Source organism: Arthrobacter sp. 10L430, from assembly GCF_056395245.1.
In genome coordinates this window covers 1-228,975 of sequence record NZ_JBFTJD010000001.1, presented here as the reverse complement: position 1 = coordinate 228,975, position 228,975 = coordinate 1, and the positions used below count along the sequence as shown (strand labels likewise).

General features: G+C 65.8%; 198 protein-coding genes, 3 tRNA genes, 1 pseudogene and 1 riboswitch (1 of these 203 only partly in view). Of the genes and pseudogenes, 71 read left to right on the top strand and 131 right to left on the bottom strand.

Annotation, left to right across the window (positions count from 1 at the left end; genetic code table 11):
- The 3 genes from AC1DDG_RS01010 to AC1DDG_RS01000 form a co-directional block, all read right to left on the bottom strand.
- On the bottom strand, positions 1-435 hold the 5' end (the start) of the coding sequence (locus tag AC1DDG_RS01010) for a DegT/DnrJ/EryC1/StrS family aminotransferase (protein ID WP_476874623.1). It extends 657 nt beyond the left edge of the window; only the first 435 of its 1,092 coding nucleotides appear in the window; its start codon is at positions 433-435; its stop codon lies beyond the left edge, outside the window.
- Positions 432-1,031, bottom strand: a complete 600-nt coding sequence (locus AC1DDG_RS01005; RefSeq protein WP_230116996.1) for an acyltransferase — start codon at positions 1,029-1,031, stop codon at positions 432-434. The genes AC1DDG_RS01010 and AC1DDG_RS01005 overlap by 4 nt, the downstream gene beginning before the upstream one ends.
- Before the next feature lie 64 nt (positions 1,032-1,095).
- Positions 1,096-2,385: a nucleotide sugar dehydrogenase gene (locus AC1DDG_RS01000; protein WP_230116997.1), complete on the bottom strand. Its 1,290-nt coding sequence runs from the start codon at positions 2,383-2,385 to the stop codon at positions 1,096-1,098.
- 243 nt (positions 2,386-2,628) lie between these two features.
- Between AC1DDG_RS01000 and AC1DDG_RS00995 the strand changes: the two genes are divergently transcribed.
- Complete coding sequence (locus AC1DDG_RS00995; protein WP_476874622.1) at positions 2,629-6,807, top strand: FtsK/SpoIIIE domain-containing protein; 4,179 nt, start codon at positions 2,629-2,631, stop codon at positions 6,805-6,807.
- Positions 6,808-6,819: 12 nt separating this feature from the next.
- Here AC1DDG_RS00995 and AC1DDG_RS00990 read toward each other — a convergent pair whose 3' ends face one another.
- Positions 6,820-7,317 (bottom strand): hypothetical protein, encoded by a 498-nt coding sequence (locus tag AC1DDG_RS00990; protein WP_476874621.1) that lies wholly within the window; start codon positions 7,315-7,317, stop codon positions 6,820-6,822.
- A gap of 235 nt (positions 7,318-7,552) precedes the next feature.
- On the opposite strand from AC1DDG_RS00990, the gene AC1DDG_RS00985 reads away from it, so the two are divergent.
- Positions 7,553-7,801, top strand: a complete 249-nt coding sequence (locus tag AC1DDG_RS00985) for a WhiB family transcriptional regulator (protein ID WP_003804966.1) — start codon at positions 7,553-7,555, stop codon at positions 7,799-7,801.
- 103 nt (positions 7,802-7,904) lie between these two features.
- Here AC1DDG_RS00985 and AC1DDG_RS00980 read toward each other — a convergent pair whose 3' ends face one another.
- Genes AC1DDG_RS00980 through AC1DDG_RS00965 form a run of 4 tightly spaced genes read right to left on the bottom strand, consistent with a single transcriptional unit; the run spans position 7,905 to position 16,272 of the window.
- Complete coding sequence (locus AC1DDG_RS00980) at positions 7,905-9,374, bottom strand: sensor histidine kinase (protein ID WP_230117000.1); 1,470 nt, start codon at positions 9,372-9,374, stop codon at positions 7,905-7,907.
- A gap of 32 nt (positions 9,375-9,406) precedes the next feature.
- Positions 9,407-14,260: an NAD-glutamate dehydrogenase gene (locus tag AC1DDG_RS00975; RefSeq protein WP_476874620.1), complete on the bottom strand. Its 4,854-nt coding sequence runs from the start codon at positions 14,258-14,260 to the stop codon at positions 9,407-9,409.
- Positions 14,261-14,317: 57 nt separating this feature from the next.
- Positions 14,318-15,631 carry a CpaE/TadZ family protein gene (locus tag AC1DDG_RS00970; protein WP_476874619.1) on the bottom strand — a complete coding sequence of 438 codons (1,314 nt, stop codon included), beginning with the start codon at positions 15,629-15,631 and terminating at the stop codon, positions 14,318-14,320.
- The gene (locus AC1DDG_RS00965; protein WP_476874618.1) at positions 15,628-16,272 is read right to left on the bottom strand and encodes a hypothetical protein; all 645 of its coding nucleotides are present in this window, start codon (positions 16,270-16,272) and stop codon (positions 15,628-15,630) included. Before AC1DDG_RS00965 ends, AC1DDG_RS00970 begins: the two co-directional genes overlap by 4 nt.
- 154 nt (positions 16,273-16,426) lie before the next feature.
- Between AC1DDG_RS00965 and AC1DDG_RS00960 the strand changes: the two genes are divergently transcribed.
- Positions 16,427-16,642: a helix-turn-helix domain-containing protein gene (locus tag AC1DDG_RS00960; RefSeq protein WP_476874617.1), complete on the top strand. Its 216-nt coding sequence runs from the start codon at positions 16,427-16,429 to the stop codon at positions 16,640-16,642.
- A 21-nt stretch (positions 16,643-16,663) separates the two neighbouring features.
- Here AC1DDG_RS00960 and AC1DDG_RS00955 read toward each other — a convergent pair whose 3' ends face one another.
- Positions 16,664-17,236, bottom strand: a complete 573-nt coding sequence (locus tag AC1DDG_RS00955) for a hypothetical protein (protein WP_476874616.1) — start codon at positions 17,234-17,236, stop codon at positions 16,664-16,666.
- 142 nt (positions 17,237-17,378) lie between these two features.
- Here AC1DDG_RS00955 and AC1DDG_RS00950 point away from each other — a divergent pair, with 142 nt between their 5' ends.
- Together AC1DDG_RS00950 and AC1DDG_RS00945 are read left to right on the top strand one after the other, a co-directional pair.
- Positions 17,379-18,236 (top strand): LysM peptidoglycan-binding domain-containing protein, encoded by an 858-nt coding sequence (locus AC1DDG_RS00950; RefSeq protein ID WP_476874615.1) that lies wholly within the window; start codon positions 17,379-17,381, stop codon positions 18,234-18,236.
- A 108-nt stretch (positions 18,237-18,344) separates the two neighbouring features.
- The gene (locus AC1DDG_RS00945) at positions 18,345-18,773 is read left to right on the top strand and encodes an Rv3235 family protein (RefSeq protein WP_476874614.1); all 429 of its coding nucleotides are present in this window, start codon (positions 18,345-18,347) and stop codon (positions 18,771-18,773) included.
- 69 nt (positions 18,774-18,842) lie between these two features.
- Here AC1DDG_RS00945 and secA read toward each other — a convergent pair whose 3' ends face one another.
- From secA to mtrA, 7 genes are all read right to left on the bottom strand, one after another.
- A complete protein-coding gene (gene secA, locus AC1DDG_RS00940; protein ID WP_476874613.1) occupies positions 18,843-21,572 on the bottom strand; it encodes a preprotein translocase subunit SecA in 2,730 nt (909 codons plus the stop codon).
- Between the two features lie 42 nt (positions 21,573-21,614).
- The gene (locus AC1DDG_RS00935) at positions 21,615-22,883 is read right to left on the bottom strand and encodes a winged helix-turn-helix domain-containing protein (RefSeq protein WP_476874612.1); all 1,269 of its coding nucleotides are present in this window, start codon (positions 22,881-22,883) and stop codon (positions 21,615-21,617) included.
- A 30-nt stretch (positions 22,884-22,913) separates the two neighbouring features.
- Positions 22,914-23,639, bottom strand: a complete 726-nt coding sequence (gene hpf, locus AC1DDG_RS00930) for a ribosome hibernation-promoting factor, HPF/YfiA family (protein ID WP_230117010.1) — start codon at positions 23,637-23,639, stop codon at positions 22,914-22,916.
- A 162-nt stretch (positions 23,640-23,801) separates the two neighbouring features.
- Positions 23,802-24,710: a ComF family protein gene (locus AC1DDG_RS00925; RefSeq protein WP_476874611.1), complete on the bottom strand. Its 909-nt coding sequence runs from the start codon at positions 24,708-24,710 to the stop codon at positions 23,802-23,804.
- Between the two features lie 73 nt (positions 24,711-24,783).
- Positions 24,784-26,502 carry an LpqB family beta-propeller domain-containing protein gene (locus tag AC1DDG_RS00920; RefSeq protein WP_476874610.1) on the bottom strand — a complete coding sequence of 573 codons (1,719 nt, stop codon included), beginning with the start codon at positions 26,500-26,502 and terminating at the stop codon, positions 24,784-24,786.
- Positions 26,499-28,574 carry an MtrAB system histidine kinase MtrB gene (mtrB, locus tag AC1DDG_RS00915; RefSeq protein ID WP_476874609.1) on the bottom strand — a complete coding sequence of 692 codons (2,076 nt, stop codon included), beginning with the start codon at positions 28,572-28,574 and terminating at the stop codon, positions 26,499-26,501. Before mtrB ends, AC1DDG_RS00920 begins: the two co-directional genes overlap by 4 nt.
- Entirely contained in the window at positions 28,546-29,220 is a 675-nt protein-coding gene (gene mtrA / locus AC1DDG_RS00910) for an MtrAB system response regulator MtrA (RefSeq protein ID WP_230117014.1), read from the bottom strand. The genes mtrB and mtrA overlap by 29 nt, the downstream gene beginning before the upstream one ends.
- Before the next feature lie 147 nt (positions 29,221-29,367).
- Here mtrA and AC1DDG_RS00905 point away from each other — a divergent pair, with 147 nt between their 5' ends.
- Positions 29,368-30,096, top strand: coding sequence for a DUF4166 domain-containing protein (locus AC1DDG_RS00905; RefSeq protein WP_476874608.1), 729 nt, complete (start codon positions 29,368-29,370; stop codon positions 30,094-30,096).
- A gap of 113 nt (positions 30,097-30,209) precedes the next feature.
- Here AC1DDG_RS00905 and AC1DDG_RS00900 read toward each other — a convergent pair whose 3' ends face one another.
- Both AC1DDG_RS00900 and AC1DDG_RS00895 read right to left on the bottom strand, forming a co-directional pair.
- Positions 30,210-31,253 carry a uroporphyrinogen decarboxylase/cobalamine-independent methonine synthase family protein gene (locus AC1DDG_RS00900; protein ID WP_476874607.1) on the bottom strand — a complete coding sequence of 348 codons (1,044 nt, stop codon included), beginning with the start codon at positions 31,251-31,253 and terminating at the stop codon, positions 30,210-30,212.
- 3 nt (positions 31,254-31,256) lie between these two features.
- Complete coding sequence (locus AC1DDG_RS00895) at positions 31,257-31,712, bottom strand: chorismate mutase (protein WP_476874606.1); 456 nt, start codon at positions 31,710-31,712, stop codon at positions 31,257-31,259.
- Positions 31,713-31,824: 112 nt separating this feature from the next.
- Here AC1DDG_RS00895 and AC1DDG_RS00890 point away from each other — a divergent pair, with 112 nt between their 5' ends.
- Positions 31,825-32,484, top strand: a complete 660-nt coding sequence (locus AC1DDG_RS00890) for an NADPH-dependent F420 reductase (protein WP_476874605.1) — start codon at positions 31,825-31,827, stop codon at positions 32,482-32,484.
- Positions 32,485-32,568: 84 nt separating this feature from the next.
- On the opposite strand, the gene AC1DDG_RS00885 is transcribed toward AC1DDG_RS00890, so the two are convergent.
- From AC1DDG_RS00885 to mnmA, 5 genes are all read right to left on the bottom strand, one after another.
- Entirely contained in the window at positions 32,569-34,278 is a 1,710-nt protein-coding gene (locus tag AC1DDG_RS00885) for an ABC transporter ATP-binding protein (RefSeq protein ID WP_476874604.1), read from the bottom strand.
- A 2-nt stretch (positions 34,279-34,280) separates the two neighbouring features.
- Entirely contained in the window at positions 34,281-35,300 is a 1,020-nt protein-coding gene (locus AC1DDG_RS00880; RefSeq protein WP_476874603.1) for an ABC transporter permease, read from the bottom strand.
- A 1-nt stretch (position 35,301) separates the two neighbouring features.
- The gene (locus tag AC1DDG_RS00875; RefSeq protein ID WP_476874602.1) at positions 35,302-36,393 is read right to left on the bottom strand and encodes an ABC transporter permease; all 1,092 of its coding nucleotides are present in this window, start codon (positions 36,391-36,393) and stop codon (positions 35,302-35,304) included.
- Between the two features lie 128 nt (positions 36,394-36,521).
- Positions 36,522-38,156 (bottom strand): ABC transporter substrate-binding protein, encoded by a 1,635-nt coding sequence (locus tag AC1DDG_RS00870; protein ID WP_230117022.1) that lies wholly within the window; start codon positions 38,154-38,156, stop codon positions 36,522-36,524.
- Positions 38,157-38,409: 253 nt separating this feature from the next.
- Positions 38,410-39,552: a tRNA 2-thiouridine(34) synthase MnmA gene (gene mnmA / locus AC1DDG_RS00865; RefSeq protein WP_476874601.1), complete on the bottom strand. Its 1,143-nt coding sequence runs from the start codon at positions 39,550-39,552 to the stop codon at positions 38,410-38,412.
- A 251-nt stretch (positions 39,553-39,803) separates the two neighbouring features.
- On the opposite strand from mnmA, the gene AC1DDG_RS00860 reads away from it, so the two are divergent.
- Positions 39,804-41,057, top strand: coding sequence for an NAD(P)/FAD-dependent oxidoreductase (locus AC1DDG_RS00860; protein ID WP_476874600.1), 1,254 nt, complete (start codon positions 39,804-39,806; stop codon positions 41,055-41,057).
- Here AC1DDG_RS00860 and AC1DDG_RS00855 read toward each other — a convergent pair.
- Both AC1DDG_RS00855 and AC1DDG_RS00850 read right to left on the bottom strand, forming a co-directional pair.
- Positions 41,036-42,265: a cysteine desulfurase family protein gene (locus AC1DDG_RS00855; RefSeq protein ID WP_476874599.1), complete on the bottom strand. Its 1,230-nt coding sequence runs from the start codon at positions 42,263-42,265 to the stop codon at positions 41,036-41,038. The two genes, AC1DDG_RS00860 and AC1DDG_RS00855, sit on opposite strands and share 22 nt — an antisense overlap.
- Before the next feature lie 62 nt (positions 42,266-42,327).
- Positions 42,328-43,002, bottom strand: a complete 675-nt coding sequence (locus AC1DDG_RS00850; RefSeq protein WP_476874598.1) for a helix-turn-helix transcriptional regulator — start codon at positions 43,000-43,002, stop codon at positions 42,328-42,330.
- A 106-nt stretch (positions 43,003-43,108) separates the two neighbouring features.
- On the opposite strand from AC1DDG_RS00850, the gene AC1DDG_RS00845 reads away from it, so the two are divergent.
- Positions 43,109-43,522, top strand: coding sequence for a hypothetical protein (locus tag AC1DDG_RS00845; RefSeq protein WP_476874780.1), 414 nt, complete (start codon positions 43,109-43,111; stop codon positions 43,520-43,522).
- A gap of 150 nt (positions 43,523-43,672) precedes the next feature.
- Here the strand turns inward: AC1DDG_RS00845 and AC1DDG_RS00840 are convergent, their stop codons facing one another.
- Positions 43,673-44,314, bottom strand: coding sequence for a hypothetical protein (locus AC1DDG_RS00840; protein WP_476874597.1), 642 nt, complete (start codon positions 44,312-44,314; stop codon positions 43,673-43,675).
- Positions 44,315-44,730: 416 nt separating this feature from the next.
- On the opposite strand from AC1DDG_RS00840, the gene AC1DDG_RS00835 reads away from it, so the two are divergent.
- From AC1DDG_RS00835 to AC1DDG_RS00820, 4 genes are all read left to right on the top strand, one after another.
- A complete protein-coding gene (locus AC1DDG_RS00835) occupies positions 44,731-45,678 on the top strand; it encodes a J domain-containing protein (protein ID WP_476874596.1) in 948 nt (315 codons plus the stop codon).
- Positions 45,679-45,720: 42 nt separating this feature from the next.
- Positions 45,721-46,188 (top strand): tRNA (cytidine(34)-2'-O)-methyltransferase, encoded by a 468-nt coding sequence (locus AC1DDG_RS00830; RefSeq protein WP_230117029.1) that lies wholly within the window; start codon positions 45,721-45,723, stop codon positions 46,186-46,188.
- 253 nt (positions 46,189-46,441) lie between these two features.
- Positions 46,442-47,047 (top strand): ECF RNA polymerase sigma factor SigK, encoded by a 606-nt coding sequence (gene sigK, locus AC1DDG_RS00825; RefSeq protein ID WP_476874595.1) that lies wholly within the window; start codon positions 46,442-46,444, stop codon positions 47,045-47,047.
- Position 47,048: 1 nt separating this feature from the next.
- A complete protein-coding gene (locus tag AC1DDG_RS00820) occupies positions 47,049-47,903 on the top strand; it encodes an anti-sigma factor (protein WP_476874594.1) in 855 nt (284 codons plus the stop codon).
- Positions 47,904-48,003: 100 nt separating this feature from the next.
- Here AC1DDG_RS00820 and AC1DDG_RS00815 read toward each other — a convergent pair whose 3' ends face one another.
- From AC1DDG_RS00815 to AC1DDG_RS00790, 6 genes are all read right to left on the bottom strand, one after another.
- Positions 48,004-49,416 (bottom strand): GntT/GntP/DsdX family permease, encoded by a 1,413-nt coding sequence (locus AC1DDG_RS00815; protein ID WP_230117032.1) that lies wholly within the window; start codon positions 49,414-49,416, stop codon positions 48,004-48,006.
- A 9-nt stretch (positions 49,417-49,425) separates the two neighbouring features.
- Entirely contained in the window at positions 49,426-49,965 is a 540-nt protein-coding gene (locus tag AC1DDG_RS00810; RefSeq protein ID WP_230117033.1) for a gluconokinase, read from the bottom strand.
- A gap of 73 nt (positions 49,966-50,038) precedes the next feature.
- Entirely contained in the window at positions 50,039-50,818 is a 780-nt protein-coding gene (locus AC1DDG_RS00805; RefSeq protein WP_230117034.1) for a PIG-L deacetylase family protein, read from the bottom strand.
- Between the two features lie 4 nt (positions 50,819-50,822).
- Positions 50,823-51,776, bottom strand: coding sequence for an electron transfer flavoprotein subunit alpha/FixB family protein (locus AC1DDG_RS00800; RefSeq protein ID WP_230117035.1), 954 nt, complete (start codon positions 51,774-51,776; stop codon positions 50,823-50,825).
- Positions 51,777-51,791: 15 nt separating this feature from the next.
- Positions 51,792-52,592, bottom strand: coding sequence for an electron transfer flavoprotein subunit beta/FixA family protein (locus AC1DDG_RS00795; RefSeq protein ID WP_230117057.1), 801 nt, complete (start codon positions 52,590-52,592; stop codon positions 51,792-51,794).
- 267 nt (positions 52,593-52,859) lie between these two features.
- Positions 52,860-54,578: a trypsin-like peptidase domain-containing protein gene (locus AC1DDG_RS00790; RefSeq protein WP_230117036.1), complete on the bottom strand. Its 1,719-nt coding sequence runs from the start codon at positions 54,576-54,578 to the stop codon at positions 52,860-52,862.
- 300 nt (positions 54,579-54,878) lie between these two features.
- Between AC1DDG_RS00790 and AC1DDG_RS00785 the strand changes: the two genes are divergently transcribed.
- The 3 genes from AC1DDG_RS00785 (at position 54,879) to AC1DDG_RS00775 (ending at position 59,358) form a co-directional block, all read left to right on the top strand.
- Positions 54,879-56,930, top strand: coding sequence for a TPM domain-containing protein (locus AC1DDG_RS00785; RefSeq protein WP_476874593.1), 2,052 nt, complete (start codon positions 54,879-54,881; stop codon positions 56,928-56,930).
- A 107-nt stretch (positions 56,931-57,037) separates the two neighbouring features.
- Positions 57,038-57,823 carry a PspA/IM30 family protein gene (locus tag AC1DDG_RS00780; protein WP_230119108.1) on the top strand — a complete coding sequence of 262 codons (786 nt, stop codon included), beginning with the start codon at positions 57,038-57,040 and terminating at the stop codon, positions 57,821-57,823.
- Positions 57,824-57,933: 110 nt separating this feature from the next.
- On the top strand, positions 57,934-59,358 hold the full coding sequence (locus tag AC1DDG_RS00775; RefSeq protein ID WP_230119107.1) for a cryptochrome/photolyase family protein: 1,425 nt from the start codon (positions 57,934-57,936) through the stop codon (positions 59,356-59,358).
- Between the two features lie 21 nt (positions 59,359-59,379).
- Here the strand turns inward: AC1DDG_RS00775 and AC1DDG_RS00770 are convergent, their stop codons facing one another.
- The 5 genes from AC1DDG_RS00770 to AC1DDG_RS00750 form a co-directional block, all read right to left on the bottom strand.
- Positions 59,380-60,315 (bottom strand): cytochrome b/b6 domain-containing protein, encoded by a 936-nt coding sequence (locus tag AC1DDG_RS00770; RefSeq protein ID WP_476874592.1) that lies wholly within the window; start codon positions 60,313-60,315, stop codon positions 59,380-59,382.
- A 165-nt stretch (positions 60,316-60,480) separates the two neighbouring features.
- Positions 60,481-60,557 (bottom strand) — tRNA-Met (locus AC1DDG_RS00765).
- Between the two features lie 125 nt (positions 60,558-60,682).
- Positions 60,683-60,756, bottom strand: a tRNA-Met gene (locus tag AC1DDG_RS00760).
- A 154-nt stretch (positions 60,757-60,910) separates the two neighbouring features.
- The gene (locus tag AC1DDG_RS00755; RefSeq protein WP_476874591.1) at positions 60,911-63,898 is read right to left on the bottom strand and encodes a UPF0182 family membrane protein; all 2,988 of its coding nucleotides are present in this window, start codon (positions 63,896-63,898) and stop codon (positions 60,911-60,913) included.
- 181 nt (positions 63,899-64,079) lie between these two features.
- Positions 64,080-65,228, bottom strand: a complete 1,149-nt coding sequence (locus AC1DDG_RS00750; RefSeq protein ID WP_230119104.1) for a YlbL family protein — start codon at positions 65,226-65,228, stop codon at positions 64,080-64,082.
- Between the two features lie 221 nt (positions 65,229-65,449).
- On the opposite strand from AC1DDG_RS00750, the gene AC1DDG_RS00745 reads away from it, so the two are divergent.
- Positions 65,450-66,922, top strand: coding sequence for a zinc-dependent metalloprotease (locus AC1DDG_RS00745; RefSeq protein ID WP_476874590.1), 1,473 nt, complete (start codon positions 65,450-65,452; stop codon positions 66,920-66,922).
- A gap of 12 nt (positions 66,923-66,934) precedes the next feature.
- Here the strand turns inward: AC1DDG_RS00745 and AC1DDG_RS00740 are convergent, their stop codons facing one another.
- From AC1DDG_RS00740 to nudC, 3 genes are all read right to left on the bottom strand, one after another.
- Entirely contained in the window at positions 66,935-67,549 is a 615-nt protein-coding gene (locus tag AC1DDG_RS00740) for a M48 metallopeptidase family protein (RefSeq protein ID WP_476874589.1), read from the bottom strand.
- Positions 67,549-69,681, bottom strand: coding sequence for an ATP-dependent DNA helicase UvrD2 (locus AC1DDG_RS00735; RefSeq protein ID WP_476874588.1), 2,133 nt, complete (start codon positions 69,679-69,681; stop codon positions 67,549-67,551). The genes AC1DDG_RS00740 and AC1DDG_RS00735 overlap by 1 nt, the downstream gene beginning before the upstream one ends.
- A 98-nt stretch (positions 69,682-69,779) precedes the next feature.
- Entirely contained in the window at positions 69,780-70,832 is a 1,053-nt protein-coding gene (gene nudC / locus AC1DDG_RS00730) for an NAD(+) diphosphatase (RefSeq protein WP_230119100.1), read from the bottom strand.
- A gap of 152 nt (positions 70,833-70,984) precedes the next feature.
- Between nudC and AC1DDG_RS00725 the strand changes: the two genes are divergently transcribed.
- Positions 70,985-72,316: a macrolide 2'-phosphotransferase gene (locus AC1DDG_RS00725; RefSeq protein WP_476874587.1), complete on the top strand. Its 1,332-nt coding sequence runs from the start codon at positions 70,985-70,987 to the stop codon at positions 72,314-72,316.
- Between the two features lie 43 nt (positions 72,317-72,359).
- On the opposite strand, the gene AC1DDG_RS00720 is transcribed toward AC1DDG_RS00725, so the two are convergent.
- Genes AC1DDG_RS00720 through AC1DDG_RS00710 form a run of 3 tightly spaced genes read right to left on the bottom strand, consistent with a single transcriptional unit; the run spans position 72,360 to position 79,638 of the window.
- A complete protein-coding gene (locus tag AC1DDG_RS00720; protein WP_476874586.1) occupies positions 72,360-75,860 on the bottom strand; it encodes an ATP-dependent helicase in 3,501 nt (1,166 codons plus the stop codon).
- Positions 75,857-79,225 carry an ATP-dependent helicase gene (locus AC1DDG_RS00715; protein ID WP_476874585.1) on the bottom strand — a complete coding sequence of 1,123 codons (3,369 nt, stop codon included), beginning with the start codon at positions 79,223-79,225 and terminating at the stop codon, positions 75,857-75,859. Before AC1DDG_RS00715 ends, AC1DDG_RS00720 begins: the two co-directional genes overlap by 4 nt.
- Positions 79,222-79,638: an MGMT family protein gene (locus tag AC1DDG_RS00710; protein WP_476874584.1), complete on the bottom strand. Its 417-nt coding sequence runs from the start codon at positions 79,636-79,638 to the stop codon at positions 79,222-79,224. The genes AC1DDG_RS00715 and AC1DDG_RS00710 overlap by 4 nt, the downstream gene beginning before the upstream one ends.
- Positions 79,639-79,769: 131 nt before the next feature.
- On the opposite strand from AC1DDG_RS00710, the gene AC1DDG_RS00705 reads away from it, so the two are divergent.
- From AC1DDG_RS00705 to AC1DDG_RS00690, 4 genes are all read left to right on the top strand, one after another.
- Entirely contained in the window at positions 79,770-80,480 is a 711-nt protein-coding gene (locus AC1DDG_RS00705; protein WP_230119096.1) for a 3'-5' exonuclease, read from the top strand.
- Positions 80,481-80,776: 296 nt separating this feature from the next.
- Positions 80,777-81,712: an ABC transporter substrate-binding protein gene (locus AC1DDG_RS00700; RefSeq protein ID WP_230119095.1), complete on the top strand. Its 936-nt coding sequence runs from the start codon at positions 80,777-80,779 to the stop codon at positions 81,710-81,712.
- Between the two features lie 3 nt (positions 81,713-81,715).
- Positions 81,716-82,477 (top strand): amino acid ABC transporter permease, encoded by a 762-nt coding sequence (locus AC1DDG_RS00695; RefSeq protein ID WP_230119094.1) that lies wholly within the window; start codon positions 81,716-81,718, stop codon positions 82,475-82,477.
- A complete protein-coding gene (locus AC1DDG_RS00690; RefSeq protein ID WP_230119093.1) occupies positions 82,474-83,211 on the top strand; it encodes an amino acid ABC transporter ATP-binding protein in 738 nt (245 codons plus the stop codon). Before AC1DDG_RS00695 ends, AC1DDG_RS00690 begins: the two co-directional genes overlap by 4 nt.
- Before the next feature lie 132 nt (positions 83,212-83,343).
- Here the strand turns inward: AC1DDG_RS00690 and hemL are convergent, their stop codons facing one another.
- The 8 genes from hemL to AC1DDG_RS00650 form a co-directional block, all read right to left on the bottom strand.
- A complete protein-coding gene (hemL, locus tag AC1DDG_RS00685; RefSeq protein ID WP_230119092.1) occupies positions 83,344-84,675 on the bottom strand; it encodes a glutamate-1-semialdehyde 2,1-aminomutase in 1,332 nt (443 codons plus the stop codon).
- Between the two features lie 5 nt (positions 84,676-84,680).
- A complete protein-coding gene (locus AC1DDG_RS00680; RefSeq protein ID WP_476874583.1) occupies positions 84,681-85,772 on the bottom strand; it encodes an LLM class flavin-dependent oxidoreductase in 1,092 nt (363 codons plus the stop codon).
- A complete protein-coding gene (gene hemB, locus AC1DDG_RS00675; RefSeq protein ID WP_230119090.1) occupies positions 85,769-86,752 on the bottom strand; it encodes a porphobilinogen synthase in 984 nt (327 codons plus the stop codon). Before hemB ends, AC1DDG_RS00680 begins: the two co-directional genes overlap by 4 nt.
- A 10-nt stretch (positions 86,753-86,762) precedes the next feature.
- The gene (locus AC1DDG_RS00670; protein ID WP_476874582.1) at positions 86,763-87,755 is read right to left on the bottom strand and encodes a uroporphyrinogen-III synthase; all 993 of its coding nucleotides are present in this window, start codon (positions 87,753-87,755) and stop codon (positions 86,763-86,765) included.
- Between the two features lie 21 nt (positions 87,756-87,776).
- The gene (gene hemC / locus AC1DDG_RS00665; RefSeq protein ID WP_230119088.1) at positions 87,777-88,775 is read right to left on the bottom strand and encodes a hydroxymethylbilane synthase; all 999 of its coding nucleotides are present in this window, start codon (positions 88,773-88,775) and stop codon (positions 87,777-87,779) included.
- Positions 88,772-90,013, bottom strand: a complete 1,242-nt coding sequence (locus AC1DDG_RS00660; RefSeq protein ID WP_476874581.1) for a ferrochelatase — start codon at positions 90,011-90,013, stop codon at positions 88,772-88,774. The genes hemC and AC1DDG_RS00660 overlap by 4 nt, the downstream gene beginning before the upstream one ends.
- Positions 90,010-90,711 carry a hydrogen peroxide-dependent heme synthase gene (hemQ, locus tag AC1DDG_RS00655; protein ID WP_230119086.1) on the bottom strand — a complete coding sequence of 234 codons (702 nt, stop codon included), beginning with the start codon at positions 90,709-90,711 and terminating at the stop codon, positions 90,010-90,012. Before hemQ ends, AC1DDG_RS00660 begins: the two co-directional genes overlap by 4 nt.
- An 89-nt stretch (positions 90,712-90,800) precedes the next feature.
- Complete coding sequence (locus tag AC1DDG_RS00650) at positions 90,801-90,968, bottom strand: hypothetical protein (RefSeq protein WP_230119085.1); 168 nt, start codon at positions 90,966-90,968, stop codon at positions 90,801-90,803.
- Between AC1DDG_RS00650 and AC1DDG_RS00645 the strand changes: the two genes are divergently transcribed.
- Entirely contained in the window at positions 90,958-91,824 is an 867-nt protein-coding gene (locus AC1DDG_RS00645) for a hypothetical protein (protein WP_230119084.1), read from the top strand. The two genes, AC1DDG_RS00650 and AC1DDG_RS00645, sit on opposite strands and share 11 nt — an antisense overlap.
- A 159-nt stretch (positions 91,825-91,983) precedes the next feature.
- Here AC1DDG_RS00645 and hemG read toward each other — a convergent pair whose 3' ends face one another.
- The gene (hemG, locus tag AC1DDG_RS00640) at positions 91,984-93,456 is read right to left on the bottom strand and encodes a protoporphyrinogen oxidase (RefSeq protein WP_230119083.1); all 1,473 of its coding nucleotides are present in this window, start codon (positions 93,454-93,456) and stop codon (positions 91,984-91,986) included.
- A 4-nt stretch (positions 93,457-93,460) separates the two neighbouring features.
- Positions 93,461-94,555 (bottom strand): uroporphyrinogen decarboxylase, encoded by a 1,095-nt coding sequence (gene hemE / locus AC1DDG_RS00635; RefSeq protein WP_230119082.1) that lies wholly within the window; start codon positions 94,553-94,555, stop codon positions 93,461-93,463.
- A gap of 158 nt (positions 94,556-94,713) precedes the next feature.
- On the opposite strand from hemE, the gene AC1DDG_RS00630 reads away from it, so the two are divergent.
- Positions 94,714-96,063, top strand: coding sequence for a glutamyl-tRNA reductase (locus AC1DDG_RS00630; protein WP_476874580.1), 1,350 nt, complete (start codon positions 94,714-94,716; stop codon positions 96,061-96,063).
- Between the two features lie 272 nt (positions 96,064-96,335).
- Positions 96,336-96,581: a hypothetical protein gene (locus AC1DDG_RS00625; protein WP_476874579.1), complete on the top strand. Its 246-nt coding sequence runs from the start codon at positions 96,336-96,338 to the stop codon at positions 96,579-96,581.
- A 34-nt stretch (positions 96,582-96,615) separates the two neighbouring features.
- On the opposite strand, the gene moeB is transcribed toward AC1DDG_RS00625, so the two are convergent.
- Positions 96,616-97,815 carry a molybdopterin-synthase adenylyltransferase MoeB gene (moeB, locus tag AC1DDG_RS00620; RefSeq protein WP_476874578.1) on the bottom strand — a complete coding sequence of 400 codons (1,200 nt, stop codon included), beginning with the start codon at positions 97,813-97,815 and terminating at the stop codon, positions 96,616-96,618.
- Between the two features lie 83 nt (positions 97,816-97,898).
- On the opposite strand from moeB, the gene AC1DDG_RS00615 reads away from it, so the two are divergent.
- From AC1DDG_RS00615 to AC1DDG_RS00605, 3 genes are all read left to right on the top strand, one after another.
- Positions 97,899-98,567, top strand: a complete 669-nt coding sequence (locus AC1DDG_RS00615) for a TetR/AcrR family transcriptional regulator (RefSeq protein WP_230119078.1) — start codon at positions 97,899-97,901, stop codon at positions 98,565-98,567.
- 61 nt (positions 98,568-98,628) lie between these two features.
- Complete coding sequence (locus AC1DDG_RS00610; protein ID WP_230119077.1) at positions 98,629-98,853, top strand: DUF3107 domain-containing protein; 225 nt, start codon at positions 98,629-98,631, stop codon at positions 98,851-98,853.
- Between the two features lie 8 nt (positions 98,854-98,861).
- Positions 98,862-99,164, top strand: a complete 303-nt coding sequence (locus AC1DDG_RS00605; protein WP_230119076.1) for a hypothetical protein — start codon at positions 98,862-98,864, stop codon at positions 99,162-99,164.
- Positions 99,165-99,188: 24 nt separating this feature from the next.
- On the opposite strand, the gene AC1DDG_RS00600 is transcribed toward AC1DDG_RS00605, so the two are convergent.
- From AC1DDG_RS00600 to thiO, 4 genes are all read right to left on the bottom strand, one after another.
- On the bottom strand, positions 99,189-99,854 hold the full coding sequence (locus tag AC1DDG_RS00600; protein ID WP_230119075.1) for a 4a-hydroxytetrahydrobiopterin dehydratase: 666 nt from the start codon (positions 99,852-99,854) through the stop codon (positions 99,189-99,191).
- A gap of 63 nt (positions 99,855-99,917) precedes the next feature.
- The gene (locus AC1DDG_RS00595; protein WP_290369764.1) at positions 99,918-100,754 is read right to left on the bottom strand and encodes a thiazole synthase; all 837 of its coding nucleotides are present in this window, start codon (positions 100,752-100,754) and stop codon (positions 99,918-99,920) included.
- A gap of 5 nt (positions 100,755-100,759) precedes the next feature.
- Positions 100,760-100,996: a sulfur carrier protein ThiS gene (gene thiS / locus AC1DDG_RS00590; RefSeq protein WP_230119074.1), complete on the bottom strand. Its 237-nt coding sequence runs from the start codon at positions 100,994-100,996 to the stop codon at positions 100,760-100,762.
- On the bottom strand, positions 100,993-102,417 hold the full coding sequence (thiO, locus tag AC1DDG_RS00585; RefSeq protein ID WP_476874577.1) for a glycine oxidase ThiO: 1,425 nt from the start codon (positions 102,415-102,417) through the stop codon (positions 100,993-100,995). Before thiO ends, thiS begins: the two co-directional genes overlap by 4 nt.
- A riboswitch (TPP riboswitch) is annotated at positions 102,410-102,530 on the bottom strand. Its footprint overlaps the gene before it by 8 nt.
- Before the next feature lie 27 nt (positions 102,531-102,557).
- Here thiO and thiE point away from each other — a divergent pair.
- A complete protein-coding gene (thiE, locus tag AC1DDG_RS00580; RefSeq protein ID WP_476874576.1) occupies positions 102,558-103,292 on the top strand; it encodes a thiamine phosphate synthase in 735 nt (244 codons plus the stop codon).
- On the opposite strand, the gene AC1DDG_RS00575 is transcribed toward thiE, so the two are convergent.
- Positions 103,289-103,975, bottom strand: a complete 687-nt coding sequence (locus AC1DDG_RS00575; protein WP_230119071.1) for a ferritin-like fold-containing protein — start codon at positions 103,973-103,975, stop codon at positions 103,289-103,291. The two genes, thiE and AC1DDG_RS00575, sit on opposite strands and share 4 nt — an antisense overlap.
- Positions 103,976-104,016: 41 nt before the next feature.
- Between AC1DDG_RS00575 and AC1DDG_RS00570 the strand changes: the two genes are divergently transcribed.
- The 3 genes from AC1DDG_RS00570 (at position 104,017) to AC1DDG_RS00560 (ending at position 108,537) form a co-directional block, all read left to right on the top strand.
- Complete coding sequence (locus AC1DDG_RS00570; protein WP_476874575.1) at positions 104,017-105,528, top strand: RNB domain-containing ribonuclease; 1,512 nt, start codon at positions 104,017-104,019, stop codon at positions 105,526-105,528.
- A gap of 394 nt (positions 105,529-105,922) precedes the next feature.
- Entirely contained in the window at positions 105,923-107,656 is a 1,734-nt protein-coding gene (locus AC1DDG_RS00565) for a DEAD/DEAH box helicase (RefSeq protein WP_476874574.1), read from the top strand.
- An 8-nt stretch (positions 107,657-107,664) separates the two neighbouring features.
- On the top strand, positions 107,665-108,537 hold the full coding sequence (locus AC1DDG_RS00560; protein ID WP_230119068.1) for a DNA-methyltransferase: 873 nt from the start codon (positions 107,665-107,667) through the stop codon (positions 108,535-108,537).
- A 65-nt stretch (positions 108,538-108,602) separates the two neighbouring features.
- Here AC1DDG_RS00560 and AC1DDG_RS00555 read toward each other — a convergent pair whose 3' ends face one another.
- A complete protein-coding gene (locus AC1DDG_RS00555) occupies positions 108,603-109,448 on the bottom strand; it encodes a PHP domain-containing protein (protein ID WP_230119067.1) in 846 nt (281 codons plus the stop codon).
- A gap of 102 nt (positions 109,449-109,550) precedes the next feature.
- On the opposite strand from AC1DDG_RS00555, the gene AC1DDG_RS00550 reads away from it, so the two are divergent.
- The gene (locus AC1DDG_RS00550) at positions 109,551-111,131 is read left to right on the top strand and encodes an aminopeptidase P family protein (RefSeq protein WP_230119066.1); all 1,581 of its coding nucleotides are present in this window, start codon (positions 109,551-109,553) and stop codon (positions 111,129-111,131) included.
- A gap of 126 nt (positions 111,132-111,257) precedes the next feature.
- Here the strand turns inward: AC1DDG_RS00550 and AC1DDG_RS00545 are convergent, their stop codons facing one another.
- Entirely contained in the window at positions 111,258-112,259 is a 1,002-nt protein-coding gene (locus AC1DDG_RS00545; protein WP_230119065.1) for a general stress protein, read from the bottom strand.
- A gap of 76 nt (positions 112,260-112,335) precedes the next feature.
- Between AC1DDG_RS00545 and AC1DDG_RS00540 the strand changes: the two genes are divergently transcribed.
- From AC1DDG_RS00540 to AC1DDG_RS00530, 3 genes are read left to right on the top strand one after another with little or no spacing between them, the layout of a single operon-like run.
- Positions 112,336-113,619, top strand: coding sequence for a magnesium transporter MgtE N-terminal domain-containing protein (locus AC1DDG_RS00540; RefSeq protein ID WP_230119064.1), 1,284 nt, complete (start codon positions 112,336-112,338; stop codon positions 113,617-113,619).
- The gene (locus tag AC1DDG_RS00535; protein WP_476874573.1) at positions 113,573-114,331 is read left to right on the top strand and encodes a DUF1003 domain-containing protein; all 759 of its coding nucleotides are present in this window, start codon (positions 113,573-113,575) and stop codon (positions 114,329-114,331) included. Before AC1DDG_RS00540 ends, AC1DDG_RS00535 begins: the two co-directional genes overlap by 47 nt.
- A gap of 11 nt (positions 114,332-114,342) precedes the next feature.
- Positions 114,343-115,470 (top strand): Mrp/NBP35 family ATP-binding protein, encoded by a 1,128-nt coding sequence (locus tag AC1DDG_RS00530; RefSeq protein ID WP_230119062.1) that lies wholly within the window; start codon positions 114,343-114,345, stop codon positions 115,468-115,470.
- 30 nt (positions 115,471-115,500) lie between these two features.
- Here the strand turns inward: AC1DDG_RS00530 and AC1DDG_RS00525 are convergent, their stop codons facing one another.
- From AC1DDG_RS00525 to sigE, 3 genes are all read right to left on the bottom strand, one after another.
- Positions 115,501-115,914 carry a twin-arginine translocase TatA/TatE family subunit gene (locus AC1DDG_RS00525; protein WP_230119061.1) on the bottom strand — a complete coding sequence of 138 codons (414 nt, stop codon included), beginning with the start codon at positions 115,912-115,914 and terminating at the stop codon, positions 115,501-115,503.
- A gap of 69 nt (positions 115,915-115,983) precedes the next feature.
- Positions 115,984-117,006 (bottom strand): anti-sigma factor, encoded by a 1,023-nt coding sequence (locus AC1DDG_RS00520; protein ID WP_230119060.1) that lies wholly within the window; start codon positions 117,004-117,006, stop codon positions 115,984-115,986.
- An 8-nt stretch (positions 117,007-117,014) separates the two neighbouring features.
- Positions 117,015-117,632 carry an RNA polymerase sigma factor SigE gene (gene sigE / locus AC1DDG_RS00515; RefSeq protein ID WP_230119059.1) on the bottom strand — a complete coding sequence of 206 codons (618 nt, stop codon included), beginning with the start codon at positions 117,630-117,632 and terminating at the stop codon, positions 117,015-117,017.
- Between the two features lie 360 nt (positions 117,633-117,992).
- On the opposite strand from sigE, the gene AC1DDG_RS00510 reads away from it, so the two are divergent.
- Positions 117,993-118,625, top strand: coding sequence for an O-methyltransferase (locus AC1DDG_RS00510; RefSeq protein WP_230119058.1), 633 nt, complete (start codon positions 117,993-117,995; stop codon positions 118,623-118,625).
- Between the two features lie 112 nt (positions 118,626-118,737).
- Here AC1DDG_RS00510 and AC1DDG_RS00505 read toward each other — a convergent pair whose 3' ends face one another.
- The 4 genes from AC1DDG_RS00505 to AC1DDG_RS00490 all read right to left on the bottom strand — a co-directional run bounded on the left by AC1DDG_RS00505 (position 118,738) and on the right by AC1DDG_RS00490 (position 121,626).
- A complete protein-coding gene (locus AC1DDG_RS00505; RefSeq protein ID WP_009357720.1) occupies positions 118,738-118,905 on the bottom strand; it encodes a DUF3117 domain-containing protein in 168 nt (55 codons plus the stop codon).
- Positions 118,906-119,138: 233 nt separating this feature from the next.
- Positions 119,139-120,311: a hypothetical protein gene (locus tag AC1DDG_RS00500; protein ID WP_476874779.1), complete on the bottom strand. Its 1,173-nt coding sequence runs from the start codon at positions 120,309-120,311 to the stop codon at positions 119,139-119,141.
- Between the two features lie 86 nt (positions 120,312-120,397).
- Positions 120,398-120,817 (bottom strand): DivIVA domain-containing protein, encoded by a 420-nt coding sequence (locus AC1DDG_RS00495; protein ID WP_476874572.1) that lies wholly within the window; start codon positions 120,815-120,817, stop codon positions 120,398-120,400.
- Between the two features lie 23 nt (positions 120,818-120,840).
- The gene (locus tag AC1DDG_RS00490; RefSeq protein ID WP_230119056.1) at positions 120,841-121,626 is read right to left on the bottom strand and encodes an LOG family protein; all 786 of its coding nucleotides are present in this window, start codon (positions 121,624-121,626) and stop codon (positions 120,841-120,843) included.
- Positions 121,627-121,734: 108 nt separating this feature from the next.
- On the opposite strand from AC1DDG_RS00490, the gene AC1DDG_RS00485 reads away from it, so the two are divergent.
- The 4 genes from AC1DDG_RS00485 (at position 121,735) to AC1DDG_RS00470 (ending at position 125,019) form a co-directional block, all read left to right on the top strand.
- Positions 121,735-122,490 carry an amino acid ABC transporter ATP-binding protein gene (locus AC1DDG_RS00485; RefSeq protein ID WP_230119055.1) on the top strand — a complete coding sequence of 252 codons (756 nt, stop codon included), beginning with the start codon at positions 121,735-121,737 and terminating at the stop codon, positions 122,488-122,490.
- A 55-nt stretch (positions 122,491-122,545) separates the two neighbouring features.
- The gene (locus tag AC1DDG_RS00480) at positions 122,546-123,433 is read left to right on the top strand and encodes a glutamate ABC transporter substrate-binding protein (protein ID WP_230119054.1); all 888 of its coding nucleotides are present in this window, start codon (positions 122,546-122,548) and stop codon (positions 123,431-123,433) included.
- A gap of 99 nt (positions 123,434-123,532) precedes the next feature.
- Positions 123,533-124,183: an amino acid ABC transporter permease gene (locus AC1DDG_RS00475; RefSeq protein ID WP_230119053.1), complete on the top strand. Its 651-nt coding sequence runs from the start codon at positions 123,533-123,535 to the stop codon at positions 124,181-124,183.
- The gene (locus AC1DDG_RS00470; RefSeq protein WP_230119052.1) at positions 124,180-125,019 is read left to right on the top strand and encodes an amino acid ABC transporter permease; all 840 of its coding nucleotides are present in this window, start codon (positions 124,180-124,182) and stop codon (positions 125,017-125,019) included. Before AC1DDG_RS00475 ends, AC1DDG_RS00470 begins: the two co-directional genes overlap by 4 nt.
- A gap of 90 nt (positions 125,020-125,109) precedes the next feature.
- Here AC1DDG_RS00470 and dapE read toward each other — a convergent pair whose 3' ends face one another.
- Positions 125,110-126,231 (bottom strand): succinyl-diaminopimelate desuccinylase, encoded by a 1,122-nt coding sequence (dapE, locus tag AC1DDG_RS00465; RefSeq protein WP_230119051.1) that lies wholly within the window; start codon positions 126,229-126,231, stop codon positions 125,110-125,112.
- A 138-nt stretch (positions 126,232-126,369) separates the two neighbouring features.
- On the opposite strand from dapE, the gene dapD reads away from it, so the two are divergent.
- Both dapD and AC1DDG_RS00455 read left to right on the top strand, forming a co-directional pair.
- On the top strand, positions 126,370-127,398 hold the full coding sequence (gene dapD, locus AC1DDG_RS00460) for a 2,3,4,5-tetrahydropyridine-2,6-dicarboxylate N-succinyltransferase (RefSeq protein WP_476874571.1): 1,029 nt from the start codon (positions 126,370-126,372) through the stop codon (positions 127,396-127,398).
- A 60-nt stretch (positions 127,399-127,458) separates the two neighbouring features.
- Positions 127,459-128,310: a hypothetical protein gene (locus tag AC1DDG_RS00455; RefSeq protein ID WP_476874570.1), complete on the top strand. Its 852-nt coding sequence runs from the start codon at positions 127,459-127,461 to the stop codon at positions 128,308-128,310.
- 49 nt (positions 128,311-128,359) lie between these two features.
- On the opposite strand, the gene AC1DDG_RS00450 is transcribed toward AC1DDG_RS00455, so the two are convergent.
- Complete coding sequence (locus tag AC1DDG_RS00450; RefSeq protein WP_230119048.1) at positions 128,360-128,971, bottom strand: hypothetical protein; 612 nt, start codon at positions 128,969-128,971, stop codon at positions 128,360-128,362.
- Between the two features lie 91 nt (positions 128,972-129,062).
- On the bottom strand, positions 129,063-129,692 hold the full coding sequence (locus AC1DDG_RS00445) for a TetR/AcrR family transcriptional regulator (protein WP_230119047.1): 630 nt from the start codon (positions 129,690-129,692) through the stop codon (positions 129,063-129,065).
- A 115-nt stretch (positions 129,693-129,807) separates the two neighbouring features.
- Between AC1DDG_RS00445 and galE the strand changes: the two genes are divergently transcribed.
- Positions 129,808-130,821 carry a UDP-glucose 4-epimerase GalE gene (gene galE, locus AC1DDG_RS00440; RefSeq protein ID WP_230119046.1) on the top strand — a complete coding sequence of 338 codons (1,014 nt, stop codon included), beginning with the start codon at positions 129,808-129,810 and terminating at the stop codon, positions 130,819-130,821.
- 36 nt (positions 130,822-130,857) lie between these two features.
- On the opposite strand, the gene AC1DDG_RS00435 is transcribed toward galE, so the two are convergent.
- The 3 genes from AC1DDG_RS00435 to fdxA form a co-directional block, all read right to left on the bottom strand.
- Positions 130,858-132,141 (bottom strand): citrate synthase, encoded by a 1,284-nt coding sequence (locus AC1DDG_RS00435; protein WP_230121516.1) that lies wholly within the window; start codon positions 132,139-132,141, stop codon positions 130,858-130,860.
- 258 nt (positions 132,142-132,399) lie between these two features.
- Positions 132,400-133,548, bottom strand: a complete 1,149-nt coding sequence (dapC, locus tag AC1DDG_RS00430) for a succinyldiaminopimelate transaminase (protein WP_476874569.1) — start codon at positions 133,546-133,548, stop codon at positions 132,400-132,402.
- A 13-nt stretch (positions 133,549-133,561) separates the two neighbouring features.
- Positions 133,562-133,885 (bottom strand): ferredoxin, encoded by a 324-nt coding sequence (fdxA, locus tag AC1DDG_RS00425; protein WP_230121517.1) that lies wholly within the window; start codon positions 133,883-133,885, stop codon positions 133,562-133,564.
- A 151-nt stretch (positions 133,886-134,036) separates the two neighbouring features.
- On the opposite strand from fdxA, the gene AC1DDG_RS00420 reads away from it, so the two are divergent.
- Positions 134,037-134,282 (top strand): putative acetyltransferase, encoded by a 246-nt coding sequence (locus AC1DDG_RS00420; RefSeq protein WP_476874568.1) that lies wholly within the window; start codon positions 134,037-134,039, stop codon positions 134,280-134,282.
- A gap of 7 nt (positions 134,283-134,289) precedes the next feature.
- Here AC1DDG_RS00420 and AC1DDG_RS00415 read toward each other — a convergent pair whose 3' ends face one another.
- A complete protein-coding gene (locus AC1DDG_RS00415; protein ID WP_230118683.1) occupies positions 134,290-135,570 on the bottom strand; it encodes an MFS transporter in 1,281 nt (426 codons plus the stop codon).
- Positions 135,571-135,632: 62 nt separating this feature from the next.
- Between AC1DDG_RS00415 and AC1DDG_RS00410 the strand changes: the two genes are divergently transcribed.
- A complete protein-coding gene (locus tag AC1DDG_RS00410) occupies positions 135,633-136,142 on the top strand; it encodes a helix-turn-helix domain-containing protein (protein ID WP_230118682.1) in 510 nt (169 codons plus the stop codon).
- Here AC1DDG_RS00410 and AC1DDG_RS00405 read toward each other — a convergent pair.
- Both AC1DDG_RS00405 and typA read right to left on the bottom strand, forming a co-directional pair.
- Positions 136,139-136,537, bottom strand: coding sequence for a hypothetical protein (locus tag AC1DDG_RS00405; RefSeq protein WP_230118681.1), 399 nt, complete (start codon positions 136,535-136,537; stop codon positions 136,139-136,141). The two genes, AC1DDG_RS00410 and AC1DDG_RS00405, sit on opposite strands and share 4 nt — an antisense overlap.
- A 48-nt stretch (positions 136,538-136,585) precedes the next feature.
- Positions 136,586-138,514: a translational GTPase TypA gene (typA, locus tag AC1DDG_RS00400; RefSeq protein WP_230118680.1), complete on the bottom strand. Its 1,929-nt coding sequence runs from the start codon at positions 138,512-138,514 to the stop codon at positions 136,586-136,588.
- Positions 138,515-138,786: 272 nt separating this feature from the next.
- Between typA and AC1DDG_RS00395 the strand changes: the two genes are divergently transcribed.
- Positions 138,787-139,635, top strand: coding sequence for an SGNH/GDSL hydrolase family protein (locus AC1DDG_RS00395; protein ID WP_230118679.1), 849 nt, complete (start codon positions 138,787-138,789; stop codon positions 139,633-139,635).
- Positions 139,636-139,747: 112 nt separating this feature from the next.
- Here the strand turns inward: AC1DDG_RS00395 and AC1DDG_RS00390 are convergent, their stop codons facing one another.
- From AC1DDG_RS00390 to AC1DDG_RS00370, 5 genes are all read right to left on the bottom strand, one after another.
- Positions 139,748-141,469, bottom strand: coding sequence for a dipeptide ABC transporter ATP-binding protein (locus AC1DDG_RS00390; RefSeq protein ID WP_476874567.1), 1,722 nt, complete (start codon positions 141,467-141,469; stop codon positions 139,748-139,750).
- 11 nt (positions 141,470-141,480) lie between these two features.
- Positions 141,481-142,473 (bottom strand): ABC transporter permease, encoded by a 993-nt coding sequence (locus AC1DDG_RS00385; RefSeq protein ID WP_476874566.1) that lies wholly within the window; start codon positions 142,471-142,473, stop codon positions 141,481-141,483.
- Positions 142,463-143,392: an ABC transporter permease gene (locus AC1DDG_RS00380; RefSeq protein ID WP_230118676.1), complete on the bottom strand. Its 930-nt coding sequence runs from the start codon at positions 143,390-143,392 to the stop codon at positions 142,463-142,465. Before AC1DDG_RS00380 ends, AC1DDG_RS00385 begins: the two co-directional genes overlap by 11 nt.
- 216 nt (positions 143,393-143,608) lie before the next feature.
- Positions 143,609-145,249 carry a peptide ABC transporter substrate-binding protein gene (locus AC1DDG_RS00375; RefSeq protein ID WP_476874565.1) on the bottom strand — a complete coding sequence of 547 codons (1,641 nt, stop codon included), beginning with the start codon at positions 145,247-145,249 and terminating at the stop codon, positions 143,609-143,611.
- Between the two features lie 230 nt (positions 145,250-145,479).
- Positions 145,480-147,309 carry an ABC transporter ATP-binding protein gene (locus AC1DDG_RS00370; RefSeq protein ID WP_476874564.1) on the bottom strand — a complete coding sequence of 610 codons (1,830 nt, stop codon included), beginning with the start codon at positions 147,307-147,309 and terminating at the stop codon, positions 145,480-145,482.
- A gap of 79 nt (positions 147,310-147,388) precedes the next feature.
- On the opposite strand from AC1DDG_RS00370, the gene AC1DDG_RS00365 reads away from it, so the two are divergent.
- Entirely contained in the window at positions 147,389-148,018 is a 630-nt protein-coding gene (locus AC1DDG_RS00365; RefSeq protein ID WP_230118673.1) for a PH domain-containing protein, read from the top strand.
- A gap of 22 nt (positions 148,019-148,040) precedes the next feature.
- Here the strand turns inward: AC1DDG_RS00365 and AC1DDG_RS00360 are convergent, their stop codons facing one another.
- From AC1DDG_RS00360 to ychF, 4 genes are all read right to left on the bottom strand, one after another.
- Positions 148,041-149,180: an ABC transporter permease gene (locus AC1DDG_RS00360; protein WP_476874563.1), complete on the bottom strand. Its 1,140-nt coding sequence runs from the start codon at positions 149,178-149,180 to the stop codon at positions 148,041-148,043.
- Positions 149,177-150,718 carry an ABC transporter permease gene (locus AC1DDG_RS00355; RefSeq protein ID WP_476874562.1) on the bottom strand — a complete coding sequence of 514 codons (1,542 nt, stop codon included), beginning with the start codon at positions 150,716-150,718 and terminating at the stop codon, positions 149,177-149,179. The genes AC1DDG_RS00360 and AC1DDG_RS00355 overlap by 4 nt, the downstream gene beginning before the upstream one ends.
- A 176-nt stretch (positions 150,719-150,894) precedes the next feature.
- Positions 150,895-152,673, bottom strand: coding sequence for an ABC transporter family substrate-binding protein (locus tag AC1DDG_RS00350; RefSeq protein WP_230118670.1), 1,779 nt, complete (start codon positions 152,671-152,673; stop codon positions 150,895-150,897).
- A 327-nt stretch (positions 152,674-153,000) separates the two neighbouring features.
- Positions 153,001-154,086 (bottom strand): redox-regulated ATPase YchF, encoded by a 1,086-nt coding sequence (ychF, locus tag AC1DDG_RS00345; protein WP_230118669.1) that lies wholly within the window; start codon positions 154,084-154,086, stop codon positions 153,001-153,003.
- 155 nt (positions 154,087-154,241) lie between these two features.
- On the opposite strand from ychF, the gene AC1DDG_RS00340 reads away from it, so the two are divergent.
- Complete coding sequence (locus tag AC1DDG_RS00340) at positions 154,242-155,483, top strand: DNA recombination protein RmuC (protein WP_476874561.1); 1,242 nt, start codon at positions 154,242-154,244, stop codon at positions 155,481-155,483.
- A gap of 96 nt (positions 155,484-155,579) precedes the next feature.
- On the opposite strand, the gene AC1DDG_RS00335 is transcribed toward AC1DDG_RS00340, so the two are convergent.
- Entirely contained in the window at positions 155,580-156,656 is a 1,077-nt protein-coding gene (locus AC1DDG_RS00335; protein ID WP_476874560.1) for a 4-hydroxy-3-methylbut-2-enyl diphosphate reductase, read from the bottom strand.
- A 133-nt stretch (positions 156,657-156,789) separates the two neighbouring features.
- Complete coding sequence (locus tag AC1DDG_RS00330; RefSeq protein ID WP_476874559.1) at positions 156,790-157,638, bottom strand: hypothetical protein; 849 nt, start codon at positions 157,636-157,638, stop codon at positions 156,790-156,792.
- A 182-nt stretch (positions 157,639-157,820) separates the two neighbouring features.
- On the opposite strand from AC1DDG_RS00330, the gene xseA reads away from it, so the two are divergent.
- Both xseA and AC1DDG_RS00320 read left to right on the top strand, forming a co-directional pair.
- A complete protein-coding gene (gene xseA, locus AC1DDG_RS00325) occupies positions 157,821-159,116 on the top strand; it encodes an exodeoxyribonuclease VII large subunit (protein WP_476874558.1) in 1,296 nt (431 codons plus the stop codon).
- Between the two features lie 78 nt (positions 159,117-159,194).
- Entirely contained in the window at positions 159,195-159,446 is a 252-nt protein-coding gene (locus AC1DDG_RS00320; RefSeq protein WP_230118664.1) for an exodeoxyribonuclease VII small subunit, read from the top strand.
- 14 nt (positions 159,447-159,460) lie between these two features.
- Here the strand turns inward: AC1DDG_RS00320 and AC1DDG_RS00315 are convergent, their stop codons facing one another.
- From AC1DDG_RS00315 to AC1DDG_RS00280, 8 genes are all read right to left on the bottom strand, one after another.
- Positions 159,461-160,315, bottom strand: a complete 855-nt coding sequence (locus AC1DDG_RS00315; protein ID WP_476874557.1) for a polyphosphate kinase 2 family protein — start codon at positions 160,313-160,315, stop codon at positions 159,461-159,463.
- 35 nt (positions 160,316-160,350) lie between these two features.
- Positions 160,351-161,571 (bottom strand): pyridoxal phosphate-dependent aminotransferase, encoded by a 1,221-nt coding sequence (locus AC1DDG_RS00310; RefSeq protein ID WP_476874556.1) that lies wholly within the window; start codon positions 161,569-161,571, stop codon positions 160,351-160,353.
- 191 nt (positions 161,572-161,762) lie between these two features.
- On the bottom strand, positions 161,763-162,719 hold the full coding sequence (locus AC1DDG_RS00305; protein WP_476874555.1) for an ABC transporter substrate-binding protein: 957 nt from the start codon (positions 162,717-162,719) through the stop codon (positions 161,763-161,765).
- Positions 162,716-163,462 carry an ABC transporter permease gene (locus AC1DDG_RS00300; protein WP_476874554.1) on the bottom strand — a complete coding sequence of 249 codons (747 nt, stop codon included), beginning with the start codon at positions 163,460-163,462 and terminating at the stop codon, positions 162,716-162,718. The genes AC1DDG_RS00305 and AC1DDG_RS00300 overlap by 4 nt, the downstream gene beginning before the upstream one ends.
- Positions 163,459-164,172, bottom strand: a complete 714-nt coding sequence (locus AC1DDG_RS00295; protein WP_476874553.1) for an ABC transporter permease — start codon at positions 164,170-164,172, stop codon at positions 163,459-163,461. The genes AC1DDG_RS00300 and AC1DDG_RS00295 overlap by 4 nt, the downstream gene beginning before the upstream one ends.
- Positions 164,172-165,272, bottom strand: a complete 1,101-nt coding sequence (locus AC1DDG_RS00290; RefSeq protein WP_476874552.1) for an ABC transporter ATP-binding protein — start codon at positions 165,270-165,272, stop codon at positions 164,172-164,174. Before AC1DDG_RS00290 ends, AC1DDG_RS00295 begins: the two co-directional genes overlap by 1 nt.
- Before the next feature lie 174 nt (positions 165,273-165,446).
- The gene (rsgA, locus tag AC1DDG_RS00285; RefSeq protein WP_476874551.1) at positions 165,447-166,625 is read right to left on the bottom strand and encodes a ribosome small subunit-dependent GTPase A; all 1,179 of its coding nucleotides are present in this window, start codon (positions 166,623-166,625) and stop codon (positions 165,447-165,449) included.
- A gap of 408 nt (positions 166,626-167,033) precedes the next feature.
- Positions 167,034-167,486 (bottom strand): NUDIX hydrolase, encoded by a 453-nt coding sequence (locus AC1DDG_RS00280; protein ID WP_230118657.1) that lies wholly within the window; start codon positions 167,484-167,486, stop codon positions 167,034-167,036.
- 56 nt (positions 167,487-167,542) lie between these two features.
- Here AC1DDG_RS00280 and AC1DDG_RS00275 point away from each other — a divergent pair, with 56 nt between their 5' ends.
- A complete protein-coding gene (locus tag AC1DDG_RS00275) occupies positions 167,543-168,616 on the top strand; it encodes a pirin family protein (protein WP_476874550.1) in 1,074 nt (357 codons plus the stop codon).
- A gap of 27 nt (positions 168,617-168,643) precedes the next feature.
- Here the strand turns inward: AC1DDG_RS00275 and AC1DDG_RS00270 are convergent, their stop codons facing one another.
- A complete protein-coding gene (locus tag AC1DDG_RS00270) occupies positions 168,644-169,516 on the bottom strand; it encodes an N-acetylglucosamine kinase (protein WP_476874778.1) in 873 nt (290 codons plus the stop codon).
- 162 nt (positions 169,517-169,678) lie between these two features.
- Between AC1DDG_RS00270 and AC1DDG_RS00265 the strand changes: the two genes are divergently transcribed.
- Positions 169,679-170,713, top strand: coding sequence for a nitronate monooxygenase (locus AC1DDG_RS00265; RefSeq protein WP_476874549.1), 1,035 nt, complete (start codon positions 169,679-169,681; stop codon positions 170,711-170,713).
- An 89-nt stretch (positions 170,714-170,802) separates the two neighbouring features.
- On the opposite strand, the gene AC1DDG_RS00260 is transcribed toward AC1DDG_RS00265, so the two are convergent.
- On the bottom strand, positions 170,803-171,780 hold the full coding sequence (locus AC1DDG_RS00260) for a LysR family transcriptional regulator (protein ID WP_476874548.1): 978 nt from the start codon (positions 171,778-171,780) through the stop codon (positions 170,803-170,805).
- Positions 171,781-171,876: 96 nt separating this feature from the next.
- Between AC1DDG_RS00260 and AC1DDG_RS00255 the strand changes: the two genes are divergently transcribed.
- The gene (locus AC1DDG_RS00255; RefSeq protein WP_476874547.1) at positions 171,877-173,193 is read left to right on the top strand and encodes an MFS transporter; all 1,317 of its coding nucleotides are present in this window, start codon (positions 171,877-171,879) and stop codon (positions 173,191-173,193) included.
- Here the strand turns inward: AC1DDG_RS00255 and AC1DDG_RS00250 are convergent.
- The gene (locus AC1DDG_RS00250; RefSeq protein ID WP_476874546.1) at positions 173,190-174,353 is read right to left on the bottom strand and encodes a trans-sulfuration enzyme family protein; all 1,164 of its coding nucleotides are present in this window, start codon (positions 174,351-174,353) and stop codon (positions 173,190-173,192) included. The genes AC1DDG_RS00255 and AC1DDG_RS00250 overlap by 4 nt on opposite strands.
- Before the next feature lie 133 nt (positions 174,354-174,486).
- On the opposite strand from AC1DDG_RS00250, the gene AC1DDG_RS00245 reads away from it, so the two are divergent.
- A complete protein-coding gene (locus tag AC1DDG_RS00245) occupies positions 174,487-174,999 on the top strand; it encodes an Lrp/AsnC family transcriptional regulator (protein WP_230118652.1) in 513 nt (170 codons plus the stop codon).
- 71 nt (positions 175,000-175,070) lie between these two features.
- Here the strand turns inward: AC1DDG_RS00245 and AC1DDG_RS00240 are convergent, their stop codons facing one another.
- The gene (locus AC1DDG_RS00240; RefSeq protein ID WP_476874545.1) at positions 175,071-176,309 is read right to left on the bottom strand and encodes an MFS transporter; all 1,239 of its coding nucleotides are present in this window, start codon (positions 176,307-176,309) and stop codon (positions 175,071-175,073) included.
- A gap of 171 nt (positions 176,310-176,480) precedes the next feature.
- Between AC1DDG_RS00240 and AC1DDG_RS00235 the strand changes: the two genes are divergently transcribed.
- The 4 genes from AC1DDG_RS00235 to zapE are packed head-to-tail and all read left to right on the top strand — an operon-like array spanning position 176,481 to position 179,011.
- A complete protein-coding gene (locus tag AC1DDG_RS00235) occupies positions 176,481-177,041 on the top strand; it encodes an Lrp/AsnC family transcriptional regulator (RefSeq protein ID WP_476874544.1) in 561 nt (186 codons plus the stop codon).
- A gap of 9 nt (positions 177,042-177,050) precedes the next feature.
- Positions 177,051-177,476: a DUF1761 domain-containing protein gene (locus tag AC1DDG_RS00230; RefSeq protein WP_476874543.1), complete on the top strand. Its 426-nt coding sequence runs from the start codon at positions 177,051-177,053 to the stop codon at positions 177,474-177,476.
- Between the two features lie 25 nt (positions 177,477-177,501).
- Entirely contained in the window at positions 177,502-178,497 is a 996-nt protein-coding gene (gene corA / locus AC1DDG_RS00225; protein WP_230118648.1) for a magnesium/cobalt transporter CorA, read from the top strand.
- 4 nt (positions 178,498-178,501) lie between these two features.
- The gene (gene zapE / locus AC1DDG_RS00220; protein ID WP_476874542.1) at positions 178,502-179,011 is read left to right on the top strand and encodes an AFG1/ZapE family ATPase; all 510 of its coding nucleotides are present in this window, start codon (positions 178,502-178,504) and stop codon (positions 179,009-179,011) included.
- 66 nt (positions 179,012-179,077) lie between these two features.
- Here zapE and AC1DDG_RS00215 read toward each other — a convergent pair whose 3' ends face one another.
- Positions 179,078-181,069, bottom strand: a complete 1,992-nt coding sequence (locus tag AC1DDG_RS00215; RefSeq protein ID WP_476874541.1) for a glycogen debranching N-terminal domain-containing protein — start codon at positions 181,067-181,069, stop codon at positions 179,078-179,080.
- A gap of 162 nt (positions 181,070-181,231) precedes the next feature.
- Between AC1DDG_RS00215 and AC1DDG_RS00210 the strand changes: the two genes are divergently transcribed.
- Positions 181,232-182,305: a LacI family DNA-binding transcriptional regulator gene (locus tag AC1DDG_RS00210; protein WP_476874540.1), complete on the top strand. Its 1,074-nt coding sequence runs from the start codon at positions 181,232-181,234 to the stop codon at positions 182,303-182,305.
- A 74-nt stretch (positions 182,306-182,379) separates the two neighbouring features.
- Here the strand turns inward: AC1DDG_RS00210 and AC1DDG_RS00205 are convergent.
- The 5 genes from AC1DDG_RS00205 to galU all read right to left on the bottom strand — a co-directional run bounded on the left by AC1DDG_RS00205 (position 182,380) and on the right by galU (position 185,955).
- Positions 182,380-182,452: transfer RNA gene (locus AC1DDG_RS00205), tRNA-Ala, on the bottom strand.
- A 47-nt stretch (positions 182,453-182,499) separates the two neighbouring features.
- Positions 182,500-183,300, bottom strand: a complete 801-nt coding sequence (locus AC1DDG_RS00200; protein WP_476874539.1) for an SDR family oxidoreductase — start codon at positions 183,298-183,300, stop codon at positions 182,500-182,502.
- Between the two features lie 24 nt (positions 183,301-183,324).
- A complete protein-coding gene (locus AC1DDG_RS00195) occupies positions 183,325-184,311 on the bottom strand; it encodes a hypothetical protein (protein WP_476874538.1) in 987 nt (328 codons plus the stop codon).
- 111 nt (positions 184,312-184,422) lie between these two features.
- Complete coding sequence (locus AC1DDG_RS00190; protein ID WP_476874537.1) at positions 184,423-185,043, bottom strand: GNAT family N-acetyltransferase; 621 nt, start codon at positions 185,041-185,043, stop codon at positions 184,423-184,425.
- 6 nt (positions 185,044-185,049) lie between these two features.
- Positions 185,050-185,955: a UTP--glucose-1-phosphate uridylyltransferase GalU gene (gene galU / locus AC1DDG_RS00185; protein WP_230118641.1), complete on the bottom strand. Its 906-nt coding sequence runs from the start codon at positions 185,953-185,955 to the stop codon at positions 185,050-185,052.
- Positions 185,956-186,044: 89 nt separating this feature from the next.
- Here galU and AC1DDG_RS00180 point away from each other — a divergent pair, with 89 nt between their 5' ends.
- The 3 genes from AC1DDG_RS00180 (at position 186,045) to cpaB (ending at position 187,997) form a co-directional block, all read left to right on the top strand.
- The gene (locus AC1DDG_RS00180) at positions 186,045-186,656 is read left to right on the top strand and encodes a 5-formyltetrahydrofolate cyclo-ligase (RefSeq protein WP_476874536.1); all 612 of its coding nucleotides are present in this window, start codon (positions 186,045-186,047) and stop codon (positions 186,654-186,656) included.
- Between the two features lie 149 nt (positions 186,657-186,805).
- Positions 186,806-187,072: an FmdB family zinc ribbon protein gene (locus AC1DDG_RS00175; RefSeq protein WP_230118639.1), complete on the top strand. Its 267-nt coding sequence runs from the start codon at positions 186,806-186,808 to the stop codon at positions 187,070-187,072.
- A gap of 190 nt (positions 187,073-187,262) precedes the next feature.
- Positions 187,263-187,997, top strand: coding sequence for a Flp pilus assembly protein CpaB (cpaB, locus tag AC1DDG_RS00170; protein WP_476874535.1), 735 nt, complete (start codon positions 187,263-187,265; stop codon positions 187,995-187,997).
- A 22-nt stretch (positions 187,998-188,019) separates the two neighbouring features.
- Here the strand turns inward: cpaB and AC1DDG_RS00165 are convergent, their stop codons facing one another.
- The 11 genes from AC1DDG_RS00165 to AC1DDG_RS00115 all read right to left on the bottom strand — a co-directional run bounded on the left by AC1DDG_RS00165 (position 188,020) and on the right by AC1DDG_RS00115 (position 204,728).
- Entirely contained in the window at positions 188,020-188,223 is a 204-nt protein-coding gene (locus AC1DDG_RS00165; protein ID WP_476874785.1) for a hypothetical protein, read from the bottom strand.
- 11 nt (positions 188,224-188,234) lie between these two features.
- Positions 188,235-192,242 carry an AAA family ATPase gene (locus AC1DDG_RS00160; RefSeq protein WP_476874534.1) on the bottom strand — a complete coding sequence of 1,336 codons (4,008 nt, stop codon included), beginning with the start codon at positions 192,240-192,242 and terminating at the stop codon, positions 188,235-188,237.
- A 173-nt stretch (positions 192,243-192,415) separates the two neighbouring features.
- Entirely contained in the window at positions 192,416-194,005 is a 1,590-nt protein-coding gene (guaA, locus tag AC1DDG_RS00155; RefSeq protein ID WP_230118637.1) for a glutamine-hydrolyzing GMP synthase, read from the bottom strand.
- A gap of 78 nt (positions 194,006-194,083) precedes the next feature.
- Positions 194,084-194,593, bottom strand: a complete 510-nt coding sequence (locus AC1DDG_RS00150; protein ID WP_476874533.1) for a DUF3817 domain-containing protein — start codon at positions 194,591-194,593, stop codon at positions 194,084-194,086.
- Positions 194,590-195,438, bottom strand: coding sequence for an SURF1 family protein (locus tag AC1DDG_RS00145; RefSeq protein WP_476874532.1), 849 nt, complete (start codon positions 195,436-195,438; stop codon positions 194,590-194,592). Before AC1DDG_RS00145 ends, AC1DDG_RS00150 begins: the two co-directional genes overlap by 4 nt.
- A gap of 60 nt (positions 195,439-195,498) precedes the next feature.
- Positions 195,499-195,987 carry a PTS sugar transporter subunit IIA gene (locus AC1DDG_RS00140; RefSeq protein WP_476874531.1) on the bottom strand — a complete coding sequence of 163 codons (489 nt, stop codon included), beginning with the start codon at positions 195,985-195,987 and terminating at the stop codon, positions 195,499-195,501.
- Between the two features lie 52 nt (positions 195,988-196,039).
- Positions 196,040-197,791: a glycerol-3-phosphate dehydrogenase/oxidase gene (locus AC1DDG_RS00135; RefSeq protein WP_476874530.1), complete on the bottom strand. Its 1,752-nt coding sequence runs from the start codon at positions 197,789-197,791 to the stop codon at positions 196,040-196,042.
- Between the two features lie 89 nt (positions 197,792-197,880).
- On the bottom strand, positions 197,881-199,017 hold the full coding sequence (locus AC1DDG_RS00130; protein ID WP_476874529.1) for a GuaB3 family IMP dehydrogenase-related protein: 1,137 nt from the start codon (positions 199,015-199,017) through the stop codon (positions 197,881-197,883).
- A 76-nt stretch (positions 199,018-199,093) separates the two neighbouring features.
- On the bottom strand, positions 199,094-200,929 hold the full coding sequence (locus AC1DDG_RS00125) for an ABC transporter ATP-binding protein (RefSeq protein WP_476874528.1): 1,836 nt from the start codon (positions 200,927-200,929) through the stop codon (positions 199,094-199,096).
- A gap of 63 nt (positions 200,930-200,992) precedes the next feature.
- Positions 200,993-202,504, bottom strand: coding sequence for an IMP dehydrogenase (gene guaB, locus AC1DDG_RS00120; protein ID WP_476874527.1), 1,512 nt, complete (start codon positions 202,502-202,504; stop codon positions 200,993-200,995).
- Between the two features lie 190 nt (positions 202,505-202,694).
- Positions 202,695-204,728, bottom strand: coding sequence for an acyltransferase family protein (locus AC1DDG_RS00115; RefSeq protein WP_476874777.1), 2,034 nt, complete (start codon positions 204,726-204,728; stop codon positions 202,695-202,697).
- Between the two features lie 161 nt (positions 204,729-204,889).
- Between AC1DDG_RS00115 and AC1DDG_RS00110 the strand changes: the two genes are divergently transcribed.
- Positions 204,890-205,858, top strand: a complete 969-nt coding sequence (locus AC1DDG_RS00110; protein WP_476874526.1) for a DUF389 domain-containing protein — start codon at positions 204,890-204,892, stop codon at positions 205,856-205,858.
- Positions 205,859-206,266: 408 nt separating this feature from the next.
- Here AC1DDG_RS00110 and groL read toward each other — a convergent pair whose 3' ends face one another.
- The 3 genes from groL to AC1DDG_RS00095 form a co-directional block, all read right to left on the bottom strand.
- Positions 206,267-207,877 carry a chaperonin GroEL gene (gene groL / locus AC1DDG_RS00105; protein WP_230118627.1) on the bottom strand — a complete coding sequence of 537 codons (1,611 nt, stop codon included), beginning with the start codon at positions 207,875-207,877 and terminating at the stop codon, positions 206,267-206,269.
- 76 nt (positions 207,878-207,953) lie between these two features.
- Positions 207,954-208,250: a co-chaperone GroES gene (groES, locus tag AC1DDG_RS00100; protein WP_230118626.1), complete on the bottom strand. Its 297-nt coding sequence runs from the start codon at positions 208,248-208,250 to the stop codon at positions 207,954-207,956.
- 219 nt (positions 208,251-208,469) lie between these two features.
- Complete coding sequence (locus AC1DDG_RS00095) at positions 208,470-208,871, bottom strand: hypothetical protein (protein ID WP_476874525.1); 402 nt, start codon at positions 208,869-208,871, stop codon at positions 208,470-208,472.
- A 53-nt stretch (positions 208,872-208,924) separates the two neighbouring features.
- Between AC1DDG_RS00095 and AC1DDG_RS00090 the strand changes: the two genes are divergently transcribed.
- Positions 208,925-210,163, top strand: a complete 1,239-nt coding sequence (locus tag AC1DDG_RS00090) for a THUMP-like domain-containing protein (RefSeq protein ID WP_476874524.1) — start codon at positions 208,925-208,927, stop codon at positions 210,161-210,163.
- Between the two features lie 29 nt (positions 210,164-210,192).
- Here AC1DDG_RS00090 and AC1DDG_RS00085 read toward each other — a convergent pair whose 3' ends face one another.
- Together AC1DDG_RS00085 and AC1DDG_RS00080 are read right to left on the bottom strand one after the other, a co-directional pair.
- Positions 210,193-211,011: a shikimate 5-dehydrogenase gene (locus tag AC1DDG_RS00085; RefSeq protein ID WP_476874523.1), complete on the bottom strand. Its 819-nt coding sequence runs from the start codon at positions 211,009-211,011 to the stop codon at positions 210,193-210,195.
- Between the two features lie 123 nt (positions 211,012-211,134).
- Positions 211,135-212,874, bottom strand: coding sequence for a glycoside hydrolase family 3 protein (locus tag AC1DDG_RS00080; RefSeq protein WP_476874522.1), 1,740 nt, complete (start codon positions 212,872-212,874; stop codon positions 211,135-211,137).
- Positions 212,875-213,013: 139 nt separating this feature from the next.
- Between AC1DDG_RS00080 and AC1DDG_RS00075 the strand changes: the two genes are divergently transcribed.
- On the top strand, positions 213,014-214,165 hold the full coding sequence (locus AC1DDG_RS00075; RefSeq protein WP_476874521.1) for a glutamate--cysteine ligase: 1,152 nt from the start codon (positions 213,014-213,016) through the stop codon (positions 214,163-214,165).
- 37 nt (positions 214,166-214,202) lie between these two features.
- Here AC1DDG_RS00075 and tsaD read toward each other — a convergent pair whose 3' ends face one another.
- The 6 genes and pseudogenes from tsaD to AC1DDG_RS00045 all read right to left on the bottom strand — a co-directional run bounded on the left by tsaD (position 214,203) and on the right by AC1DDG_RS00045 (position 219,694).
- A complete protein-coding gene (tsaD, locus tag AC1DDG_RS00070) occupies positions 214,203-215,336 on the bottom strand; it encodes a tRNA (adenosine(37)-N6)-threonylcarbamoyltransferase complex transferase subunit TsaD (RefSeq protein WP_476874520.1) in 1,134 nt (377 codons plus the stop codon).
- Positions 215,337-215,497: 161 nt separating this feature from the next.
- Positions 215,498-215,917: pseudogene (gene rimI / locus AC1DDG_RS00065) on the bottom strand (ribosomal protein S18-alanine N-acetyltransferase); the annotation flags it as partial.
- Positions 215,918-215,970: 53 nt separating this feature from the next.
- Positions 215,971-216,642: a tRNA (adenosine(37)-N6)-threonylcarbamoyltransferase complex dimerization subunit type 1 TsaB gene (tsaB, locus tag AC1DDG_RS00060; RefSeq protein ID WP_476874519.1), complete on the bottom strand. Its 672-nt coding sequence runs from the start codon at positions 216,640-216,642 to the stop codon at positions 215,971-215,973.
- Positions 216,642-217,286 (bottom strand): tRNA (adenosine(37)-N6)-threonylcarbamoyltransferase complex ATPase subunit type 1 TsaE, encoded by a 645-nt coding sequence (gene tsaE / locus AC1DDG_RS00055; RefSeq protein WP_476874518.1) that lies wholly within the window; start codon positions 217,284-217,286, stop codon positions 216,642-216,644. The genes tsaB and tsaE overlap by 1 nt, the downstream gene beginning before the upstream one ends.
- Positions 217,283-218,488 (bottom strand): alanine racemase, encoded by a 1,206-nt coding sequence (gene alr, locus AC1DDG_RS00050; protein ID WP_476874517.1) that lies wholly within the window; start codon positions 218,486-218,488, stop codon positions 217,283-217,285. Before alr ends, tsaE begins: the two co-directional genes overlap by 4 nt.
- 114 nt (positions 218,489-218,602) lie before the next feature.
- A complete protein-coding gene (locus tag AC1DDG_RS00045; RefSeq protein WP_476874516.1) occupies positions 218,603-219,694 on the bottom strand; it encodes a carbohydrate kinase family protein in 1,092 nt (363 codons plus the stop codon).
- Between the two features lie 139 nt (positions 219,695-219,833).
- On the opposite strand from AC1DDG_RS00045, the gene AC1DDG_RS00040 reads away from it, so the two are divergent.
- Positions 219,834-221,285: a family 4 glycosyl hydrolase gene (locus tag AC1DDG_RS00040; RefSeq protein ID WP_476874515.1), complete on the top strand. Its 1,452-nt coding sequence runs from the start codon at positions 219,834-219,836 to the stop codon at positions 221,283-221,285.
- 59 nt (positions 221,286-221,344) lie between these two features.
- Here AC1DDG_RS00040 and AC1DDG_RS00035 read toward each other — a convergent pair whose 3' ends face one another.
- Positions 221,345-222,607: a glycosyltransferase gene (locus tag AC1DDG_RS00035; RefSeq protein WP_476874514.1), complete on the bottom strand. Its 1,263-nt coding sequence runs from the start codon at positions 222,605-222,607 to the stop codon at positions 221,345-221,347.
- A gap of 168 nt (positions 222,608-222,775) precedes the next feature.
- Here AC1DDG_RS00035 and mshA point away from each other — a divergent pair, with 168 nt between their 5' ends.
- From mshA to AC1DDG_RS00020, 3 genes are all read left to right on the top strand, one after another.
- Positions 222,776-224,053 carry a D-inositol-3-phosphate glycosyltransferase gene (gene mshA, locus AC1DDG_RS00030; RefSeq protein ID WP_476874513.1) on the top strand — a complete coding sequence of 426 codons (1,278 nt, stop codon included), beginning with the start codon at positions 222,776-222,778 and terminating at the stop codon, positions 224,051-224,053.
- 54 nt (positions 224,054-224,107) lie between these two features.
- Positions 224,108-225,790 carry a formate--tetrahydrofolate ligase gene (locus AC1DDG_RS00025; protein WP_476874512.1) on the top strand — a complete coding sequence of 561 codons (1,683 nt, stop codon included), beginning with the start codon at positions 224,108-224,110 and terminating at the stop codon, positions 225,788-225,790.
- Positions 225,791-226,031: 241 nt separating this feature from the next.
- Positions 226,032-226,991: a DUF559 domain-containing protein gene (locus tag AC1DDG_RS00020; protein WP_476874511.1), complete on the top strand. Its 960-nt coding sequence runs from the start codon at positions 226,032-226,034 to the stop codon at positions 226,989-226,991.
- Between the two features lie 80 nt (positions 226,992-227,071).
- On the opposite strand, the gene AC1DDG_RS00015 is transcribed toward AC1DDG_RS00020, so the two are convergent.
- A complete protein-coding gene (locus AC1DDG_RS00015; RefSeq protein WP_476874510.1) occupies positions 227,072-227,695 on the bottom strand; it encodes a DUF2306 domain-containing protein in 624 nt (207 codons plus the stop codon).
- A gap of 101 nt (positions 227,696-227,796) precedes the next feature.
- On the opposite strand from AC1DDG_RS00015, the gene AC1DDG_RS00010 reads away from it, so the two are divergent.
- Positions 227,797-228,420 carry a MerR family transcriptional regulator gene (locus tag AC1DDG_RS00010; protein WP_476874509.1) on the top strand — a complete coding sequence of 208 codons (624 nt, stop codon included), beginning with the start codon at positions 227,797-227,799 and terminating at the stop codon, positions 228,418-228,420.
- Positions 228,421-228,507: 87 nt separating this feature from the next.
- Here the strand turns inward: AC1DDG_RS00010 and AC1DDG_RS00005 are convergent.
- A partial coding sequence (locus AC1DDG_RS00005; RefSeq protein WP_476874508.1) for an inositol-3-phosphate synthase occupies positions 228,508-228,975 on the bottom strand: 468 nt, incomplete at its 5' end.

Below are 228,975 nucleotides of genomic sequence, written 5' to 3'. Positions count from 1 at the left end.
AAGTTTGGTGAAGCCCTCGACGTCGAACGGGTGGCCGTACAGGTGGACGGGCATGATGCCCTTGGTCTTGTCCGTGATGAGCGAGGCAACGTGGTCAACGTCGAGCGTGTAGTGGTCCAGTTCGATGTCGGCGAACACCGGAGTGGCACCCGTGAGCGCAACAGAGTTGCCGGTCGCGGCAAAGGTGAACGAGGGAACGATGACTTCATCGCCGGCGCCAACCCCGGAGGCCAGGAGCCCCAGGTGGAGCCCGGAGGTGCCTGAGTTGACGGCTACCGAGGAACGGCCATCGAGAAGGACCTCAGAAAATTCCTTCTCAAACTCCGCGACCTGCGTGCCCTGGGCGAGCATGCCGGTGGCCAGAACAGCGTCGACGGCGGCCCGCTCGTCGTCGCCGATGATCGGCTTCGCGGCGGGGATAAAGTCGTAGCTCATGCGTTCTCCTCAGATTCTTTCAGGGAATTTCCGTCTTCAATGTACTTGGCGCCGGTGGCGGGGCAGACCCAGAAGTCGCCCTCCTGCCGCAGCGGTTGGCCGGCCTTGCCGACCCAACCGAGTCGGCGGGCCGGAACGCCCGCCACGAGGGCGAACGCGGGAACATCCTTGGTGACGACGGCACCGGCCGCCACCGTCGCCCAGCGGCCGACTGTCAGGGGGGCCACGCACACGGCGCGGGCACCGATCGAGGCGCCGTCCTCTATGGTCACGCCCACCGGCGTCCAGTCGTGGGCGCTCTTAAGCGAGCCGTCAGGGCTGACCGACCGCGGGTAGGTGTCGTTGGTCAGCACCACCGCCGGTCCGATGAAAACGCCCTTGCCCAGCCGTGCGGGTTCGTAGACCAGGGCGTAGTTCTGGATCTTCGTGTTGGCGCCGATCTGCACACCGGTGCCGACGTAGGCACCGCGCCCTACGATGCAGTTTTCACCAAGATTCGCCTGCTCGCGGACCTGGGCAAGGTGCCACACCTTCGTGCCGTCGCCGAGGATGGCCTGATCCGAAACATCAGCGCTCGGAGCAATGGTCGTCGTCATAGTTTGGTTCCTTTCAAAAGGTGCTGACGCTGAGGCCCGGCAGGGCCGCAGCAGCAAGTCAGTGTCAGGCCTTGCCAATGACGCGGTAGGTGACCCCGTCCCAGCGGTCAGCAGAGCTCACGCGGCGGCCGTCGATGAAGGCCTTGATGCCGGGCAGGTCCGCGGGTGTCAGTTCCCGGTACTCGGCGTGGTCTGCCTGGACGACGGCTGCATCAACGGGCTCGCCGACGTGGTAGGCCGCGAAGCCGAGCTTGTCCAGTTCCGCATCCGTGTACAGGGGGTCATGAACCGACACGGCAGCGCCGCGCTTCTCGAGGGAAGCCACGGCATCGAAGACACCGGAGAACGCCGTCTCCTTGACGCCGCCGCGGTAGGCCGCGCCCAAAACGACAACCCGGGCGCCTGTCAGGTCGCCGTAGGCACCTTCAAGGAGGCCCACGGTGTAGTCGGGCATGTCGGCATTGGCAGCACGGGCGGCCCGTACCACGGTGGCCTCCGGGTCGTTCCAGAGGTAAAGGCGCGGGTACACCGGGATGCAGTGGCCGCCTACCGCGATACCCGGCTGGTGGATGTGGCTGTATGGCTGGGAGTTGGATGCTTCGATGACCTGGTAGATGTCGATGCCGGCGGTGGCCGCGAAACGGGCAAACTGGTTGGCGAGCCCGATGTTGACGTCGCGGTACGTGGTCTCGGCCAGCTTCGCCAGCTCGGAGGCCTCCGCCGAACCCAGGTCCCAGACGCCGTTTGGACGGCGGAGGTCGGGACGCTCATCGAAGTCCAGGACGGCCTCGTAGAACGCGACGGCCTTGGCAGCACCCGCCGCGGACAGACCGCCGACGAGCTTGGGGTACTTGCGCAGGTCCTCGAACACGCGGCCGGTCAGAACACGCTCGGGGGAAAAGACGAGGTGGAAATCCGTGCCCTCGACGAGGCCGGAGCCCGCCTCGAGCGCAGGCTTCCACCGTGTGCGGGTGATCCCGACCGGGAGGGTTGTTTCGTAGGAGACGAGGGTGCCCGGGGTCAGGTGCTTGGCCAGTTCAGCCGTTGCGCTGTCCATCCAGCCAAAGTCAGGCTTTGCTTCCGCGTCGACGAACAGCGGCACCACGAGCACCACAGCATCGGCGCCGGGGACAGCTTCGGCGTAGTCGGTGGTGGCGCGGAGCTTGCCTGCCGGCACGAGTTCAGAGAGTTTCTCCTGCAGGTGGGCCTCACCGGGGAACGGTTCGGTTCCGGCGTTAATGAGGTCAACGACCTGCTGATTTACATCGACGCCGACAACGTCATGGCCTTTGGAAGCAAACTGGACCGCCAACGGCAGCCCGATTTTCCCCAACGCAATTACAGCAATCTTCACGATTCTGATGCCTTTTCTCTCATGACTGGCAGGGAGGAGCCACACGGCGACCCCCCGGTTTTGCCTTAACACTATCCGCTGACCTGACGGAACGCCGACTCGGCTAAGGACCGCCACAGGGGTTCAGGCGGTCGCCCGGCCAGGCGTGGCTGGTTATCCACATACGCACATTCATCCGGGCGGTTCCTGCGGCAGCCGCATTAGCGTGGTCCCAAGTTGCCCTCAAGAACGGAGAGCCGGCCGGTGACCCTGCACTGCACTCTGGTCCGCGGACCCGGATCCGGGCAAGCCGACGCACCCGTGGAACTGACGGTGTCGGCCGGGGACGGATGCCCGGGATCCGAACTGGACCATGAACTTTCCCTCGGGTTTGCGACTCGGATGTTGACAGTGGACGGCCTGCCGCTCACGGCCCTGACAGTTGGACAGGTTCCCCTTGTCAATGGCGCGGTCCTGGTCGACGGGGCCATTGAGGCCCGAAGACCACGGAGGCGGACACCCGAGGAGGTCCCAGCAGTCCTGCTGTTGGCCGTTCACAGCGGCCCGGGCGCCGGAACGGTGCTTCCCCTGCGACGGGGAAGCTACCGGATTGGGCGGACCGACACGGAGCTGACCATCCCGGATGCCGACCTGTCCCGGGAGCACGCACGGATCGATGTCTCGGACACAGCCCTGACGATTGAGGATCTCGACAGCGCGAACGGGACTGAAGTGGACGGCACACGCGTCAGGAATGCCGTCATCTCGACCGGTTCGCTCATCCGCTGCGGAAATTCCACCATGTCCATCGTGGTGGCCAGCAGTTCTGGCTCCCGGAGCCCAGGATTCAGCGCCGCTGGGCTGTCGGTGGCAGAGCCTTTGACGGTGCCGCGGCGGGCTCGGCAGGAAAACCGGACCACATTGTTTCTCAGCGCCGGGCTCCCCCTTCTTGCCGGGGTCGGACTCGCTCTGTTGACCGGTATGTGGATGTTTCTGGCGTTCACAGCAGTCTCGGCAGTGACAGTTCTGGTCCCCTTGATCACGGGCCGGAGGCACCGGCGCGAAATGCGGTCGGCCGTTGCAGCAGCGTCGGCAACGGACAAGGAACGACGATGGCGGTCAGCTCCGTCGGCTGCCCAGCTGGCTTTGGACGCCTCAGGTTCGGGAAAACACGATGAGATTCCGGACGCCGCCGGCGTCTGGCTCCGGCTCGGGCTGGCCGAACAGGTAGCAAACGTCCGCCTGGAGCCCGACGATCCGGAGTTCCGGCCGCCGCCGCTTGGACGTGTTCCACTCGTGCTGGATCCGGGGATTCCGATCGTCTCGATTCGGGGATCGGACACGGACGTCCTCGGCTTGATGCGCTCGTTTCTCATGCAGCTCAGCGGATATCCGCAGGCCCGGGGAACTCAGATTGCGGTCTGCGGGCCGGTCGCAGCCCTGCCCCTGGCGGCCAGGTATCTTCCGGCCGTCACGTTGCATGCGGCCGCCGGCGAGATCGAGGTGGTCCTTGCCGGTTCCCGCCTCGACGGAGGAGCTGCAGGAATCCTGTTGGTCACTGGGACAAAGTGCCAGGACAGGGTAGCTGAGACCGCACGGCGTCGCGGCTGGCGCGTCATCAGGTTCACGGGTTCCGGAGGCGGACCTTCAGCCACCGACATTGAACTGGGTGAACGCCAGGCCTGGTTTCGGTCCCGTGGCGCAATCCAACCCTTCGTCGCCGATCTGGTGCCCCCTGACGTCTTCGACCGATACTGCAGGCAGTTCGTACAAGGCAGGGGCGGCGCCCCGGCTGCCCGTCCCTCAGTTCCGGCGGCATGTCCGCTTAGTGACCTCCTTGACCCGTCAACCGACGCCACAGCGCGGCGCTGGGCCAGAGGAAGACTCGCGCCGGGCCTTGCCATCCCCATCGGACTTGGCGCCGGCGGTCCCCGGCTGCTGGATCTTGAGGCTGACGGTCCGCATGTGCTCGTGGCAGGCACCACCGGCTCCGGCAAGTCAGAGCTGCTGCGGAGCCTCACTGTGGCACTGGCCCTCAGCTATCCGCCGGACCGCGTCAACCTCCTCTTTTTCGACTTCAAGGGCGGGTCAGGACTGGGCCCCATGACCGCACTCCCCCACTGCGTGGGCATGCTTACGGACCTTAAGAGGAGCGAACTTGACCGCACCATGGCGTCGCTGCGCGCGGAAGTCCGCTACCGGGAGCAACTCCTCGCGAGAGTCCAGGCACCGGACCTCCGCGCTTATCGACTGTCCGGAACACCTGGCCTACCTCCTCTCCCTCAGCTGGTCCTTATCATCGATGAGTTCAGGATGCTGGTGGAAGACGCGCCGGAGAGCCTGAACGAACTGATGCGGATCGCCACCATCGGCCGGTCCTTGGGCGTCCATCTGATTATGGCTACCCAGCGTCCGCAGGGTGCGCTCAACGCTGACATCCGCGCCAACGTCACCACCAGCATTGCCCTCCGTGTCCAGTCCGCCCACGAGTCGGCTGACGTCATAGGAATCAGCGCTGCTGCCATGATTTCCGTAGAAGCACCAGGCCGGGCCTACCTTGCTCGGGGAACACAGGCCCCGGAAGAGTTCCAGGCGGCAGCGCTCTCCCTTTCCCCATCCCCGGGCCTTCGGCAGGGCAGGGTCATTGTGCGCCGCACCAGCGATGAACTCGAGAGGACGGCATCCCGTACCGCTGACCGTCGCGGCCCCGCGCCGCTCACGCCGGCAGCCGCCGTCAGGCCCCTGATCGAGTTGACAGCGTCGCTGTGGACAGCGGCGGGCGGCACCGTCCGCAGCCCGGTCGCTCCACCACTGCCGGATGCACCCACCTTCCCGCGCCGCCCGCGAACAGGAAATGACACTGCATTCGGCCCTTCCCCGGCAGACGTCCGTTCGGCCTCATCCGCGCCGCCGGCTTCCTCCGGTAGGCAAGATGATGGCTGCTGCGTGGAGCTCGGCTGGCTTGACCTGCCCCACGAACAGAGGGTCGCCACGCTCTGGTGGCGCCCTGCAAACGACGGCCACCTCGCTTTGATCGGCGGCACGTCAGGCGATGCGACCGACGCGATGACGCTGGCTCTGGGGCAGCTGGCGACGCAGCCGGCAGAATCCCACCTCTACGTCCTGGACGCCGACGGCTCCCTGTCCGGCCTGGTTTCCTCGAGCCGGGCCGGGGCCGTCGTCGGCCTCCACGAACTGCGCCGTGGAGTCCGAGTGCTGGAACGGCTGGGCAGTGAGATGTCCCGCCGGCTTAGCGGGGCGGCTGCGGCGCAGGCCACTCCCCTGGTCCTCGCGATTTCAGGGTGGGGTTCCTGGGTTTCCGCCATGCGCGCCGGTCCGCTGACGTGGGCCGAAGAGCTGGTCCAGGACATTGTGCGCGACGGACACCGCGCCGCCATCACCGTCCTCATTTCGGGAGACCGTGAACTGGTTACCTCGCGTTTCATCTCCGCCGTTCCCAACCGCGTGTACTTTCCTAGGGGTACCAGCGAAGAGAGCCGGTTCGCGTGGCCCAAAATGTCCGAAGTTCCGGCGGTCGCCGGCCGCGCCGTGGCCTTCGGGTCCTTGTCCGGCAGCCACCCTGCGGTGTGCCAGTTCCATGCCGGCGATGGCCAGGGCAGCATCGCCGGAGCGGCCCAGGCTCCGTTACGCAGCATTCCTTTCAGAGTGCAACCCTTGCCTACTCAGGTTCCGCTGGCGAATCTCCTCATGCTGATCGGTCGAACACAAGCCGTGCCTGCCCCGGACACTCTCCATCCGGCGGACGCGGCGGATGAACGTGGCCACCGAAACCGACGGCTGTACATCGGTGTGGGCGGCGATGAGCTGACCCCCGTCGCGGTCCGCCTGCCCGCCGGCGGCGTCCTCGCCGTTGTAGGCGGCGCGGGGACTGGCAAGACCTCGTTGCTGGGTGCTCTTCCCGCCCTGAACCCATCGGCGGCGGGCTGGCTGCACCCGCGCCCGGACCCGGACCCGGACCCGGACCCGGACGCCAGCGCAGCAGACTTCTGGGCACAAATCCACCGGGAAGCGGTCCAAGGACGTCTGGCCAGGGACGCGGTCCTGCTCGTCGACGACGCGGATCTGCTGTCCGTCTCCACGAACCAGCAGCTTCTCGAACTGAACACCCTCGGCTGGGCCGTCGTTCTGTCCGCGGGCTTTGGGCAGGCCCTGATGCAGCGAGTCCCCCTCGCCATGGCCGCACGCAATCATGGCAGCGGGATTCTCATCGCGCCGCGGAGCCCGATGGACGGAGACCTCTTTGGCATTAGGTTCGAGCTGGTACCCAATCCGCCCCCGGGCCGGGCAGTCCTTCTTGCGGACGGCAGGGCAATGCCCGTTCAGCTCGCTTGCAGCCAGCTGGGCGCCCTCAAAACGCAGACGCAGGATCGGCCGGCACGAGCCCGGCCGACGCCGAACGCCGATGATCCCGAGCCCGGCTGACGCGCAAAGGCGTCAGAGCGCGGGAGGCGAACCCGCGGCCCGGGACGCGAAGCGTATGACCCGTTTGTCGAAGAGCAGCACGATGGCCGCAGCGGCGGGGATCAGCATCGCCGCACCCGCCAGCGGGTAGCCACCCGTCAGCGTGGGGAATCCAATCGTGAGCACGAACAGCTGTGCCACCAGGGCACCTGCCCGCGGCCAGCGGAAGCCCCGGAACAGGAACACCGCAACGGCGTACAGCCAGGAAGCGAAGGCCAGCAGCAACGCAAGTGTGAAGACGGCACCCCAGAAGGACAGGACAGGGGCTCCGGTCAGGAGTTGGACTCCGTACCATGCGGCAGCCGCCAGCAGGGCGGTGGCCTCGGCTGCGACAATCACGGAAATGATGGCCACGGAGCGCGGGCGCGCAGTGCCGCTAGTGGAGTGCTCAGGCCTGTCGGGGCGCCGGGGAAACCCGTCATCGCTGGGCTCAGAGTCGGGGCTGGGCGGGCTGGCTGGGGGTCTTGACACACTGGCACCATACCGGACATAGTCGGAAAGACGGTGGGGGCTGTTGCCCGGTGTGATGCATCGCTCACGTTTCAGGGGGATTTCGTGGACCACTACCCCTTGTTTACACAGCGTTAACATGAAACGCTTGATCCAGATGACCAAGGGGGCCCGCTGGGCCCCTTTCCTTTGTAGGCCCTAGTGAATATTTTCACAAGTGGCAAATGACTTACCAGGAATGGAGTGACTGATCAGCATGGATTGGCGTAACCGCGCAGCGTGCCTCGACAAGGACCCGGAGCTTTTCTTCCCGGTGGGAAACACCGGCCCCGCGCTCCTTCAGATTGAGGAAGCCAAGAGCGTCTGCCGCAGGTGCCCCGTCGTCGACACCTGCCTGCAGTGGGCACTGGAGTCCGGCCAGGATGCCGGCGTCTGGGGCGGCATGAGCGAGGACGAGCGCCGGGCGCTGAAGCGCCGGGCTGCCCGCGCACGCCGCGCCTCCTGACGGACAGTTCAACAGATTCGGCGACGGCCGCGGACCCAGGGTCCGCGGCCGTCGCCTTTTCATAATTTTGCTTTGATGCCCGGGCGTTCGATGCCCGGCGGCATCAGCGGCCTGCGAGACTCAGCACGATCTGCACGGCGGTACCGCCGCCGTCCCGGGGCTTCCAATGGATGGTGCCGGCCAGCTCGCTCGTCACCAGCGTCCGGACGATCTGCAGTCCGAGGCCCTCGACGTGCGGAGTGTCCGGCAGACCTACCCCGTCGTCCGCAACGGTCACCGTGAGCAGCTCGGCCCCGTCATCGCCTTCGGATCTGTCAGCCAGCAGCCAGACAGTTCCGGTCCGCCCTTCCAAGCCGTGCTCGACGGCGTTCGTCACCAGTTCATTGATCACGAGCGCCAGCGGGGTGGCAAAGTCGCTTGGTAGCTCCCCGAACAGCCCTGATTTCTGTGTCCGCACCTGCTGGGACGGTGATGCCACCTCGGCCGAGAGCCGGAACTGGCGCCCAATGAGCTCGTCGAAGTCGACGCTCTGCGTGAGTCCCTGGGAGAGAGTCTCATGGACCAGGGCAATGGTCGCGACTCGCCGCATGGCCTGTTCCAGCCCTTGCTTCGCCTCGTCGCTCACCATCCGGCGGGACTGCATCCTCAGCAGAGCCGCGACGGTCTGAAGGTTGTTCTTGACCCGGTGGTGGATTTCCCGGATGGTGGCGTCTTTGGTAACAAGCTCCATTTCCCTGCGCCGCAGCTCGGACACATCGCGGCACAGCACGAGTGCCCCGAACCGCTGCTGCTCATCGCGGAGAGGGATCGCCCGCAGGGACAGGCTGACTCCCCTGGATTCGATCTCGCTGCGCCACGGCATGCGTCCGGTGACAACCAGCGGGAGCGTTTCGTCCACGAGGCGTCGGTCCTTCAGCAGGCCGGCGGTGACTTCCGCGAGGGAGCGCCCTTCCAGTGACTCGCCGTCGCCCAACCTTCGGAACGCGGAGACACCGTTCGGGCTCGCGTACTGCACGATCCCCTCGGCATCGAGCCGGATGAGCCCGTCGCCCACCCGCGGGGCCCCCCGGCGCGAACCCGTGGGCGAGGCAAAATCGGGCCACAGGCCCAGGGTGCCCATGCGCAGCAGGTCGTAGGCACACTGCCGGTAGGTCAGCTCAAGCCGGGACGGCATCCGCGAACTCGAAAGATCCATGTGTGACGTGACCACGGCCAGCGTCCGGCCGTTTCTGACCATCGGCACAGCCTCCACCCGCAGCGCCATGTCACTGCTCCAGTTCGTTTCACTGGAGCGCTCGATCGTGCGGCTGGCCCACGCCTTGTCCACCAGGGGCTGAAGATCGGACCGGATGCCCTCCCCGACGAAGTCGGCATGGAATACCGTGTGCGTCGTGGAGGGCCGCACGTGGGCAAGCGCCACGTAACCGTAATCCGGATGCGGAAACCAGAGGGCGAGGTCGGCAAAAGCGAGGTCGGCGACCATCTGCCAGTCACCCACCAGGAGGTGCAGCCACTCGGCATCCCCCGGCCCGAAATCAGCGTGTTCCCTGATGGGGTCCGTAAAGATTGCCACTGCACCTCCAGTTTTCGACGCCGGGCAACGCCCTAGCGTCGGACGATTGACCTCAAGAGCCTCAATGCTACCGACAGCGAGGCCATATCGTCCGCTTCAAGGGCATTGACCTCGTCGAACATGCTCTTCGCGCGGCCCAGCTGTTCGGCATTCAGCTGCTCCCAGCCCTTGAGGCGATCTCCGGCCGCTGACCCTGAGGCAGTCGACTCAAGCACCGCCGTCGTCATGTCCGAAACGGTCGAGTAGAGGTCATCACGCAGCGCAGCGCGGGCCAGAGCCTGCCACCGGTCCCTCCTCGGCAGCGAACTGATCCGTTCGAGCAGGGAGTCGGCATGGAAGCGGTTAAACACCGTGTAGTACACGTGCGCGATTTCCTCCACCGGCTCCTGGCGGGCGTGTGCAATCTTGGCAATGTCCAGCAGGACGAAGCTCTCGAAAAGCTCGGCCCAGCGGTGGGCAAGATCTTCTGGCAGACCCCACGACCGCGCCTTTTCAAGCCACGCGGCCACCCGCTCGCGGTCGTCCCCTCGCAGGTAGTCCAGGACACGCGCACGCATCGGATCGATGAGCGGCTTGAACTCGGCGACGATGTCGGCAATGGGGCGGGACGTGGTTCCCTGCCCGAGGACCCAGCGAACGGCCCGGTCCAGAAGCCGCCGGATGTCGAGGTGGACCGTGCTCCAGTGTTCGGTGGGGAATGACGCCGGAAGGTCATTGAGCTCGGACACGATGACGTCCAGCTCATACACCTCACGGAGCGCAACGAACGCCTTGGCCACGGCCACTTCGCTCGCTGACGTTTCCTCCATGGTCCGGAAGGCGAAGGTGATGCCGCCCATGTTGATCATGTCGTTGGCGACGACCGTTGCGATGATTTCCCGGCGCAGCGGATGCGTGTCCAGTTCGGCGTCGAACCGCTCCCGCAGCTGCTCGGGGAAGTATCCGCGCAGCGTCTGCCTGAACCACGGATCGTCAGCGAGATCACTGTCACGAAGAGCAGTTGCGAGCTCGATCTTGGCATAGGCGGCGAGCACCGACAGCTCCGGGGATGTCAGCCCCTGCCCCTGCTCGAGCCGTTCGCGAAGGACCGCAGTGGACGGCAACGCCTCAAGGTCCCTGTTCAGATCCGCCGACTTTTCCAGCCAGTCCATCAGCCGTTCGTAGCTTGGACTCCATTCGGCCACACGCTGACGGTCGTTGAGCAGCAGGATGTTCTGGTCGATGTTGTCTTCCAGGACAAGCCGCCCCACTTCGTCGGTCATGGAGGCTAGGAATTCGGCACGTTCGTCCGGCTCGAGTTTTCCTGCCGCGACCATCCGGTCCACGAAGATTTTGATGTTGACCTCGTGGTCCGAGCAGTCGACGCCTGCCGAGTTGTCGATGGCGTCCGTGTTGAGGATGACGCCCTGCAGGGCCGCCTCGATGCGGCCACGCTGCGTCATGCCCAGGTTTCCGCCTTCGCCCACCACCTTCACGCGAAGGTCGCGCCCGTCGACGCGGATGGCATCGTTGGCTTTGTCTCCGACCATGGCGTGGCTCTCGGTGCTCGCTTTCACATACGTGCCGATGCCCCCGTTGTACAGCAGGTCGGCCGGCGCCAGCAGGATGGCCCGCAGCAGTTCAGGCGGGCTCAGCTGGGTGGTGCTCTCGGGCAGGCCCAGTGCGGCGCGGACCTGCGCGGAGACAGGAATCGATTTGGCCTGGCGCGGGTAAACCCCACCGCCTTCGCTGATGATTCCCTTGTCGTAGTCGTCCCACGACGAGCGCGGCAGCTCGAACAGACGCTGGCGTTCAGCATAGGAGCTGGTCTCGTCCGGGTTGGGATCCAGGAAGATGTGCCGGTGGTCGAAGGCGGCCAGCAACCGGATGTGCTTGGACAGCAGCATCCCGTTTCCGAAAACGTCACCTGACATGTCGCCCACTCCGACGACGGTGAACGGCTCTGACTGCGTATCCAGGTCAAACTCACTGAAGTGGCGCTTGACTGACTCCCACGCTCCCCTGGCCGTAATGCCCATGGCCTTGTGGTCGTAGCCCACCGACCCGCCGGAGGCGAAGGCGTCACCCAGCCAGAATCCGTATTCAGCCGCAAGCCCGTTCGCGATGTCGGAGAAGGTTGCCGTGCCCTTGTCCGCCGCCACCACAAGGTATGAGTCGTCGTCGTCATGCCTGACAACATTCCCCGGGGGAACGAGCTGTTCACCCTCGGTGCCCGTAACGAGGTTGTCGGTGAGGTCGAGCAAGCCGCGGATGAATGTCTTGTAGCTTTCGATGCCTTCGGCCATCCAGGCTGCCCTGTCCGCCCCCGGATCAGGCAACCGTTTGGCGAAAAAGCCGCCCTTGGCGCCCGTCGGAACGATCACCGCGTTCTTGACGGTCTGGGCCTTGACCAACCCCAGGATCTCCGTGCGGAAGTCCTCCCGCCGGTCGGACCAGCGGAGACCGCCGCGGGCCACTTTGCCGAAGCGCAGGTGGACGCCCTCGACCCGCGGCGAGTAGACCCAGATCTCGAACCTGGGTCGCGGGTAGGGCAGGCCTTCAATGCCTGAGGGGTTCAGCTTGAAGCTCAGGTAGGGCTTGTCCTGGTAGAAGTTGGTGCGCAGCGTTGACTCGATCAGGTTGGTGAAGGTCCGGAGAACGCGGTCTGCGTCGAGGGTCGCGACACTTTCGATGGACGCGGCCAGCTCGGCACGGACCTTTTCCTGCCGTTCGGAGCGCTCCAGTTCCGTCAGAGCTGGGTCGAAGCGCGCCTCAAACAGCGCGCTGAGCCCCTTCGTGACTTCCGGATTGGCCAGCAGCGTGTCTGCCATGAACTCGAAAGAATTGGTGTTGCCCATTTGCCGCATGTACTTCGCATATGCCCGCAGCACAACAATCTGACGCCAGCTCATGCCTTCACGAAGCACGAGGCGGTCGAAGCTGTCCGATTCGACGGCGCCGGAAACCGCCGCACCGAAGGAGTCCGCCAGCAGCTGGCCCGTTGACAGCGGCTCCACGCCCGCCGGGTACTTCAGTCCGAGGTCATACAGAAAGAAATCCCGGCTGTCTGAGGTTTCGATCTCGAAGGGCCGCTCATCCAGCACCTCAAGTCCCAGGTTGTGGAAATAGGGAAGGATCTGGCTCAGGCTTTTGGGTTCCAGCATGTAGAGCTTGACGCGGGCATCCTCTTCGAGCGTTGCCCCGGCGCCTTCTGGAAGATAGACGTGGACGCCTGGGCGCTCCTGCTTCGCTCCGGCACGTCGCTCGGCAGCGGCCCCGTACTTTTCAAACCTTTCGATGTCCTCCAGGGCGTCTTCAACCTCGTAGTCCACCCGGTAGGTTGCCGGGAACGCTTCCGCCCAGATGTCGGCGAGTTCTTTGGTGCCGGCGTTGGCGCTCCTGTCGCGCAGGACTTCACTGATGCCTTCGCCCCAGGACCGCGCGGCCCGGACGAGTCGCTTCTCGAGGTCCTCGGCGTTGACGTGCCCGACGTCTGCGCCTTTTGGCAACCGGATCCTGAAGAAGAGGCGGGCAAGCGCCGACTCCGTCATCCGTGCTTCGTAGTCGATGGATTCGGCGTGGAAGGTCTCGCGAAGTTCCCTCTCGATCCGGAGGCGGACGTTCGTGGTGTACCGGTCGCGCGGCAGGTAGACGACGGCGGACATGAAGCGTCCGTAGATGTCGGGCCGCAGGAACAGGCGGGTACGGCGGCGTTCCTGCAGGCGTTGGATGCCGGTCGCCGTCGCCGCGAGGTCCGGGATTTCAATCTGGAAGAGTTCGTCGCGTGGGTACGTCTCGAGGATTCCCACCAGGTCCTTGCCTGAATGCGAATCGGGCGGGAAGCCGGCGCTGCGGAGGACAGCTTCGACTTTTTCCCGGACGATCGGAATGTTCCGCACTGAACCGGTGTAGGCACTCGTGGCGAAAAGCCCGATGAAGCGCTGTTCGCCGCTGACGTTTCCTGCGGCGTCAAAGCTCTTGACGCCGATGTAGTCGAGGTAGGCCGGCCGGTGCACTGTCGAGCGCGAGTTGGCCTTGGTGATCACCAAAGCTCTTTTTTCGCGCGCTTTCCGCCGGCCCGCATCCGTGAGGTGCTGGATGTGGGGAGTTTCGCGGCGGGCGCGGAGCAACCCCAGCCCGCTGTCCTCACGGAGTTCCAGGACATCCTCACCGGCATCGTTGACGAGATCGTACTCGCGGTAGCCGAGGAAGGTGAAGTTCCCCTGGTCCAGCCACCGAAGCAGATCCTGGGCCTGCCGCAGCTCTGCAATCTGGGCCGGATGGGCAATCTTGTCGAGCCTCTCGGCTATCTGCCGGGCCTTGTTCCGCATCTTCGGCCAGTCTTCGACGGCGGCGCGGACGTCGCCAAGCACCCGTTCCAGTCCTCCGGTCAGGCGCCCCCTGGCTTCCGCGCTGGTGCGGCCAATCTCCACTGCGATCCAGGATTCCATGTGCGAAGCATTGTCGCCCTGGGCAATCAGGCGGGACAGACTGGGCAATGCAGCGGTGTCACCGCTGGAAATACCAATATTGGACGGAACCCTGTCCACTTTGACCAGCTCATTGGTCTGACGGTTGCGCGTGACCACGAACATGGGGTGGAGCACGAGGTGAATGGCAGAGTTCTGCCGGACCAGCTCTGCGTTGACCGAATCCACGAGGAAGGGCATGTCGTCGGTGACGATGTACACCACGCTGCAGTCGGCTTCTTCAACAATCGAGATGTTGGCAGTGCCGGGCTGACGGGTCGCCGCGACCCGGCGGTGCGTCTCTGCACGTGAGCTCAAAATCTCACGAGGGTACGAACGGGCATCCTCCTCGGCGAGGTGCTCATAGTAGTCCCCAAAGAAGCCCTCTTCGGCTCCGATTGAACGGGACTGATCCTCCACGCTGGACCCAGACGACATCGACAAACGCCTCCATCACAAGTTCGCGGCCGCACCGTTGCAGCCCTAATCGTGAGCCTAGCCCCTTAGCCTGCGCTTTGCTGTGGAAGGGAACACAGAGGATCGGCTATTTCGCTGGACAGGTGCACAAACGAGAGCGGCAATGGCGGACCGCAGCCGCGATTCCGGAGCCGCCTCCAGGAGTAACGACCCGGAAATCAGGGCGGCGTCACTGGCCCCTGGGTCCGCGGGAAGGAACGCCTTGATGCCGATTGCCGGCCCGTAGCGCTCCCACGCCTCCCGCAGCTGCCGTTCGGGTGAGCGGCCCACGGCGGCGGCCCGGACTTTGTTCATCACCACCTCCGGGTTCGCGCCGGGCACCGCAGTGTCCAGCTCGGCGAGTCCCCGCACAAGCCGAGGGACGCCCACAGAATCCGCAGACCCGACGGCGAAGACAGTGTCGGCCATTTCCAGGCTCCTGAGTGTCGCGGCATTCCGACGGGGCGCCATAGTGTCGAAGCTCAGCTCCTCGTCGGCCTCGAGACAAAAGCCCGTGTCCACAACGACAACATCGGCCACTTCCCTGGCCCGTTCCAGTACAAGTGCCATTGCAGCCGCCCGGAGCTCGGTCCAGCGGTCTGCCCGTGTTATGCCGGTCAGAACGCGGAAGGTCCCCGACTTAATGGCAACGGGCATGGCAACGCGAAGCAGCGCTTCACGGTCCAGGAGGCCCTGGTCGGCCAGCCTGCATGCCTGCGCCAGGCCGGCCGCTTCGTCCAGCAGTCCGAGGACTGCGCCAATGCTTGCAGCGTAGCTGTCGGCGTCGACGAGCAGGACGGACTTTCCCCCTGCAGCAAGTTCACCGGCAATGTTCACGGCCACCATGGTGCGCCCGGGAGAACCGGCCGGCCCCCAGACGGCGATGATCTTTCCGGTTCCGGCCGGCGCCGGGGCGTCGTCGACGTCGGTGGCATCCGCCCTCAAGGCGGCGCCCGTCTCGGCGAAGCCGTGCTCGCCCGGAACCGGGGCGGTGATCCCGTGTCCGGAGAACTGTGCCACCGCTTCGGAGATGCGTTCGGCCAATGCTGCGGATTCGACGGTGGAAATGGCTGCGGACACACCGATGCCGCGCAGCCGCGCCGCCTCCTCCGCATTGTCTGTCAGGGCGATGATCGCGACTCCCACCGCGCCGAGCCTGTCGACGAGGGAGGCTGTCAGTTCCTCGCTCCCCTCGGCCACGACGGCTGCCCGGGCGAGCCCGCTTTGGCAGGCAGCGAGCAGTTCTGTCAGCTCCGTGCACCTCCGCACCACGGTGACTGGCCCGTGGAGCCTCTCCAGGCCACCAACCAGGTCCTCCTGGGCCTGTCCCACCGTGACAACGGGGATGCTCATTTGGCACCGCCGGCAGGATTCCACACCACGGAGATCTTGGCTTCGTTCGCCTGCGCGCCGAGAAGGGACGGCATCTGGTTGTCTCCGACAAGGACCAGCAGAACAGTGGATCTGGAGGAACCCAAGGCTGTCGATCCCGGTGCTACGTGGGCGATTTCCGCACCCGGCAGCAGCAGCTTCGGCTGCGCAAAGCCGTTCCGGGCATCGGGCAGCGAAACCCATACGTCAACGCGGGTCCCTGCAACAGCCTGCTCCGGCAGCGCCTCCTGAACGGTGATGGCGACCGGCTTCCTGTCGAGGGCGTCCACGCTGCCCAGACTTTCCCTCGGCAACAGCTGGTCCTTACCGATCCGCTGGACCGCCACCAGGTCGTCGGGCATGCCGGTCTCCGCCGTGATGTAGTGCGGCTCCACCTCCCCCAGCCGCACTTTGACCCGGCTGACGTTTTCCGGCGTGAGCCTCTCTCCCACCGCAATCGCCTCACGGGCGGCAAACACTTCGGTGGTCTTGTCTGCACTGCCGACTAGCGATATGACACCCACCACCGAGGCGAGGACCAGCAGCACCCCTACCAAAAGCCGGGGATCCTTCCACGAAGGCTTCTTCAGACGGGCCCCGGTGGCCGTGGCGCTGGCACTCATGCGTACTGCTCCCCCTTGACGCGTCGGGCGCCTTCGGTGCGCCGGTCATGATCATTGTTACGGCATGCATGCCCAAACGGAAAGTCCTAGGCGCAAACATCATCAAACTGTGGATAACGGCATCATTCGGCATCACGGGTGGCAGAATTGACCTATGCCCCGTTTCCTCACGCTTGCAGATGTAGCCGAGCAGCTCCAGATCAACTCGCCCGCAGCCTACGCGCTTGTCCGCAGCGGGGACTTGAAGGCCATCCAGGTGGGCGGCCGCGGTCAGTGGCGCGTCGAAGAGAAGATGCTCGAGCAGTACATAGAAGAGCGCTACGCGGAGGCCAGCCGGATGATCGAAGAGGCGAAGTCCAAGTCAGTCTGATCCCGCGCCACACCGGAATCGCTAGAGTTCTCCAGGCCGCATCGACCGCAGAGCACCCAACGAGCCGAACGGAATCGTAGCAACGTCCATGACGTTGGACGCCCGGCGCGCTTCGCCCGGCGCCGTGATCGCGAGATCAAAAAAGTCCTGCCCCACGCGGTCAATGACGCCGGGGATCCGCACCTCCCCCGCCGCGCCGCTGGCCATCAGTACCGTCAGCCCCGCCCTGTCACGGGCAAGGCTCCGCAGCGCATTTGCCAGGCCCACCTTCCGCCGCACTGCCGACGGTTCGCCCACGGCCATCCGGCCCATCCCCACGTAGCGGGACACAGCGGCGTAGGGAATCAATACCTGGTGCGCCGCTTCGTCGAGCACCAGGCTTTCCGCACCCGCGTGGCTTAGCGTCCCGGTGAACGCCGACCCGGAGACCAGATGAACGCCGATGTACCGGCCCAGTGATCCGCGGAGCCGGTCGGCCAACCCGATGGAAGCCGTGTCCGCCCTGGACCGCTCCGATATTTCGGACTCGCGTCCCAAGACCCCGGCCTCGGCTATCTGCGCCTCCAAGTCCTCAAACAGAGCATTCCATCGCATGGCGCCAGCGTAGGCGGACCGGAGAGGCGGGTCAATGCAACCGCCTTCTGAAGACAAGTATCAGCCAACTATTGCAAACAGCGTCCAATCGCATCAATATTGATCAAACAACGTCAAACCGCATTAAACGAAGGGCAAAGCCATGCAGCCAACTAAACCCAGGACAGTCCGGTGCGATGCAGCCATGGCGCTCCTTGTCCTGGGACTCGGCCTTTTCCTGGTGTTGTCCGGCGCCGGCCTCCTCGACCGCTGGCAGCGATCCGCATCGCGGCGGCAGTCGATGGTCTTCGAGGATCTTCTCGGCCTGGTGGCGATAGCGGCCGGGTTGATCATCGCGGTCTGGTGGGTAGCGTCGCTCGTGGCGGCGTTTGCGGCAGCATTGCTTGAACGGACGGGCCGAAATCGTGCCGCCGCGCTGAGTGGACGTTTCAGCCCCGCCTTCATGCGGCGGCTGGCACTCGCTGCCGTGGGAGTACAGCTCATTGGTGCGCCCCTTGCTCACGCTGCCCCGCCTGACGCCAGCCTGTCTTCCACTAGCGCCGCGGCGGTCTCGGCCGCGTGGGCGCCGACTGACGGCCAGTCCCTCACCGGCCCGATCCCGGCCTTGATCCGCCAGTCCGCCGCGCCTTCTAGGCCTGACGCCGTCGGCACCGGGCAGTCGGTTCCGGACGCCGGGCAGTCAGTTCCGGACGCCGGGCAGTCGGTGCCCTCCACATCGGACGTTCAGCCGCAGTGGCAGCCGCGCCCGCCTGTTACAGCTCCCCGGCTGGTGACCTCCGCGCCGGTCCGAGCGGCCCTCGAACTTCCCGGCACAGCGCACCATGACGTAGCGGTCAGAGCCGGTGATTCGCTATGGACCATCGCCGCAAGGGCGTTGGGGCCGGAGGCGTCCGACGTCGAAATCGCCCTGGAGTGGCCCCGCTGGTTCGACGCAAACAGGGCAGCCATAGGCAACAACCCTGATGTGCTCCTGCCTGGCCAAGTACTCAGGGCTCCCTGATTCCGGCAGCCCCTTCGCGCCTTCGCACCCGCGCCCCTGCGCACCTGCGCACCTTCGTCACCGCAATACGCCGTGCCCGCAGTTCCACTTCAACCAAAGGACCGAATCATGACTGCCGTAACCTCAGTCCGGAGCGCGGGCACCACAGCGCACCCGGCAATCCCGTCCATAGGCATCAATGCGGCCGACGAGTTGCGGGAGATTTGTGCCATTACCAGATCCACAGTCCAGGCAGCCATAGAAGTGCTTGCTGGAACCAGGCCCATAAACCAGCTGGCGCGGCGGCTAGACCAACGGTGCCTAGTGGCGCTGCAGCACCGGGCTTGCCTTACCAGGCGGGAAGCTTCCCGGACTCCCCGCAAGCTGGGACGCCTCCATCGAAACCCGACGGTCCGGTCCGTGCGCGCCTGCGAGGTAACTCCGGACATCTATGAAGCAAGTGCGGTTGTCATCGACGAACTTCGGACCCGCGCAGTCGCTGTCCGGCTCGAACGCAGTAAACAAGTCTGGCGGGTGACGGCCCTGGAAATCGGATGAGGAAGCGCAAACAGCGAGGGACCGGAATATTTGCTCCGGTCCCTCGCTGTCATTCAGACTGTGCGGCTCTTAGCGCTTCTTCTTGCCGTCACGGCGGTCCTGCGAGGCTGCCTTGGCAGGGTTTCCCGAGCGTCCCGTCGCGCGACCCTCGATCCGGGTCTGGGTACCGCCGCCTTCCGCGGGCGCCGTGTACTGCAGCTGGACCGGCTTTTCAGGCGCTTCCAGCCCGGCCGCGTGGATCTGCGGCTCGTGGTGTTCCGTGTGCGCACCGGCGGCATCGGCAACCACCACGTCTTCCGCAGGCGTAACTTCGACCTCAAGGTTGAAGAGGAACCCGACGCTCTCTTCCCGGATGGCTTCCATCATGGCCTGGAACATCGTGAAGCCCTCGCGCTGGTATTCGACCAGCGGATCACGCTGGGCCATGGCACGCAGGCCGATGCCTTCCTTAAGGTAGTCCATCTCATACAGGTGTTCCTGCCACTTCCGACCGATGACCGACAGAACAACGCGCCGCTCAAGCTCGCGCATGCTCTCGGAGCCGATGGTTTCCTCACGGGCCTGGTACACCAACTTGGCGTCGGACAGGATCTCTTCCCGGAGGAACTCGACCGTGATGCGCGATTTTCCGCCCGCCTCATCGATCACATCGTGCGCGGTCACGCTCACGGGATAGAGCGTCTTGAGGTTCGTCCAAAGCTGGTCGAAGTCCCAGTCGTCGCCGTTGCCCTCAGCGGTGGCTCCGTCGATGAGGGCGTTGATGGTGTCCTCAAGGAAGAACTGCACTTTTTCGTGCAGGTCGTCACCCTCAAGGATGCGGCGGCGGTCGCCGTAAATGGCTTCGCGCTGCCGGTTGAGGACGTCGTCGTACTTCAGGACGTTCTTGCGCTGCTCAGCGTTCCGGCCTTCCACCTGGCCCTGGGCCGAGGCAATGGCGCGGGAAACAAGCTTGGATTCAAGGGCCACATCATCGGGGACGGAGCTGTTCATCAGGCGTTCCGCTGCTCCGGAGTTGAACAGGCGCATGAGGTCGTCAGTTAGCGAAAGGTAGAAACGGGACTCGCCGGGGTCGCCCTGACGGCCCGAGCGACCGCGGAGCTGGTTATCGATCCGGCGTGACTCGTGCCGTTCGGTGCCCAAAACGTAGAGTCCGCCGAGATTCAGCACTTCCTCGTGCTCTTCCTTGACCGCCTGCTTGGCGGCCTCCTGGGCCTGCGGCCACGCGGCCTCGTACTCATCGGAGTTCTCTTCCGGATCCAGCCCCTGCTTGGCGAGTTCGGCGATGGCCGTGAACTCGGCGTTGCCGCCCAGCATGATGTCCGTTCCGCGGCCGGCCATGTTGGTGGCCACCGTCACGGCGGCCTTGCGGCCGGCCTGGGCTACGATGGCCGCTTCCCGGGCATGGTTCTTGGCGTTAAGGACCTCGTGCCGGATGCCCTCCTTGGCGAGCAGCCGTGAAAGGTACTCGCTCTTCTCGACGCTGGTGGTACCAACCAGGACAGGCTGGCCCTTTTCATGGCGTTCGGCGATATCCCTGACCACTGCATCGAACTTGACGGTTTCGTTCTTGTAGACGAGATCCGAGCGGTCGAGGCGCTGCATGTCCCGGTTGGTGGGGATGGCAACCACTCCGAGCTTGTACGTGCTCATGAATTCGGCGGCTTCAGTTTCCGCCGTGCCGGTCATGCCGGACAGTTTGCCGTACATGCGGAAGTAGTTCTGCAGGGTCACGGTGGCGAGCGTCTGGTTCTCGGCCTTGATCTCGACGCCTTCTTTGGCTTCGATGGCCTGGTGCATGCCCTCGTTGTAGCGGCGGCCGGCCAGGATGCGGCCGGTGTGCTCGTCGACAATGAGAACCTCGCCGTCAAGGATGACGTAGTCCTTGTCCCGCTTGAACAGTTCCTTGGCCTTGATGGCGTTGTTCAGGAAGCCGATCAGCGGAGTGTTGGCGGACTCGTAGAGGTTCTGGATGCCCAGGTAGTCCTCGACCTTTTCAATCCCGCCTTCCAGGACGCCAACGGTGCGCTTCTTTTCGTCGACCTCGTAGTCCTTCTCCGGCTGCAGCCGCAGTACGACCTTGGCAAATTCGCTGTACCACCGGTTGGTGTCGCCCTGGGCGGGACCGGAGATGATGAGCGGGGTCCGGGCCTCGTCGATAAGAATGGAGTCGACCTCATCGACGATCGCGAAGTGGTGTCCGCGCTGGACGAGCTCCGACTTATCCCATGCCATGTTGTCGCGCAGGTAATCGAAGCCGAACTCGTTGTTGGTGCCATACGTGATGTCCGCGGCGTACTGCTCGCGGCGGACGGACGGGTCCTGATTGGAAAGAATGCAGCCGCTGGTGAGGCCGAGGAAGCGGTAGACGCGGCCCATGAGCTCGGACTGGTATTCGGCCAGGTAGTCGTTGACCGTGATGACGTGCACGCCGTTGCCGGCCAAGGCGTTGAGGTAGGCAGGAGCTGTGGCCACGAGGGTCTTGCCTTCACCGGTCTTCATTTCGGCGATGTTGCCCAGGTGAAGTGCGGCACCACCCATGAGCTGCACGTCGAAGTGCCGCATGCCAAGGGTGCGGGAAGACGCCTCGCGCACGGCGGCGAAAGCCTCTGGGAGGAGATCATCCAGCTTTTCGCCATCCTGGTGGCGGCCCCGGAGCCGGTCCGTTTCCTCACGCAGTTCGGCGTCGGTGAAGGTTTTGAATGAGTCTTCAAGGGCGTTAATGGAATCGGCATAGTTCCGCAGTTGCTTCAGGGTTTTTTTGTCACCCGTGCGGAGAAGTTTTTCGATTAGTGATGCCACGTGAAGTTGCTCCCAGTCTCATGCTGCCGAATTCTGGCGTGTTTAGTCTACGGGAGAGACGCAGAGCACGTTGCCCCTGTTCCCTGAGAGCGGATACTGCTCTCCTGTTCCCTGGACGGCGGCCGCGACACTTCCGGCGAGGTCTCCGGCGGGAGACACCATCACGTCGTCCAGCCCCAGCCACTCGGCCATCAGCCGAAGCTCGGCGGCAAGTTCGACGGCGGTGTCCTCCGGTGCGTCCGGCTCGCCAAAGCACGCCCGGACCAGCAGTTTGCCGCCGGCCCGGTCTGCTTTGAGGTCCACCCTGGCCACGAGGCGGTCCCGGAGCAGGAAAGGGAGAACGTAGTAACCGAACCGGCGCTTTGGTTCAGGGGTGTAGATCTCGATCCGGTAGTGGAACCCGAAAAGCTCTTCCAGCCTCCGGCGTTCGAAAACCAGTGAGTCGAAAGGGCTGAGCAAAGCCCGGCCGGTTGCAGCGCGCGGTAACCGGGCGTCAACATGGCGATACAGCTTCCGGTCCCAGCCCTGCACCGTCACCGCTTCAAGCCGTCCGCTCTCCTCGAGATGCTGAACCGATAGAGCCGCGGCTTTGATCGGTGTCCTGAAGTAGTCGGCGAAACACCGTACAGTCCCGATCCCGTGCGCCTGTGCGGCCGCGTCGATAAGCCTGTCCATGGCTGCCGCGGGGTCCGGTGCCGCTTGCGCGGCCGTGGCCGGCAACACGTCGCGGGTCAGCGCATACTTGCGCTCGAACTGCTCCGTGCGCGCAGCCGAAGAGACGACACCCTCTTCAAACAGGTGCTCCAGGACGCGCTTGACGGCATTCCAGTTCCAGCCCCAGTTGACGTGTTTACGGTCCTCCACGTGGCCGATGGCCGCTGTGAGCTCGGAGGCAGTCATCGGCTTTCCGCCAGCGAGGGCATCCAGCACCAGTCGGGTGACGCCAGATTTCAGGCCTGGATCCATTGCGGAAGCGCCAACCCAAGTGCGGTTCTGCCACACCACAAGGTCCTGGAAATGTTCAGGCCTGATGAAGCTCGCTTCGTGGGCCCAATATTCCATCATCCGGCGCGGATGCTTGCCCGCCATCTGCTGAAGGATGGTGCGGTCGTAATTGCCAAGCCTCGAGAAGAAGGGAAGGAAATGGCTTCTGGCCAGGACATTGACGGAGTCGATCTGGACCAGCTGGATCCGGGCAAAGGTACGGCCCACCGTCCGTGAAGTCACGGGCCCGGCGGGCCGTCCTTTGTCCAGTCCCTGGGCTGCCAGGGCGATCCGCCGGGCCTGTGAAAGGCTCAGCGTTGCACCCATGTCAGCCCTTTCGTTTGTTAGGGCACCATCCTAGGCTGTTGCAGCCGCATCGTCGGAGCGGTAGGCGTGGATCTTCTCCTCGGCGGTGTTCTCGCCGGGCTCGCAGTAATGGTCGAGCGTGATGACACCGTAGGTCCAGCCCCGGCGCCGGTAGACCACAGACGGCGCATTCGTGGCCTTGTCCACGAAGAGGTAAAAGTCGTGCCCGATAAGTTCCATGCTGTCCACGGCATCATCCAGCGTGAGGGAAGCGGCAGGGAACACCTTGCGGCGGATCAAGACCGGCGAGTCGCCGGCGGGAATGTCGTTGTCGACGTCGTACGGAGACTTCTCAACCGGCTCCTGAGCAGGCTCGTCACGGTGGCTCGCTTCGACGTAAATAGGTTCGTTAGAGCTGGCAGGCTCCAATGTTGCCGTGGCCTCGCGTACTGCTTTGGGCGTATGCCGACCGTGATGGACCTTCTTGCGGTCCTTGGCCCTGCGGAGCCGCTCAAGCAGCTTGTTGTAGGCGAGATCGAACGCGGCGAACTTGTCTGCGGCGCTTGCTTCGGCACGGATTACGGGGCCTCGGCCCAGGACTGTCACTTCGACTGTGAGCTGGTCACCGGTCTGGCGCGCGTTCGTTTCCTTGGAAACCTTCGCGTCCACCCTCTGGACCTTGTCCCCGAGCGACTCGATCTTCGAGATCTTCTCGCCGGCGTATTCGCGGAATCGGTCCGAGACCGTCAGATTTCGTCCGCTGATCATGAACTCCATGGTGCCCTCCAAATGACTTCGGTGACACGACGGCGGCGCTTCGTGGGGACGATCTGAATGACAGTCGAGCCCCTTTCCGAGCCGCTATCGAAAGGTACAACTGATCTTGGTACCCATACCCGACGTTAGTTCATAGCAACGAGTTATTCATCCTTTCGCTGTTTATTTTTTTGTATGTCTCCGGTACCGGCTGTCCGCTTCGGACCGGGCCAGCGGGGGTGCAGCATCAGGCGCACGGGCGGCAGCCAGGACCACCGCACCGCGGACCACTCCCCCTGCCTGATGCACTGCTCGGGCGGCTTCAGCGAGCGTCGAACCCGTGGTGAGGACGTCGTCGACAATGATGCACGGGCGGCCCCGCAATCCGCCCGCACGCCCCTTCCTGACAGCGCGCATGGAACCACGGACGCGCCGGGACCTGTCCCCTCTTCCCAAGCCTTTCTGACCGCCGGGAACGGCTGAGGCTACTCCGGGCGTCTTCACCTTCCGCAACACATCGTGGCAGCTCATGCCGTGGAGGGCGTTGCTGCGGATGAGGAAGTTCAGCATCAGGTGGACCGGGCTGAACCCTCGTTTGCGGTAGGCGCCATGGCTGCTGGGCACGGGCACGAGCCAGATGTCCCCGGCTCCGGCAGCCGCGGCGAGGATCGCCCGGCCAAGGGCCTTCGCCAGAACAGCCGTGAGCGGCCGCTGTGCATGCCGTTTGAACGCAAGGACCGACTGAGCCAACTCTTCTCGGTAGATGCCCGCTGCCACCACGGGCAGAATGATTGACCCGTCCACGTCCATCAGGGCATGTGCCGCAGACTCGGCCCGGAACGGGTGCCGCGTCAGCAGCCGGACCTGCCGCTCGCAGCCCGGGCAGATAGCCCGGTCCTCCTTGCCGCAGCAGACGCACTCAACCGGCACTGCCAAGGCCAGGACCTCGGCCGCCGCGCCGGCCAGCGAATCGGCGGCCCTCAGCAGCCGCTGCGGATGTTCGCCGCGGTGCCTGGCAGGCCAGACCGGCTCAGGCAGCAGGTCCGGGTCCGTTGGCATGCCGACTGCCGGCGCCCTGCGTCGAATCTCCACACAGCAAGCGTCCCTTGAATGGCGGCGCCGGGGAAGAAATCAAGGGCCGTTTGTGGAAAACCCGTCGAATCACTCAGCCGGGAAACGAGGGGTCCTTGGGTCCCTTCAGCTGAGGGGACCAACCATTTCCGAGCCGCTGGAAGATGCCGTCCGCGGACTGCGCGAAGATCTCCTCGGGTCCGTTGCCGGCGCTGAGAGCAACCAAGCCTGGCCACGGGGCCAGCTTCTGGGGCTGGGGCGAGGTGAGGGAAAGCAGCTCCGGGGTGACATTCGCAGAGGCGGCGCCCTTCATCACCGCAACGGTCGTGTCGTTGACCCAGACGCCCTGGTTGGGGCTGTCACTGGCCTGCAGCGTGATCGGGGCCGTCAGTTCCTTGGGAGTCCCGTCCGCGCTGCGGATGATGCCTGTCACCTGGACCCGGGTGGAACCGTTTTGTTCGGAAATAACGAGCGCCCGGACGCCCTCGCGGGAGACGCGGAAATCCTTGACCGTCCGGCCCGCAAGCCAGGAGGGAGCCAGTGTCACCGACGGCACGGAGGCAGCTTGCGCTATCCCGGTGGGACGGAAGGCAGTGATCTCGGTGACCTCTTGCGCTCCGGGTCCCGCGGTCCAGACCCAGTCATGCAGGCTGAACGACGGATGGGACAGCGTGCTCCGCGTGATCAGGGCCCTCGGGGGTTGCCCGGGAACCATGGAATACAGTGTGCTGCGGCTGCCGTCCAGGAAGGCCACCGACTGCGAGACCGGCGACTCTGCAGGCGACCGCGGCTTCAGGCCCGCAACGGACTGCATGTCGGGAAGCGGAGAAATCCTGTTGTTTTCGTAGCGCACCAACTCGTTGTTGCTGACGGCGATCTGGCGTGCCGGCGCATTCCTGTTTTGGACCGGCGGCAGCACCGTCCCATTATCTTCAACGCGCACAAGGTCCTGGTTGGCCCTTAGCTCCACATTGATGACATCCGGCTGGCTGCGGAACGTCAGGGCCAGCTGGGTCTGCATTCGGAGCCTGTCCTCGGTGGAGGCTTCGGTGAGTTCCTTGGCTGACAGGTCCACCTGGGCCGCTCCTGAAACCACCGGCACCGACTCCCGCGCCAGTTTCATGCCTGACGGGAAGGCACTGACCACGGCGCCCTTGAGATAGGGCGCGGGGCCGGCGAGCAGGGCACTCGTCATCGACTTGACGGTCTTCTTCTTGATGAACCATCGCACATCAGGAACGGCGTAGGTGAAGGCGGGATCGTAGAAGTAGATCGGGTAGGCACCGTAAATGACCTTGAATGTCTCTTCGGGAATGGCGGTGCCGTCCGGAAGTTTGGAAATCCGCCATTCCCCGTCGACCTGGGTCAGTGTGACCGGGATGCTCTCCTTGGTTCCCGCCGGCATCTGGGTGGCGACGCCGTCGGAATCCACTGAATACGCAACGTCAAGTTCATAGTTGAAGACACCCTCGACGCCGGTCTTCACCACCTGCTCCGATCGGAACACCAGGGTCCTCTGGTCAGGCTTCCAGGCGACCGAAGAGGCCTGGGTGAGGTACTGCCGGGCCACTGCGTAGTCGTCCTCGTAGCCACTGCCCGCAAGATAGAAATCCTCGATGACCGCTTCGGGACTTGAGCCCGTCCGGGGCGCCACCGGGAAAAATACCGGGGCATTCGGATTTCCCGCGCTCTCGTCGGTACTCTTCCCGACGGGTCCCGATCTCGGGATTTGGGCGCAGGACGTCGCAAACAGAAGCACGACGGCGAAAATGGTTGCCAGGATGCCCCTGGCACACAGTGCCCTGCCGCTCATGGCCTCTTCCTCGTGCCGGCTGCTTCGCGCGCCGACGTTTCGCCGGCCTGAACAGCTTCAATCACCTGTGCGGCTTCGTGGGGCCCGCCCGATTCAGCCGCTGCAGGCACGCTGTGTCCCAGCACGAGCACGGTGTGGTCGGTGGACGAGGTCAGGCCAACCTCCGCCGGCTCAAGCTGAAGCGGCGACTTCGTGATCGTGTCGCCCTGCTTCAGGGGCAGGGTCAGCCGGAAGTTGGAGCCGGCGCCCTTACTGCCCCACGCCTGGAGCCAGCCATTGTGGAGTTTCGTGTCCTCCGTCGCGATGGACAGGCCCAGGCCACTGCCTCCCGTAGTCCGGGCCCGGGCGGGATCGGCGCGCCAGAAGCGGTCGAAGACCCGCGCCGCTTCAGCCGGACTCATGCCAATCCCGTGGTCCCTGACGGTGACAGCCACTGCGGTGCCGTTGGACGCCACCGAGATGTTGACCGGCTTTCCCTCCCCGTGTTCCAGGGCATTCAGCACAAGGTTCCGCAGAATGCGGTCGATGCGCCGGGCGTCCATTTCCACCACGATGCTTCCCTCCGGCGCATTGAGTGTCATGCCCGAACCGTACTCTTCGGCAACGGGAGCTACTCCCTCCATTACGTGGGCAATGAGCTGAACAATGTCTGTGGCTTCGGCGTCCAGCATGGCGACGCCGGCGTCGAACCGGGAGATCTCGAGCAGGTCCGCCAGCAGCGACTGGAACCGCTCCACCTGGTTGTACAGCAGCTCCGCGGACCTTTTGTTAATAGGGTCAAAATCGTGGCGGGCGTCGTACAACACCTCGGCTGCCATGCGCACGGTGGTCAGCGGGGTCCGGAGCTCATGGGAGACGTCGGAAACGAAGCGCTGCTGCATCTGCGACAGTGTTGCGAGCTGGGTGATCTGTTCCTGGAGGCTGGCCGCCATGTGGTTGAAGGACGCTCCCAAACGCGCCACTTCATCCTCACCCTTGACCACCATCCGCTCCTGCAGCTGTCCGGCGGCGAGTTTTTCGGACACTACCGCCGCATGGCTGACGGGGCTAACAACGTTCCGGGTGACGTACCACGCGATGGCGCCGATCATAAGGATCAGGGCTGCACCGCCCGCCCACAGGACGTTCTGGATCTCGTTCAGTGTCTGTTGCGCCGTGTTCAGATCGTAGATCAGGTACAGCTCGTAGACGGTGCCGTTGAACGTCACCTTGTTGCCGACGGCGATACCCGGGCGGTCTTCCGTTCCCACCGGGAACTCCGTGGACGCCCAGAACTGCTCCTTGCCGGAATCCTGCACCGCGGCCCGGAGCTCTTTGGGGATGACACTGACCGTCAGCTGGTCAGATGCCCGGGACTCGACCCAGCGGTTGCGGGGCTTGGTTTGCTCGGGCATCGCCTCAAACACGTAGCGGCGCTGGATCACCGAGCCCTTGCCCTCAACTGCATTCAGGGTGTCGTAGACAAGCGTGATCACGCTGGACTGGTCGGTGACCTGGGCGCCGTCGAACGTGTCCTGCACCTGCTTGACGTTGTAGCGGGTTTCGGACTCCGCCTGGGTCAGGCGTTCCTGGAAGAGGTTGTTGGCAATCTGGTTGGACAGGTACGCCCCGACGATCGCAAATGAACTCATCGAAAGCAGAAGTGTCGTCAGGACTGTCCTGAACTGCAGCGAACGCCGCCACCTTCGCTGCAAGGAGTACAGCAGGAACCGGATGCCGGGGAAAACCCTGTCCAGTCCGCTACGCACCAGGCGCGCAACCCGGAGCGAGACGATGAGTGCCCGCCGCCGCCAGATCCGGGCCTGCGACGGTAACCGGGCGAGGCTGGCTGCGAGGGCGTCAGTATGCTCCGGAGCCGGATGAGAATGGGGCTTCCGGGAACTGTCCGCGGCGGTCACTACGCCGTCGGTTTCAGCGGCGCCGGTGACATCGGAGCCGGTCCCCTCAAGGTCAGTCACAAGGCGTCCCGGCGCCACGGAATCCGGCGCCTTCGCGCCGGTGCCGCTACCCTCCGGGGCGTCAGAGGGATTCTGGCCCTGGGGTTCAGGAACCTGCTTTATAGCCGACACCACGAACCGTCAATACTACTTCCGGTGCTTCCGGATCACGTTCAATCTTCGACCGCAGCCGCTGGACATGGACATTGACCAGCCGGGTATCCGCCGCATGGCGGTAGCCCCAGACCTGCTCAAGGAGCAGTTCGCGGGTGAACACCTGCCAGGGCTTGCGGGCCAGGGCTACCAGAAGATCGAACTCCAGGGGCGTCAGGGAAATCCGTTCGCTGCCGCGGTTCACCGCGTGGCCTGCGACGTCAATCGTGATATCCGCGATGCGGAGCGTCTCCGGAGCCTTCTGGTCGCCGGGCCGGAGCCTCGCCCGGACGCGGGCCACCAGTTCGGCGGGTTTGAAGGGCTTAGGCACGTAATCGTCGGCGCCGGACTCCAGGCCCCGGACGACGTCCGAGGTGTCCGACTTGGCAGTCAGCATGACGATGGGAACATCGGACTCCGCACGGATCTGCCGGCACACTTCGATACCGTCGGTCCCGGGAAGCATCAGATCCAGCAGCACGAGATCCGGCTTCGAGGAGCGAAAGACTTCCAAGGCCTGCCCGCCGTCCGCGCAAAAGACAGGCTCGAAGCCGTCATTGCGCAGGACAATGCCGATCATTTCAGCCAACGCCTCGTCATCATCAACTACCAGAATGCGTGCCTTCATAGTTATATATTCCCTTATTGCCCTTGCTTTGTCTTATTGACGGGATCCTCGGCATGGCGGCGGCGCAGGACCGCACATCGATTCCGTCCAGGGATGCGGGCAGCCGCTAGGATTCAGCCAGACAGATCCGCCCATCAGGAGGTCCCCGTGAACACGCCGATTTACGAACAGGCCATGGGCGCCGGCTTCGCCAGGTTGCAGCCAGAGCTGCAGGACTACTTTTCGCTGGCGCCCGGTTCAGGCCGCTATGGCGTGGGTGAAGGCATCTTCGATGTCGTGGGCTGCCGGCAACGCTGGCTGCGCCCACTGCTGCGGATCACATCCGGCGAGCAGGCATTTTTTCCCGAGTACGGCGAGCGGGTGCCATTCCGGATAGAAAACCACGCGCACCTCGACCCGTTCGGCCGGTCCAGCCTGACAGCCCGGCGGCAGATATTCCTCCCCGGCCGCACCAGGATCTTCCAGGACACGACAAGCGTGCGCTCCCCGACCGCCCGCGGGGCGGAGGGACGGCCGCAGCTCGTGGATTATGTGGGCAGATATCGCCGGCTGGTCACCGACCTGAACCTCAGCGCCACACCCGAGGGCAGGCTCCGGGGTATCTCCGAAGCGTCCCGGCTGTTCCTGGGGCCGCTGCGCCTGCCGCTGCCGGCGTCGCTGGACGCAAAAGCCTATGCCGAGCAATGGTGGGACGCTTCGGCGGGCCACCATGGCCGCCACCGGATCCAGGTGAAGGTCATCCAGCCCCAGATCGGCCTCGTCCTGGTCTACGCGGGAAGCTTCGACTACTGGCTCGAGTCCTATCCGGACGGCACTTCAGCGCCTGGATTCCTTCCACCGTACGCCGCGCCGGACCGGTGGGAGCAGCGGAGCTGACCGCCCCAGAAACCCTGCCGCGTTGCAGGTTCTGCCCGGTCCGGGGTTCTTGCCAGTCCGCGGTCAGTCCGGTTGCGGGTCAGTCCGGTTGCGGGTTCAGCCCGGTTGCGGATTCAGCCCAGTGCGAGCTGGTTCAGGGCATCGGCCGCGTGCGTCAGGCGGGTGAGCACCGCTGAAGCACCCGACGGCGCGTACCCCTCAAGTCCCGCGGAAGGGGTGATCCGGAGCGTGCCCAGCGACGCCGCCGGCAGCCCGAGTTGCCGCCAAGGTCGCCACACCGCGTCCGCGACCTCCGCGGCCCTCGGCAATTCAGAGGCAGGGTTCTCCACTGCCAGGGCACCGGCCCAGAGCCGCTTGCCGGCTTCGACGGCCTCGGCCAGCTGTTCCCACTGGCGTGATGTCAGTGCCTTGAGCGGAACGGCTATCCCGTCGGCACCGGCGGCGAGAATCTGTTCAAACGGCGCCTCGATTTCCGGTACGGCAATGACAGTCTCGGCGGCGCCGGCGGCCCGGAGGGCATCCACCACTACGCGCCAAAGATCCGCCACCTCCTGGCCGGCGACGGAGCGCAGCGTACGGTAACCGCTGGACGTCGGAATGGTGCCGGCCAGTACGGACGCGATATCCGGTTCGTCCAGCTGAACTACGAGCCGTGCGCCCGGAACAGCGGTGGCAACGCGTCCAAGGTGCTCCCCCAGGCCGGCAGCAAGGGAGGCTGCGATGTCGCGCCGTGCGCCATAGTCAATCAGGGCCCGCTCACCGTTGTGGAGGTGCAGTCCGGCGGCCAGGCTCAATGGGCCCACAAGCTGAACCTTGAATTCAGCCGCCGGGGTGTCCTCTGCCCCTGCAACATCCGCCTGCACGTTGATGTCCGTGGAGAGCGCCGACCTCGCCCGGCTGAGATCGCGCCCGGGGCGGTCGACAATGCGCCAGCCGTGGGGCTGGACGTCCACCGCCATCTCCACGAGCAGGGACGCCGTGCGCCCTATGGCGTCGGCGCCGACGCCACGGTCCGGCAGTTCGGCGAGGAACGGAAGATGCGGGCTGCCCAGTTCGCCGCGAATGATGCGGGCGGCCTCAACCGGATCATGCCCCGGCCATGGGCCCAGCGCGGTGGCAGTCACCTGGAGCTGCTGCGCCTCCTCTGCTGCAGGCACGGCTTAGGCGTTGAGCGGTGTTGAGGGGCCGGAGACCGGGCCGGCCGGCCGGACGGCACCGGCCTGGCCGTTAGTACCCCGCGCGGCGGCATTGAGATGGTCCTCGGCGATCGCCTCATGGTGGCGGATCACCTCGCCGATAATGAAGTTCAGGAATTTTTCCGCGAAGGCAGGGTCAAGCTGGGCATCTTCCGCGAGCCGTCTCAGCCGTGCAATCTGCGCCGTTTCCCGGCCGGGGTCGCCCGCGGGAAGCCGGTGGGCCGCCTTGAGGAAGCCCACTTTCTGCGTCGCCTTGAACCGTTCCGCCAGGAGGTAGACGAGGGTTGCATCGATGTTGTCGATGCTGGACCGGATCGACAACAGCTCCGCCATCACTTCGGGATCCACGTGCCCGGCCAGCGAGCTCGCGGCGGGGTCGTAGGACTCAGTGTCAGGCAGATCATGGTTTAGCTCGGTCATGGTTCCAGTCTATGGGCAGAGCCGGGAACTCCGCCGGTGTTAAGCGCCCGCACCGGCCTCCGCCGGACGGAGAATGTAAGTGTTCCGCAACACACCGACGATGGAGGTTGGCATGAAGATCGCAGTTCTTGGCACGGGCATTGTGGGCAGAACCCTGGCGGGCAGACTGGTGGAGGTTGGGCACAGCGTCACGCTCGGTTCGCGGACGGCCACGAACGAGGCAGCTGTGGAGTGGGCTGCCGGTGCCGGCCCGCTCGCGAAGGCCGCCACGTTCTTCGATGCAGCCGCGGATGGCGAAGTGGTTATCAACGCCACACCAGGCGCTGTGTCACTCGAAGTGCTCGCGGCCGCGAGCACCATGAACCTGGGCGGCAAGGTGCTGATCGACGTGGCCAATCCGCTGGACCATTCGGCGGGTTTCCCGCCGTCGCTCTCCATATCGAATACGGACAGCCTCGCGGAAAGCATCCAAAGGGCCTTCCCGACGGCCAGGGTGGTCAAGGCCCTCAACACCATGCGCGCCGACGTGATGGTGGCCCCGGAGCGGCTGGCCGGCGGCGACCACGACGCCTTTCTGGCCGGCGACGACGCGGAAGCCAAGGACGTGGTGGCTCGGCTGCTCGCGGAATTCGGTTGGCGGCCGGAACACATCAGGGATCTGGGACCCCTGGACGCCGCCCGCGGCATGGAAATGTGGCTGCCGCTCTGGCTACGGATTTTTCTGACGCAGGGCAACAACAATGCGTTCAACATCAAGGTGGTCACCGGTTAAGGCACAAGGATGACTCCGCAAGACAAAGCGTGCCCGCCCTCCGCTGTGGAGAGTGGGCACGCTTGGCAGTCCCTGACCGCCGGGCTAGATGCCCAGGAGGGTGCGGTGGTCTTCCCGCCGTTTCGCCTGCTCGGCAGGATCAGGCACCGGCAGCGAGGCGATGAGCCGCTTCGTGTAGTCGTGCCGCGGCGCACCCATGACGTCGTGGCCGATCCCCTGCTCAACCAGTTTGCCCTTGTACAGCACACCTACCCAGTGCGACAGCATGTCCACCACTGCGAGGTCGTGGCTGATGAACAGGGCCGCGAACCCGAACTCCAGCTGGATTTCCTTGAACAGCTCCAGGACCTTCGCCTGCACCGAAACGTCCAGCGCCGACGTCGGCTCGTCAGCGATCAGCAGCTTCGGGTTGAGGATCAGGGCCCTGGCCAGCGATGCCCGCTGGCGCTGCCCGCCGGACAGCTCGTGCGGAAAGCGGTCAGCGTACGACGCCGGCAGCTGGACTGATTCGAGCAGCTCGCCAACGCGCTTGCGTGCCTGGGCCGGGGTTGGGTTTGTGTGGATGATGAGCGGTTCCGCCACGCAATCCCCGATGGTCAGTTGCGGATTGAACGATGCGGCCGGGTCCTGGAAGACGAACCCGATTTCCTTGCGCAGCGGCTTGAACGTCCGCTCCTTGAGGTTGAGCATCTCGTAGCCCAGCACGTTCAGGCTTCCGCCGGTGGTCCGGTTGAGGCCTGCGATGGCACGGCCGATGGTGGTCTTGCCCGAGCCGGATTCGCCCACAAGGCCAAAGACCTCCCCCTCGGAGACTGTGAAACTGACACCGTCCACAGCCTTGAAGGCAGGCGTACCCAGCCGGCCGGGGTACTCGATGGTCAGGTCCTTGGCCTCGACCAGGACCTTCCCGCCCTGGTGCGCCCGCTCAGTCATCCCTTCCGAAGCCGAGTTCCGGCCAAGGTGCGGGACGGCTGCCAGCAGCTTCTTCGTGTAGTCCTGCCGGGGTTCGGCGAACAGCGTCTTCGCCGGGGCTTCTTCGACGACGTCGCCCTGGTACATCACCACGACGCGGTCGGCGAGATCGGCGACGACCCCCATATTGTGCGTAATCAGCACGATGGCCGTTCCGTATTTGTCCCGAAGATCCCGCAGAAGCTCGAGGATTTCCGCCTGGACCGTGACGTCCAATGCAGTGGTGGGCTCATCCGCCACGATCAGTCCGGGATTCAGGGCCAGCGCTGCGGCAATGACCACGCGCTGCTTCTGCCCGCCGGAAAACTGGTGCGGGTAGTAGTTGACGCGGTTCTCCGGATCGGGGATCCCCACCTTGCGGAGGGCGTCGATGGCCCTGGTCTTGGCTTCCTTGGCGGATACCCGCTGCCCGCCGGCCGCGTGGGCGCGGATGCCTTCTGCGATTTGCCAGCCCACGGTGAAGACGGGATTCAGGGCCGTGGACGGCTCCTGGAAGACCATCGCCACGTCACGTCCACGGATCTGCCTGAGTTTGGCCGCACTGACGCTGATGACGTTGTTGCCGTTGATCAGCACCGCCCCGCCGCTTGTGGCCGTTTCCGGAAGCAGGCCGAGGATGGTCTTGGCGGTGACGGTTTTGCCGGAACCGGATTCGCCCACGATGGCGAGGACCTCGCCGGCCTTCACCTCGAGGCTGACGTCCTTGACGGCGTATACGTCGCCGCCGTCGGTAGCGAAAGTGACCTTGAGATTCTCGATCTCAAGAACAGGGCTGCCGCTGGCCTCGTGCCGGTCGGACACTGAACCTATGTCGATGCTCAAAGTTATCTCACCTCTGCTTGCAGGGCCGCCTGGGCCACCGCTGTAGGGTCCGGTCCCCTGCCTTTGCCGCCGGCACTCTTGCGTCCGCGAAGGCGTGGATCGTTCAGGTCATTGATGCTCTCCCCCACCAGCGTGAGGCCAAGCACCGTCCACACAATTGCCAGACCGGGAAACACTCCCGTCCACCAGATGCCGGAAGTTGTGTCAGCAAGCGCCTTGTTGAGGTCGAAGCCCCATTCCGCGGCCGAGCTGGGCTCGATGCCGAACCCCAGGAAGCCAAGACCCGCCAGGGTCAGGATCGCTTCGGAGGCATTCAGGGTGAAGATCAGCGGCAGCGTCCTGGTGGCGTTGCGATAGATATGCCGGCTCATGATGCGGACATTCGAAGCGCCCACCACCTTGGCCGATTCGACGAACGGTTCAGCCTTGAGGCGTATCGTCTCCGCCCTGATGACCCGGAAGTACTGCGGAATGAACACCACGGTGATTGAGATGGCCGCCGCCAGGACGCCACCGAACAGGTTCGACTCGCCGCCGCTGATGACGATCGCCATGACAATGGCAACCAGGAGAGAGGGGAACGCGTAAATGGCGTCCGCGACGACCACAAGAATGCGGTCCAGCCAGCCGCCGAGGTAGCCGCTCACCAGGCCCAGGATGACGCCGGCGAAGATGGACAGCACCACGGCCACGACGATCACGAAGATGGCAGTCTGCGAGCCCCAAATGACGCGGGAGAACACGTCGTATCCGCCCACAGTCGTTCCCCACAGATGCTTGCCACCCGGCGGCTCCTGCGTGGGAAAGCTGCCGTCGTTGTCGGAGAGCTGGGCAAAGCCGTAGGGTGCCACGAGCGGCGCAAAGATCGCCGTCAGGAGGAACAGCCCGGTCAGGACGAGACCGATGACGAGCATCGTGCGCTGCAGCCCCACGCTCTTGTTGAAGTGCGAAATGACAGGGAGCCTCTTGAACAGCGGCGCCCTGCGGTGGACGGTGGACGACACCGGAGTAGGTGTGCTCATGTCAGTACCTCACCCTGGGATCGATCAGCGCGGCCACGATGTCCACGATGAAGTTGGTGACGGCCACGATGACGGCCAGCAACACCACGATGCCCTGCACCGCCACGAAGTCGCGGGCGGTCAGGTAATTGGCCAGTTGGAAGCCCAGGCCTTTCCACTCGAAGGTTTTTTCCGTGAGGACTGCCCCGCCGAGCATTACGGCGATCTGAAGGCCCATCACGGTGATGATCGGGATCAGCGCCGGCTTGTAGGCGTGCTTGGTGACCAGCCGGAATTCGCTGACTCCGCGGGAACGCCCCGCCTCGATGTAGTCCTTGCCGAGAGTACCGATCACGTTCGTACGGACCAGCCGGAGGAAGATCCCGGCCGTCAGGAGCCCCAGGGCAAGCGCTGGCAGCACGGCGTGCGCCAGCACGTCTCCCAGTGCGGCCATGTTCCCGCTTCGGACCGCATCAAGCCAATAGATCCCGGTAGGCGCCTGGAGCGCTGTGAGCGATAGTTCGCTGGATGTCTTGGCACGCCCTGCAACAGGGAACCAGCCGAGCCAGACCGAGAAAGTGAGCTTGAAGAGAAGTCCCGAAAAGAAGACCGGTGTGGCGTAGCAGAGGATCGCGAACACGCGCAGCACGGCGTCGGGCATGTGGTCGCGGCGGTGCGCTGCAATCATGCCGAAAGGTATGCCGACCAGGAGCGCCACAACCAGGGCGTTGATCGTCAGTTCAAGCGTGGCCGAACCGTAGGTGGCGAGCATCTCCGTCACCTTGCGGTTGTCGGAGAGTGTGGTGCCGAAATTGCCGGTGATGAGCTGGGCGAGGTACTCGAAGTACTGCACCAGGAGGGGGCGGTCGTAGCCCGCGGCATGGATCCGCTCCTGCAGCTGTTCCGGTGGAAGCCGGCCACCCATGGCTGCCGTAATCGGATCGCCGGTGATCCGCATCAGGAAAAACACCATGGTGACCAGGATGAAAATAGTTGGAAAGATCAGCAGGAACCTGATCATGATGTACTGGCCAAGTCCCCCGCCGGCCGATTTTTTCTTTGACGGCAGTAGGCCGTCGGCGTCGCTTGGCGGCGCCTCAATCAGAGTAGTCATTCTTACCTAAAGTTGACGTTTCCGGGGCACCGTGCCGCCCCGGATCTACTGTGCATCCAGCAGAAAAGGCGGGACGCCGGGTGGGCGTCCCGCCTCCTAAGCTCGACAGGACCTGATGGGGTCAGGTCCTACTTGGAGATCACGCCGAGACGCGTCTTGAACGACGGGTCAAGGGTTTGTTCCACGCCCTTGACATCCGCGCCGGCCACCATGAGCTGGGCGCCCTGCAGCAACGGCAACGTCGAAAGGTCCTTGGCGACGGCGGTCTGCGCGTCACCCAGAAGCTTTTCGCGCTCGGCCTTGTCAGCCGTGACCAGTTCCTTCTTGACGAGGTCGGTGACAGCCGGGTTCTCGTAGTGGTTCTTGAGGAAGTTGCCGGGGATAAAGAACGGCGTCAGGTAATTGTCGGCGTCGGAATAGTCCGGGAACCAGCCAAGCTGGTAGACCGGGTAGGCATCCGCGGTGCGTGCCTTGGAGTAGGTGACCCACTCGGTTGACTGCAGGTCCACCTTGAACAGGCCGGACTTCTCCAGCTGTTCCTTGACCATGGCGTACTCGTCGCCCGAGGACTTGCCGTAGTGGTCCGGGTTGTACTGCAGTTTGATGTTGACCGTGCCGGAAATACCGGCGTCGGCGAAGGCCTTCTTGGCCTTTTCAACATCCGGCTTGCCGTTGCCGTCACCGTACATTTCCTTGAGAGGCTGGGCTGCACCCGGCAGTCCATCCGGAACGACGGAGTACGCGGGCAGGTAGGTGCCCTTATAAACCTGGGTGGCGATGGCGTCGCGGTCCACAATGTCGGCCATGGCCTGGCGTACTGCGAGCGCCTTCTTGGGATCCGCATCCGCGGACTTTGCACCGAACGGCATGGTGTCAAAGTTGAACACGATGTAGCGCAGCTCGCCGCCCGGGCCCTTGTGGACCTTGACCTTGGAATCCTTTTCCAGGTCGGCGGCGTCGGTGGCTGTGAGGCTGCGGCCGGCGACGTCGATGTTGCCCTGCTGCACGTCCAGCTTCAGGTTGTTGGAGTCAGCGTAGTACTTGATGTTGGCGCCGTCATTGGCGGGTTTGCCGAGCAGGCCGTTGTAGTCCGGGTTGGCCTTGAGGCTGACAAGCTCATTCTTCTTGTAGCTCTCGATCGTGTACTGGCCCGCGAAGGGTTTGCCCTTGACGATGTCGTCGTCGCCCATGACCTTGTCTGCCGGAAAGACTTCCTCATCGATGATGGGACCGGTGTTGGTACCGAGGACGCTCGGGAAGACCTGGTCGTTCGCCGCCTTAAGCGTGAAGACGACCGTGGAATCATCCTTGGCTGCCACCGATTTCAGATTCGAGAGCAGCGAAGCCGGCCCGTTGGGGTCCGCAATCTTGACAACGCGGTCGATGGAGAACTTGACGTCCGAGGAGGTGAGCGCGTGGCCGTTGGCAAACTTGAGGCCCGGCTTGAGCTTCACGGTGTATTCCGTGGGGCTCGTGAAAGAGGCGGACTCCGCGATGTCGGGGCTGGCCTCCGCTGATCCGGGCTTGGAGTTCATGAGGAATGGATAGATCTGGTTCATGACCATGAAGGAGCCGGCGTCATAGGAACCCGCAGGATCGAGAGTAACCACCTTGTCCGTGGTGCCGTACGTGATGGTGCCGCCGCCAGCGCTGCCTGTGGATGTTCCGCCGCCGCCGGAGGGGCCCGTGCAGGCAGTCAGTGCGAAAGCGGAAATGCCTGCGAACGCGATAGCGCCCTGCAAGGCTTTTTTGTTCATTGCCATCTGTGAACTTTCTGTTCGATGATTGCGCGCGCGGCCCGGCATGAATTGTGCGGGCGACACGCAGTCCTGATGCCTTGATTGAACCAGACGGTTGCCCGGTGAAACGTTGCATCCTGTGAGATGAGACACAAAATTTACCATATTTGGGTGGGTCAGGGTTCCGGACCTACTCATGGGTACGAAAAAACGGCCGGCGGGAATCCGCCGGCCGTTACATGGTCCGGAGTTGAGTCAGATCAATCCAGGGGGCGCGTTAGTTCAGCTCGGCGCGCTGCATCGAGCGCGCGGTGTCGATCGTGGCCTGGCCGAGAACCCGGCTGCCTTGGTAGAGCACAACGGTCTGCCCGGGCGCGACGCCGCGCAGGGGCTCCGTCAGCGTAACCACGAGGCCGTCCCGGTAGACGCCGCCGTCATCGGCAACCCGCTCTACCCGGCCCATAGCAGGAACGGGGTCGCCGTGCGCGCGGACCTGGGCGTAGCACTCGAATTCGGCACCGGTGTCCACCTCGCTGATGGGCAGCCCAGCCCAGGAGACCTTGATGCCGCGGATCTCATCGATGGCCAGGAGCGCCTCGGGTCCCACCACGACCTTGTTTTCCTTGGGCCGGATTTCCAGCACGAACCGGGGCTTGCCGTCGGCTGCCGGCGTGCCCAGCTTCAGGCCGCGGCGCTGGCCGACCGTGAAGGTATTGGCCCCGGGGTGCTCGCCGACTTTGGACCCGGTTTCGTCAACGATGTCGCCGGTGGTCATCTCGATTTTCTCCGCGAGCCAGCCGGCCGTGTCGCCGTCGGGGATGAAGCAGATGTCGTGGCTGTCAGGCTTGTTGGCCACGGACAGTCCGCGCCTCTCCGCTTCGGCCCGCACCTCGGCCTTGGACGGGGTTTCCGCGAGCGGGAACATCGAGTGCTTGAGCTGTTCGTGCGTGAGCACACCAAGGACGTAGCTCTGGTCCTTGGCCCAGTCCGCGGCACGGTGTAGTTCACGGTTGCCGTCCGAGTCTTCGATGACCTTGGCGTAGTGGCCCGTGCACACGGCGTCGAATCCCAGGGCGATTGCCTTTTCCAGGAGCGCGGCGAACTTGATGCGTTCGTTGCAGCGCATGCAGGGGTTGGGCGTCCGGCCGGCAGCGTATTCATCGATGAAGTCCTGGACCACATCCTCCTTGAACCGCTCGGAAAAGTCCCAGACGTAATAGGGGATCCCCAGGACATCGCACGCGCGCCAGGCGTCTCGGGAGTCCTCGATGGTGCAGCAGCCCCGGCTTCCCGTGCGCAGGGTGCCGGGCATCCGGGACAGCGCAAGGTGAACCCCGACGACGTCGTGCCCCGCCTCAACGGCGCGGGCGGCGGCAACGGCGGAGTCAACTCCGCCGCTCATGGCTGCTAAAACTCGCATGTCGGCTTTCTGTAGGGCTATTCACGGCAATCCGGCCTTCAGGCCGGTGCAGCAAGTCAGGGTGGTGAACCCGCTGACACGCCGCTTGCCCGTCTATTCTACCGCCCGACGGAATCGGGGCTTGAATCGCCGTGGCGGCCCATCTTCTCCTGACGTCCGGGACCTTGACGGTTCCCGGCGTCCCTTCTAAAGTCAAAGGCAATGGTTTTAGAGCGCGGGCGCAGTGGCCCGCCGGACGAATCGAGCTGATCATGACCCCTGAGAGCATCATTATTGCGGGGGCGGGACTGGCCGGCGCCACAGCCGCCCGCACACTCCGCACTGAAGGATTCCAAGGCCAGATCACAATTGCCGGGGCGGAGTCCCATTACCCCTACATCAGACCGCCGCTTTCCAAGGACTACCTCTTGGGAAAAGCGGGGGAGGACGACGTGGAGGTGGTGCCGGAGAACTGGTACGCGGACAACAATGTCAGCCTGCGCCTCGGCGTTCCCGTCACCGAGGTTGATCCGGCCAGCCACACCGTCCGTTATGCGGACGGCGGATCGCAGCACTACGGTGCCTTGCTTCTCGCCACAGGGGCACTCCCCCGGCCCCTACAGCTGCCGGGCACCGGACTCGACGGAGTCACCACCTTCCGGACGCTGGATGACAGCCGCCACCTGCGGGACCTGCTCACGGACGGTGGCCGCAATGTGGTCCTGATCGGTTCGGGCTGGATTGGCATGGAGCTGGCAGCAGCGGCCAGCAGCTACGGGAACCACGTCACGCTCCTTGGGCTGGAGGCGGTTCCACTCGGCGGCGCCATTGGCCCTGATCTGGGCCGGTTCTTCCGGGCCCTGCACGAGGGCAACGGCGTGCACTTCCGGCTGCCGGCGTCGGCACGTGAAATCACCGGGCACGCGGGCAAAGTCACCGGAGTGCTCACCGATTCGGGCGAGCAGCTGCCGGCGGACATCGTGGTCATCGCCGTCGGGGTCGTTCCGGACACCGCCCTGGCCGGCGCGGCCGGCCTGGAGCTACGGAACGGCATCCTCACCGATGCGTCGCTGCGGACCAGCGCCCCCGACATCTTCGCTGCCGGCGATGTCGCCAATGCCCTGCATCCGTTCACGGGCGAGCACATCCGCAGCGAACACTGGGCCAACGCGCTCAACGGTGGCAAGGTCGCAGGAAAATCCATGCTCGGCCACGACGCCGCCCTGGACGTCATCCCGTACTTTTACACAGACCAGTTTGACGTCAGCATGGAGTATTCGGGCTTCCCGTCTCTTGCCGCAGGCGCCGCTCCCGTCCTCCGGGGGTCCCTGGAGTCGAAGGAGTTCGTCGCTTTCTGGCAACGGGAAGGACGCGTAGTGGCAGGCATGAGCGTCAACTGGCCACGGTCCAGCAAGCCAAGCGCGCAGAAGACCATCAAGGCCCTCATTTCCGCGCGCTCGGAGGTGGCAGCCGAAACGCTGGCCGACCCGGCGGTCCCGTTTGATCAGCTGATGCCGGACGCCTGACGGGCAACAGTGGCAGCGGTCTGGATGGATGACTCATGGCCGGCCATCCCGGCCTGCCGGGCGCGGGAGAAGGCTCCCGGCAGGGCAGCCAGGAGCGCGTCCACATCCGCTTCTGTCGACGGATGGCCGAGGGTAAAGCGCTGCGCACCTCGGGCGGTTTCCTCGTCCAACCCCATGGCCAGCAGGACATGGGACGGGCGTGGGACACCGGCGGTGCAGGCGGAGCCGGTGGACGATTCAACGCCGGCAAGGTCAAGCAGGAAAAGCAGCGAATCCCCTTCGCAGCCTGGAAAAGTGAAGTGCGCGTTCCCGGGAAGCCGGCCCGCCCCGGGCGCTCCACGTAACACCGCCGCAGGAACGGCTTCGTGGACCCCCGCAATGAGCCTGTCCCTGAGGGCCGCTATCCGTGCTGATTCTTCGCGGAGATTCTTGGCTGCTGTGTCAGCGGCTGCCGCAAAGGCGGCGATCGACGCGGTGTCCAGGGTGCCCGAGCGGACGTCCCGTTCCTGGCCGCCGCCGTGCTGCACCGGAGTGAGCTTCACGGCGCGTCCCAGCATCAGGGCGCCCACGCCCACGGGGCCGCCGATCTTGTGCCCGGAAATGGACATGGCGTCGAGGCCGGAAGTTTTGAAATCCAAGGGCACAGAACCGAAGGCCTGCACGGCGTCGGAGTGAACAGGCACCCCTGCGCGGTGGGAAAGCTCCACGACGCGCTGGATGGGCTGGACGGTGCCAACCTCGTTGTTGGCCCACATGACCGTCACGAGGGCAACCGACTGCGGATCGCGCAGGAGTTCGGCCTCAAAGGCCACAAGGTCCAGCACGCCGTCGGAATCCACCGGAAGCCAGGCGACCTCGGCACCTTCGTGGCGTTCCAGCCATTCCACGGTGTCCAGGACGGCATGATGCTCGACGGCGGAGCAGAGTATCCGCCGCCGACCCGGGTCATCGCTGCGCCTGGACCAATAGAGGCCCTTGACGGCGAGGTTGTCGGCCTCGGTGCCACCCGAGGTGAAGATCACCTCAGACGGGTGCGCTCCAGCGGCTGCGGCGATGGTTTCGCGTGCATCCTCAACGGAACGCCGGGCGCGTCGTCCGGCACCGTGGAGGGACGACGGGTTTCCGGTCCGGGCCAGTTCGCGGGTCAGGGCGGCCAGAGCCTCGGCGGCAATGGGCGTGGTGGCGGCATGGTCCAGGTAAGCAGGCACAGGATCAATTCTACCCGCGGCCCTGCAGCACGTTCGGGCCCTTCGGGCGCGAAAACAGCCCGTTACGGCCTGATCCTGGCACAGCAGCGTCCAGAGGTCCGATCCTCTTCCACCTTCTCCTCAGGCATACCGCAGGCGGAGGCGGCGCCGCTGAGGAAGGCGCCGTTCATGGCGCAGACTACGTCCGCATGCCCCTCAGCGAGCCGGTGGAAGGGGCAGTTCATCAGCACAATGCCCCCCTGCCCGTCGGGCGTCGGCCGGTACCCGGTTTCGGTCAGCAGTTCCTCCAGGGAGGCCCCGCGCTCAGCCGAAGCACGGCCGCGGGAGTGGGCCGTGGCGACGAGCGCTTCGTGGGCGGAACCCTGGCCAGACATAGACGCCTCGATTGCGGACGCCATGAGCTCCCCGGCGAGGTCGTAACTCCGGTCCGGGACCGACACTCCGACTTCGTCAAGCGCCGGGCGGTACAGCTTGGCCGGGCGGCCCGAACCGGGGCCGGCCTTCCCGCCAAGCTTCCTGAATTCGACGGCGAGCAGGCCGTCCCGCACCAATCGGTCCAGGTGAAAGGATGCCGTGCTGCGCGGCAGGTCGAGGGCGCCGGCTGCGTCGTCGCGCCCCACCGCTGAAGGCGATGAGGCGACGAACTCAAAAAGCCGCCGCCGGGTGGCATCACCCAGTGACGTGAGGGCGGCAAGCCGCGCTGCCCACGACAGCTTTGTGGTTGGTTCACGGGTCATGACTCAAGCGTATCTCTAAAAACAAGATCTGTTGCTTAAATGTCCAGGCGGGGTCTAAAATCAAGTTATCTACTTTTAGAAGGAGCGTGTCATGAAAACCCCAGTGATGAAACCGTCTGCAAACGACGCCGCAAGGACCGGAGCATTGGCGCAGGACACTGCCCGGCAGGCCTTCCTGCTCCTGCGAACCGTCTTTACGGTGGCGCCGATCCTGTTTGGCCTGGACAAATTCTTCAACCTGCTCACGGACTGGACGGGCTACCTCGCCCCGGTCGCGACGTCGGTGGTCCCCGTGTCCGGGCAGACCTTCATGTACGTGGTGGGGATCATCGAAATTGTTGCAGGCGTGCTCGTGGCGTTCCGCCCACGGATCGGTTCGCTGGTGGTGGCTGCGTGGCTGCTGGGCATCATCGTGAACCTGCTCATTCTCGGCAACTTCTACGACGTCGCGCTGCGCGACTTCGGCTTGTTGGTGGGGGCCTTGGCGCTCAACCGGCTCGCTACGGCCGCCCGAAAGTAGCTTCGCCCCGGCCTCCGGTCCTCGGCGTAGCAAAGGTCCACGGCGCAACAAAGCATGGCGTGAACGCCCACAGCCCTGACCCGACAGCCTGAGACCCCTGACCGCGCTAGCGCATAGCTCACCACGCGCAGCACGGCAGGGGTCCGGCTGTTACTCGGCCGGCGGCACGACGGTGAGCCAGCGCGCGACGTCCGTCTTTGCGGCGGTGAGCGCTGACGCCGTCGGGCATGAGATGGCCACGAAAACGGATGAACCCGCCTTCCCGAATACCCTGGCCAGCACGGCAGCGGTGGTGCCCTTGGATACAGCGGCACGCTCAAGGACGAGGACATCCACGGTCGGACCCTGCCTGCCCGGTTCTCCGCCCCAGCGAAGCGATGCCGGCGTCAGGTATTTCGGCAGGATGGTGGGATCGAGATAGGCGAAAAGCCCCTCTGTCGATTCCCTGTCGTTGCCTGCTACCAGCGGCCACTGATTGATCCGGACCTTGGCCGCGGCCAGGCAGCCGTCGGATTTCCGGTACTCACTGGCGGCTCCGGCGCCGTTCCCTGCCCGCCGCCAGCCCGGCGCGTCAGCCAGACCGTCGGACAACTGCACGGGAACGCCGCGGGCGAGCGTGGACCCTGCCGAGAAGGGCATGCTGCGCGCGGCGACGGCGCCGGCATCGTGACCCGGTGAGACCGTAGGGGTGGCGGGCTGGCGGGTGGCGGGTGCCGTGTCCGGGGCGGCCGGGTCCGGCACCCGCACGCTGCAGCCGCCGAGAAACGCCGCGGCCACTACTGCAGCCACCACTACCCACGCCCGACGTTCTTGAGCCCTGCGCCCGGGAGCCAGTTGCCCCGGACCGGGGCGACGTCGGTCACGGCTTCTCAGACTGCCTCGCCGCAAAGCGCATAGCACCTCGGCCATCTCCACCTTCCAATTGTCGCCGGCACCCGGATGCGGCGTGCGGCTCGTCCCCCGCGCACTACGGGCCTTCGCAAAAGTCTAGACGGGGCCGCCCCTCCCTCTAAGTGCCGGGCCGTTGGGCGCAGCTCCATTGCCGCCGGGGCCGTTCGATGTGGACCCGGCCGCGTGGGCGCTCCATTGCCGCCGGGAACCTTGGACACAGGCACGGACGTTGTCTGACTAGTCCGGCATGGCCGGCCGATATGCTTGGCTGACCGGGCGGCGTGAGTGCGCTGGCAACATCAACCGAAGGACCGTGCTTGAGCGAGGGCAACAGCTCCCACTACGAGGTACTCCGCGTCCCCGTGACCGCAACGGACAGGGAGATCAAGGTGGCCTACCGCCGGGCGGCAAGGGCCTCGCATCCCGATCACGGCGGTGACGCCGCAACGTTCCGGCTAGTCACCCTGGCGTATGAAACCCTGATCGACCCCCGGCGGAGGGCGGCCTATGACCGCTCTTACGCCGGCGGACCCCGGCACCGGAACAGGGAAGGCGCGGACGAGGCACACTTTGATGCACCGGCGGCCGGAAGCCATGCCTCCGCGACGATCCACAGGCCGGGAACTCCCCGGAACACCTCGGGGGACGAGCCCATTTACGTGCCGCCCTTTGACACCCCAGGCGCCGTCCCACTTGTCCCGTTCGACGTGGCCAGCCGGCAGGTCCATGGGATGCCGAGAAAACGCGGCATCTTCGGCGCCGAAGCCCGGATCCAGCGCGAGCTGCGGACCGTTCAGCTCATCAGCCGGCAGGTTCTGCCTGCGATCCCGGCGGCACGGCTGATCAATGGCCTGCAGTCTCCCGCGGACAACAGCCACATCGATCACGCATTGCTCTCGGGCTACCGGCTTGCCCTGATCGGATCCATGCTCCTGCCCAAAGGCGCCTATGCCTGGGACGGCGGCACGCTTAACCACGGCGGCCGGTCAATCGCTCCCCCGCAGCTGACCCAGGTGGTCTGGGCAATGCAGGACATCTTCCCCGAACTGAACGTGACGGGGTGGACAGTGGTCCACAGCCCGGACGGCAACCTTCACGAACCCGTCATCGATCACCACCGCCGGTCCCGCGGCTCCTCCGATGTTGTTCAGGTGGTCAACGCAGCCGGTCTCGCCAGGGGCCTCAAGCAGTTCCTGGCCGGCGGGCCCGCGCCGAACACTGTCAACGTCCCGGTGCTTGCCAGGCTGCTCAGGGGGATGCACTGACCCGGCGCCGGCCCGGCATTTTCCCGGCATTAGGATGGAACGGTGTTCCGCATCCTCTTCCACACCCCTGAAATTCCCGGCAATACCGGCAACGCCATCCGGCTTGCCGCCATCACCGGCGCCGAACTACACCTCGTGGAGCCGCTGGGCTTCGATTTCTCGGATGCCAAGCTGCGCCGCGCCGGCCTGGACTATCACGATCTTGCAGTCGTGACAGTCCATCCGGACCTTGAGGCGGCCTGGACGGCCCTGCAGCCCGAACGCGTCTTCGCCTTCACCTCCGACGGCGAACTGTCCTACACCGACATTTCATACCTGCCGGGCGACGTCCTGCTGTTCGGCCCGGAGTCGGTTGGGCTGCCCGAGCATGTGAAGAACGATCCCCACGTGACGTCCCGGGTGCGGCTCCCCATGCTGCCCTCACTGCGGTCCTTGAACCTGGCGAACGCCGCCTCCATCGCCGTGTACGAAGCCTGGCGGCAGCACGGCTTCGCCGGCGCGCAACTCTGATCCGGGACCCTTCCCACGGGCGCACACCTGTTGTGCGGGTCATCCAGGTTTTTACCGGGCATTCTTACCTGTCACACCCATCCGCCGCACCTCCCGCACCGAATCACTCCTGAACACATTCCCCGGGCATGAGGAGCGGCAGGTGAAAACAGTACATTCGGGCCAACCGACCCTGCGTTTTGCCCAGCACGATGCTGCCGTATCCGGCGCAACTGCTCAGGGAGCGGCTCCCGGAGACCTATGCTTGACTGTGATGGAAACTCCCAACGCGCCGAACTTTGACGCCCCGGCCCCGCCCGGCACCGCCGTCGATCTTAACCGCCAGTTGGCGGCACTGCTGGAGCGCATTGCCGGCGGCGATCAGGCGTCCTTCGCCGAGTTCTACCGGCTGACCTCACGCCGGGTCTACGGCATGGCCCGGCGCGTCCTGATCGATCCGGAGCTCAGCGAGGACACGACGCAGGAGGTCTTTCTGCAGGTGTGGCAGATTGCCGGCAAGTTCGACGCTGCAAGCGGGAGCCCCCTGGCGTGGCTCATGACCATCTCGCACCGGCGTGCTGTGGACAAGGTGCGGTCCTCGCAGTCCGCCAGCGACCGCGAGGCCAAGTACGGCGCCAGCAGCCAGGACATCGACCACGATTCCGTGTCTGACGAGGTGGGCAGCCGGCTGGAGGCCGAAGCCGTGGTCCGGTGCCTTGACACACTGACTGAAACACAGCAGGAGTCCGTGCGGCTGGCCTATTACGGCGGGCTCACCTACCGCGAGGTCGCCGAAAAGCTGAATGCGGCCATACCGACCATCAAGTCCCGCATCCGCGACGGACTGATCCGATTGAAGACCTGTCTGGGGGTGAGTTGAAATGAACGAAACACATGATGCCAACGGGCGACAGCTGCCCCGGGCGTTCGCTGCCGACATTTCCACTGACCTGACCGCCGGCCGCGCCGTTGAACTTGCCGAGGTCTACGCCTTGGACGCCGTGACTGATGAAGAGCGTCAGGCCATCGAAGCCTACGTCAGGGCGGCTCCGGAGGCGGAACGGGCGTCCTTCCAGGAACGGGTTCGCCAGGCCAGGGAAACACTGGCCACGACATTCACCGTGGAGGAAGAACCTCCGGCAGATCTCTTTGAGCGCATAGTCGCCCAGCTTCCCGCGAAGCCTGCAGCGGAGCGCGCGGAAGCTCCGGCGGCAGAGCCGCCGGTTGAGGACGAGCTGCCGCTTGCGGACGAGCTTGCCGCTGCACGCGAACGCCGTGAAGTCCGACGCCGGTCCCCCGGTGTGCGGAACTGGCTGATCGGTGTCGCGGCTGCTGCAGTCATCGCCTTGGGCGGTGTGGGAGTCGGGGCCTACGTGGCCAACCAGAACGATCCGCTGAGGCAGGTCCTGGAGGCACAGGACGTTCGCCAGGCAACGGTGGATGTCAGTGGCGGCGGTACAGCGACAGTTTCCATATCGTCATCGACGGACGCCTTGGTGGTACGGATGAAGGACGTTCCCGCCCCTCCGCCTGGAAAGGTCTACCAGATGTGGCTGATTCCGAAGGACGGTTCCGCTCCTGTTTCCGAGGGCCTGATGGATGCTGAGGCCCTGTCAAAGCCTGCCGTCGTCAAGGGGATTGGCACGGCCGCCTCGCTCGGAATCACCGTGGAGCCTGCGGGGGGCTCCGCCTCGCCGACGCTTCCCACCGTGGCTGCTGCGCCGCTCAATACCTGAGCACACCAGAGCCTGGCCTACGACAGAAGCCGCGCAGACCTTGCTCCCACCGATTGGTAGGAGCAAGGCCTGCGCGGCTTCGATTGTCCCGGCTGTGAAGCTAGATGATAAGGGACAACAGCATCACGAAGCTGAAGCCGACCACCGAGATCAGTGTCTCCATGACGGACCAGGTCTTGAAGGTCTGCCCGACGGTCAGCCCGAACAATTCCTTCACCAGCCAGAAGCCGGCGTCGTTGACGTGCGAGAGGAACAGGGATCCCGCACCGATGGCCAGGGCAAGCAGTGCCGCGTGGGTGGGGCTCAGCGAACTGGCCAGTGGAGCGACGATGCCGGCCGCCGTCACCGTTGCCACGGTGGCCGAACCGGTGGCGAGCCTGAGCGCAACGGCCACGATGAAGCCGAGGACCAGCACGGACATGTTGGTGCCTTCAGCCCACTTCTTGACCGCGTCCCCAACCCCTGCGCCGATCAGCGTCTGCTTGAAGCCGCCGCCCGCACCGACGATGAGGAGGATGGCCGCGATGGGTCCGAGGCTGGCGCCGATCTTGGCGGTAATCCTGTTGCCGGTGAAGCCCACGGCGTAGCCAAAGGTGAAGATGGCCAGGAGCACGGCCAGGGTCATGGCCACGAGGGGCTGGCCGACGAAGTCGAAGAAGGTCCGGATTCCGGGTGCCGTCTCGGGATCGGGCCAGACGATGTCCACCACTGCTTTGGCGAGCATGAGCACCACGGGAAAGATGATGCTCAGCAGGGTGACGAGGAACGTGGGCTGCCGCTTGACGCCCGTCGTGTCGGCTCCGTGTTCGGTGTCGATGCCGCCGGCCACCGCCGGCGCGCCTACGGGAACCCACTTGGCGGCAAGGCGCGAGAACAGCGGTCCGCAGATGATCACGGTGGGAATGGCCACCAGTAGGCCGAGGGCGAGCGTGGTGCCGAGCTCAGCTTTGACCGCGCTGATCGCGATGAGGGGTCCCGGGTGGGGCGGAACGAGGCCGTGCAGGACCGACAGGCCGGCAAGTGCCGGAATGGCGATGCGCATCAGCGGCATCCGGGAGCGCTGGGTGACAAGCACGACCACAGGAAGCAGCAGCACGAGGCCGATTTCGAAGAACATCGGCAGGCCGATGATCACGGCCACGAGGGTGATGGACCAGACCACCTTGTTCCCGCTTGCCTTTTCCAGCAGCGTATCCACCACGCGGTTGGCCCCGCCGGAGTCAGCCAGGAGCTTGCCGAGCATGGCGCCGAGCGCGATCAGCAGGCCGACCTCCCGGAGCACTCCGCCCACGCCTTCTTCGAAGTTGGTGATGATCTTGGGCAGCTCCACGCCGGACGCCAGGCCCACGAAGGCCGATCCCAGCACGAGCGCCAGGAACGGGTGCAGCTTGAGCTTGGCGATCAGCACCACGATCAGCGCGATGCCGATGCCCGCTACAACCAGCAGCTGGGTGTCGTGGCCTGTCCAGCCCTCGACGGCAGCGGGTAGCTGCGTTGCAATAAGAGAGTTCAAAATGAGTTCCTAGTTCTGATCCGGAGCGGCGGAGGCGGCTGTGAGATTCAGTCGTTCAATGATTTCCTGCGCTTCCTCGGCCGGAGTGGCCGAGACGCACAGGGAGATGTAGTTCTCATCCTCGGTGGGTTCTTCCAGCGCCTCGAATTGCGATTCGAGCAGCGCCGGCGGCATAAAGTGGCCGTGGCGAGAGGCCAGCCTGCCGGAGATGTTGTCCTTGCTGCCCTGAAGAAACACGAAAACGACGTTTTCGTCCCGAAGGACATCACGGTATCGCTTCTTGAGGGCTGAGCACGTAATAACGCCGGGGGTGCCGGCTTGGGTGTGCTGACGGATCCAGTCCGCTATGGTTTCCAGCCACGGCCAACGGTCGTCATCGGTGAGAGGTTGGCCGGCCTGCATCTTGGCCACGTTCGCTGCAGGGTGCAGGTCGTCGCCTTCCGCGAGGTCCCAGCCGAGCCTGCCGGACACAACGCCTGCCACTGTTGATTTGCCGGATCCTGAGACGCCCATGATCACCAGAACCGGCTGCTGTGCAGTCTTCGCCATCAAAGTCTGCCTTCCTGAATAAATATGATTTAAGCAGAGGCCAGCATATGACACGGGTTACAGTGTGGCAATCCTAGAACCCTGCAATCGTTCCCGGACCGTTGATTGTGACGACATGAAACGCCTCGGCGCTGCGTCCGTCCGGGAACCCGGCGCGCTGCGCGTTAACCCGCATTCCGTTCCGCACGGACGTTTCCATGGCCTCCACGTCCGGGTGCTGGCTAACGTGGACGTGGATCGCCTTGAGCTTGCTTTCCACGTGCGCGGTGACGTCCACGAAGTGGTTTTCCCGCTCGTCCGGCCCGGCGTAGAGCCACAGCCACGGTACTTTGTAGGCGGGCACCCCGGATTCGGCGAGTTCCGGATACGCGAAGGGGTTTTCAACCGCCGGATAGATGGAGCGCGTCACCGCTTCACCCACGGCCAGATGGTCCGGGTGGCTCTTCTGGATGCGGTTCCAGTTGCGCTCCGGATGCATGGAAAGCACGACGTCGGGCCGGATTTCGCGGATCAGCTTCACCACTCCCCACATCACCTGGTGGTTGGGTTCGAGAAACCCGTCCCGTTCATGGAGATAGTGGATGTCGGTGACACCGACGAGCGCTGCCGCACGTTGCTGCTCGGCGGCCCGCAGTGCGATGATTTCCGCCCGATGAGCCGGATCGAAGCCGCCGGCATCGCCGTCGGTCATGATGCAGTAGCTGACCTCGACGCCGGCCGCCGTCCAGGCGGCGATGGTGCCGGCGGCACCAAAATCGATGTCGTCCGGATGGGCAGCAAAACAGAGCACCCGCTCAACCCGGTGCTTGTCCGGGTTGAACGGGCTCTGTGCTGGTACAGCGTGTGCGGTCAAGGGCTCAGGCCTTGCGCTTCTTGATTTCTTCAGTCGCCTGCGGCAGAACCTGGAAAAGGTCCCCGATAATGCCGAAGTCCGCGATTTCAAAGACGGGAGACTCCGCATCCTTGTTCACGGCCACGATCACCTTCGCAGTCTGCATGCCGGCCTTCTGCTGGATGGCTCCGGAGATGCCGGCCGAGATGTAGAGCTGCGGGGATACGGTCTTGCCGGTCTGGCCAACCTGGGCGTCGTGGCTGATCCAGCCGGCGTCGGTGGCGGCACGGGATGCCCCCACTGCTGCGCCGAGGGCGTCAGCCAATTCCTCAACCGGGCTGAAGTCCCCGTCCAGTCCGCGGCCTCCGGCCACGACGATCCGTGCATCGGTGAGGTCCGGGCGCCCGCTGGCAACCTTCTGCTCGCGTGCTGTGATCCGGGCCGCTGTGGCGGCTGCATCGGCAGGGACCTCCACCGTCACCGTTTCCGGCGTGCCCGGCGCTGCCGCTGTTTCGGGGGTGACGATGTTGGCCTTGACCGCCAGCACGCTGACCGGCGTGGTCGCTTTCGCTGCGGTGGTGTAGGAACCAGCCAGCACCGATTTGTGGGCGGTGCCGTCGGCGTCGACGGCGACGACGTCGGTAATGACGCCCGCGCTCAATCGGATCCCCAGCCGTGCCGCGATTTCCTTGCCCTCGGGCGAATTTTCAACCAGCACTGCGGTGGCGCCGGACTTGTCCGCCGCCGTCGCCACAAAAGCTGCTTTGGCGGCCACCAGGTAGTCATCCAGGTCGTCAGCCGACGGGCGGTAGACAGCGGCCGCACCGTAGGCACCCAAGGCGGCTGCGACGTCGTCGTGCAGTTCTCCGTTGAAAGCGACGGCGGTTTCCCCGAGGGACCGCGCGATGGTCAGGAGTTCAAGGCTGCTCTTCTTGAGAGCCTGGCCCGGGTTGTCAATGAATACGAGTACGTTTGCCATGTCTTGTGATCCCTCTTAGAGCAGCTTCTGGGCGGCCAGGAAGTCAACCAGCTTGATGCCGGCGTCGCCTTCGTCGGTGATGATAGTGCCAGCCGTGCGCGGCGGGCGTTCCTCAGCCGACGTCACCGTGGTCCAGGATCCGGCGTGGCCCACCTGGGAGGGATCGACTCCCACGTCGGCCAGCGAGAGCGTGGTGATGCTCTTGCGCTTGGCCGCAATGATGCCCTTGAAGTTGGGGTAGCGGGGCTCGTTGATCTGGTCCGTCACGGATACCACTGCCGGCAGCGCGGCCTCAACCGTTTCCGAGTGGGTGCCTGCGTCACGGCGTGCCGTGATGCGTCCTCCGTCGACATCCAGTGAGGACGCGAACGTCACCTGCGGAAGACCCAGGCGTTCTGCGAGCTGGGCCGGCACGAGGGACGTTTCACCGTCGGTGGAGGCCATGCCGGTCAGGACAAGGTCCACGGGGCTGTCGCCGCCGAGGTGCCGGACCGCCGCCGCGAGGGCGAGCGACGTGGCGGCCGCGTCCGAGCCGGCCAAGGCGTCATCCGTGAGGTGCACGCCCTCCGTCGCGCCGATCTGCAGCGACTTCTTGATGGCGTTGGCTGCACCGGCCGGCCCCATGCTGAGCGCGATGACCTTGTTGCCGGCCTTGCTGCCGCCACGGGCCTCGATCAGCTGCAGCGCGGCCTCCAGGGCGTATTCATCCAGTTCGGACAGAATGCTCTCGTCGCGGTCCGTCGTGTGGCCCTCGCCGCTGAGGTGCCGGTCGAACTGGGCGTCCGGCACATGCTTGACCAGGACGATGATCTTCAATGTCTCTTCCACTGTATTTACAGCAGCCTTCCATGCTTGTGGATAGCCAGCCGGGTGAGGTCATGGCCGCGGAACGCCCGGGGTATGGGTAGCTCCTAGCTAACCATATAGGGGCGGGCTGGTGCCGTCCCGTGTTAACCCCTGTGTCAGATCCGGCCCGCTGTGCAGACGAAGGCGCCGGGGCACTTCGACACAACCGGGGACGCCGACGGCGGGCCGCACCTCCCATGGTGGGGCCCGCCGTCGGCGGTACTGCTTTTTGACTGCCTACTGTTCTGCTGCGGCGCCGAGCGTCACGTCTAGCTGCTGCTCGCGGCCGTTCCGCTGAATGGTGACCTTCACCGAAGCACCGGCCGGCTGCTCCCGCACGGCGGCGGTCAACTGGTTCGGGTCGCTGATGGCGAGGTCGTTGAAGCGTGTAACGACGTCGCCCACCCTGATGCCTGCCTTGGCTGCCGCGGAACCCTGTTCCACCGTGGCGACGTCTGCGCCGACCGAGAATCCGGAGGAGGAAGTCGAGGCCGTCTTTTCCCTGACGCTGACGCCAAGCTGGCCGTGAGTCGCCTTGCCCTTATCGATGATCTCCTGGGCCACCCGCTTGGCGTGGTTGATCGGGATGCTGAAGCCCACACCGATGTTGCCCGTTCCGGTCGCCGCGGAGCTGCCGCCGGCCGAGGCGATGGCAACGTTGACACCAATCACCTCACCCTTGCTGTTCACCAGCGCACCGCCGGAGTTGCCCGGGTTGATGGCTGCGTCAGTCTGGATCACGTTGATGGCGATCGAGCCTTTGCCCGCGGAGCTTTGGCCTTGGCCCTGGCCCGGAGGTGCGAACTCGAAGCCCTGGTCGCCGCCCTGGGAACTGTCCTGGCCGCCCTTGGGCGCGGCCGACGACGCGACGCTGATGGTCCGGTTGAGGGTGGAGACGATGCCGTCCGTCACCGTCCCGGTGAGACCCAGCGGTGAGCCGATGGCCACTGCCGTGTCGCCGACATTCAGTTTGCCTGAATCACCGAGCGTGGCGGGAGTCAGCCCGGAGGGGTTATCCACCTTGATGACGGCAAGGTCGGAAAGAGGGTCGGTTCCAACGATTTTGGCGGAAAGCACCCGGCCGTCGTTGGTGCGGATTTCAATGGCCGCACTTGCCGTTGCGCCGTCCAGGGTCACCACGTGTGTGTTGGTGAGAATGTGGCCCTGGTCGTCGAGGATGATGCCGGAGCCCGTGCCGCCTTCGCTGCCGCTCGTGGCTTTGATAGTGACAACGCTCGGTGATGCTTTGACGGCCGCGGCCGTGATGGCGTTGACGTCCTCCTGGTTGTTGACGATTACCGTTCCGGGCTGGCTGCCTGTGCTCGCCGCCGGCGCGGTTCCGGGGTCGAAGAGGTTGCCGGCTCCCACCGTTGCCACCCCGCCGCCAACGAGTCCGGCGGCAAGGATGCTGGCCACAAGGGTGCCCACGCCAAAGGTTGCCTTGCGCTTGGGGGCATTGGCCGGGTTGCCCTGAACGGCAGAGTGCGCACCGTGCTGGCCATACACCGGCTGATGCGGCTGACCGGGTCCGCCGGTGTGCTGGGGCGAATTCTCGTGCGCGGACGCGAACTGCTGAGTCGCAGGCCCGGACTGGTGCCCATAGAACGGGGCGTGCTGGGGATAGACGGGCCGCGGTCCGTTGAAGGACTCCGGCGGCGGATTGCCCTGGGCGTCCCCCCTATCCTCGGGACGGTCCAGCCTCATGGTGGGGTTCTCCCGGGCGCGCCAGGCACCGTCATCGGCGAGTCGTTCAGTGTCGTTGCCCGACCGCTCAGTGTGGCCGTTCGGCTGCTCAGGGGCTCGGTCCTGATAGCTCCCCAGCGGCTCAACATTCCCCGGCTGGCCGTCCCCCTGCTGGAGACCCTCCGGGGTGGCGGGCCGAACCGTAGGATCAGCGGGCCGCCCTGCAGGATCTCGATTCTCAGGCGCTGCCCCCGGTAGTGGGTTCTCAGTCATTGGACTTCCTTTCATCCTCGTCTGCCATTAACTATGGACGATGGGACTGAAACTAAAGCGAACGTTTGCTGGGAGGTTCCTGAACGTGCCCGCCGGCACCGGACGAGACCCGTCCACCTAGGATAAGAGCGCTTTTCGCTGGTGGCATATTCCCGGCCGTGGACTGCCCCCTTGGTGCACCATAGAATCAAGAAGAATTGCCACAGCGACCTGCGGCTTTACACCCGGCGTGGGGGCGCTGCTGCATTCTGAGACGGCTGTTTCATCCTGAATCAGTCGCAGGCGTGCTGAAGGGTTGCCATGCGGTCAATGTTGAAACGTGTTCTCGCCGTGATCGGCCTGACTGGAATGCTGGCGCTTCCTGCCGCAGCGGCTTGGGCTGAAGATCCGGTATCCATCCCGTCCGGCCAGAACATCGTGGATGATGCGAATGTCCTCGGCAGCCGAAAGGGCGAGGTCCAGGACGCCGTCCAGAAGCTGCTGAAGGACCACAAATACAACCTCTACGTGGTCACCGTGAAGTCCTTCGAGAATCCGGCCGACCCCAAAGCGTGGGGGCAGGCGGTCGCCACCGAGAAGGGCATGGGCAGGGCAGACGTTCTGCTCGCTATCTCGACAGCGGGCCAGTACTACTTCGCCCCGAACTCGGCAAGTGCCATCGCGTCCAAGACGTCGAACATCACGCAGAACGCCATCGTTGCAAACCTCGCCGGAGGCAAGAGGGACTACGCACAGGCCGCCATTGATACTGCGTCAGCCGTTGGCGATGCGGCTGGCGGCGGGAGCGGCACTGTTTCCTCCGGCGGCGCCGGTGCTGCGGTTCTCGTTGGCGCCGGTGTTGTGGCCGCCGGCGGTGCAGGAACCTATCTCTACCTCCGGAACCGGCGGAAGAAGGCCCAGGCGTCCAGCGCCAGCTATGGACCGCAGGGCGCCGAGCTTGATCCGCTCGCTTCGCTGAGTGTCGAGGAGCTGCGCCGCAAGAGCGGCTCGCTGCTCATTGAGGCCGACGACGCCATCAAGTCCAGCGAGCAGGAACTTGGGTTTGCGCAGGCCCAATACGGCGACGCCGCCGTCGGGAATTTCACCAAGGCGCTTGAGGAAGCGAAGGCCCACATGTCCGAGTCGTTCAAGCTGCAGCAGCAGCTGGACGACCATATCCCGGACACAGAAGAGCAGCAACGCAGCTGGCTGGGCGAGATCGTCCGCCGCTCCGAAGCCGCCCTCGCTTCCCTGCAGGAACAGAAAGCGGACTTCGACTCGCTCCGCGAACTCGAAAAGAACGCGCCCCAGGCGCTTGCCGCCGTGAATTCCGGGGCGGTCGAGGCCGACGCGAAAATCGCCAAGGCGGAACAGACGCTGGCGGACCTGCGCGGCAAGTACGCCGACAGCGCGCTTGTCCAGGTATCGGACAACATCGCGCAGGCCAAGGAGCGCCTCGCGTTCGTGCAGAATGCCGGCGCGACTGCCCGCGAAAAGCTGGCGGCCGGTGAAGGAAGCCTTGCCGCCGTGGCCGTCCGCGCCGCAGAGGAGAGCCTGCACCAGACCAACGTCCTCCTGGACGCCATCTCCAAGGTTGCCGGCAGCCTGGACGAGGCCCGGAACGGGCTCGAAGCCGCCGTCGTGGATACCGCCCAGGACCTGGCTCAGGCGAAGGCCATCATCCAGTCCGGCGCCCATCCCGAGCTTGCCGGGCCGGTGGCCGCGGTTGAAGCGGCCCTCGGCCAGGTGAAGGGCGAAATCCAGGCCGGCAAGATCGATCCGATCGCCACGCTCGAGCGTGTGGAATCAGCCCACCAGTCCCTTGACCGTTCCCTCAGCGGCATCCGTGACCAGCAGGAGCAGGCCCGCCGGGCGCAGGCTTCACTGCAGCAGACCATCATGTCCGCGCAGGCACAGATCAGCGCCACCTCGGATTACATCACCGCGAGGCGTGGCGGCGTCGGCACTGAAGCGCGGACCCGCCTGGCCGAGGCGCAGCGCAACCTGGACTATGCGCTGTCTATCTCCCGGAACGACCCTGTCACGGCGCTGACCTACGCCCAGCAGGCCCACGCGCTGGCCGCCCAGGCCGCCCAGTTGGCCCAGTCCGACGTCGACAGCTTCGGCGGTTACGCGAACCAGGGCTATGGCCGTGGCGGCATGTTCGGCGGCGGCGGCGGAGGCGGCGGCCTTGGCGGTGCCATCCTCGGCGGCATCCTCATCAACTCCATCCTCAACGGGGGCAGTGGGGGCGGCTGGGGCGGCGGCCATGGTGACGGCGGCGGCTGGGGTGGGGACTCCGGCGGCGGCGACTTCGGCGGCGGGGACTTTGGCGGCGGCGACTTCGGCGGCGGTGATTCCGGCAGTTTCTAGCCGGCAAGACTAGCGCTGGCGCGACAATGCAGCCGGCGGGTAGAAGCGGTACATCAACTGTTCACTGGATTCAGTGGGAAACACTGAGCAGGACGAAAGGTAACACCATGAAGCAGTCCATTTTCGGCCGCATGGCGCAGCTGGCAAAAGCAAACATCAATTCGCTGCTGGACCAGGCCGAGGATCCGCAGAAGATGCTGGACCAGATGGTCCGCGATTACACCAACAACATCGCCGAGGCCGAAGCCGCGGTTGCCCAGACCATCGGAAACCTGCGCATGCTCCAGGACGACTACAACGAGGACATCAAAAACGCGCACGACTGGGGAAACAAGGCACTGGCCGCGTCTCGCAAAGCCGACGACTACCGCAGCGGCGGCAACGCGGCCGACGCCCAGAAATTCGACAACCTGGCAAAGGTCGCCCTGCAGCGCCAGATGTCCTCGGAAAACGAGGCCCGGGCCGCTGAGCCCAATATCGCATCACAGTCCGAGGTGGTGGACAGGCTCAAGACCGGTCTGGACCAGATGAAGGGGAAGCTGAACCAGCTCACCAGCAAGCGCAACGAGCTTGTGGCCCGTTCCAAGACCGCCGCCGCGCAGTCCCAGGTCCATGACGCGCTCAAGAGCATCGACTTCATGGATCCCACCAGTGAAGTCGGCCGGTTCGAAGAGAAGATCCGCCGTGAAGAAGCAAAGGTGCGTGGCCAGCAGGAACTCGCGGCCTCCAGCCTGGACGCCCAGTTCAACCAGCTCGAGGATCTCGGCGAGCAGACGGAGATTGACGCACGGCTGGCAGCGCTGAAGTCAGGCAACGCCAAGCCGGCAATCGGGGCGTCGGGATCGGCCGCTACCGGCTCGACCGTCGACGAGGCTGACTTCGACAAGCTGTAAAGATGCCGGCCCTGGGCGCATAACCCCGGGCGCTCTTATCGCCAGCCTGGCAAGGCCGGGGTCCGCTGGACCCCGGCCTTGTTCGTTTCCGCGGCGTGTAGCGTGGAGCCATGGCTTCAACGATTGTCTGGCTGCGCGATGACCTTCGTCTCGACGATAACCCTGCCCTCGCCGTGGCGGCATCGTCGCCGGAAAAGATGACCGTGGTCTACGTCCTGGACGAGGCCTCCCCCGGCATCCGCCCGCTCGGCGGTGCGGCCAGATGGTGGCTCCACCATTCATTGAGCGCCCTTTCGGCGGAGCTTGAGTCGAAAGGGTCGCGGCTGCTGCTCCGGCGCGGTGCCGCCGCACCGGCAATCCGGGAACTGGCCAACGAGACCGCGGCGGGCACCATCTTGTGGAACCGGCGCTACGGGCTTCCAGAGCGCACGCTGGACGCGGGCCTCAAGGAATGGGCCACCGGCGAGGGCATCGAGGCCACCAGCTTCCAGGCGAACCTCCTCTTCGAACCGTGGACTGTCCGGACGGGCTCGGGCGGACCGTACAAGGTGTTCACTCCGTTCTGGCGTTCCTGCCTGGCCGGCGCCGAGCCCCGGTTGCCAGTTGACGCCCCACAGCGCCTCCCGGAGCCGGCAGCCGGCCCGTCCGGTGCCCCGCCGGCCGGCGACAGCCTCGATTCCTGGGGGCTGCTCCCCCACCGGCCGGATTGGAGCGGCGGGCTCGCGGACACGTGGGCTCCCGGCGAACAGGGGGCCAGCCAACGGCTTGAGGATTTCCTGGACGGGCCCGTGGAGGAATACGGCACCGGCCGGGACGTTCCCGGCGTGGAAGGCACCAGCCGGCTCTCCCCGCATCTTCGCTTCGGCGAAATCAGCCCGTTCCGAATCTGGCATGCGCTCCGCGAACGATTCCCCCGGAACGCTCCTGCCGACGTCGGCATCTTTCGAAGCGAGCTTGGCTGGCGTGAATTCTGCTGGCAGCTCCTGTACGAAAACCCGGGGCTGGCCACCGAAAATTACCGTCGCGAGTTTGACCGTTTCCCCTGGCAGACGCCGTCGGACGCCGAACTCGAGGCGTGGCAACAAGGGCGCACGGGGTATCCGCTCGTGGATGCCGGGATGCGGCAGCTCTGGCAGACGGGATGGATGCACAATCGGGTGCGCATGGCAGCGGCATCGTTCCTGGTGAAGAATCTGCTGGCCGACTGGCGCCTGGGCGAGGCATGGTTCTGGGACACCCTTGTGGACGCCGACGCCGCGAGCAATCCCGCCAACTGGCAGTGGGTGGCCGGCTCCGGAGCGGACGCCTCGCCGTACTTCCGGATTTTCAATCCGGTGACGCAAAGCAAGAAATTCGACGCCGGGGGGCGGTACCTCCGGGGCTATATCCCGGAGCTCTCGGGCCTGGACGATAAAAGGATCCACGAACCGTGGAAGGACCCCGAAGCGGCGTCCGGCTATCCCGAGCCCCTCGTCGGGCTGCAGGAGTCCCGCGAACGTGCGCTGGACACCTACCAGCGGCTCAAAGCGCTGTGAGCCGCTGGGGCAGCCGCCGCTTCAGCGGCTGCTGACCTTGCCCATGAGGGAGGCGATGGGCCGCAGGAAGAGCGGTCGCGCCAGGAACCATGCTGCCACCATCACGGCGACTGAGGCTGCGAAGATGCCGAACCCGACCCAGCTGACGTCGTCGCTGCCGCCATACATGTGGTTGAGGTTCCGGAGCGCGCCGGTGGCCAGGACCAGGAACACGTGCACCACGATGAAGGCCACAAAGTAGATCATCACCGGGAAATGGATCGCACGGGCGACCTCAATCGGATACGCCTTGTTGAGGGCGGTGGCCTTTTTCGGCCAGGCGGATGACGTCCTCAACCCGGAAATGAAGGCCAAGGGTGCGGCGATGAAGACAGTCACGAAGTAGGTCAGGAGCTGCAGGGCGTTGTAGTTGACCCAGCCGTTCTCAGTGGGCCAGCTCAGTGATGCGTACTGCAACGCGGCCGAGAGCGCATTGGGGAACACATCCCAGCTGGTGGGCACGATCCGCATCCATTGCCCGGTGGCGAACAGCAAAACAGCGAATACGAGCCCGTTCAGGATCCACAGGGCATCAAGCGTGAGGTGGAACCAGAGTTCAAGGCTGATTTTGGTGGGGGCGTTCCTGGTTCGGATGATCCCCTTGTTGTTCCGTGTCCAGTAGCCGCTGGGGCGCGTCGTGGTCCGGACCTGCCACCCCGTCCGGATGATGAGCAGGAGGAAGAAGGCGTTCAGGAAATGCTGCCATGCCAGCCAGGCCGGAAAGCCCACCGGCGCTCCGGCGGGGAGTTCAGAGTGTCCGGGGTAGTCCGCCATGAAGGACCGGACGCCCGACAAGCCCGTGACCCACTTCGCGAGCAGCACCACCAGCACTATGGCCACCAGCGCCGCAGGCACTGCCCAGTAGAGCCGGGACCGCTTGCCTTCGGACGTGCCGGACTTGTTCTTGGTTGTGGACATCGAACTACATTCCTCTCGAGAATGACTGACCAGTGCGGGGCCGTGTGCCGGCCTGGATTTCCGGGCCCTGCGAAAGAGAATACTAGGAACCGCTGGCCCTTGGGCAAAACGAACGGGCAAAGCAAGAGGCCCCGACCGGCCAATCGCCGGTCAGGGCCTCTCTTCTGGTTGCGGGGACAGGATTTGAACCTGTGACCTCTGGGTTATGAGCCCAGCGAGCTACCGAACTGCTCCACCCCGCGTCGCTTGATCAACACTACCCTACTTTTGGTGCCGCACTTTCCACCCCGCTCGTCGGGTGCAAACGAAACCTGTGGAGACAGCAAAAGGCCCGGACTACCTTGCGGTGATCCGGGCCTTTCCTCAGTTGCGGGGACAGGATTTGAACCTGTGACCTCTGGGTTATGAGCCCAGCGAGCTACCGAACTGCTCCACCCCGCGTCGCAAGAACAACTCTACCGTTCGGTGAACGGGAGGCCAAATCGAGGCGACGTGATCTGCGTCTCGGCGCGGCCTCATTGGTGGCAGCACAGCAAAAGGGCCGGCCCCGGCCTCCTTGCGGAAGCACGGGACCGGCCCTGTCACTGTCAGTGCGTCAGCTGCTCGGCGTAGGCGTCGGCGTGGCCGAGGGGGTGGTCGGCGTGCCGGCCGTTCCGGTGGCGCCGATCTTCGCCTCGGCGTCGAGCGCCTTCTTCAAGGCGGCCGCCAGCTTCTTCTGCTGTTCGCCGTAGGCTGCGAAGTCCCCCTTGGCCAAGGCGTCCTGGCCGGCCTTGATGGCTGCGTTCGCCTCGTCCAGGGCAGCCTTCAGTGCAGCCTTGGCATCCGTTCCGCCTGCCGGAGGAGGCGTGGTGCCGCCCGGCGGCGCGGGCGTCTGCCCGTTGTTGTCCTTGTCTCCGGCCGTCGCTCCGGAATTGCCGCCGAACAACTGGTTCAGGGCGGCATCCAAGGTGGGCGCGAAGCCGATCTTGTCGCCAAAGGCCACCAGCACCCGCTGCAGCGTCGGGTAGGAAGTCTCACCCGTGGACTTGAGATACACGGGCTGGATGTACAGCATGCCGCCGCCCGCAGGCAGCGTCAGCAGGTTGCCGTTCAGCACGTCAGAGGCACCCTGCCGCAGCAGGTTTAGTGCCTGCGACACCGTGGGATCAGAGTTGAACTTGTTCTGTGCCTGGCCCGGGCCCGGAACCTGGGCCTCCGGCGGAACCTGCAGGAGCCTCAGCTCACCGTAGGAACCAGCCTTGACACCCTTCTTGTTCCCCGCGTCCGAATCCGCGGCGAGGAAGCCGTAGAGGACGTTGCGGGCATTCCCGTCCACCACCTGCGGAATGTAGCCCGACGTCAACTGGAAGGCCGGTTTCTTCTGGTCGGGCATCTGCAGGGACATGTAGAACGGCGGCTGCTTGACCGCATCCGAAACCGTAGGATCGTTCGGAACGCTCCAGGCGTCGTCGTTCTTGTAGAAGCTGACCGGGTCCGTCACGTGATAGCGCCCCAGCAGCTCCCGCTGGACCTTGAACAAGTCCTCCGGGTAGCGCACGTGGCTCATGACCTGCGCCGACATCTCCGAGTAGGGCTTAAGGGACGTCGGGAAGACCTTCTGCCAGGCCTTGAGAAGGGGGTCCTGGTCGTCCCAGGCGTACAGGGTGACCGAACCGTCATACGCATCCACGGTGGCCTTGACCGAGTTGCGGATGTAATTCACGGAGCTGTTGGGCAGAGCCACGTTGCGGCCGGTCGTCGTCTGCGAATCCGTGGTGGCGTCCGAGAGCTGCTCCTGCTGCGAGTACGGGTAATACTGGCTGGTGGTGTAGCCGTCAACAATCCACTTGACCCGGCCGTCAACGACGGCGGGATAGGCGTTGCCGTCCACGGTCAGGTAAGGCGCCACCTTCTGTACCCGTTCGCGGGGATTGCGTTCGTAAAGGATCTGCGACGCATCGTTCACGCCGTCCGACAGCAGCAGATCTGAGGACTGGAACTTGATCGAGTAGAGCACGCGGTTGAGGAAGCTGCCGACGTTCGGGCCGCCGCTGCCGGTGAACGTGTACTGGGTCTCGCCGCCGTCCTTGGAGGCAGGACGGTCCTGCTCGCGGTGCGCCGCGCCCTGCGGCGCTCCGACAATTGAATACTCCGGCGAATCCTCGCCAAAGTAGATCCGCGGCTCGTAAGTCTTGTCAGTACCGAGCACGCCGGTCGAGGGGATGCCGGACTGCAGGAACTCCGGTTTGCCGTCAGCCGTGAATTTGTTGCCTTTCGCGGCAACCACGCCGTAACCGTGGGTGTACACCACGTGCCTGTTCAGCCAGGACTGCTGATCGGCGCTGAGCCCATCCGGGTTGAGTTCGCGAACAGCAATGACGGTGTCCTGCATCTTCCCGTTGACCTCGTACCGGTCCACGTTCAACGCTTTGGGGAACTGGTAGTACGGGCGGAACTGCTCAAGCTGGGAGAAGGCGTCGGATATCAGGTTCGGGTCCAGAAGCCGGATGTTAGCAGTGGTCTGCGCGTCCGGCGCCAACGCTCCTGCGGTGGTGGTTGTTGTGGCGTTGTAGCGTTCAACCTTGACCTGGTCGAGTCCATAGGCGGCACGCGTCATGCCGATATTGCGTTCGATGTATTTCTTTTCCAGGGTCTGCTCCGACGGCCGGACCTGGAACTGCTGGATGACCCAGGGGTAGACGCCGCCGGCGAGGATGGACGTGATCACCAGCATGGCCGTGCCGATGAGGGGCAGCCGCCACTTGCCGATGACTGCCGCAACAATGTACAGGATCGCTACCAGGATCGCGGCAACGGCCAGGATCGCCTTCGTTGGAATGACGGCACTGACGTCCGTATACAGCGCACCGGCCCACCTGCCGCCGCTGTTCTGCACCGCAGCGAAGCGGTCCAGCCAGAAGTTGATGCCGAGGAGGATCAGGAATGAGGCGCCCGTCACGGCGAGGTGGATCTGTGCAGCGCGGCTCGTGAAAATACCGCGTTCCAGAATCCGGATGCTGCCGTACAGGTAGTGCGTGAGGATGCCCGCGATGCCGGCAACGACGGCCACACTGATGAGGAACCCCACGACGAAGCCCAGGAACGGCAGCGTCATGAGGTAGAAGCCGATGTCGAGTCCGAACTCGGGGTCATTCTGGCCGAACGGTTCCTGGTTGAAGAACAGCAGGACTTTCTGCCATTGGCTGGAGGCCGCGCTGCCGGCGAAGAGCCCGAACAGCACCGGAAGGCCGATCATGACCACCCGGCGCACGGGTTCGAGCTGGGCCTGGTACCGGTTCAGGTTGTCCCTGATCTCGGAGTCGGGGGCGTACACAGGACGCGCGTGGTAGGCGATCCGGATGGCGTAGAACACGCCGGCGAACATGATGGCGAAGCCAGCCGCAAAGATGCTGATCCGCGCCAGGTTTTCCGTCAGGAACACTTCAAAGAACCCCAGCTGCTGGTACCAGAGGACGTCCGTCCAGACATTGGCGAAGAAGATGAATCCGACGACAACCAGTGCTACGACAATGAGCGTCGGCGTCAAGGCACCGCGCCTTGGCTGGAGTCTTCCGGGCGGGGTGGGGCTGGCAGGACGGGACAAACTCTGTACCTCATAGCTTTGTCAGTTGCTGATGATATTTGAAGTTTTCATGGGACAACATGCATCGCGCACTGCGCGCTGGGCGCCATGCACGTGTCAGCTTGCGCGGCCCGCCACACACCCTGGCGACGGCTGTCATTAGTGCCACGAGTGGCGCCGGGCCTTAGTTCCTCCATTTAGTCTAGTTGTTTGCGCAGGTGGGAAGGCCCGATGTGTCCGCGCCTCTTGCCGTCAACTCCACCGCCCGCTTCGCCTCGTCCAGGTTCTCGACCTTGACCACCTGCAGACCGTCCGGAATGTGCCCTGTGACCTCGGCGCAGTTTGCGGCCGGGGCGAGGAACATGGTGGCGCCGTCGGCCCGGGCGCCGTGCATCTTGACAGCGATTCCTCCAATGGGACCCACTGCGCCGTCCGGGCTGATGGTGCCGGTGCCGGCAATGTGTTTCCCGCCCGTGAGATCACCGGGAGTCACGGTGTCGATGATCCCCAGCGCAAACATCATGCCGGCGCTTGGTCCACCGACCTTGTCCAGTGAAATCTTTACGTCGAACGGGAACATGAAGCGGTATTTGAGCAGCACGCCGAGGATGAACCTGCCGGAATCGCTTCGGGTGGGGGTTATTGTTTCCGAGACGGGCTTTCCCGAGCGGTCCACGACGACAGTGGCCGGCCGGCCCTTTCCGGCAGCCAGTTCCTCCTGGACGACAACCAGCGATGTAATGGGTTTGCCGTTGATCGAGGTAAAGACATCCCCGGATTTCAGTTTTCCCTGGGAGGCGGAACCCTCTGAAAGCTCGGCGACCTCAAGTTTCTGCCCGAAGGGTATGTTGAGTTCCTTCAGTGCCGAAGCCACCGCGTTTTCCTGCGACGTGGTCATGGCCACGGCGCTCTCCTGCTGTGACTGCTCCTTCGTCACGCCCGTCGGAAATATCAGTTCCTGCGGATAAACGGCCTTTGAACCATCGAGCCACGCAGAGAACGCCTCAAAAACACTGACCGGCCCGTTGGGACCGCCGTCGACATAGACGGTGGTGAGATTGAGGTTTCCCTTCGCCGGATAGGTCTCCCGCCCGGTGACGCTGATGACAGGCTTACCGTTGTCCTTGCCCAGCGTGTTAAACGTGGGTCCGGGCGACTCCACTACGTACGGGACCGGCAGGACGGCGGCCGTAACGCCGAGGCCGAGGGCGAGAAGCCCCGACAGCATCATGGCGGACACCCGGGGATCGCGCGCCCTGGAATGGCGGGAGCCGCGGGCGCCCGCCGGTTCGCCACCGGCAGCGGGAGCAGCGGACTCCTCTGAGGGCTGATCGCCCTTGGTTATCGTCACTGAAGAACCTCTCCGCACCGCCGTCGTCCAACGCGGCACTGTGGCTGCACCAAGCGAACGGCCGGGTGCAGCCTGCAAACATTCCGACTCCTAACACTACGCGTCCGGGCGCGGCGAAAGCTCTTTGCCTACAGCGAACGGACGCCCTTTCGGCAGACAGCCGCTCTCGCACAGGGGTAGCGTGAAGTTGATCAATAGTCACACCGACGATCGGCGGGATCATGACCTCCAACCCACTCAATCCGTCCAACGGCGACGAAAATCCTAAGGATCCGCTGGCGGAAATGCTGCAGAACCTCATGGGCGGCAAGGGCATGGGCGACATCGACCCCGCCGAACTGGCAAAGGCTGCGGGGCTTCCCGATGACCCCAATCTCCTGGCGCAGATGTTTTCGCAGGTTCAGGCCATGATGAGCGCGCCCTCAGAGGGCCCGGTCAACTGGAAACTCGCCCACGACAACGCACGGCGGGTGGCCGCCAGCAGCTCCGATCCGTCCGTCTCCTCGTCACAGTCCCGCGAGGTGGACGAAGCGTTGCGGCTGGCTGAGCTGTGGCTGGACCAGGTCACTGACCTGCCGGCCACGGGCCTCATCGGCCGGGCGTGGTCCCGGGCCGAATGGGTCGAGGAAACGCTGGGAACGTGGAAGCGTCTTACCGAACCAGTGGCCAACAGCATCGCCAACGCCCTGTCCACCGCCATGACGGAGCAGATGCCGGAGGAAATGAAGTCCATGATGGGCGGCGCCTCCTCCATGCTGCAGAACATGGGCGGCGCCATTTTCGGCATGCAGCTGGGCCAGGCCATCGGCGCGCTCTCCGCGGACGTGGTCAGTTCCACTGACATCGGCGTGCCGCTGGCCGATCTGGAAATGGCACTTCTCCCGAGCAATGTTGCGAAGTTCGGCGAGGGGCTCAGCCTGCCGGAAAACGACATCCGGCTGTTCCTCGCCGTCCGCGAAGCCGCCCACGCACGGCTGTTCGTCCAGGTCCCCTGGCTGCGGGGGCACCTGCTGGGCGCCATCGAGGCGTACGCCCGCGGAATCCACATCGACACCTCCCGGATTGAAGAACTGGCCCGCGACCTCGACCCCAGCAACCCGGAAGGAATCCAGGAGGCCCTGTCCCAGGGCGTCTTCATGCCACAGCGGACGCCCGCGCAGGAGCAGGCACTGCAGAAACTGGAAACCGCCTTGGCGCTCGTTGAGGGCTGGGTTGACGAACTCACCTCGGCGGCAACGGAAAAAGTCCTCCCGTCCGCCGCCGCACTCCGCGAGACGGTGCGGCGTCGGCGCGCAACGGGCGGTCCTGCCGAACACGCCTTCGCCTCGCTCGTGGGTCTCGAGTTGCGTCCGCGCCGTCTCCGTGAGGCGGCAACGCTGTGGGCCTCACTCAAGCAGGAACGCGGGATCGAGGGCCGTGACGCCATCTGGAAGCATCCCGATTTGCTCCCCACCGCCGAGGATCTGGACGACCCCAAGGGCTTCAGTGAACGCCGCCAGCTGGCCGAAGCCAGCGACAGCGAAGTGGATGACGCCCTGATGAAACTCCTGAACGGCGGTTTCGACACTCCTGAGGCCGGGACCGAGGAAGACGGCGGTCCGGCCGGAGACAGCGGCACGGCCGAAGACGCCGCAAAGAAGGACGATGGCAGCAAGAAGGACGACGGTTCCGAGGGAACGGACACCCGCGGCTAGGACACGCCGCAGCTAAGGGCCGACGGCGGCGGGGAACCCCGCCGTGTCGGCCTGCCCCTGCGGGTCAGGCCCGTCAGCTGGCAGGCCGCGCGAAGTGGCAAACGAAACGCCTTCCAGGAACGCCTTGGCCCGCGCTGTTTCGGGGTACGCCTCCAGCAGCTTCCAGAACGCGGCGTTGTGCCCTGCAACCAGCAGGTGTGCCAGCTCGTGGAGCAGCACGTAGTCGATCACCCACTGCGGCATGGGGCGGAGCTTGTCCGAAAGCCGGATGGACCCGTCAGCGGGCGTGGCCGAACCCCAACGCGAGTTCTGGTTGCTGACCCAGCGGACCGACGTCGGAACGGCCCCGCCGCCAAGATAGCGTGCCGAAAGCTCCGCAGCATGGCTGGCAAGGGCAGAGTCGGTCGCGGGGCGCCGCCCGCCTTTGGACTGCCGGTCCCCCTGGACTTTCAGCTTGTCCAGCATCCGCCGGACCCACTCGGCTTCCTGTGCCCGGCTGAAATGCGCGGGGATGGCGACGACGGCTGTACCGTTCTCCCAAAACGCGGCCACGGTGCGGCGCCGGCGGGCGGATCGGCGCACGACGACGGGTGAGCCATCGTGCGTCGTCAGCTGCGTCCCCGCCATCAGAGGACGCTGCTTTCCACCAGGACCGCCAACACAGCTTCGCCGTACCGTTCGAGTTTTGAGGGGCCGATTCCGGCCAAGAGCGCCAGCTCCTCAAGGGACGAAGGCCGCGCCTCAGCGATGGCGGTGAGCGTCGCGTCGGTAAACACGACGAACGCCGGCACGTCCGCGGACAGGGCAACTTCCTTCCGCCATTCCCGGAGGGCGTTGAAGGTCTGTTCCTCGTAACTTGGCGGACACTGGTCGCAGCGGCCCACCTTCCGTTCCGCGCCGCTGGACAGCATGCTGCCGCAGACGCGGCAGGAAGCCGGAACAGCAGCCTTGCGGCGCGGCGCCGGACCTTTGCCCCGTGCGGAGGAGCTCATCACGGAATCCGGCCGGAGTCCGTCCAGGAAGCGGGATGGCTTGCGGTTGGCCCGGCCTCCGGGCGTGCGGGCGGTGGACCACGACAGCGCCAGATGCTCCCTCGCACGCGTGATGCCCACGTACAGCAGCCGGCGTTCCTCGTCCACCGCCTCCGGTGTATCGGCGAAGGAAATGGGCATGAGGCCTTCACTGAGCCCGACGAGGAACACGGCGTCCCACTCGAGGCCCTTCGCAGCGTGCAGCGAAGCCAGTGTGACGCCCTGAACGGTGGGTGCGTGCTGGGCAAGCGACCGTTCCTGCAGCTCGTTCACGAAATCCGAGAGGGTAAACTGCGGCCCGCGGCTCAGCACCAGCTCATCCGCCAGCGCCACGAGGGCGGCCAGTGACTCCCAGCGTTCGCGCAGCGCGCCACCGCTGTGCGGGGCGGAATCCGTGTAGCCAAGCGAGGCCACGATGTCCCGGACCAGCTGCCCGAGCGGCTGCGGAGCCGACTCCGCCGCCGCGCGAGTTGCCGCCCGAAGCTGCAGAATGGCGTCACGGACTTCCTTGCGCGCGAAGAAACGCTCACCGCCGCGCAGCTGATAGCCGATACCGGCCGAGGCCAGGGCCTGTTCGTAAGCCTCGGACTGCCCGTTGGTGCGGAACAGGACCGCGATCTCACTCGCCGGGACGCCTGCGTCCATCAGTCCACGGATCTTGAGCGCCGCTGTGGCGGCCTCGGCTTCATCGTCCGAGCACTCCGTGAACTCCGGCACCGGGCCTGCGGAGCGCTGGGCGACCAGCTTCAGCGGCGATGCCCAGGCGGCGTCGGCCACCGGACCCCCGCTGCGTCTTGCGGCAAGCAGGTCATTGGCCAGCTTGACCACCTGGGGCGTGGAACGGTAATCGCGGATCAGCTTCACCACGTTGGCGTTCGGGTACATGGCCTTAAACCCAAGCAGGTGCTTGGGCGAGGCCCCGGTGAAGGAGTAGATGGTCTGGCTCGCATCACCCACCACGCAGAGTTCATCGCGGCCACCCAGCCACAGTTCCAGGAGCCGCTGCTGCAGCGGCGAAACGTCCTGGTACTCGTCCACCACGAAATGCCGGTACTGTTCGCGGACAGTGGCCGCCACCTTCGGGTCCTCCTGCAGGATGCCCACGGTGATCAGCAGGACGTCCTCGAAGTCGATCACGTTCCGGTCTGTTTTGACGTCCTCATAGGACTGGAACACCCGGGCCACGGCCGTGAGGTCGAAGCCGCCGGGGTTTCCCCGGTCCTGTGCGTTCTCAAGATAGTTGGCCGGGGTGAGCATGGAGACCTTCGCCCACTCGATCTCGGAGGCCAGGTCCCGGATGGAGGCGCGGTCCGTGCTCAGCCGGAGCCGGCGGGCGGCCTCGGCGATCATCTGCGCCTTGTGGTCAAGCAGGTTCGGCAGCGTTCCGCCCACGGCCTGCGGCCAGAAGAACTGGAGCTGGCGCAGCGCCGCTGCATGGAAGGTCCGGGCCTGGACATTGCCCACTCCCAGGTCGCGCAGCCTGCTGCGCATTTCCGCCGCAGCCCGGGCGGTAAAGGTCACGGCCAGCAGCCGCTGCGGACTGTAGACCCCGGAGTGCACGCCGTACGCAATCCGGTGCGTGATGGCGCGCGTCTTCCCGGTGCCCGCTCCTGCGAGGACGCACAGCGGCCCGGCGAGGGTGCTCGCGACCTCACGTTGCTCGGCGTCGAGGCCGCCAAGGATGCGGTCCTCAAGGGAGGCATTGCCGTCAGGAATTTCTGTAGTCACTTCTGCTGCTCAGTCGAAAGGATGGATGGTGTGCTCGCTCCGGTCATATGCGCCGGCGCGAAAGGCAGGCGATATGCCTTTGCCGCGTTCCCGCAGCGTCATTCGTCCGCGGGCCGGTCCTGGATAACGCCGCCATACCAGTGTTCAATGAGGGACCTGGCGATGGACAATCTGCTGGAGATGACGATCTCGCCGCTGAGCACAGCCTCCTGGAGTTCCTCCCGGCTGAACCAGCGCGCCCGGGTGACCTCCACGCCGTCGGGCATTGCCTCGGTGTCATCCGTGGCAGCGGTGAACCCGAGCATCAGGGAGGCGGGGAAGGGCCAGGACTGCGAACCCAGATACTGGCACGCCTTGACCCGCACGCCCACTTCTTCGTGGATTTCGCGGTCCACGGCCTGCTCAAGGGACTCCCCCGGTTCTACAAAACCGGCCAGCGTGGAGTAGTTCTTGGCATCAAGGGGGCCGCCGCCGCCCAGGAGCAGGCGGCCGTCCGGGCCCACCACTGTGACGATGATGGCGGGATCAGTACGGGGATAGTGTTCGGAGTTGTCAGCCGGGCATCGCCGTACCCAGCCGCCGGTCTCCACTGTTGTCGGCGTGCCACAGCGGGGGCAATGGGTATGGGAGGCATGCCAGTTGGCAATGGCGCTGGCCTCTACGAATAGGGCCGTATGGGTGGGGTCCAGCCGGGCAGCGACGTCACGGAAGCCTTCCCAGGTGGCATCCGAGGGGAGTCCGGCGGCTCCCGGCTCCATCTGCTCGGGCAGGATGAAAAGGAGGATCTCCGTCCCAGCCGGTAGACCGGGGGAACCGAGTGCAGCGCCCAGGTAGACAATGAGCGAGGGCCCGGACTCGGCGTTGTGGATCCTGTCCCGCAGCTGGCCGGCGTCTGCCAGGACCAGGGCATCGCCGTGGATCAAGGCCTGCCTGCCGGAGAGGACCATGGCCCTGGCGCGTCCTGCTGCCAGGAGTCCGTCCACGAAGTTTGGTTTCATCCGCTCCGCGGAGCCGCGGTTCACCAAGGCGGGACGCACGGGAAGAACGGTATCGAAGAGATGGTTTGCCGGTACCTCACCCGCTGGCAGGTGATTTTCGGGCGCTCGGCCCGCCGGCTTAATGACCGGCGCAGCGGCCTCCGCATGACTCATGTATCCACCGTACTGACTCGGGGTGACAATTCACATTTCACCGGGTTGCCGCCGCTTCTCCGCGGGCGGCGCAACGGTGTTATTTCGGCTGGATCTCAAGACTCGCCGCGACACATCGTTGTCTTGGACGCGAGTCAATCTACCGTGGAAGCGTGAGAAGAGAACCGATCGAATTGGCAGCTGTGGCAACCGCTGCAGTCCCCGGACTGAGCCCGACTGCAGTGAGTTCCGCCCCGGACGATCCGGCGGACTTCGACTCGGCCCTTCTCCTTGATTCCGAGGGCAAGCGCTGGCGGGTCAGATCGCCGCGGCATGCAGAGGCCAGCACACGGCTGGAGACGGAGTTCCTGGTGCTGCGCGCCTTCGCGCCGGCCATCCGGGCGGAGCTCCCGTTCCTTATGCCAACGGTGGCCGGAACCGTCCGGCAGCAGAATCTGACCACCTTTGTCTATTCCCACCTAAGTGGCTCGACTCGCACTGTTGAAGAACTGACCGCCGGCTCCCGGAGGCTGGCGAAGGAGATCGGCACGGCTCTGGCCGCCATCCACGACCTTCCCCGCGCCTTGGTGAACAACGCGGATCTGCCCAGCTATACACCCAACGAATTCAGGCAGCGCCGGCTCAACGAACTCGACATGGCGGCCACCACGGGCAAGATCCCGCCATTGCTGCTCCGCCGCTGGGAACACGCCATGGAGGACGTCTCGCTCTGGCGCTTCAATCCCTGCGTGGTCCACGGCGACCTTCACGAAGATAATCTGCTGGTCGAAGAGGACAGGGTGACGGCCGTCACCGGCTGGACCGATCTGCGGATCGGCGATCCTGCAGACGACCTGGCATGGCTGGTGGCCTCCAACGAGCAGGATTTTGTCGATGCTGTGGTGCGCCACTACTCCGAACACCGACGTGACGCTCCGGACAACCACCTGCTGCGCCGGGCCGCGCTGTCCGCGGAATTCGCGCTGGCCCAGTATCTCGTCAAGGGGATCGCCGCCAACGACCCCGTGATGATCTCCGAAGCGGAAAGCATGCTCAGCACTCTGGCCGACGATATCGCCGAGTACGGCGGGCAGCCCATCAGTGTGGAGCCCCTGCCGCAGCCGGCAACACCGCCCGCGCCGGCAACTTCACCGGCGGACTCAGACGGGCCGACAGCGGGCCCGCCGAACCATGCGGCGGGGCCAGGACCGGTTTCGCCTGAACTGATTCCGGCGCCGGCGGCCACCGACGTCTCCGAGCAGATGCCCGCCGTGCATGTCACGCCTATCCCTGCTGATGCCGTGCATGTCACGCCTATCCCTGCTGAGGACGGCCCCGCGAGCACGGACGCCCCGGACACCCGGCCCAGCCCAGTCCCGCAGGACGGGCTGGGCGACCAGGACAGCGCAGACACTCAGGACGGCCCGTCGGGGCCACGGCCACCACTCACCGCTGATGACACGTCCACTACGGCCCTCACCATCGTCGAGGCCAAGGCCCCCTGAGCAAGCAGCCCAGCGCGGCCGGCTTCCGGGATCCCTCAGCTGCCTAGGGCTCTGGAACCGCCAGGGCCGCTGTGACAATTGACTCGAGCTCACCGGCAGAGGCGAGGTCATGGGGGCGCACAACCTGGTTGTCCGCCACGTAATAGAAGGCAGCCCGCACCTCGTCGACTGGGACGCCCTTCAGTCTTGCCCAGGCCAGCCGATAGACCGCGAGCTGGACGCTCTTCGTCTTCAGCTGCCCCGCTGACGGGCGGCGTCCGGTCTTCCAGTCAACGAGGTCCCAGCCGCCGTCGGCGTCCCGGAACACGGCATCGATCCGGCCGCGGACCACAACGTCGCCCACCCGGGTTTCGACCGGCACCTCGACGTGGGCGGGCGAGCGGTGCGCCCATTCGGATTCCCTGAACGTAGCCACCATGTCCTCCAGGCCATAGGCCTCGTCAATGTGGTTATCGGATCCGGGGGCTTCATCGATGTCCAGCATGCCGGCCGTTCCGAAGTATTCTTCCACCCAAGCATGAAATGCCGTGCCCTTCCGGGCGGACATCCCGGGTTCCCGGGGGATGGGTCTCCGGAGCCGTTGCAGCACCGCTCCGGCGTCTTCCTCCAGGTCAACGAGGGTGGAAGCGGAAATGTGTCCGGGCAGGTGGACGTCGCGGCTGCGCGCCCGGCGGGACCGGCGCTCAAGGAGCCGGGAAGCTTCCCTGGACCAGTTCGCAGCTTGAGGCCGGAGCGCGGACACGTGCCCGCGCGGCGGCTCCAATTCGGGCTCCGCGCCTTGCAGTGTTCTGAGACGGGTGGCGGCTATTTCCTGTAGCAGCCGTTCAGCGGCGTGGTCCATTGCCGCCCGCCTTCCCGGGACAAGCCGGAGCCGCCTCCCGGTGCGCGGATCGACAGGCCCCTCCAGGGGGTCGTACGGCCATACGGCCACCTCAAGGTCCTGGGTGAGGGGACTTTTGTCTGGCAGGGATTCCTCGTCCACCGAATCAGGGTGGACTTCGCCCGCCGAGACTCCTGCCGGAACGGAGCCGGATTTCCCGCCGACTCCGGCCAGCGGCGCCAGCTCCGCGAGGAATGGTGACATCTCAGCCATTCCCGCCCGGGCACCGACCCAGGCGGCGCTGGAAACCCACAGCACGTGCTTGGCCCGCGTATACGCAACGTAAGCGAGCCGCCGTTCTTCTGCTTCCCCGTGTGTTTGGACGGCAGCCTTGAAGTCCTTCTCGGCGTCCAGCCATCCTTTCTGGTCAGGCTGGTCCAGATCCCACTGGGGCAGGTCTGCCCGGTCGCCGCGGAGGGGCCAGGGAAGTGCCGCCGAGCCGCTGCTCCACCGTGAATCGCGGCTGCTCGGGAACGCCCCGGAGTTCAGCCCCGGGACAAAGACCACATCCCATTCGAGTCCCTTTGAAGCGTGCACCGTCAAGAGCTGGACCGCTTCATGGTTAACGTCGGACGGCGGCACATCAAGGCCGCCCTCCTCAACCGCCGCGGCTTCAAGCCAGGAGAGGAAGGCGAGGACATCCACACGTTGCGACGTCTGAAGAAAACCCGCCGCCGCGTCCTGAAAGGCGTCCAGGTTCCTCCGGGCCTGATGGATGCTGAACCCGGGCCGGGCTGCGACCTCAATATCCAGCAGCATGGCCCGTTCCACCTCGCCCAGGAGGGTCGTGAGGTCGTCCCCTATGAGTCCGCGCAGCTGCCGCAGCTCCGTGGCCAGCCTGTGCAGACGGTCCAGTGCCGGCACCGTCAGCGTTCGCCCCTGCGCCGAAGTCCAACCCTCCTTGGGCAGCCAGTCCAAGGCTTCCACCAGGCTGGCGGCGTCTGTGAGGTCCCCCTCGACGACAACATCGCCGGAGGGGCCCTCCTCGGCAATGGCAGCATCGGCCGCACTCTGCCCGCGCCGACGCGCGAGGAAGGACGACCAGTCACGGAACGCCATAAGGTCCGCAGGACCGATTCGCCATCGCGCGCCGGCCAGCAGCCGCATCAGGGAATCCGACCGGCCAGGATCAGCAAGGACACGGAGCGTGGAGACGAGGTCCACGATCTCCGGAGTGTCCAGCAGTCCGCCGAGTCCCACGATTTCATACGGGATACCGTTGGCTTCGAGTTCCCGCCTGATGCACTCCATTTGGGCACGCCGGCGGCACAGCACTGCCATAGCGGGCGGAACTGGTGCGCTAGCGGACTGATCCTCGAAATCGGTCACCCGAAACTTCAGGAGGTCCCGGGCAATCGCCGCCGCCTCCTCTTCATCCGTGGCAAACCGTCCCATGACTACACGGCCCTTGACCGCCACCGGGCTGGGCTGCAGCGGCGGCACTTCAACAGCGGCCGCCGACTTCCGCTGACCCGCAGGTCCCGCCGCCGCTGCTGCAGCGCTCAATGGCGCGGAGATGACGTTGGCCGCCTCGAGAATGTTCCGGCCGTTCCGCCACGCGGTGGTCAGGTAGGAGGTTGGGGCTGGGCTAAACCGGGGCGAGCCTGACTCCTCAGCCACCTTGACGGGGAACTCGCTGACGAAGTGGAACAGCTGACCCGCTGAAGCGCCGCGGAAGCCGTAGATGGACTGGTTGGGGTCTCCCACGGCGGTGACGGCGTGCCCGTCTCCGAACAGCCTGGAAAAGAGGACCAATTGCGCGTGCGAAGTGTCTTGGAATTCGTCCAACAGCACCACTTTGTATCGCTGGCGTTCCATATCGGCCGCGAGGGGGATCTCCCGGGACACCCTCGCCGCCAAAGCAACGAGATCGCCGAAATCCAAGGCGCCGCGTGCTCTTTTGGCCTCGGAGTAGCGACCTACAAGATCGGCCACACTGGCCCTTGTCCGCAGCATCGCGCCGAGATCGAGGGCCGCCTGGCTCGGGTTCTTCTTCGCCTCTGCCACGTAGGGAAGGCCCTCGAACGCGGCGAGCCGCTCCATGAGCCAGGCCTGAACCTCGCCCGGATCACGGAGGTGCTCTGCACACTCGCCGGCGAGCTGGATTACGGCCTGGACCAGCGTGGACTTGGCCACTCGGAAATGGGAGTATTCGCCGTCGAACGTCTCGACGACCTCGCTTGCCAACTGCCAGGCCTGGGCCCCGCCCAGCAGCACGACATCGCGCTCGATGCCGAGACGGAGGCCGTAGTCCGAGACGATGCCGCTGGCGAACGAGTGATAGGTGGACACCTTGGGCTCCAGGGCATCGGCGCTCAGGAGCCCGGCAGGGAACAGCGTGTGCCCGGCATCCGCTGCCGCGATCCGATGCAGGGCGCCAAGCTTTGCCCGGATACGGCTTGCCAGTTCACCGGCCGCTTTCCTGGTGAACGTGACGCCGAGGACTTCTTCTGGTTTGACCCAGCCATTGGCGACCAGCCAGACGACTCGGTCAGCCATGGTGGCGGTCTTTCCGGAGCCGGCACCGGCAATGACCAGTCTGGGGGTCAGCGGCGACGAGATAATGGCCGATTGTTCTGCTGTGGGCAGGTTCTTCTCCCCCAGCAGGGCGGACAGTTCTTCGGGGCTGAACATGGCTGCGGGGAGGTCTGCGGTGTGACTCATTCTGTGACCTGCTTTCCCCGTGCGCACAGCGGACAGACTTCCGGAAGCCGACAGCCATGACCGCCAAAGCTGCCCTTGGAAGGATCGTGTCTGGCTTCGAATTCACGGCCGGACATGACCTCGGCAGCGCCCTTCACCATGTCCAGTGCCCAGTTGTCCTGCGGATCCAGCGGATCCTGGTGCTGGACACCGGGACTCTTGGACGTGGTGCCCAGCTGGGCGAGTACGGCACCGCCCGGCTGGGCATCGGCGGTAATGCCTGGGCCCTCGAATCCCCCCGCCAGCACCGCCGCCTGATAGGCGCCAAGCTGGGGATGCCGGCCGAGCTCGGCTTTGCCGGGCTGCCTTTTGCCCGTCTTGAGGTCAACGATCACGAGCCGGCCATGGCAGTCGATTTCCAGCCGATCCACCTGGCCGCGCAGGACGGCGGAACGGGCAGTCCGGTCGGCGCCGGCATCTGTCTGGGGTTCGGCTCCGGCCTGGCTCAGCTGCACCTCGAAGTCCTGTTCCACGCCGACGAGCTGTCTGCCTTCGCTGCGCATCACCAGGATGTACTGCGCAAGTTTCCGCACCATGGATTCCGCCCGCTGAAAGTCCAGCCGCCCTTCCCAGTTGTCTTTCATCCCCAGGGCGGGCCAGCGCCGGACGAGCTCTGCGAGATATTCGGAGCCGGAGCCCTCAGGAAGATCCTGGGCGATCGAATGCACCAAGGTGCCCAGGCTCCGGGCGAAATCGGTGGCAGCCTCTCCGCCCGCCGCCTGGATAAACCAGTCCAGCGGCGATTTCTGAACAGTCTCAACCTTGGAGGGCGAAACGTACACCGTGCCCCCGGGCGGCACAATACGATCGTCGGATGTCAGGGGCGCCAGCCCCCACCAGGTGTCGGGGTGTGCCCCGGGAACGGGAGGATCCGCGGTCGCGAGGCGGCCCAGGACACGGACTGCTTCCTCAGATTCGGCAGCGAACCTGCCGTCGAGCTGTGCGTACTGGCGCAATTCGGCCACAAGGGCACGGAGCGTCAAAGGCCGTTCCACAGGAGTGAACCCCCTCGAGTCCTGGCCGGGGCGCAGCGGAGCGACGTAATCCAGAAATGAGGAGGGCTGTTCATCTTCCGACGCCACGGCGGTACAGATCAGTACTTCCCTGGCCCGCGATACCGCCGTCGAGAAACTGCGGAGTTCGTCGTACCGGATCTCCCGGAGCCGGCTCAGCGGGCCGAGCTGGAGCGCGTGTTCCACGCCGTGTTCCACGGCGTCGGCGAACAGCGTGCTGCCCAGCAGTTCGCCGCGGAGCCGGGTGTTCGGCCACACGCCTTCCTGAAGTCCTGCCACGATGACCAGTGGCCACTCCCGGCCTGCAGCGCTGGCAGGGGTCATCAGCTCCACGGCGTCGTCAACCTGCGCCCGCGCCGCCAGCGTGTCCATGGGCAATTCCTGGTTGAGCAGGTACTCAAGGAACTGCTCCGGGCCCGAACCCGGCATCTGATCGACATAGCGTTCGGCGGTGTGGAACAGCGCCATCATCGCGTCCAAGTCACGGTCAGCCCGCGCCCCGACGAGTCCGCCGGACAGAGCCGCTGCCGTCCAGGCTGCCGCAAGACCAGTGGAGTTCCACAGCGCCCACAGAACAGTCTCGGCGTTCGCCCCGGCCTCGGCAGCGGCCCTCCGGCCCGCCTGGATCATCTTCGCGACGCGACGTGCTGACCGCCCCTCGATCCCCAGTGACGCGAGCGCCCCGGGCTCCCCTAGGGCCTCAACGAGCAGCGAGTCGCTGGAGCGTCCGCCGCCGCCCAGGATTTCCTCCCGGCGCAAGGACTGGCGGAGCCTGCGCAGCTCAAGCGACGTTGCGCCCCCGATTCGTGAGGTCAGCAGCGACACGGCGGACTCCGGAGTCAGGAGGTCAGAATCAAGGGCCACGGCATAAGCGTCAAGCAACGGACGCACAGCGACTTCGTCGCGGACGGCGGACTCCGCCACGGGAATCCGTACGGGAATGCCCTGACCGGACAGATAGCGCTGGAGCTGACTGAGCTGGCCGCCGTTGCGGACAATCACGGCCATCTCCGCCAAGTCGCGGCCGTCGTTTATCTGGGCTTCAAGGATCCTTTGCGCCACGTACCGCAGCTCATGGACCGCCGACGGCAGCAGATGTGCCTCCACCGTTCCATCGAAATCCTCGCCGTCCCGGGCGGCCGCCTCCACACCGGTGCCGCTGTCGCCGTCGAGTTCATCAAGGCGCCGGGCGAGCTGCCCACCTGCCCGAAGGGAGATCCGGTCCGCGACGCCCAGCCACGCCCTCGCCACGGCGGGCTTGTGCCGGTGCGCGTGGCGGAGCGGCTTCTCCAATGCCTGCCTCCCTTCGTCAGCGCCTGCCAGGAGGCGCGGAAGCTCCGCAACAAGGTCAGGCCGCGCCCCCCTGAACCCCTGGACAACGGTGTCCGGGGAGGACGTGACGTAGACGTCCTTGCCGCTGGCAATATCTGCCAACAGCTCAAAGACCGCCGGGTTGGCTTCCTGAACATCGTCAACAAGGATCAGCTGGAGGCGTTCCCGCTCCGCGGCCAGAAAATCGGGAAAATCCTGGAACAGCTGCCGGGCCGCCGTGATGATCCCGGCAGGGTCAAAAGCCTCGGGCATGCGGAGGTCCAGGACATCCCGGTATTCGGCGTACAGTGCAGCGGCCGCGATCCAGTCCGGCCGGCCGCACTCGCGCCCCAGATTCTCAAGGTCCTCGGGGGTTCGCCCGGATTCAATGATCCGGTCGAAGAGCTGCCGCACTTCCTGCCGGAAGCCTCTGGTGGGCAGCGCAGCATCAAGATCGGCGGGCCACGGCAGTCCCAGGCCGGGCAGGGCGTGGCCTTCCAGCAGTTCCTTGATGATCAGGTCCTGTTCCGGACCGGACAGCAGCCGCGGGGCACGGGGCAACGGCAGGATACCTTCCGCCTTGGCGCGCCTGATGAGATCGAATGCATAGGACGCCCAGGTTCGGGCGGGAGTGGTACTTAGGCTGCGGTTCAGCCGAGCCGTGAAGCGGTCACGCAGGGTGTCCGCGGCCAGCCTGCCAGGCGCCAGAATTAGCACCCGCTCCGGATCCGTTCCGTTCATCTCTACCCTGCGGACCGCCGCTTCTATGAGAACGGTCGATTTTCCCGTGCCGGGCCCGCCAGGGACCAGCACGGGACCGGAGCCTGGCGCCACCTCGACCGCGGCCAGCTGGTCCTCGGATAGGACCGGAACGGCACTGTGGATCTGGCGCGGCGGCAGGAGCCGGAGACCGGTCCCGGCCAGCTGCGGGGCGGTCGCGGGGGTTTCCCAACGCGCCCCCGGCTCGGGGAAGGGTGCGGTTTGCTGGATGGTTACGGTCACTCAGACATTCCATCATCCGCGACTGACAATTTATGCAGCGACGCCTCCAGGCCCTCGGCGATCACGTCCAGGGCGTCGAACTCTGAATCCGAAGGCGCCCACCGTGCCGCAGCCAGGTCCACGCGCCAGCGGCCGTCCCCTGTCCTTGCGAACCGGAGGAAGTCGCCGCGCAACGGGGTTCCCTCGCGGAGATAGAACTGGAGGGCTTGGGACTCGAGGCCCTCCGGCGCCTGCCCGCTGGCCTTGAGGACCCGCCACCATGGCACGGCGTTTCCGTGGTGGCTCATGACAGCGCCGATCTGGCGCGGGCCGCCGGATCCGAGCAATTCAGCAACGTCCCCGTAGGCAACGGCCGAGCCGGCGGGGATGAGCCCGACGACCGCCAGCACCGCCTCCACATACTCCGTCCGCATGGCTTCAGACTATCGGCCGCTCTGCCTCCCGGCCGAACCCCGCAAGTGACCCGCGCAGCAGCCCGACGCCAGTTCCGGCGGAGCCCGCGACACGGTCCGAAACTGTCGGTGCCAGCCGGTAGCGTGTAGCCATGAGCACTTGGAACACCCTCCCCCGGGCCGCCTTCGACCTCGAAACCACCGGCCGTAATTCCCGCGCCGCACGAATCGTGACGGCCTCCGTGACCGTGGTGGACGCCTCCGGAGGCGTGATCCAGGAACATGAGTGGCTGGCGGACCCCGGCGTCGAGATTCCCACGGAAGCGAGTGACATCCACGGGATCACCACCGAGCACGCACGCAGCAATGGCCGGCCGGCAGCGGAAGTCACCCGGGAACTCGCAGCGGTACTTCAGGAGCTCTTCGACGCCGGAGTGCCGGTGATCGCTTTCAACGCCAGCTACGACTTCACGGTCCTTGCCGCCGAATCGGCCCGGTACGGCGTCCCGCAGCTAAGCAGGTTTCCGGTCCTCGACCCATACATCATGAATAAGCAGGTGGACCGTTACCGCAAAGGCAAGAGGACGCTGACGGCACTGTGCGACGAGTACGGCGTGGACCTCGAAAACGCCCATACCTCTGCCGCGGATGCCTTGGCGACTCTCCGCATGCTGGATGCGATGGCCGGCAAGTTCCCCAAGCTGAAGCTGCCCGCCAGCCAGCTGCACCAGCTCCAGATGGATTGGGCCGTCAGCCAGGCGGCGGATTTCCAGCAATATCTCCGCAAGACCAAGCCGGCCGCGGTGATCGAGGGAGACTGGCCTGTCCTGCCCCCTGAAGACGCCAGCCGGGGCGACTTCTGAGGTCTGCGACGCAACTCACACGCAGAGGAATGCCGCCGCCGACACAAAAGGAACTGGTCCAGATTCCGCAAACGGGCTTCATTTGCAAAGGAAGCACTTACGCCGCACCGCGCATCTGAATTAGATTCAGCCATAGAGATATTTCCTCGCGATTAATTCGGCTAAGCCCCTATTCAGCGGGTGGTGAGATGATTAAGTTTTGCGGTCCGGCTCTGCTATGGCAGTCGTCTTCGCGCTGACTGCGCGACTGGACCGCCCCCAAATCCTCGTGAAATCTCTATGAAAGTGATTGCTTGATGAAAATCAAAGCTATGAAGTGGCTGACCAGCGTTCCCGTGGCAATTGCCGTGGCCGTCTCCCTGGCCGCATGCGGCGGCGGCGCCGCTGCGCCCAGCGGGTCGCCGACCGATGCCCTTGCAGGCAGCGATCAGACCTCGCTGGACAAGTACACCACCAAGGACGTCACCGCCTTGGACAAGATCGACAAGTCCAAGCTCGGCCTTCTCAGCGAAGGAACACTCAGCGTCGGCACGCTTTCGGATGCCCCGCCGAACATCTTCATCGACAAGTCCGGCAACTTCACCGGATTCGACAACGAACTGCTCAAGGCGATGGCCGCCAAGCTCGGACTGAAGGTGGAGTTCGCGGCCACCGATTTCTCCGCCCTGCTGGCCCAGGTTCAGAACAAGAAGTTCGACGTCGGATCCTCCTCGATCTCCACCACGGACAAGCGCCGCGAATCCGTTGGGTTCACCAACGGCTACGACTTCGGCTACATGGCAGTCGTTGCCAAGACCGACTCCAAGATCAAGGGCTTCAAGGACGTCAGCAGCGACCAGCGCGTCGCCGTCGTCCAGGGCACCGTGCAGGACGATTACGTCACCAACACGCTCAAGATCGAGCCGGTCCGTTTCCCCGATTACAACACCGCCTACGCCAACGTGAAGAACGGCCAGGTGGATGCTTGGGTAGCCCCTTCCCAGCAGGCTGACGGCCAGGTCAAGAGCGGCGACGGCACCGCCATCGTCGAGAAGACCATCAACACCCAGAACTTCACGGCCTACGCGGTGAACAGCAAGAACCAGGCGCTGACCGACGCGCTCAACTCGGCCCTCGACGCTGTGGTCGCCGATGGTACCTGGTCCAAGCTGGCCAAGCAGTGGTACCCGGACCGTGAAACCCCCAAGAACTGGAAGCCGGGCAGCAAGGCTTCCGCACTCCCGGCCTCCTAGCCTATGGATTTCGCCCAGTTTCTTGACACCTTTTTCAACTGGGAGGCGATGGCCCAGGTCATCCCCTCCCTGTTGACGGTTGGCCTTCCCAACACGCTGATCCTGGCCGTTTTGTCCGGCATCATCGGCTGCGTTCTCGGCATGCTCCTGGCCATTATGGCCATCGCCCGCAATGCCGTGCTGCGCTGGATTTCACGGGTTTACACGGACATTTTCCGGGGCCTGCCGGCTGTCGTCACCATCCTGATCATCAGTATCGGGCTCGGCCCGGTGGTGAAAGACATCACCGGCAGCAGCAATCCCTACCCGCTGGGCATCATGGCTCTGTCCCTGATGGCAGCGGCGTACATCGGGGAGATCTTCCGGTCCGGAATCCAGAGCGTGGAGAAAGGCCAGCTGGAGGCGTCCCGGGCACTGGGGTTCAGCTACGGATCGTCCATGCGGCTCGTGGTGGTGCCGCAGGGCATCCGCCGCGTCCTGCCGGCGCTGGTCAACCAGTTCATCGCGCTGATCAAGGACTCGTCCCTGATTTACTTCCTGGGCCTGCTTGCGTCGCAGCGGGAAATCTTCCGCATCGGCAACGACGCCACGGCAAACTCTGGGAACCTGTCCCCGCTGGTAGCCGCGGCTTTGCTTTACCTCCTGTTGACCATCCCGCTGACGCACCTGGTCAACTACATCGACAACCGTCTGCGCACCGGACGGCCGGAAAAGAAACAGCCGGACGACGCCGCAGCACTGATTGGGAAGGGAGCGCAGCCATGAGCGAATTCGCGTCCGGTTCACTGACTGGCAAGAACCTGCACCTCTCCTTCGGCAGCAACCATGTGCTTCGGGGCATCGACCTGCACGTGGAAACTGGAACGACTGCGTCGGTCATCGGCCCGTCCGGTTCCGGAAAGTCCACCCTCCTGCGGGTCATGAACCGGCTGATCGAACCGGACCAGGGTGACATCCTGCTGGACGGGCGCTCCGTGCTGAAAGACAACCCGGACGAGCTCCGCCAGCGCATCGGCATGGTCTTCCAGCAGTTCAACCTCTTTCCGCACAAGACCGTCGTGGAGAACGTGGCTCTCGCGCTGCGAAAGCTGCGGAAGCTGCCCAAGGACCAGGCGCGCGCCGAGGCCCTGGAACAGCTGGACCTCGTGGGGCTCAAGCACAAAGCGGACTCGCGACCGGCCAACCTCTCGGGAGGCCAGCAGCAGCGCGTGGCGATCGCACGCGCGCTGGCCATGAAGCCGGAGGTGATGTTCTTCGATGAAGCGACGTCGGCCCTGGACCCCGAGCTCGTCAAGGGCGTCCTGGCCCTGATGGCCGATCTGGCCAAGGGCGGGATGACCATGGTGGTGGTGACCCACGAAATGGGCTTCTCGCGGAACGTCTCGGACACCGTCACCTTCATGGACGGCGGCGTTGTGGTGGAATCCGGCCCGCCGGAACAGATCTTCACCGGTCCCCGCACCGAGCGGCTGCAGGGCTTCCTGTCCGACGTTCTCTAAGGTCGTAGCCAAGGTCGCATTATCGTTCATGCCCTGAGGGCAAGGATGCAGAAAATCCCCGGTCCTCGGACCGGGGATTTTCCGTTTCCGGCACGGGCGGTGATAACCCGCGCCCGGGAGGACGACGGCGGGTCAGGCCTTGGCGGCGGCGGCCGCCTTCGCGGCGGCAGGCAGGGCTTCGAAAATTCGGTTCATGGCGGCGTCGTCGTGCGCTGCCGAGAGGAACCAGGCCTCAAATACCGATGGCGGGAGGTACACGCCCGAGTCCAGCATGGAGTGGAAGAAGGGCGCGTAGCGGAACACATCCTGCTTCTGGGCGTCGCTGTAGTTGTGGACGCCGTGCTGCGAGGTGCCGAACGCCACCGAGAACAGGTTCCCAGCGCGCTGGATGGAGTGGTCCACGCCGGCCGCGTCCAAGGCGGATGAGAGGGCCGAGGAGAGCTCCAGCGAGCGGGCGTCGATGAACGAGTAGACCTCACGGGTGGCGTGCGTGAGGGTGGCAACGCCGGCGGCCATGGCCACCGGATTGCCGGACAGTGTGCCGGCCTGGTAGACCGGGCCGAGCGGGGCGAGGTAGTCCATGACGTCGGCGCGTCCGCCGAGTGCCGCCGTCGGCATGCCGCCGCCGATCACCTTTCCGAAGGTCAGCAGGTCCGGGGTCCACTTTTCGGTGGACTCTGCGGCCCCGCCGGTCAGGCCCCAGTAGCCGGAGTAGCCCGTGCGGAACCCGGTGAGGACCTCATCGACGATCAGCAGAGCGCCGTGGGCGGCCGTGATGCGCGACAGCCCCGCATTGAAGCCGTCACCGGGGGTGACGACTCCCATGTTGGCGGGCGCGGCTTCGGTGATGACGGCGGCGATGTTGGGGCCGTGCTCGGCGAACGCGGCCTCGACCGCTCCGAGGTCGTTGTACGGGAGCACCAGGGTTTCGGCAGCCGTGGCTGCGGTGACCCCTGCCGACCCGGGAAGGGCCAGGGTGGCAACGCCCGAACCGGCCGAGGCCAGCAGGCCGTCGAGGTGGCCGTGGTAGCAGCCGGCGAACTTGATCACGAGGTTTCGGCCGGTGAAACCCCGGGCAAGCCGGACGGCGGTCATGGTGGCCTCCGTGCCGGTGGACACCATGCGGAGCCGCTCCACGGCGGAAACGCGTTCCTTGACGATCGCCGCCAGGTTGGCCTCGTCCGGGGTGGACGCGCCAAAGGACAGCCCGCGGTCCACGGCTGCGTGGACCGCTTCGAGGACGGCCGGGTGGGCGTGGCCCAGCAGTGCCGGACCCCAGGAGCAGACCAGGTCAACGTATTCGTTGCCGTCGGCGTCCGTCAGGTACGGACCCTTGGCCGAGACCATGAACCGCGGAGTGCCGCCCACGGAGCCGAAGGCCCGGACCGGGGAATTGACTCCGCCCGGCATCAGCTGGCGGGCGCGGTCGAAGAGTTCCTCGTTGCGAGGCATGCTGGAAGTCATGCGTCCTATTCTTTCAGGAGTTCGTTGACGCGGGGTGCCACAACCGTTCCGAGCAGCTCGATGGAGCGCATCATGGCGGCATGAGGCAGCGATCCGCTGCTGTATTTGAGATCGAAGCGGTCCGCCCCAAGGTTGTGCTTGAGCCGGACGATCTTTTGTGCCACGGTCTCGGGCGAGCCAACGTAGAGGGCGCCCTCGGGTGTGCACATCGCGTCGAACTCGGCGCGGCTGCCGGGGCCCCAGCCACGCTCCGAGCCGATCCGGTTCCGAAGTTCGAGCCAGTGCGGGAAAAACTCCTCCCGCGCTTCCCCGTCTGTGGGCGCAACGTGCCCGGGCGAATGCGTGGCAACCTGCTGCAGGGGATGGCCGTACTTCGCCATGGCCTCCCGGTAAAGATTGGCCAGCGGCGCAAAGGAGCGCGGCTCGCCGCCGATGATCGCGAAAATGATGGGGTATCCGTATTCGGCGCAGCGGAGCACGGATTCGGGGGTGCCGCCCACCCCGATCCAGGCAGGCAGGAGGTGGTGCTCCAGATGCGGATATACGCTCAGCCCGCTCAGGGCCGGCCGGGTGCGCCCTTCCCAGTGGACGGGTTCCTGCGCGCGGACTTTGTGGAACAGCTCGAGTTTTTCCTCGAAGAGGACCTCGTAGTCCGCGAGGTCGAGCCCGAAGAGCGGGAAGGATTCGATGAACGAGCCCCGTCCCAGCATCACTTCTGCCCGTCCGTTGGAAAGCGCGTCAACGGTGGAGAACCGCTGGAAAACCCGGATGGGATCGTCGGAGCTGAGCACGGTGACAGCCGAACCGAGCCTGATCTGTTGGGTCCGTGCGGCCGCTGCGGCGAGGAAGACCTCCGGGGCGGATACTGCAAAGTCTTTGCGGTGGTGCTCCCCCACGCCAAAGGCGTGAAGTCCGACGGCGTCTGCCAGCTCCGCTTGTTCCAGCAGTTGCCGCAGGACCTGGGCATGCGGCACCGGGCTTCCGTCCGGCCCGGTCCCTACATCACCGAAGGTGTTGAGCCCCAGGAGGATCCGGGTTGGCCCGACCGGTTCAGTGGGGCCGGCCGGAGCGGGCGAACTCACCGGAGTTTCGCTCATCTGGATTCCTTCAGCCAGCCAGCCAGCTCGCTCGCCCAGTAGGTCAGGACCATGTTGGCGCCGGCGCGCCGGATACCCAGGACGGACTCCGTGATGGCGGCCCGCCGGTCGATCCAGCCGTTCGCCGCTGCCGCCTCGATCATGGCGTACTCCCCCGAGATCTGGTACGCAGCAACCGGCACGGGGCTCATTTCCGCGACGTCCCTCAGGATGTCGAGGTAGCTCATGGCGGGCTTGACCATCACCATGTCGGCCCCCTCAGCGAGGTCCAGTTCCACTTCCTGGATGGCCTCGCGCCGGTTGGCGGCATCCATCTGGTAGGTCCGGCGGTCGCCCTTCAGCTGCGAGTCGACGGCCTCCCGGAATGGGCCGTAAAAGGCGGAGGCATATTTCGCGGCGTAAGCCACAACGGCGGTGTTGACGTGTCCGGCGTCCTCAAGGGCCTGGCGGATGACGCCGATCTGGCCGTCCATCATTCCGGAGGGGCCCAGCACGTGGGCGCCGGCGTCGGCCTGGGCCACGGCCATCTTGGCATAGATCTCCAGCGTGGCGTCGTTGTCCACGTAGCCGTCGCTGTCCAGGACGCCGCAGTGGCCGTGGTCGGTAAATTCGTCCAGGCAGACGTCGCTCATGATCACCAGGTCGTCGCCCACCTCGGCCCGCACATCGCGGATGGCCTTGTTCAGGACACCGTCCGGATCCAGCGATGCGGTTCCTTCGGCGTCGCGAACCTCCGGAATGCCGAACAGCATGATTCCGCCCACGCCCAGCTCCACGGCCTCTGCGGCGGCACGCCTAAGGGTTTCGGTGGTGTGCTGAACCACGCCCGGCATGGACGCGATCGGACGGGGTTCGGCGAGGCCCTCGCGGATGAACGCGGGGAGGATCAGCTCTGCGGGGGCAAGCCTGTTCTCGGCAGTGAGCCTGCGCATCGCGGGAGTGGTGCGGAGCCGCCGGGGGCGGTGGTTCGGAAAACTCATGTCCTGTCCTTCACTGGGAGCCTGCTGCTGACGAATGGATGTCTGGGGTCGTGCCGGCTTCGGGATGGAGGGCCCGGATGACCGCCGTCACAAGCCCTTCAGGGGTGGACTCGCCTGCCGTGGCAGCAACTGTCAGGCCCAGGGCCTCAGCTTCCGCCGCGGTTGTCTTCCCGATGGCAACGAAGCGGCAGGCTCCCAAGGGTGAAAGCGCCGCGTGGATGCGGCGGGCGGCACTCGGCGAAGCCGCGACGACGGCGGCAATCCCGCCGTCGGCCATGCGGGCTTTTGCTTCCGCCGGAGTCACCAGGAATGAGCCGCCGTCGGAGTCCGCACCGCCCCCGGCCGACGTTCGGTCCGCGGCAAGACGGCGGCCCGGCCCCGCCGGGTAGTCCACCGTGTGGTAGGCCACCACCGTCCGCACATCCGCGCCCTGTGCCTTGAGTCCGCGGGCAAGCGTGGGAGCTGCGATATCGGCCTGCGGCAGCAGCACCCTGGCCGGCCCCCCGGGCCATTCCCCGGCAAGACCAGCCGCGGACTGTTCGTGTTGGGGGACGAAGTGCACGGCGATCCCGGCGGCCTCCAGTGCGCTTCGGCTGGACGGTCCCACCGCGGCCACCCGCGTTCCCGACGGTATCCACCGACGCAAGGCCACGTTTCTTTCGGCCGCCTTGTCCTCCAGCGCCAGGACGCTGGTGGCGCTGCTGACCACGAGCCAGTCAAAGTCGCCTGCGCCCAGGCCATCGAAGGCATCGTCCAGGGCCGCCTGGTCCGCAGCGCGTTCGAAGTCCGTCAGCGGCAACAGCAGCGGCTCTGCACCGGCCAGCCGAAGCTGTGCTGCAAGGGCGCCGGCGCGTTCCGGGCTCCGGGTGATCAGTACGCCGTCGCCCGCCAGCGGGCGCCGCGTTTCAGGGAACTCTCGCGTTTCAGGAAACTCTTCTTCGGGGCGCTGCGCGTCCTGGTTCCGGGCAGAGCCGATCGCCGGACCTTCGCCGCTTCGTTCCATAAAGTGGTCCCCGCCGGCCGGTCAGGACGCTGTCAGGTCCGCGATGTCCGCAGCCCCTGCGGCCAAGAGGACTTCCGCCAGTTCGATGCCGAGAAGCGTCGCGCCAACTTCGGTCAGTCCGTCCGTGGCCCGCTTGTCGCGCACTGAAGCCGTACCGTCGACGGCGCAGACCACTGCTTCGAGGTGGAGCATGCTGCCCTTGCGGTAGGCGTAGGCGCCCACGGGGGCGGCGCAGCCTGCCTCGAGCCGGGCCAGCAGCGCACGCTCCGCGGTGACGGCAAGCCGGGTGTCTTTGTCGTCGAGGGCCGCCAGTGCCTGTGCGAGAACGCCTTGCGAACCCTCGGTGGAACCTGCTTTTCGGGGGGCATCGGCTGTGCGGCATTCGATGGCAAGGGAACCCTGCCCCGCGGCCGGCAACATGATGTCCGTCTCCAGGTATTCGGTTACGGTGTCCAGCCGGCTGATGCGCTCCAGGCCCGCAGCGGCCAGTATCACGGCATCGAGATCACAGGATTTTCCGTCCACTACGGCGTCGGTGGCGTTTCCGGGGAGGCCCGGAACGCGCCCAAGGCGGGTGTCCACGTTGCCGCGGATGTCCACGATGTCCAGGTCAGGGCGGACCGCACGGAGCTGGGCGGCCCGGCGGGGCGAGCCGGTGCCCACCCGGGCGCCCTTGGGGAGATCAGCCAGCTTGAATCCGTCGCGGGAGCACAGGACGTCCCGGACATCCACGCGGCGCGGAGTCGCGGCGAGGGTCAGCCCTTCCGCCGGGCCCGTGGGCAGGTCTTTGAGGGAGTGCACGGCGACGTCGCACTCGTTGCGGAGCAGGGAGTCCCGGAGTGCGGCCACGAAGACACCGGTGCCGCCCATCTGTGACAGCGAACCCTTAAGGACGTCGCCCTCGGTCCTGACGTGGACAAGCTCCACGGGGAAACCCCCGACGGCGGCCAGCAGGTCAGCGGTCTGCTGTGTCTGGGTGAGGGCCAGTTTGCTGGCCCGGGTGCCGATCCGTACAGTCACTGCGCGTCCTGCCTCGCTGAAGGATGGGGGTCGTGGCCGGTGCCCACAGTGGTATCGGCACCGGCGATGGTTGGCTTTTCGCCGCGGAAATTTGCGCAGCACCCGGGACGGCAGACGTCGTACCAGGGCCCGAGCGGTGTCGCCGCAGGGCGGTCCGCGATGTTGTTCGCCGCGGTGCGTTCGCAGATGAGGTCCACAAGGCCTGATACAAAACGGCGGTGGGTCCCCGGCGTGGGAACGCGGGTTGCGGCGAGCCCGAGGTTGCTGCAGGTCTCCATGGCTTCCGTATCGAGGTCCCACACCACTTCCATGTGGTCGCTGACGAACCCGAGCGGAACGATCACGATGCCTTTGACTCCCTGCTTGGCCAGGTCCTCAATGGCGTCATTGATGTCTGGTTCGAGCCAGGGCACATGGGGGGCGCCGGAGCGCGACTGGTACACCAGGGACCACGGTGCGGAAAGGCCGGATTCGTCTGCGACGCGGCGCATGACCTCGGTTCCGCCGGCCAGGTGCTGGGCGACGTAGGCGGAGCCCTCGGCAAACTCGCGGGGTTCGTCCACTGAACGTCCGGCAGCATCTGCGTCACGCGTGGGGATGGAGTGCGTGGCGAAGAGAACATGGATGGGGGCCCCGGAGGTTCCGGCTGCTTCCAGCTGGGACCGGACGTCGGCGATTCCGGCGGCCGTGCCTTCGATGAAGGGTTCCACGAAGCCGGGGTGGTCGAAGTACTGGCGCACCTTGTCCACTTCGAGCTTGCCATCGAGGCCCGTCTCGGTCAGTGCCATGCCGATGTCCTCGCGGTACTGGCGGCAGCTGGAGTAACAGGAGTAGGCGCTGGTGGTGACCATGAGCAGCTTGCGGTGGCCGGCGTCGTAGGCGTCCTGCAGGGTCTGCGGGATGTAGGGGTCCCAGTTGCGGTTGCCCCAGAGCACCGGCATCCCGATGCCCCTGGCCGCCAGCTCCGCTTCCAGCGCCGCCTTCAGTTCGCGGTTCTGCTGGTTGATCGGGCTGACGCCGCCGTTGGCACGGTAGTGGTGCGACACCTCTTCCAGCCGCTCATCCGGGATCCCGCGCCCGCGGGTGACATTCCGCAGGAACGGGATGACGTCTTCCTGGCCTTCCGGGCCGCCGAACGAGGCGAGGAGAACGGCGTCGTAATCCTTGGGCGCCATCCGGCCGGCTTCCGTCACCGCGTTCACGGCAACGGCGGATTCCTGGGGACCCAGCGGGCTCATGCCAGGACCTCGGCAATCTCCCCGGCAGTGATCCGGCGGCCGGTGTAGAAGGGGATTTCCTCGCGGACGTGGTTGCGGGCCTCGGTAGAGCGCAGGTGGCGCATGAGATCCACGAGGTCCACGAGGTCGGGAGCCTCCAGGCCGAGGATCCACTCCCAGTCGCCGAGCGCGAACGAAGACACGGTGTTGGAAATAACCTGCGGGAAGTCGCGGCCCAACAGTCCGTGGTCCCGCAACATCTGGCCGCGCTCATCCTCCGGCAGGAGATACCACTCGTAGGACCGGACGAAGGGGTACACGCAGAGCCATTCGGCCGGTGCCACGCCGCGGGAGTAGGCCGGCGTGTGGTTCTTGGCGAACTCAGCCTCGCGGTGGACACCCATGGCGGACCACACTATTTCCGTTCCGGCAAACAGCTTGCTGCGGCGGATGTCCCGGATGGCCTGCTGCAGCGCCTCAGGTTTGGGCCCGTGCAGCCAGACCATGATGTCGGCGTCGGCGCGCATGGCGGAGACATCGTAGCTTCCGCGGTGGGTCACCCCGCCCTCTGCCAGGCGCGCCACGAGGGCGTCGAAATCTTCGGCAGCATCAGCGGTGCGGAGGACGTCTGCGGAGCGCTTGAATACGGTCCAGAGGGTGAAGAACTGCTCGGCTGTTTCTTCGGCTTTGGTGACAGATTCGGCAGGAGTGTGGCTCATGGATACCATCCTGCCCCTTTCATGCTCCCAAGTCGAAAAACTCCACTTCTACGGCGTGTAGAAGTGGCTTATTTCACAGCATCCTGCTGTCACAGGGGCCTGCGAATTCTCAAAGCGACGAGGCCGGCGGCACCGGCCAGGACCACGAGCCCGGCTCCTGCCCAGACCAGCGGCCAGGCAGCGCTGCCCTGCGAAACGCCAAGAACTGCGCTTTCGGACGGCGCATGCGCTGTGTAGCGGGAGTCTATGGTCGCCATGTTCATCGGGCCGGACAGTTCTGCCGCCCCCCACACTCCGGAGGCTGTCCCGGTAGCGCCGAGCCCGTGGGCGCCCAACGCCGCAGCGGGCCTGCCGATTGCCTCCGCCAGGGAATGCGTCTTCGCGGAAGTTGACGATCCGGATGCCGGAGCCGCCGCGTCCTGCGGCCCAACCCCGGATGACGGCAGCGCGGGGCCCTGCGCCGGGGCTCCGGCTGCGGGGGCGGCCCCGGAGCCAGTCGACGCCGGCGAAGACGCCTCCGTGGGAGCACTTGCCGATGTCCCGGGTGGCGTAGCCGTGCCGGCGGGAGCCTGTGAAGGCGAGGAAGACGGCGCGGAAGCCGTAGCGGACGGCGAAGGGAGCGGCGCAGCCGGCGACGGCGTCGTGGAAGGCGACAGCGACGGCTCGGGCGATGTGGGCACCGACGGCACTGGGGACAGCGTCGGCACGGTCGGCGTCGGCACTGCCCGTTGCGGCACGGTGGGCGTCGGAACCGGGGACACTGGCGGGGAGAATGACGGCGAAAGGGCGGGTGTCGGAGCCGGCGGGTCCGATCGCCCCGCCAATGCTGCCGCGGCCCAGGCCTCGAGGCCCGTACCGCCGGAGCCCGAGTCACCAGGGCCCGAGTCTCCGGAGACCAAGTCGCCACTGACCGTGGCGCTGACCCTCGTGCCGGCCGGAGCCGGGCTTGAGGTGCCGCCTTCTTCCGTGTCTGTGAGAGACCCGAGGCTAACAGCGTGGGATGCAGGAACACCTGCGGACAAGACCAGTACCGCTCCGAGCGCAGCTGCTGCAGTGCCGCGCCGAAGTCCCCCATGGAAACCAGTCAGCGTACGAAAATTATCGGACTTCTGATTGACCATAGTCATCGACCCTAGACACAAATCGCCGCCGGGAAAAACTTGCGGTCAGGGCCGCCAGCAGGTATCGCGGGCGGTCGTACAGCAGCCTGGCCCGCGCCGTGCACCGGCCGGAACGGGCCCGTTCATCACCGGCTCCGGACGGAAAAACAGGCTAGTGGAGGACGTCTTGCAACTGTTTGCGGGTGTCCGCCACCACTGCGGCCAGCCCGTTTCCGGCGAGCCATCCGCCCACCAGCAGCAGTCCCTCGCTGCCGGCGCAGATCCTGCGGACCTCGGCAACCCGCTGCCGGTGCCCGACCGCGGCAAAAGGCAGCGCGCCGGCCCATGACACGACATCCCAGTCCACGAGGCTGTCCGCACTAACGGGCACGGTCAGCAGGGCGGACGCGTCGCGCATTGCCTGCTCAAGCAGCGCCGCGTCGGCGCTCAATTCCGGCGTGTCGGCGGCCGGAGCGGCGCTGTCGCGGCGGCCATACGACAGCCTCAGGACATGCCTGCCCGGGCCGGCCGCCGCCGCCAGCCAGTCCCACTTCGCTGTGGCATGGGTGAGCGCCTTGGCGCGGATGCCGGGGGTCTGCGGAGCCACCAGGATGCCGGTTCCGCGCGGACGCCGGTCCAGCTCAGGGAGATCCACAACAAGTGTTACCAGTTTGACTTCCGGGCCGGGGCCGGGCCGGTGGCCGGCCAGGGCCGGCACGGCGTCCTCAAGAAGCCCGACGGCGGCAGGACCGTCCAGCGCGATCACCAGCACACCGGCGTCGTACGTTTGTCCGTTGGCCCCGTCTTCCGGAGTCCCGGTTCCGCTGGTACGGATCCGCCAGCCGTCCGGGGTCCGCGCCGCCGAGTCGGCCCGGGCGCCGGTCACAAGCCCCACGCCGCGGCGGCGTAGATCGGCCACGAGGGCTGATACCAGGGTGTGCATGCCGCCCCTCAGCCCGGCGACGGCAGAGCCTGCCTTGGCTGCCGCTGCCCCCTCGGCGGGCCGGCGGCGCTGGGCCGCCACCGCGGCGGCCAGCGAACCGTGCCGGGTGATCCCGGCGCGGAGCCCGGGAGCCACCATGTCCACGTCCAGGAGTCCCGGATCAGCCGAGTGCACGCCGCCCACCACGGGCTCTACCAGGCGGGTCAGAACGCGCCGCCCCATCCTGGCGCGGACCAGCGAGGAGACACTCGCGACATCGGCTGTGGTGCCCACGGACGCGGGCAGGAACCTGTCAAGCGAGGCGCGGAGCGAACCGCCGAGCCCGAGGGACCGGCGCACTTCGGGGTCCCACGGGTTCGCCGGAATGCCCAGCACACCCGTCTTGGGAAGCTCACGCGGGCCGTCCGGCAGCTGCACCCAGGCACCGCCGGGATGCGGGGCAACAATGTCTTTGGTCAGGCCCAGCTCCGTCGCCAGATCGGCCACGGCGCTGGAGCGCGTGGCGAACGACTCGGCGCCGCTGTCCAGGTCCAGGCCGGCGACCTCATGGCGGCCGACGCAGCCGCCCCACGAGTCCGTGGCTTCGAGCAGCGTGGTGTCCAGTCCGGCCTGCGCCAGTTCCCGGGCTGCGAGGAGACCGGAGATGCCGCCGCCCACCACCAGGGCCGTCCGTCCGGCAACAGGAGAGCTGCCCGCACCCATCGCTTTACTCCGGGGCGATGGAGTGGATAAGTTCGACGACGCGCGTCAGTACGTCCGGGTCCGTTTCCGGCGGCACGCCGTGGCCGAGGTTCAGGACATGGCCCGGCGCCGAGGCGCCGGACGCGATGACTTCCCGGACATGTGCTTCGAGCACCTCCCACGGGGCGGACAGGAGCGCCGGATCGATGTTGCCCTGGAGCGGCACGGTGCCGCCCAGCCGGCGGTTCGCTTCGTCAAGCGGCAGTCGGTAATCGACCCCCACCACGTCCACGCCGACGTCGCGCATGGCCACCAGCAGTTCCGACGTTCCGGTGCCGAAGTGGATCAGCGGTGCGCCCAGGTGCCGGACGTGGTCGAGGGCGCGCGCCGAGGCCGGAGCCACGGACCTGGTGTAGTCCGCGAGGCCCAGGGATCCCGCCCAGGAATCGAACAGCTGTCCCGCAGAGGCCCCGGCCTCCAACTGGGCGCGCAGGAACATGCCCGAGGCGTCGGCTGCCCAGTTGGCCAGCGCCGTCCAGGTTTCCGGGTCCGCGTGCATCATCGTGCGCGGGCCGAGGTGGTCGCGGGAAGGCTTGCCCTCCACCATGTAAGCGGCCAGGGTGAATGGCGCTCCGGCAAACCCGATCAGCGGCGTCTTGCCAAGCTGTGCCACGGTGAGCCGGACGGCCTCCCGGATCGGCTCCAGCGCCTCCCACGTGAGCTTGGGCAGAGCGGCGACATCGGCGGCGGTGCGGACCGGTTTGTCCAGGACCGGGCCGACGCCCGGGACGATGTCCACTCCCACGCCGGCCAGCTTGAGCGGGATGACGATGTCCGAGAAGAAGATCGCCGCATCGACATCGTGGCGGCGCACAGGCTGCAGCGTGATCTCGGAGGCAAGCTCAGGGCGCAGGCACGAGTCCAGCATGGCCACGCCCTCGCGTACCTTCAGGTATTCGGGCAGGGACCGCCCTGCCTGGCGCATGAACCACACCGGCCGGCGGCTCGGCTTCCCGCCGCGGTAGGCGGTGATGAGGGGCGAGTCGGAAGTGCGCCCGTCCACGAGCGGATGGCCTGCATCAAGAACCGTGCCATCTGATGTTGCAGCGCTAGAAGTCATGCCTTTGATTGTGCCGAAAATCGCCACTAAAAGATAACGACAGCCTGTCATCCCCTGGCCGGAATTAGCCCGCGTGGCAGGAATCACAGGCTGTTGGACCGGGCATTGCGGCCAGGGGTTGTTCTACGTGGTTGCGAAAAAGCTATGATTGTCCTGCTGTGGTTCTTTTTTCATTGGTGGCTACACACGCCGACATCGACCTCGAAACCGTTGCTCAGCTAAGCAACGGTTCTTCAGGCATCGCTACATCCTCCCTCGCCGGATCGCCGGCAGTGACGGGTGCGGTTGTCCTTGCCACCTGCAACCGCTACGAGATCTATGGCGAAGCTCCGCACGCGGATGACGTCGAAGCCGCGCGGGCCGCCCTGGTGGGACAGATCAGCGAGATGAGCGGACTCAGCGAACAGCTCGTTTCCCGTTCCTTCAGCACACGGACCGGCCCGGAAGTCAGCCAGCACCTTTTTGCCGTCAGTTCGGGCCTTGACTCCGCGGTCGTCGGGGAACGGGAAATTGCCGGTCAGGTCAGGCGGGCGCTGATTACCGCGCAGCATGAGGGCACCGCCAGCTCCGGCCTGGTCCGGCTCTTCCAGGCAGCGTCCAAAACGGCAAAGGACGTCGGTGCACAGACGGCGCTCGGGTCCAGGGGCCTCTCCATCGTCTCGGTGGCCCTCGACCTCGCGACTGACCTCTCCGAAGACGCCGACTGGTCCACCAAGAAAGTCGTGGTGTTCGGCACGGGCGCCTATGCGGGCGCCACCATGGCGCTGCTGCGGGAACGCGGCTGCAGCGACATCTCCGTCTTTTCATCCTCAGGCCGCGCGGCCACTTTCGTGGCAACGCGCGGCGGTACCGCGCTCGACGGCGACACCCTGCGCCCCGCCGTTGCCGCCGCCGACGTCATGATCGGTTGCAGCGGTTCGGACACCAGGGTGGAGGCAGCGGAGCTCAACGAGGTCCGTGCCGGATCCACCCGGCCCCTGATCGCCATCGACCTGGCACTCACCCACGATTTTGATCCCGCGGTGGGAGAGCTCGACGGCGTTGAACTCCTCACGCTGGAATCCGTACGCCTGGCAGCTCCCCAGGAACAGGCCGAGTCCCTGACTCAGGCCAGCAGCATCGTTTCCGGCGCCGCCGAAGCTTTTGAACAGGAACGCGAGGTCCGGTCCGTGGACTCGGCCATCGTGGCCCTGCGCCGCCACACCATGAACGTGCTGGACGCGGAAATGGAAAAGGTCCGCGCCCGTCACGGCTGCACAGCGGCCGCTGAGGAAGTCGAATTCGCCCTGCGGCGCATGGTGAAGCAACTGCTCCACGTCCCCACCGTCAGGGCACGGGAGCTTGCGGCCAAAGGCCAGCAGGACGATTACGTTGCCGCACTGGAAACCCTCTACGGCATCGCCGTGGAACAGCCTGCCGCCAAGGCCACGGCCGAATGCCCTGTGGACCACGGCCAACCGGCTCCCTCCCAGCTCCCTGAGGCCGGGTCCCGCAGGAACTCCGCCTAGCCTTCTGCACCTGCGCCTGCACGGGTCCTCGGGCCGCTGAGCCGTCGGGTGTTGGCATCGCCGGGTCCCAAAAACGCAACACCGAGGCCGGACTGAAGCCCAAGCTTTCCATAGGTTTTGTGCGCACCATTGGGGCTACCGCGACGCTTACTTGGAGGTGCGACCTTGGATTCACGTTCACGCACAATTTCGGGCCCGGTCCTCAGCCGACGACGATTCGGACTGGTAGTAGGTGGTCCATCCGGACCACCCGGTGACCAAGACGTGTTGCCATGGCTGAGCTGATAGCCCACGACGGACGGGCCTTCCGCGACACGTCCAGCCCGTCGGCGCCTGCACGGCCAATTTCCGCCACTGGCCCCCTGCGGACCAGCATCGTCAATTTCGGCGCTGCCGAGCGCTATGACATGCTCCTGCGTCCGCCTGCGCCCGGGACCTACAAGCTCACCGTGGACCTGCTGCACTGGATCACCGGCGAAGTCATTATGTCCCGGCAAATTCCGATCATCGCGGGGTGATATGCCCTGCCCCACCGACAACACGGCGCCCCTGTCAGTAGACGGGCTTCTGGGGCTCTACGTCCCTGACCCAGGCGAGGATGCCGCCGTCGAGATGGCTCACGCGCTGGTAGCCGGCCTTCCTGGCGGCGGCCAGCACGGCCGCGGAGCGTGTTCCGGCCTTGCAGTGGAAGACGATGTCCCTGTCCTGCGGCAGGTCGCCCCAGGCCTCGCCGGAGAGGATCCGGCCCTGCGGGATGAGCACGGAGCCCTCGATCCGGACGATGTCGTATTCCCCCGCTTCCCGGACGTCAACGAGATCGAAGTCCTTAAGCCCGGCGTCGCGGGAGGCCAGCATCGTGGCCAGCTGCGTCGCCGTGACGGTGTGCTCCGTGTCGGCGGCTTCCGCCGGGGCGATTCCGCAGAATGCCTCGTAGTCCGTCAGCTCCTTAATCCTCGGTGCCGCCGGGTCCTTTGCCACCCTGATCTCGCGCCAGCTTCCGCCCAGGGCGTCGTACAGCGCCACCCGGCCGAGCAGGGAACGTCCGACGCCGGTGATCAGCTTTACGGCCTCCGTCACCATCAGCGCTCCGACCGCAGCACACAGCATTCCGAAGACACCGCCCTCGCCGCACGACGGCACCGAGCCCGCCGGCGGAGCTTCGGGATACAGGTCCCGGTAGGTGGGGCCGTGGTTTTCCCAGAACACGCTGACCTGTCCGTCGAAGCGGAAGATCGAACCCCACACGTACGGCTTGCCCAGGATGGCCGCGGCGTCATTGACCAGATAGCGGGTGGCAAAGTTGTCGGCTCCGTCAAGGATGAGATCGTAGCCGGCGAAGAGATCAAGGGCGTTGGAGGCATCCAGCCGGACATCGTGCAGGCGGACTTCAACCAGCGGGTTCAGCGCCACGATGGCATCGCGCGCCGACTCGATCTTGGGCCGCCCCACGTCGGCCACCCCGTGGATGATCTGGCGCTGCAGGTTGCTCAGGTCCACGTCGTCGTCGTCGATGATACCGATGGTCCCGACGCCGGCCGCGGCGAGATACAGCAGGGCCGGCGAGCCGAGACCGCCGGCGCCGATCACCAGGACCCGGGCGTTCTTCAGACGCCGTTGGCCAAGAGCCCCGATTTCCGGAATGATCAGGTGCCGGGAATACCGCTCCACCTCTTCGGGCGAAAGTCCGGACGCCGGATCAACGAGCGGTTCCAGTGGGATGCGGGCTGTATTTGCGGTGGACGGAGAAGCCATACTTCAATGTATGCCTGAAGATACCGCGCGGTCATATTACCCCCGGGTAAAGTGAAGCTAACTGAAATGGAAAGAAGGCCACAGTGGTTCACGATGCACCGGTTGATCGAACTCAGGCTGCGCATTCCTCTTCCGGCGCCCCCCGCGCCGCCGGGCAGCGGTCGGCCAGGCTGCCCCGCGATGAGCGCCGTGCCCAGCTGCTGACGGCCGCGCAGGAGGTCTTCGTCGCCAATGGGTACCACGGCGCCGCAATGGACGAGATCGCGGAAACTGCCCATGTGAGCAAACCGGTGCTGTACCAGCACTTTCCGTCCAAGCGCGAGCTCTACCTCGCGCTCCTGGACAGCCACCTCAGCGCGCTGACTGACCTCATGATGGGGGCGCTCGACTCCACCACCGACAACAAGGAGCGCGTCCAGGCTGTCATGCGGGCCTACTACCGCTTCATCGACAGCGACGACCAGGCGCACCGGCTTGTCTTCGAGTCTGACCTCATCAACGATCCCGACGTCAGTTCGCGCCTTGAGACTTTCAACAAGGCCTTCGCCGACGCCATCGCGCGCGTCATTGCGGAAGACACCAAGCTGCCGCTCCTGGAGGCCCAGCTGCTGGGCCGGGGTCTTGCCGGCATGGCCCAGGTCAGCGCCCGCTATTGGCTTGAGACGGACGGAAACCTGGACCTGGATGTGGCCAGTGACCTGATCTACCGTTTAGCTTGGCGCGGAATCTCTCGCTTCCCCAAAGAGACCTAGACTACAAAGGGAGAACTACCTTTGGAAATGATTCAACATTGATTGGCTGGGAGGCCTTGCTGTGGAAGTAAAGATCGGCATTCAGAACATCGGCCGCGAAATTGTGCTGGAATCGACCCAGGATGCTGACTCCGTGGCCAAGGTTGTGTCGGAGTCCCTCGCGAAGGGCACGGAGCTGCGGCTGAGCGACGAGAAGGGCCGCCAGATTATTATTCCGGCCAGCGTTCTGGGCTATGTCGAGATCGGCGCGGAAGAAGTCCGCCGGGTCGGCTTCGGCGCACTCTAGGCCAAGCCGTGCTGTCCCTCGTCATCGTCTTCCTGGTCACCGTTGCTGCAGGCTTCATTGTCTGGGCCAATGACAAGCGCCATGCCAAGTACGGCATGATCCTGCCGGCAGGCGTGGCCACGGCGGTTGGGATGCTCGCCTGGATTATCTGCATCTGGGCGGGCCTCGGCTACCAGCCGGGCCTCACGTGGATTCCGTGGATACTTCCCATGGCGGCCGGCACCTCGGCGGCTGCAGCGGTAGCGGTGTTCCTTGGCCGGGTCCGTTCCAGGCAGGACACGCAGCGGCTGACCGCGGCCCTGAAGATGTAGGGAGCCACCCGCGACCCGGCTGGCTCAAAGATCCGGTCCGTGGCCTTCCTCGGTGCACAGGCACAACCGGTTACCCTGAGCGTCAGTGACCACCACCCACATGGGTGCGTGGTCACTGTTCATTAACGCGCCGGTTGCCGCGGTCTTGTCCAGGACGGGCGCGGATTCAGCCTTGGACCGGTGGATGTCCAGATGGAGGCGGTTGTCATTCGGGGTATCCGTTTCCTGGAACCACAGACCCGGACCGCGGCCGTAAGGGTCCACAAGATCGCCGAACCGGCCCTTCTTATAGCCCAGGGCAACGCGCCAGACCTCCGATATCTCTGTTGCGGCCGCCGTATCGATCCCAATATCCACTGTGCGGTACAGTCCCGGCTCCGCCTGGGCACCCGCCGCTGCGGCTGCCTCGCTGACCGCGGCCGCGGCGCCGACGTCGCGTGCCGTCACCTCCGTTCCGGCGTCATGGGAACTGAACCGGATGAACACGCGGTTGTAGCGCCAGTCCAGGTCCGGATGGTGGTTTCGTTCTTCCGCAAGGCGCCCGACGGCGGCAATCAGCTCAAGCGCGCCGGCCGCCGTCGGCGTCTTATAGACGGTGACCAGTCCGCCGAGCCGGTAACGCCAGTCCGGCAGGCCCCCGAGGGCCTCGTCGATCTGGGGGCGGGTGAGGATGTCGTCCGTGGCGGCCACTGCTGACTCCTTGGCGAGGTTGCGGGCTGAGCCTGCCCGCCGGACGGGCCGCGGTGATCCGGGTTAGAGGAACTCCGCCCGGCCTTCCATGGCCGATGACGCCAAGGCATGCTCGCGGCGCGGGATCCGCCCGGCCGCTTTCGCCAGCCTACCGGCGATAACCGCGTGTTTGAAGGCCTCCCCCATCAGGGCCGGGTTCTGCGCCCGGGTCACGGCGGTGGCCAGGAGCACGGCGTCGCAGCCCAGCTCCATGGCCAGTGCGGCATCGGAGGCTGTGCCGATGCCGGCGTCCAGCACCACCGGGACGGAGGCGCGGGACACGATCAGCTCGATGTTGTGGGGATTCAGGATTCCCAGGCCGGTGCCGATCGGCGATCCCAGCGGCATGACGGCCGCCGCCCCCAGGTTTTCAAGGCGCAGCGCCAGGACCGGATCGTCGTTCGTGTAGGCGAAGACTTTGAAGCCGCGGCTGACGAGCTGTTCGGTGGCATCCACGAGTTCCACCGCGTCCGGCAGGAGAGTGTGCTCATCGGCGATGACTTCGAGTTTGACCCAGTCCGTTTCCAGGGCCTCGCGGGCGAGTTCCGCCGTCATCACGGCGTCGCGTGCCGTGAAGCAGCCGGCCGTGTTCGGCAGCACACGGATGTTGTGGTCAAGGAGCAGCTGGAACAGGGATCCGGTTTCGGCGGGCGAATAGCGGCGCATGGCCACCGTGGTCAGTTCGGTGCCGGAGGCCAGGAGCGCCGCGCCCAGTCCGTCCAGGCTCGGAGCCCCGCCGGTGCCCATGATCAGCCGCGAGGTCAGCTCCACGCCGTCGATGACCAGGGGGTCTGCCTTGAACCCCGCCCTGCCCGTCGCCTTATCAGTCGTGCCGGTCGCCGCTGTCGTTGTTTCAGTCATCGTCCTCATCCTCCCTGAACTGCCGTGACGAGTTCGATTTCATCGCCCTCGGCGAGCGCCGTGCTGTTCCACTGGCTCCTTGGCACAACCTCCGAATTGCGGGCCACGGCCACGCCAAGCCGCTGGCCGTCGGCCGCCTGCCCGTTTGCAGCCAGTGTCCGCCCGGTGACGTTGCTGACCAGAGTTGTCACGGAGGCGCCTGCGCCCACTGCGTGTTGGTTGCCGTTCAGTGTGATGTTCATGCTGGTTCCTTGTCTCGGTCAAATGTGACTGTGCCCGTTGCGCAGCTGGCCGGTGTGCCGTTGCCCGGGGCGGCTGCGCCCGCCGCGGCGGGGCGCCCGGCCGAAAACCGCTCCGGACGGAAGGCGTGCCAGCGTTTGTCCTCCACGCCGTCCATCAGCCCGCGGCAGATGGCGGCTGCGGCTGGCGTCAGCAGCACGCCGTGGCGGAAGAACCCGGTGGCGATGATGAGCCCGGCAACAGTTGCCCGTAGCCCCCCGTCGGCCGCAGTGCCCGCCCGGCCCGCCGTGCTTCCGTGCCGCACGGTGCTGCCCTGCCCCGCCGTAATGCTGCCGAGGGGTACGCGGCCCAGCAACGGGGCGTTGTCGGGGGTACCCGGCCGGGCCCTGGCGGTCGATTCCAGGAGCTCGAGTTCTGCCACGGCCGGCACCAGCACCTGGGCGTCGCGGAGGAGCTGGTAGACCCCGCCGGCGCTGGGGGCTGAATGCCCGTCCTCCCTCTGGGTGGCGCCGATAACCACCGTTCCGTCCTGCCGCGGAACAAGATAGACGGGTATTCCGCGGACAATGCCCCGGACCGTGGCCGTAAGCAGCGGCCGGAGGTGCGCGGGAACCCGGAGCCTGAGAATGTCGCCGTAGACCGGGCGCAGGGGCAGCTTCAGCCCGTCCGGCAGTCCATCCAGCGACGCCGCCGCGAGTCCGTTGGCCACCACGGTTTCGGCGGCACGCACAGTGCCGCCGCCCGCCAGCCGGACGCCGCAGACCCGTTCGCGCTGCCCGCCGTCCCACAGCAGGCCGGCAGCGTTTTCCCTGATCTCATAGCCGTTTTCTGCACCGGCAACGGCCGTCCGCGAACCGGGTTCGTGGCGGGCCAGCGCAGCTGCGATGCTTGCCACCAGCATCCGCGGATCAACCTGGTGGTCAGCCGGGATGTCCAGCGCACAGGAAATGCCCGGGCTGAGCAGCGGCTCCCGCGACCGGGCCTCGCGGATGGTCAGCGGCTCGACAACCAGGCCGCACGCCTGCTGGACTTCCCGAAGGTCCGTCAGGGTGCGGCGGTCGGCGGGGTCCGCACCGACGGCGATGGTCGGCGTCGAAAGATAACCGGTATCCCTGCCGGCTCCGCCATCGGCGAGCGCCGCGGCGAAATCGGGCCATCTGGCAGAGGATTCGAGCATCAGTTCCAGGAGTTCCTGCTCCTGGTAGTGCAGCTCGCTGACAGGGGCGAGCATTCCCGCAGCGGCCCAGCTGGCCCCCGTCCCCGGCGCATCGTCAATAAGCACCACTGAGCGTCCTGAACGCCTCGCCTCCCAGGCAATCCCGTGGCCGATCACGCCGCCGCCGATGACGGCAACGTCAGCGTGCAGCGGTTCCGCGGCAGAAGTGTTTGTGGCGGAAGTGCTCCCGCCGGATCCAAGCTGCATGGAAATCCTTCCCTACGCCGGTACTAACCGGATCAGGTCAAGCGGTCGGCTCTTACGCCCTCTCGGCCCTGCGGCGTTTGTGACAGCTGCAGCGGGCTCCCGCGGTACCTGCCCAGTTTAGAGGAACTAGGCTGGTTGCCATGACCGCGCATGATGTCCACACCACCGCCCGACTGTACCTTTGCACCGATGCCCGCAAGGAGCGCGACGATTTCACCGATTTCGTTGATGCGGCCTTCGCCGGAGGGGTGGATATCATCCAGCTGAGGGACAAGACCATCGAGGCGGCCGAGGAACTCGAACTCTTGGAAGTTGTGCGCCAGGCAGCCCACAGGCATGGCCGGCTCTGGGCCGTCAATGACCGGGCAGACATTGCGTCGCTGTCCGGGGCCCCGGTGTTCCATATCGGCCAGAAGGACCTGCCGCTGCGCTCCGCACGGAAGCTGCTGCATGACGCCACGGTGATCGGGCTGTCCACGCACACCCCTGACCAGGTGGATGCCGCGATCGCCGCCTCCCCCGGGCGAAGCGGTCTGGACTATTTCTGCGTTGGCCCGGTGTGGGCCACCCCCACCAAACCCGGCCGGGCCGCCGTCGGGCTCGATCTTGTCCGCTATGCGGCGGAGGCCGTAAGGGCGGCGGACGAGGAAAGGGTCGGCGGCCTGCTGCTGCCCTGGTTCGCCATCGGCGGGATCGACCTCACCAACGTGGAGCAGGTCGCGGCAGCGGGCGCCAGCAGGATCGTCGTCGTCCGGGCTATCACCGAGGCGCCGGATCCGGAGGCCGCGGCAGCCGAACTGCTCGAGGCCCTGGATGCGGGAGCGGAGAACGCCGGAGTGAAGGGCGCAGGCGCGCCGGTGGCAGGCCTGAACTAGCCGCTCAGACCGAGCTGCACCATCCGCCGGGAATGGTTTTCGGCGAGCTCGGAGGTGAGGCTGCGCACCCGCTCCCGGGCCGCGGCGTCGTCAGCACCGCTGTCCGCTTCAGTGATCAGCTCGGTCAGGAAGGCGTGTTCATAGCCCACGCGCTGTGCCTGCGTGAGCGCCTCTCCCAGGAGCCGCCGTCCCCACAACGCCAGCCGTGAGGCGAGCCGGGGATCATCGGCAAGGGCCACCCTCAACCTCTCGCGGAGGACCGCCGTCGCTTCCTCGGAGGACTGGATCTGCTGAATAAGCTCCCGGGTCCCGGCATCCACGTAGCGGGCCACGGCCTGGTAGAAATCGGCCGAGACCGTGTCCACCACATAGGCCTTCATCAGGGATTCGTACCAGTCCGCGGGCCGCGTCCGCTCATGAAAATGGTCCACCGCTGCCTGGAACGGGAGCATCGCGTCCTCGACGTCAACGCCCATCCCGGCGAGCCTCTCACTCACGAGCTCGTAGTGCTGGAATTCGATGACGGCAATCCTGCCGAGCACCGCGCGGTCGTGGAGCGTGGGCGAGTAGCGGGCGTCCGACGACAGCCGTTCGAAGGCGGAGAGCTCGCCGTATGCCATCACCCCGAACAGATCAGCGACGAAACGGTCGTACCGAGCGGTGTCAGCCGAGGATGTGCCCATAATCCAAGACTAACTGCGGAAATCGGGCTAACCTGATTTCCGTGCCACATCATCGCCTATCCCCCAGCGTCCATGAACAGACCAATGCCCTGGCGGAGGCCCTGAGTGCGCTGCGGACCGAGCTGGAGCTCCCGGGGCAGTTCCCCTTGGAAGTGCTCAAGGAGGCCGAGGCGGCTGTGGCGCAGCGGCAGCTCCCGGAGCTGGACTTGACCGACGTCGAATTCCTGACCATCGACCCGCCATCCTCAACCGACTTGGACCAGGCCCTCTTCATCGAAAGATCCGCAGACGGCTACCGCATCCTGTACGCCATCGCCGATGTGCCGTCCTTCGTGGTGCCCGGCGGCGCCCTCGACGCCGAAACCCGCCGCCGCGGCCAGACCTTCTATGCTCCGGACGGCCGCATCCCCCTGCACCCCGAGGTCATCAGCGAGAATGCGGGCAGCCTGCTCGCAGGCCAGCTCTGTTCGGCGTTTGTTTGGGAGTTCGAACTCGACGCAACGGCCGAGGTCGTCTCCGCCCTGGTGCGGCGGGCGATGGTCCGCAGCCGTGAGAAGCTCAATTACAAGGGCGTCCAGACCGAGCTGGATGCGGGAACCGCCTCCCCGCTCCTGCAGCTCCTGCGCGAAGTCGGGCTCAAGCGCGTCGAGCTCGAGCGGGCCCGCGGCGGTGCCAGCCTGAACATGCCGGAGCAGGAAATCGTGCAGCTTCCCGACGGCGGCTACCGGATTGTGGCGGCCCCGCAGCTTCCGGTGGAGGACTGGAACGCCCAGATCTCCCTGATGACCGGCATGGCGGCAGCCTCGCTGATGCTCGACGGCAAAGTGGGCGTCCTCCGCACAATGCCGGCCCCAGACGAACGCTCGCTCGCCCATTTCAGGCGCCAGACCGATGCATTGGGCAAGCCGTGGGACGGAAAAGTCAGCTACGGGGAGTACCTGCGGACGCTGGATCCCACCGACCACCGGCAGCTCGCCATCCTGCATTCGGCAGGAATGCTCTTCCGCGGAGCCGGGTACACCTATTTTGACGGCACGGTTCCGGACGACGCCATCCAGTCCGCCATTGGCACGGCGTACGCCCACACCACCGCGCCCCTCCGGCGGCTGATCGACCGCTTCGTCCTTGTCATTTGCGAGGCGCTGAGCAATGACCGCCCCGTTCCGGCCTGGGCCCGCGCAGCGCTGCCCTCCCTTCCCGACATCATGGCGTCCTCGGACCAGCTGGCCGCCAAGATGGAGCGGCTGGCCCTGGACACCGTGGAAGCGGCCCTGCTCAGCAACCATATTGGCCAGGAATTCGACGCCGTGGTGATCTCAGGGTCCAAGCCCGCCAAGAACAACGGCAATGGAAATGCGAACGGAAACGGGAACTGGAAGGGTTCAAACGGCAGGGCGTCCAACGGCACTGGCCCGTCCGGCATCGTCCAGATTGCCGAACCTGCTGTCACTGCCCGCTGCGCCGGCGAAATGGAGCCGGGCACCAAAGTCCGGGTCCGCCTGATCTCCTCGGACATCGCGACACGCGAGGTGCACCTCGAACTGGTCGGCTGACTCGGGCCAGGAAGCTGATGCCTCGGCGTTGACTTGCCGCTACGCAGCGCCTTCCTGCCCTGATGCGCCTTCCTGCTGCGCTGCGCCTTCCTCCTCTGCTGGCCCTACTCCTGCCCGCGCTCCGCCGCGCACGTCAGGGAAACGGGTTTTGCCGGTTAGACTGGAAGGGTAGATATGGATGCCCGGTCGTTGATTTCCTTAATTTTCGAATTCAACAAGCCCGCCCCTACGCGATCTTGAGACACACCCGCTGGTCCCCAGTGCCAGTATTTAGATAGCCCGCGATCGGCTTCCACTGGATTTGCTTGCGCGCCTGAGCGTGCTCCGGAACGGCCCTTGCGGCTGGCCGTTGAGCAGGCGGCGCCAATGCCCAAATGAATAAGGAAACTCCACTGTGAGTGAATTGCATACCCACCAGCTTCTCTCTGATGACTCCGGAATCGAGACCATCGAGCCGGAAGAAACCATCATCTCGGACGAAAAGCCGCACGAGATCGCGGAGAAGACCTTCGCGGACTTCGACGTCCGCGCCGACATCGTGGAGTCCCTTGCCGACGCCGGCATCACGCACCCCTTCCCGATCCAGGCCATGACCCTACCGGTCGCCCTCAGCGGCCACGACATCATCGGCCAGGCCAAGACCGGCACCGGCAAGACCCTCGGCTTCGGCATCCCGGCGCTGCAGCGCGTCGTCGGACCGGACGACGCCGGCTATGACTCGCTGCCCGCGCCCGGCGCCCCGCAGGCCCTCGTGATCGTGCCGACCCGCGAGCTTGCCGTCCAGGTCGCCAATGATCTGCAGAACGCCGCCCGCAAGCGCAACGCCCGCATCACCACGATCTACGGCGGCCGCGCGTACGAGCCCCAGGTCGAGGCGCTGCAGAAGGGCGTCGAGGTCGTCGTCGGCACCCCCGGCCGCCTCATCGACCTTTACAAGCAGAAGCACCTCGTGCTGAAGAACGTCAAGATGGTCATCCTTGACGAGGCCGACGAAATGCTTGACCTCGGCTTCCTCCCGGACGTCGAGACCCTTATCGCCGGCACCCCCGCCGTCCGCCAGACCCTGCTGTTCTCGGCCACCATGCCCGGACCGGTCGTCGCCATGGCGCGCCGCTACATGACCAAGCCCACGCACATCCGCGCGGCCGACCCGGACGACGAGGGCCTCACCAAGCGCGACATCCGCCAGCTGATCTACCGTGCCCACAGCATGGACAAGATCGAGGTGGTGGCCCGCATCCTGCAGGCCCGTGGCCGCGGCCGCACCATCATCTTCACCAAGACCAAGCGCACGGCCGCCAAGGTTGCCGAGGAACTGGTGGACCGCGGATTCGCCGCGGCCGCCATCCATGGCGACCTCGGCCAGGGCGCCCGCGAGCAGGCCCTGCGCGCCTTCCGCAACAACAAGGTGGATGTCCTTGTGGCCACGGACGTTGCAGCGCGCGGCATCGACGTCGACGACGTCACGCACGTCATCAACTACCAGTGTGTTGAGGACGAAAAGATCTATCTGCACCGCGTGGGCCGCACCGGCCGCGCCGGCAACAAGGGCACCGCCGTGACGTTCGTGGACTGGGACGACATGCCGCGCTGGGGCCTCATCAACAAGGCATTGGGGCTGAGCGTTCCGGAGCCCGTCGAAACGTACTCCTCGTCGCCGCACCTGTACGAGGAGCTGGACATCCCGGAAGGCACCAAGGGCAGGCTTCCGCGCAGCAAGCGCACCCTGGCTGGCGTCGACGCCGAGGTCCTGGAGGACTTGGGAGAGACCGGCAAGAAGAACTCCCGCACCAGCGGACGGGACAGTGGCGGACGCGACAGTGGCGGACGCGAAAGCGGCCGTTCCGGCGGCCGCGACGGCGCACGCTCCGGCAGCAGGGAAGGCAGCCGTCGCACCGGCGGCGAAACGGGCGGACGTTCGGGAGACCGCCGTCGTCGTTCCACCGATTCCGCCTCCGACGCCGGTAGCGCACCCGCAGCGGCTTCCGCCGCAACCGCGACAGCGGACGGCGAGCAGCCCTCACGAGCCCGTCGCAGCCGCACGCGCACCCGCCGCCGCGACGGCGAAGTGGTCGCAGGCAGCGAGTCCGCGGCAACCGGCTCACAGCCGGGCAGCACCGAGGCCTAAAAGCCTCAATGACTGAAACTGTCTGGGCGCCGGACGGCAGCAACCTGGTGGTACACGCGGACAACGCGGATTTCCTCCCCACGCTGCCGGACGGCGCCTTCACACTCATTTACGTGGACCCGCCGTTCAACACGGGACGGACCCAGCAGCGCCAGGAAACCAAAATGGTGCTCAACGCCGGCGGCGACGGCGACCGTGTCGGCTTCAAAGGCCGTTCCTACGACACCATCAAGGGCGCCCTGCACCGCTACGACGATGCGTTCAGCGACTACTGGTCGTTTCTGGAACCGCGGCTCGTTGAGGCATGGCGCCTGCTTGCTGACGACGGCACGCTCTACCTGCACCTGGACTACCGCGAGGTGCATTACGCCAAGGTCATGCTGGACGCGATCTTCGGCCGCGAGTGCTTCCTCAACGAGATCATCTGGGCGTACGACTACGGGGCGCGCGCCAAGTACCGCTGGCCCACCAAGCACGACAACATCCTGGTTTACGTGAAAAACCCGGCCAAATACCACTTCAACAGCGCCGAAGTGGACCGGGAGCCATACATGGCGCCTGGGCTGGTGACGCCGGCGAAGCGTGAGCTCGGCAAGTTGCCCACGGATGTCTGGTGGCACACGATCGTCTCCCCTACGGGAAAAGAGAAGACCGGCTACCCCACGCAGAAGCCTGAAGGCCTGGTGCGGCGGGTTGTTGCCGCCTCAAGCCGCCCGGGCGACTGGTGCCTGGACTTCTTCGCAGGATCCGGGACGCTCGGCGCCGTGGCCGCCAAGCTGGGCCGCAGATTTGTGTGCGTGGATCAGAACCAGCCGGCCATCGACGTCATGGCCAAGCGCCTGGGCGCGCATGCCGAGTTCGCCTCCTACCCGCCCGAGTGACTCGCACTTACTGTTGTTTTGAGGGCTGAAAACGGCCACCACTGCGAGTTAGTTGGGAACGGCGGTCAGCGGATGACCGCGCTGCCGGTGCCGAGCTCTTCGATCCGGGCAAACGCCTCGGGCGCCGTCAGATTTTCGCCCAGCAGGTTGGGCTTTCCCGTGCCGTGATAGTCCGACGATCCCGTAATGAGCAGGCCGTGTCTGGCGGCGAGGCCGCGCAGGAACTCGCGGCCCGCTTCGGTGTTGTCCCGGTGATCGATCTCAAGTCCCGCCAGTCCGGCGTCGATCATTTCCCGGTAGGTGCGCTCCCCCACCACGCGTCCGCGGGCGGACGCCACCGGATGGGCAAAGACCGGGACGCCGCCGGCTGAACGGACAAGTTCGACGGCGAGCGCGGGAGCCGGCGCATAGTGCTGCACGAAGTACCGCGAATGCGAGGTCAGGATCGAGGTGAACGCTTCAGTGCGGTCCGCCACCACGCCGGCGGCCACCAGCGCGTCGGCGATGTGCGGCCGTCCAAGGGTTGCCCCCGGCGCCACATGGTGGATCACGTCGTCCCAGCTCAGCGGGTAGTCCTCGGCCAATAGAGTGACCATGCGTTCGGCCCGTGTGAGGCGCGCGTCCTTGGCCTTGGTGATCTCTTCGAGCAAGCCCGGGTGGGCCGGGTCGTGCAGGTAGCTGAGCAGGTGGACGCTGATCCCCTCTTCCGTGCGGCAGGAAATCTCCATGCCAGGCACCAGTGCCACCCCGTTTTCGAGCGCCGCCCGCGAGGCTTCGTCCCAGCCGTCCGTGGAGTCATGGTCCGTCAGGGCAATGACGTCCAGCCCCGCTGCCGCCGCGGCTGCCATGACAGCGGCCGGCGGCTCCGTGCCGTCGGAGATGTTTGAGTGGGCGTGCAGATCTATCCTCACTAGCCCAGCCTAGTAGATGCCCGGCTGATACGGCCGGACGGGCCGGTGCCGCTTCGGGTTCGGTGTTGGCCTAAGCCGCACGGCTGGTGAGACTATGGGACGGTGAACGACGCAGAAAACACCCAAAACTCCGCTTCCCAGCCTCTCGAAGAGCGGGTCAACAACCGCTCGCAGCGGCCCAGTTCCGAGGCTTTCAAGGCATTCATGGCCAGCAACTGGGCGCCGTCTCCGCAGGTGACCCCCGCGCGCGACGCCGTGGCAGGCCACGCAGCGAGAAGGCGCAGGGCCATCTCCGACCAGTTCAACGGTGAACGCCTGGTAGTGCCCGCCGGTCCCCTGAAGGTCCGCTCCAACGATTGCGACTACCGCTTCCGGCCGCACTCCGGCTTCGCACACCTGACGGGGCTGGGCCTGGACCATGAGCCCGACGCGGTGCTCATTTTCGAGCCCGTCGAGGACGGCACCGGGGACGACGGCGGCAATCACCGTGCGACTCTCTACTTCCGCCCGCTGGCCGGACGGGACACCGAGCAGTTCTACGCCGACTCGCGGTCCGGTGAGTTCTGGATCGGCGCCCGCCCCACGCTGGCAGAGTTCGAGGCACGCCTCGGCCTCCCGGCGGCCCATATCGACGAACTCGAGACGGCCATCACCAAGAATGTTGGCGCCCCTGAAATCGGCGGCATTTCGATCCGCCTGGTGCGCAAGGTCGACGAGAACATTGACGCTCTCGTGGACACTGCCCGCTACAACACCGCCAAGGACCCTGACAACCTGGACCTCGGCGTGCTGGACGCCCTCGACGAGAAGCTGTCCGAAGCCCTTTCCGAGCTCCGCCTGACCAAGGATGAGTGGGAAGTCGAGCAGATGCAGATCGCCGTGGCCGCCACGGTGGAAGGCTTTGCTGAAGTGGTCAAGGCGCTGCCCCGTGCCCTGACCCACTTCCGCGGTGAGCGCGTGGTGGAGGGTGCCTTCTTCGCCCGCGCCCGGGAAGAAGGCAACGAACTCGGCTACGACACTATTGCAGCCTCCGGCAACAACGCCACCGTGCTGCACTGGACCCGGAACACCGGCAAAATCAACGCAGGGGAACTCCTGCTGCTGGACGCCGGCGTGGAGGCCGACTCCCTCTACACAGCAGACATCACCCGCACGCTGCCGGCCAACGGCACCTTCTCCGATGTCCAGCGCAAGGTCTACGAGGCCGTGCTGGACGCCGCCGACGCCGGATTTGCGGCCGCGCAGATCGGCACGAAGTTCCGGGACATCCACACTGCCGCCACCACCGTCCTCGCGGAACGGCTTGCCGAATGGGGCCTCCTTCCCGTACCGGTCGAGGAAGCAATCAGCGACGAGGGGCAGCAGCACCGCCGCTGGATGCCGCACGGCACCAGCCACCACCTGGGCCTGGACGTCCACGACTGCGCGCAGGCCAAGCGGGAGCTCTACCTGGACGGCGTGCTGGCCGAAGGCATGATCTTCACCATCGAACCTGGCCTGTACTTCAAGAATGAGGACATCGGCATCCCCGAGGAGTACCGCGGGATCGGCGTCCGCATCGAGGACGACATCCTGATGACCGCCGACGGCCCCGTCAACCTCAGCGCCGCGCTCCCCCGCACGGCCGACGACGTCGAAGCCTGGATGGCTGGCATCTGGCAGGAAGTCAACGGCAAGGGTTAACCGGAGCGGGCTCTTGCGGGAGTCCAGCCTCTACAAACGAGGCAAGCCTCTACAAGAAAAAGGGAGGGCAACCGGATTTCTCCGGTGGCCCTCCCTTTCCGTCTCACCTGTGGGGCTCGCCTGTCGCTAACGCTGCGGCTCGTCCTTGCTTTGCGCCGGCTGGTTGGCATCGTTCACGCGCACGCCGTACTGCGGGCGGCCGTCAGGCAGGTCAGGGTAGCGGACAGCCGCAGGCCGCTGGCCGGCGCGCAGCGCGGCGTCCGGGGTTTCGGCGGCTTCCGGGGCTTGGCTATGCTGGCCCTGCCGGCCCTCGACGGCCCCATACTGGGGTGCAACCGGTGCGCCGTGCGCCTGGGCACCGGGAGCCTGGGAACCCCGAGTTTGGGAGTCCTGGAGGTCATGCCCCTGGGCATCCTGCGTCCGCTGGCCGTAGGGGTCGTTCCAGCCGGCCGGCCGCTGGGGCGCCTGGCCCTGGTAGGGGCCCTGCTGGCCGGACTGCGGAGGCTGGCCGGGCTGCTGGGGCTGGCCGGGCTGCTGGAAAGGCTCGTTCTGGTACTCACGCTGGGTGTCGCTCGGCGGCGCAGTGTAGCTCGACGGCGCAGCGCCGGCGGTGGCGTCGGACGGTGTCATAGGCAGCTGCTGCAGCAGCCGGCGCGCCTCGTGGGCGGCTTCGAAGGACACCACGACGTCGTAGTTGCTGGCCAACACCTGGCTGGTGGACGTGAAGTCACGCTTGCCCCGCTGCATCGCGTACGTGACGATGCCGAAGAGCATGAAGAAAGCGGCGCCCATCAGGACCGAACTGATGATGGAGAACGTTCCGCCGGCCGGTGTGAAGAAGGAGAGCATGACGCCGACGAAGAGGCCGAACCACATGCCGCTCAGTGCACCCGACAATGCCACCCGCGGGTAGCTGAGCCGGCCTGTCACCCGCTCCACCATCTTGAGCTCGTTGCCGACGATGGACACCATGTGCACCGGGAACTGCTGGTCCGCCAGGTAGTCGACAGCCTTTTGGGCGTCCAGGTAGGAGGTATAGCGGCCGACGGTATCCCCGGTGGGGACAGTCCGGGACTCGTCGGAGCCGTTGGGGACACCAGCCTTGGGAGCACCAAAAATGTTTGACATACACCCATTCTTGCCCATAAGGATGTGCGCGGGCTGAAATTCAGCTAAAAGTGAGCAGACTCGGTAGCCTGTAGAGGTGAGCACACATCTATCGCGCGTGTTTGTTGCGCGCCTCCTGGGACTGGACGTCTTCGACCCGCTGGGCGACCGTCTGGGGCGGCTGCGCGACGTCGTGGTGCTCTCACGCGGAACCCGCGGCGCCCCGCACGTGGTGGGCATCGTCGTCGAAGTCCCGGGCAAGAAGCGCGTCTTCGTTCCCATGACCCGCATTACGTCCATCGACCAGACGCAGGTCATCTGCACCGGGCTGGTCAACCTTCGCCGCTTCGAACAGCGGGGTGCAGAGACCCTCGTGGTTGCGGAGATGTTCGACCGCCGCGTCACCCTTCGCGACGGCAGCGGCGACGCCACGATCGAGGACATTGCGATGGACCAGCACCGCTCGGGTGACTGGTTCGTCAGCAAACTGTTCGTCCGCCGCGGCCATTCCCTGGCCCCCCTCAGCCGGCTCCGGAGGAACGAAACCATGATCATCGACTGGGCGGACGCCCACCAGGGCGCCAAGACGGAGCCCCAGGCTGCAACCCAGTTCGTTGCCAACCACGAGGACCTCAAGCCCGCCGACTTCGCCGAGGCCTTGCAGGAGATGAGCGACAAGCGGCGGTTCGAAGTGGCCAGCGAGCTGCAGGACGAACGCCTCGCCGACGTCCTGCAGGAACTGCCGGAAGACGACCAGGTGGAGATCCTCTCCGCCCTCGACGTCCAGCGGGCCGCCGACGTCCTGGAGGAAATGGATCCCGACGACGCCGCCGACCTCCTCGGCGAGCTCCCGACCGCCCAGGCTGAGGAGCTGCTGCAGCTGATGGAACCGGAAGGCGCAGAAGACGTCCGGCGCCTGCTCGAATACGACGAGGACACGGCCGGCGGCCTCATGACCCCCGTTCCTGTCATCCTGCCGCCCGAGGCCACGGTGGCAGAGGCACTCGCCCACGTCCGCCGCGAAGAGCTGTCGCCTGCCCTGGCATCCTCCATCTTCATTGCCCGGCCCCCGCTGGAAACCCCCACCGGCCGCTTCCTGGGCGTCGTCCACATCCAGCAGCTGCTGCGCTTCCCGCCGTTCGAACCGCTCGGCAATCTGGTGGACAAGAACCTCGAGCCGCTCTCGGACCAGGCCCACATCAGCGAAGTGGCACGCACGCTTGCAACCTACAACTTGAACTCCCTTCCGGTGGTCAACCAGGCCGGCCGGCTGGTGGGCGCCGTGACTGTTGACGACGTCCTCGACCATCTGTTGCCGGATGACTGGCGGGCAAATGACGGCGAAGCTCCGATCAGAAGGCTTGGAGGCCGCATTGGCTGAAAACACTGCAAAGGGCGCCGTTCCGCGGTCACCAGGCAAGGCAGCGGGCAAGGGCAGCCTGGACACGCCCCTGAGCGGCCGCCAGCGCATCTTACCCAAGTTTTCGCCGGACCCGGACGCTTTTGGCCACGCCACAGAGGGCTTCGCCCGTTTCATGGGAACCCCGCAGTTCCTGCTGTATATGACGGTGTTTTGCCTGTTCTGGCTGGCCTGGAATACTTTCGCGCCCGCCGCCTGGCAGTTCGACAAGGTGGAGCTCGGCTTCACCCTCCTGACGCTGATGCTCTCACTGCAGGCCTCGTACGCCGCACCGCTGCTGCTGCTGGCCCAGAACCGGCAGGACGACCGTGACCGCGTCTCTCTCCAGCAGGACCGCCAGCGCGCGGAACGCAACCTGTCCGACACCGAGTACCTGACCCGGGAGCTGGCGTCGCTGCGGATCGCGCTGCGGGAAGTGGCCACGCGCGACTACGTCCGGGCTGAACTGCGGAGCCTTCTGGAGGACCTGCTGGAAGCCCAGGAGGAGCTCCGGACCCACGATCCTTCCGGTCCCGGCAGCCATGAGTCGCCGCGCGAACTCGTCAGGGAAAAACTCAAGGAAAAGCGGGAGCGGCAGCGCAATCCGCGGACCCAACAGATACCCAAGGTCAAGTCGGACAAGCCCCGCCAGGGCCGGTCATCCCAGCCGCGCCCCACCTCCCCGGAAAGCTGAGCATCCACAGCATGAGCACCACCCTCGCCGCGGCAGTCAACGCTGCCCTGGCAACCGTCATCGATCCGGAACTGCGCCGTCCCATCACGGAACTCGGCATGGTGGATTCCGTTGACATCTCCGACGACGGCGCGGTGCACCTCTCCGTGCTGCTCACCATTGCCGGTTGCCCTCTCCGGGACACGATCACCAGAGATTCTGAGGCAGCACTGCTTGACGTTCCCGGCGTCACGGGCGTCGACGTCGAACTGAAGGTCATGACCCAGGCCCAGCGCGATTCCCTGAAGGAGCAGCTCCGCGGGCCCGGCGGCCAGCGCGGAATCCCGTTCAACCAGCCCGGGTCGCTGACCAAAGTGTTCGCCGTGGCCAGCGGCAAGGGCGGGGTGGGCAAGTCCTCAGTCACCGTGAACCTGGCCTGCTCCCTGGCTGCCCAAGGGCTGCGCGTGGGAATCGTGGACGCGGATGTCTACGGCTTTTCCGTACCTGCCCTGATGGGCATCACCCAGGCACCCACGCGGGTGGACGACATGATCCTCCCGCCGGTGGCGTACGGCGTGAAAGTCATTTCCATCGGCATGTTCGTCACTGGCAACCAGCCGGTTGCATGGCGCGGGCCGATGCTGCACCGTGCACTGGAGCAGTTCCTCACCGACGTCTACTTCGGCGACCTCGACGCCCTCTTCCTGGACCTGCCTCCGGGTACCGGGGACATCGCCATATCGGTTGCGCAGTTGCTTCCCAAGGCCGAGATCCTCGTGGTCACCACTCCCCAGGCGGCCGCAGCGGACGTCGCCGAACGCGCCGGGGCGATCGCCACCCAGACCGGGCAGACGGTGGCCGGCGTCATCGAGAACATGTCGTACATGGAGATGCCCGACGGCGGGCGGATGGAGCTGTTCGGAAGCGGTGGCGGGCAGCTGCTCAGCGAACGGCTGAGTGCCGCCACCGGCACGGACGTGCCGCTGCTCGGCCAGATACCGCTCGACATACTCCTGCGCGAAGGCGGGGACTCCGGCAGGCCCATCGTGCTCGGCCGCCCGGAAACACCGGCAGCAGCCGCTCTGTCCGGCATCGCCGGGAAACTTGCGGCCAGGCCGCGGGGACTTACCGGAATCTCACTGGGCCTGCAACCCAAGTAACCGAACGCCTGGCGGGCGGTGTAAGGCGCCCTAGGTGGCTTCCGTGTCGAAAGGTGCGGCTTCGCCGTCGGGCAACCGTTCCAGGACGTGACCGGGCCGCGAGTCGGGCACCGGCTCCACTGCCTCGGAAACGGCAGCCGTTGTGGCAGCCGTACCGCTGAGCGGCGCTCCGGGGCTGACGGGCTTCGTGTCGTCGTCGAGCAGTGCTTCCTTGATGATGCGGCGAGGATCGTACTGGCGCGGATCGTACTTCTTCCAGTCGACCTCATCGATGTCGATGCCGACTTCTTCCTTGATCTGTTCCCGCGCGCCGGACGCCATCCGGCGCACTTCGCGCACAAGGTTGGTCAGCTTCTGGGTGTATTCGGGCAGCCTTTGGGGGCCGATCACCAGAATGCCGATGAGCAGCAGAAGTAAGAACTCCGGGCCATTGATTCCAAACACTTTAGGAAGATTACCCTCTCCGGGGAGGCGCTGACGATTTCGCCACCGTCACGGCGGCCGGGAGTTGTGTCACTGCGCCAGGTGTTCGGTCATCTTGCCCACCTGCCGGGCTATTCTGCGCAGCCCGCGTTCCAGCCGTTCCACAACGGATTCGCTGCCGGAACCGCCCGGGGACGCCTCGGCGGCGGCGTCCGCCGCAATCCCCGGCTCCCCCGTTCCCTGGCTTACGGTGGCACCGGCCACCGCCAACGCCGGGACGGCGTCATCCGCGGCGTTCGCCGGCAGGTCCGAGACGTACGTGAACGTGGTCCGGCCTGTCTGGTAGATGGCGCTCCACGGGGCGGACACCCTGATCCAGAGCCTGCCGCCAACGGCTTTGCCGGCGTCAACGGCCACGAATCCGTCCTGACCGGCGGCGTGCCCCGTCAGGGGGTTGAGCGGAACATCCGGCGCTGCCGTGGCTGCCGGCGCCGCTCCGCTGCCGGCAGCTGTGCCGGAGTGCTGTTCAAGGACGGTGGCTGTGTGCCGGCCGTCCGAGAGGCGCACTTCAACACCCGGGTGGCCGGCGAAAACCTTTGACGTGGCCGAGACGATGTGGAAGCCCATGGCCTGCAGGTCAGGACAGGCCCATCCGTGGGTGCGCAGGGCGGCCACCCTGGGGTCAGCCGACGGGCCCCCGCCGGCGGCAGCTTCCGCCGGGCTCCCGGCCTGTCCCGAGAAGGTCGCCGCCCCGTATTGCCGCGGCTCCCCCGCAGAGATGTAGGCACCGGCCACAACCGTGCCTGCGGCCAGCACGGCCACCCCTCCAGCCAGGCCGGCCAGCTTCAAGGGGGCCGTCCGAGGCGCCGGCGCGGCAGGCGCCATGGCGAGCTGCTGCGTCCGGAGCAGCAGCCGTGCCGTCAGTTCATCGCTGGCCGCGGGGACGGCAGCATCGCGGAGCTTTTCAAGGTACTGGCGCTGTCGGCGGAGTGCAGCGGCGCATTCGCTGCACTGGCGGACATGGTCGGGCGTGCCCGGATGCTGCCTCCCTGCCCCGGGCAGGGAGGCAGACAATTTCCTGAGGTCCTCCAGCAAGCGGTTCAGTTGACGCATGGCGCCGATCAGAGAACTCCGGCGATGCGGGGCATCTTGAGCCGCGGCTTGCGCGACTGCTGGGGACGCGGATCGCGGTGGGCAAGCTTTTCCCGCAGCATGGTCCGGCCACGGTGGATTCGCGAGCGCACTGTCCCCAGCTTCACGCCCAAGGCCTCGGCAACCTCGTCGTAGGACAGGCCCTCCAGGTCACACAGCACCACGGCGGCACGGAAGTCCGGCGGGAGCTCCTCCAAGGCGGCCTGGACGTCGAGGTCCAGGTTGTTGTGCTCGAAGCTTTGCTCAGGGCCCGGCTCCCGTCCCGGCAAGCGTGATTCGGCGTCCTCCGCCAGCGCGTCGAAGCGGATCCGGCTCTTGCGCCGGGCCTGGTCGAGAAACAGGTTCGTGGTGATCCGGTGCAGCCAGCCGTCCAATGTTCCCGGCTTGAAATTCTCCAGGGAGCGGAAGACCCGGACGAACACCTCCTGAGTGAGGTCCTCGGCGTCGTACTTGTTGCCGGTAAGACGGTACGCAAGCCGGTAGACCTTGGCAGAATGGTTGGTCACCACTTCTTCCCAGGTGGGCCTGACCCAGTCAGCCCCCGGTTCTTCAACTGCAGGGACAGGTGCCACAACTGATCCTGACATCGTCCACTCCCCTCGTGGATGTACTAACGCCTGATGCGATTTACATCATTGGTTCGGCGCCGATCACCACTTGGATGAGCGGATACTTATCATGTCAAATTTGGCTGGGAATTTCCTGACTGTGGGGCCCCCTTTAGCCGTGGGCGCAATGAACGCGGAGCGGTGGCAGCGGGGACGTCCAGCAATGGCATGCCGGGCCCTCTTCAGGGCCCCGATGGGGGGCACGGAGACGTCGGCTCCGGCTGCCCGCACGGAAGTAGCCGCCATCACAGCCGGCCCCGCCGTCACCTTCCGGCGGCACACCGCCGGACACAGTACGCTGTAAGAAACATCCCCCCTGCCGCCCAGAAAGCGAAACACATGAGCGCCGACAAGTCCACGAGCTGGTCCTACGCAGAAGATCTGCCTGCCGAGGATGAGGTCCTGCTGCGTGCCAGGGAACGCTCCTTCGAACTGGGTGTGACGCCTATCGGCCGGGGCGTCGGGGCCGTGCTGACTGTTCTGGCTGCGGCGTCGAAGGCGCAGACCGCCGTCGAAATCGGCACGGGCGCGGGCGTCTCCGGCGTCTGCCTCCTTCGCGGGCTCGGGCCGCAGGCCGTGCTGACCACCATCGACGTGGATGTCGAACACCTCAAGGCAGCACGCGAGGCCTTCCAGGAATCCGGCAGCCCGGCGAACCGGACACGAACCATTTCCGGCCGGGCCGGGGATGTTCTGCCAAGGCTGACTGACGCTGCCTACGACCTCGTTTTCATCGACGGGGACAAGCCCAGCTTCCCCCGCTACGTGGAGCAGGCCGTGCGCCTGCTCAAGTCCGGCGGTCTCCTCATCGTCAACGACGCTCTGGACAAGGACCGCGTGTCCAACCCCGCCGCCCGAGACTCCACCACTGTGGTGCTGCGGCAGGTGGGCAAGGCCGTCCGCGACGACGACCGGCTGGCCTCCGCCATGCTGCCCACCGGTGACGGGCTGCTGGTAGCGGTTAAGAAGTAAGGCCGGATGTTTCTTCGTTAAAGACGAAACGATCGTTGCAACTCCCAAAATCTCGGGGGTTGCAACGACCGCCAGAACCCAAGCCTTCCGGCTGCAGGCCCTGCGTGGCAATCTATTCGGTAACGCCTACGAGGCATTCCTTGAGGTTGGCCGCCTCAGCAGCATTGAGTTCGACCACGAGCCGACCTCCGCCTTCGAGCGGCACACGCATAATCAGGCTGCGGCCCTCCTTGGTTACTTCCATAGGGCCGTCGCCGGTGCGTGGTTTCATAGCCGCCATGAGGAAATTCCCCTCCAATAGTCCCAGGACTGAGCAGCCCGGCCGGGCTGAGTCCGCATGATCAAACAAGCCGCTATGGCGGCCCGTTCGGCAGCCGCCATGACTGAACGCTTCGAATGCTTTTGTCCTTGCTTACCCCCTATTATCCTGTAATTACCCGTCTGTAGCTAATCGATGGACATTCGATGCGGCTGGACGATAACCCGCGTGCCGACTCTGGGCCGGCATCGATCTCACGGCGGGTAGTCGCCTCCGCCTGGCAGTTGGGCCCACGCCCACAACCACACCACCCACACGATCTGTAGCAGGACGAACATGGAGATAACGGCCCCGCGGTAGGCGCGCGACCTTGAGACCATCGCCGCTCCCAACGCGAGCGGGAACAGCGGCAGCAGCATGCGGAAGGTGCTGGTCTGCGGATGCAGGAATACCAGCAGATACCCCATGTAGCAGGCGCACCACAGTCTGAGTTCCGTACCGAGTTGCAGCACAGGCCTGGACATCATGAGCAGCGCGAACGCAGCGACGAAAATGAACGGCGCCGCCAGGCCCAGCACCGGCCCGAACAGCAGCACGCCGGTGTCGAACCACGGTTTGACAGGCACCAGGTCGTGCCCGCGCCAGACAGTTTCGGTCTTGGTGTAGGCCTCAATGTCGCCCGTTGTTATCCAGGCGATGGCAGGCCACAGGAGCGCTGCTGCCCCACTGGCGGCGGTCAGCACAGCCAAGGACCACAGTTCCCTGGGGCTATGCACGCGCGGTGCAGGTTCAGGGACCGCGACGCCCTTGCTTCGGCCGAGGATCCATACCTCCGCCGCCCGGTACAGGAAAAGAATCCCGGCCATCGCGGCAAAGGGTACCCCCGTGGGCCGGGAGAGGCACATCGCCAGGACCACCGGGATGGCCCAGATGTACTGCCTCCGGAGCACGAGCAGCAGGGCCGAGGCCAGCAGGAGGATGTTCAGGGATTCCGCATAAGGAACCTGGAGCACCGGGGAAACCGGAAACGCGGCAAAGAACGCAACGGCCCACAGGGCCGGCCCGTGTTCCGTCCGGCGACGGAAAAGGGCGTAGACCACCACAGACGCGGCGAGGCCGGCGAGCATCGCAATGACCGTGAGGGAGGCCGCGGGGCTGATACCCGTGGCAGCCGTGAGAGTCCGCGCCAGTACCGGGAACAGCGGATAGAACGCCCAGGTGTTTTCCTTGACGCTCCCGGCGCCGTCCACCGGCAGCTCCGACGGATAGCCATTCGCGATGACCTCGCCGTACCAGCGGGCATCCCAGATATTGATGAAGTTCCAATAGTCGGGTTTCGCCGGGAACCACGGATTGACCCCCTGGTGCAGCGCCGCCGACATGAAGATGCCGGCGCTGACCAGCCGGGCCGCCATGTAGATCACCATCACCTGGACCCACCACGGCCAGCGCGCGGCCCCTGCCGACAGCCGCGCCGTGGCCAGGCCGATCGTGCTGGCGGCGGCAGAACCGGTCAAGACCTGTCCTCGGCAGCAGTAAGGTCGTCGGCTGCGGGCCTTTCCTCAGCGGTGGCACGGGCCACGGCCGCAACGCCGGTGCCGTCGATACGGAGGCGGCCACGCAGCCGCTCGATTTCTGCGTCCTTGACTGCAAGCTGATCGCGGAGTTCATCGAGCACCTGGTCTACCTGGTCCATCCGGTAGCCCCGTAGCCCAAGGGCGAACCGCACGTGGTCGACATCGGCCGGCTTGGCGTCAGCCGGCAGCAAGACCGGCGGCAGGGAAGGTACAGGCTCATCGAAGCCGTCGTCAATCAGCCGGCCGCCCGGGCGGCTCTTCCGCAAAATGCCGGCCCCGATGTCTGTCCCGATGACGGCGGTGATGCCAATCAGGACTATGGCAAGGAAGACGAGGAAGAAACTCACATCACCCATCGTGCCAGACCACGGTCCCGCCGCTACTCAGGCCGCTGGTCCCCGTTGGTTGAGGGCGGGCGGACGTGGCCGTGGAGGACGAGGTTGACGGCCTCTTCGGGGTCGTCCACCACCTGCACCAGATCCAGGTCTTTCTCGGACACCATGCCTTCGGCGACCAGGGTGCCCTTGATCCATTCGATCATGGGCCCCCAGAACGACGAGCTCAGGAGAACGATGGGGAAGGAGGTCACCTTCTGCGTCTGGACCAGGACCATGGCCTCGAAGAGCTCATCAAGGGTGCCGAGTCCCCCTGGCAGGACGATGAAGCCCTGTGCGTATTTCACGAACATGGTCTTCCGCGCGAAGAAGTACCGGAAGTTGATGCCGAGGTCCACCCATTGGTTCAGGCCCTGCTCGAACGGCAACTCGATGCCCAGGCCGACGGAGACGCCATTGCCTTCCACAGCTCCCCGGTTGGCGGCCTCCATGGATCCCGGTCCGCCTCCGGTGATGACAGCGACGCCGGCCTCCGCCAGTTTGCGTCCCACTTCAACGCCCATTTCGTAGAACACGCTGCCCGGCTTGGTGCGCGCCGAGCCGAAGACGCTGACCGCCTGTCCCAGGTCAGAGAGTGCCCCGAAGCCTTCAACGAATTCGCTCTGGATCCGCATCACCCGCCACGGGTCGGTATGGATGAAGTGGCCCGGCCCCTTGGTATCGAGCAGCCGCTGATCCGACATCTCCACGGCAGCCTGTTTGCGGCGGAGCTCGAGGGGCCCCTTGCGGCGCGGCTGGACGGATTTAGACGGATCTGCGTTGATGCTCATCATCCAAGGCTAACCTGCCGCTGAACTGCAGGTATCTCTTGAATTACGATCAGCAGGAAGTCGGAGTGATTGCGGTCATAAGTCGCTGATGTTCGCTAGATTCTTCTTATGACTACTCAAGTGCCCGGCAATGCGCTCGTCTCCCTGAATGCCGTGAACAAGCATTACGGCCAGCTGCATGTTCTGAAGGACATCAATCTCCACGTCCGCAAGGGCGAGGTCGTGGTGGTCATCGGGCCTTCAGGCTCGGGCAAGTCCACGCTGTGCCGCGCCATCAACCGCCTCGAAACGATTGACGACGGCGACATCTCGATTGACGGCAAGATGCTGCCCGAGGAAGGCAAGGAGCTCGCGAGCCTTCGCGCCGACGTCGGGATGGTTTTCCAGTCCTTTAACCTGTTCGCCCACAAAACCATCCTCGAGAACGTGACGCTCGGACCCATTAAGGTCAAGGGCGTCGCCAAGGCTGAGGCGGACAAGGAAGCCATGGCCCTCCTGGAACGTGTCGGCGTCGGCCATCAGGCACCGAAGCTGCCGGCCCAGCTCTCCGGTGGCCAGCAGCAGCGCGTGGCCATCGCCCGCGCTCTGGCAATGAAGCCGAAGGTCATGCTGTTCGACGAGCCGACTTCGGCGCTGGACCCGGAAATGATCAACGAAGTCCTTGACGTCATGATCCAGCTGGCCAAGGAAGGCATGACCATGATCGTGGTGACCCATGAAATGGGGTTTGCCCGCAAGGCCGCCGACCGTGTGGTGTTCATGGCGGACGGCCAGATCGTGGAGGATGCCACGCCGGAAGAGTTCTTCAACAATCCGAAGAGCAGCCGTGCCAAGGATTTCCTGTCCAAGCTCCTCACTCACTGAACCCCCGAGTTCGCACCCAGGCCGTCTTCGGCGGCCGCCCAATGAAAGGAATGTCATGAAGGCATTTTTGACCCGAAGGAAATCCCTTCTGGTAGCAGCATCCGCAGCCTTGGCGCTGACCCTGAGTGCCTGCGGTGGTGGCGGCACCGGCGGCGGCACCAACCCCACGCCCGTCGAGAAGCCCAGTTTTGCCGCCGGCTCCACCATGGAAAAGCTCGCTTCTGCCGGCAAGATCACCATTGGCACCAAGTTTGACCAGCCGCTGTTCGGCCAGAAGGGCCTGGACGGCAAGCCCGTGGGCTTCGACGTGGAAATCGGCAAGCTCATCGCAGCCAAGCTGGGAATCCCCGCCGACAAGATCGAGTGGGTTGAAACGGTTTCCGCCAACCGCGAGCAGTTCATCAAGCAGGGCAAGGTGGATCTGATCGTTGCGACGTACACCATCAACGACAAGCGCAAAAAAGAAGTCAGCTTTGCCGGCCCGTACTACGAGGCAGGCCAGGCCCTCATGGTGAACAAGGACAACACGACCATCACCAAGCCTGAGGACGTAAAGGGCAAGAATGTCTGCTCCGTGACCGGCTCCACTCCCGCGGCCACGATCGTGGAGAAGTACGGCGCAGTCCTGGTGCCGGCCGCAACCTACTCCGCTTGCCTCGAGCCGCTGCGCAACAAGCAGGTGGAAGCCGTCACCACCGACAACGCCATCCTGGCCGGTTTCGTCAACAAGGAACCGGACGCCTTCAAGCTGGCATCCGAGGAGACCTTCACCAAGGAGCCCTACGGCATCGGCCTGAAGCTGGATGACACCGAATTCCGCAACTGGATCAATGACCAGCTGGAAAGCTTCGCCAAGGACGGGTCCTACAAGAAGGCCTGGGAAGGCACGGCCGGCGCCGTCATCAAGACGGCACCGGAACTTCCCGCCATCGACCGCTACTAGAACGGGCCTGGCGGTCACCGGCTGCCGGAAATCTTTCCGGCAGCCGGTGACCCCGCTCCCGTCTACCGCACATCCCCACAAACGCAGCTGAAGGATCCTATGGACGTCATCATTGAAAGCCTCCCGCAGTACTGGGACGGCTTTCTCAGAACCCTGTTCCTGGCCGTCGTTTCCGGCATCATTGCCTTGGTGGTGGGCACGCTCCTGGCCGCCGCCCGGGTATCACCGGTGACGGCCCTCCGCGGATTCAGCATGGCCTACGTGGAGGTGGTGCGAAACACTCCGCTGACCATCGCCTTCTTTTTCGCCGCGGTCGTTTTGCCCCGGCTTGGCGTCACGTTCCAGCAGTTCGAAATCGCGGCCATCATCGCGCTGAGCGCCTACACCTCGGCGTTCATTGCCGAGGCAGTGCGCTCGGGCGTCAACAGTGTCCCGGTGGGCCAGGCTGAGGCTGCGCGCAGCATCGGCATGAAATTCAGCCAGGTGCTGTCCCTCATCATCCTGCCCCAGGCGCTCCGCACAGTGATCCCGCCCATGATCAACATCCTGATCGCGCTCGTCAAGAACTCCTCCGTGGCCGGCGCTTTCTACGTGCTTGAGCTGTTTGGCTACGGCAAACAACTGGCGAACGAACACGGCGATGCGGTCATGTGGGTACTCGTGGGCGTTGCCTTCTTCTATCTCCTGATCACCGTGCCGCTGGGCTACGTGGCTCACCAGGTCGAACGAAAGGTGGCGATTGCACGATGACTTCTGTTCTCTACGACGTCCCGGGCCCCAAAGCCCGCAGAGTTTCCCTGATCGGCTCGATCATCGGCGTGGTGGTCATCGGCGCCCTTCTCGCCCTTGCCCTCGTCACACTTGCCCAGCAGGGAATCTTCCAGGCGCAACGGTGGGCGATCTTTGGCCAGGCGGACGTCTGGTCGCTGATCTTCAACGGCATCGGTGCAACATTGAGCGCCGCCGCGATCGCGGCAGTGATCGCCTTCCCGCTGGGACTCCTGCTCTGCCTCATGCGCATTTCCGATGTAGCCTGGATCCGGGTTCCCACAAGAATCGTGCTGGAGTTCCTCCGCGGCATGCCCGTGGTGCTGATGATGCTGTTCGTCCTGCTCGTGTTCGCCACAAGTTCGTTCATTGCCGTGGTGGCCGGGCTGGTGCTCTACAACGCGGCCATCTTCGCCGAGATCATCCGCGCCGGCATCCAGTCCCTTCCCAAGGGCCAGCGCGAGGCCGGCCTGGCGATCGGCCTGACCAGCTTCCAGTCACGGCTGAGCGTCGAACTCCCGCAGGCCATCCGGCGCATGCTCCCGTCCCTCGTGGCTCAGCTCGTCGTCCTGCTGAAGGACACCTCCCTGGGCTACATCGTTGCGTACGGCGAACTGCTCCGCGCGGTGCAGGTCATGGCGGACTTCCTCGGCCCGCAGTTCCTGTTCCCCGTGTTCTTCGTGGCTGCAGCGATCTACATCGCCATCAACCTTGCGGTGTCCCGCCTGGCCATCTGGATTGAGCGTCGCGGGTCCAAGAAGGCGGCCGGCGGCGTGGCGAAAGCTCCCACCGCCGGGGTGTCCACCATCGTGAAGTAGGCCCCCGGGCACGTTGACTGCAAACGACAGAAGGTCCGCAACCATCCCGGTTGCGGACCTTCTGTCATTACGGGCTGCTGTCCTGCGGCGTCAGGCCAGCCAGTTCTGCAGCGCACGGAGGCAGGCACGGATGGCCTCGGCCTCAACGTGCTCGTTGTCCTTGTGCGCCAGCAGCGGATCGCCGGGGCCGAAGTTCACCGCCGGGACTCCCAGCTCACTGAAACGCGCGACGTCGGTCCACCCGTATTTGGGTTTGGGCTCGGCTCCGACTGCGGCCACAAAGGACGCGGCGGCCGGGTGGTTCAGCCCGGGCCGGGCGCCTGCCGCGGCGTCGGTGCGGACCACATCGAATCCCTCCAGCAGCCCGCGCACATGTGCCTCAGCCTGGTCAGGTGACTTGTCCGGCGCGAAGCGGTAGTTGATCTCCACCACGCAGCGGTCCGGAATGACGTTGCCCGCGGTACCGCCATGGATTTTCACGGCGTTAAGGCTTTCGCGGTACTCCAGGCCGTCCACGTTGATGGTCTGCGGGCTGTACGCCGCAAGCCGTTGCAGGATGGGCGCAGCGGCGTGGATGGCGTTGCTTCCCATCCAGGCACGCGCTGAATGGGCGGCTTCCCCGAGTGTCGTAGCCTCAAGCCGCATGGTGCCGTTGCAGCCTCCCTCCACGGTGCCGTCCGTCGGCTCCAGCAGGATGGCAAAGTCGCCCTTGAGCAGGTCCCCGTGGTTCCGCACCAGTCTGCCCAGGCCGCTTTTGACGGCTTCCACTTCCTCGTGGTCGTAAAAGACGAAGGTGACGTCCTTGGACGGCGACGCGCCGCCGTCCAACATGGATGCCGCAAGCGCAAGCTGGACGGCGACGCCGCCCTTCATGTCCGTGGCTCCGCGGCCGTAGAGGACGCCGTCGCCAGGAATGCCCGATGGCCAGGTGGACGGGACAGTTCCCAAGGAGCCGTCCGTCACCGGCAACGGCACCGTATCCAGGTGCCCCGCGAGGATGACCCGCTCAGGGCGGCCGAGGGACGTGCGGGCGATGATGGAATCCCCGTCCCGGATTAGCTCAAGGCCAGGGAGCTGCCGGAGGGCCAGCTCGACGGCGTCGGCAAGCTCAGCTTCGTTGCCCGACACGCTGTTGATGTCGAGCAGCTTGGCGGTCAGCAGGGCAACGTCCTGGCGCAGGTCGAGGGTTACGGGGGCAGTTTCGGCAATCATCATCCAACTCTATCTCCCGGGCCCTGCCCGGTCGGGCAGCAGCAAATCCTCCATGTTGGCTACTTAACGGCGTCAAATGCGACCAGCCGGGCACGGATTCATTTCGGCGCGTGCACGACGGCTCGATACACTGGGGCCATGACTGAAACCGCTTCTTCCGCCGTGCCCGCTGCCCAAACGCTGTCCGACGATTCCCGCTCGGCCTACGGATTCGGAGTGGCCACCGTTGCCACCCGCAACGGTGAAGCCACGGTGCTGGATGTCTGGTTCCCGGCCCCCGCCCTGGGCGTGGCAGCCGAAAGCCTGCGCGCAGTCGAGAACGCCGATGAAACCCTTGGCGACATCGCGGCCGGCGGAGCGGACGCGGACCGCGGTACTGAGCAGAAGGTAGTGTTCGTCCAGATCAACCTGGACGAGGCACCGGCGGACACGGCGGATGCCTACCTTCGGCTGCACCTGCTGTCGCACCGACTCGTCCGTCCCAACACCATCAACCTGGACGGCATCTTCGGCAAGCTCCCGAACGTCGTGTGGACCAACTTCGGCCCCTGTGCCGTGGACGGCTTTGAGCTGACCCGCGCCAAATTGCGCAAGCGTGGCGCCGTGACCGTCTTCGGCGTCGACAAGTTCCCGCGCATGGTGGACTACGTGGTCCCCGCCGGCGTCCGCATTGCCGACGGGGACCGCGTCCGCCTGGGCGCGCACCTCGCCGAGGGCACCACTGTCATGCACGAGGGCTTCGTCAACTTCAATGCCGGCACGCTGGGCACCTCCATGGTCGAAGGCCGCATCTCCGCCGGCGTCGTGGCCGGGGACGGCACGGACGTCGGCGGCGGCGCCTCGATCATGGGTACCCTCTCCGGCGGCGGCAAGGAAAAGATCGCCCTCGGCGAGCGGGTCCTGCTGGGCGCGAACTCCGGAGTCGGCATCAGCGTCGGCGACGACTCCGTGGTGGAGGCCGGGCTTTACGTCACTGCGGGCACCCGGGTACGGGTTATTGGCCCGAAGGACGCCGACGGCGAGGACACGAGCCGGATCGTCAAGGCCGTGGAGCTGTCGGGGGTTCCGAACCTGCTGTTCCGCCGCAACTCCACCACCGGCGAGGTGGAGGTACTCCCCCGCAAGGGCCAGACTGTGGAGCTAAACGACGCCCTGCACGCCAACTGACCGTCCAGGAGCGGCCGGCACCCGAACCGGCCGGCCGCCCCGGACCAAGGGAGTAACCTCGTGACACGCCGACGCAAGCTGCGCGGAGCGGTCGTTGTGCTGCTCTCCGTCGTGCTCGTCGGCGGCGGCATCTACACCGCCGTGGCCTTGCTGCAACAATCGGAGCAGCTGGTCACGGAAGAATGTACCGCCGCCGTCGGTTCACAGCGGGCAGAACTCGCCACCGACCAGGCGGCAAACGCCGCCCTGATCACCGCCATTTCAGTGCGGCGGGGACTGCCGCCGCGCGCCGCAAGCATCGCCCTGGCGACTGCCATGCAGGAATCGAAGCTGCGGAACATCGAGCACGGCGACCTGGCGGGTCCGGATTCCCGGGGGCTTTTCCAGCAGCGCCCTTCGCAGGGCTGGGGCACCCTGGAACAGGTCATGGATCCGCACCACGCAACCAATGCCTTCTATGACGCGCTGGTCGAAGTGCTTGGCTACGCAGAGATGGACATCACCGAAGCAGCGCAACGTGTGCAGCGTTCGGCCTACCCGCGCGCCTACGCCCAGCACGAGGAGATGGGCCGGGCCTTCGCCTCGGCGCTGAGCGGCCAGGCGCATACTGCACTGGACTGCACTCTTCGCTCACCGGAGCGGCCCGGTGAACCCGAGGCCTTGCTCCAGGAGCTCGAGGCCGCGTACGGCAGCATCCCTTCCTCGACCTCCGGCCCGACTCTGGTACTTGAGGCCACGGGCGACCTGGCGTGGTCGCTGGCCCACTGGGCAGTGGCAAATGCCAAGGAATTTGCGGTTGCACAGGTGGATGTGGACGGAAAGAGCTGGGACCGGCGGGCACGGAACGGGTGGCAGGATTCACCAGGCTCCGACGGTACGGTAACAATCACCTTTGCCGAGGCACCCGCCTGATGGGTTCCCCGAACGGCCGGGCTTCCCGCCCGGCCGGGTCACTCTTCCCTCAGACGAGAATTTCCACGACAGGCTGCACGTAGCTCCGGAACACTTCAGGCTGCTGCAGCAGACCATGGCTCATGATGATCTTGTCCGGTTCGAGGAACCATGCGCGCTGTTCGTCCAGCGGCAGTTCGATGATCGTCAGGTCGAAGTCGCGTGAGTTCCGGCCCACCTCCAGCAGCCGGTCCTCCACGATGTCTTCCAGCAGGTGCACCGATCCTCCGGCCACCCGCTCGGCCTCCAGTTCCGCATACTCCTTACGGCGTTCGCGCGCCCAGGTGAGCGCTGCGCCGAAATGTGCCTGCAGGACCCTCCGCAGCGCCGGGGAATTGGCGAACGACCGGAATCCGGGCGGCGACATTTCCGGGGACATTTGCGGATGCGCCTTCAGCAGTTGCTCCCACCACGCTTCCCACTCGGTCTTGAGGGCACTGATCCCGCCCACCTCGGCGGTCAGGTGGGAATGGTCCGCGTGCCTGACTTTCGGGGCGGCGTGGGACAGTGCCGGAAAGCCGGCACCGTCCAGCCCGGCGACGTCACGTATGTAAAGAGCAATGAGCATGGGCCCCGACGTGTCCATGGTGATCCGCCAGCCTGGACCGCCTGTGTGCTGCATCCGTATGCCTCCCTTGGCATGTTCCTATCCGCCCCCGATTGACGCGGCATCCCGCTCTCCGGCTCCAGTCTATTCCCCCAGCCCGGGGACGTTAATGCTTGGGTGCCAGCGGTCCTTCCAGCCCTGCCAGATGGGATTCAAGCACGTCCTGGCACATCTCCAGGGTCATCCACTCCGGCTGCAGGAGGGCATGCATCGTCAGGCCATCGAGCGTGGCGAGGAGCCGCTCCGCTTCGGTGACCAGCCGCTGTTGCCCGCCACCATCATCTTCGACAAGACCGGTGATCAACTGCCCGACGACGGCGGCCACCGCCCGGTGGCTTCGATCCGCCTCGGCAGCAAGGAACGGCCGGATTCTCGCGGCATTCTTGAAGGCCAGCCAGGCGCAGGCGTCCAGCGCGCGTTGTTCGTCCAGCGGAAGGAATTCACCCAGCAGGGTTAATACCGCCGAGCGCTGCGTCTCGCTGCCGGCTGACGAAGCGGACACGCCGGCATACGCGCCGCTCAGTCGTGCCACGATGCGGTCCACCACGGACGCAAAGGAGAAGGCCAGCAATTCCTCGCTGCTGGCGAAATAGTGCCGCACGGATCCGACCGCCAGGCCTGCTTCGTCGGCCACTTCCCGGAGGGATGCCCGCTCCAATCCGTCGGAGGCGATGATCCGGCAGACGGCATCTACGATCTCCTGGCGCCGGGCGGCGGCATCCACAATTTTCGGCACTCTTTGTTTTTAGCACGGATGTGCTGCAGGGATAGGCCGCCCCGCCGCAACGTGACCGGCCACACACAACGGACACATTCAGCGGGGTCCCTGCCTGCTGGGATAGCGTGGGAGCATGAAAATTCTGGTCACGGGTGGCACCGGCTACATTGGCTCGCACACCGTCTTGTCCCTGCAGGAAGCCGGTCATGAAGTCGTGGTGATCGACAATCTGGTGAACTCCAGCGAGGAGTCCCTGCGCCGGGTGGCTGAACTCACCGGCAAGGAAGCCGTCTTCCACCGCGTGGATCTCGTGGACGAGGCCGCGGTCGACGCCGTGTTCGACCAGCACGCCATCGATGCGGTCATCCACTTTGCCGGCCTCAAGGCTGTGGGCGAATCCGTCCGGGAACCGTTGAAGTACTACCACAACAACCTCGTCGGCACCCTGAACCTGATCCGTGTGATGGACCGGCATGACGTCCGCTCGATCGTCTTCAGCTCTTCGGCTACCGTCTACGGCGAGCACAATGCCGTCCCGTACGTAGAAAAGATGGAAATCGGCGCGAACAACCCCTACGGCCGCACCAAGGAGCAAATCGAGGACATCCTCGCCGACCTCGGTGCCGCCGACGAGCGCTGGCACATTGCGCTGCTGCGCTACTTCAACCCGGTCGGCGCCCACCCGTCGGGCCGGATCGGCGAGGACCCCCAGGGCATCCCGAACAACCTCGTGCCGTTCATTGCCCAGGTCGCGGTCGGCCGGCGCGAGAAGCTCATGGTCTTCGGGGGCGACTACGACACCCCGGACGGCACCTGCCTGCGCGACTACATCCACGTCGTGGACCTCGCCGACGGCCACGTCGCCGCCCTGAATCATGTGGCAGACCGCACCGGCGTGTTCCGGTGGAACCTCGGCTCCGGCAGGGGATCCTCTGTCCTGGAAGTCATCCGTTCCTTCGAAAAGGCCGTCGGGCGCCCCATCCCCTACGAAATCACGGGACGTCGCGCCGGCGACCTCCCTGCCTTCTGGGCAGACGCCACCTCGGCCCTCGCCGACCTTTCGTGGTCCACCACCAAGACGGTGGACCAGATGTGCGAGGACCACTGGCGCTGGCAGAAAAACAACCCCCTGGGCTACAGCTCCTGACCCCCCGCCGTCGTTGTTGCTTGTGTCCCTGCTGCCTTAGCGTGCCGGGTACTGGCGCTCGGGCTCTCCTGTGTAGAGCTGCCGCGGGCGGCCGATCTTCGTATTAGGATCGCTGATCATTTCGCGCCACTGGGCAATCCAGCCCGGCAGGCGGCCGATCGCAAAGAGCACCGTGAACATCTTCTCGGGGAAGCCCATGGCCTTGTAGATCAGGCCGGTGTAGAAGTCCACGTTCGGGTAGAGCTTGCGCTGGATGAAGTAGTCGTCATTCAGGGCCTTCTCTTCGAGACGCAAGGCGATGTCCAGGAGTTCGTCGTTGCCGCCGAGCTTGGTGAGGATCTCGTGCGCCGTGGCCTTGACGATTTTGGCACGCGGGTCGTAGTTCTTGTAGACCCGGTGTCCGAAGCCCATGAGGCGGACGCCATCTTCCTTGTTCTTGACCTTCTCCATGTAGTCCTCGGGCCTGGTGCCGTCGGCCTGGATCTGGCGCAGCATCTTGAGCACGGCCTCGTTGGCGCCACCGTGGGCGGGTCCGAAGAGGGCGTTGATGCCGGCGGAAACGGAGGCGAAGAGGTTGGCGTTGGAGGAACCCACGAGGCGCACTGTGGAGGTGGAACAGTTCTGCTCGTGGTCTGCGTGCAGGATCAGGAGCAGATCCAGCGCCTTGGCGACGACCGGGTCCACCTCGTACTGCTCGGCCGGAAGGCCGAAGCTCAGGCGCAGGAAGTTCTCCACGAGGTTGTGGGAGTTGTCCGGGTAGAGCATGGGCTGGCCGATGCTCTTCTTCAGGGCGTAGGCGGCGATGACCGGCATCTTGGCCAGCAGTCGGTAAGTGGAAACTTCCACCTGCTCGGCGTTGAACGGGTCCAGCGAGTCCTGATAGAACGTGGACAGCGCCGACACAGCGGAGGAGAGCACCGGCATGGGGTGCGCATCGCGGGGGAAGCCGCTGAAGAAGCCCTTGAGCTCTTCGTGCAGCAGAGTGTGGTGGCGGATGCGCTGGTCAAAGGATTCCAGCTCAGTGGGGGTGGGCAGGTTGCCGTAGATCAGCAGGTAGGACACTTCCAGGAAGCTGGAGTGCTGGGCAAGCTGCTCGATCGGGTAGCCGCGGTACCGCAGGATCCCTGCGTCGCCGTCGATGTACGTGATCGCGGAGGTGGTGGCAGCGGTGTTCATGAAGCCAGGGTCAAAGGCAACGGCGCCGGTCTGCTTCAGCAGTTTGGAAACGTCGTAGCCTTCGTTTCCCTCTACAACCTTGATGCGCGGGAGCTCGAGCTCGCCGCCTGCGTGGCGCAGGGTTGCGCTGGTGGTCTCAGTCATGGAGTCCCCTTCATGAGGCATCTGGGCCTCTGTAGAAAGCTTGATCCAACATCAGGTGAGCCGCGCGGGGATCCCGCACAGGCGGGAATTCCAACGGCCGTGCTGCCTTCTTGTAGAAAGCCACCATTGATAGTCAGTTAAAAAGTACCGCCACTTTCAGCCCGCTACTAATCCGGGACACGCTTATACGCCGCAAAATGCGTCACTTGTGGCGGGTGTCACACCCATTGTTACGGGGCCGTTGCTCCGGAACCGCGGTTAGGCGGTCGCAGCCAGCCGGGCCACGGCAGTGTCGATCCGCTCGTCGCTGCCGGTCAGCGCCACACGAACGTAGCCGTTGCCGGCCTCGCCGTAGAACACGCCCGGACCCGCCACGATCCCGCGTCCGGCGAGCCGCTCAATAGTGTCCCAGGTGGCTTCGCCTGCCGTGCACCACAGGTAAAGTCCCGCGGAGGACTCATGGATCTTCAGTCCGAAGCCTTCGAGGGCCGGCACAATCCGCGTCCGGCGGCCGCGGTACAGGTCCTTCTGCGCCTGAACGTGGGCGTCGTCGCCGAGGGCCACGCGCATTGCCTCCTGGACCGGGTAGGGAACGATCATCCCGGCATGCTTGCGGCTGTTCACCAGGTTCGCCATGATGGCCGGGTCTCCGGCCACGAACGCTGCCCGGTAGCCGGCCAGATTGGATTGCTTGCTCAGGGAATAGACGGCAAGGAGCCCGTCATGGGAACCGCCCGCCACCCGGGGATCCAGGATGCTGGGGACTGCCTGCCCGCCCCGCTGAAGATCCCACTCGCCCCAGCCGAGTTCCGCATAGCATTCGTCCGAAGCCACGAGCGCCCCGACGTCCCGCGCCTGGTCGACGAGTTTTTTCAGGGAGGCGGCGTCCCGGACACTTCCGGTCGGGTTGCCCGGGGAATTGACCCACACGAGCCGGACCTTCGCCCGGGTGGCAGCATCGAGTTCGTCGAGATCATCAGCAGCCACTGCCGTCGCTCCGGCGAACGTCGCACCGATGTCATACGTGGGGTAGGCAACGGCGGGACGGACGACGACGTCCCCCGGCTTCAGCCCAAGCAGGAACGGCAGCCATGCCACCAGTTCCTTGGAGCCCACCGTCGGCATGACGTCGCGGGGATCCAGCCCCTCAACGCCCCTGCGGCGTGCAAACCATCCGGCGATGGCCTCCCGGAGCGCCGGGGTGCCGTGCACTGTGGGATAGCCGGGAGCGTCTGCTGCGGCCCGGAGGGCCTCCTGGATCACCGCGGGCGTGGGATCCACCGGCGTCCCGATGGACAGATTGACTGCTCCACCCGGATAATCAGCCGCTTTGGCCAGGTAGGGCGCCATCGCCTCCCAGGGGTAGTCGGGAAGGCTCAGGCCGAAGCTCCGCACAGCTGTTGTCACCGAAGCGCCCGCCTCAGTCCTGGTTCTGCGGCGGCAGCGCGGCAATCATCGCGTGGTCGGTGTGGGTGTTGCCGACCTTCGCGGCGCCGCCCGGGGAACCGAGCTCGTCGAAGAACTCGACGTTGGCCTTGTAGTAGTCGGCCCACTCTTCCGGGGTGTCGTCCTCGTAGTAGATGGCCTCGACCGGGCAGACGGGCTCGCATGCACCGCAATCGACGCATTCATCGGGATGGATATAGAGGGAACGCTCGCCTTCGTAGATGCAATCGACGGGGCACTCCTCAATGCACGCCTTGTCTTTGACATCTACACACGGCTGCGCGATTACGTACGTCACGTCCCTTGCCTCTCCACGTTGGTTCCGGCGCTGGCCGGTTGGTGCTTCCGGCCTGCATGCCGGTCTATCGACTTCCGAGCCTATTATCTCCCAGCACCGTTCCGCGAATGAAGCGCCGCGTCACACTCGGGAAGCGGCATACGATAAACGCGTGAGTCTGACAACGCCCCCGCCCCGCGAGTTCCTGGCCGCCGCGTCCCCCGGGACCCGGGTGGTGGTGCGCTACAGGGTCGACGGCGGTTATACGGATGCGCTGGGAGACCTCCTGGAGTGCCGGGCAAGTGACTGCACCGTACGTACCCGAAGTGCCGACGTCGTGGTTCCCCTCGACCTCGTGGTGGCGGCAAAAGAGGTGCCGCCCGCACCCGCGCGGCGCAGACCGCAAACACGACACTGACTTCCGGTCAGCCTGCCTCGACCTGACTGGGCAGTTTCCGCATGCCCAGCAACGGCGAGAACAAGACCGGTGCGACCGCCAGGAAGCTTCCCGCCGTGCCGATCCAGATCACCGGCACCAGCCCAAGGTGCTCGCCAAGGAGGCCGGAGGCAAGCGCCGCCAGCGGCATCACTCCCCACACAACGAACCGGATGGACGCGTTCATCCGGCCCAGGAGCCTGGCCGGACACACCCGTTGGCGCATGCTGAGCTGCATGATGTTGTAGACCAGGACAACGAAGCCGAAACCGAACTCGGAAAGGAGCAGCAGCGCCAACGAAATCCCGGGCTGGGCAATCATGGCCGCCACTGGAACGGGTATCAGGAACACCGCGCTGACACTGGCGCAGACCGGTATGACGGTGCCCTCGCCGGCCCACTCGGCCAGGCGCGGGGCAGCGATGGCGCCCAGCAGTCCACCGACCGCGCCGGCCGCCATGATGAGACCCATGCCCTGCGGCCCAAGTCCGAGATTCCGGAGAATGAGCACCGGGAGCATGGTGAAAATCAACATGCCGCAGAAGTTCATCGCGCCGGTGCAGACGGCAATCCGGCTGATCAGCGGATGCCGGATCACGAACGAGAGTCCTTCTTTGATCTCGACACTCAGCGGCCGCCTGTCGGCTGCCGGCGCGGCCACCTCGCGGTCACGCGTGCGGGCGAGGAACACTGCGGAGAGCAGGTAGCCGGCGGCCTCCCCTATGAACAGCACCGGCGCAGTGACCACCGTCAGCAGGAGGCCTCCCGCTGCGGGTCCTCCGATTCTGGCTATCTGGGCCGTCGCTTCAAGTTTGGAGTTGGCCTGGCCGACGTTGCCGGGAGAAACGAGAACAGGCACGTAGCTCTGGTACGACACATCAAAGAACACCGTGGCCGTGCCCACTATCGCGGCGACGACGTACAGGTGCCAGACTTCCAGCAGGCCGCCCCACCACAGCAGCGGCACCGCCGCCATGGCGGCGGTCCTGACGATGTTGGCGGCGATCATGGTTCGCCTCTTCAGCCAGCGGTCTACCCACGCGCCGGCTGGCAGCCCCACGACCAGGAACGCTGCCAGGCCGGCAGCATTCAGCACGCCGACCTCGAATGCCGTGGCCTGCAGCATGGCCACGGCAAGCACCGGGAACGCCAACTGTCCCAGCTGGGCACCAAGCTGGCTCATGGTTTGGCCGGTCCAGAAAGTGGTGAAGTTACGGTCCAGCAACAGGGATCTGGTTGCTTCACCTGCAGCAGTGGATTCGGCGGTCACCGCATCAGTTTCCAGTGGTGATTGATATATGTCAATCACTTATTGCTGGCTAGACTTGCGCTATGACACCCGCGCCGGAGAGCGATGAAGCGGACCTGGTGGCGAAGGGCCGCGCGCTCAGCTCCCCGCTCAGGCTTCGGATTCTACGGCTGTGCCTGCACCAGGCCCGCACCAACAAGGAAATCGCAGAACTGCTGGGCATCAATCCCGCTTCCAGCCTTCATCATGTGCGCACGCTGGTGCGGACCGGTTTCCTGCTGGCGGAGGAGCGCCGGAAGGGTCGGCGGGGGGCAGCTGAGGTGCCCTACATCGCAAGCCGCAAGTCCTGGAGCACTCCGGTGGACAACGTCTCCCCCATCCTCATCGAGACGTTCCTGCAGGAAACCCGGGACCTTCCGCCGGAGGACATTGAGGTCTGGCGCCTGGGAGTGAAGTTCAACGATGCCCGGCGCGAGGAAATGCTGGGCAAGCTCCGCGCGGTGCTGGACGAGTACATGGCACTCCCTGCAGACGCCGACGGCCAGGCCACCTCTTTGATGATCGCCCACCACCGGGACCCCACAGCGGACTAGGCTGGCGCTCCGGTTGCCGGGCCCGGCGCGTTTGCGGCCGGAAGCCGGCGGCGGTACCGCCGGCACCATGCCAGCATCAGCACCGTGACAACGGCGATCCCGTAAACCCAAAAGTTCCCGGCGAGGTCCCCGGCAATGAGGCGCTTTCCGGGCTCCATGGCCGACCACCACCCTGCCAGGACATAGCAGAGAACTCCGCAGGCCGCCGTCGGGATAAGCGACCGGAACGCCGCACCCAGGAACAGTTGAAGCGAGCCCAGGAGCGCCAGGGCAGCCAGCGCGCCGAGCGGCAGCGCGACGTCGGCCGCCACCAGCAGTAGCTGGCGGTGCAGTGCCGTGCCGGCAACGGCAGCAAAAAGAGCTGCCGGCACGGCGGCGGCAACGCCGCCTGCCATGCCGGCAGCTCTATTGTTCACGAGGGTGATGACCGGAACGTGCCTGGATCAGACCTTCGCGCGGGCGCGGTTGGCCTTGGCGCGCTCGTTGGTGTCAAGGATGAGCTTGCGGATGCGGATGGACTCCGGGGTCACCTCAACGCACTCGTCCTCGCGCGCGAATTCGAGGGACTCTTCGAGGGTCAGATCGCGGGGCGGCGTCAGGTTCTCGAAGGTGTCAGAGGAAGCGGCACGCATGTTGGTGAGCTTCTTTTCCTTGGTGATGTTCACGTCCATGTCGTCGGCGCGGGAGTTCTCGCCAACGATCATGCCCTCGTAAACCTCGGACGTGGGCTTGACGAAGAAGGAGCCACGTTCCTGCAGGTTGATCATGGCGAACGGCGTCACAACACCGGCGCGGTCGGCGATCATCGAACCGTTGGTGCGGTACTCGATCGGACCGGCCCACGGCTCGTAGCCTTCGGAGATGGAGGCCGCGATGCCGGCGCCGCGGGTGTCCGTGAGGAACTTGGTGCGGAAACCGATCAGGCCACGGGCCGGAACGATGAATTCCATCCGGCACCAGCCGGTGCCGTGGTTGGCCATGTTGGTCATGCGGCCCTTGCGGGCAGCCATGAGCTGGGTGACGGCGCCGAGGTACTCTTCGGGCACGTCGATGGTCATGTGCTCCATCGGCTCGTGGACCTTGCCGTCGATGGTCCTGGTGACCACCTGCGGCTTGCCGACGGTCAGTTCGAAGCCTTCGCGGCGCATCTGCTCAACCAGGATGGCAAGGGCGAGCTCGCCACGGCCCTGGACTTCCCAAGCGTCGGGACGCTCGGTGGGCAGAACCTTGATGGAGACGTTACCGATCAGTTCCTTGTCCAGGCGGTCCTTCACCTGGCGGGCAGTGACCTTGGCGCCCTTGACCTTTCCGGCCAGCGGCGAGGTGTTGATACCGATGGTCATGGAGATCGCGGGATCATCCACGGTGATCAGCGGCAGCGGCTGGGGGTTCTCGGCGTCGGTCAGGGTCTCACCGATGGTGATCTCTTCGATGCCGGCGACGGCGACGATCTCGCCCGGTCCTGCGGACTCGGCCGGAACGCGGTCCAGTGCCTTGGTGGCCAGGAGTTCGGTGATCTTGACGTTCTTGAGCTCACCGTTGGCGCGTGCCCAGGCGACGGTCTGGCCCTTGCGCAGGGTGCCGTTGTAGATGCGGAGCAGCGCGAGGCGGCCAAGGAACGGGGAAGCGTCCAGGTTGGTCACGTGGGCCTGCAGCACGCCGTTCGGGTTATACGTGGGTGCCGGGATGTGCTCAATGATGGTCTTGAACAGGGGCTCAAGGTCCTCGTTCTCGGGCGCTGAGCCGTCGGCCGGCTGCTCGAGGGAGGCGCGGCCTACCTTGGCGGCTGCGTAAACCACGGGAACTTCGAGGATCTTGTCCAGGTCGAGGTCCGGAACCTCGTCCGCGAGGTCGGAGGCCAGGCCCAGAAGCAGGTCCATGGACTCGTGGACAACTTCTTCGATCCGCGCGTCGGGGCGGTCGGTCTTGTTGACCAGCAGGATGACCGGCAGGTGCGCGGCCAGGGCCTTGCGCAGTACGAAGCGGGTCTGGGGCAGCGGGCCCTCGGAAGCATCAACGAGGAGCACCACGCCGTCCACCATGGACAGGCCGCGCTCAACCTCGCCGCCGAAGTCAGCGTGGCCCGGGGTGTCGATCACGTTGATGGTGATGGTCTCACCCTTGGAGGACGGTCCGTTGTAGGCCACGGTGGTGTTCTTGGCCAGGATGGTGATGCCTTTTTCGCGCTCAAGGTCACCGGAGTCCATGACGCGGTCTTCGAGGTGGTTGTGCTCGGCAAAGGAGTTGGTCTGCTTGAGCATGGCGTCGACCAGGGTGGTCTTGCCGTGGTCAACGTGGGCCACGATCGCGACGTTGCGCAGGTCACTGCGCGATGCAGTGGCTACCGCAGTGTTGGTGGTGGTTTCAGACATGCGTTATTGCTCGATTCAGTGGTGAAGTCAGCTGTTGTATCGCGACATTTCCAACTGGAACGCACGACGGATCAGTCCCTTTAACACAGGGCACCTACAGCTAGTCTAAACGCTCTGCCATTTATTGGCCTAAAATCCGAAAGCGCGCCCTCCCCCGGCCCGTTACCAAATCGTGAGTCCGCACGCACGTCACGTGAGCAATCTCACTGGCTTTTCCCGAACTGATCCATCACTATTGCTTGGAACACTACGACCAGGCCAGGAGTCCACGGATGCTGCAAGCCTCAACGCGGGCCGTCCTGATCGCCCCGATCATCGCCGCCGGCGTGTTTTTGGCCGGCTGCGGGACGGCGTCCCCGCCAGCGCCGGGCACGGGCAACCCGGCCACGCCCCGCCCCGCTGCCCTGGCACCGGCCGCAGGGCCCGGCGAGGCCGTTGCCGCAGGCTCGCCCGTGGGAAGGGACCTCATCGCGGCGGACCCGGCAGGCCTTCCGGCCGGATCCCTCTTCCGGAACCCCGCGAACGGACGGGACGAAGTGATCATCGACAATATCGACCGAACGGCCCTGCTGATCGGCGATTCGCAGTCCGAACCGGAGGCAAGCTGGCCGCGCCGGGCCTTGACCGGGCTGGGTTACGAGGTCTTCTTCTGCGGCAAGGGCGGCACCGGCTTCGTTGCCTCCAACGGCACCACGGGAAACTACGTCGACGCCCTGCAGCGGGGCGACTGGCACCTGCCCTATGGCTTTCCTCCGCTCGTGGTCATTGAAGGCGGCGGCAACGACGCCAAGCAGGGCGCCGCTGACCGGGAGATCGTCGCGAATGCGGAGAGCCTGATCACCACACTCAAGCAGCGGTATCCGGGAGCAAAACTCGCCATGGTCGGCACGCTGGCCAAAGGTGCCGGCAACGGCGGCGGGAGGCGCACCGAAGTGGACGCGTTGCTGGGGAAAGTGGCGGCTGCCCATCGCATTCCGTTCGTCGGTGTCGGTGATTGGCTGACCCGCTACGGCCTGGAGGCCTCGCTTGCGGACAAGGTCCACATGAACGACGACGGCCACCGCGCCTTGGGGACGCTGCTGGGCAGCCGGCTCGCGGCCCTCGGGCTCGGCCCCGGCTAGGAGCGGAGAATCCTGGCGCGGAGAAGCCCATGCGGACGACAAAGGAGCCGGTGCGCACCTTCGGGTGGGCACCGGCTCCTTTAATGCGCATACTCTTGCTGCGGGACGGCGCCTAGGCCGTGGCCACCTCGGGAGGAAGCATAAGGTGGGCGCCAGGAATCGCGTTGAGCAAGGCCTTGGTGTAGTCCTGCCGCGGCGAATCGAATACATCATCCGTTGACCCGGTCTCCACCAGTTTGCCCTTCTCCATGACACACACGTGGTCGGCTATCTGCCGGACCACCGCCAGGTCGTGGGTGATGAACAGGTAGGTAAGGCCGAGGTTGGACTGCAGGTCCGCGAGCAGGTTCAGCACCTGCGCCTGGACCAGCACGTCGAGTGCGGAAACAGCCTCGTCGCAGATGATCACCTCCGGGTCCAGCGCAAGTGCGCGTGCGATGGCCACGCGCTGGCGCTGGCCGCCGGAGAGTTCATTCGGGTAGCGCTGCATGGCGGACTGGGGAAGCGCCACCTGGTCCAGCAGTTCGCGCACCTTCTTCTCGCGGCTGGCCTTGTTCCCCACTTTGTGGGTGCGCAGCGGCTCCTCGATGGTCCGGAAGATGTTGTACATCGGGTCCAGCGAGCCGTACGGGTCCTGGAAAATCGGCTGCACCCTGCGGCGGAAAGCGAACAGCTGCCTGCTGTTGAGCGTGGAAGTGTCAACGCCGTCGAAGACGATTTTCCCCGACGTAGGCGCCAGCAGGTTCAGCACCATCTGCGCCACCGTCGACTTGCCGGAGCCCGACTCCCCCACGATCGCTGTCGTCGTGCCGCGCTTGACGCTGAACGAGACGTTGTCCACCGCGGTGAAATCTGTCGACCTTCCGAGTGCGCCGCGGAGCTTGAAGACCTTGGTCAGGTCTTCAACCTTCAGGACGTCCTCGGGCAGCGCTTCCTCCACGACAACGGGTTCCGTCGGCGCCAGCAGGTCCGTGGATTCGACTCCCTGTTCCTTCGCCACCTGGATACGGCGGGAAGCCAGGGAGGGGGCGGACGAGACGAGCCGCTGCGTGTAGGGATGCCGGGGGTTTCGCAGCAGTTCCAGGGACGGGCCAGCCTCAACCACCTGGCCGCGGTACATGACCACCACTTTGTCTGCCCGTTCGGCCGCGAGGCCCAGGTCGTGGGTGATCAGCAGCACGGCAGTGCCGAGCTCGGTGGTCATCGTGTCGAGGTGATCAAGGATCTGCCGCTGAACGGTGACGTCCAGGGCCGACGTCGGCTCGTCGGCAATCAGCAGCCGGGGCTGGCATGAGAGGCCAATGGCGATCAGCGCACGCTGGCGCATGCCGCCGGAAAATTCGTGCGGATACTGCTTGGCGCGCCGCGCCGCATCCGGCAATCCTGCCTGGGAGAGCACCTCGGCAACATCGTCGGGACCGCTGGGCAGCCCGTTCGCCTTGAGCGTCTCGCGGACCTGGAACCCGATCTTCCACACAGGGTTGAGGTTGGACATCGGATCCTGCGGCACCATGCCAATGTGGCTGCCGCGGAGTTCGATCATCCGCTTTTCGCTGGCGTTCGAAATGTCCTCGCCGTCGAAAAGGATCTGGCCGCCGGCCACCCGGCCGTTGGTGGGAAGAAGGCCGATGGCGGCCAGCGCCGTCGTCGATTTTCCCGAACCTGATTCGCCCACGATGGCGACCGTTTCGCCGGGCATGATGGTCAGATGCGCATTACGCACGGCATTGACGTCGCCGTGGCTGGTGCGGAAGTTGATTGCGAGGTCTTTGATTTCAAGAAGCGGACGCTCGACGTCGGACCCGTGTTCCCGAAACTGGACAGCGGAGCTCATGGCGTCTCCTTTCATCGCTTGCGCGCTTTCGGATCGAGGGCATCACGCAGGGCGTCGCCCAGCATGATGAAACTCAGGACGGTGATGGACAGCGCAATGGCCGGGTAGATCAGCGGCATCGGGTTGGACCTCAGGGAGGCCTGCGCCGACTGGATGTCGTTGCCCCAGGACATCACGCTGGGCGGCAGCCCGATTCCCAGAAACGACAGCGTCGATTCGGCAACAATGAAGGTGCCGAGGGATATGGTGGCCACGACGATGATCGGCGCCAACGAGTTAGGCATGACGTGGCGCATGAGCGAGCCGAACTTGGAGACGCCCAGGGAGCGCGCGGCCGTCACGAAGTCCGCGTTTCGGACCTCTATCACGGCGCCGCGGGTAATGCGGGCGATCTGCGGCCAGCCGAAGGTGACCAGGATCAACACGAGCGTCCAGGCCGTGCGGTTGGCACGGAACACAGGCAGTTGCATCATCACGATGGCGCCGAGGATCAGCGGCAACGCGAAGAAGATGTCGTTGATGCGGGCCAGGATGGCATCCACCCATCCGCCGTAGTAGCCGGCGAGGGCTCCCGTGATGCCGCCGATCATGAGGACGCCAAGGGTGGTGAAGAGGCCCACGGTCACCGAGGAACGCGTGCCGAAGATGACGCGCGCGTACACGTCGCAGCCCAGCTGGGTGAAGCCCAGCGGGTGTCCGGCCGCCGGTCCGGCGTCGGAGTTGGCCAGCTGGCACGCTTCTGAGGCCGGGTCGATGCCGGAAAAGAGCCAGGGGAAGAGTGACACGGCGACGACGACGAGGATCAGGAATGCGGAGATCAGGAAGAGCGGCTGCCTGCGCAGGTTCTTCCAGGCCTCTCCCCAAAGGCTCAGCGGGGCCTGGCCTTCCTGGACCTTGTCGGTTGCTTGCAGCGGTGTCTCGGAAAAGTCGGCAACGAAGTGTTCGGCGTGCCGCCTCGCCGGCGCCGCAGTGCGCAGGTCTGGGGTCATGTTCTCAGGCGTCATAGCGGATCCTTGGGTCAAGCCAGGCGTACAGCAGGTCTACAAGCAGGTTGGATACGACATAGATCAGCACCAGCACCGTGACGATCGAGACGACCGTGGGGCCTTCACCCTGTGTGACGGCGCGGTAGAGCCGGTTGCCGACGCCCGGCACGTTGAAGATGCCCTCGGTGACGATGGCTCCGCCCATCAGGGCGCCCAGGTCAGCGCCGAGGAAGGTGATGACCGGGATCAGCGAGTTACGGAGGATGTGCACGCGGACCACGCGGAAACGGGACAGGCCCTTGGCAGTGGCGGTGCGTACGTAGTCGGCGTTCATGTTTTCGATGACGCTGGTCCGGGTGAGGCGCAGGACATAGGCGAAGGAGCCCAGCCCGAGGACGATCGCCGGCAGGATGAGGTCCTGGACCGTGGCGGCCGAACTGACGGTCGGTTTGGCCCAGCCGAGCTGGACGCCGATGGTGAACTGCAGCAGGAAGCCGAGCACGAAGATCGGGATGCCGATCACGATCAGGGATGCGATCAGGACGGTCGCGTCGAAGAACTTGCCCTTGCGGAGTCCCGCGATCAGGCCGAAGATGATGCCGAAGACGGCTTCGAAGATCAGGGCCATGACGGCCAGCCGGGCCGTCACCGGGAAGACCTCGCCCAGCACTGCGGCGATCGGTCGTCCGGAGAAGTCCTGGCCCAGGTCGAAGGTGAAGATCCCCTTGAGGTACAGCAGGTATTGGATCCAGAACGGCTGGTCAAGGTGGTACTGCGCGCGGAGCTGGGCAGCCACGGCCTCATTGACGGGCTTGTCGCCGAACAGTGCCACGATGGGGTCGCCAGGCAGGCTGAAGACCAGGAAATACACCAGCAGCGTGGCGCCCAAGAATACCGGGATCAGCTGCAGGAAACGCTTGAGGATGTAAGTCGCCATCAGCGAAGGACACCCCCGTCAGCAGGCACCCTGTCCAAGGATGCGGCGGAGTTGTTCATCAAAGAACCTTTTCACTATGGGTGCAGCCGACGCCGGTGCGGTCACGGCGGGCCGGCTGCGAAGTGCACCGGCCGAAGCGGGTGCTGAGAAATTGGGGTGGAAGCAAAACAACGGCGGAGGCCCCAATCCAGGCAGCCCCCGCCGTCGTTTTAGTAGTTACTTGCCAGTGATGTTGTAGTAGAGCGGAACACCGTTCCACGCGTAGTCAACATTGGTGACCTGGTCGCTCCAGCCACCCTGGGAGACCTGGTACCACAGCGGGATGGCCGGAAGGTCCTGCAGGAGGATCTCCTGGGCCTTGTTCATCGCCGTGTTGCCCGCGCTGACCGAGGAGGCCTTCAGGCCGTCGGAGACGGCCTTGTCGAACGCCGGGTTTGCGTATTCGGCGTCGTTGGAGCCTGCACCGGTCTTGTAGATCGGGCCGAGGAAGTTGTACAGCGACGGGTAGTCCGCCTGCCAGCCGGCGCGGATGGAGCCGGTCAGCGTCTTGGCGGTGGCGTCGTTGCGGGCTTCCTTGAACGTCGCGTACGGCTTGCCTTCAACCTTGATGCCGAGGTTGTTCTTCAGCTGGTTGACGACTGCTTCAACCCAGGCCTTGTGGCCGCCCTTGTCGGCGTTGTAGGCAATGGTGAACGTCTTGTTGGCGTCCCACTTCTGGATGGCGTCGGCCTTGGCCCAGAGGTCCTTGGCCTTGGCCGCGTCGAACTTCAGGTTTTCCGAACCCGGGATGCTGTCGCTGTAGCCGTCCAGCACGGGAGCGGTGAAGTCCATGGCCGGCTTGCGCGCACCGTTGAAGATCACCTTGGTGATCTCGTCGCGGTTCATGGCCATGGAGATGGCCTGGCGGCGCAGCTTGCCCGCTTCGCCGCTCCACTCGGGCAGGTATTCCGGGATGGCGATCGTCTGGTTGCCGGCGTACGGCTTCTCGATGGTCCGCTCGCCCAGGTCGGATTTGAAGTTCTTGAGCGCGCTCGTGGGGATCGTCTGCAGCACGTCGAGGTTGTTGGACAGCAGGTCCTGGTACGCGGCGTCGTCGTTCTGGAAGATCTTGAAGGTCACGCCGGCGTTCTTGGCCTTGCGGGGACCGTTGTAGTCCGGATTCGGCACAAGCTGGATCTGCACGTTGTGCTGCCAGCCGCCGTCGGCCATCTTGTACGGGCCGTTGCCGACGGGCTTTTCGCCGTAGCCCTTCGGGTCCTTCAGTGCGGCGGACGGAACCGGCACGAATGCGGAGTAACCGAGGCGCAGCGGCCAGTCGGATTCCGGCTGCTTCAGCTCAACGGTGAACGTCTGGTCGTCAACGACCTTCAGGCCGGACATGGTGTCTACCTTGGAGCCCTCTGCGCTGGCTTCGTCGTAGCCCTTGATGCTTTCAAAAAACGCACCGCTGAGCTGCGCGTTCTTTGCGGCGGCGCCGAAGTTCCAGGAATCCACGAAGGTCTTGGCGGTGATGACCTCGCCGTTGGTGAACTTCTGGCCCTTCTTGATCTTGATCGTGTAGTGCTGGGCGTCTTTGCCCTCGATCGACTCGGCGAGTTCGTTGACCGACTTGCCGCTGGGGTCGTAGCTGACGAGACCTGCGAACATCATGTCGATGACCTTGCCGCCGCCAACTTCATTGGTGTCGGCCGGCATGAGCGGGCGCTGGGGTTCGGATCCATCGGCAAGAATGACCTTGCTCGAGTTTCCGGCTGCGTTGGAGCTGCCGGAGTTGGATCCGCCACCGCCGCATCCGGTCAGGGCAAGTGCGGCGATAGCCATCATGCCCAGTGCTTTGGAAGTGCGCGAAAAACGCATTCCGCCTCCTATGTGTTGTGGGAGAGATTCAGGGGATATCTTTTGCATCCCCGCAGTCCAGGCACAGACGTATCGTGTGACGTGGGCTACATGAGGAAGAAGCCTAACCGCAAGTAGTCCAAATAGTGGTACGCCGTTGCCAAACCGCGACCGGGTCCTATCGCTTTAGCGCAGAGACCGCAAGTCACAAGTTACCGTCGAGTACTATACTCCACAAAATGTGGCGCAGGTTACTCCGCCGCCGTGGCGAGCAGCTGCGCCCTCAGCTCGCGCCGTTCGCGCTGCCTTTCCGGATCCGGCAGCGGTACGGCCGCCAGCAGCCTCTGCGTGTAGGGCTCCTGGGGGTTCCTGAGGATCTGGTCGCGCGTCCCCTGCTCCACGATGCGGCCGCGCTGCATGACGCAGATCCTGTCCGCCAGGACGTCCACCACAGCAAGGTCATGCGTGACGAAGAGGCAGGCGAAGCCGAGCTCGCGCTGCAGGTTCTGGAAAAGCTCCAGGACCTTCGCCTGCACGGACACGTCCAGTGCCGACGTTGGCTCATCTGCCACCATGAGCTTGGGTTTCAGCGAGAGGGCGCGTGCAATACCCACGCGCTGTTTCTGCCCGCCGGAGAGCTCATGCGGATACCGGTTGCGGTAGTCGCGGGGAAGCTCAACCTGGTCCAGCAGCGCCTCGATGCGCTTCTGCAGGTCAGGACCCTTCGCCACCCCGGCGAGATACATAGGTTCGCCGATGCTTTCCCCGATGGGCAGGCGCGGGTTCAGGGACGAAGACGGATCCTGAAAGACCATCCCGATGTGGCGCCGCACCTGGTGCAGTTGCTTGCCGTTTTTCTTGGCCGCGGAAATATCCTGGCCCACCACGTGCATCTTGCCGGCGGCCACAGGCAGCAGCCCCACGGCTGCGCGCCCAATCGTGGTTTTTCCGGACCCCGACTCCCCGACGAGCCCCACGACCTGGCCGGGGTAGATGGTCAGGTTGGCACCCTCCACCGCCCGGAAGGCGGGCACGCGCCCCTGCTTGGGGTACTCGATGGCGACGTCCGTCAGTTCGAGGACCGGTTCGCCGGAGGGCCTGGCCGCCTCGGCAGCGGCCAGGGCCGCGGCATTCTCGCGCTCCCGGCGGGCCAGCTCCTCGCGGTCCACCGATTCGAGTTCGGCGTGCGTGGCGGCAGCCAGCGCGGCCGTCACGTCCACCTCCCCCTCTGAACCGGCGCCGCCCTGTCCGAGGTGGGGCACGGCGGCAAGCAGCGCCTGCGTGTAGGGGTGCTGAGGGTTGTGGAAGATCTGGTCGGCGGTGCCGGTCTCGACGATCAGCCCGCGGCGCATCACTGCGATCCGGTCGGCGAGGTCGGCCACGACGCCCATGTCGTGGGTGATTAGGACGATTGCACTATCGAGCTTGTTCCGCAGGTTCCTCATCAGGTCAAGGATTTCGGCCTGGACTGTCACGTCGAGGGCCGTCGTGGGTTCGTCCGCAATCAGCAGTTTGGGATCGCAGGAGAGCGACTGGGCGATCATGGCGCGTTGCCTTTGCCCACCTGAGAGCTGGTGGGGGTAGGACTTGAACGCCTTCTCGGGATCCGGGAGTTCCACGAGGTCCAGCATGCGCAGCGCGCGTTCCCGGGCCTCCCCGGGTGACACCTCGTTGTGCAGGCGCACAGTTTCGACAATTTGGGCACCCACCGTGTAGACCGGGTTCAGGGCGGTCATGGGCTCCTGGAAAATGACGGCCACGTCCTTGCCGCGGACACTGCGGATGTTGGAGGCGTCGCCGCCGAGCAGCTCCTTACCCGAGAGCCTGACACTGCCGGAGACCCGGCTGTTGCTGGGAAGCAGACCCAGCAACGCCATGGAGCTGGCACTCTTTCCCGAACCTGATTCACCGACGATCGCCAGGACCTCGCCGGCCCGGACTTCGTAGTTAAGTCCGACGGCGGCCGGAACCCACTTCTTGTCCACGCCGAAGTCGACGCTCAGGTCGCGCACCTCAAGGACGACAGCACCTATGTTGTCGGGGTCTGTGAGGGCGGGGCCGTGGCTGATGTAGTCAGACATGTTGGGGTTTTCCTTCCACCCGGGCCAGCGGAGCAGCTGAAATTAGTGCTGCGGCTCGGAATCCTGAATTATTGGGGGCATGAGCACTGCGCCGCACGCCGAAAATGCTGTGATCTTCAAAGCCCGCACCAACAAATGGTTCGCCGGGCTTGCCTGGCTTGTGGCCGGCGTCGGGCTCGTCGGCACTGCAGTGACGGGCGGGGCCGGGTCGATGCTCGGCACCGGCCCGCTGCTCCTTATCGCCTATCTTGGCTGGCTGTTGTTTTGGCGGCCGTCCGTGGTGGTCCACGACGCCGGCGTCCGGCTCGAGAACCCCTTCCGGTCCGTCATGGTGCCCTGGGCTGCCCTCGTCCATGTGGATACGAGGTACGCCCTGACCCTGGTCACACCGTCCAGAAGCTACGGTGCCTGGGCGGCGCCCGCTCCCGGCATCTGGGGCGGACGCAACGCCCGCCCGGAAGACCTCCACGGCCTGCCGGGGACCACCTACGGCCCCGGGAATTCCGTCCGGCCAGGCGACCTGAAAAGCACCGACTCCGGGCAGGCGGCACAGCTGGTCCGCACCCGCTGGCAGCAGCTGGTCGAATCCGGGGCCATTGACGCCGGAAACGCTGCGGCCACCCCGGTGTTGATAACCGTCCGCTGGCTGGAGGTGGGCGGCACCGTGCTGCTCCTTGCGTTCAGCATCTGGGGCGTTGCCCTGCTGTAGCCCTGGGCGCTGCGGTAGCACGTCAGGCTCCCCGGTGTTCGCCGGCCGCGTTCCCGCCTTCGGTTCCGCCGTCAATGGCCGTCACCGGCGTTTTCTCCGCTGCTGGAGAGCCGCCTGCGGCCCGCGCCTTCTTGGCATTGAACTTCTTCTGGCGCGGATCAAACGCGTCCCGCAGTCCGTCGCCGATGAAGTTGATGCTGAGGCAAATGAGGACGATGAAGAGGCCCGGGAACCAGAACAGCCACGGCCGGGTCGCAAAGGCTTCCTGGTTCTGCGAAATGAGCAGGCCGAGGGAGGTGTCAGGAGACTTGACGCCGACGCCCAGGTAGCTCAGTGCGGTCTCGGTCAGAATCGCCGCGGACATCGTCAGCGTGACGTTGACGATCAGCACTCCCACGGCGTTGGGCAGGATGTGCTTGAAGATGATCCTGGCGTTGCTCGCTCCCGATATCCGCGCGGCGTCAACAAATTCACGTTCCCGCAGGGAGAGGAATTCACCGCGCATGAGCCTTGCCAGCCCCACCCAGCTGATCAGCCCGAGGAAAATGCCGAGTGCCAGGACGCCGTTGGAGCTGGCGAAGGTGGCAAACCAGCTGCCCTCATCCCGCCGGCCCGCGAACTGGGCCATGACCGCCGCGAGGAGCAGTGCAGGGACGATGATGATGACGTCCGTGAGGCGCATGAGGATGGCTTCCATCCAGCCCCTGAAGTAGCCGGACAGGGCGCCGACGACCACGCCGATGAGCCCGGCAATAAGACCGATGACCAGCATGATGGTGATGGACTGCTGGGCCCCGCGCATTGTCATGGCGAACAGGTCGCGGCCGATCCGGTCTTGTCCGAAAGGATGTTCACCCCAGGCCAGAGGCCAAAGCGAAGCTGTTGGCGCACCGTCGTTGACCAGCGGCGAAACGTCCTCGTGGCCGTAGCGCCACCATCCGGGGATCCCTGCATACCCCACGGCGGTGAAGGCCATGATGAAAATGATGGCAAAGACGATGAGGCCCACGATCGCCCCGGAATGGCCGAGGAACCGCTTGCGGACGATCTGTCCCTGGCTTAGTCCTTTGGCCTCGATAACGGGCTCGATGCCGGCAGCCGCCTGCTGTTTCAGGCTGGCCTGCTCGGCCACGATTTCGTCCTGCTGACTCGGCTGGCTCATGCTTTTACCCTTACTCGTGGATCCAGTGCGGAGTAGGCAAGGTCCGCGATGAGGTTGAACACCATGGCCGTGATGGCGACGCAGATAAAGACGCCCATGACCGGGTTGGGGTCAACGTGCAGAATGCCATCGAGGAACAGGAAGCCCATGCCGCGGACGGAGAACACCGTCTCCGTGATCACGGCACCGCCGATGAGCCCGCCAATGTCGAAGGCAACGATCGTGGCGACCGGGATGAGGGCGTTCCGGAACGCGTGGCGCATCACCACGGTCCGTTCAGAAACGCCTTTGGCCCGGGCCGTTCGAATGTAGTCCATGTTCATGATTTCGAGCATGGAGGCTCGGGTGAACCTGGTGTAGCCGGCCAGCGAGATGAGGATGAGCGCCGTGGTGGGCAGGATCAGGTGGGTGAATGAATCGAGCCCAAGTATCCAGAAGTCCCCCTCGATGTTCGGGGTGCCGGCACCGATGGTGGCGATGGGGCGTCCCCGCACCCTCCCGTTGTTGAAGTACGCCGGCCACGCCTGCATGAACCGGTCCAGCAGGACGAGAAATCCCAGGAGGACGGACGTAATGGCTGCGGCGCGCATGGATTGGCCGCGGTCATAGCCGCCCACCAAGTAGCCGATCGCCATGCCGACAAGAACGGTGGCGATGGCCAGCAGCACGATCATGAGGAAGGTCGCCTGATTGAGCAGCGGCTGGATGAGGAAGTACGCAACCACGCCCACGCCGACGGCGATGAGTGCGGACTGCAACGCCTTCCGGTTCCTGAGCCCTGCCGTCAACAGGGTCACCGCAAAGGCGAGTCCGACGCCGGCGATGGCGATGACGACAGGCCCGAGCCCTGGAGTCTTAAACCATTGGGTGACCGAGAAGTAGATGAGCACTGCCGTCACGACGGCGAATACGATCCCGCCCGTCAATACCCGCCGCTTCGTGTCCCCACCTGCAACCACCATGGCCACCAGGCCGAACACCACGCCGATGCCTATGGCCAGCGGAAGCGGTATCTGCGGATTCCTGAGGAAGTCGTTGAAGCCGATGGCGCCGAATTCCTTTAGCAGTACGGCGACCCAGAAAATGGGGAGGGAAAAGAACAGGAAGGCCATGAAAGTCACGCCGTAGTCCAACGTGCTGTACTGCCGCAATGCCGTGATGATGCCGAGCGTAATGCCCACGAGGATCGCCAGGACGGCGGCGCCGGTAACCAGCGTGAGTGTCTGCACGAGGGCATGCCCCAACGCATCGGTTATGGGCTGTCCAGCGATGTTCTTGCCGAGATCGCAGGAGCCGGCGAACGGCACGAGGCACTTGGCTGCGCCGCCGAGCCATTTGAAGTACCGCAGCGGAGCCGGGGTGTCCAGATCGAGGAGTGCGGACCTTGAATCCATCAGCTGCTGTTTATTGGGCTGGCTGCTGGCCCGGAACTCTGCAAGCGGATCGCCGGACGCCGCGGTCAGCAGATACACCAGGAAGGATGCGCCCAGAAGAATGAGTGCCGCGGTGACTAGCCGCCGGACGATGTAGGTCACCATTTTGATAGAACCTCAGTATTCGGGCCCAGGGATTGCCCGGACCGGTCGCAGGTTTGGCCGTGCCCGCCTGTTGTGTTTCGGCAGCGGCACAGGCGGGAGATGTCGCTGCAAGGCGCCGGGACCATGGTGCTTGATCCCGGCGCCTCAGCTACCTTGTTGCGGTTGTGGTCATCGGCTTACTTTTCGGCCCACTCCCAGAAGTTCCACCAGACGCCCGTCTGGTTCGGCATGAACTTCACTCCGGTGATGCGGTCGCTGTAGGCGTCCACTCCAACGGACTGGAACAGCGGAAGGCCGTAGGCAGAGGCCCAGATCTTCTTGTCGACCTGCTTGATGAGGTCGTCCTGCTTGCCCCGGTCGGTCGTCACGATGAGTTCATCCATCAGCTTGTCGGCCTCGGGATCGCTGAACTTGTTGAAGTTGGAACCGTTGCCCGTCCGGAAGATCTGCGGCACGCCGGAGACTCCAACGCCAGGGTTGATCCAACCGAAGATCGTGGCGTCGTAACCGCCCTTGCCCAGCGCCTTACCCCAGTCGGAGGCGCCAAGGCCGCCGTCGACGATCTTGAAGCCCGCCTTGGTTGCCGACTCGCGGATCAGGGAGAAGGCATCCACACGGTTCGGGTTGTCCTTGTTGTACATGATCCGGATTTCCGGAGTCTTGCCGGCGAGCAGCTTCTTGGCTCCGTCAACGTCAGCGTCCTGGTACGCCGAGGCCCCGTTTTCCTTCACGGAGTCTGCGTAGGCAGGCTGGGCCGGAACAAAGAGCTGCGAATCCAGCGGCTTCGCTTCCGGATCAAGCTTCTTTACGATCTTGTCGACGATGTCCTTGCGGGGAACCGTCTTCATGAATGCTTCGCGGACGTTCTTGTCTGCCAGCGGTCCTGAGAAGTTAAGGTCGATGTGGTCGTAGGAGAGCTGGTTGCCCTGCTCTACGGTCACGCCCTGGCTCTCAAGTGCCTTCAGCTGGTCAAGCGTGTCTGCGGAGGCCTGCGGGGCGATGATGTCCGCCTCGCCATTTTTCAGTGCCTGGACCTGGGCAGGAGAGGAACCGATGTAGCGGACGGTGATTTCATCGAGCTTGGCTTCGGGGCCCCAGTTGTAGTCCTTGTTCTTGACCATGGTCAGGGACTGGTCCTGGTTGACGCTCTTGACGATGAAGGGACCGTTGGACAGGAACAGGCTCGGATCACTCGGCAGGGTCTTGGAGTCGAATCCGGTGTTCCAGAGATCAGACATTGCCTTCAGCTTGGCGTCGGCAGGCTTCGGGGCCTTGGAGTCGCCGCGCGGCATGCCCTTGAGGAGGTCAATGAACGCCTGGGTGTCCGCCAGGCCGGCTTTCTTCGCCAGCACGTGCGCAGGGATGTCAATCCCGGGTCCGCCAAGTGCGATTTCCCAGTCAGCGAACGGCTTGGAGTACTTGATGGTCATCGAGTGGTTGTTGTCGCCGATTTCCGGGAAGTCCGTGAGGGCGAGGCCGGTGGGGTCACCGGCGTAGGAGAAGTACGACGTTCCGGCCTTCCCATCGGCGTCGGCGTCGTTGTAATAGCCGGAGAAGGCAGCCCATTGGAGGAGGAGATCCGCTGCCGTGACGGGCGTGCCGTCCGACCATTTGACGCCTTCGTTGATGGTGTACTTGACGGTCAAGGGATCATCGGAGGTCTTTTCCATCTTGCCGAACTTTTCATTGCGGACAACGTTGAGCTTGTTGTCGATGTAGTAAAAGCCCGAGTGGGTGGCGTAGCTGACCTTCGAGTTGATGTCAGTGTTGCCGTCGGCCGTATTGGGGTTGAACGTATTGAACGCATTCACCTCGACCACAGTGGCGGTGCCGCCCTGTTTGCCGGCCGCGTTGCTTGACGGGGTTGTCCCGGTGTTGGTGCTGGCGCAGGCGCTGAGCGCCAGCGCCGCAGCCGCGGCAACGCCTACTGCTTTGGAAATACGACCAAATCGCATTCCGCCTCCTATGTCTCTTTAGTGTGGAAAGGACCGCCGCTGTAGACGCCGGCCAGACCGCCACATCCCCCCAGTGAGCATGTGGCATGTCTCACATGGGAAGTAGCCTAGACCCGAAGGCGGGGCCTGCGGACCGAAAGTTGTCCCTCAGTAAAGGTTGTTATCGAGATGCAACCTAGGCGGAAACTGGAGGTGGCATTCTGCAAGAAACGCTTGACTGCATCGGTGCGGGTGGGTATGCGCGCCAATCACAGCAAAAGCCCCGATCCTAGGGATCAGGGCTCCTACTTGTTAATTCTCAATCACTGAAGAGTGCGTACCGCAACCTCAGACGTTGAAGCGGAACTCGACGACGTCGCCGTCGGCCATGACGTATTCCTTGCCTTCGATGCGGACCTTGCCGCGGGACTTCGCCTCGGCCATGGAACCGGCATCGATGAGGTCCCCGAAGGAAACAACTTCGGCCTTGATGAACCCGCGCTGGAAGTCCGAGTGGATGACGCCGGCCGCCTGCGGCGCGGTGTCGCCCTGGTGGATGGTCCACGCGCGGGTTTCCTTCGGGCCTGCCGTCAGGTACGTCTGCAGCCCGAGGGTGTGGAAGCCCACCCGGGCAAGTTGGTCCAGGCCGGATTCATCCTGCCCGTTCATTTCCAGCATTTCACGCGCTTCCTCCTCATCCAGCTCCACGAGGTCGGACTCGAGCTTGGCGTCGAGGAAGATGCAGTCTGCAGGCGCGACCATGGCGCGGAGCTCTTCCTGCTTCTCGGGGCTGCCCAGGATTCCTTCGTCCGCGTTGAAGACGTAGATGAAAGGCTTGGCCGTCAGGAGGCTGAGTTCCTTGAGGTGCTCCATCTCAAGCTTGTCGCTCTTGACCGAGGAGAAGATGGTGTCGCCGCGTTCCAGCACCACCTGGGCCGCCTTGATGGCGGCCAGCTCCGCGGCCTCGCGCTTCTTGATCTTGACTTCTTTTTCGATCCTGGGGACGGCCTTTTCGATCGTCTGGAGGTCAGCCAGGATCAGCTCGGTGTTGATGGTCTCCATGTCGGAGCGCGGGTCCACCTTGCCGTCGACGTGGATAACGTCGGGGTCGTCGAACACGCGGACGACCTGGGCGATCGCCTCGGCCTCCCGGATGTTGGCGAGGAACTGGTTACCCAGGCCCTCGCCTTCGGACGCACCTTTGACGATGCCGGCGATGTCAACAAAAGACACTGCGGCCGGCAGCAAACGCTGGGACCCGAAAATCTCCGCGAGCTGCTGAAGCCGGGGGTCGGGCAGGTTCACGACGCCGACATTCGGTTCGATGGTGGCGAACGGATAGTTCGCCGCAAGCACCTGATTACGGGTCAGGGCGTTGAAAAGAGTTGATTTGCCGACGTTGGGCAGTCCGACGATGCCAATAGTAAGAGCCACGGACATTGATTCTACCCGTTACGGCGGCGCCGGCGGCTACCGGCGCCTCGCTGCCGGACGCGCGGGCCCGCGGCAGACACAGTTCAATTGGGGCCTGCGGCCGTGGCGCCGTTGCCTTCGGCAAAAATGTCGCACCTGCATGCCACAGTGAATGCATGGATTCTTTTTCAGTCATTCTGGCCCTCCTGATGCTGGTGCTCGGCGCCTTGGCGGGGGCAGCCCTCGCCTACACGGTCTTGCGCCGCCGGAGCGCCGCGCTTGAAGCGGATTTCGACGGCGTTTCGGCGCGGCTTTCGGAGGTCAGCGCCCATTACGCTGCTGCCGACGCCGAGCGGAAGCTGCTGGCCGTCCAGAACAGGGAGCTGGGCGAATCCCGGCAGCAGGACGGCAGCGTGCTGCGGGCTTTGGCGCCGGTTGCCGAAAAACTGACGGCCGTCCAGCAACAGGTCTCCCTGCTGGAACGGGACAGGCTTGAGCAATATGGGCAGCTGGCACAGCAGCTGCAGGAAGCCAGGCTCTCGGACGAACAGCTGATGAGGTCCACGCACGCACTCGAATCCGCGCTGCGTTCCAACAGCGCGCGCGGCCAGTGGGGCGAGGTGCAGTTGCGCCGGGTGGTTGAAGCCGCCGGGATGCTTCGCCACGTCGATTTCCACGAGCAACTCCACAGCCAGGGTTCTGACTCGTCGGTCCGTCCGGACCTGGTGGTTCAGCTTCCCGGCGACAAGCAGCTAGTGGTGGACGCCAAGGTGCCGCTGTCCGCGTACCTCGAGGCACAGGATCTTGGCCAGCCGGACAGGGGCAAGGCTGTGCTGACCCAGTCAACCCAGCAGGCACTCCTGACAGCCCATGCCAAGGCTCTCAAGACCCATGTGGATGCCCTCAGCAACAAGAAGTACTGGGACATATCGGGCAACTCCCCTGAACTCGTCATTTGCTTCCTGCCGGCGGAGTCAATCCTCGCCGCCGCGCTGTCCGCTGATCCCGGGCTTTTGGACCACGCCCTTTCCAAGAACGTGGTCCTTGCTTCGCCCGGCACGCTCCTGGCCGTACTCAAGTCCGTGGCGTTCACGTGGCGGCAGGACGTCCTGACGGACAGTGCCCGCGAACTGTTCGAACTCGCCCGGCAGCTCTACGAGCGGATGGGGACGCTCGGCGACAACGTCAGCAAGCTGGGGTCTTCGCTGAAATCGTCGGTCGACCGTTACAACTCAATGGTGGGCACCCTTGAAGCGCGGGTCCTCCCCACGGCGCGGAAACTGAATGCCCTTGACGCGGCCGGGCTTGTGACGCCTCCGGCGGTCCAGGTCACACCCCGCTCCGTTTCCGCTCCCGAACTGCAGGCCACCGACCAGACCGGCCGGGAACTCGAGGAGGCGTCTGAAGACGCCGCGTAGGCAGCCGCGACGTCCGGGAGCCGCCGGGCCGACCGCACTTCCGGACTCGGCCCCGTCGGGAAGGTGAGTTAGCGCGAGCGCCTGCGGGAAGGTGAGCTAGCGCGAGCGCCTGCCGCCGAGGGCACGGGAGACGTCGCCGGCTTCCTTGAGGGTTGCGCGGAGCTCCTTGGGCAGGGAGAACAGCAGATCCTCCTCTGCGGTGACTACCTCCTCGACAGCGCCGTAGCCGTAGTCGGCCAGGAGGCGGAGGACGTCCTTTACCAGCACCTCCGGCACGGATGCACCGGACGTGACTCCAACGGTGGCGACACCTTCAAACCAGGCCTCATCCACCTCGTTCGCGAAATCCACGCGGTAGGAAGCCTTGGCACCGTACTCCAGGGCGACCTCAACCAGCCGCACCGAGTTGGAAGAGTTCGCCGATCCGACGACGATTACCAGATCCGCCTGGGGCGCAATCTTCTTGATGGCCACCTGGCGGTTTGTGGTGGCGTAGCAGATGTCATCACTGGGCGGGTCCTGGAGGGTCGGGAACCGATCCTTGAGCAGCCTGACGGTTTCCATGGTTTCGTCAACGCTCAGCGTGGTCTGGGAAAGCCAGATCACCTTTTCCGGGTCCCGGACGGTCACCTTGTCCACTTCGTGCGGGCCGTTGATGATCTGGATGTGCTCCGGGGCTTCGCCGGCGGTTCCTTCGACTTCCTCGTGGCCGTCGTGGCCAATGAGGAGGATGTCGAAGTCGTCTTTCGCGAAGCGGACCGCTTCCTTGTGGACCTTGGTCACCAGGGGGCACGTGGCGTCGATGGTGCGGAGACCGCGGTCCTCAGCAGACTGGACCACGGCCGGGGACACGCCGTGGGCTGAGAAGATCACCAGGGCGCCCTCGGGCACCTCATCGGTTTCATCGACGAAAATGGCGCCCTGTTCTTCAAGGGAACTGACCACGTGCACGTTGTGGACGATTTGCTTGCGGACGTATACAGGGGGCCCGTAGTGTTCCAGAGCCTTCTCAACGGCGATCACCGCGCGGTCCACACCGGCGCAGTATCCGCGCGGGGCCGCCAGCAGAACCCTCTTGGTGCCGGTAACCGGAGCGGCTGCCAGAATTTCCTCCGGCGGACGCCGCCGGCGCGGGACGGTTGGCATCGAAAGGGAGACTGCTGAGGAGGTCATTTCTCCATGCTACCGGGTGCGGGACTTCGCCCCGGGTGCGCCGCCGCTACTGTAAATCGGCCGCTCCGGTAAATCGGCCCGTCCGGCGATTCAGCCGGTCCGTCATGCCGGGGGTGATCACGGCGAGAGGTGCTCAGCCCTTGCGGGCGCGGCCGCCGATGATCCCGGCCACGAGTCCTGCTGCCAGAAGCGCGGCTCCGGTGATCGCGGCAGCAAGGATCCAGGACCCGAAACCAGCCGTCGACGCTGCCACGAACTCCTTCTTGAACAGGTCCGCCACTTCGTTTCCGCTTGCAGTGCCCACGACGGCGTCCGAGGCCCAGCTTGACCCCAGGTTCCACAGCCCGGCAAGCGCAAGCGCTCCGATACCGATTCCTGCCAGCACTTTCCAGCGGCGCCGGGCAACAAGGAGGGCCAGAAGGAACGCGATTCCTGCCCCGATGGCCAGACTGTAACCGACCGGGGCGTACACGGCGACCCGTTCGATAAGCTGCCGCTGGTTGGACTGGCCGATGTTTACGAGGGTTTGGGCCGGCGCCTCCAGCGGAACCCCCGCCTTGGCCGACACCTGTTTCGTCACCAGGGCCACGAGTGGCGCCACATCCAGGGTGACGGAAGTCGCGGAGTCGGCGTCGGGCGGAAGGGTGGCTGGGGCTGCAAAGTTGAGGCGGTGGCTCTTTCGCAGCGTCTCTTCCCAGGCTGCAGGGTATCCCGGCAGTCCCGTGAGCGACGCGGCAGCCGATTCCAGCACCGGCCGGACGAGCTCGGACAGGGGTCCGGGGATGCTTCCCGCCGTGTCGATACTCGCCACGGCTGCAGTTGCAAGGCGCTTCTGAAACGTCGGATCCTTACCCAAGGGGGCGGCCAGTGCCGCAAATCCGTCCTCCTGCACGATATTTCGGTCCACCCAGATGGCCGGGACAGCAATCGCTGACAGCAGCAGGCCAAGGATGACGGCCAAGGCCGAAACAAAAGAGCGCAAGGGGGTTCCTAGCTGGTCGGGGTTCCTGGCTGGCAGTCGGGACACTGCCATCCTAGGGGCGCCGCCGCATGTTCAAAAAATGTCGGCAACCGGTGATAAAGCTATGGATAGAGTTGGTTAACCCACCGCGAAGGCAAAGGACCGCCACATGCATCAGGCAATCACGGCTACCCAGGCAGCGCATGGCTGAAAATGCCACCGTGCCGGCCGGGGGTCCCACAACGGTGCCCGCCACCGCCGCCGATACCAGCCCGGACAACCCGTGGCCGCTGCAGTTGCTGTCCCAGAAACTCAAGACGCACATTGAACGGGCACCGGCCGCGTGGGTGGAGGGACAGGTCATCGAGCTGAATCGCCGCGGCAGCAGCGCATTCCTGACGCTCCGGGACGTGGATGCCGAGATTTCCCTTCCGGCTTCCATCTGGTCCAAGGTCCTCGACCGCCAGGAGACCCCGCTCGAACGCGGAAGCAGGGTGGTAGCCCTCCTCAAGGCCGAGTTCTGGCTGAAGACCGGCCGCCTGAACATGTCCGTCAAAGACATCCGCCCGGTGGGCCTGGGCGACCTCCTCGCCCGGATCGAACGGCTGCGCCATGCCCTCGCTGCCGAAGGTCTCTTTGCCGAGTCCCGGAAGAAGCGGCTGCCGCTCCTCCCCCACCGCATCGGCCTGATCACCGGCCGGGACTCGGACGCCAAGAAGGATGTCCTCCGCAACGCGGCCCTGCGCTGGCCCGCCGTCGAGTTTGAGGTCCGCGAAGTCGCCGTCCAGGGAAATACAGCGGTTGCACAGATTATTGGTGCCCTGAGGGAACTCGACTCCCGCCCCGACGTCGACGTCATCGTCATTGCGCGCGGAGGTGGCGCACTGGAGGACCTCCTGCCCTTCAGCAATGAGGAACTGATCCGTGCCGTCGCCGGCGTCCTGACACCTGTCGTGAGCGCTATCGGGCACGAGGCGGACCGTCCCATTCTGGACGACGTCGCCGACCTGCGCGCGTCCACCCCGACGGACGCCGCCAAGCGGATAGTTCCGGAGGTCTCTGAAGAGCTCGCCCGGGTGCGCCAGGCCGAGGCCCAACTGCACCGCTCGGTGACGCAGCTCGTAGCCAGGGAGTCCGACCGCCTCGCCGCGCTGAGGTCCCGCCCCGTCCTTGCCGCGCCCGAAGGCATGGTCTCCGCGCGCGCGGACGACGTGGAACGGCTTGGCCGCCGATCGACTGCAGCCATCAGCGCCGCCGTCACAAGGGCCGCCGACCAGCTTGTGCATCTTCAGGCCCAGGTCCGCGCCCTGTCACCCCAGCAGACCCTGGACCGCGGATACGCCGTGGTCCAGCTCGCCGGAGGCAAGGCGCCGGGCACGGAAGGGGCCGTCGTTCGCCATCCGGCCCAGGTTCCGTCCGGGACAGAGCTCTCCGTCCGTGTCGCGGGCGGGCGGTTCGGTGCCACCTCCACTGGAGGGCACCAGGCGTCAGGTGCCTGACCCAGCGAACCCGGCCCCATCCTCCGAATTAATCCCGCCCGCGAAACCAGCCAGACCAACCCGACAGGTGAAACCGACATGACAGACCGCTCCGACCAGACCGGCTCCAGCAGCGCGGCAGCGACAGCGCTGCCGGCAGAGATAGAGGCCCTCAGCTACGAGGAAGCCCGCGAACAACTGGTGGGCGTCGTGTCCAAACTTGAAGCAGGCGGCACAAGCCTTGAAGATTCACTAGCCCTCTGGGAGCGCGGTGAGGCCTTGGCCCGGCGCTGTGAAGAATGGCTGGAGGGCGCGCGGAAGAGGCTGGCTGCCGCCCGCAAGGACGGCTAGAACGGCAAGGACGGCTAGGACTTCTCGAGGAGGCGGCGCTCGGCGTCGACGTCGAAGTCGGCCTTGGGCCACTCCAGCTTGAGGGCCATGAGCGCCTCGAGCAGCAGCTGCTGCACCGCGATGCGCGCATACCATTTCTTGTTCGCCGGAACGACGTACCAAGGGGCGCCGTCCGTCGACGTGGCATCGAACGCAGCCTGGTAAGCGGCCATGTAGTCATCCCAGAAGGCGCGCTCCTTCAGATCCCCGGTGCTGTATTTCCAGTGCTTCGCCGGTTTGTCCAGCCGTGCCAGCAGCCGCTTCTTCTGCTCGTCACTGCTGATGTTCAGCATGACCTTGATGACCGCGGTACCCACTGCCGTCTGCCTGGCTTCGAATTCGTTGATGGAGGCGTACCGCCGCTGGAGTTCTTTCGGGTCGGCCCAGCCGTGGACACGGTGGATGAGGACATCCTCGTAGTGCGAACGGTCGAAGACGCCCATCGTGCCCGCGGCGGGCACCACCTTTTCAATCCGCCAGAGAAAGTCGTATGCCTTCTCCTCCTCGGTGGGCGCCTTGAACGACTTGAACCTGACCCCTTGGGGATCCATCGCGCCCAGGACGTGCTTCACGATTCCGCCCTTACCAGCGGTGTCCATTCCCTGCAGGATCAGCAGGACCCGTTTGGAGCCGCCAAACTTGGCCTCAGCGAACAGCTTCTCCTGCAGCTCGGCCAGCTTGGCGTCAAGATCGGCGAGCAGCTCCTCGCCGTCGGCTTTCTTCCCGGTGTAGCCAGGCGTCGCATTGGGGTCCACATCCTCAAGCTTGAATCCCTTGTCAACTCTCAAAGTCCCGGAGGGGAACTTCCCGAATTCCACGACGCCGGCCATGGTGACCTCTTTCTGCAGTTGTACGTGGGAACAGGCTAGTTCCCTTGGTACCTGCTGAGGAAGTCTCCCATGCGGCCGATTGCTTCCTCGATGTCCTTGACGTTCGGCAGGGTCACCATCCTGAAGTGGTCAGGCCGCACCCAGTTGAAGGCCCTGCCGTGGGATACCAGGATTTTCTGCTCCCTGAGGAGGTCCAGGACGAACTTTTCGTCATCTCGGATGCGGTAAACATCGGGGTCCAGCCTGGGGAACAGGTACAGCGCTCCCCTGGCCTGTTGAGTGCTCACGCCGGGAATGGCGTTCAGCATGTCATAGGCCTTGTTCCGCTGCTCCAGCAGGCGGCCGCCGGGAAGGATGAGGTCGTTGATGCTCTGATAGCCGCCCAGCGCGGTCTGGATGGCATGCTGTGCCGGTACATTGGCGCACAGCCTCATATTGGCGAGCAGATTGATGCCTTCGAGGTAATCCGAGGCGTCCTTCTTCGGTCCCGAGATGGCCATCCACCCTGCCCGGTAGCCGCACACACGGTAAGCCTTGGACAATCCGCTGAAGGTCAGGCACAGCACGTCGTCGCCGGTCAGGCTGGCCAGGTTCACGTGAACGGCATCCTCGTACAGGATCTTCTCGTAGATTTCGTCCGCGAAGAGGACCAGACCGTGCTTCTCAGCCAGGGCCACAATCTTCTTGAGGGTCTCCTCCGGGTACACGGCACCGGTGGGGTTGTTCGGGTTGATCACCACGATGCCCTTGGTGCGCGGCGTGATCTTGGACTCGAGGTCCTCCAGGTCCGGCTGCCAGCCCGATTCCTCATCGCACAGGTAGTGCACGGGCCGCCCGCTCGCCAGGGCCACCGAGGCAGTCCACAGCGGGTAATCCGGGGTGGGGATGAGGACCTCGTCGCCGTCGTCAAGGAGCGCCATAAGCGACATGGTGATGAGCTCGCTCACGCCGTTGCCGAGGTAGATGTCGTCCACGTGGATGTTCTGGATGCCCCGGGTCTGGTAGTACTGCGAGACTGCTGTACGAGCCGAGAAGATGCCCCGCGAGTCGCTGTAGCCCTGGGCATGTGGCAGGTGGCGGATCATGTCCACCAGGATCGCGTCCGGCGCTTCAAAACCGAAAGGTGCCGGGTTTCCGATGTTCAGTTTGAGGATCCGGTGACCCTCCGCCTCCATCTGCTGGGCGGCCTGAAGAATCGGTCCACGGATGTCGTAAAGGACATTATGAAGCTTGGTGGACTGCTTGAATTCTGCCATCCATCAAATATGCCATATGCGGGATGTACTTCCGGGGAGACTTGGCTCACACGGAACGGACGGACCATCGCGTCCGCTGGGGTCCGTTAAACCCCGACGGCGGCTGCCGGTACCCCCAGGAGGGTCCGGCAGCCGCCGTCGTCGTTAGCTCAAGTGCTGTACCGCTGTTTCAGCGCAGGACAGCAGAGGGTTTACTTGACGATGCCCTTGTCCTTGAGCCAGGCGGCTGCGGCGTCCTTGGCGTTTTGCTTCTGGCTGCCGCTCACTGCCCGGTTGAGGTTGATAAGGTCCTCCGTGGTCAGAGTCTTTGAGACACTGTTCAGCGCTTCCTTTGCCTTGTCTGTCATCTTGGCCTCGTTGTAGAGCGGCAGCACCTGCTGGGCCTTGAAGTTGCTCTTGGGGTCTTCCAGGACCACGAGGTCGTTGTCGGCGATGGACGGTGTGGTGGTGAAGATGTCGGCCACCTGGACCTCATCATTCAGGAGGGCCTTCAGGGTCAGGTTTCCGCCGCCGTCGCTGAAGGGCTTCAAAGCCTTGAGCTCGCAGCCATAGTTCGTCTTCAGGCCCGGGAATCCATAGGACCGGGTTTCGAAGGTGGCCGGAGCTGCCATGGTGAGGTCCTTGCAGACCTTGGCGAGGTCTTCAATGGACTTCAGCTGGTACTTTTCCGCGGTGGCCTTGGTGACCACCATGGCGTCCTTGTCCTCAGCCTTGGAAGGTTCCAGGACTGCGACGCCCTTGGGAAGCTTGTCCGGCAACGCCTTGAAGATGTCGTCCGCCGAAACTTCGGGCGCCTCGGTGTTTACAAAGGACAGCAGGTTGCCGGAGTAGTCCGGAACAACGTCAACGGACCCGTCCTGGACAGCCTTGAAGTAGATCTCCCGGGAGCCGATGTTCGGTTTTGTGGTTGCTGTGACACCGGCAGCGTTCAAGGCGCCGGCGTAGATCTCGGCGATGATCTGGCTCTCGGGGAAGTCTGCGGAACCGACCACCAGGGAACCGCCGGCGGCCGCACTGCCCGCGCTGGTGGTCGGTGAGGACAGCGGATTACCGCTGCTGCACGCGGAGAGGGCAAGGGCAATACCGACACCAGCGGCCAGGCCGCCCAGGCCACGGCGGGTGATGGTCGTGTGGACGGGGTGATTCATTGGGAGCCTCCTTGAACAGCGGCCGCCGCGGGTGCGGCAGCCGTGAGATCGGTGACGGCCTTGCGGCCGCCCTTGGAACGGGTGGAAAGTCCGGGTGACACCAGCAGCCGCTGGGCTGCTGCCAGGATAAGGTCGACGGCGATTGCCAGGCCTGCGATCAGCAGTGAGCCCGCCAGCATCCGCGGAAAGTCCTGAAGGACGAGCCCGTCGAACAGGTAGCGTCCGAGGCCGCCGAGCGGAAGGTAGGCCACCACGGAGACAGTGGCGATGACCTGGAGCACGGCGGTGCGGATGCCGCCGAACATCACCTGCAGTCCGTTGGGAAGCTCCACGCTGAACAGGATCTGCAGTTCCTTCATGCCCATGGCGCGTGCGGCGTCCACTACCGTGGTGTCCACGCTCGAGATGCCGGCGTAGGTGCCTGCCAGCAGCGGCGGGACGGTGAGGATCACCAGCGCCCATACCGGCGGCATGAGCCCGCTTCCGGCGATCAGGGCGAACAGCACCAGGAGTCCCAGCGTCGGCAAGGCGCGCAGGGCACCTGCCACGGCCACGGCTGCCACCCGGCCCCTCCCGGTGTGCCCGATGTACAGCCCCACGGGAAGGGCGATGGCCGCGGCGATGACCAGCACAAGGCCGCTGTACTGCAGGTGCTCCAGCAGCCGCACGGGGATTCCGGAGCTTCCGGACCAGTGCTTAGGATCCGCGAGCCAGGCGAAGGTGTCGGTAAAGATGTTGCTCACGATCCGGCCCCCGCATGGACGTGCGTCTCGGCGATGAACTCAGCACCCGTTTTCGCATCGGAGCGCGGCGAGGCGGCCGACGCCCGGGTCCACGGTGTGAGCAACCTTTCCAGCACAACCAGGATCGCGTCCATGAGCAGCGCCAGCAGCAGGATGGCAACGATCCCCACCACCACTTCGGTGACAAAGTTGCGCTGCAGTCCGTCGGTAAACAGCATTCCCAGGTTTCCCACCCCGAGCAGCGCCGCCACGCTGACGAGCGAAATATTGCTGACCGAGACCACGCGGAGACCTGCAAAAAGGACAGGCAGGGACAGCGGCAGGTCGATCTGCAGGAAGCGCGCGCCAGGCTTGTAGCCCATGGCCACAGCCGCCTGGCGGAGGTCGTCATCCACCGAATCGAAGGCATCCATCGCGGCCCGCACCAGGAGCGCCACCGCATAAATGGTCAGGGCGACTACGACGTTCGCAGGGTCCAGGATCCGGGTCCCCAGCAGCGGCGGCAGGATGATGAACAGCGCCAGTGAGGGGATGGTATAGAGCAGCGAACTGATGGTGTTCACGAGCGACCTGAGCGCGGTGTGGCGGCGTGAAAGCTGCGCCAGCGGAATGGAAATCAGCAGGCCAAGGAGCATCGGAACCAGGGCCAGGACCAGGTGCTGCCCCGCCCGTTCAAAGACCATGCCGTTGTTGGCCAGGAACCAGTCCATCAGAGTGCGGCCTGCCGGACCTGGCGGGCAGACTCGATGACGGCCAGCACTTCGGCAGCCTTGACCACGCCCGCGACCCGTCCGTCACCGTCCACCGCGACTCCCAGCCCTGACGGGGAGGAGAGTGCCGAGTCCAGAGCCCGCCGTAGCGTCTCGCCGGACCGGAACAGCGAACCGCCGGGGATGAGCTCCGCGTCACGGTCCGGGCTTTCCCAACCCAGCGGCCGCGACTCCTGGTCCACCACCAGGCGCCAGCCGTCAGAAGAATCCGCCTGCGGGGCTGAGCTGTTGCCGCCCCTGGTGACAGTCGGCACAGGATGGATGGTCACGCCGTCGGCCGCGGTGAAGGCCAGGTGCCGGAACCCGCGGTCGCGGCCCACGAAGGAAGCAACAAACTCGTTGGCGGGGGCCCGCAGGATCTCCTCCGGCGTCGCGTATTGCGCCAGTTTCCCGCCGACGGCGAAGACCGCCACCTTGTCCCCCAGGACTGTCGCCTCGTCGATGTCATGGGTGACAAAGACAATCGTCTTCGCCAGATCTCGCTGCAGCCGCAGCAGCTCGTGCTGGAGCTCGTCCCGCACCACGGGATCCACCGCGCTGAAGGGCTCGTCCATGAGCAGAACCGGCGGGTCGGCGGCGAGCGCGCGGGCCACGCCGACGCGCTGCTGCTGGCCGCCGGAGAGCTGGGACGGATACCGCTTCCCGAGCATCGACGCCAGCCCGACGACGTCGAGCAGTTCCTCCGCCCGTTTGCGGGCGTCGGCTTTGGACACGCCGTTCAGGCGCGGCACGGTAGCGATGTTGTCCAGGACCGACCGGTGCGGCATGAGCCCGGAGGACTGCATGACGTACCCCATGGACCGCCGCAGTTCTGCCGCAGGAACGGACGTGACGTCTTTGCCGTCCACGGTGATGGTTCCGGAGGTGGGCTCAACCATCCGGTTGATCATGCGCAGGGATGTCGTCTTGCCGCAGCCTGATGGTCCGACGAACACCGTGATGGAGCCTTTGTCGATGGACATGCTCAACTGGTCCACTGCCGGCTGTCCGCTCTGGTACCTCTTGGTGACGCTCTCGAACTCAATCATGGCTTCGGCCATTCCCTGGCTTACCTAACTGTTGGCGGCAACTTTGGACGGTGAAGCGAGCTGATCATATGCCCGCCGATTTTTAGGTGTAAAGCACGTCTTGACAAAGCGTAACCAGTGCCCGCAGCAATGTAACTGCCGACGCGGATACCGTAACCATTCGGAGACAACGCGGATTGGGATGGGTCAGCGTTTCCTGGGCCGGTCACCTGCGCGCTGGGTTCTGGCCGCCACGGCGACCTTCTGGTGCCATTCACGCTGATACGCCCTCCGTGCCGCGGCGTCGTGGCGCCGGTTCAGGGCCGCCAGTTCACGCTGCAGCTTCAGGTAACTCGCCCACCTCCTGGAGTCGAGTGAGCCGTCATCAAGCGCCGCGCGGACTGCGCAGTCAGGCTCCCGGTCGTGGGCACAGTCGGAAAAGCGGCACTGCCTAAAGAGTTCCGCCAGGTCACCGAACATCTCGCCCATGCCGTCATCGGCATCAAAGAGGCCAAAGCCGCGGACGCCGGGCGTGTCCATGAGCACTGCACCGCCGGGCAGCGGCACCAGCTCCCGCGACGTGGTGGTGTGCCTTCCCTTCCCGTCCGCGGCGCGCACGTCCCCGGTGGACTGGACCTCGTGGCCGGCGAGCGCGTTGATGAGCGTGGACTTTCCGGCCCCGGACGGCCCGAGCAGCACGAGCGTCCCACCCGGCGGCACATGGGCCAGCAGCTCGTCCAGGCCGTCGCCCTGCTCCGCGGAGGTGGTCACCACGTCCACTCCGGCGGCCTGCAGGATCACCTTTCCGACGACGTCATCCGCCAGGTCGGACAGATCGGCCTTCGTGATGATCACCAGGGGCACGGCACCGGAATCCCAGGCGGCCACAAGGGTCCGCTCCAGCCTATTGTGGGTCAGCGGCCGGTCCACCGGGACCACCACGCCAACCACGTCAATGTTGGCGCCGAGAACCTGCGCGTCGGAGGACGCTTCGAATGCCCGCTTGCGGCTCAGCTCGGACGTGCGCGGAAGCACGGCCGCGACACCGGGTCCACCGGCATGGATGGGCCCGAGCCAGACCCAGTCGCCGGTGGCCGGCACCGGTCCGGCAGACGGGTAGGGCACGCTCATCTGACCGTCTGCCGTTGCGACGAGAAGACGGTTGCGGTCCACCCGCACAACCCGGCCTGGCGTCTGTCCGCCGCCTGCCGGGTGGGCCCTGAAGCGCACGGCGGCACTCTCTGTAAAGCCAAACTGCACTGGTCCCCTCAGCTTTTCGGTGCCGGCAATAGGGGTTGCCGCTTCGCCGCGGCTCGGGGTCGGATCGGAATTGTGGCTTGAACTGGAACTAAGGCTTGAACTGGAACTGAGGGTTGATTGCTGCATTGCGGCCGCTGAAGGGCCGGAAGAAATTTTCACTGTGAACCTCAGGGTGGGCTCCTGGCACCGCATCGGCCGTCTTGTGCGTTCCGTTGTTGCCCATCAAATGTCCTGGCATTGTCGCTCAGGCCAGCGGATGGAGGGGGGAAGGCTGCGGCTGACTGCCGTTAGGCGGTGCGCAATATCGGGGCAGGATCAATGAACGAGACTTTGCTGGTGCGCGGCGCGCACAGGAATTCTGCAGTCATCAGGTCCACCTCCCCGTTTTTGCGTTCGGTGCCGGTCACGTGTCCGGAAGCTCCCCCTAGGATAGCCAGCCGGTTCCCGGCTTGGCTAGGGAAATGTTGTCAGGAAACTTTTCTGAGGAAACTTTTCTGAGGAAGTTTTGGCCGGGCAAACGCCGCAGCCGAAGCATCAGTCAAGCTTGCCGTTGGCGGGACGCTCCCGGAAGAGCCGCAGCGCCGCATCCACCAGCGAGACCCGGTTCAGCGAGCCGACCTCGGGGAGCGGTATCCACGCGGCGTGAGTGGTGGTGCCGTCCACTTCGTGGCTGAGTTCCCCGCCGGTCACCCGGGCCTCGTAGACAAGGCGGAGGGCCTGGAAATCCCTGTCGATGCCGTCCAGCCGTGTTCCGGCCGGCCAGTGGCCCACATCGATACCCAGCATGGAACCGATCTCGGCGTGGTAGCCGGTTTCCTCAAAGACTTCCCGGATGCAGCCGTCCACCGGATGTTCGGCGAGGTCCAGGCCGCCGCCGGGAAGCGTCCAGCCCTCCTTGCCGTCCTGCTTCCAGTACGCCAGCAGGATGGCGTCATCGCGGATGATGACCGCGTAGGCAGCAGGGCGGGTGTCGAAGAGAACGCTCATGGAGCCAGCCTAGCCCGGAGCTATGCCCCGGGGTGCGGCGGTCCTAGAGTGGGACTGTGACGAATCTGGAGGTCCTCCCCCAGGAGGAAGTGTGCCCGCCCGCAGGACCCGACGCCGGGACGGGCACCGGTCCGTGCGTGCAGCTCTGGCCGGCGCGTGAGGTGCCGCTCGGCGGTGTCCGCGCCATGAACGTGCTCCGCACCCTGCCGCAGCGAGGCCTGCCCACCGTGGGGGCCTGGTGTTTCCTGGACAGCTTCGGTCCGGACCGGATAGCGATGTCCGTCCTGCCGCACCCGCACACCGGGCTTCAGACCGTCACCTGGCCGCTTGCGGGACACATCCGCCACCGGGACAGCGTGGGCAGCGACGTGATCGTGCGCCCGGGCGAACTCAACATCATGACCGCCGGCCACGGTGTCTCGCATTCAGAGTTCGCCGTGCTGCCTGCTGAGAGTGGCGCGGCGGAAGGCGCTCCGGAAGGCGACGGCAGCCAAACTCACCACGGCGGCGCGCAGCTTCCGCTGCAGCGCGGCCTCCAGCTCTGGGTGGCTTTGCCGGATGCCGAACGGCACCGTCCTCCGGCCTTCGAACAGCACCGCAACCTCCCCACCGTCCGGGGTCCTGGCTACACCGCCACGGTGATGGTGGGCACGTTCGCCGGCGGCATGTCTCCCGCGACCATGTACACGCCGATTGTCGGCGCGGACGTCCGGTGCGACGGCCCCGCGGGCCTCCCTCTGGAACCGGAGTTCGAGCACGCGGTCCTGGTGCTCGACGGCGGCCTGACGGTGGATGGGCAGGAGATCGGGCCCGGGCCGCTGGGCTACCTGGGGGCCGGCCGCGAACTGCTCCGGGTGGACGCTCTGCCGGGTACGCGCTTCCTCCTGATCGGCGGTGAGCCCCTCGAGGAGGAACTCCTCATGTGGTGGAACTTCGTGGGCAGGACCCATGACGAGGTGGCGCAGGCCAGGGCGGAGTGGGAAGCGCAGGCCACGATGCCGGACGTCGCTGCCGAAGCCGCCCGCTTCGGACTCGTCCGGGGCCACGGTCCTGACGCCGGGCGCGAGGCCGGCCGCATTCCCGCGCCCCCGCTGCCCGGCGTGCAGCTCAAGCCGCGGACGCGCTCCTGACAACGTTCGTTGAAACCGGTTTCTCCGTCACCCCAGTTCGCCGACGAGCTGCAGAACACCGAACACGGGCTCCCGGTCCAGCACCCGCACGTCCGTGACGCCGGCCGCAGCGAGGTGGTTCCTGAACGAGTCCTGAAGCCGGACAACGTTCATGCCCAGTCCGCTTCCCAGAATGACAGGGCCCTCGAGCTTCAGTTGCCGGAGGACCTGCGCGGCCATCTCGGCCAGGTCCCTGCCTGCCTGGTCGACGAGCCCCTGGCTGACCCCGTGGCCGGCGTCTGCGGCCTCCACCACCAGCCGGGCCTGCTGGGCCCAGTATCGGCGTCCCGTGGCAGGCGAATGGAACAGGGCGATCAGCTTGTTGGGCTCGTCAAGGCCGCAGGACTCCAGGAGGGCACGCGTGAGCGCGTCCGGCTCCAGCCCCTGGTTCATGCGGTGCAGGCTGTGGCGGACGGCTTCCCGGCCCAGCCAGTAGCCGCTGCCTTCGTCGCCGAGGAGATAACCCCAGCCGCCGGCCCGCGCCTCTTCACCCAGCCCGTTCCGGCCCCAGGCCGCCGAGCCAGTGCCCGCGATGACAGCCACCCCCTCGCTCGCCCCGCCGGCCGCCAGCAGCAGGCGGGAGTCATGGACCACTGTGATCCTGGCACCCGGCACGTGGGGCTCGATGAGCGCAGCCAGCGCGGCCGCGTCCTCAGCGGTGTCGATGCCGCCGGCCCCTGCGTAAACGTAGGCCACGGGTCCCTGGCCAATTTTTGCGAACAGCTCCGCCAGATGCGCCGCCGCTTCGTCGCGGCTCACGTTCTGGACGTTGGAGCTGCCGACGATTTCGTCGGCGACGGGCTTGCCGTTCTCGAAGCGGACGCCCCGTGTCTTGGTGCCGCCGATGTCCAGGCCGATCACGACGCCCGCGGAGGGGACAGCACCTGCAAGAGGAAGTGCTTCCGGGGAAGCAGCTGCCCCGGAAGCAGGAACAGCGCTGCCGGAGGGAACAGACAGGGCATCGGGTAGGTTGTCAGAGTCAGTCACCCCAACAGCCTACTGAAGCGTCACGAGGAGCAGGCAATGTCCCACGGCATATTTGGCACCCGGATCATCGCAGCGCCCATGGCCGGCGGCACGTCCACCACCCGCTTCGTTGAGGCCGTCCACCGCTCCGGCGGTCTCGGCTTCCTAGCAGCCGGGTACAAGTCGGTTGCGGCCATGAGCGATGAGATGCGGGTCGCCCGCGCGGCCGGCGTCCGGTTCGGCATGAATGTTTTTGTCCCGGATCCCCAGCAGCTGCAGCCCTCCCCCGCGGCCGTGGCACTGCTGGAGCACTACCGCGACCGCCTTGCCGCTGATGCCGCCCGGTATGGCGTCGAGGTTCCGCCGCTGATCCTCGGCGACGATGATGGCTGGCAGCACAAGATCGACGAACTGCTGCTCCATCCTGCCGAATTTGTCAGCTTCACCTTCGGGTTGCCCGACGCCCGCGTCATAGCCGGGCTCCGCAAGGCTGGCTCCACAGTTCTTGCCACGGTCACGAGTACTGTTGAAGCGGCGCTCGCCGCGGACCGCGGCGTGGACGCGCTCGTCGTGCAGCACGGCAGCGCCGGTGCTCACAGCGGCGCCTTCCTGGCGGACAGTGCCCCGAGTAGCGTCCCGTCCACGACGGCGGAGCTGGTCCGGCAGGTGCGCGCCGCCGTCGGCCTTCCGCTGGTGGCTGCCGGTGCCGTCTCCGATGCTGCGGCGGTGGGGTCGGCACTCGCCGCCGGCGCGGAAGCGGTGCAGGTGGGCACCGCCCTCCTGCGGACGGACGAAAGCGGTGCCCGGCAACTGCACAAGGACGCGCTGGGGGCTGACCGGTTCACGGAGACGCAGCCGACGCGCGCTTTCACCGGCCGCTACGCGCGTGCCCTGGTCAACGCGTTCGTGCGGGACCATCAGGACGCCCCGGACGGCTACCCGGCCATCCACCACCTCACTGCGCCAATGCGGGCCGCTGCCGCTGCAGCCGGGGACGCGGAACGCCTGAACCTGTGGGCAGGAACGGGCTGGCGGAGCGCCCGGCCGGGCCCCGTGGCCGACGTCATGAGCCGTCTTCTCGCCGAGGAGTGAGATCCAGGCAGTCTGACTCAACAGGCGCTCTGACGCTGCCTGAGCGCCTGGATCTCACGCCCCGATGAACGCTGTATCCCGATGAAGGGTCACGCACCCGAGGGGGCACGGACCAGCCCGGCCAACAGCGCCGGGCCTTCCCCGAGTACGAGTTCGCGGAAGAGGCGCACAGGATCTGGCTCGGAATCGCGCCCTCTGCGCTCGCGCCAGGCGAGGCCGATTTCGCGGTACGCCAGTTCCGATTCCAGCGGTATCTCCACCCAGCCCAAATCTCCGGTACTGGCCGCTGTGCCTGGACCTGCACCGCCGCCCGGCGGCAGGATACTCACCCCCAGTCCGGCTGAGACCAGGCCGCGGACAGTGTGGGAATCCTGGCTTTCGAAGGCGATCCGGGGGCGGAAGCCGGCTTCGCGGAACATCGCATCCGTGAGGGACCGCATGCCGTATCCGGGCCCCATGGCAACAAAGGGGTCCCTCCTGATATCCGCCACCGCTGCCGACTGCCGGCCGGCCAGGCGGTGCCGGCGATGCACCACGAGCCGAAGCGGCTCCCTGTAGAGAGCGGCCGAACCGATGCTCCGGCTGGCAACAGCCACCGGGGCCGTCAGGGCGAGGTCGGCCGTTCCAGAGGCGAGCCCCGCGAGACAGCTGTCCCTGGATCCCTGGCTGAGGTCAAATTCCGTCTGCGGGTGCCGGTTCCGGAACGCGCTGATCAGCAGCGGCAGGGTGGCCTCGCCGAAGGTGTGCTGGAAGGTCACCGCGATCCGGCCGCGGACCACCTCGGATTCGTGTTGCACCAGATCAAGACCGGTCCGGAATTCTGCGAGCGCGGACTCGATGTACGGGAGCAGGGCCTTGGCGGCGGGCGTGAGGCGGACACCCCGGCCCTCGCGGATGAGCAGCTCCGTGCCCACCGCGGAGCTGGCGCGGGCCATCGCCCGGCTCACCGTGGATTGCGGAACGCCGAGCAGCTCGGCCGTTTCCGTGATGTGCTGCGTGCGGCCGAGTTCAGCCAGCACCGGCAGAATGGGCAGCAGCTGGGCGAGTTGCTTGTGCTGAATATCCATGGCTCCCCGGATCGTAATACTGCGTTATTGCATGATTCCGCACTGAATGATGCATTGGATGCTAAATCAGGGTAGATCTACGCTGGAAGAATGCCAATGCCCCGAAGTCCGAACCCCAGCTTTGAACCCGGCTCCGCTCCGCAAGCGCTGTGGGAGGGTCATCCAAAGGGTTCGGCCGCGTACGGCAAGGTCCTCGCCGGGCTTGCCTTTGCGGGTGTGGCAACCTTCGCGCAGCTCTACTCCACGCAGGCGGTGCTGCCGCTCATGTCCAGGGAGCTCGGGGTGACGGCGGCCGAGGCCGCGCTGACCATTTCACTGGCCACGGTGGGGTTGGCGCTCACCGTCATCCCCTGGTCGTTCCTGGCCGACAGAATCGGACGCGTCCGGGCGATGACCTGGGGCATCTGCGCCGCCACCGCGCTGGGGCTGCTCGTTCCGCTGGCTACGTCGTTCCCCTTGCTCCTTGGACTCCGGATGCTGGAAGGCATGGCACTGGGCGGCATCCCCGCGATTGCGATCGCCTACCTGAACGAGGAAATCAACAAGGCCCATGCCGCCATGGCCGCCGGCAGCTATGTGGCCGGAACCACCCTGGGCGGACTGGCCGGACGGCTGGTGGCCGGGCCGGTCGGCGAGCTGTGGGGCTGGCGCGCCGCCGCCCTCGCAGTCTCCGCGCTCGCCACCGTCGCCGCTGTCTTGTTCCTGGTCCTTGTGCCGAAGGCCCGCGGCTTCAGGGCCGCTCCGGCCAAGGGCCTCCGCGGAGCCGCGCGGACGCTGGGCGGCCACGTACGCAATCCGCGCCTGCTGGCACTCTACGTCCAGGCGTTCCTCCTGATGGGCGGCTTCGTGGCCGTCTACAACTACCTCGGATTCCGGCTCTCCGGGGAACCCTTCAGCCTTCCGGCCACCGTCATCAGCCTGATCTTCCTCGCCTACCTGTCCGGGACCGTAACGTCGCGCTGGGCGGGCGGGCTGACACAGCGATTCGGCCGGCGCTCCGTGCTGCTGGCGGGCATCGTCCTGATGACGGCGGGCATGGCCCTCACCCTCACCCAGGTGCTCGTGCTTATCCTGGCAGGGCTGCTCATTTTCACCGGAGGCTTCTTCGCCGCCCACAGCATCGGAGCGGGCTGGACGGGTGCCATCGCCGTCACCGGCCGGGCGCAGGCCGCGTCGCTGTACAACCTCGCCTACTACCTGGGGTCCAGCGTCATCGGCTGGGCCGGCGGCCTGGTCTACCAGTCCCTCGGCTGGACGGCCCTCGCCGTCACCGTGATCGTGCTGGGATGCACGACGGCGGTGATCACCGCCGTCGTGCATCCCGCCACGGCCGGAGGTGCCGGCCGCCGCCCGCACCACAGGGAGCGCGGGCAACAGGCGGCCGGACAGGAGAACCCGGCAGCCGGCGGCTAGCGGGTCCCTTCGATGGCCTGGACCAGGTCTCCGAGAATGTCCGCGGCGTCTTCGAGCCCCACCGAGACCCGGAGCAGGCTGGCGTGCGGCTTGGCCTCCGGGGCCACCGGGCGGTGCGTGAGGCCGGCCGGGTGCTGGATGAGTGTGTCGACGCCGCCAAGGGACACCGCGTGGGTGATCATCCGGACGGCGGCAGGGACCCGCTCGGCATGTTCGGCGCTGCGCAGTTCAAAGGCGAGCAGGGAACCGGGCCCGGACATCTGCGTTCCCACCAGCCCGTGGGGATCGCATTCGGGAAGGCCCGGATAGCGGACAGAGCGGACCAGCTCATGTTCCGCCAACCCGGCGGCCACCTTGTGGGCGGTGGACTGCTGCGCCCGCACCCGGACGGGCAGCGTAGCAAGTCCGCGGTGCAGCAGGTAGGCCGGCCACGGTGTGAGGATGCCGCCGGTGACGGCCCTGACCTGCCGGAGGCGGGTGGCCCACTCCGGCGAAGACGCCACTACACCGCCCATGGCATCACCATGGCCTCCCATGAACTTGGTTGCGCTGTGCAGCACCAGGGCGGCACCGTGGTCCAGAGGACGTTGCAGCACGGGCGTGGCAAACGTGTTGTCCACCAGGACCGGAACACCGTCGGCAGCCGCCACGAGCAGGGCAATGTCCACCAGGTCCAGGCTGGGGTTCGCGGGCGTCTCCACCACAACCAGTCCCGTGTCCGGCCGGAGTGCTGCCCGGACCCCGTCCGGCGCCGTGAAGGTCGCTTCCGTCCCGAGGACGCCCGACGCCAGCACATGGTCGGTGCCGCCGTAGAGCGGCCGGACCGCCACTACATGTTTCTTGCCGCCCGCCACCACTGCCAGCAGCACCGCGCTCAGGGCCGCCATGCCGGTAGCGAATGCCACCGCCTCGGGTGACCCTTCCAGGACCGCGACGCCGGACTCGAACCGCGCCACGGTGGGGTTCCACAAGCGCTGGTAGACGGTGCTTTGCCCGTCCAGGTGCGGGCCGCCGGTGGCCATCTGCTCGTAGGCCAGGCCGCCGTCCGCGACCGAGGGCAGCGGAGCCGTGGTGGAAAGGTCAATGGGCACCGCATGGACACCCTGGCCGGTGAGCCCGTCGCGGCCGGCGTGGACTGCCAGTGAGTCGAGAGAACGCATTCTGCTCCTTGTGAATTATTCGCCATTGAACGCCGCAAGTATCTGGCAAATATTCGGAGATATACAGTCCTTGTGAATGGATCGGCCGGAAAGCCGCGACTATGATGAACGGAGAACACTCCGAGGAGGATCCGTGACCACGAACGCGAAGAATATTCGGCCTGGATCGGGAAATGCCGAGCCGCTGGACGCCATCGACGAACGGCTGCTGGCCGCGTTGGTTGACGACGCCCGGATCTCCAACAAGCAGCTTGCCGAACTGGTGGGCATCGCCCCGTCGACGGCACTGATGCGCACCAGGGCACTCTCCGAGCGCGGCATCATCCAGGGGTTTGAGGCCAAACTGAGCCTGTCCGCAATCGGCCGCTCCGTCCAGGCCCTGATCGCCGTCCGGCTCCGCGCCCACGACCGCGAGCAGATCGACCGTTTTACCGCCCGCGTCCCCAGGCTGCCGGCAGTGCTGTCCACGTTCCACACCTCCGGCTCGGTGGACTACCTGCTGCACATCGCCGTCGCCACCACCGAGGACCTCCGCGACTGGGTCCTGGACAACCTCGCCACAGATCCTGTGGTGGGACATACCGAAACCACGCTCGTGTTCGACCACATGCAGGGCAACCACGGGCCGCTTCCGGAGCAGGACTAGGCGTAACCGCCGCAGGCAGCGAAACGCCGCCCCGTCAGGCGTCCCGGTCAGGCGTTCCGTCAGGCGTTCCGTCAGGCGTCCCGGAGGGACTGGCGCAGCGTGACCGCAGCAAGCGTCCCGGCCGCGAGGCCGCAGAGCACGACGAATCCGGTGACGGCCTCCTCGAGCCCGTAGGCCGCCGTCGCGATTCCCAGCCCGACCACCGGGACTGCGCTGCCGAGGTACGTGATCACGTACACCGTGCTGATGATCTGGGCGTGACGGGAGGCTTCCACCTTGCCTGCCACGTCGTTGAACACGGTGCGGAAGGCGATGCCCTGGCCGAAGCCGGCGGCCAGGCTGGCACCGACCAGCAGCCAGGGGTTGCTCCAGGACGCCGCGGCGGCGATGAACATTACCGACCCTCCAAGCAGGGCCAGCCCTGCCGGAACCGCGAACCGGCCGCGGACACTGAGCAGCTGGCTCAAGGCTGATGCGCCAAGGGTGAGTCCGGACAGGACGCCGATGAGCGGCCGGGAATCAATGCTGAGGATCCGGGCGAAGTAGCCGGGCGCCAGTGAGAGGCAGAAGCCAAAGACGGTGAAGCTCAGGAACCCGACGGCGGCGGCCAGCCAGAACGCGCCGCGCGCCTCCTGCGACACCGAGGGGCGTCGGGGCGCGAGGGCCCGAAGCGGCCTCGGTCCCTCAGCCGGCTTGATGGCGGGACGGGCGCGGAGCAGGTACAGCGGGACCAAAAGTGCCAGCAGCACCAGGGAGTGAATGAAGTAGGGCGTGGAGGTGGGGCCGGGGAGGAGCGACAGGACTCCCCCGATGGCCGGACCGGCCGCGACTCCCCCGGCAGAGGCCAGAAGGGTGAAGCGTGAGGCCCACTCGGGCCTCGCCGGGAGCAGTTCGCGCAGCGCGGCGGAGCTGGCGCCCGTGGCCAGGGCCACGGCCACGCCCTGGAGGGCCCGCCCCGCCGAAAGCGCCACAAGGCTGTCCGCGTGGGCGAAGACGAAGCCACCCGCCAGCCCCGTCAGCACAGCGAGCAGCAGTGCTGCGCGGCGTCCGATGTGGTCCGACCAGTGTCCCGCCAGCATAAGGGTGGACACGAGGGCGAGGACGTAGACGGAAAATGCCACCGTGATGTCGAAGGAGCTGAGACCGAGCGTTGCCTGCAGCTGAGGGTACAGCGGCGTTGCCAGATTGGCCCCCACCAGCAGCGTGAAAATCACCACGCCGGCCATCGCAAGCCGTGCGGTGTTGGAAGCATCCCAACCCCACCGGCTGGCGGCGGCCGGTCGCATTCGAAGTTCGCTGAAGACGGTCATACCCGTGCCCTTGCCTGTGTCCCACGGCTCCGGTTCCTTGTGGGAGCGTCCGCCGCGAATGAGAATGGATACCTAAAGAATGAGGCAGGAGTGCGTACCGGAACCCTCTTTCGTGGGAAAATTGAGCAAAACAGTCAATTTTCTAACGCTGAAGTGAACCGGAGTGATGATTTGAACAGCCTGGACCCTACCGACCTCAGGATTCTGCTGGAACTGGTCCGTGATCCGCGGGTCCAGATCGGCGAACTGAGCGACAAACTGGGCATTGCGCGGAACACAGCACAGTCGCGCGTGCGCCGGATGCTGCGCTCCGGCATACTTCACGACGGCGGCCGGGAAATCGACCTCGAGTCGGTGGGGTACGACGTCGTCGCTTTCGTGACGATCGAGGTGACCCACCGCGAACTCGACGGCGTTGTGGGCGCGCTGCGCCTCCTTCCCCAGGTCCTGGAGGTGCACGAAATTTCCGGCCGGGGCGACGTCTGGTGCCGTGTGGTGGCCACGGATACGCATAACCTGCAGGCCGCCCTCCGTTCGATCCTCCGGATCAAAGGGGTCATCAGGACGGAAACCGTCCTGGCGCTTCACACGCACATCCCGTACCGGACGGAACCGCTGATCAGCCGTCTGGCCCAGGGAGCAGGAGCCCAGGGAGCTGCAGTCCCGGGCACTTCAGGCCCGCCGGCGCGGCCGGCGGCTGGCCGCGCGGCCGACCGCCGCGTTGGGGAATAGGATTCGAAGATGGATTGGCTCTCGTATGTTTCCCAGATCAACTGGCTCGCTGTGCTGCTTGCCTTCGTCGCCAGCATGGCCATCGGCTTCGTCTGGTACCTTCCCGCGGTGCTGGGCAACAGGTGGATGGCGGCGCTCGGCAAGACCGAAGACGACCTGAAGAACGCCGAGGGCGGCGCCGGCATCTGGGTGCCCATGATGGTGGCTGCCGCCCTGACGGCCGTCCTGCTCGCTGTGCTGATCAGCAAGCTGGGGCTGCACAACGCCCTGGCGGGCGGGCTGTTTGCCTTCGTGCTGGCTGTTGTTTTCCGCGCTGGAGGCCACGTCGTCCACAACGGCTTCGCCGGACGCCCTGCGGCCGTGACCCTCATCGATTCCGGCCATGATGTGCTCGCCGTGACTGCCGCCGGTGTCATCATCGGCGCGATGTCCTGAAGGGCCGGACAGGAACCCGCACACCGTGACCATCATCGACAACGCCGTCTACGTTGACGGGATCCGCAGGGCAGAACCCGAAAGCCTTGAGCAGACCTTTGAGACGCTGTCAGCCCACGGCGGCCTGGCCTGGATCGGGCTCTACCGGCCGACAGAACCTGAAATGGCTGCCGTCGCCGCGGAATTCGGCCTCCATGAGCTCGCGGTCGAAGACGCCATCTCGGCCCACCAGCGGCCGAAGCTGGAGCGCTACGGCGACAACCTTTTTACGGTGCTGAGGCCTGCGCGCTACATCGACGACACCGAGACCGTGGAGTTCGGCGAACTGCACATCTTCACGGGCAAGAACTTCGTGGTGACCATCCGGCATGCGGAGATGTCCGGCGTTGGGCAGGTCCGGCGGCGGCTGGAGGCGAGGCCTGATCTCCTCCGCCACGGTCCGGAAGCTGTGCTGTACGCGCTCCTGGACAAGGTGGTGGACGACTACGCTCCGGTGGTGGCCGGTCTGGAAAACGACATCGACGAGATTGAGGACCAGCTGTTCGCCGGCGATTCCACCGTGTCGCGGCGCATTTATGAACTGGCCCGCGAGGTCATCCAGTTCCAGCGCGCCATCCATCCCCTGCCCGAGATGATGCAGCAGCTGAAACGGGGATTCGAAAAGTATGTGGTGGACACGGACCTCCAGCACAGCCTGCGGGATGTGGAGGACCATGTGGAGCGGGTGATTTCCCGGGCCAACTCTTTCCGGGACCTCCTGCAGAACGCCCTCACGCTTGACGGGACGCTGACGGCCAACCGGCAAAATGAGGCGAGCGCTGAGCAGAACGAGCAGGTAAAGAAGATCTCGTCCTGGGCCGCGATCTTCTTCGCGCCGTCGTTCGTGGCGGGTGTGTACGGCATGAACTTCGACCACATGCCCGAGCTGCACTGGGTCTTCGGGTATCCCATGGCGATCGGGCTGATGGCGGGCACCGCCGGGCTGATGTACGCCATCTTCAAGCGGAAGGGCTGGCTCTAGCGACATGTCCGGGTACAGCCGCGGGCTCATCATCACCCCGGGAACCGACCGGCAACTGGGCGCCTGCGGGCTGTTCCGGCCGGCGCCCTCCCAGCAGCGGGTTGTGGCACTGCCCTCGCAGGCCATCGCGGTCAAGAACGCAGATCCGGACATGATCTGGGTCAGCTTCGCCGCGCTGTGCGGCAGCCCGCTGGGAGCTGGGGACTACCTGTCACTGGCGAGCGGGTTCACCGCCTGGGTGATCGACGGCGTCCCGTCCCCCGCCGTGGAGTCCGCCGCGGGTTCCGCCGCCTGGCACCGCTTCATGGAGGTGCTGGACCTGCTCCACGAGCGGGACGTCACGCCCTTCCTCATCGGTCCAGGGCCCCTCGACTGGGAGGCCGCCGCTGCCCGGACCGCCGGACCGCCGTCGCAGGACCCCTCCGCCCTGGTCAGGATTGCGGACAGGTTGGCCGTACTGCGCAGGGTCGAATCCGACGAACAGCTGGAAGACGAACAATCCAGCGGCTGCTAGCCGCCTCCCCAGCCGGCCGGTGCGGACGCACCGCACCTGCGGTCTGGCCGGACTGCGTGGGCGAGGCTACTTCGGCCCGGTGGAAACCAGCAACTGGTCCTGGCTGCGCGCGCCCGGATCCTCTGCTTTCTGGCCGAGGGCCGCGGCGATCACTACTGAGCTGGCCGATGCCCAGGCCTGCGGGCGGCAGCTTGCGGGGAACGGTACGGGAGTACGCACCGCGTCCGAGCCGTGGCCGCCAAACAGTTCAGGCAGCCGCCAGTCATTGGCCTCGGCCACGTGCAGCAGCCCCGACGCAAGCTGGGCGGCTTCGGCAGAAAAGCCGTCGGCCAGCATGCCGCTGATGATCAGGGCGGTGTCGTGGCTCCACACCGCTCCGGCGTGGTACCGAGTCGGCCAGTAGCCGCCGTTGGTGGTGGACAGGGTGCGGACGCCGTACCCGGAAAACATGGTCGGGTCCATGATGCGCCGGACCACGATCTCCTTCTCCACGTCGTTCAGGATGCCCGTACCGAGCAGGTGGCCCATGTTGGACGTGACGCCGTCAACGGGCTTCTTGTCCGCATCGAGGGCCAGGGCTGGATAGGGACCCAAATCGTCCTCGCACCAGAACTGGGCACGGAACCGCTCAGCCATGCCGGCTGCGTAATCCCGCCACTCCTGGGCGCCAGGCCGGGCGAAGGCCTCCAGCAACTCGGCCCCGACCACTGCCGCCTCATAGGCATAGGCCTGGACCTCGGCCAGGGCGATGGGCCCGGCAGCCAGGGAACCGTCGTGCCAGCGGATGGCGTCAACGGAGTCTTTCCAGCCCTGGTTAACGAGTCCGTGCCCGGAGGTGTCGAGGTATTCGAGGAACCCGTCCCCGTCCAGGTCACCATGGTCCCGGAGCCACTCCAGGGCATCCTGGAGGTTGGGAAGAAGCTCCGCCACTTCCGCATCGGGCATGCCGGCTTTCCAGGCGTCGTGCAGGAGGCAGATCCAGAGCGGAGTGGCGTCGATGGTGCCGTAGTACACAGGCGGCAGCCGCAGGGCCTGGCCGCCCTCGACCATGGACAGGACCGTCCGCCGGACTTCGTGCAGGATTTTCCCGGGCTGGACCGCCGACGTGTGGTCCGTTTCCGTTCCCTGCCGTCCGGCCAGGGCGCGCAGGGTGCCGGCGGCGATGGCCGTGTTGATGGGCAGCAGCATTCGGGCGGCAATGATGGAGTCCCGGCCAAACATGGTGAAGAACCACGGGGCACCCGCCGCGAGGAACGTGTCGTGCGGATGGGAGGAATGCGCCAGCCGCAGGCTGTTAAGATCGCTGACCGACCGTTGCAGGAGGCTGTTGATCCGCGGATCGGCGGAATGAGGGGCGACGATGGGCGGACCGCCGCCGGCAAGCATCGGGGAATCGGCGTCGGTCAGGTCCACTGCCCACTCAAGTTCGACGGCAGCTCCCGGTTTGATCACCACGGACCAGTCGATGGTCACCGTGCTTCCGGCGAAGCCGACGGCGGCTGGCCCCGCTCCGTCGCTTGAGCCGGTGGTAAGGGCCAACACTGTGTCGGCGTCGCGCCAGGACCAGCCGTCGGCGGCCGGTTCAACGGGCCGGCTGGACCGCTCCCCCTGCTTGATCTGTTCCAGGGTGGTGTTGTCAGCCGTCATGGTCAGCCGGATGTTCAGTGTCACGGACTGGCGGAACGCCGACTCAAGCCTCAGAGTTTCCGCCACCCGTCCGGAGCACCCGGAGAGCGATTCAGCGTCTTTGCCCGGCCGGATCCTGCCCGAAGCGGCGGTGCGGGTCCTGACCAGGGAAAGCAGCGGGTCTGCGACCTCGGCCTCCGCACGCACAAAGTAGATGTAGTCAGTCTCCTTGGATGAGCGGAGCTGGGTTGAAACCCAGTCAGGTTCCCGGCCGTCAACAGTCAGGACGGCACTGTTCAGCACGCGGTCGTCACCGCAGTAGATCCCCTGGGCACCGGCCCTGCGGATCTGTCCGTGGGCGTCCGACCACGCCTGGATGGGGGCGCTGAAGACACCGGAAAGGTTGTGCAGGTATGGCTGCTCAGAGGCCACGAAAATACTCCTGGAAGTCAAGACTGGGGCAAACCGGAAGAAGGCTGCGGAACGGTGCTGGTGAACAAGCGAAGGAGGCCGATCAGAATTTGATCGATCAAATTTCCGCGTTAAAATCGTCTCACACGTTACTGGGAGACGGAAAAGACCCAAGGAGCATTCGTGGCCAGACCCACCCTCGCAAGTCTGGCCGCCGAGCTGGGGGTGTCCAGGCAGACCATCTCCAACGTGCTCAATGCACCGGCCCGGGTGAAGCCGGCCACACGGGAGCGCGTCCTCGCAGCCATCGAAGCTGCGGGCTACCGGCCCAGCGCAGCCGCACGCCAGTTGCGGACGCGGCGGTCCATGAATCTGGGCATGAGGCTGCTGCCTGCCACGGACGGCATCAACGGCTCCGTCCTTGACCGCTTCCTGCATGCGCTCACCGAATCCGCCCAGGCAGCCGGGTACCGGCTGACCCTGTTCTGTGCCGATTCCGATGACGACGAGGTCCTCCAGTACGAACAGCTGCTCCACATCGCCGGCCTCGACGGGTTCATCCTCACCTCCAGCAGACCGGACGACGTCCGAACCCGCTGGCTGCAGGAACACGGAACTCCTTTCGCCGTGTTCGGACGCCCGTGGGACGCGGGCCTGCCGAGCGAATCGGCGAGCCATGCGTGGGTGGACGTTGACGGGGCCGCCGGAACCGCGGAAGCGGTGACCATGCTTGCCCGTCAGGGCCACAGCCGCATCGGCTTCCTGGGCTGGCAGGACGGTGCCCCGGTGGGAGACGATCGCCGCGCCGGCTGGGAACGGGCGATGCGCGCCTCCGGCCTGGGGCAGCACGTTCCCGGGCTCAGCATGGCCGCGCCCGACACCATCTCCGGAGGGGTCTCCGGCGGCCGGGAGCTCATCGCAAGGGACGCCACGGCCATTGTCTGCGCGAGCGACTCGCTGGCCATCGGCGCGCTGGAATGCCTGCGTGAACTGCGACCGGGACTTTTCGCGCCCGGGCAGCCCGCCGGTCCCGGCCTCAGGGCCGCCGTGGTCGGATTCGATGACACGCCCGTGGCCGCGGCCTTGGGGCTCTCCAGTGTGGCCCAGCCGGTGGAGGATGCCGCCCGGCACATAGTGCGCCTGCTGACCTGCGAACTTGCCGGCAACGCCGGAGCCAGGGCCGCCCCGGAGGAGCATCTGCTGCTTGCGCCCCGCGTGGTGGAAAGGGTGCCCCTGCCGCTGGCACCGCGCGGGTGAGGCTGAGCGGGTTGCCATGGGCCCGCGAGGACGGCAACGGATGTGACGTCTGAACCGTCACGTCATGAAAACTGTGGAGCTAAGGGGATTCGAACCCCTGACCTCTTCGATGCGAACGAAGCGCTCTACCAACTGAGCTATAACCCCGGGGACGCTGCCTCTGGAAGAGGAACCGCAACGCCGGTTTCCCTAGGCTACAAATTTTCCGGCCGCTTTGCCAACCAAGCCGCGAATGTCTCCCGGCCGTAGGGTTCTCCGGGGGCCAAATTCCTACCCTCGCGCAGGAAATTTCCCATGGCGCCCGGCAGCGGCAGCCCGACGACCAGTCCCTTGGCACCCGTGACGCGCTTCCATGTTTCCGCCATCGCCTTCATGTCAACCGTCTCCGGTCCGCCAACCGTCCGCAACCGGTGCAGCTCCTCCGAAGGCGGCTCAACGGCCGCCTCCAGCAGCGCGGCCGCCACGTCGGCAGGCGCGATCGTTTGGACGCGCGCGCCCCTGATTGCAGGAATGATGTCTATCCGGGCCCCGGCAGCGAAGAGTCGAACCACCAGGCTGTGGAATTGCGTTGCCCGGACGGTCACGGTTTCCAACTCCGAACGTTCATACAGGCGTTCCTTGTCCGCCCTGGCCCGGTAGTAGCTGTACGTGCTTTGGTCGCAGTTGATGATGGAGAGGAGGACAGCCCTGACCACCCCGCCGTCCACCGCCGCCGCCAGCAGAAGTGCGCCGCCGGCGGCGAACTGTTTGAGCGCCTTGCCGGCCATGCCCTCCAGGCAGTCAATGACGACGTCGGCACCCGCCACCGCCTCGGGCAGCCCATCACCGGTGGTGACGTCAGCCCGAAAGTAGGTGGCGCCGTCGTGGTGCCCGGCGCTACCCTCCGGCGGCGGGTTACGGCTGAGGACGGCGACGGCGTGACCCTGGGCAAGGGCCTGGCGCACCACTTCGCGGCCAACCTGGCCGGTACCCCCGGCCACACAGATGCGGGTCATGATCCGACGCTACACGAAAGCAGGCTACGCGCGGCGGCGCTGCAGGACGTCGTCCAGGTTGCTCAGCGCGCTCTGCGCCTTAGTCAGCGGCCGGGCTGGCCCGGCATTCGGGGAGGCGACGGCGGGCGCTGCGGCGGGGCCCTGCTTGAGGGACGGCTTGCCGGCTGACTTAGGGGCCTCCGGCAGGTCAAGGGGTTCGGGCGCGGGCCGTTCCGCCTTTGCGGCCTCCACGTAAGTGGGCTTCGGGACCTCGACGGGCTCCCAGCTGGTGGCTTCAGCGGCCGCCGGCTCGGCAGCTTCCTGCGCCTTGGCGGCCTGGCCGCTGTTGTCGCCGGCGGCGAGGGCTACCGCCAGGGCGGCCTCGCGGAGTTCGACGGCGGTCAAGGGCTTGGGCTGGGGGGCTGCGGCTTCAGCGTCGAACAGTTTGCTTTCGCGAAGAACGGCCTCGCCGGCGGCTGCCGGGACGTCAACGCGCGCGGCGCGGTCCACGCGTTCGGCAGGCGCACCCATGGCTGCAGTAAACGCGGCGTTCACCTTCTTGCGGCGATCCCGCACAGCGAGCCTGCGGAGAAGAACGACGGCGGCGATGCCCGCCAGGAACGACACTGCTGGAAGCCAGCCGTTTCCGAGCCCAAAGATCCGCAGCACTCCCGACACGACGGCCGTAGCGAAGAACAGGAGCCCGGCCAGGGCGATGGCGGTCCGCCCATACCGGATCCGGAAGGCGCCTCCGTCCTTGACGGCAGGCTCGCGGCCGGGTTTGCCCGGCGCAACGCCTGCTGCGGATTCGCTGCTCTTCCTGGTGTCCATGGGGTTCTCCTGCTGGGCGGCCATATGAAGGACCGTTCCGGCTTGCGGGTTTGCAGTTTCGTGGTCGACGGGCTCCAGCGTCAGATCGCCGGCAGCCTGGAACTGATGCCGGCCATTTCGGAGCACGTAAGGGGCAACCCACACAATCCAGAGCGCAACAGCGACCACAAGGATGACTGAGCTGCTAAGAGGGAAGTCCACACACAAAACCGTATGAGGAATAGGTGACCTCTTGTGGCATTCGTCTCGGTGTGTCGCTCCCGGGCTCTCAAATCATTGGACTTATGACGAAAAAGTCGCGGCATGTCCCTGTCAGGCGGGCCTCGTGCGCAGCCATCTGCTGAGAAGGCCCTCCGGAACTTCCTCCGAAGTCAAGGCAAACGTGCGGTGGTCCGCCCAGTCGCCGTTGATGTGCAGGAACCGCGGCCTGTAGCCTTCATCGCGGAAGCCGAGCTTTTCCACGACACGCAGGCTCGGCCCGTTTTCGGGGCGGATGTTGATTTCCATGCGGTGCAGCCCCAGAGCGCGGAAGCAATGGTCCGTGGCCATGGCCACCGCGGTCGGAGCGATTCCCTGCCCCGCCCGCGACTCATCCACCCAGTAGCCGAGCGTGGCCATCATGGCAGAGCCCCACACGATGGAGGAGACCGTCAGTTGCCCAACGATGACGGGGTCGCGGAAGCCGGGAGTCCATGCCGCGATCACGAATGGCAGTGCCGTCCCCTGGGCGGCCTGGGCATTCAGGGACCGCACCATCTGCCGGTAATCAGGGAGAGCACCGCCCGGCGCGGGGTTGGAAGCCTCCCAGGGTGCCAGCCACTCACTGTTGCGTGAACGGACCTCTGTCCATTCCCTGCGGTCCCGGTATCTGATAGGGCGCAGGACAAGGTCCCCGCACTCCAGGGTGACCGGCCAGATGTGGCTGACCCTCATGGGGAGTTACTTGGTCAGGCTGGCGGCGAACTCGGGCAGCCACTCGCGCAGGCCGGGGCCCAGGTCGTCGCTGTCGATGGCCAGCTGGACGCAGGCCTTGAGGTAGCTGAGCTTGTCCCCTGTGTCGTACCGGCGGCCGCGGAACACCACGCCGTACACGCCGTAGCCCTCGCCGGTCCCCGCGGCAAGTTCCTGAAGTGCATCAGTGAGCTGGATTTCCCCGCCCCTGCCCGGCTCCGTCTTTTCGAGGACGTCGAAGACGGCAGGGTGGAGCACGTAGCGGCCAATCACGGCCAGGTTTGACGGCGCTTCATCGACGTCGGGCTTCTCCACAAGCTTGCGGATCCGCACGTAACCGTTCATGTCGGTTTCGTCGATGTCGGCACAGCCGTAGGCACTGATCTGGGAAGGTTCCACCTCGATCAGGGCGACGACGGAGCCGCCGGTCTTGGCCTGAACCTCGATCATGGTGCTGAGCAGCTCGTCCCGTGCATCGATGAGGTCATCGCCAAGAAGTACCGCGAACGGCTCGTAGCCGACGTGCTGCTTTGCACGCAGTACGGCGTGGCCAAGGCCCATGGGGTCGCCCTGGCGGACGTAGTGGATGTCGCCGAGGTTGCTGGCCGCCTGGATGGATTCGAGCTTGGTGGTGTCGCCCTTGGCTTCCAGCATTGACTCCAGCGAGGGAACCCTGTCGAAGTGGTCTTCCAGGGCGCGCTTGTTCCGGCCCGTGATCATGAGGATGTCATTGAGGCCCACCTTGACGGCCTCTTCGACGACGTACTGGATGGCGGGCTTGTCCACCACCGGCAGCATCTCCTTGGGCATGGCCTTGGTGGCAGGCAGGAACCTGGTGCCGAGTCCCGCAGCGGGGATGACGGCCTTGCGGACTGAAGGCTTAGTGGAAGTCACTGGACTAATGTATCGGAGGGAACATTCATACGGTTAATGCTTCCGGCAGTGGCCCGGCCGGGATTCCGCGCGACAAGGAATGAGGCACCATGTCACCAGAGACCCCGCCATCAAAGGATGAGATCCGCTCCCGGCACCGGAAGATCCGGGTGGGAATGCAGCCCGACGTCCTGTCGGCCGCGGGAGCCGGAATCGCCGTTCATGGGCTGTCCTGGGCGGACAGCATCGCAGCCGGCAGACCGGCGACATTCACTGCCTACCTGGGCGTGGCCTTCGAGCCGCCTACGCTCCCGCTCATAACGGCGCTCTTCCAGGCTGGCCACAAGGTGCTGCTGCCAGTCTGCGAACCTGACCGTGCTCTCAGCTGGGTCCTGTGGAATCCTGCCACCGAATTTGTCCGCAGCAGGTACGCCCCCATCGAGGAACCGGCAGGGGAACGGCACGGTCTGGAGGCGATCGGGGATGTGGCAGGGATGTTCCTGCCTGCCACGGCCGTGGACGGAAGCGGCAACAGGATCGGTCAGGGCGGCGGATACTACGACAAGTTCCTGGCAGCCATGGACGCAACCGGCGTGCACGCACCCAGGGCCGCGGTCATCTACGATTCCGAGCTCCTGCCCGCCTCGAGCATTCCTGTTGAAAGCTTTGACCGCCCCGTCGACGCGGTGCTCACACCCTCCGGTGTGGTCCAACTGACATGATGGTTACCGCAGCAAGGTGATAGAATTGGCACTCAGGCCCTGCGACTGCTAATGGAGCCATTTCCGGCACGGAATTCCGTCCAGTATCTTCCCGGAGATGGCGACTTGGCAGCACTGGACCTGTCGTTTGTCCAAGAGGAGGATCTACAGTGCCCACGTATGCCTATGCCTGCAAGGATTGCAGCCATGCCTTTGACATCGTGCAGTCATTCACCGACAGCACTCTGACGTCCTGCCCCGAATGCCAGGGGACCCTGCGCAAGAAGTTCAACAGCGTCGGCGTCGTCTTCAAGGGCTCCGGTTTTTACCGGACGGACTCGCGCGACGCCAAGGGCAGCACGGTCTCACCGTCGCCCGCCACGTCATCGCCGGCGGCCGCCGCTCCCTCGAGCGCGCCTGCCGCTGCCGCCAGCTGAGCCGACCGCGTACTTCGTAGCGCGCAGTTTTCTGCAGAACGCAGTCTTGTGCAAGACGCAGTTTTGAGTAAAGCGCAGTTTCCCGCGTAGGGGCTTGCCTGCCTGTGGACGTTTTCCACCACATTTACGTTTTCCACATAGAGCGGCAGTCACCTGTTGCTGACGAGCGGCGGCTCCGTAGCGTGGCAGCATGCCAGCCATCGGATTGTTTCCCCTCAGGGCCTCCCGTCCCGCCGCCCGCACCAACCGGCGCAATGCCGTGCCCCGGACCGGGCGGTCCCGGACCGGCCGCCTGGCAGGCTGGCTGAACCGCAACCGCCGCCTGGCTGTGGCGCTACTGCTCTGTGGGGCGGCCGGAATCGCCGTCCACCAGCTCACCCCGGCCCCCGCACACACAGTCTCGGCTCTCGCCGCCGCACGGGACCTGCCGGCCGGGGCTACGCTTGGCAGCACAGACGTGGCCACCATCAACGTTCTGCCCTCCATGCTCTCCGCTGGAACATTTACGGAAGCAACGGGACTGAATGGCAAGCAACTGGCCGCACCGCTCCGGAAGGGGCAACTCTTCACAGACGCCCAGCTAGTGGGGCCCGGCCTGCTTACCGGCGCTCCAGCCGGCTCAGCCGCCGTGCCGCTGCGGATGGCGGACCCCTCGTCAATCCGGCTCGTCTCCCCCGGCCAGCTCGTCAACGTCGTACTCACCAGCGGCAGTGGTTATGAGCAGAAGGCGGCTTCCAAAGTTCTCGCCACGGCGGTGCCCGTACTGTGGACCTCGGCCGAGGAGGGCCAGGACGGCCAGTGGCTCAGCTCCGGGGACTCCGACGGTTTGATGGTGGTGGCCGCCACCCCGGCAGAGGCAAGCGCCCTGGCGGGGGCGTCAACGCAGGGAAAACTCTTTTTCGTACTCGTGGGCCCAGGCCCGTGACACCGCATGAACTCAGCTACGGCTAGCCCCAGTGCGGCGGCTTCTGCTCCTTGAGCCAGGCATCATGGTCGTTGTCGGATTCAGAGTCGCCCCAGGCCCTGGGATCGTCCTCAGACGCTTTGTTGGGCACCGCGCTGCCCGGTTCCAGCGGACCCGATGGCTTCGCCGGAGTGGGAGCCGCAGTGGGAGTGGGAGGCGTTGAACCCGGGCTGGATTCACTATTCACTGCATCACGATTCACTGCGCTCTCTCCTGCCTGTCCTCGGTATCACCGTCGTAATCGTTCTCGGCGCCGGTTTCTACCTCGTCCTGATCCGGGGTGTCCACGTCGTCCCTATCGTCGTCGTCCCGGTCCTCATCTTCGACGTAGTCCTGGTCCGGGTCTTGCCGGTACGGCTCCTGATCCGCCGACGGCTCATAGGATCCCCCCAGGCTTGTGACGTCGTCATCGAGGAAGCCCGGCCCCGCCGCGGACCTGACGGGACGAGCCGGCTTCTCGAGTCCGAGGTAGCCGCCGATCCGGTCAGCGCACGCCGATGGATCCGTGAACACCTCAATCGTCCACAGCGGCATATACCGCCAGCCGAGGCGCTCCAGAAGCTGCGGGCGCAGCCTGCTGCGTTCACGGACCGTCATCTGCCGGTACTGCTCGGTGCCGTCAGACTCGATGGCTACCGGGCGCGGAATCTCGGCCTCGTCCTGGCCCATTGTGCTCAGGGGGTCGGCAGCGGCCACGACGTCGATGACGCCGTCGTACTGGTGCCAGACGCGGGCCCCGCGTGCCCGGAGCCGGTCGCCCAGGTCGGCCACGAGCGGATCGGCCCCGAGCGCCTGCTCGCTGGCCGCGGCACGGGAAGCCGGAGTCCCGAGGTCGGTGTTGCCGGCGATTTCACGGTCAAGCAACTCATAGAGGTCCACCGCTCCGTGTGCCAGCCGGGTCCGGTCAAGGTCTTCCGGCTTGAAGCATGTCAGGACATGCAGGGACTGGCGGGCGCGGGTCATTGCCAGGGCAAACTTGGCACGGCCGCCCTCGGCAGAGAGCGGACCAAAGTTATGGAGTGCCCGGCCGTGGGGCGTCCGGCCATAGCCGGGGGAGAAAATCACATGGTCGCGGACCAGACCCTGGGCACGCTCCAGATCCACGACGCGGAACGATTCCTCGCCCGCGGTGAAGAATTCGGCGAGCATCGGATAGTTGGGCAGTTGCGTTCGGATCGCCTCGCCGATCCTCGCGGCGTGACGCAAGCTGGCGGTGACGACTGCAAGGGACGTGCGCGGACGGAAGCGGGCGTGTTCGAACACCAGCTCCACCACCCTGTTCACTTCGGCCACTACCGACTCCACGCCCTCGTGGTCCGCGCTCGGCAGTCCCGTGCCGTCGGGCAGGTACTCCACCAGCAGGGCACGGTCCAGCCCAGTCGCGGACTGGCCTTCGGGCAGCCGGCGGAGGCCGCCGTCGTAAAAACCCTTGCTGAGCTGCAGGACGAGGTCCTCGTCCACCGCGCGGTAGACGGACCGCAGCCGCCACATCGGCAAGACCTCGGCAAGGGCGCTGAAGGCGCTCCCCACACTCTGGTGCGTGGGTTCCCCGGCAGCGAGCCGCTCCACCGCCACCGTGAAGGAACGGGGGCTCGCAATCTTGTCGTCGCCAAAGGCAATAACCTGCTTGGCCCGGGCCACGGCGGGCAGGACCGCCTGGAGCGAGGTCGCTTCGGCGTCGAGAATCACCACGGCGTCAAATTTCTGCTCGGCCGGCAGGAGACCGGTCATGAGGTACGGGCTGACCGACCAGACAGGTACCAGCATGGGAACCAGCGCGGGAGCCTGGGCCGTGAGCGCCGCAAGAGTGACCCGCCCGTCCTTGAGGAGGCTCCGGAGGAGGTCCGCCTGGCGCGGGTTCTCCGCGATGCCGGCGCTCCAGCGCTCGGCGAGCTGCCACCGCAGCCGCCCGGCACCGCTGGCGATGTGGGCGTTGTCGGCAAGTCTGTACTCGGCTTCGAGCTGGCGCAGGGCGTCGCCGTCGGACATGGCGAGGTAGTCGTCGCCGCTGATCATTGCTTCGAGCGCGGACTGCCACCAGGCCAGGTCAAGCTCCGCCGCGACGGACTCCGCCGGGACCTCCCGCTCCGAGAGGTCGGCAAGCAGTTCGCCGAGGCCGTGCTCGCGCATGTTCTCGATGAGGAGTGTGCGTTCAGGCAACGTCTGGAGGGTCTGGGTGTCCGCCACCAGCCGCTCCAGCCGTTCCATCAGTTCCGGGTAGGCCGTTTTTTCGAGTGCTCCACCGGCCGCCGTATGCCGCAGCGCGTCTCCGAGCATCTTCAGTTCGCGGGTGAGCCCGCGGTACATGATGCTGATCTCGGCGAGGCCGGATGGAACCGCCGGATGCCGCTGCGTGGTGGCATAGTCCGACCACAGGGCACGCTGCTCCTGGACCAGCGCCAACGAACTGTGAAGGTCGGCGATGTGCACGCCCGGGCGGACGTATTCCTTCGCTACGCGGCGCAGGCGCGACCGCTGCATGGACGGCATGTCGATGCCGTGCTCACGCCGCCAGGCCGACGACGCGGTCGCGGAGATCAGGTCGTGGACCGGCCGGTCGAAAATGTCCGGGGTGAACTTATCCAGGCTCTCCCGGACTGCCACCAGCAACCGGAGCTGGGCACCCCACTCCGCAAAGTTCGCACCGAGCCGGATCTCGGCATGGTCCGCGACGTCCTTCATGCGGCTGTGCAGCACCGGCAGCTTTTTCTCCACCGAGCGCGCGAGCTCCTGCGCTTCTTCTGTCTCCTTGCGCGTCACGAGGCGGGCGCCGTGCCACGGGCTGGACGTGGAAGCGCTGCTGAAGCTCCCGAGTTCCGCAGCGCGCTTCAGCCGGCCCGCGAGTTCTTCCCGGTCCCGGATGTTGTCCAGCACGCTGCGCTTCAGCCGCACGGTGGTGGCCGGGGCGGGCTGGATTGAGGTCAGTTCCGCCAGCGACTGCATTGCTTGGTAGGGCGAGCAGCCCCATCGCTTACGGACGTTGTGCAGCGACGCCACGTGGTCCATCAGGGCGTGCCGGTGCTCGATGAGTGTCTTGTGCAGGCTGCCCAGCCGCGGCTCGGCTGATTTTTCGTTCCGCACGATTGCCCTGACCAGCTGCCCCTTGAGCTGCTGGGGCGTCGCACTGCCGGACAGCTGGAACAGGATGGACTCCAGCCCCAGGCCCTCGAAGCGGGCAGCCACTTCATTGAGGCTGGCGCGCCGGTCCCCCACCACGAGGACAGTCTTGCCTTCGTCCACCAGCGCACCAACGGTATTGATCGCCGTCTGGGTCTGTCCGGTGCCGGGCGGGCTGCTGACCAGGAGCGAGTCCCCTGCCCGCACGGCGTCGATCACATACTGCTGGTCCGCGTCGGCGTCGAGCAGGAGCAGTTCGCTGGCTGGATCACGTTCGTCCACGCTCGGGAAGCGTCCGGGCTGCAGCACCGGTAGGTCACCGGCTTCCCCGGCCGCGGCACGGGACAGGGCGGCCACGAGGGCGTTTTGCTGGTTGATCCAGGGGTCGTCGAGGTTGCCCGCAAGGTCCGCGAACGTCGAAACGAGCAGGTTGTGCTCCACCTCGGCGCCGTGGATGGGTTTGACGAGGGTGCTGAGTCTGTCCAGCACGGGCTGCGGGTCGAAGCGTGCGGTGCTGTAGGCCATCCTGGTGACGGCGTTGACGTCGAAAACGATGCCGTGGATGGTCTTCAGGTGGCGGATCAGTGCCGGATTGATGCGGGCCTGTTCCGTGAGCTGAAGCTCGTAGTCGTCTTCCCCGGGCCTGATGGTGAGGGAGATGGCGGTCAGCATGACCGGCGCCGATACCCGCTGGGGCTTGCCCCCGACGGCGGATGTCCACACCACGGTCCCGGCGGACAGGTAACCGGCTTCGATGCCGCGGTCGTTGGCCAGCTCGAAAATCTTGGAGCGAAGGTTCCGGGAGGCGCGGGCAGCCACAACATACTGCTGGTGGTCGCGGATCAGCGTGGACAGCCTGGTGCGGCGTCCGGCCATGAGCTGGGCAAGGCCGGATGGGTGGGCATGCGTCAGGTCTATGGAACCTTCAGGCGTTTTGGTGAAGCGCAGCATGGTGTCCGCTCCGGTGACGGGCTTAAGCCCGGACAGCCACTTCCTGAGCTCCTCCGAACCCTCTGAGTCGACCTGACCAACTGACACTACTGCCTTCTTTTCTGCGCTTGCACGTGACGCCTTGGACCATACGGGCATACTTTCGAGCGTAGCCGGAAACGGCCGCTGGTGAGAGACCGCAACACTGGAACGGGCTAAGTTGCGGCGCATTTCACCTTGCGCCGGTTGCACGGGATAAACGGCAGTCCCAAACCACGCTTGGCAGAAAGCCAAATGGCCGGCCTCCTCGCGGAGACCGGCCACTCAAAACGCTATTCCCACTCGATGGTTCCCGGCGGCTTGCTGGTGACGTCCAGCACTACCCGGTTGACGCCGTCGACTTCGTTCGTGATCCGGTTCGAAATCCGGGCGAGCAGATCGTACGGCAGGCGTGACCAGTCGGCCGTCATGGCGTCCTCGGAGGAGACGGGACGCAGCACGATGGGGTGCCCGTAGGTCCGGCCGTCGCCCTGCACTCCCACGCTGCGGACGTCGGCGAGCAGCACGACGGGCATCTGCCAGACGTCGTTGTCGAGGCCGGCAGCGGTCAGCTCGGCGCGGGCAATGGCGTCCGCCTTGCGCAGCAGGTCGAGGCGTTCCTTGGTGACCTCGCCGACGATCCGGATCCCGAGGCCGGGGCCGGGGAAGGGCTGGCGGCCCACGATTTCCTGCGGCAGGCCCAGCTGTGCACCAACGGCGCGGACCTCGTCCTTGAACAGGGCGCGCAGCGGCTCGACCAGCTCGAACTGCAGGTCCTCAGGCAGCCCGCCCACGTTGTGGTGGCTCTTGATGTTCGCAGCACCCTCGCCGCCACCGGATTCGACGACGTCCGGGTACAGGGTTCCCTGCACGAGGAACTTGATCTTTTCGCCGTGCGCGGCAGCTTCGGCGATGATGGCAAGCTCGGCTTCTTCGAACGCGCGGATGAATTCGCGGCCGATGATCTTGCGCTTGGTCTCCGGATCGCTGACGCCGGCCAGGGCCGACTGGAAGCGCTCCTGCTCGTTGGCCACGTAGAGCTTGACGCCGGTGGCGGCCACGAAGTCGCGTTCCACCTGTTCGGCTTCGCCTTCGCGCAGCAGTCCGTGGTCCACGAACACGCAGGTCAGCTGGTCGCCGACGGCGCGCTGGACGAGGGCGGCGGCGACTGCCGAGTCCACGCCACCGGAGAGGCCGCAGATGACCCGAGCGTCGCCGATCTGCTTGCGGATCCGGTCCACCTGTTCCTCGAGGATGTTGCCCGTGGTCCAGTTCGGTTCCAGCTTGGCGCCCTTGAACAGGAAGTTCTCGAGGACCTGCTGGCCGTAGGCGGAGTGCTTGACCTCCGGGTGCCACTGCACGCCGTACAGGCACTTTTCCTCGTTCGCGAAGGCTGCAACCTCGGCGCCGGCGGTGGTGGCCAGCACTTCGAAGCCTTCCGGTGCCTCGTGCACAGAGTCGCCGTGGCTCATCCACGTGTTCTGGTGCTGCGGCATGCCCTCGAGCACGGAGCGGCCCTCGCCAAGGATAGTGGTCTGGGTGGAGCCGTACTCGCGCAGACCGGTCTTGTCGACCTTCCCGCCCAGCGCGTTGGCCATCGCCTGGAATCCGTAGCAGATGCCGAAGACCGGGACGCCTGCCTCGAAGAGGTCGGCGCCGACACTCGGCGCGCCGTCGGCGTAGACGCTGGAAGGCCCGCCGGAAAGGATGATGGCGGCGGGGTTCTTGGCCAGGAGCTGCTCGGTGGTGTAGGTATGCGGAACCACTTCCGAATACACATTCGCTTCCCGGACGCGGCGGGCAATCAGCTGCGCGTACTGGGCACCGTAGTCAACAACCAGCACCGGCTTCTGGGAAGTCTGGGATGCAGTGGGAGTAGTCACCGTCCTAGACTACTTTGCACGGTCACCCGCACGCACCTTGAGGGGCCCTGCTGTGACGCACGAAACGTCAACGGCAGCCTAGTAGCGGCTTGCCGCCTCCGGGTTGGCGGCGAGTTCGGCCTCCACCTCGGCGTGGAACTTCTTCTCCACGATGAAGGACAGGAAAGGGACCACCCCGCCGAGCGCCAGCAGGACCATCTTGGCGAACGGCCAGCGCATGAGCGTCCAGAGCCGGAAGTTGGACATGAGGTACACCACGTACATCCAGCCGTGAACAATCAGCACCGTCACCGATACGTTGACGCCGCCGAGCACACCCTTGGGCTCCGCGTCCGCAAACCCGAACGCGAACGGCTCGCCGGTCACTGCGTCCGTTCCGCCCGCGAACAGGTACTGGCCGAAGGCGTAGCGGGCCACCAGTTCCGAGCAGAGCAGCAGCAGCATGGCACCGGTGAGGTAGGCCATGACCTTGTAGAACTTCAGGGCAGAACGGATCTGCGCCTGCGTGCCGCCGAAACGTCGCTTCTTCGCCCCCGCGCCCGCTGAATTCGATGGCTGCGGCTGGATGGCAGGCTTGGGTTCAATCATGGCTGTACCTTTTGTTGGGTCTGGTCGTGATGGGTCTGTCCGCCTTGGGACTGTTCGTGCTGGTCATCAAGCTCGTCCTCAAGGCGCCGCTGGTGGTCGTCCTTGACCAGCCGCCACCAGATGAAGAGGGCGAAACCGGCGAAGACAATCCATTCCACGGAATAAAAAAGATTGAGCCAATTGATCTTTGCCGGCGGGGGCTGGGCGCCGATGCTGAGCGGCTCGAGGCCGCCGGCGGCGGCGGCAGCACCGACGTCGGACGTTCCGGAAAGCTCGGCAGTGGCGGAAACGAAAGCCGGGTAGCTGCTGACGTTCCAGATGTTGATCAGTTCTGCGACCGACACCGCGGAGGCCTGACCCGGTGCGGGGGCAATATTGGGCACCGGCGCCTCGGACGGCAGGAGCCGCCCGGTCAGCCGGATGGTGCCCGACGGCGGGGCGCCCGCTTCCGCGGGATCGGCAATCCATCCGCGCGCCACCGGTATCCAGGTTTTCGGGGACGCTGCAGTGCCCTTGAGCACCGGGGCGTCGGTGACGGCGAAGGCCGCAACCACCCAGTATCCGGTCTTGCCGCCCTTAAGTCGGCCCGGAACGAGGACCTGCTTGGCGGGATCATAGGTGCCGGTGGCGGTGACCATCTGGTCGGCCACCGAACCGCGGAAGAATTCGCCGGGTTTCAGCGTGCCGGTGAGGTCCTTGACTTCCTCGGTGGTCGGATTGACCGGCACCTCGGGCGTCGTGGACCTGCCGAACTGCCACTGGCTGAGCAGCACAAACACACCGGAAAGGACGATCGCAAAAACGAGGCCTGCGATCCACCGGGGCTTGAGGGCTGTTTTCCACACCCCTTAACCGTACTTCGTCCGCGTGTAGAACAACGAAACGGCTGGTGGTTCCACAGGTTTTCAGTGGTCGAAGAAGACCAGGCTCGAGTTGATCAGTTCCGCGATCACTTCGGCGTCATACGCCCGGCGCAGGGACTCACGGAAGGATTCCTTGGACAAGGACCTGGCGAGGGTGGCCAGCACCTCGAGGTGGTCTGAGAAGGAGCTCGCGGGAGTGGCGATCAGGAGCACCACGGTTGCCGGGCCGTCGGCAGCGCCGAAGTCGAGGGCTTTCCCGTACTTGGTGATGCCCACGGCGATGGAGGTCCGTGACACAAATTCGCTGCGGGCGTGAGGCAGTCCCACTCCCCCGGGCAACCCGGTGGCCAGCTGGTGCTCCCGCGCGTTGACGTGCTTCAGGAACCCGTCGAGGTCGGAGATGCGGCCGGCGTCGTACAGCTTGCGGGCAAGCTGCGTCGATGCATCCAGTTTGTCCGTTGCGTCCATCTCCAGAATCACCATTTCCGGTGTGGTGAGCTCCGCATCGTAACGGTCCAGTGGTTCCGCCAAAGTGGTGTCCCTTCAGTGAGGCCGAGCGCCTCTTCCGCGGCGGATTGCGATCTCAGCGCAGCGGGACGATGTCCTCCACGCCCAGGCGAGCAGCGTCTGCGGACTCGTCGTCCGGCTGCTGCTGACTGAGCCTTTCGGCCTCCACCCGCGCCAGGTAATGCTTGATTTCGCTTTCCCGCTGCGCATCGCTCCAGCCAAGAATTTCTCCCATAAGCTTAGCGACTACAGGTACGGCCGACACACCGCGGTCCCACGATTCAATGGAAATGCGGGTTCGACGGGTCAGGACGTCGTGCACGTGACGGGCGCCTTCGTGGGTTGCCGCGTAGACGGCCTCGGCCTGCAGGTAGTCGTCTGCCCCGGGCAGGGGCTCTGCAAGCTCAGGGTTCTCGCGGATAAGGGCCAGCACTTCGGACGTCATGGACCCGTAGCGGTTGAGCAGGTGCTCCACTCGGGCCACGTGCACGCCGCTCTCCTCCGCCGTCCGGTTGCGGCGGTTCCAGGCCGCTTTGAATCCGCTGGCGCCCAGGAGCGGGATTGTTTCCGTGCAGCTTGGGGGCACGCGTTCGTCCATGCTCCTGGTGGCTTCGTCCACGGCGTCCTTGGCCATGACCCGGTACGTGGTCCACTTGCCCCCGGCCACCACGACGAGCCCAGGCACCGGATGGGCCACCACGTGCTCACGGGACAGCTTGGCGGTAGAGTCATTCTCCCCCGCCAGCAGCGGGCGGAGACCGGCGTACACGCCCTCGACGTCCTCCCGGGTAAGGGGCCTCTTGAGGACCTTGTTCACGTGTTCCAGCAGGTAGTCGATGTCCTTGCTGGATGCCGCCGGATGGGCCTTGTCCAGGTGCCAGTCGGTGTCAGTGGTTCCAATGATCCAGTGCCGGCCCCAGGGAATGACGAACAGTACGGACTTCTCGGTCCGCAAAATCAGGCCGACGGTTGACTGGAACCGGTCCCTGGGCACCACGAGGTGGATGCCTTTGGAGGCGCGGACCTTGAGCTGGCCGCGGTCCGTGACCATGGCCTGTGTCTCGTCCGTCCAGACCCCGGTGGCATTGATGACCTGCTTGGCCCTGATTTTGAAGGTGGACCCGTCCTCGTGGTTGACCACCTTGGCACCCACCACGCGTTCCCCCTCCCGGAGGAAATCCACCACCGCCATCTGGTTGACGGCGTGGGCCCCGTAGTGGGCGGCGGTACGGACGAGGTTGGCCACGTACTTGGCATCGTCCACCTGCCCGTCGTAGTAGCGGATGGATCCAACGAAGGCATCGTCCTTCAGGCTGGGCGCCGCCCGCAGAGTGCCGCGCCGCGTCAGGTGCTTATGGAACGGAACCCCGCGCTTGTGCCCGCCGGAGATGGACATGAGGTCGTACAGCGCGATGCCCGCCCCGATGTAGGGCCGCTCAAAAAACGGCTTGTGCAGCGGATAGAGAAACGGGACCGGCCGCGCGAGGTGCGGCGCCAGCTCCGAGAGAAGCAGGCCGCGTTCCTGCAGCGCCTCCTTGACCAGCCCGAAGTCCAGCATCTCCAGGTAGCGGAGTCCGCCGTGGATGAGCTTGGAGGAACGGGAAGAGGTGCCGGCCGCCCAGTCGCTTGCTTCCACGATGCCGACGCTCAGGCCCCTGGTGATGGCGTCGAGCGCAGCACCACAGCCCACGATTCCGCCGCCGACGATGAGGATGTCAAGCTCCTTGCCCGGCTCCGTGGTGGCCTTGAGCGCGGCGAGGGAGGCTTCCCTCGCCTCCGGTCCCAGGGCGCCCTTGGGCACGGCCGAACCACCAGCAAAACTGATCATGATACGCCTCCATCCTCATCGAACGTCGTAGTTCAAAGAGTACTTCTTACCTCTGCCGATGGGCAGGGTACCGGAGCAAGGCGGAAGCGTCAGTTGCCGGCGTACGGCGACACCACGACGTCGACCCGCTGGAACTCCTTAAGGTCCGAATAGCCGGTGGTGGCCATGGAGCGGCGCAGTGCGCCGATCAGGTTGGAGGTGCCGTTGGTGTGGTGGCCCGGCCCGAAGAGGACCTCCTCGAGCGGTCCCACCGTGCCGACGTTGACCCTGTCGCCGCGGGGGGACTCCAGGTGGTGGGCCTCCTGGCCCCAGTGCCAGCCTTTGCCCGGTGCCTCTTCCGCCCGGGCCAGCGCACTGCCAAGCATGACGGCGTCAGCGCCCATGGCGATCGCCTTCACGATGTCGCCCGAGGCGCCCATGCCGCCGTCGGCAATGACATGGGCGTACCGTCCGCCGGACTCGTCCATGTAGTCCCGGCGGGCGGCGGCGACGTCGGAAATGGCGGACGCCATGGGCGAATGGATGCCCAGCGCGCGGCGCGTGGTGGTGGTGGCCCCGCCGCCAAACCCGACCAGGACGCCGGCAGCGCCTGTCCGCATCAAGTGCAGTGCGGGGGTGTAGCCGGCAGCGCCGCCCACGATCACCGGCACGTCAAGTTCATAGATGAACTGCTTGAGGTTCAGCGGCTCGTGGTCTTTTGAGACATGCTCGGCGGACACGGTCGTTCCGCGGATGATAAAAATGTCGACGCCGGCAGCCACCACGGTTTTGTAGTGTTCCTGCGTGCGCTGGGGCGTCAGGGAGCCGGCCACTGTGACGCCGGCTGCCCGGATTTCGGCCAGCCGGGAGGTGATCAGCTCGGGCTGAATGGGTGCCTGGTAGAGCTCCTGCATCCTGCGGGTGACGGCGGGGCTGTTGGTTTCGTCTTCGAGGGCGGCGATCTGGTCCAGGACCGACTGGGGGTCCTCATAACGGGTCCAGAGGCCTTCCAGGTCAAGGACGCCGAGACCGCCGAGCCGCCCCAGCGAGATAGCTGTCGCCGGCGACATGGCGGAGTCCATCGGCGCCGCGATGACCGGCATGTCGAACTGGTAGGCATCGATCTGCCACGAGACGGAAACGTCCTTGGGGTCACGCGTGCGACGGTTGGGGACGATCGCGATGTCATCCAGGGAGTAGGCACGACGCCCACGCTTGCCACGGCCAATCTCAATCTCGTAAGTCACGTGACCACTTTACTTGACCCTGCAGGTAGTGACGGATGACACCGGTCCGGGGCGAATTCCGGACCATAAGCCGCCGTCAGACTCCTTCATCTACGCTCAGCTGGGACTCGAACATCCTGAAGTAGCGGCCGCGCAGGGCCACGAGCTCCTTGTGGGTTCCCTGTTCCACGATCCGGCCGTCCTCCAGCATGTAGACGACGTCCGCCTTCTCTATGGTGGCCAGCCGGTGGCTGATGGCGATGATGGTGCTGCTGCGGTCGGCGAAGAGCCGGGTGAAGATGCGGTGTTCGGCAAGGGCGTCGATGGCCGACGTGGGCTCGTCCATCACCATGAAGGATGCGTTCCGGTAGAAGTTCCGGGCCATGGCCAGCCGCTGCCACTGGCCGCCGGAGAGGCCGCTGCCCTTCCGTCCCCGCGGATCCTCCATCCAGTTGCTGACGTGGTTGTCCAGGCCGTTGGGAAGCCGGTTGATGAAGTCCAGCGCTTCGGCGTCCCCCGCAGCCCGGCTGATCCTGCGGTCGTCGCGGGCCGAATCGACGTCTCCGAAGAAGATGTTTTCCGCCGCCGTGGCGAACTCGTATTTCAGGAATTCCTGGCTGAGCACTGCCAGATGGCGGTGCCAGGAGGTGACGTCGACCGCGGCGAGGTCGACGCCGTCGAGCAGTACCTGCCCCGAATCGGGGCGGTAGAGTCCGGCGAGGATGCGGATCAGGGTGGACTTGCCCGCGCCGTTCTCCCCCACGATGGCCACGTGCTGCCCCTCCCGGATGGTCATCGAGATGCCCTTGATAACTTCGAGGTCGCTTCCGGTGTAGGTGAACCGGATATCGCGCAGTTCAACCATTTTCGGTGCGGACAGCACCGGCGGCGAATGGTCGGAGTGCACCGGCAGCGCCATGAACAGTTCGTAGTCCTTGAGGTTGGCGAGGTCCTCGTCGATGGAGCTCAGGGAGGACACGAGGTTGTTGGCGGTGGACAGCGCACGGCTGACGATCTGCTGCACATACAGGAACTGGCCCACGGGCTGGGCGCGCGCGATGATCTGGCCCACCACCCAGATCAGGGACACAACTTCCGCACCGTACTGCAGGGCGTCCGCTGCGAGCTGCTTGGGGATGTAGCGCTTCTGGAAGTCGAGCCTGCGGCGCTCGTCCGCGTCGCGCAGACGCGAGCGGAGGCCCATGAGGTAGCCCACAATCCCGTACAGGCGCATTTCGGCGATGTGCTGCGGGCGCAGGAGGTTGGTCTCGATCATCCGGCGCTGCCGGCGGGAGTCCACCTGGGTATTCCAGTGCGCAATCTGTTCACGGGAGAGTTTGAACTGCAGGTACACGCTGGGCACGATGGCGACCAGGACGATCACGGCGATCCACCAGCTGACCAGCAGGAGGGCACCAATGGCCAGGAGCACGGAGACCAGCTGCGTGAAGATTGCGGCAATCCGGTCCAGCACCCTGGCATAAGAATCGGAGAACCTCTTGGCCCGGTCGTAGAGGTCCACCGTTTCTTTATCGTCGTACCGCCAGAATTCCAGGGCGAGGAACCGCTCGTACATGAGGTCACCCACGATGGCGCCCACCTTGAAGCTCATGAGCTGCTGGATGTAGCGGTCCACGCTGCTGAAGCCGCCCCAGAAGAGTCCCAGGGCGGCGGTGACAATGACGTAGACGATCGCCTGCTGGCCGGCCGCGGTATCCCCGGAGTAGGCCGCCGCCAATGCCGTGGTGGTCAATGCCGCGAAGTAGGTGGTGACGAGGGGCAGCAGCGCCGAGATCAGCGAGCCCGCGACCTTCATGACCACGGCCGCCGGCGAGGCCCGGAAACTGACCCGCAGCACCTGCGCCACGGCGCGGGCATAGGGCCTCAGCGCGAGCTTGCGCCGGGGCTGGCGGGCGGGGAGGAACTCGGACATAGCTTCAGCCTAGTCCGGCAGGGCTCCGCCGGTTGAGCTGGGGGCCCAACCGGCGGCTGTAGGTTAGCGGGAACCGTAGTTGGGCGCCTCGACCGTCATCTGGATGTCGTGCGGGTGGGATTCCTTCAGGCCGGCCGGGGTGATCCGCACGAACTTGCCGCGGGACTTCAGCTCGGGAATGGTCGGGGAGCCCACGTAGAACATGGTCTGGCGGAGGCCGCCCACAAGCTGGTAGGCCACCGAAGCCAGCGGGCCGCGGTAGGCCACGCGGCCTTCGATGCCCTCCGGGATGAGCTTGTCGTCACCGGAAACGTCGGCCTGGAAGTAGCGGTCCTTGGAATAGGACGTGTTCTTACCGCGCGACTGCATGGCGCCCAGGGAGCCCATGCCGCGGTAGCTCTTAAACTGCTTGCCGTTGACGAAGATCAGCTCGCCCGGGGACTCGTCGCAGCCGGCAAGCAGCGAGCCGAGCATCACCGTGTCGGCGCCGGCGACCAGCGCCTTGCCGATGTCGCCCGAGTACTGGAGGCCGCCGTCGGCGATCAGCGGAACGCCGGCCGGAATGGCTGCCTTGGCGGACTCGTAGATGGCGGTGATCTGCGGAACGCCCACGCCGGCCACCACGCGGGTGGTGCAGATGGAGCCCGGGCCCACGCCCACCTTGATGCCGTCTGCGCCGGCGTCGATGAGGGCCTGCGCGCCTTCACGGGTGGCCGCCTGGCCGCCAATGATGTCCACGTGCGCGGCCACGGGGTCCGACTTCAGGCGGCGGATCATGTCCAGCACGCCCTGCGAGTGCCCGTTGGCGGTGTCCACGAAGAGGGCGTCCACGCCCGCGTCCACGAGCTTCATGGCGCGTTCCCAGCCGTCACCGAAGAAGCCGATGGCGGCGCCGACGCGCAGCCGGCCTTCGTCGTCCTTCGTGGCGAGCGGGTACTGCTCGGCCTTGGTGAAGTCCTTGGTGGTGATGAGCCCCTTGAGCCTGCCCTGCTCGTCCACGAGCGGCAGCTTCTCGATCTTGTTGGTGGCCAGCTTGTGCGAGGCCTCGTCGCGGCTGATTCCGACGTGGCCGGTAACCAGCGGCATCTTGGTCATGACGTCGCTGACCAGACGGATCGGGAAGTCCGATTCCGGCACGAAGCGGGTGTCGCGGTTGGTGACAATGCCGAGGAGGCGGTTGCCGTCGTCGACCACCGGAAGCCCGGAAACCCGGTACTGGGCACACAGCTCGTCGAGTTCCTGCAGCGTGGCCTCGGGGCGGATGGTCAGCGGGTTGGTGATCATCCCGGACTCGCTGCGCTTCACGCGGTCCACCTGGTCGGCCTGGTCATCGATGGAGAGGTTGCGGTGCACCACGCCGAGGCCGCCCTGGCGTGCCATGGCGATGGCCATCCGGGATTCCGTGACGGTGTCCATCGCGGCGGACAGCAGCGGGGTCTGGACCGTGATCCGCTTGGAGATCCGGGAGGAGGTGTCGGCGTCGGACGGGATGACGTCCGTGTGGCCGGGAAGCAGCAGGACGTCGTCATACGTCAGGCCGATGAAGCCGAAGGGGTTGTGTTCGGGCTGGGTCATGAGTGCGCCTCTTACCTTGGTTATGGGTTCACGGGTAGGGGTTGCAGCTAATGACCAGCCCGTCATTACGGGACTGGCCTGTGCAGAAGTGTTGAATAAATTCTAGAACCTCGGCGGCGATCCCCATATTCCGGGACGGCATTGTGAGCAATGGCACTCGGCGGCGGCGGCCGCCGGTGCGACAGTGCCGCTATCTCCAGCCGGTGGTGGCGAGCAGCCGCTTCTCAAACATGGGAATCATGGACTGCACGTACGTTTTAGTGAGGTGGTTGTCGTCCTTGTAAACGTACACGTTGCCGACGACGGCCGGGCAGATGCCGTCGGCGCAGATGAAGTCGCTCATGTCCATCAGGTGCAGGCCCTTCACCTTGCCGCGGTAGGCGTCCAGCGGCGATGACGCGGCGAGCGACTCGCCCAGCGGGGCGTTGCACTCGGGCGCCTCGGCACCGTATTTCTGCACGCATTCGGGCATGTTGACGGCGAAGCGGGGGTTGTCGCGGATGCCCACCACGTCCATGCCGGCGTCCGTGAAAGGCTTGATGCCGGCCAGGTATCCCGGCACCTCGGTTTCGAAGGGCGCTTCCTTGTGGGTCAGGGAGGCCACGGTGAACACGGCATCCGGCTTGTGTTCCATCACGTAGGCAGCGCTGGCCTTGTTGAAGGCGTTGCACTCGGCGTCACGGTCGGGCGTTTCGGCTCCGAAGCGGCAGTTGCCTTTCAGGAGGGTAACGACCTCCCAGCCGTGCTCCTTGGCGATGGGTCCCAGCGCGGCCATGTACTGCTGGGCGTGCGAATCACCCAGCACGACGATCCGTTTCTTCACCACGTCCGGCCTGCTGTTCTGCAGGCATCCCGCCAGCAGCGGATCGCTGGGGACATTCTGGTCCGTGCACAGGCCGTCGATGTCCGCCCATTCGTTCTTCATGGCCGCGGGCGCCGGAATGACGGTGGCTTCCGGCGTGGGCTTGCCGGCGTTTTCCGGTGCCAGCGCCGCAGCGCCGGGGGTCAGTTCGCGGGGCTGGGCGGCGGCGGCCGCCTCGTCCGCCGTCAGCCTCGTCTGCCAGAGGGCCACCGGTCCGGCCAGCAGGGCACCGCAGGCAACGATGACGACGGCGGTGCGCCAAGCCCGCAGTTGCGGCCAGTGCCATTCCCGCAGCGGCTTTTCCACGAAATGGGTGGTCAGCACAGCCAGCACAACGGAGGCGCCGACGATGGCGAGGCCCTGGACGAGGTTGGGCTTTTCGATGCCGGTGCCGGCCAGGGCAAGGACCAGGACGGGCCAGTGCCAGAGGTACAGGGCGTAGGAGTTGTCCCCGAGGGCAACGAGGGGCTTTGAGCTCAGGACCCGGTCCACGCCAAACCGGCTGCCGCTCTGGCCGGCCACGATGATGGCAGCGGCGGACAGGGTGGGCCACAGCGCGATGAAGCCCGGAAAGGACCTGTCCACCGTCAGGATCAGGCCGCAGGAGATCATCCCCACGAGACCGCCCCAGCCAAGCACGACGCGGAGGATCTTTCCGGGCTTCAGGTAGGGCAGGGACAGAGCCAGCAGGGAGCCCAGCGCGAACTCCCAGAGCCTGGTCCTCGTGTCGAAGTAGGCGTAGGCCTGGTTTGTGGCTGTCTGGTCGATCGAGAAGATGAGGGAGGCAATGAAGATGCCGGTGAAAGCCACCAGCACGACGAGCCGGTAGCTGACGTTCCGCCGGCTCCGGAGGAGCCGCCACACGAGGGCGGAGGCGGCGAAGATGAGCGGCCACAGGATGAACACCTGGCCCTGGATGGACAGGGACCAGAAGTGCTGCAGCGGGCTGGCGCCTGCGTGGTTCTGGGCGTAGTAGTCCACCGCGGTATCCGCCAGCAGCCAGTTCTGCCGGTACAGCAGGGACGCCCAGGCTTCATTGAGGACGTCGGGCCAGCGGCTCTGCGGGATGACCAGCCAGGTGCCCGCAAGGACGCCGAGGATCACCACGACGGCGGCGGGAATCAAACGCTTAAAGAGGTGCAGCCAGTGGCTCACCAGCCGCAGCGGTTTGCCGCTTTCCACTTTTCGCACGAAGGACAGCGTGAGCAGGAAGGCGGAGATCAGCAGGAAGATGTCCACGCCGCCGGAGACACGTCCAAGCCAGACATGGTAGGTGACCACCATGAGCACGGCGAGGGCTCGGAGCCCCTGGACCTCGGGGCGGTAGCCCGGTTTTGCCTTGACCTGGGCAGCCCTCGGCAGCTGGCCCGAATCCTGGCCCTGCTGGTCCGTCGTTCTCGCTACTGACACAAACAACCCCTCAAAGCCGCGGCACAAAACATCCATGTTACCGTTTCGTGATCTTCTGGGCCAAACGACGGCCCCGGCGTGGCTAGTCTTGCAGCAGGCGAAAGGAGTGCGCGGTGATCGTACAGATGCGTGTTTGCGTGCCGGCCGGGCTGTCTAAGCTCGTGGCCGACAGTTGCAGGCAGCAGCCCGGTGCGGCTGAAGTTGCCCTGCACCGCGGCGCCTCCTTGCTCCCGCCCGGGGATGTCATCGTGGTCCAGATTGCAAGGGAGGCGGTCGAGGAGCTGATGGAGAAACTCCAGGCCTTGAATGTCCAGGAAGCAGGGTCCATCGCTGTTTCAACCCCGGAACTGGTCCTTTCGGACCGGGCAGACAAGGCCGAGGAAACCGCCCCCGGCGAAGGCGCCGATTCCGTGGTCTGGGACGAAGTCGCCAGGCAGACCGGCGAAGACTCCCGGCTCAGCTGGAGCTATCTTGCGTTTCTGGTGCTGGCCACGCTGCTCGCGGCGATTGGTATTGTGACGGACTCCACCATCGCGATTGTGGGCGCTATGGCCGTGGGGCCGGAGTTCGGCCCGCTTGCCGCCCTGGCCGTTGCACTGGTCCGGCGCAAGTGGCGGCTGGGCCGGCGGGCTGCCCTTGCCCTGGCCGTCGGGTTCCCGGCGGCCATGCTCACCACGGCTCTGGTCACGTGGCTGGCCCTGCCTTTCGGGCTGTTTTCCCGGGATGCTCTGGACAACGCTTCGGCCGCCGAGTTCATCTATCATCCGGGGCCGTTCTCCCTGATCGTGGCAGTACTTGCGGGCGCGGCCGGAATGCTGTCGGTGATCAGCCGGCGTTCAGCCGCCTTAGTCGGCGTCTTCATTTCAGTCACAACGGTCCCGGCCGCAGGGTATGTTGCCGTCGCCCTCGTCCTCGGTGAATTCCCCAAGGCGGCGGGCTCTGCCCTGCAGCTCCTGGTAAACCTGGGCGGCATCGTGGCAGCCGCAGTCGCCGTCCTTTATTTCTACCGCCTGGCCACGAAGCGGCTGCCCGACGGCACGGCGGCACGGCTGCGGCGCCAGGCCCTGCGGTCGCAACGCTAGGCACGTTCCGATCGTCAGCCTTTGTCGAGGGCAGCGTTCACGAGTTTGGCCAGTTCGGGGGCTGCCCCTGAGCATCCTTGAGCCCGGCGACGATTGACGCGCCGTCGGAGGCAGAATCAGTAGGAAATCGGCCGGCTCAGCCGGCGTCCCGATGTGGTGATCGATTCCTCAATTCGCCCCGGCCGGCGCGATTGATCAGAGCCTACAACTCCGGGCAAGACTGCACTAGGGCTGGGTTCTCCTGAACCGTGACTGTGAAGCTTCCGTCCGAGCGCGTCCCCAGGTCGGCGAAAGGGGCTGTCGATGGTGCAATGTTCGCCATCGACAAGGGCCGGCCCAGCTGCTGCTGGACCGGCCCTTTCTTGGCACTACCGCGGTGAGCGGGACCGCTGTTCGCGGGGCTGCAGCCTAGTGGCTGTGGCCTGCGTGCTGGTCTTCGTCGGCCGGCTTCTCCACCACGAGGGTCTCGGTGGTGAGAACCAGCGCGGCAATGGAAGCCGCGTTGCGCAGGGCTGCACGGGTGACCTTGACGGGGTCGATGACGCCCGCCGCGATCAGGTCCTCGTACTCGCCGGACTTGGCGTTGAAGCCGTTGTTGTTCTCGAGCTCGGCAACCTTGGCCGTGACGACGTAACCGTCGAAACCGGCGTTCTGGGCAATCCAGCGCAGCGGCTGGACCAGTGCGCGGCGGACGATGCCCACAGCTGCAGCTGCGTCGCCCTGGAGGGCCGTAACAGACGGGTCCTCATCGAGTGCCTTCAGTGCGTGGATGAGAGCGGAACCGCCGCCCGCCACGATGCCTTCTTCGAGGGCAGCGCGGGTGGAGGACACTGCGTCCTCGATGCGGTGCTTCTTCTCCTTCAGCTCGACCTCGGTGGCTGCGCCGACCTTGATCACGCCGATGCCGCCGGAAAGCTTGGCCAGGCGTTCCTGGAGCTTTTCCCGGTCCCAGTCGGAGTCGGTGCGGGTCAGCTCGGCGCGCAGCTGGGCAACGCGTGCTGCAACGTCCTCGGCGGAGCCGGCACCGTCAACGATGGTGGTGTTGTCCTTGGTGACCGTGATGCGCCGGGCGGTACCCAGCACCTCGAGGCCGACGGAATCCAGGCTCAGGCCCAGTTCCTGGGAGACAACCTGCGCACCGGTGAGCGTGGCGATGTCTTGCAGCATGGCCTTGCGTCGGTCACCGAAGCCCGGTGCCTTGACGGCAACGACGTTCAGGGTGCCGCGGATGCGGTTGACGATCAGCGTGGAGAGGGCCTCACCGTCGATGTCCTCAGCAATGATGAACAGCGGCTTGGAGCTCTCCAGCGCCTTTTCCAGCAGCGGCAGGAATTCCTGCACGGCGGAGATCTTGCCCTGGTTGATGAGGATGAGGGCGTCCTCGAGGACGGCTTCCTGGCGTTCAGCGTCGGTGACGAAGTACGGGGACAGGTAGCCCTTGTCGAACTGCATGCCCTCGGTGAGTACCAGCTCGGTCTGCGTGGTGGAGGACTCCTCGATGGTGATCACACCATCCTTGCCGACCTTGCCGAATGCCTCGGCCAGGAGCTCGCCGATCTCGTCGCTCTGGGCGGAGATGGCTGCCACGCTGGCAACCTGGGTGCCTTCAACAGGACGGGCGTTCTCGAGGAGGCGTGCGGCAACGGCTTCAACCGCGACCTCAATGCCGCGCTTGATCTGGCCCGGCGCGGCGCCGGCAGCAACGTTGCGCAGGCCTTCCTTGACCAGGGCCTGTGCCAGCACGGTGGCGGTGGTGGTTCCGTCGCCGGCGACGTCGTTGGTCTTGGTGGCTACTTCCTTGGCCAGCTGCGCGCCAAGGTTTTCGTACGGGTCATCCAGCTCGATTTCCCGGGCGATGGTCACGCCGTCATTGGTGATCGTGGGGGCGCCCCACTTCTTGTCCAGCACGACGTTGCGGCCGCGGGGACCAAGCGTCACCTTGACTGTGTTGGCGAGCTTGTCGATGCCGGCTTCAAGCGACCGGCGGGCAGCGTCGTTAAACGCAAGCTGCTTTGCCATGGTTTTGTCCTTTCAAGACAGAAACCCCGTGCTGCCGATCGGTCAGACCAGATCAGCGGCACGGGGATCCAAAGAGTTACTTTACGACGATCGCCAGAACGTCGCGGGCAGACAGCACGAGGTACTCTTCGCCGCCGGTCTTGACTTCAGTTCCGCCGTACTTGGAGTAGATAACGACGTCGCCGATGGCTACGTCGACCGGAACGCGGTTGCCGTTGTCGTCAAAGCGGCCGGGGCCAACTGCAACAACTTCGCCTTCCTGCGGCTTTTCCTGTGCGGAGTCCGGGATGACCAGGCCGGAAGCCGTGGTCTGCTCGGCTTCGAGCGGGCGGACAACAATACGATCCTCAAGAGGCTTAATAGAGACCGACACTCGGACCTCTCCTTTTCGTCAGCAAATTCATGGACAGTAAAACTGTTGCGCCTTGGCGGCAGACCGTCGTCGCGGTGCCGGCAGCAGCCAGGCTGGCAGTTCTTCATGTGTTAGCACCCTCCTAGGGAGAGTGCTAATGACGACTCTATGTAAGTGGTTAGCACTCGGTCAAGGTGAGTGCCAGAATTTCGTCCGCGGTGAACAGCCGGTGCGCTGCCGTCAGCGGTCGGTGAGGGCGTCGAACCCCACGTCTTCGCCGCCGTCGTCGTCGCCGTCCGGCGCGTTCTTGCGCTGGCGGACGAGAATGACGGCGGAGGCGGCGGCCGTGAGCGCCGAGACGATGAGGATGACAACGCCGCCGATGCGGGCCCCCGAGTACAGCTCCCGGATCTGGCGCGCCTCGTCGGTCGCGTCGTTGATGTCCTTGCCGCCCACCGAATAGACGGTGGCGTTGAAGGAGTCCAGCAGGAAGATGATCACCAGGAGCACGAGGCAGACGACGGCGACAGCGGCGCCGGCGATCAGCGCGGTGCGCGCGTACCGGGCCAGGTGCGAAAACCGGGCCGGGCCGGTGCGGCTGCGGTCAGGCTGATCGGGGCTGGGCGTTGCGCTTGGTTCCATTCAGACCACCCTATCGGCAAGCGGCCGGCGGGCACTCCACTAGGCTTGATTGCATGTCTGACGCACCGCAGGACCAGATCGCACAGCTCCTCACCGAAGAAGGATGGCAGCTGCTGGCCTCGCTGGGTCCGTACCGCGAGGACCAGTCCTTTGCGCTCAACTCAAGCCTCCGCAAGGCCGGGCACTCCCCCGACCTCGTGTCCGCAGTACTCACCCAGTCCCGGCTGCGGACCAGGGCGGAAGGAAAGTTTGGCGAGTTCGCCCGCCAGATGCTGTTCACGCAGGCGGGCCTCGAGCAGGCCACCCGGCTCAACGTGGCCGCCAGGCATGCCCAGCGCTTCGCCCAGGCGGGCGTGCGGCACGTTGCCGATCTCGGCTGCGGCCTGGGCGCGGATTCCATGGCGCTGGCGTCGCTGGACATCGCCGTGACAGCCGTGGAGGTCGATGAGACCACCGCCGCGTGCGCCACCATCAACCTCATCCCGTTTCCGCACGCCACGGTGGTGCATTCGGACGCGACGTCGGTTTCCCTCGGTGACGCGGACGGCGTCTGGCTGGATCCGGCGCGGCGCACTACATCCACATCCGGGACTAAGAGGATCTGGGACCCGGAGGCCTTTTCGCCTCCGCTGTCCTTCGTCGAGTCGCTCGCCGCATCAGGGCTCGCAGTGGGTGTCAAGATGGGCCCCGGCATGCCGCACGACTCCGTGCCGGCCGGCTGCGAGGCGCAGTGGGTCTCGGTGGGCGGCGACGTCACCGAGGTCTCGCTATGGTTCAATGCGGTGGCCCGGGCCGGGGTGCGGCGGGCGGCGCTGCTGCTCGGACCGCAGGGGGCGGCGGAACTCACCAGCGCGGAGGATTTCGGCGGCGGCCCGGCGGCTCCTGTGGGGCCCGTGGAGGGCTACCTCTACGAACCTGACGGCGCCGTGATCCGCGCCGGCCTCGTGGCGGACCTGGCCCTGCAGCTGGGCGGACACCTCGTGGATGAACATATTGCCTACATCTGTGCCCCGGCTCTCGTGGACACCCCCTTCGCCCGCGCTTACAAAGTCCTGGAGGTCATGCCGTACAGCGTGAGGGGACTCAAAGCCTGGGTGAAGCAGAACGGCATCGGCGTGCTGGACATCAAGAAGCGCGGCACGTCGGTCACTCCGGAGGAGCTCCGGAAGCAGCTCCTCCCGGCGGGGAAGGGCAGCGGGAAAAAAGCAGGAAAAAAGACGGCCACCCTGGTCCTCACCAGGATCGGTGACGAGAGAGTGACCGTCTCCGTGGAGCCGGTCCAGCCGGGCTAAGCCCTTCCAGGGCCCTACCAAAGCGTTCGCTACTGCGCGCGCACGAACGCTTCGGCGTCCCGCACCTGCTCGTCGGTGGGGCGGATGCCGGTATACAGCACGAACTGTTCCAGCGCCTGGATGGTGGCCACTTCCGCGCCGGTGATGACCTGTTTGCCGGCCGCCCGCGCCGCCTTGATAAGAGGCGTCTCTGCCGGCAGGGCCACGACATCGAACACCACCTTGGCGGCCTCGACGGCTTCGGCGGGGAAGGACAGCGAGCCGGCCTCAGGGCCACCGGCCATGCCGACCGGCGTGACGTTGATGACCAGGTCCGCCGTGGCGCCGCCGAGCTCGGCGCTCCACTGGAATCCGTAGAGACCGGCGACCGCCCGGCCGGCGGTCTCGTTCCGGGCGATGATGGTGACGTCCTTGAAGCCGGCGTCCCGCAGCGCCGCCGCGGTGGCCTTGGCCATTCCGCCGGCGCCCTTGAGCAGCACCGAGGATTCCGCGGGCACCGCGTTGCGTTCCAGCAGCTGCTCGATCGCGGTGTAGTCGGTGTTGTGGGCGGTGAGGCGGCCGCCGTCGTTGACGATGGTGTTCACCGAATCGATGGCCTTGGCCGACGGGTCCATGGCGTCGACGAGGGCGATCACGTCTTCCTTGTACGGCATGGAGACGGCGCAGCCCCGGATGCCGAGGCCGCGGACGCCCGCGATCGCCTGGGCCAGGTCGGTGGGCGCGAACGCTTTGTAGATCCAGTTCAGCCCGAGCTGGTCGTACAGGTAGTTATGGAAGCGGGTCCCGTTGTTGCTCGGCCGGGCCGAGAGCGAGATGCAGAGGGTCATGTCTTTATTCAGAATCGGCACCCCTCCATTAAACGGGCATGCTGCCGGCTGCCACCCCCGGCAGGCCGGACGGCTCGCGGAATCTCTGGTTTGTGACGCTCGGCGGCGGTCTTTCGGGACGGCAGTTTTTCGGGACGGCGGGCGTCAGGGACAGCCGGAACCCTGGCGGTAAGGTCCGACGGCGGCCGGAAGCTTGCCGGGGGCCGTCGCCTTGCCGGCCAGCACCGCCAGCAGGGCCCGGAAGGCGCCGGGCGTCCGGCCGTACAGTGCCACTTTGGTGGGTGCGGAAGACCCGGCCAGCGGCCACGGCGCGTCGAGGGCCACGGCGATGTCTCCGCCCGCAGGAGCGCCGCCGTACCCGATGAGGGTGACCAGCGGTCCTGCACCCAGCGCGATGCCCGCGTCCCTGGCAGCAGCGGCAAAGAGCGCCCTGTCCGGAGCCGTCCCGCCCGTCACCCGCAGCCGGCCAGGAACCAGCGGGCCTCGGCATTGCCCCACGAGGACCGTGACGGCCCGGGCGGACACTCTTGCCGACACGCTCCCGGCGCTGCCCGGAAGAGCGTTGAGTTGCGCCGGCTTGTTTCGTCCGCGCCAGATCATCATGGTGACCACGCGGCGGACCGCTTCGTCCAGGCGTGCCTCTGACAGCTTGCCGGCAGCAACAGCAGAGACAATCGCCGTGTGGGCCGCATTGACGTCGGCGGGCATCAGCAGCAGGTCAGCGCCTGCGGCAAGTGCGGCCGGGGCTGCCGAGCCGCGCGGGTACCGCGCGCTCACGGCCCCCATGTTCAGGGCGTCCGTGACGGCCACTCCCTTGAACCCCATGGCCCGCAGCGCCGCATAACTGGCCGGCGAGAGCGACGACGGGACGCCCGGTTCGAGGGCCGGCACAGCGATGTGTCCGGCCATGATCATTGGGGACCCGGCGGCCACAGCCGCCTGGAAGGGCTTCCAGTCCCTGGCCTTCAGCTGCGCCACCGTGGCCTTCTGGACGGGCAAATCCTTGTGTGAGTCCACCGTCACGGAACCGTGCCCCGGAAAATGCTTGACTGCGGACAGCACGCCGGCTGCCAGCATGCCGCGGGAGAACCCGACGCTCAGGTTTCCCGCCGCACGGGGATCGGCGGACATGGAGCGGGCGCCGATGGTGGGGTCAGCCGGGCCGATGGTGACATCGGCGTCCGGCGCGAAGTCAACAGTGAAACCGAGCGCTGCGAGTTCCGCCGCTAGCCCCTTGCCGGCTTCAGTTGCCAGCGGCACGCTGCCGGCTGCGCCGTAGCTCATGGGCGATGGCCAGCCGGTGAGCGGGGCACCCAGCCTGGCCACCAATCCCCCTTCCTGGTCCACGCCGATCAGTCCGGGCCACGTCCGGCCGCCGGATCGGGAAGCGGCGCCCAGCCGCCTGGTGGCGGCCGTCATGCTCCGGACGTCGACGAGTCCGTCCGCCGCCCGGGGCACATTGTCGCCCATGATCATGGAGCCTGCCAGGTGAAGCCGTTCAACCGTGACGGCCTGTGCCTCGTGGTTGAGGCCGGCATAGAACGGCAGGAGCACCTGCCCGGCCTTCTCGCTCAGCGTCATGCTTGCCACCGCAGCAGCCGCCGCCGCCTCGTCGCGCCGCTGCGGTCCCCAGCCCAGCGGCGCTGTTCCCTTGCCGGGCGCCCTCGGCGGGGTTGCCGCGGGCGGCGGTGCCGCCGTCGTCGGCTGTTGTCCTGATCCGGACGATGCGGGCGAACCGGAACCGAGTGGACTGGGTCCCGGTGCCGCGTCGGATGACGACGGCGGCGTCGGCTGCGGCGTGCAGGCCACCGCCCCGAGCAGCAACGCGAGGGCGGCCGCGGTCAGGACGGGTTTGCTTTTGGCGGGGTTGGCGGAAGCAGTCATGTGAAGACTCTCACGCGCTCTCTGTAGCCAAGCCATCATCTTGATGCTACCCCTGCACTAGACTTGGAAGACCGTTCCCCTGCCAACCGTTCTGCCAGAAACGGCCAGCAAACGGGACAGCAGACAGCGAGAGGAACACATGAAGATTGATTTCGCTTCATCCAGGCAATCAACTCTTGGTGTGGAATGGGAGCTCGCCCTCGTTGATGCGCAGACCGGCGAACTTGCCTCCGTGGCTAACGAGGTGCTGCGTGGAGTCTCTGCCAGGCACCCCGAGCTGAACGAAGACGACGAACACCCGCACATCAAGCAGGAACTGCTGCTGAACACGGTGGAGCTTGTCACCGGGATCTGCGAGACTGCCGCCGAAGCCAAGGAGGACCTGAGCCGGTCCCTTGCCGCCGTCCGCGAAGTCACGGATCCCATGGGCGTAGAGGTCTTCTCCGCCGGCAGCCACCCGTTCAGCCCGCCCCAGCTGCAGCCGGTCACGGACAAAGCCAGGTACGCCAAACTGATCGACCGCACCCAGTGGTGGGGCCGGCAAATGGTGATCTACGGCGTCCACGTCCATGTGGGGCTGGACCGGCGGGACAAGGTGCTCCCTGTGTTGGACGGGCTGGTCAACTACTTCCCGCATTTCCAGTCGCTGTCCGCCTCCAGCCCGTTCTGGGGCGGCGAGGACACCGGCTATGCGTCCCATCGCGCCCTCATGTTCCAGCAGTTGCCGACCGCCGGACTGCCCTTCCAGTTCCCCACCTGGGAAGAATACGAGTCCTACGTCCAGGACATGTTCACCACCGGCGTGATCGACACGCTCTCGGAGATCCGCTGGGACATCCGGCCCGTGCCCAACCTGGGCACCGTCGAGATGCGCATCTGCGACGGACTGGCCACGCTGGAGGAAGTGGGCGCCGTCGCCGCCCTGACGCAATGCCTGGTCCACGAGTTCTCCACCACCCTGGACCACGGCGGGACCATACCTACTATGCCGCCGTGGCACGTGCAGGAAAACAAATGGCGCGCCGCCCGGTACGGGATGGAAGCCATCATCATCCTGGACGCCCAGGGCAACGAGCAGCTCGTCACCGAGCACCTGCTCGACACCCTCAACCGTCTCGAACCCATCGCCGCGAAGCTGGGCTGCCCGGACGAACTGGCCGACGTCGAGAAGATCATCAGCCGCGGTGCCGGCTACCAGCGCCAGCGCCGGGTTGCGGCCGAAAGCGGCGGTAACCTGCAGGCTGTGGTGCTGGACCTGGTAAAGCAGATGCGGAACGGCCCCACCGCGTAGGACCGCTTGGAGCTTTTCGTGTCCGGCCTGGACGGGCCTAGGCGGCAGCCGTCCCGGCCAGTTCCACTGCCGGCGCGGACACGGTGGTCACCGGCATCGAGGAATCCGGGGCGAAGGCGATGCCGCTCGGCTCGCTGCCTGCCATGACCAACTGGGCTCCCAGGGCGGCCACCATCGCCCCGTTGTCCGTGCAAAGATCCAGCGGCGGAACATGCAGCCTGATGCCGGCGGCGGAGCAGCGCTGCTCAGTGAGCTGGCGCAGCCGCGAGTTGGCCGCCACGCCGCCGCCCAGCAGGACGTTGGTGATGCCGTGCTCCCGGCACGCGAGGACCGCCTTGGACGTGATGACGTCCACCACGGCTTCCTGGAAGGCCGCTGCTATGTCGGCCACGGGGACGGTCTCACCTTTGGCTTCGAACTGCTCCACGCAGCGGGCCACTGCGGTCTTCAGGCCGCTGAAGGACCAGTCGTAGCGGTGCCGGCCGGGCTCCTCGGCGGTACCCATGTATTTGGGTTGCGTGAGTCCCCGCGGGAAGCGGATGGCCTTGGCGTTTCCCTCGCGGGCGAGCCGGTCGATGGCGGGACCGCCGGGATAGCCCAGGCCCAGGATCCGCGCCACTTTGTCGTAGGCCTCGCCGGCGGCGTCGTCGATGGTGGAGCCGAGCAGTTCAACGTCGTCGGTGATACTGCGGATCCGCAGGATTTCCGTGTGGCCGCCGGACACCAGCAGGGCACCCAGGTTCTCGGGGAGCGACGGCGCGTTGCCTGGACCGCCCGCGGTTCCGGACTGTGAGTCCAAGAGCCCAACGCCCACGTGGGCCACGAGGTGGTTGATGGCGTACAGCGGCTTGCCCGTGGCCACCGCCAGGGCCTTCGCCGCACACACCCCCACCATCAGGGCGCCGGCCAGCCCGGGGCCGGCCGTAACGGCGATGGCGTCGATATCGGCCAGGGTGACTTTCGCCTCGGCGAGCGCCGCCTGGAGCGTGGGCACGAAGGCATCCAGATGCGCGCGGGATGCGATCTCTGGAATGACCCCGCCGAACCTGACGTGCTCGTCCATCGACGAGGACACGGTGTTGGTCAGGAGGTCCGTTCCGCGCACAATTCCGACGCCGGTTTCGTCGCAGGAGGACTCGATGCCGAGCACGAGCGGCTGGGAACGGTTCATTGCTGGTCTGCCTCCGTGGGGGTGGTTTCGCCGGGCTGGCCGGCTGTGTGCTGATCGGCGCTGTTTATTTCGGCGTCCTGGTACCGGGCGTCCGGGTAGCGGACGTTTTGGTAGCGGACGTCCTCGTGCGGGATGTCCTCGTGGACTGTGAGGACATCCGCGAGCTCCAGCCTCATGATGAGGGCGTCGACGCCGTCGCGGTAGTATTTCCGCCGGACATGGATCTGCTCAAATCCGAACCGCACGTAGAGCTGCTGCGCACGGGGGTTGTCGGCCCGCACCTCAAGCAGGACGTCCGCCGCACCCCGGCGACGGCCCTCACGGATCAGCTCCGTGAGCAGGGCCGATCCGATGCCCCTGCCTTCATACTCCGGTACGACGGCGATGGTCTGGACGTCGGCGATCGGCTCGATGCACATCAGGCCCGCGTAGCCGACGATGCCGTCCGGCGCCTCCGCGATCAGGTACCTCCGGGTTTCGGGCTGGGCCAGCTCGTCCACGAACATCTGCAGCGGCCAGGCATCCACCGGAAAGAGCCGCGCCTCCAGCTCATGAACCGCCGGGATGTCGGCCGGAACCATGTCCCGGACCGTCACGCCCGGGCCCGGCAGCCTGGTGGTTCCGGACAGGCCGTTCACAGCGCGCGCTTCCGGGGGCCCGGAACCTGTGCGTCGGACTCACGGAGGTACAGCGGTGTGGAGTCCAGGAGCTGCTCCCCCGCCTCCAGCCTCGCCAGGGCGAACTGTCCCAGGTACAGCGCGTCAGGCTGTTCCGTGCTGAAGTCGGGGTCGGCCCGCAGGACATCGGAGTACAGCCCGGCGCCGGCGCCGTAGGCGGGCAGGCCAGGAAGATCGGAGGCGAAACCCACATGCGGCCCGTCCACGAGCCTGGGGAGCTGGCCCTCCTGCAACGTATACCGGGCCCAGTACACCTCTTTGCGCCTGGCATCGGTGGCCACGAGAAACTCGGGCGGCGCGTCGGTTGACTCGGCCACTTCCAGGGCCACGGCATCCAGGCTCATCAGTCCGTAGAGCGGTTTGCCCCAGACATAGGCAAGGGTCCGGGCTGTTGCAATGCCCGAGCGGAGCCCGGTGAACGGACCGGGCCCGACGCCGACGACGATTGCGTCGACGTCCGCACCCGTGACCTCGGCTTCGGCCAGCAGCTTCTCGATTCCCGGCGCCAGCACCTCGGCGTGGGTGCGCGTGTCCTCGGTGGAAAAGCTGCCCACGACGCCCTCGAGGGCGTCGTCGGATACCAGTGCGGCGCTGGCCACGGCGGAGGTATCTATGGCAAGGATGAGCATCAGGATGTCCCTTCGGAGGCCTGCTTCAGGACGGGCTGGTCCTCCCAGCGCGGCCCGAAGCCGCGGATGATGATAGTGCGGGGCTCGTCGTCGTCCTCGCTATCGAAGTCCAGGACAGCGTCCGCCCCCCGCGGTTCGGCGCCTGGGCCCGGGCCGTCTCCGACCCCAGGGTCACCAAGTGCACCGCCTCCAACAGTGGCGCTTCCAATAGTGCGGTGCAGCTCCACCTCGAGCCGGCTCTCGCTCAGGTGCTCCACGCGGTCACGTCCCCACTCCACCACGGTGACGGAGGAATCCATGGTGTTTTCGAGATCGATGTCATCGATTTCCGACGCCGATCCGAGCCGGTAGGCGTCTACATGGACCAGGTCCGGGCCGCCGGGCCTGGGACCGCCGGGGAGGTTGGGATGGATCCTGACCAGCACAAAGGTGGGCGAAATGACGCCTTCCCGCACCCCCAGGCCCTCCCCGAGGCCCTGGGTGAACGTCGTCTTGCCCGCGCCAAGTTCACCCGTGAGGACCAGCAGGTCCCCCGCCCGCAGCAGCTCCGCGAGTGCCGCGCCGAGTGCGTGGGTCTGTTCCGCCGTCGTAACTTTCAGGGTCTGGACCCAGCGCGGCGGATTAAGGGCTGCCGGAAGGCTCACTGCGCCGGCGTTTCGTTGATGAAGGTGCGCGGCACGCGGGGGCTGATGCGGGTCACGATTTCGTAGTTGTTGGTGCCGGCGGCACGGGCCCAGTCATCGGCGGTGGGGCCGCCGTCGGCGCCGTCGCCAAAGAGCAGGGCCTCGGCTCCGAGGACGCTGTGGCCGCCTGCTGAGACGTCCCGGCGGCCGAGGTCGATCACCATCTGGTCCATGGCGATCCTGCCCACCACCGGGTAGGTGACTCCTTCCACCCGCACCGGCCCGCCGGTGGCCACGCGCGGCACGCCGTCCGCGTAGCCCAGCGGGATGAGTCCAAGGGTGCTTTCGCCGGACGTGCGGTAGTTGAACCCGTAGGAGACGCCCTGGCCGGAGGGGACGTCCTTGCAGTGGGCCACCACCGTGCGCAGGGTCATTGCCGGGCGGAGTCCCAGTTCAGCGGACGTCTGCCCCTCGAACGGCGACAGGCCGTAGATGCCGAGACCCACCCTGACGAGGTCGAAGTGCGTGTCCGGCCGGGACAGGGTGGCCGGGGTGTTGGCCAGATGGCGGACTTCGGGGTCCACGCCGGCGTCCTCGGCGATGGCCAGGACGTCGCGGAAAGCGGCGAGCTGATCGTCTGTTTCGGGGCGCTCGGGTTCATCGGCTACTGCGAGGTGCGAGAAAATGCCCACCACGCGCAGCAGGCCTTCGTCCTGGTATTCCATGGCCTCGCCCACGAGGCGGTCCCACACCTCCACGGTGGCGCCGTTCCGGCCAAGGCCCGTGTCCACCTTGAGATGGATGCGCGCCGGACGCTCCTGGTCCCGGGCGGCAGTGACGATCCGCTCCAGCTCCCAGCCCGAGCACCCGATGTCGACGCCGGCGGCCACCGCCGCGCCGAAGTTGCTTTCGGGGGTGTGCAGCCAGGCGAGCAGCGGCGCCTCGATGCCGGCGGCGCGGAGGGCCAGCGCCTCGGAAATGTGCGCCACTCCCAGCCAGCTGGCACCCGCCTGAAGGGCTGCGCGCGCCACCGGTACCGCGCCGTGGCCGTACGCATCGGCCTTCACTACTGCCATGACCCGCGCCGGCGAGGCGGCTGCCACAAGACGCCGCACGTTGTGGCGGATGGCTTCGAGGTCGATCACGGCGGACCGTTCCTGGGACAGGTGCGGCACCGGACCTGTCGCGCGGGGGAGGTCTCCTGTTGCTGCTGGATATGTCACTCTATTGATTCTAATGCTGGCGCCCGGGGCCGGATAATTCGCCGAGCGGCGCAGGCCTGTGCGGGCCGAGCGGCGCAGTCCGGGCCGGGCCAGGCAGGGCCTGGGCGGGCGGGGCTAGGCGTCCGACAGGTGTGCGATCGTGGCGGCCGCCCGCCGCTGGGCCTCCGGCGGCACGTCGCGGACGATGTCGGCGAGGAACGCGTAGCGCCGCATCCATTGGCTCCCCCGGCGTTCCGGCCGGGCGATGGCGCGCTTCCACCAGTCAGCGATGTCCCCCCAGCCGGGCGCCGCGAGCGAGCCCCCGACTTCCTGGACGGCCAGCGCGGCGCACAGGTTCGCGAACCGCAGCCTGTCACCCAGCGGCCAACCCGCCAGGCAGCCCACCACGAACGCCGCCCCGAAGCAGTCCCCGGCCCCCGTGGGATCGTAGGCGGTCACCGGCAGGGACGGCACCCATTCCTCCTCGCCGGTCTCCGAGTCCACGGCCATGGCTCCCTGTTGCCCCAGTGTCACCACGGCCACGGGCACACGGTCAGCCAGCGAGTACAGGGCGGCCCAGGGATTCTCCTTGCCGGTGAAGGCCATGGCCTCGCGCTGGTTGGGCATGAAGGCGTGGAAATACCGCAGATTCTCCAGCCGGGCGTGCGACCACTCGCCGCTGGGATCCCAGCCCACGTCGCCGAACAGCTTCACGCCGGCGTTGTGCGCCGCGAGCGCCCAGGGCTCAAGCTCGTGGCCGAGGTCCGCCACTGCCGCCAGTGCGGGCGGGGGCTCCCCGATCAGCTCGGAGGCGGTCACCGGCGCGGGATGCCCGTGGGTCACCATGGAGCGGTCGTGGTCCACGCTCAGCGAGACCGTCACGGGCGAATGCCAGCCGGGAACGCGCCGGGACAGGGACAGATCCACGTGCTCCTGCCCGGCAAGAATCTTCCAGTTGTAGTCCCCGTAGCCGTCGTCACCGAACGCCGCCGCAAGGCCCGTCCGCAGGCCCAGCCGGGCGGCCGCGATGGCCTGGTTCGCCACGCCCCCGGGGCAGCTTCCCATCCCTTCGCTCCAGATTTCGGTCCCGGGCTGGGGCGCGTGCGGCAGTCCCGTGAAAATGATGTCCTGGAACACCGTCCCGGCCAGCAGCAGGTCAAAACCTCCGGCCGACGTCGTTCGGACGGAAGAGAGCGGATCGAAGCGGCCTGCGGGAATCGCATCCATGTTCGGCACACTACGCCGTGGGCCTTGGTGTTGAAACCCCAAGGTCTGGGGGTATGGCCAGGACCGGCGGTGCTCGCCGCCGGTCCGCAACGGTGAGCGGATGGATGGCGAAGCGGCACAGTGCGCATAGACTCCTGCCATGCGGCTCATGATCGCCGGTGGCGGCGGATTCCGGGTTCCCCTCGTGTACCGGGCGCTCTGCTCGGGGCCATACGCCGGGCTGGTCCGGGAACTGGTGCTCTTCGACGTCGATCCCGGCCGCCTCGCTGCCATCAGCGCGGTGCTCCGCTCCATGGCGGCGGCCTCCGGGACGGACGGCAGGGCCGCCGTCGGGCAGCCCTCGGCGGTGACCACCACCTCGTCCCTCCGCGAGGCACTGGCGGGCACCGACGTAGTGTTTGCAGCCATCCGGCCGGGCGGGACGGCAGGCCGGATAGCGGATGAACGCGTCGCGCAGGACCTCGGGCTGCTGGGCCAGGAAACCACGGGCGCGGGCGGCATCTCGTACGCGCTGCGCTCCATCCCCGCCATGCTGGAACTGGCCCTCGAAATGCGGACGCACTGCCCGGACGCGTGGCTGGTCAACTTCACCAATCCGGCGGGGATGGTCACCGAGGCGCTGCTGCCAGTGCTGGGCCGGAAGGTCATTGGCATCTGCGATTCCGCGAGCGCCCTGGTCCACCGCGCCGCCAGGGCTGCGGGCGCGCCCCTGCCTGCCGGAAAGCTCGACGGCGTGGGCTACTACGGGCTGAACCATCTCGGCTGGCTGTACCGGCTGGAGTCCGGCGGCCGTGATCTCCTGCCGGGGCTGCTGGCCGACGCCGGCGCGCTTGCCGGCTTCGAGGAGGGCAGGCTCTTTCCGCAGCCCGTCCTGCAGGCGCTGGGCGTCCTGCCGAACGAATACCTGTTCTACTACTACGAAACAGCGCGGGCGGCCGCGGCGATGCGCGCCATGGAGGGCACCCGCGGCGAGTCCATCCATGGCCAGCAGGCCGAGCTGTATCCCCGGCTGGCCGCCGCCGGCGAGGCGGCGTTTGGATTGTGGGATGCCGCACGCAGGTCCCGCGAAGAGGGTTACCTGGCCGAAGCCCGCAGCGCCGGCGAGGCGCGCGATGCCGAGGATCTTGCCGGCGGCGGCTACGAACAGGTGGCGCTGGCGGTGATGCGGGCACTTGTCGGTGAAGGATCGGGCAGGTCTGGCACGGACGGCGGCGGTACCCAGCTGATCCTCAACACGCGGAACTCAGCCGTTTCTCGACCGGGCGGCGGCGCGGAGCCGGCGATTCCCGGGCTGCCGCCGGACGCCGTCGTCGAGGTTCCCTGCACCGTGACCGCCAGCGGCGCGGTGCCCATCGCGCAGGACCGTCCGGCCGAACCGCAGCTGAGCCTCATGCAGCGCGTGAAGCGCGTGGAGCTCCTCACTGTGCAGGCCGCGGCCGGCGGCGAGCGCGATGCCGCGCTGGAAGCCTTCGCCGCTCACCCGCTGGTAGGGACGGAGAAACTGGCCGGACAGCTGCTTGCCGGGTACGAGGCCGCGTTCCCCGGGTTGGCGGCGTTGTGGCGGAGATCCGGCGGGGACAGCCGTAGTTAACCGGGGCGTGCTACTTCGAACGGTGCCCCGACGGCCGCAGCTGTGTGACGGCCGCAGCCTCACCTCGACACCAGCACCTCCAGCTCGTCGATCAGGCCGTCCACGCCCGGCGACGCGGCGATCGCCGCGCCAATCCGCCGGCTGCCGGCCTGGTATCGCCCGTCACTCAAGAGCTTCTGCACAGCATCCCGGATGGCAGCCGGAGCCGGCCGCCCGGTTCCGAGACTAATTCCTGCGCCCGCCCAGGCAACCCGGGCGGCTCCCTCGGGCTTGTCCTCAGTGTCTCCGGCGACCACAATGGGCACGCCGTTTTCCATCGCGTAGTGCAGTCCGCCGTATCCCCCGTTGGTCACATACACCGAGACCTTCGGCATGAGCTCGGCGTCGGGCAGGAATTCGGCGGCACGCGCGTTCGCTGGGAGCGGCGCCAAATCAGCCAGCGGACGCCGCCCCGTGCTGACCACCACAGTCACATCCTCCTGCGCGAGCGCCTCCAGGGTCGGCGCCACCAGTGCCGAGAAGTCTGTGTTCGACACGGTTCCCTGGGTCACGTAGACCACCGGACGGGAACTGTCCAGATCTCCCCACCACTCGGGCCTTGCAATGCCGCTGGGAACGTGCCGGGCCGTCGGTCCGAAGAAGCGCAGGTTCGCCGGTGCATCCGATCGAGGGTATTCGAACTCAGGGACCGTAAACTGCGCGATGAGTTCCGCCCGCCGCGGCCAGTCGAGCATGAATAGCCCCTCCAGCCCCACTCCTGTCAGCTCCCGCATGATGGCGTCGACCTGCCGGTCGCTGTCCCGCAGCAGGACCTTTTCCACCAGCCAGTTCAGGGCGCGGTTCCGCAGGCGGGCGGCGGGCCCGCGTCCGGGCGCCAGACCGAGACCGAACGGCGCGCAGTCCGCGCTGGAGAGCGTCAACGGCAGAATGCCGCACGCGATGACCGGCGGACGGTTCTCCAGCGGCAGCCCCGAAAGTGTGCCGGCTCCGACGAACGTGACCTCTGCAAGAACCAGATCTGTCGGTTCGGCCTGGATCGCCGCCGACAACGCCTCGAACTGGCCGCGCGCCGGATCGATAACCAGCACGCGGACGCCCTCCCGCACCGCTGCAATGCCCTTGGCGCTGCCGGCCGGGGGCGAGTACTCGGCCCCGGCACCCAGGGGAACAAATTCCGCACCGACTGCCCGGACAGCATCCTGGTACGCAGGACCCGTCAGAAACCGCACAGAGTGCCCGCGGTCGATCAGTCGCCGGGCAACGCCCAGCATCGGCGAAACGTGGCCGTCGTGAGGACCGCTGCAAACGATGATGGAAGCCATGGTTGGAGCCTATGGGGCGGGCAGCAGAACGTCTACAGCCGGTCACGAGGGCCAGGACCGTGAATGCGCGGGCGCTTCAGGAGTAGTGTTTTACCGGATGCAGTTCCCGGGCCGGGCGCCGGAGTTGGCGCTGGCGTGTGTGAGTCCCCGTGAACCGAGAGGAGAGCCGTGACCCCGATCAAGCGCGTGGCCTTCCTCTCCCTTCACACCTCCCCGATGGAGCAGCCCGGTTCCGGGGACGCCGGCGGCATGAACGTGTACATCCGCGGACTGGCGTCGGCACTCGCCGAAAGCGGCGTGGAGGTGGAGATCTTCACCCGGTCCACGGCCGCCGGCCAGCCCGCCGTCGAACATCCGGACCCCGGGGTGTGCGTCCACAACGTCCTGGCCGGACCGACGCGGAAGCTGCCCAAGGAGGAGCTGCCGGAGCTGCTCCACAGCATGGTGGCCGAGATCGAACGGATTCGCGAGCGGCAGCCGCACGGCCGCTACGACATCATCCATTCCCACTACTGGGTGTCGGGCGTGGCCGGACTGGAGCTTTCCGGGCTGTGGGGCGTCCCGCTGGTCCACACCATGCACACCATGGCCAAGGTCAAAAACCTCCTCCTGCAGTCCGGCGAAAAGCCGGAGCCGCGCCGCCGTGAGGACGGCGAACACCGGATCGTGGAGGGCGCCGCGCGGCTGATCGCCAACACCAGCGCCGAGGCCGCCGAACTCGTGTCGCACTACGACGCCGACTTTGACCACATCGACGTCGCTCCCCCGGGCGTTGACCTCGCCGTCTTCACCCCCGCCTTCCGCGGCCGCTCACGCGCCGCGCACGGCATCCTGCCGGGCACCTTCCACCTGCTGTTCGCCGGCCGCATCCAGCGACTCAAGGGGCCCCAGATCCTGGTCAAGGCGGCCGCCCTGCTCCGCGAGCGCCGTCCGGACATCGACCTGAAGCTGACCATCCTGGGAGCGCTGAGCGGCGCGAAGGACTTCAACCTGAAGTCGCTGGTCACCGCCGCCGGAATGGACGACGCCGTCACCCACCACCCGCCGGTCGGCGCGGCTGAGCTGGCGGGCTGGTACCGGTCGGCCGACGTCGTCGTAATGCCCTCCTACAGCGAGTCCTTTGGCCTCGTGGCGCTGGAAGCCCAGGCCTGCGGCACGCCTGTGGTGGCCACGCGTGTTGGCGGGCTGTCCCGCGCCATTTTTGACGGCCGCACCGGGCTGCTGGTGGACGGCCACCGGGCCGCTGACTGGGCCGACGCCCTCGAAGCCCTCTATGACGACCCAGCTACGCGGGAGGACATGGGCCGCGCGGCCTCCGTGCACGCGCAGAGCTCGGGGTGGCAGCGCACGGCGGCCATCACGCTGGAAAGCTACCATGCCGCCGTCGACGAATTCCCAGCCGGCCACAGCGTGCCGGCCGGCTACGTTCCGCGGCTCACCGGCTGAGCCGGGCCCGGCCGGAGAAGACCCGAACGGATTCCCCCGAACCAAAGGACGACGATGTCTGACAGCAGCACTCCGAGCGATCTGGAAATTGCCCGCGGCGCCAGCCTGCGGCCCATCGGAGACATCGCGGCCGCCGCCGGCATCGATGCCGCGGCCGTGGAGCTCTACGGCCGGTTCAAGGCGAAGATCGATCCGGCCAAGCTGTCCGCCGCGGCCGCGCAGGGAAAAGTGGTTCTGGTGTCGGCGATGTCGCCCACTCCTGCCGGTGAGGGAAAGTCCACCACCACGGTGGGCCTTGCCGACTCGCTGGCCAGGGCGGGCCACAAGGTGATGATCGCTTTGCGCGAGCCCTCGCTCGGGCCGGTCCTGGGGATGAAGGGCGGGGCAACCGGCGGAGGCTATTCCCAGGTGGTGCCCATGGACGAGATCAACCTGCATTTCACCGGCGACTTCCACGCCGTGACATCGGCCAACAATGCCCTCATGGCGCTGGTGGACAACCACATCTACCAAGGCAACGAGCTGAACATCGACCCGCGCCGCATGACGTTCAAGCGGGTGCTGGACATGAACGACCGCTCACTCCGGGAAGTGGTGATCGGCCTCGGCGGACCGACGCAGGGCATCCCGCGCCAGGACGGCTTCGACATCACCGTGGCGTCGGAGATCATGGCGGTGTTCTGCCTCGCCACCGACATCGCAGATTTGCGCACACGGCTGGGCCGCATCACGTTCGGCTACACCTACGACCGGGCACCGGTCACGGTGGCCGACCTTGGCGTCCAGGGCGCCCTCACCCTGCTGCTCAAGGACGCCATCAAGCCCAACCTGGTGCAGACCATCGCCGGCACCCCGGCGCTGGTGCACGGCGGCCCGTTCGCCAACATCGCCCACGGCTGCAACTCCCTCATTGCCACGCAGACGGCCCGCCGGCTCGCTGACATCGTGGTCACCGAGGCCGGCTTCGGCGCGGACCTGGGGGCCGAGAAGTTTATGGATATCAAGGCGCGCATCGCGGACGTGGCACCCGCCGCCGTCGTGGTGGTGGCCACGGTCCGCGCCCTGAAGATGCACGGCGGGATCGCCAAGGACCAACTGAAGGAGCCCAACGTTGAGGCGCTGGCCGCCGGTGTGGCCAATCTCCGCCGCCACGTCAGCAACGTGGAGAAGTTCGGCGTCACCCCCGTGGTGGCCATCAACAAATTCGCCACGGACACGCCGGAGGAACTGGACTGGCTCCTCGATTGGTGTGCAGGGGAAGGCATCCAGGCTGCAGTGGCCGATGTCTGGGGCCGTGGCGGAGGCGGGGACGGCGGCGATGAACTGGCGGCGAAGGTGGCGGCTGCCGTTGCCGGGCCCAACAACTTCCGGCACCTGTACCCGCTGGAGCTGTCTGTGGAGGACAAGATCCGGACCATCGTGCAGGAGATCTACGGCGCGGACGGGGTGGATTTCTCCGTGCCTGCACTGCGGCGGCTGGCGGACATTGAGAAGAACGGCTGGTCCGGGTTGCCCGTGTGCATGGCCAAGACGCAGTACTCCTTCACCGACGACGCCTCCCGGCTGGGCGCACCCAAGGGCTTCACCATCCACGTGCGCGACCTGATTCCCAAGACCGGCGCAGGCTTCATCGTGGCCCTCACCGGTGCGGTGATGACCATGCCCGGACTCCCTGCCGTGCCGGCGGCCCTGCGGATGGACGTGGACACGGACGGCAACCCGGTGGGCCTGTTCTAGACCCTCTCGCACTTCCTGCCGCCCCCAACCCAACCCTCTCCCACTTCCTACCGCCCCACCCCCAACGCTCTCCCACTTCCTGCCGCCCCCAAGGCGACCCTCTCCCACTTCCTACCGCCCCACCCCCAACGCTCTCCCACTACCTGCCGCCCCACCCCCAACGCTCTCTCACTTCCGTGCGCCCGGCGACTGCCTGTGGATAACTTCTGCAGCGTCGCCGCTTTTGGGTCAGACTGCCTGCATGCAAATGAGCAATAATCTGCCCGGACTGCTGGCAACAGCTCCGTTCACGATCGACTCGGCGCGGGCCGCAGGCGTTTCCGCAAACAGGCTGCGGCGAAAAGACGTGGTCCATGTGGGTCGAGGGCTCTACCGCCCGTCGGACTGGAGCTTTGAGCTGGAGGCCGCGGCGCGGGCGCTGTCGAACGCGTCGCCAGGGGCCTGGATCTCACACGTCACTGCGGCACGGCTTCGGTGCCAACTGCTGCCGCCCTGGCTGGCCGACTCGACGGAGCTGCATCTAAGCAAGCCCCGGGCCCTGCCCTCGGTGCGCCGCAGCGGCGTACTCGGCCACACGGTACTGGCACTGGAAGACGAAATTGAGTGGGCCGACGGCATCCGCATCAGCACGCGATCGCGGACGTGGCTGGATTTGGCGCGACGACTGTCGGTGAGTGATCTGGTGTGCATGGGTGACCAATTAGTCCGCATCCCGCGAGTGGTCTTCGAGGGACGGACGCAGCCCTACGACACCTTGGACGGACTGCGCACCTTGGTGGGTCGCCATCCGAACCTGCAGGGTGTAGTCCGTGCCCGGGCAGCACTGGATCTGATGCGGGTCGGCGCCGACTCCGCGCCGGAATCGTTGCTTCGCCTGGCGATGGCCGATGCCGGCCTCCCCGAGCCGGGTCTCCAACTGGTATTGCGCATCGGTGACGGCATGTCGCCTACCGCCGATCTCGGTTACCGCCATCGGCGGCTCGCCATCCAGTACGACGGCGGACATCACCTCCTCGACGCACAGTCCCTTAGTGACAGACGCCGTGACAAGGCTTTCGAAGCCGCCGGCTGGACTGTCCTGATATTGGACAAGGACGATCTTGCTGACGATTTCCAAGCGGCCATCGGCAAGATCAAGCGCACGTTGCGCACCGCGTGGCGAGATCATTCCCAGTTATCGGGCTTCGCCGACGCCGGGTGAGAGAGCGTCACGTCCAAATATGCAGGAAGTGAGAGAGCGTCACCCAAAGACCTACAGGAAGTGAGAGAGCGTCCGGCCCGTCACGAAGAACTCCGGCCCGCTGCTGGTTGTCCGTCCCGCTGTTCTGCCCGTTCTGCCGGATCGGCCGGATCAGCCCGTTCTGCACGTTCTGCCAGACCGGCCGAAACGGCCGAAGCTGCCCGTCCCCTAGCCGGCTCCACCTGGGTCTTCGAACCGCCCCGGGGACTCGTGGAACCGCCGCGCTCGAGCGAAACGAAGACCACCACCACGCTCAGCACTACCAGCCCGGCAACGTACGTTGCGGTGGCCGGGTCCTCGACAAGGAGCTCCGGAATCGCGCGTCCGGGCACCGCGACGGCGAAGATGAAGGCAACGGCAATGCCGATGTAACTGCCGATCATGTTCCGCAGGTGCGACTGGATGTTGCGTCGGATCGCGCCGATGAGGCCAAGGGTGACCGTCACGATGGTGAAGGCGGACAGCCCGTGCAGCCAGGTGAAATGCCCAGCCGTCACAATCCAGAAACTGCTGACACATACGTAGTACATGGCCGCCACCCATAGGTAGCCCATGGTGCGGTGGACGCGGTCGCGGCGTCGGCGAAGAATTTGGAAGGGGCCGATCGCAAGGACAAACAGTGCGGCGGTCACGTGGCTGATAAGCAGTACGTTCCAGTGGTCCATGCCCTTAGGATAGAACCACTATCCAGTGCGTGTACATCAGGATAGTTGGCGCCGGATTCGCTATCCAGTGGATCCGGGACTTCGCGGGAAGGAAACGCGGCATGCAGCTCAAGGAACTGAGCGAGCACTCGGGAGTCTCGGCCGCCAGCATCAAGTACTACCTTCGCGAGGGCATGTTGCCAGCCGGCCAGACCGTCCACGCAACTCGCGCGCAGTATTCGGCCAGGCACGTCGAGCGTCTCAATTTGATCCAGGCGCTCCGCCGGATAGTCGGACTGAACATTGAGCAGATCCGCGGCCTCCTCAAAATGGCCGACGACGGCGCCCCGCGCCTTACGCTCTTAGCGGCCGTTCAGCGCGTGGTGCTGGACCTGGACGCCTCCACCACCAGCAGTGGCGGGGTCCGCGCACCGGCGGGGGACGCCGTCGTGCGTCTCCGGAACTGGCCGGATTACCCAAGTGACGCCCGGAGTGCTTTGAACGCCCATCTCGAGCTGATGAAAAGCCTCAACATTCGGGTTTCCGGCGAGCTCCTGGATACCTACAGCAAGGCCATGGACGACGTCGCCGGACTCGACATCGCGGTGACGACCGCCCCAGACAGCGTCGACCAGCTCATTCTCACTGCCGCCGTCGGCATGCACATGCACAGCCAACTGCTGCTAAAGCTGCTCGCACTCGCCCAGGCGAGCCACGCCATCCGGCGCTACGAACAGGACGCTTAAAGCACGACGCTCCCCCACTAAAAGTGAGAGAGCGTCGCGCCACAACCCACCAAAAGTGAGAGAGCGTCGCGGAAGGAGGGAGAGGGTTTAGCGCTCGAGGTCGCCGCGGATGAAGGCCTCGACCTTTTCACGGGCGAGGTCGTCATTGAACTGCTCCGGCGGGGACTTCATGAAGTAGCTCGAAGCCGACAGGAGCGGGCCGCCGATGCCGCGGTCCAGGCCGATCTTGGCGGCGCGGATGGCGTCGATGATCACGCCGGCGGAGTTGGGTGAGTCCCAGACTTCCAGCTTGTATTCGAGCGAGACGGGGGCGTCGCCGAAGTTGCGGCCCTCGAGCCGGACGAAGGCCCACTTGCGGTCGTCCAGCCACTGGACGTAGTCCGACGGGCCGATGTGAACGTCCTTGGCAGCCAGTTCGGCCTCGACGTTCGAGGTGACGGCCTGGGTCTTGGAGATCTTCTTGGACTCGAGGCGGTCGCGCTCCAGCATGTTCTTGAAGTCCATGTTGCCGCCGACATTGAGCTGGTACGTGCGGTCCAGCGTGACGCCGCGGTC

Excerpts from the sequence above, each read along its gene's own strand:
- AC1DDG_RS00745 (WP_476874590.1), top strand. The coding sequence starts at position 65,450 with ATGACCTCCAACCCACTCAATCCGTCCAACGGCGACGAAAATCCTAAG.
- thiE (WP_476874576.1), top strand. The coding sequence starts at position 102,558 with ATGACCGCGCATGATGTCCACACCACCGCCCGACTGTACCTTTGCACC.
- AC1DDG_RS00010 (WP_476874509.1), top strand. The coding sequence starts at position 227,797 with ATGCAGCTCAAGGAACTGAGCGAGCACTCGGGAGTCTCGGCCGCCAGC.
- mnmA (WP_476874601.1), bottom strand. The coding sequence starts at position 39,552 with ATGCGAGTTTTAGCAGCCATGAGCGGCGGAGTTGACTCCGCCGTTGCC.
- thiO (WP_476874577.1), bottom strand. The coding sequence starts at position 102,417 with ATGCAGCTTGGATCCGGCGGGAGCACTTCCGCCACAAACACTTCTGCC.
- AC1DDG_RS00360 (WP_476874563.1), bottom strand. The coding sequence starts at position 149,180 with ATGAGCCAGCCGAGTCAGCAGGACGAAATCGTGGCCGAGCAGGCCAGC.
- AC1DDG_RS00335 (WP_476874560.1), bottom strand. The coding sequence starts at position 156,656 with ATGACCTCCTCAGCAGTCTCCCTTTCGATGCCAACCGTCCCGCGCCGG.
- AC1DDG_RS00450 (WP_230119048.1), bottom strand. The coding sequence starts at position 128,971 with ATGCAGCACACAGGCGGTCCAGGCTGGCGGATCACCATGGACACGTCG.
- hemQ (WP_230119086.1), bottom strand. The coding sequence starts at position 90,711 with ATGAGCCACACTCCTGCCGAATCTGTCACCAAAGCCGAAGAAACAGCC.
- AC1DDG_RS00385 (WP_476874566.1), bottom strand. The coding sequence starts at position 142,473 with ATGACGCCTGAGAACATGACCCCAGACCTGCGCACTGCGGCGCCGGCG.
- tsaD (WP_476874520.1), bottom strand. The coding sequence starts at position 215,336 with ATGAACCGTTCCCAGCCGCTCGTGCTCGGCATCGAGTCCTCCTGCGAC.
- sigE (WP_230119059.1), bottom strand. The coding sequence starts at position 117,632 with ATGTCAGGATCAGTTGTGGCACCTGTCCCTGCAGTTGAAGAACCGGGG.
- AC1DDG_RS01005 (WP_230116996.1), bottom strand. The coding sequence starts at position 1,031 with ATGACGACGACCATTGCTCCGAGCGCTGATGTTTCGGATCAGGCCATC.
- sigK (WP_476874595.1), top strand. The coding sequence starts at position 46,442 with ATGGAAACTCCCAACGCGCCGAACTTTGACGCCCCGGCCCCGCCCGGC.
- AC1DDG_RS00305 (WP_476874555.1), bottom strand. The coding sequence starts at position 162,719 with ATGAATCACCCCGTCCACACGACCATCACCCGCCGTGGCCTGGGCGGC.
- AC1DDG_RS00180 (WP_476874536.1), top strand. The coding sequence starts at position 186,045 with ATGTCACCAGAGACCCCGCCATCAAAGGATGAGATCCGCTCCCGGCAC.
- AC1DDG_RS00025 (WP_476874512.1), top strand. The coding sequence starts at position 224,108 with ATGTCTGACAGCAGCACTCCGAGCGATCTGGAAATTGCCCGCGGCGCC.
- AC1DDG_RS00860 (WP_476874600.1), top strand. The coding sequence starts at position 39,804 with ATGACCCCTGAGAGCATCATTATTGCGGGGGCGGGACTGGCCGGCGCC.
- AC1DDG_RS00780 (WP_230119108.1), top strand. The coding sequence starts at position 57,038 with ATGAAGCAGTCCATTTTCGGCCGCATGGCGCAGCTGGCAAAAGCAAAC.
- galE (WP_230119046.1), top strand. The coding sequence starts at position 129,808 with ATGAAAATTCTGGTCACGGGTGGCACCGGCTACATTGGCTCGCACACC.
- AC1DDG_RS00045 (WP_476874516.1), bottom strand. The coding sequence starts at position 219,694 with ATGGATGCGATTCCCGCAGGCCGCTTCGATCCGCTCTCTTCCGTCCGA.
- AC1DDG_RS00040 (WP_476874515.1), top strand. The coding sequence starts at position 219,834 with ATGCGGCTCATGATCGCCGGTGGCGGCGGATTCCGGGTTCCCCTCGTG.
- AC1DDG_RS00895 (WP_476874606.1), bottom strand. The coding sequence starts at position 31,712 with ATGACCGAGCTAAACCATGATCTGCCTGACACTGAGTCCTACGACCCC.
- AC1DDG_RS00510 (WP_230119058.1), top strand. The coding sequence starts at position 117,993 with ATGAGCGCCGACAAGTCCACGAGCTGGTCCTACGCAGAAGATCTGCCT.
- AC1DDG_RS00200 (WP_476874539.1), bottom strand. The coding sequence starts at position 183,300 with ATGACCCGCATCTGTGTGGCCGGGGGTACCGGCCAGGTTGGCCGCGAA.
- AC1DDG_RS00985 (WP_003804966.1), top strand. The coding sequence starts at position 7,553 with ATGGATTGGCGTAACCGCGCAGCGTGCCTCGACAAGGACCCGGAGCTT.
- AC1DDG_RS00435 (WP_230121516.1), bottom strand. The coding sequence starts at position 132,141 with ATGACTGAGACCACCAGCGCAACCCTGCGCCACGCAGGCGGCGAGCTC.
- AC1DDG_RS00410 (WP_230118682.1), top strand. The coding sequence starts at position 135,633 with ATGACACCCGCGCCGGAGAGCGATGAAGCGGACCTGGTGGCGAAGGGC.
- typA (WP_230118680.1), bottom strand. The coding sequence starts at position 138,514 with ATGTCTGAAACCACCACCAACACTGCGGTAGCCACTGCATCGCGCAGT.
- AC1DDG_RS00920 (WP_476874610.1), bottom strand. The coding sequence starts at position 26,502 with ATGAGCGGCAGGGCACTGTGTGCCAGGGGCATCCTGGCAACCATTTTC.
- AC1DDG_RS00080 (WP_476874522.1), bottom strand. The coding sequence starts at position 212,874 with ATGACTGCTTCCGCCAACCCCGCCAAAAGCAAACCCGTCCTGACCGCG.
- AC1DDG_RS00340 (WP_476874561.1), top strand. The coding sequence starts at position 154,242 with ATGGATTCTTTTTCAGTCATTCTGGCCCTCCTGATGCTGGTGCTCGGC.
- AC1DDG_RS00255 (WP_476874547.1), top strand. The coding sequence starts at position 171,877 with ATGCCCCGAAGTCCGAACCCCAGCTTTGAACCCGGCTCCGCTCCGCAA.
- AC1DDG_RS00405 (WP_230118681.1), bottom strand. The coding sequence starts at position 136,537 with ATGGCAGGCGGCGTTGCCGCCGCCGTGCCGGCAGCTCTTTTTGCTGCC.
- moeB (WP_476874578.1), bottom strand. The coding sequence starts at position 97,815 with ATGGCTTCTCCGTCCACCGCAAATACAGCCCGCATCCCACTGGAACCG.
- thiS (WP_230119074.1), bottom strand. The coding sequence starts at position 100,996 with ATGAACATCACACTGAACGGCAACCAACACGCAGTGGGCGCAGGCGCC.
- AC1DDG_RS00845 (WP_476874780.1), top strand. The coding sequence starts at position 43,109 with ATGAAACCGTCTGCAAACGACGCCGCAAGGACCGGAGCATTGGCGCAG.
- groL (WP_230118627.1), bottom strand. The coding sequence starts at position 207,877 with ATGGCAAAGCAGCTTGCGTTTAACGACGCTGCCCGCCGGTCGCTTGAA.
- AC1DDG_RS00975 (WP_476874620.1), bottom strand. The coding sequence starts at position 14,260 with ATGTCGTCTGGGTCCAGCGTGGAGGATCAGTCCCGTTCAATCGGAGCC.
- hemE (WP_230119082.1), bottom strand. The coding sequence starts at position 94,555 with ATGACTTCTAGCGCTGCAACATCAGATGGCACGGTTCTTGATGCAGGC.
- AC1DDG_RS00970 (WP_476874619.1), bottom strand. The coding sequence starts at position 15,631 with ATGAGCATCCCCGTTGTCACGGTGGGACAGGCCCAGGAGGACCTGGTT.
- AC1DDG_RS00820 (WP_476874594.1), top strand. The coding sequence starts at position 47,049 with ATGAACGAAACACATGATGCCAACGGGCGACAGCTGCCCCGGGCGTTC.
- AC1DDG_RS00595 (WP_290369764.1), bottom strand. The coding sequence starts at position 100,754 with ATGACTGAAACAACGACAGCGGCGACCGGCACGACTGATAAGGCGACG.
- mtrA (WP_230117014.1), bottom strand. The coding sequence starts at position 29,220 with ATGAAGGCACGCATTCTGGTAGTTGATGATGACGAGGCGTTGGCTGAA.
- AC1DDG_RS00470 (WP_230119052.1), top strand. The coding sequence starts at position 124,180 with ATGACTTCTGTTCTCTACGACGTCCCGGGCCCCAAAGCCCGCAGAGTT.
- AC1DDG_RS00295 (WP_476874553.1), bottom strand. The coding sequence starts at position 164,172 with ATGGACTGGTTCCTGGCCAACAACGGCATGGTCTTTGAACGGGCGGGG.
- AC1DDG_RS00265 (WP_476874549.1), top strand. The coding sequence starts at position 169,679 with ATGTCCCACGGCATATTTGGCACCCGGATCATCGCAGCGCCCATGGCC.
- AC1DDG_RS00375 (WP_476874565.1), bottom strand. The coding sequence starts at position 145,249 with ATGCGTTTTTCGCGCACTTCCAAAGCACTGGGCATGATGGCTATCGCC.
- AC1DDG_RS00495 (WP_476874572.1), bottom strand. The coding sequence starts at position 120,817 with ATGGGTGATGTGAGTTTCTTCCTCGTCTTCCTTGCCATAGTCCTGATT.
- nudC (WP_230119100.1), bottom strand. The coding sequence starts at position 70,832 with ATGAGTCATGCGGAGGCCGCTGCGCCGGTCATTAAGCCGGCGGGCCGA.
- AC1DDG_RS00475 (WP_230119053.1), top strand. The coding sequence starts at position 123,533 with ATGGACGTCATCATTGAAAGCCTCCCGCAGTACTGGGACGGCTTTCTC.
- AC1DDG_RS00310 (WP_476874556.1), bottom strand. The coding sequence starts at position 161,571 with ATGGCAGAATTCAAGCAGTCCACCAAGCTTCATAATGTCCTTTACGAC.
- AC1DDG_RS00125 (WP_476874528.1), bottom strand. The coding sequence starts at position 200,929 with ATGTCCGAGTTCCTCCCCGCCCGCCAGCCCCGGCGCAAGCTCGCGCTG.
- tsaB (WP_476874519.1), bottom strand. The coding sequence starts at position 216,642 with ATGCTCATCCTTGCCATAGATACCTCCGCCGTGGCCAGCGCCGCACTG.
- AC1DDG_RS00875 (WP_476874602.1), bottom strand. The coding sequence starts at position 36,393 with ATGACTACTCTGATTGAGGCGCCGCCAAGCGACGCCGACGGCCTACTG.
- xseA (WP_476874558.1), top strand. The coding sequence starts at position 157,821 with ATGGCTGAAAATGCCACCGTGCCGGCCGGGGGTCCCACAACGGTGCCC.
- AC1DDG_RS00250 (WP_476874546.1), bottom strand. The coding sequence starts at position 174,353 with ATGCGTTCTCTCGACTCACTGGCAGTCCACGCCGGCCGCGACGGGCTC.
- AC1DDG_RS00530 (WP_230119062.1), top strand. The coding sequence starts at position 114,343 with ATGAGCACCACCCTCGCCGCGGCAGTCAACGCTGCCCTGGCAACCGTC.
- AC1DDG_RS00810 (WP_230117033.1), bottom strand. The coding sequence starts at position 49,965 with ATGGCGAAGACTGCACAGCAGCCGGTTCTGGTGATCATGGGCGTCTCA.
- hemB (WP_230119090.1), bottom strand. The coding sequence starts at position 86,752 with ATGAGTTTTCCGAACCACCGCCCCCGGCGGCTCCGCACCACTCCCGCG.
- AC1DDG_RS00315 (WP_476874557.1), bottom strand. The coding sequence starts at position 160,315 with ATGGCCGGCGTCGTGGAATTCGGGAAGTTCCCCTCCGGGACTTTGAGA.
- AC1DDG_RS00965 (WP_476874618.1), bottom strand. The coding sequence starts at position 16,272 with ATGAGTGCCAGCGCCACGGCCACCGGGGCCCGTCTGAAGAAGCCTTCG.
- AC1DDG_RS00770 (WP_476874592.1), bottom strand. The coding sequence starts at position 60,315 with ATGTCCACAACCAAGAACAAGTCCGGCACGTCCGAAGGCAAGCGGTCC.
- cpaB (WP_476874535.1), top strand. The coding sequence starts at position 187,263 with ATGCCAGCCATCGGATTGTTTCCCCTCAGGGCCTCCCGTCCCGCCGCC.
- AC1DDG_RS00545 (WP_230119065.1), bottom strand. The coding sequence starts at position 112,259 with ATGTCAAACATTTTTGGTGCTCCCAAGGCTGGTGTCCCCAACGGCTCC.
- AC1DDG_RS00095 (WP_476874525.1), bottom strand. The coding sequence starts at position 208,871 with ATGGAACCAAGCGCAACGCCCAGCCCCGATCAGCCTGACCGCAGCCGC.
- hemG (WP_230119083.1), bottom strand. The coding sequence starts at position 93,456 with ATGGGTGCGGGCAGCTCTCCTGTTGCCGGACGGACGGCCCTGGTGGTG.
- AC1DDG_RS00955 (WP_476874616.1), bottom strand. The coding sequence starts at position 17,236 with ATGCGATGGAATGCTCTGTTTGAGGACTTGGAGGCGCAGATAGCCGAG.
- AC1DDG_RS00075 (WP_476874521.1), top strand. The coding sequence starts at position 213,014 with ATGAAGATTGATTTCGCTTCATCCAGGCAATCAACTCTTGGTGTGGAA.
- AC1DDG_RS00785 (WP_476874593.1), top strand. The coding sequence starts at position 54,879 with ATGCGGTCAATGTTGAAACGTGTTCTCGCCGTGATCGGCCTGACTGGA.
- zapE (WP_476874542.1), top strand. The coding sequence starts at position 178,502 with ATGTCCGGGTACAGCCGCGGGCTCATCATCACCCCGGGAACCGACCGG.
- AC1DDG_RS00355 (WP_476874562.1), bottom strand. The coding sequence starts at position 150,718 with ATGGTGACCTACATCGTCCGGCGGCTAGTCACCGCGGCACTCATTCTT.
- AC1DDG_RS00560 (WP_230119068.1), top strand. The coding sequence starts at position 107,665 with ATGACTGAAACTGTCTGGGCGCCGGACGGCAGCAACCTGGTGGTACAC.
- AC1DDG_RS00705 (WP_230119096.1), top strand. The coding sequence starts at position 79,770 with ATGAGCACTTGGAACACCCTCCCCCGGGCCGCCTTCGACCTCGAAACC.
- AC1DDG_RS00505 (WP_009357720.1), bottom strand. The coding sequence starts at position 118,905 with ATGGCGGCTATGAAACCACGCACCGGCGACGGCCCTATGGAAGTAACC.
- AC1DDG_RS00290 (WP_476874552.1), bottom strand. The coding sequence starts at position 165,272 with ATGGCCGAAGCCATGATTGAGTTCGAGAGCGTCACCAAGAGGTACCAG.
- AC1DDG_RS00645 (WP_230119084.1), top strand. The coding sequence starts at position 90,958 with ATGGTCGCCATGTTCATCGGGCCGGACAGTTCTGCCGCCCCCCACACT.
- AC1DDG_RS00740 (WP_476874589.1), bottom strand. The coding sequence starts at position 67,549 with ATGGCGGGGACGCAGCTGACGACGCACGATGGCTCACCCGTCGTCGTG.
- AC1DDG_RS00230 (WP_476874543.1), top strand. The coding sequence starts at position 177,051 with ATGGATTGGCTCTCGTATGTTTCCCAGATCAACTGGCTCGCTGTGCTG.
- guaB (WP_476874527.1), bottom strand. The coding sequence starts at position 202,504 with ATGACCCAGCCCGAACACAACCCCTTCGGCTTCATCGGCCTGACGTAT.
- rsgA (WP_476874551.1), bottom strand. The coding sequence starts at position 166,625 with ATGCAGCAATCAACCCTCAGTTCCAGTTCAAGCCTTAGTTCCAGTTCA.
- AC1DDG_RS00135 (WP_476874530.1), bottom strand. The coding sequence starts at position 197,791 with ATGATCAGTTTTGCTGGTGGTTCGGCCGTGCCCAAGGGCGCCCTGGGA.
- AC1DDG_RS00950 (WP_476874615.1), top strand. The coding sequence starts at position 17,379 with ATGCAGCCAACTAAACCCAGGACAGTCCGGTGCGATGCAGCCATGGCG.
- AC1DDG_RS00150 (WP_476874533.1), bottom strand. The coding sequence starts at position 194,593 with ATGATTGAACCCAAGCCTGCCATCCAGCCGCAGCCATCGAATTCAGCG.
- AC1DDG_RS00670 (WP_476874582.1), bottom strand. The coding sequence starts at position 87,755 with ATGGAACGAAGCGGCGAAGGTCCGGCGATCGGCTCTGCCCGGAACCAG.
- AC1DDG_RS00800 (WP_230117035.1), bottom strand. The coding sequence starts at position 51,776 with ATGGCAAACGTACTCGTATTCATTGACAACCCGGGCCAGGCTCTCAAG.
- AC1DDG_RS00650 (WP_230119085.1), bottom strand. The coding sequence starts at position 90,968 with ATGGCGACCATAGACTCCCGCTACACAGCGCATGCGCCGTCCGAAAGC.
- AC1DDG_RS00680 (WP_476874583.1), bottom strand. The coding sequence starts at position 85,772 with ATGAGCGAAACTCCGGTGAGTTCGCCCGCTCCGGCCGGCCCCACTGAA.
- AC1DDG_RS00690 (WP_230119093.1), top strand. The coding sequence starts at position 82,474 with ATGAGCGAATTCGCGTCCGGTTCACTGACTGGCAAGAACCTGCACCTC.
- dapE (WP_230119051.1), bottom strand. The coding sequence starts at position 126,231 with ATGATTGCCGAAACTGCCCCCGTAACCCTCGACCTGCGCCAGGACGTT.
- AC1DDG_RS00890 (WP_476874605.1), top strand. The coding sequence starts at position 31,825 with ATGAAGATCGCAGTTCTTGGCACGGGCATTGTGGGCAGAACCCTGGCG.
- AC1DDG_RS00960 (WP_476874617.1), top strand. The coding sequence starts at position 16,427 with ATGCCCCGTTTCCTCACGCTTGCAGATGTAGCCGAGCAGCTCCAGATC.
- AC1DDG_RS00775 (WP_230119107.1), top strand. The coding sequence starts at position 57,934 with ATGGCTTCAACGATTGTCTGGCTGCGCGATGACCTTCGTCTCGACGAT.
- AC1DDG_RS00935 (WP_476874612.1), bottom strand. The coding sequence starts at position 22,883 with ATGGGTGCAACGCTGAGCCTTTCACAGGCCCGGCGGATCGCCCTGGCA.
- AC1DDG_RS00260 (WP_476874548.1), bottom strand. The coding sequence starts at position 171,780 with ATGGATATTCAGCACAAGCAACTCGCCCAGCTGCTGCCCATTCTGCCG.
- hpf (WP_230117010.1), bottom strand. The coding sequence starts at position 23,639 with ATGGAGTTCATGATCAGCGGACGAAATCTGACGGTCTCGGACCGATTC.
- AC1DDG_RS00395 (WP_230118679.1), top strand. The coding sequence starts at position 138,787 with ATGCTGCAAGCCTCAACGCGGGCCGTCCTGATCGCCCCGATCATCGCC.
- AC1DDG_RS00660 (WP_476874581.1), bottom strand. The coding sequence starts at position 90,013 with ATGAGCCCGCTGGGTCCCCAGGAATCCGCCGTTGCCGTGAACGCGGTG.
- AC1DDG_RS00485 (WP_230119055.1), top strand. The coding sequence starts at position 121,735 with ATGACTACTCAAGTGCCCGGCAATGCGCTCGTCTCCCTGAATGCCGTG.
- AC1DDG_RS00190 (WP_476874537.1), bottom strand. The coding sequence starts at position 185,043 with ATGAGGGTCAGCCACATCTGGCCGGTCACCCTGGAGTGCGGGGACCTT.
- AC1DDG_RS00575 (WP_230119071.1), bottom strand. The coding sequence starts at position 103,975 with ATGGGCACATCCTCGGCTGACACCGCTCGGTACGACCGTTTCGTCGCT.
- AC1DDG_RS00020 (WP_476874511.1), top strand. The coding sequence starts at position 226,032 with ATGCAAATGAGCAATAATCTGCCCGGACTGCTGGCAACAGCTCCGTTC.
- AC1DDG_RS00160 (WP_476874534.1), bottom strand. The coding sequence starts at position 192,242 with ATGCCCGTATGGTCCAAGGCGTCACGTGCAAGCGCAGAAAAGAAGGCA.
- dapD (WP_476874571.1), top strand. The coding sequence starts at position 126,370 with ATGACTGAAACCGCTTCTTCCGCCGTGCCCGCTGCCCAAACGCTGTCC.
- AC1DDG_RS00500 (WP_476874779.1), bottom strand. The coding sequence starts at position 120,311 with ATGGTGATCTACATGGCGGCCCGGCTGGTCAGCGCCGGCATCTTCATG.
- AC1DDG_RS00945 (WP_476874614.1), top strand. The coding sequence starts at position 18,345 with ATGACTGCCGTAACCTCAGTCCGGAGCGCGGGCACCACAGCGCACCCG.
- AC1DDG_RS00870 (WP_230117022.1), bottom strand. The coding sequence starts at position 38,156 with ATGGCAATGAACAAAAAAGCCTTGCAGGGCGCTATCGCGTTCGCAGGC.
- AC1DDG_RS00490 (WP_230119056.1), bottom strand. The coding sequence starts at position 121,626 with ATGAGCATCAACGCAGATCCGTCTAAATCCGTCCAGCCGCGCCGCAAG.
- AC1DDG_RS00695 (WP_230119094.1), top strand. The coding sequence starts at position 81,716 with ATGGATTTCGCCCAGTTTCTTGACACCTTTTTCAACTGGGAGGCGATG.
- AC1DDG_RS00370 (WP_476874564.1), bottom strand. The coding sequence starts at position 147,309 with ATGTCTGACTACATCAGCCACGGCCCCGCCCTCACAGACCCCGACAAC.
- AC1DDG_RS00090 (WP_476874524.1), top strand. The coding sequence starts at position 208,925 with ATGTCTGACGCACCGCAGGACCAGATCGCACAGCTCCTCACCGAAGAA.
- AC1DDG_RS00240 (WP_476874545.1), bottom strand. The coding sequence starts at position 176,309 with ATGACCGTCTTCAGCGAACTTCGAATGCGACCGGCCGCCGCCAGCCGG.
- AC1DDG_RS00280 (WP_230118657.1), bottom strand. The coding sequence starts at position 167,486 with ATGAGCGTTCTCTTCGACACCCGCCCTGCTGCCTACGCGGTCATCATC.
- AC1DDG_RS00015 (WP_476874510.1), bottom strand. The coding sequence starts at position 227,695 with ATGGACCACTGGAACGTACTGCTTATCAGCCACGTGACCGCCGCACTG.
- AC1DDG_RS00790 (WP_230117036.1), bottom strand. The coding sequence starts at position 54,578 with ATGACTGAGAACCCACTACCGGGGGCAGCGCCTGAGAATCGAGATCCT.
- AC1DDG_RS00035 (WP_476874514.1), bottom strand. The coding sequence starts at position 222,607 with ATGGCTTCCATCATCGTTTGCAGCGGTCCTCACGACGGCCACGTTTCG.
- AC1DDG_RS00365 (WP_230118673.1), top strand. The coding sequence starts at position 147,389 with ATGAGCACTGCGCCGCACGCCGAAAATGCTGTGATCTTCAAAGCCCGC.
- AC1DDG_RS00535 (WP_476874573.1), top strand. The coding sequence starts at position 113,573 with ATGACGGCGAAGCTCCGATCAGAAGGCTTGGAGGCCGCATTGGCTGAA.
- AC1DDG_RS00710 (WP_476874584.1), bottom strand. The coding sequence starts at position 79,638 with ATGCGGACGGAGTATGTGGAGGCGGTGCTGGCGGTCGTCGGGCTCATC.
- AC1DDG_RS00850 (WP_476874598.1), bottom strand. The coding sequence starts at position 43,002 with ATGACCCGTGAACCAACCACAAAGCTGTCGTGGGCAGCGCGGCTTGCC.
- AC1DDG_RS00625 (WP_476874579.1), top strand. The coding sequence starts at position 96,336 with ATGGCTGAGCTGATAGCCCACGACGGACGGGCCTTCCGCGACACGTCC.
- hemL (WP_230119092.1), bottom strand. The coding sequence starts at position 84,675 with ATGACTTCCAGCATGCCTCGCAACGAGGAACTCTTCGACCGCGCCCGC.
- AC1DDG_RS00480 (WP_230119054.1), top strand. The coding sequence starts at position 122,546 with ATGAAGGCATTTTTGACCCGAAGGAAATCCCTTCTGGTAGCAGCATCC.
- AC1DDG_RS00350 (WP_230118670.1), bottom strand. The coding sequence starts at position 152,673 with ATGCGATTTGGTCGTATTTCCAAAGCAGTAGGCGTTGCCGCGGCTGCG.
- AC1DDG_RS00720 (WP_476874586.1), bottom strand. The coding sequence starts at position 75,860 with ATGAGTCACACCGCAGACCTCCCCGCAGCCATGTTCAGCCCCGAAGAA.
- AC1DDG_RS00700 (WP_230119095.1), top strand. The coding sequence starts at position 80,777 with ATGAAAATCAAAGCTATGAAGTGGCTGACCAGCGTTCCCGTGGCAATT.
- AC1DDG_RS00880 (WP_476874603.1), bottom strand. The coding sequence starts at position 35,300 with ATGAGCACACCTACTCCGGTGTCGTCCACCGTCCACCGCAGGGCGCCG.
- AC1DDG_RS00320 (WP_230118664.1), top strand. The coding sequence starts at position 159,195 with ATGACAGACCGCTCCGACCAGACCGGCTCCAGCAGCGCGGCAGCGACA.
- AC1DDG_RS00390 (WP_476874567.1), bottom strand. The coding sequence starts at position 141,469 with ATGAGCTCCGCTGTCCAGTTTCGGGAACACGGGTCCGACGTCGAGCGT.
- AC1DDG_RS00520 (WP_230119060.1), bottom strand. The coding sequence starts at position 117,006 with ATGCGTCAACTGAACCGCTTGCTGGAGGACCTCAGGAAATTGTCTGCC.
- AC1DDG_RS00380 (WP_230118676.1), bottom strand. The coding sequence starts at position 143,392 with ATGGCGACTTACATCCTCAAGCGTTTCCTGCAGCTGATCCCGGTATTC.